Source organism: Chryseotalea sanaruensis (genome assembly GCF_003990915.1).
In the GTDB taxonomy this organism is placed as follows: domain Bacteria; phylum Bacteroidota; class Bacteroidia; order Cytophagales; family Cyclobacteriaceae; genus Chryseotalea; species Chryseotalea sanaruensis.
Window position 1 is genome coordinate 57357 of record NZ_BHXQ01000005.1, and the last position, 230686, is coordinate 288042.

201 protein-coding genes, 1 tRNA gene and 1 pseudogene (2 of these 203 only partly in view) are annotated in these 230686 nt (G+C 38.7%); 122 read left to right on the plus strand and 81 right to left on the minus strand.

The window, feature by feature from the left end:
* Positions 1-681 carry the 5' portion of a hypothetical protein gene (locus tag SanaruYs_RS13485; RefSeq protein ID WP_127123109.1) on the minus strand. It extends 81 nt beyond the left edge of the window, so 681 of the gene's 762 nt are visible here — the first part of the coding sequence; its start codon is at positions 679-681; its stop codon lies beyond the left edge, outside the window.
* A 364-nt stretch (positions 682-1045) separates the two neighbouring features.
* On the opposite strand from SanaruYs_RS13485, the gene SanaruYs_RS13490 reads away from it, so the two are divergent.
* From SanaruYs_RS13490 to SanaruYs_RS13620, 27 genes are all read left to right on the plus strand, one after another.
* Positions 1046-2068 (plus strand): NAD-dependent epimerase, encoded by a 1023-nt coding sequence (locus SanaruYs_RS13490; RefSeq protein ID WP_127123110.1) that lies wholly within the window; start codon positions 1046-1048, stop codon positions 2066-2068.
* A 4-nt stretch (positions 2069-2072) separates the two neighbouring features.
* Entirely contained in the window at positions 2073-3326 is a 1254-nt protein-coding gene (locus tag SanaruYs_RS13495; RefSeq protein WP_127123111.1) for a nucleotide sugar dehydrogenase, read from the plus strand.
* Positions 3326-4345 carry a UDP-glucose 4-epimerase GalE gene (galE, locus tag SanaruYs_RS13500; protein ID WP_127123112.1) on the plus strand — a complete coding sequence of 340 codons (1020 nt, stop codon included), beginning with the start codon at positions 3326-3328 and terminating at the stop codon, positions 4343-4345. Before SanaruYs_RS13495 ends, galE begins: the two co-directional genes overlap by 1 nt.
* Positions 4342-5220, plus strand: a complete 879-nt coding sequence (gene rfbA, locus SanaruYs_RS13505) for a glucose-1-phosphate thymidylyltransferase RfbA (protein ID WP_127123113.1) — start codon at positions 4342-4344, stop codon at positions 5218-5220. Before galE ends, rfbA begins: the two co-directional genes overlap by 4 nt.
* 1 nt (position 5221) lies before the next feature.
* A complete protein-coding gene (gene rfbB / locus SanaruYs_RS13510; protein WP_127123114.1) occupies positions 5222-6238 on the plus strand; it encodes a dTDP-glucose 4,6-dehydratase in 1017 nt (338 codons plus the stop codon).
* Between the two features lie 2 nt (positions 6239-6240).
* The gene (locus SanaruYs_RS13515; protein ID WP_127123115.1) at positions 6241-7371 is read left to right on the plus strand and encodes a DegT/DnrJ/EryC1/StrS family aminotransferase; all 1131 of its coding nucleotides are present in this window, start codon (positions 6241-6243) and stop codon (positions 7369-7371) included.
* Entirely contained in the window at positions 7371-7949 is a 579-nt protein-coding gene (locus tag SanaruYs_RS13520; protein WP_127123116.1) for an acyltransferase, read from the plus strand. Before SanaruYs_RS13515 ends, SanaruYs_RS13520 begins: the two co-directional genes overlap by 1 nt.
* Before the next feature lie 8 nt (positions 7950-7957).
* Positions 7958-9031 (plus strand): non-hydrolyzing UDP-N-acetylglucosamine 2-epimerase, encoded by a 1074-nt coding sequence (gene wecB / locus SanaruYs_RS13525; protein WP_127123117.1) that lies wholly within the window; start codon positions 7958-7960, stop codon positions 9029-9031.
* Positions 9028-10002 (plus strand): Gfo/Idh/MocA family protein, encoded by a 975-nt coding sequence (locus SanaruYs_RS13530; protein WP_127123118.1) that lies wholly within the window; start codon positions 9028-9030, stop codon positions 10000-10002. The genes wecB and SanaruYs_RS13530 overlap by 4 nt, the downstream gene beginning before the upstream one ends.
* 27 nt (positions 10003-10029) lie before the next feature.
* Positions 10030-11307, plus strand: coding sequence for a lipopolysaccharide biosynthesis protein (locus SanaruYs_RS13535; protein ID WP_127123119.1), 1278 nt, complete (start codon positions 10030-10032; stop codon positions 11305-11307).
* Positions 11294-11923, plus strand: coding sequence for an acyltransferase (locus tag SanaruYs_RS20460; protein WP_127123120.1), 630 nt, complete (start codon positions 11294-11296; stop codon positions 11921-11923). Before SanaruYs_RS13535 ends, SanaruYs_RS20460 begins: the two co-directional genes overlap by 14 nt.
* The gene (hisH, locus tag SanaruYs_RS13545) at positions 11920-12534 is read left to right on the plus strand and encodes an imidazole glycerol phosphate synthase subunit HisH (RefSeq protein WP_127123121.1); all 615 of its coding nucleotides are present in this window, start codon (positions 11920-11922) and stop codon (positions 12532-12534) included. The genes SanaruYs_RS20460 and hisH overlap by 4 nt, the downstream gene beginning before the upstream one ends.
* 5 nt (positions 12535-12539) lie before the next feature.
* Positions 12540-13301, plus strand: coding sequence for an AglZ/HisF2 family acetamidino modification protein (locus tag SanaruYs_RS13550; protein ID WP_127123122.1), 762 nt, complete (start codon positions 12540-12542; stop codon positions 13299-13301).
* A gap of 31 nt (positions 13302-13332) precedes the next feature.
* Entirely contained in the window at positions 13333-16584 is a 3252-nt protein-coding gene (locus tag SanaruYs_RS13555; RefSeq protein WP_127123123.1) for a T9SS type A sorting domain-containing protein, read from the plus strand.
* A gap of 63 nt (positions 16585-16647) precedes the next feature.
* Complete coding sequence (locus tag SanaruYs_RS13560) at positions 16648-17757, plus strand: N-acetyl sugar amidotransferase (protein WP_127123124.1); 1110 nt, start codon at positions 16648-16650, stop codon at positions 17755-17757.
* Positions 17754-19022 (plus strand): glycosyltransferase family 4 protein, encoded by a 1269-nt coding sequence (locus SanaruYs_RS13565; RefSeq protein WP_127123125.1) that lies wholly within the window; start codon positions 17754-17756, stop codon positions 19020-19022. The genes SanaruYs_RS13560 and SanaruYs_RS13565 overlap by 4 nt, the downstream gene beginning before the upstream one ends.
* Positions 19023-19396: 374 nt before the next feature.
* The gene (locus SanaruYs_RS13570) at positions 19397-20299 is read left to right on the plus strand and encodes a hypothetical protein (RefSeq protein ID WP_127123126.1); all 903 of its coding nucleotides are present in this window, start codon (positions 19397-19399) and stop codon (positions 20297-20299) included.
* On the plus strand, positions 20283-21338 hold the full coding sequence (locus tag SanaruYs_RS13575; RefSeq protein ID WP_127123127.1) for a glycosyltransferase: 1056 nt from the start codon (positions 20283-20285) through the stop codon (positions 21336-21338). Before SanaruYs_RS13570 ends, SanaruYs_RS13575 begins: the two co-directional genes overlap by 17 nt.
* Positions 21339-21351: 13 nt before the next feature.
* Entirely contained in the window at positions 21352-22605 is a 1254-nt protein-coding gene (locus SanaruYs_RS13580; RefSeq protein WP_160118664.1) for an O-antigen ligase family protein, read from the plus strand.
* Positions 22583-23428 carry a glycosyltransferase gene (locus SanaruYs_RS13585; RefSeq protein WP_127123129.1) on the plus strand — a complete coding sequence of 282 codons (846 nt, stop codon included), beginning with the start codon at positions 22583-22585 and terminating at the stop codon, positions 23426-23428. Before SanaruYs_RS13580 ends, SanaruYs_RS13585 begins: the two co-directional genes overlap by 23 nt.
* A gap of 8 nt (positions 23429-23436) precedes the next feature.
* On the plus strand, positions 23437-24393 hold the full coding sequence (locus tag SanaruYs_RS13590; RefSeq protein ID WP_127123130.1) for an NAD-dependent epimerase/dehydratase family protein: 957 nt from the start codon (positions 23437-23439) through the stop codon (positions 24391-24393).
* 52 nt (positions 24394-24445) lie between these two features.
* On the plus strand, positions 24446-25708 hold the full coding sequence (locus SanaruYs_RS13595) for an O-antigen ligase family protein (protein WP_127123131.1): 1263 nt from the start codon (positions 24446-24448) through the stop codon (positions 25706-25708).
* 43 nt (positions 25709-25751) lie between these two features.
* Complete coding sequence (locus tag SanaruYs_RS13600; RefSeq protein WP_127123132.1) at positions 25752-26810, plus strand: glycosyltransferase family 4 protein; 1059 nt, start codon at positions 25752-25754, stop codon at positions 26808-26810.
* A 3-nt stretch (positions 26811-26813) separates the two neighbouring features.
* The gene (gene pheS / locus SanaruYs_RS13605) at positions 26814-27854 is read left to right on the plus strand and encodes a phenylalanine--tRNA ligase subunit alpha (RefSeq protein ID WP_127123133.1); all 1041 of its coding nucleotides are present in this window, start codon (positions 26814-26816) and stop codon (positions 27852-27854) included.
* 9 nt (positions 27855-27863) lie between these two features.
* Positions 27864-28973, plus strand: coding sequence for a DegT/DnrJ/EryC1/StrS family aminotransferase (locus tag SanaruYs_RS13610; RefSeq protein ID WP_127123134.1), 1110 nt, complete (start codon positions 27864-27866; stop codon positions 28971-28973).
* Positions 28970-29824 (plus strand): 3-hydroxyacyl-CoA dehydrogenase NAD-binding domain-containing protein, encoded by an 855-nt coding sequence (locus SanaruYs_RS13615; protein WP_127123135.1) that lies wholly within the window; start codon positions 28970-28972, stop codon positions 29822-29824. Before SanaruYs_RS13610 ends, SanaruYs_RS13615 begins: the two co-directional genes overlap by 4 nt.
* The gene (locus SanaruYs_RS13620) at positions 29805-30257 is read left to right on the plus strand and encodes a hypothetical protein (protein WP_127123136.1); all 453 of its coding nucleotides are present in this window, start codon (positions 29805-29807) and stop codon (positions 30255-30257) included. The genes SanaruYs_RS13615 and SanaruYs_RS13620 overlap by 20 nt, the downstream gene beginning before the upstream one ends.
* Here SanaruYs_RS13620 and SanaruYs_RS13625 read toward each other — a convergent pair.
* Positions 30250-31557, minus strand: coding sequence for a sensor histidine kinase (locus tag SanaruYs_RS13625; protein WP_127123137.1), 1308 nt, complete (start codon positions 31555-31557; stop codon positions 30250-30252). The two genes, SanaruYs_RS13620 and SanaruYs_RS13625, sit on opposite strands and share 8 nt — an antisense overlap.
* Before the next feature lie 148 nt (positions 31558-31705).
* On the opposite strand from SanaruYs_RS13625, the gene SanaruYs_RS13630 reads away from it, so the two are divergent.
* Genes SanaruYs_RS13630 through SanaruYs_RS13655 form a run of 6 tightly spaced genes read left to right on the plus strand, consistent with a single transcriptional unit; the run spans position 31706 to position 39148 of the window.
* Positions 31706-32578 carry a universal stress protein gene (locus SanaruYs_RS13630; protein ID WP_127123138.1) on the plus strand — a complete coding sequence of 291 codons (873 nt, stop codon included), beginning with the start codon at positions 31706-31708 and terminating at the stop codon, positions 32576-32578.
* Positions 32571-33848, plus strand: a complete 1278-nt coding sequence (locus SanaruYs_RS13635) for a cation:proton antiporter (protein WP_127123139.1) — start codon at positions 32571-32573, stop codon at positions 33846-33848. The genes SanaruYs_RS13630 and SanaruYs_RS13635 overlap by 8 nt, the downstream gene beginning before the upstream one ends.
* A gap of 59 nt (positions 33849-33907) precedes the next feature.
* A complete protein-coding gene (locus SanaruYs_RS13640; protein WP_127123140.1) occupies positions 33908-34465 on the plus strand; it encodes an RNA polymerase sigma factor in 558 nt (185 codons plus the stop codon).
* Positions 34462-35190: an energy transducer TonB gene (locus SanaruYs_RS13645; protein ID WP_127123141.1), complete on the plus strand. Its 729-nt coding sequence runs from the start codon at positions 34462-34464 to the stop codon at positions 35188-35190. Before SanaruYs_RS13640 ends, SanaruYs_RS13645 begins: the two co-directional genes overlap by 4 nt.
* 5 nt (positions 35191-35195) lie before the next feature.
* On the plus strand, positions 35196-37586 hold the full coding sequence (locus SanaruYs_RS13650; RefSeq protein WP_127123142.1) for a T9SS type B sorting domain-containing protein: 2391 nt from the start codon (positions 35196-35198) through the stop codon (positions 37584-37586).
* On the plus strand, positions 37583-39148 hold the full coding sequence (locus SanaruYs_RS13655) for a PorP/SprF family type IX secretion system membrane protein (protein ID WP_127123143.1): 1566 nt from the start codon (positions 37583-37585) through the stop codon (positions 39146-39148). Before SanaruYs_RS13650 ends, SanaruYs_RS13655 begins: the two co-directional genes overlap by 4 nt.
* A gap of 8 nt (positions 39149-39156) precedes the next feature.
* Here the strand turns inward: SanaruYs_RS13655 and SanaruYs_RS13660 are convergent, their stop codons facing one another.
* From SanaruYs_RS13660 to mazG, 4 genes are all read right to left on the minus strand, one after another.
* The gene (locus SanaruYs_RS13660) at positions 39157-40101 is read right to left on the minus strand and encodes a HipA domain-containing protein (protein ID WP_127123144.1); all 945 of its coding nucleotides are present in this window, start codon (positions 40099-40101) and stop codon (positions 39157-39159) included.
* A complete protein-coding gene (locus tag SanaruYs_RS13665) occupies positions 40098-40415 on the minus strand; it encodes a HipA N-terminal domain-containing protein (RefSeq protein ID WP_127123145.1) in 318 nt (105 codons plus the stop codon). The genes SanaruYs_RS13660 and SanaruYs_RS13665 overlap by 4 nt, the downstream gene beginning before the upstream one ends.
* A gap of 4 nt (positions 40416-40419) precedes the next feature.
* Positions 40420-40635, minus strand: a complete 216-nt coding sequence (locus SanaruYs_RS13670) for a helix-turn-helix transcriptional regulator (protein WP_127123146.1) — start codon at positions 40633-40635, stop codon at positions 40420-40422.
* Positions 40636-40738: 103 nt separating this feature from the next.
* A complete protein-coding gene (gene mazG, locus SanaruYs_RS13675; RefSeq protein WP_127123147.1) occupies positions 40739-41551 on the minus strand; it encodes a nucleoside triphosphate pyrophosphohydrolase in 813 nt (270 codons plus the stop codon).
* A gap of 88 nt (positions 41552-41639) precedes the next feature.
* Between mazG and SanaruYs_RS13680 the strand changes: the two genes are divergently transcribed.
* The 4 genes from SanaruYs_RS13680 to SanaruYs_RS13695 all read left to right on the plus strand — a co-directional run bounded on the left by SanaruYs_RS13680 (position 41640) and on the right by SanaruYs_RS13695 (position 47100).
* Entirely contained in the window at positions 41640-41870 is a 231-nt protein-coding gene (locus SanaruYs_RS13680; protein ID WP_127123148.1) for a hypothetical protein, read from the plus strand.
* Between the two features lie 181 nt (positions 41871-42051).
* The gene (gene glmM, locus SanaruYs_RS13685; protein ID WP_127123149.1) at positions 42052-43440 is read left to right on the plus strand and encodes a phosphoglucosamine mutase; all 1389 of its coding nucleotides are present in this window, start codon (positions 42052-42054) and stop codon (positions 43438-43440) included.
* Positions 43441-43463: 23 nt separating this feature from the next.
* Positions 43464-44603 (plus strand): cysteine desulfurase family protein, encoded by a 1140-nt coding sequence (locus SanaruYs_RS13690; protein WP_127123150.1) that lies wholly within the window; start codon positions 43464-43466, stop codon positions 44601-44603.
* 145 nt (positions 44604-44748) lie between these two features.
* Complete coding sequence (locus SanaruYs_RS13695; RefSeq protein WP_127123151.1) at positions 44749-47100, plus strand: ABC transporter permease; 2352 nt, start codon at positions 44749-44751, stop codon at positions 47098-47100.
* Here SanaruYs_RS13695 and SanaruYs_RS13700 read toward each other — a convergent pair whose 3' ends face one another.
* A complete protein-coding gene (locus SanaruYs_RS13700) occupies positions 47101-48402 on the minus strand; it encodes an acetyl-CoA hydrolase/transferase family protein (protein ID WP_127123152.1) in 1302 nt (433 codons plus the stop codon).
* Between the two features lie 133 nt (positions 48403-48535).
* Between SanaruYs_RS13700 and SanaruYs_RS13705 the strand changes: the two genes are divergently transcribed.
* From SanaruYs_RS13705 to SanaruYs_RS13740, 8 genes are all read left to right on the plus strand, one after another.
* On the plus strand, positions 48536-49330 hold the full coding sequence (locus SanaruYs_RS13705) for a Rossmann-like and DUF2520 domain-containing protein (RefSeq protein WP_127123153.1): 795 nt from the start codon (positions 48536-48538) through the stop codon (positions 49328-49330).
* Between the two features lie 67 nt (positions 49331-49397).
* Complete coding sequence (locus SanaruYs_RS13710) at positions 49398-50066, plus strand: DUF2975 domain-containing protein (RefSeq protein WP_127123154.1); 669 nt, start codon at positions 49398-49400, stop codon at positions 50064-50066.
* A gap of 5 nt (positions 50067-50071) precedes the next feature.
* A complete protein-coding gene (locus SanaruYs_RS13715; RefSeq protein ID WP_127123155.1) occupies positions 50072-50716 on the plus strand; it encodes a DUF2975 domain-containing protein in 645 nt (214 codons plus the stop codon).
* A gap of 2 nt (positions 50717-50718) precedes the next feature.
* Positions 50719-50925: a helix-turn-helix domain-containing protein gene (locus SanaruYs_RS13720; RefSeq protein WP_127123156.1), complete on the plus strand. Its 207-nt coding sequence runs from the start codon at positions 50719-50721 to the stop codon at positions 50923-50925.
* Between the two features lie 39 nt (positions 50926-50964).
* Positions 50965-51939 (plus strand): porphobilinogen synthase, encoded by a 975-nt coding sequence (gene hemB / locus SanaruYs_RS13725; RefSeq protein ID WP_127123157.1) that lies wholly within the window; start codon positions 50965-50967, stop codon positions 51937-51939.
* Between the two features lie 12 nt (positions 51940-51951).
* The gene (locus tag SanaruYs_RS13730) at positions 51952-53907 is read left to right on the plus strand and encodes a sensor histidine kinase (protein ID WP_127123158.1); all 1956 of its coding nucleotides are present in this window, start codon (positions 51952-51954) and stop codon (positions 53905-53907) included.
* Positions 53908-53924: 17 nt separating this feature from the next.
* Complete coding sequence (locus SanaruYs_RS13735; protein WP_127123159.1) at positions 53925-55067, plus strand: helix-turn-helix domain-containing protein; 1143 nt, start codon at positions 53925-53927, stop codon at positions 55065-55067.
* 167 nt (positions 55068-55234) lie between these two features.
* Positions 55235-57565 (plus strand): T9SS type A sorting domain-containing protein, encoded by a 2331-nt coding sequence (locus SanaruYs_RS13740; RefSeq protein WP_127123160.1) that lies wholly within the window; start codon positions 55235-55237, stop codon positions 57563-57565.
* 24 nt (positions 57566-57589) lie between these two features.
* Here the strand turns inward: SanaruYs_RS13740 and SanaruYs_RS13745 are convergent, their stop codons facing one another.
* Both SanaruYs_RS13745 and SanaruYs_RS13750 read right to left on the minus strand, forming a co-directional pair.
* On the minus strand, positions 57590-59065 hold the full coding sequence (locus tag SanaruYs_RS13745) for an aminopeptidase P family protein (RefSeq protein WP_127123161.1): 1476 nt from the start codon (positions 59063-59065) through the stop codon (positions 57590-57592).
* An 18-nt stretch (positions 59066-59083) separates the two neighbouring features.
* Positions 59084-59605 carry a GNAT family N-acetyltransferase gene (locus SanaruYs_RS13750; RefSeq protein ID WP_127123162.1) on the minus strand — a complete coding sequence of 174 codons (522 nt, stop codon included), beginning with the start codon at positions 59603-59605 and terminating at the stop codon, positions 59084-59086.
* 111 nt (positions 59606-59716) lie between these two features.
* On the opposite strand from SanaruYs_RS13750, the gene SanaruYs_RS13755 reads away from it, so the two are divergent.
* From SanaruYs_RS13755 to SanaruYs_RS13765, 3 genes are all read left to right on the plus strand, one after another.
* Positions 59717-60865, plus strand: a complete 1149-nt coding sequence (locus SanaruYs_RS13755) for an acyltransferase family protein (RefSeq protein ID WP_127123163.1) — start codon at positions 59717-59719, stop codon at positions 60863-60865.
* Between the two features lie 205 nt (positions 60866-61070).
* Entirely contained in the window at positions 61071-62300 is a 1230-nt protein-coding gene (locus tag SanaruYs_RS13760; RefSeq protein WP_127123164.1) for a parallel beta-helix domain-containing protein, read from the plus strand.
* Position 62301: 1 nt separating this feature from the next.
* On the plus strand, positions 62302-63375 hold the full coding sequence (locus SanaruYs_RS13765) for an SO2930 family diheme c-type cytochrome (protein WP_127123165.1): 1074 nt from the start codon (positions 62302-62304) through the stop codon (positions 63373-63375).
* A 523-nt stretch (positions 63376-63898) separates the two neighbouring features.
* Here the strand turns inward: SanaruYs_RS13765 and SanaruYs_RS13770 are convergent.
* From SanaruYs_RS13770 to SanaruYs_RS13790, 5 genes are all read right to left on the minus strand, one after another.
* On the minus strand, positions 63899-65035 hold the full coding sequence (locus SanaruYs_RS13770; protein WP_127123166.1) for a methionine aminotransferase: 1137 nt from the start codon (positions 65033-65035) through the stop codon (positions 63899-63901).
* A gap of 34 nt (positions 65036-65069) precedes the next feature.
* Complete coding sequence (def, locus tag SanaruYs_RS13775; RefSeq protein WP_127123167.1) at positions 65070-65630, minus strand: peptide deformylase; 561 nt, start codon at positions 65628-65630, stop codon at positions 65070-65072.
* 98 nt (positions 65631-65728) lie between these two features.
* Positions 65729-66145, minus strand: coding sequence for a Holliday junction resolvase RuvX (gene ruvX, locus SanaruYs_RS13780; protein WP_127123168.1), 417 nt, complete (start codon positions 66143-66145; stop codon positions 65729-65731).
* A gap of 101 nt (positions 66146-66246) precedes the next feature.
* On the minus strand, positions 66247-68700 hold the full coding sequence (locus tag SanaruYs_RS13785; protein ID WP_127123169.1) for a ribonucleoside-diphosphate reductase subunit alpha: 2454 nt from the start codon (positions 68698-68700) through the stop codon (positions 66247-66249).
* A gap of 53 nt (positions 68701-68753) precedes the next feature.
* Complete coding sequence (locus tag SanaruYs_RS13790; RefSeq protein ID WP_127123170.1) at positions 68754-69743, minus strand: ribonucleotide-diphosphate reductase subunit beta; 990 nt, start codon at positions 69741-69743, stop codon at positions 68754-68756.
* An 806-nt stretch (positions 69744-70549) separates the two neighbouring features.
* On the opposite strand from SanaruYs_RS13790, the gene rplU reads away from it, so the two are divergent.
* The 18 genes and pseudogenes from rplU (at position 70550) to SanaruYs_RS13875 (ending at position 96872) form a co-directional block, all read left to right on the plus strand.
* The gene (gene rplU / locus SanaruYs_RS13795; RefSeq protein WP_127123171.1) at positions 70550-70858 is read left to right on the plus strand and encodes a 50S ribosomal protein L21; all 309 of its coding nucleotides are present in this window, start codon (positions 70550-70552) and stop codon (positions 70856-70858) included.
* Positions 70859-70915: 57 nt separating this feature from the next.
* A complete protein-coding gene (gene rpmA / locus SanaruYs_RS13800) occupies positions 70916-71179 on the plus strand; it encodes a 50S ribosomal protein L27 (protein WP_127123172.1) in 264 nt (87 codons plus the stop codon).
* A gap of 425 nt (positions 71180-71604) precedes the next feature.
* A complete protein-coding gene (locus SanaruYs_RS13805) occupies positions 71605-74730 on the plus strand; it encodes a SusC/RagA family TonB-linked outer membrane protein (RefSeq protein WP_127123173.1) in 3126 nt (1041 codons plus the stop codon).
* A gap of 12 nt (positions 74731-74742) precedes the next feature.
* A complete protein-coding gene (locus SanaruYs_RS13810) occupies positions 74743-76323 on the plus strand; it encodes a SusD/RagB family nutrient-binding outer membrane lipoprotein (protein WP_127123174.1) in 1581 nt (526 codons plus the stop codon).
* 28 nt (positions 76324-76351) lie between these two features.
* Entirely contained in the window at positions 76352-77293 is a 942-nt protein-coding gene (locus SanaruYs_RS13815) for a DUF1735 domain-containing protein (RefSeq protein ID WP_127123175.1), read from the plus strand.
* A 40-nt stretch (positions 77294-77333) separates the two neighbouring features.
* Complete coding sequence (locus tag SanaruYs_RS13820; RefSeq protein WP_127123176.1) at positions 77334-78065, plus strand: hypothetical protein; 732 nt, start codon at positions 77334-77336, stop codon at positions 78063-78065.
* A 236-nt stretch (positions 78066-78301) separates the two neighbouring features.
* Positions 78302-81397 carry a SusC/RagA family TonB-linked outer membrane protein gene (locus SanaruYs_RS13825; protein ID WP_127123177.1) on the plus strand — a complete coding sequence of 1032 codons (3096 nt, stop codon included), beginning with the start codon at positions 78302-78304 and terminating at the stop codon, positions 81395-81397.
* A 27-nt stretch (positions 81398-81424) separates the two neighbouring features.
* Positions 81425-82936 (plus strand): RagB/SusD family nutrient uptake outer membrane protein, encoded by a 1512-nt coding sequence (locus SanaruYs_RS13830; RefSeq protein ID WP_127123178.1) that lies wholly within the window; start codon positions 81425-81427, stop codon positions 82934-82936.
* Between the two features lie 78 nt (positions 82937-83014).
* Positions 83015-85657 carry a TonB-dependent receptor gene (locus SanaruYs_RS13835; RefSeq protein WP_127123179.1) on the plus strand — a complete coding sequence of 881 codons (2643 nt, stop codon included), beginning with the start codon at positions 83015-83017 and terminating at the stop codon, positions 85655-85657.
* Positions 85658-85665: 8 nt separating this feature from the next.
* Positions 85666-86703, plus strand: coding sequence for a DUF4249 domain-containing protein (locus tag SanaruYs_RS13840; RefSeq protein ID WP_127123180.1), 1038 nt, complete (start codon positions 85666-85668; stop codon positions 86701-86703).
* Positions 86700-88742, plus strand: a complete 2043-nt coding sequence (locus SanaruYs_RS13845; RefSeq protein WP_127123181.1) for a hypothetical protein — start codon at positions 86700-86702, stop codon at positions 88740-88742. Before SanaruYs_RS13840 ends, SanaruYs_RS13845 begins: the two co-directional genes overlap by 4 nt.
* Positions 88743-88804: 62 nt before the next feature.
* A pseudogene (locus SanaruYs_RS13850) lies at positions 88805-89245 on the plus strand (uroporphyrinogen decarboxylase family protein); the annotation flags it as partial.
* Positions 89246-89882: 637 nt separating this feature from the next.
* A complete protein-coding gene (locus SanaruYs_RS20465; RefSeq protein ID WP_306307937.1) occupies positions 89883-90458 on the plus strand; it encodes a carboxypeptidase-like regulatory domain-containing protein in 576 nt (191 codons plus the stop codon).
* A complete protein-coding gene (locus SanaruYs_RS13855) occupies positions 90406-93051 on the plus strand; it encodes a TonB-dependent receptor plug domain-containing protein (RefSeq protein WP_306307938.1) in 2646 nt (881 codons plus the stop codon). The genes SanaruYs_RS20465 and SanaruYs_RS13855 overlap by 53 nt, the downstream gene beginning before the upstream one ends.
* Before the next feature lie 12 nt (positions 93052-93063).
* Positions 93064-94689: a RagB/SusD family nutrient uptake outer membrane protein gene (locus SanaruYs_RS13860; RefSeq protein WP_127123182.1), complete on the plus strand. Its 1626-nt coding sequence runs from the start codon at positions 93064-93066 to the stop codon at positions 94687-94689.
* 107 nt (positions 94690-94796) lie between these two features.
* Positions 94797-95834 (plus strand): uroporphyrinogen decarboxylase, encoded by a 1038-nt coding sequence (gene hemE, locus SanaruYs_RS13865; protein WP_127123183.1) that lies wholly within the window; start codon positions 94797-94799, stop codon positions 95832-95834.
* Positions 95835-95855: 21 nt separating this feature from the next.
* The gene (locus SanaruYs_RS13870; RefSeq protein WP_127123184.1) at positions 95856-96350 is read left to right on the plus strand and encodes a hypothetical protein; all 495 of its coding nucleotides are present in this window, start codon (positions 95856-95858) and stop codon (positions 96348-96350) included.
* Positions 96351-96383: 33 nt separating this feature from the next.
* Positions 96384-96872, plus strand: coding sequence for a hypothetical protein (locus tag SanaruYs_RS13875; protein WP_127123185.1), 489 nt, complete (start codon positions 96384-96386; stop codon positions 96870-96872).
* Between the two features lie 17 nt (positions 96873-96889).
* On the opposite strand, the gene SanaruYs_RS13880 is transcribed toward SanaruYs_RS13875, so the two are convergent.
* The 3 genes from SanaruYs_RS13880 to SanaruYs_RS13890 all read right to left on the minus strand — a co-directional run bounded on the left by SanaruYs_RS13880 (position 96890) and on the right by SanaruYs_RS13890 (position 100910).
* A complete protein-coding gene (locus SanaruYs_RS13880; RefSeq protein WP_127123186.1) occupies positions 96890-99055 on the minus strand; it encodes a PAS domain-containing protein in 2166 nt (721 codons plus the stop codon).
* Between the two features lie 78 nt (positions 99056-99133).
* On the minus strand, positions 99134-100369 hold the full coding sequence (locus tag SanaruYs_RS13885; RefSeq protein WP_127123187.1) for an MFS transporter: 1236 nt from the start codon (positions 100367-100369) through the stop codon (positions 99134-99136).
* A complete protein-coding gene (locus tag SanaruYs_RS13890; protein ID WP_127123188.1) occupies positions 100362-100910 on the minus strand; it encodes an AAA family ATPase in 549 nt (182 codons plus the stop codon). Before SanaruYs_RS13890 ends, SanaruYs_RS13885 begins: the two co-directional genes overlap by 8 nt.
* Positions 100911-100977: 67 nt before the next feature.
* Here SanaruYs_RS13890 and SanaruYs_RS13895 point away from each other — a divergent pair, with 67 nt between their 5' ends.
* Positions 100978-102411 (plus strand): flavin monoamine oxidase family protein, encoded by a 1434-nt coding sequence (locus tag SanaruYs_RS13895; RefSeq protein ID WP_127123189.1) that lies wholly within the window; start codon positions 100978-100980, stop codon positions 102409-102411.
* Positions 102412-102604: 193 nt separating this feature from the next.
* On the opposite strand, the gene SanaruYs_RS13900 is transcribed toward SanaruYs_RS13895, so the two are convergent.
* Together SanaruYs_RS13900 and SanaruYs_RS13905 are read right to left on the minus strand one after the other, a co-directional pair.
* Positions 102605-103048 carry a response regulator transcription factor gene (locus SanaruYs_RS13900; protein ID WP_127123190.1) on the minus strand — a complete coding sequence of 148 codons (444 nt, stop codon included), beginning with the start codon at positions 103046-103048 and terminating at the stop codon, positions 102605-102607.
* A 188-nt stretch (positions 103049-103236) separates the two neighbouring features.
* Entirely contained in the window at positions 103237-103731 is a 495-nt protein-coding gene (locus tag SanaruYs_RS13905; RefSeq protein WP_127123191.1) for an SRPBCC family protein, read from the minus strand.
* A 468-nt stretch (positions 103732-104199) separates the two neighbouring features.
* On the opposite strand from SanaruYs_RS13905, the gene SanaruYs_RS13910 reads away from it, so the two are divergent.
* Positions 104200-104424: an FAD-dependent oxidoreductase gene (locus SanaruYs_RS13910; protein ID WP_160118665.1), complete on the plus strand. Its 225-nt coding sequence runs from the start codon at positions 104200-104202 to the stop codon at positions 104422-104424.
* Between the two features lie 68 nt (positions 104425-104492).
* Here SanaruYs_RS13910 and SanaruYs_RS13915 read toward each other — a convergent pair whose 3' ends face one another.
* The gene (locus SanaruYs_RS13915) at positions 104493-104750 is read right to left on the minus strand and encodes a hypothetical protein (protein ID WP_127123193.1); all 258 of its coding nucleotides are present in this window, start codon (positions 104748-104750) and stop codon (positions 104493-104495) included.
* A 77-nt stretch (positions 104751-104827) separates the two neighbouring features.
* Positions 104828-105088, minus strand: coding sequence for a hypothetical protein (locus tag SanaruYs_RS13920; protein ID WP_127123194.1), 261 nt, complete (start codon positions 105086-105088; stop codon positions 104828-104830).
* 180 nt (positions 105089-105268) lie between these two features.
* Here SanaruYs_RS13920 and SanaruYs_RS13925 point away from each other — a divergent pair, with 180 nt between their 5' ends.
* A complete protein-coding gene (locus SanaruYs_RS13925) occupies positions 105269-108388 on the plus strand; it encodes a DUF8202 domain-containing protein (protein ID WP_127123195.1) in 3120 nt (1039 codons plus the stop codon).
* Positions 108389-108403: 15 nt separating this feature from the next.
* Here the strand turns inward: SanaruYs_RS13925 and SanaruYs_RS13930 are convergent, their stop codons facing one another.
* The 9 genes from SanaruYs_RS13930 to SanaruYs_RS13970 all read right to left on the minus strand — a co-directional run bounded on the left by SanaruYs_RS13930 (position 108404) and on the right by SanaruYs_RS13970 (position 118210).
* Positions 108404-109879 (minus strand): TolC family protein, encoded by a 1476-nt coding sequence (locus tag SanaruYs_RS13930; protein ID WP_160118667.1) that lies wholly within the window; start codon positions 109877-109879, stop codon positions 108404-108406.
* Positions 109880-109886: 7 nt separating this feature from the next.
* A complete protein-coding gene (locus tag SanaruYs_RS13935) occupies positions 109887-111170 on the minus strand; it encodes an HlyD family secretion protein (RefSeq protein WP_127123197.1) in 1284 nt (427 codons plus the stop codon).
* Between the two features lie 2 nt (positions 111171-111172).
* Positions 111173-113350 carry a peptidase domain-containing ABC transporter gene (locus tag SanaruYs_RS13940; protein ID WP_127123198.1) on the minus strand — a complete coding sequence of 726 codons (2178 nt, stop codon included), beginning with the start codon at positions 113348-113350 and terminating at the stop codon, positions 111173-111175.
* Positions 113351-113357: 7 nt separating this feature from the next.
* Complete coding sequence (locus SanaruYs_RS13945) at positions 113358-114032, minus strand: TetR/AcrR family transcriptional regulator (protein WP_127123199.1); 675 nt, start codon at positions 114030-114032, stop codon at positions 113358-113360.
* 88 nt (positions 114033-114120) lie between these two features.
* Positions 114121-115323, minus strand: coding sequence for an NAD(P)-dependent oxidoreductase (locus tag SanaruYs_RS13950; RefSeq protein ID WP_127123200.1), 1203 nt, complete (start codon positions 115321-115323; stop codon positions 114121-114123).
* A 234-nt stretch (positions 115324-115557) separates the two neighbouring features.
* Positions 115558-115776: a hypothetical protein gene (locus SanaruYs_RS13955; protein ID WP_127123201.1), complete on the minus strand. Its 219-nt coding sequence runs from the start codon at positions 115774-115776 to the stop codon at positions 115558-115560.
* Positions 115777-115780: 4 nt separating this feature from the next.
* Positions 115781-117316: a glutamate--tRNA ligase gene (gene gltX, locus SanaruYs_RS13960; RefSeq protein ID WP_127123202.1), complete on the minus strand. Its 1536-nt coding sequence runs from the start codon at positions 117314-117316 to the stop codon at positions 115781-115783.
* Positions 117317-117359: 43 nt separating this feature from the next.
* On the minus strand, positions 117360-117833 hold the full coding sequence (locus SanaruYs_RS13965) for a hypothetical protein (RefSeq protein WP_127123203.1): 474 nt from the start codon (positions 117831-117833) through the stop codon (positions 117360-117362).
* Positions 117830-118210 (minus strand): RidA family protein, encoded by a 381-nt coding sequence (locus SanaruYs_RS13970; protein WP_127123204.1) that lies wholly within the window; start codon positions 118208-118210, stop codon positions 117830-117832. The genes SanaruYs_RS13965 and SanaruYs_RS13970 overlap by 4 nt, the downstream gene beginning before the upstream one ends.
* 57 nt (positions 118211-118267) lie before the next feature.
* Here SanaruYs_RS13970 and SanaruYs_RS13975 point away from each other — a divergent pair, with 57 nt between their 5' ends.
* Complete coding sequence (locus SanaruYs_RS13975; RefSeq protein ID WP_127123205.1) at positions 118268-118930, plus strand: 3-hydroxyacyl-CoA dehydrogenase family protein; 663 nt, start codon at positions 118268-118270, stop codon at positions 118928-118930.
* Between the two features lie 128 nt (positions 118931-119058).
* Here the strand turns inward: SanaruYs_RS13975 and accD are convergent, their stop codons facing one another.
* The 3 genes from accD to rplS form a co-directional block, all read right to left on the minus strand.
* Complete coding sequence (gene accD / locus SanaruYs_RS13980) at positions 119059-119898, minus strand: acetyl-CoA carboxylase, carboxyltransferase subunit beta (protein ID WP_127123206.1); 840 nt, start codon at positions 119896-119898, stop codon at positions 119059-119061.
* 65 nt (positions 119899-119963) lie between these two features.
* A complete protein-coding gene (locus SanaruYs_RS13985) occupies positions 119964-121034 on the minus strand; it encodes a class I fructose-bisphosphate aldolase (protein WP_127123207.1) in 1071 nt (356 codons plus the stop codon).
* A gap of 155 nt (positions 121035-121189) precedes the next feature.
* Positions 121190-121543 carry a 50S ribosomal protein L19 gene (gene rplS / locus SanaruYs_RS13990; RefSeq protein WP_127123208.1) on the minus strand — a complete coding sequence of 118 codons (354 nt, stop codon included), beginning with the start codon at positions 121541-121543 and terminating at the stop codon, positions 121190-121192.
* Between the two features lie 135 nt (positions 121544-121678).
* Between rplS and SanaruYs_RS13995 the strand changes: the two genes are divergently transcribed.
* A complete protein-coding gene (locus tag SanaruYs_RS13995; protein ID WP_127123209.1) occupies positions 121679-121879 on the plus strand; it encodes a type II toxin-antitoxin system VapB family antitoxin in 201 nt (66 codons plus the stop codon).
* Position 121880: 1 nt separating this feature from the next.
* Positions 121881-122279 carry a type II toxin-antitoxin system VapC family toxin gene (vapC, locus tag SanaruYs_RS14000; RefSeq protein ID WP_127123210.1) on the plus strand — a complete coding sequence of 133 codons (399 nt, stop codon included), beginning with the start codon at positions 121881-121883 and terminating at the stop codon, positions 122277-122279.
* On the opposite strand, the gene trmD is transcribed toward vapC, so the two are convergent.
* The 5 genes from trmD to prmC form a co-directional block, all read right to left on the minus strand.
* Positions 122271-122945, minus strand: a complete 675-nt coding sequence (trmD, locus tag SanaruYs_RS14005; RefSeq protein ID WP_127123211.1) for a tRNA (guanosine(37)-N1)-methyltransferase TrmD — start codon at positions 122943-122945, stop codon at positions 122271-122273. The genes vapC and trmD overlap by 9 nt on opposite strands.
* Positions 122946-122975: 30 nt before the next feature.
* Entirely contained in the window at positions 122976-124082 is a 1107-nt protein-coding gene (locus tag SanaruYs_RS14010; protein ID WP_127123212.1) for a glycosyltransferase family 9 protein, read from the minus strand.
* A 75-nt stretch (positions 124083-124157) separates the two neighbouring features.
* Positions 124158-124763, minus strand: coding sequence for a DUF4254 domain-containing protein (locus SanaruYs_RS14015; protein WP_127123213.1), 606 nt, complete (start codon positions 124761-124763; stop codon positions 124158-124160).
* Positions 124764-124781: 18 nt separating this feature from the next.
* Entirely contained in the window at positions 124782-125474 is a 693-nt protein-coding gene (locus SanaruYs_RS14020; RefSeq protein ID WP_127123214.1) for an alpha/beta fold hydrolase, read from the minus strand.
* Positions 125471-126310: a peptide chain release factor N(5)-glutamine methyltransferase gene (prmC, locus tag SanaruYs_RS14025; RefSeq protein ID WP_160118669.1), complete on the minus strand. Its 840-nt coding sequence runs from the start codon at positions 126308-126310 to the stop codon at positions 125471-125473. Before prmC ends, SanaruYs_RS14020 begins: the two co-directional genes overlap by 4 nt.
* Positions 126311-126336: 26 nt before the next feature.
* Here prmC and ribD point away from each other — a divergent pair, with 26 nt between their 5' ends.
* From ribD to SanaruYs_RS14045, 4 genes are all read left to right on the plus strand, one after another.
* Positions 126337-127368 (plus strand): bifunctional diaminohydroxyphosphoribosylaminopyrimidine deaminase/5-amino-6-(5-phosphoribosylamino)uracil reductase RibD, encoded by a 1032-nt coding sequence (ribD, locus tag SanaruYs_RS14030; protein ID WP_127123216.1) that lies wholly within the window; start codon positions 126337-126339, stop codon positions 127366-127368.
* A 45-nt stretch (positions 127369-127413) separates the two neighbouring features.
* A complete protein-coding gene (msrC, locus tag SanaruYs_RS14035; protein ID WP_127123217.1) occupies positions 127414-127896 on the plus strand; it encodes a free L-methionine (R)-S-oxide reductase MsrC in 483 nt (160 codons plus the stop codon).
* A gap of 6 nt (positions 127897-127902) precedes the next feature.
* Positions 127903-129687 carry a MutS-related protein gene (locus tag SanaruYs_RS14040; protein ID WP_127123218.1) on the plus strand — a complete coding sequence of 595 codons (1785 nt, stop codon included), beginning with the start codon at positions 127903-127905 and terminating at the stop codon, positions 129685-129687.
* Positions 129688-129753: 66 nt separating this feature from the next.
* Positions 129754-130899, plus strand: coding sequence for a pyridoxal phosphate-dependent aminotransferase (locus SanaruYs_RS14045; RefSeq protein WP_127123219.1), 1146 nt, complete (start codon positions 129754-129756; stop codon positions 130897-130899).
* Positions 130900-130980: 81 nt separating this feature from the next.
* On the opposite strand, the gene SanaruYs_RS14050 is transcribed toward SanaruYs_RS14045, so the two are convergent.
* Together SanaruYs_RS14050 and SanaruYs_RS14055 are read right to left on the minus strand one after the other, a co-directional pair.
* Positions 130981-132120, minus strand: a complete 1140-nt coding sequence (locus SanaruYs_RS14050; protein WP_127123220.1) for an acyl-CoA dehydrogenase — start codon at positions 132118-132120, stop codon at positions 130981-130983.
* A 168-nt stretch (positions 132121-132288) separates the two neighbouring features.
* Entirely contained in the window at positions 132289-132996 is a 708-nt protein-coding gene (locus SanaruYs_RS14055) for a zinc metallopeptidase (protein ID WP_127123221.1), read from the minus strand.
* Between the two features lie 574 nt (positions 132997-133570).
* On the opposite strand from SanaruYs_RS14055, the gene SanaruYs_RS14060 reads away from it, so the two are divergent.
* On the plus strand, positions 133571-135055 hold the full coding sequence (locus SanaruYs_RS14060; RefSeq protein ID WP_127123222.1) for an ankyrin repeat domain-containing protein: 1485 nt from the start codon (positions 133571-133573) through the stop codon (positions 135053-135055).
* 127 nt (positions 135056-135182) lie between these two features.
* Here the strand turns inward: SanaruYs_RS14060 and SanaruYs_RS14065 are convergent, their stop codons facing one another.
* From SanaruYs_RS14065 to panC, 3 genes are read right to left on the minus strand one after another with little or no spacing between them, the layout of a single operon-like run.
* Complete coding sequence (locus tag SanaruYs_RS14065; RefSeq protein ID WP_127123223.1) at positions 135183-136190, minus strand: lysylphosphatidylglycerol synthase transmembrane domain-containing protein; 1008 nt, start codon at positions 136188-136190, stop codon at positions 135183-135185.
* A gap of 6 nt (positions 136191-136196) precedes the next feature.
* Positions 136197-136544, minus strand: coding sequence for an aspartate 1-decarboxylase (gene panD, locus SanaruYs_RS14070; RefSeq protein ID WP_127123224.1), 348 nt, complete (start codon positions 136542-136544; stop codon positions 136197-136199).
* Positions 136545-136564: 20 nt separating this feature from the next.
* Complete coding sequence (gene panC, locus SanaruYs_RS14075; protein ID WP_127123225.1) at positions 136565-137407, minus strand: pantoate--beta-alanine ligase; 843 nt, start codon at positions 137405-137407, stop codon at positions 136565-136567.
* Positions 137408-137534: 127 nt separating this feature from the next.
* On the opposite strand from panC, the gene SanaruYs_RS14080 reads away from it, so the two are divergent.
* The 4 genes from SanaruYs_RS14080 (at position 137535) to SanaruYs_RS14095 (ending at position 142509) form a co-directional block, all read left to right on the plus strand.
* Positions 137535-138338 carry a glycogen/starch synthase gene (locus tag SanaruYs_RS14080; protein WP_127123226.1) on the plus strand — a complete coding sequence of 268 codons (804 nt, stop codon included), beginning with the start codon at positions 137535-137537 and terminating at the stop codon, positions 138336-138338.
* Positions 138322-139821: a DUF4270 family protein gene (locus tag SanaruYs_RS14085; protein ID WP_127123227.1), complete on the plus strand. Its 1500-nt coding sequence runs from the start codon at positions 138322-138324 to the stop codon at positions 139819-139821. The genes SanaruYs_RS14080 and SanaruYs_RS14085 overlap by 17 nt, the downstream gene beginning before the upstream one ends.
* Before the next feature lie 3 nt (positions 139822-139824).
* Entirely contained in the window at positions 139825-141660 is a 1836-nt protein-coding gene (glmS, locus tag SanaruYs_RS14090) for a glutamine--fructose-6-phosphate transaminase (isomerizing) (protein ID WP_127123228.1), read from the plus strand.
* 225 nt (positions 141661-141885) lie between these two features.
* Positions 141886-142509 (plus strand): hypothetical protein, encoded by a 624-nt coding sequence (locus tag SanaruYs_RS14095; RefSeq protein ID WP_127123229.1) that lies wholly within the window; start codon positions 141886-141888, stop codon positions 142507-142509.
* Here SanaruYs_RS14095 and SanaruYs_RS14100 read toward each other — a convergent pair.
* The 3 genes from SanaruYs_RS14100 to SanaruYs_RS14110 form a co-directional block, all read right to left on the minus strand.
* Positions 142504-143325, minus strand: a complete 822-nt coding sequence (locus SanaruYs_RS14100; protein ID WP_127123230.1) for an amidohydrolase — start codon at positions 143323-143325, stop codon at positions 142504-142506. The genes SanaruYs_RS14095 and SanaruYs_RS14100 overlap by 6 nt on opposite strands.
* A 118-nt stretch (positions 143326-143443) precedes the next feature.
* Positions 143444-143653, minus strand: a complete 210-nt coding sequence (locus SanaruYs_RS14105) for a hypothetical protein (RefSeq protein ID WP_127123231.1) — start codon at positions 143651-143653, stop codon at positions 143444-143446.
* A gap of 86 nt (positions 143654-143739) precedes the next feature.
* Positions 143740-144411, minus strand: a complete 672-nt coding sequence (locus SanaruYs_RS14110) for a DUF6962 family protein (protein ID WP_127123232.1) — start codon at positions 144409-144411, stop codon at positions 143740-143742.
* Between the two features lie 119 nt (positions 144412-144530).
* On the opposite strand from SanaruYs_RS14110, the gene SanaruYs_RS14115 reads away from it, so the two are divergent.
* On the plus strand, positions 144531-145394 hold the full coding sequence (locus SanaruYs_RS14115) for a methylated-DNA--[protein]-cysteine S-methyltransferase (RefSeq protein ID WP_127123233.1): 864 nt from the start codon (positions 144531-144533) through the stop codon (positions 145392-145394).
* On the opposite strand, the gene SanaruYs_RS14120 is transcribed toward SanaruYs_RS14115, so the two are convergent.
* Positions 145373-146263: a ComEA family DNA-binding protein gene (locus SanaruYs_RS14120; RefSeq protein WP_127123234.1), complete on the minus strand. Its 891-nt coding sequence runs from the start codon at positions 146261-146263 to the stop codon at positions 145373-145375. The genes SanaruYs_RS14115 and SanaruYs_RS14120 overlap by 22 nt on opposite strands.
* Before the next feature lie 151 nt (positions 146264-146414).
* Here SanaruYs_RS14120 and hemA point away from each other — a divergent pair, with 151 nt between their 5' ends.
* From hemA to SanaruYs_RS14135, 3 genes are all read left to right on the plus strand, one after another.
* Complete coding sequence (gene hemA / locus SanaruYs_RS14125) at positions 146415-147677, plus strand: glutamyl-tRNA reductase (protein ID WP_127123235.1); 1263 nt, start codon at positions 146415-146417, stop codon at positions 147675-147677.
* Positions 147678-147767: 90 nt separating this feature from the next.
* Positions 147768-148256, plus strand: a complete 489-nt coding sequence (locus SanaruYs_RS14130; RefSeq protein WP_127123236.1) for an RNA polymerase sigma factor — start codon at positions 147768-147770, stop codon at positions 148254-148256.
* A gap of 1 nt (position 148257) precedes the next feature.
* Complete coding sequence (locus tag SanaruYs_RS14135; protein ID WP_127123237.1) at positions 148258-148884, plus strand: hypothetical protein; 627 nt, start codon at positions 148258-148260, stop codon at positions 148882-148884.
* Here SanaruYs_RS14135 and SanaruYs_RS14140 read toward each other — a convergent pair.
* Both SanaruYs_RS14140 and SanaruYs_RS14145 read right to left on the minus strand, forming a co-directional pair.
* On the minus strand, positions 148864-149529 hold the full coding sequence (locus tag SanaruYs_RS14140) for an N-formylglutamate amidohydrolase (protein ID WP_127123238.1): 666 nt from the start codon (positions 149527-149529) through the stop codon (positions 148864-148866). The genes SanaruYs_RS14135 and SanaruYs_RS14140 overlap by 21 nt on opposite strands.
* A complete protein-coding gene (locus SanaruYs_RS14145; RefSeq protein ID WP_127123239.1) occupies positions 149529-150326 on the minus strand; it encodes an RMD1 family protein in 798 nt (265 codons plus the stop codon). The genes SanaruYs_RS14140 and SanaruYs_RS14145 overlap by 1 nt, the downstream gene beginning before the upstream one ends.
* Before the next feature lie 186 nt (positions 150327-150512).
* Here SanaruYs_RS14145 and SanaruYs_RS14150 point away from each other — a divergent pair, with 186 nt between their 5' ends.
* The 8 genes from SanaruYs_RS14150 (at position 150513) to SanaruYs_RS14185 (ending at position 160463) form a co-directional block, all read left to right on the plus strand.
* Positions 150513-151334, plus strand: a complete 822-nt coding sequence (locus tag SanaruYs_RS14150) for a S1/P1 nuclease (protein WP_246011912.1) — start codon at positions 150513-150515, stop codon at positions 151332-151334.
* 250 nt (positions 151335-151584) lie between these two features.
* Positions 151585-152268, plus strand: a complete 684-nt coding sequence (locus SanaruYs_RS14155; RefSeq protein WP_127123240.1) for a DUF4145 domain-containing protein — start codon at positions 151585-151587, stop codon at positions 152266-152268.
* A 64-nt stretch (positions 152269-152332) separates the two neighbouring features.
* Positions 152333-152896, plus strand: coding sequence for a transposase (locus tag SanaruYs_RS14160; RefSeq protein ID WP_246011913.1), 564 nt, complete (start codon positions 152333-152335; stop codon positions 152894-152896).
* Positions 152897-153422: 526 nt separating this feature from the next.
* Positions 153423-156281: a sensor histidine kinase gene (locus tag SanaruYs_RS14165; protein WP_127123241.1), complete on the plus strand. Its 2859-nt coding sequence runs from the start codon at positions 153423-153425 to the stop codon at positions 156279-156281.
* An 80-nt stretch (positions 156282-156361) separates the two neighbouring features.
* Positions 156362-157123, plus strand: coding sequence for a LytR/AlgR family response regulator transcription factor (locus SanaruYs_RS14170; protein WP_127123242.1), 762 nt, complete (start codon positions 156362-156364; stop codon positions 157121-157123).
* Positions 157124-157210: 87 nt separating this feature from the next.
* On the plus strand, positions 157211-159082 hold the full coding sequence (locus tag SanaruYs_RS14175) for an IPT/TIG domain-containing protein (protein WP_127123243.1): 1872 nt from the start codon (positions 157211-157213) through the stop codon (positions 159080-159082).
* Between the two features lie 72 nt (positions 159083-159154).
* Positions 159155-159928 carry a fibrobacter succinogenes major paralogous domain-containing protein gene (locus tag SanaruYs_RS14180; RefSeq protein WP_160118670.1) on the plus strand — a complete coding sequence of 258 codons (774 nt, stop codon included), beginning with the start codon at positions 159155-159157 and terminating at the stop codon, positions 159926-159928.
* A gap of 286 nt (positions 159929-160214) precedes the next feature.
* On the plus strand, positions 160215-160463 hold the full coding sequence (locus SanaruYs_RS14185; protein ID WP_127123245.1) for a hypothetical protein: 249 nt from the start codon (positions 160215-160217) through the stop codon (positions 160461-160463).
* Positions 160464-160644: 181 nt separating this feature from the next.
* Here the strand turns inward: SanaruYs_RS14185 and SanaruYs_RS14190 are convergent, their stop codons facing one another.
* A complete protein-coding gene (locus tag SanaruYs_RS14190; RefSeq protein WP_127123246.1) occupies positions 160645-161763 on the minus strand; it encodes an acyltransferase family protein in 1119 nt (372 codons plus the stop codon).
* Positions 161764-162201: 438 nt separating this feature from the next.
* Here SanaruYs_RS14190 and SanaruYs_RS14195 point away from each other — a divergent pair, with 438 nt between their 5' ends.
* The 3 genes from SanaruYs_RS14195 to SanaruYs_RS14205 all read left to right on the plus strand — a co-directional run bounded on the left by SanaruYs_RS14195 (position 162202) and on the right by SanaruYs_RS14205 (position 165690).
* Complete coding sequence (locus SanaruYs_RS14195; protein ID WP_127123247.1) at positions 162202-162570, plus strand: hypothetical protein; 369 nt, start codon at positions 162202-162204, stop codon at positions 162568-162570.
* Positions 162571-162623: 53 nt separating this feature from the next.
* On the plus strand, positions 162624-163226 hold the full coding sequence (locus SanaruYs_RS14200; RefSeq protein WP_127123248.1) for a DUF6563 family protein: 603 nt from the start codon (positions 162624-162626) through the stop codon (positions 163224-163226).
* Between the two features lie 328 nt (positions 163227-163554).
* Complete coding sequence (locus SanaruYs_RS14205) at positions 163555-165690, plus strand: sensor histidine kinase (RefSeq protein ID WP_127123249.1); 2136 nt, start codon at positions 163555-163557, stop codon at positions 165688-165690.
* Positions 165691-165805: 115 nt separating this feature from the next.
* Here the strand turns inward: SanaruYs_RS14205 and SanaruYs_RS14210 are convergent, their stop codons facing one another.
* Complete coding sequence (locus tag SanaruYs_RS14210; RefSeq protein ID WP_127123250.1) at positions 165806-165976, minus strand: FeoB-associated Cys-rich membrane protein; 171 nt, start codon at positions 165974-165976, stop codon at positions 165806-165808.
* 339 nt (positions 165977-166315) lie between these two features.
* On the opposite strand from SanaruYs_RS14210, the gene SanaruYs_RS14215 reads away from it, so the two are divergent.
* Entirely contained in the window at positions 166316-168730 is a 2415-nt protein-coding gene (locus tag SanaruYs_RS14215; protein WP_127123251.1) for an ABC transporter permease, read from the plus strand.
* 174 nt (positions 168731-168904) lie between these two features.
* On the opposite strand, the gene SanaruYs_RS14220 is transcribed toward SanaruYs_RS14215, so the two are convergent.
* The 5 genes from SanaruYs_RS14220 to SanaruYs_RS14240 all read right to left on the minus strand — a co-directional run bounded on the left by SanaruYs_RS14220 (position 168905) and on the right by SanaruYs_RS14240 (position 173179).
* A complete protein-coding gene (locus SanaruYs_RS14220; RefSeq protein WP_127123252.1) occupies positions 168905-169699 on the minus strand; it encodes an inositol monophosphatase family protein in 795 nt (264 codons plus the stop codon).
* A gap of 17 nt (positions 169700-169716) precedes the next feature.
* Complete coding sequence (gene rsmI / locus SanaruYs_RS14225) at positions 169717-170445, minus strand: 16S rRNA (cytidine(1402)-2'-O)-methyltransferase (protein WP_127123253.1); 729 nt, start codon at positions 170443-170445, stop codon at positions 169717-169719.
* A complete protein-coding gene (locus SanaruYs_RS14230; RefSeq protein ID WP_127123254.1) occupies positions 170445-170675 on the minus strand; it encodes a 4a-hydroxytetrahydrobiopterin dehydratase in 231 nt (76 codons plus the stop codon). The genes rsmI and SanaruYs_RS14230 overlap by 1 nt, the downstream gene beginning before the upstream one ends.
* Before the next feature lie 80 nt (positions 170676-170755).
* Positions 170756-171022, minus strand: coding sequence for a DUF493 family protein (locus SanaruYs_RS14235; RefSeq protein WP_127123255.1), 267 nt, complete (start codon positions 171020-171022; stop codon positions 170756-170758).
* Positions 171023-171079: 57 nt separating this feature from the next.
* The gene (locus SanaruYs_RS14240; RefSeq protein WP_127123256.1) at positions 171080-173179 is read right to left on the minus strand and encodes a peptidylprolyl isomerase; all 2100 of its coding nucleotides are present in this window, start codon (positions 173177-173179) and stop codon (positions 171080-171082) included.
* Between the two features lie 260 nt (positions 173180-173439).
* Between SanaruYs_RS14240 and SanaruYs_RS14245 the strand changes: the two genes are divergently transcribed.
* The 7 genes from SanaruYs_RS14245 (at position 173440) to SanaruYs_RS14275 (ending at position 179262) form a co-directional block, all read left to right on the plus strand.
* On the plus strand, positions 173440-173961 hold the full coding sequence (locus tag SanaruYs_RS14245; RefSeq protein WP_127123257.1) for a thermonuclease family protein: 522 nt from the start codon (positions 173440-173442) through the stop codon (positions 173959-173961).
* A gap of 44 nt (positions 173962-174005) precedes the next feature.
* Positions 174006-174374 (plus strand): hypothetical protein, encoded by a 369-nt coding sequence (locus SanaruYs_RS14250; RefSeq protein WP_127123258.1) that lies wholly within the window; start codon positions 174006-174008, stop codon positions 174372-174374.
* A gap of 87 nt (positions 174375-174461) precedes the next feature.
* Positions 174462-174797, plus strand: a complete 336-nt coding sequence (locus SanaruYs_RS14255) for a hypothetical protein (protein ID WP_127123259.1) — start codon at positions 174462-174464, stop codon at positions 174795-174797.
* A gap of 125 nt (positions 174798-174922) precedes the next feature.
* Positions 174923-175402: a DinB family protein gene (locus tag SanaruYs_RS14260; RefSeq protein WP_127123260.1), complete on the plus strand. Its 480-nt coding sequence runs from the start codon at positions 174923-174925 to the stop codon at positions 175400-175402.
* Positions 175403-175509: 107 nt separating this feature from the next.
* Positions 175510-176151, plus strand: coding sequence for a deoxyribose-phosphate aldolase (gene deoC, locus SanaruYs_RS14265; RefSeq protein ID WP_127123261.1), 642 nt, complete (start codon positions 175510-175512; stop codon positions 176149-176151).
* Positions 176152-176211: 60 nt separating this feature from the next.
* On the plus strand, positions 176212-177834 hold the full coding sequence (locus SanaruYs_RS14270; protein WP_127123262.1) for an NADP-dependent glyceraldehyde-3-phosphate dehydrogenase: 1623 nt from the start codon (positions 176212-176214) through the stop codon (positions 177832-177834).
* 30 nt (positions 177835-177864) lie between these two features.
* Positions 177865-179262, plus strand: coding sequence for an MBL fold metallo-hydrolase RNA specificity domain-containing protein (locus SanaruYs_RS14275; protein WP_127123263.1), 1398 nt, complete (start codon positions 177865-177867; stop codon positions 179260-179262).
* Here the strand turns inward: SanaruYs_RS14275 and SanaruYs_RS14280 are convergent.
* The 3 genes from SanaruYs_RS14280 to SanaruYs_RS14290 form a co-directional block, all read right to left on the minus strand.
* Complete coding sequence (locus SanaruYs_RS14280) at positions 179259-179762, minus strand: hypothetical protein (RefSeq protein WP_127123264.1); 504 nt, start codon at positions 179760-179762, stop codon at positions 179259-179261. The genes SanaruYs_RS14275 and SanaruYs_RS14280 overlap by 4 nt on opposite strands.
* A gap of 323 nt (positions 179763-180085) precedes the next feature.
* Positions 180086-180646 carry a hypothetical protein gene (locus tag SanaruYs_RS14285; RefSeq protein WP_127123265.1) on the minus strand — a complete coding sequence of 187 codons (561 nt, stop codon included), beginning with the start codon at positions 180644-180646 and terminating at the stop codon, positions 180086-180088.
* Positions 180647-180776: 130 nt separating this feature from the next.
* Positions 180777-182360, minus strand: a complete 1584-nt coding sequence (locus SanaruYs_RS14290; protein ID WP_127123266.1) for an FMN-binding glutamate synthase family protein — start codon at positions 182358-182360, stop codon at positions 180777-180779.
* Positions 182361-182599: 239 nt separating this feature from the next.
* Here SanaruYs_RS14290 and SanaruYs_RS14295 point away from each other — a divergent pair, with 239 nt between their 5' ends.
* Positions 182600-183061: a heme-binding domain-containing protein gene (locus tag SanaruYs_RS14295; protein WP_127123267.1), complete on the plus strand. Its 462-nt coding sequence runs from the start codon at positions 182600-182602 to the stop codon at positions 183059-183061.
* Here the strand turns inward: SanaruYs_RS14295 and SanaruYs_RS14300 are convergent.
* Positions 183058-184884 carry a BamA/TamA family outer membrane protein gene (locus SanaruYs_RS14300; protein WP_127123268.1) on the minus strand — a complete coding sequence of 609 codons (1827 nt, stop codon included), beginning with the start codon at positions 184882-184884 and terminating at the stop codon, positions 183058-183060. The two genes, SanaruYs_RS14295 and SanaruYs_RS14300, sit on opposite strands and share 4 nt — an antisense overlap.
* An 81-nt stretch (positions 184885-184965) precedes the next feature.
* Positions 184966-187527, minus strand: a complete 2562-nt coding sequence (locus SanaruYs_RS14305) for a M14 family metallopeptidase (protein ID WP_127123269.1) — start codon at positions 187525-187527, stop codon at positions 184966-184968.
* A 216-nt stretch (positions 187528-187743) separates the two neighbouring features.
* Here SanaruYs_RS14305 and SanaruYs_RS14310 point away from each other — a divergent pair, with 216 nt between their 5' ends.
* Together SanaruYs_RS14310 and SanaruYs_RS14315 are read left to right on the plus strand one after the other, a co-directional pair.
* Positions 187744-191046, plus strand: coding sequence for a TonB-dependent receptor (locus SanaruYs_RS14310; protein ID WP_127123270.1), 3303 nt, complete (start codon positions 187744-187746; stop codon positions 191044-191046).
* Positions 191047-191134: 88 nt separating this feature from the next.
* On the plus strand, positions 191135-192562 hold the full coding sequence (locus SanaruYs_RS14315; RefSeq protein ID WP_127123271.1) for an MltF family protein: 1428 nt from the start codon (positions 191135-191137) through the stop codon (positions 192560-192562).
* A 29-nt stretch (positions 192563-192591) separates the two neighbouring features.
* Here the strand turns inward: SanaruYs_RS14315 and SanaruYs_RS14320 are convergent, their stop codons facing one another.
* Genes SanaruYs_RS14320 through SanaruYs_RS14335 form a run of 4 tightly spaced genes read right to left on the minus strand, consistent with a single transcriptional unit; the run spans position 192592 to position 196309 of the window.
* The gene (locus SanaruYs_RS14320) at positions 192592-193932 is read right to left on the minus strand and encodes an FAD-dependent oxidoreductase (RefSeq protein ID WP_127123272.1); all 1341 of its coding nucleotides are present in this window, start codon (positions 193930-193932) and stop codon (positions 192592-192594) included.
* Between the two features lie 42 nt (positions 193933-193974).
* The gene (gene kynU, locus SanaruYs_RS14325) at positions 193975-195246 is read right to left on the minus strand and encodes a kynureninase (RefSeq protein ID WP_127123273.1); all 1272 of its coding nucleotides are present in this window, start codon (positions 195244-195246) and stop codon (positions 193975-193977) included.
* Positions 195247-195266: 20 nt separating this feature from the next.
* Entirely contained in the window at positions 195267-195776 is a 510-nt protein-coding gene (locus SanaruYs_RS14330) for a DinB family protein (RefSeq protein ID WP_127123274.1), read from the minus strand.
* Between the two features lie 2 nt (positions 195777-195778).
* The gene (locus tag SanaruYs_RS14335) at positions 195779-196309 is read right to left on the minus strand and encodes a 3-hydroxyanthranilate 3,4-dioxygenase (RefSeq protein WP_127123275.1); all 531 of its coding nucleotides are present in this window, start codon (positions 196307-196309) and stop codon (positions 195779-195781) included.
* A gap of 96 nt (positions 196310-196405) precedes the next feature.
* Here SanaruYs_RS14335 and SanaruYs_RS14340 point away from each other — a divergent pair, with 96 nt between their 5' ends.
* Positions 196406-197191, plus strand: a complete 786-nt coding sequence (locus SanaruYs_RS14340) for an SDR family oxidoreductase (protein WP_127123276.1) — start codon at positions 196406-196408, stop codon at positions 197189-197191.
* A 1-nt stretch (position 197192) separates the two neighbouring features.
* Here the strand turns inward: SanaruYs_RS14340 and SanaruYs_RS14345 are convergent, their stop codons facing one another.
* Entirely contained in the window at positions 197193-199049 is a 1857-nt protein-coding gene (locus tag SanaruYs_RS14345; RefSeq protein WP_127123277.1) for a sensor histidine kinase, read from the minus strand.
* Complete coding sequence (locus SanaruYs_RS14350; protein ID WP_127123278.1) at positions 199030-199662, minus strand: response regulator; 633 nt, start codon at positions 199660-199662, stop codon at positions 199030-199032. Before SanaruYs_RS14350 ends, SanaruYs_RS14345 begins: the two co-directional genes overlap by 20 nt.
* A 92-nt stretch (positions 199663-199754) precedes the next feature.
* Here SanaruYs_RS14350 and SanaruYs_RS14355 point away from each other — a divergent pair, with 92 nt between their 5' ends.
* On the plus strand, positions 199755-201197 hold the full coding sequence (locus tag SanaruYs_RS14355; protein WP_127123279.1) for an aldehyde dehydrogenase: 1443 nt from the start codon (positions 199755-199757) through the stop codon (positions 201195-201197).
* A 388-nt stretch (positions 201198-201585) separates the two neighbouring features.
* Here SanaruYs_RS14355 and SanaruYs_RS14360 read toward each other — a convergent pair whose 3' ends face one another.
* Positions 201586-202401 carry a CPBP family intramembrane glutamic endopeptidase gene (locus tag SanaruYs_RS14360; protein ID WP_127123280.1) on the minus strand — a complete coding sequence of 272 codons (816 nt, stop codon included), beginning with the start codon at positions 202399-202401 and terminating at the stop codon, positions 201586-201588.
* Between the two features lie 101 nt (positions 202402-202502).
* Here SanaruYs_RS14360 and pnuC point away from each other — a divergent pair, with 101 nt between their 5' ends.
* Complete coding sequence (pnuC, locus tag SanaruYs_RS14365) at positions 202503-203159, plus strand: nicotinamide riboside transporter PnuC (protein ID WP_127123281.1); 657 nt, start codon at positions 202503-202505, stop codon at positions 203157-203159.
* A complete protein-coding gene (locus SanaruYs_RS14370; RefSeq protein ID WP_127123282.1) occupies positions 203156-203677 on the plus strand; it encodes an AAA family ATPase in 522 nt (173 codons plus the stop codon). The genes pnuC and SanaruYs_RS14370 overlap by 4 nt, the downstream gene beginning before the upstream one ends.
* Before the next feature lies 1 nt (position 203678).
* On the opposite strand, the gene SanaruYs_RS14375 is transcribed toward SanaruYs_RS14370, so the two are convergent.
* Positions 203679-204164 (minus strand): hypothetical protein, encoded by a 486-nt coding sequence (locus SanaruYs_RS14375; protein ID WP_127123283.1) that lies wholly within the window; start codon positions 204162-204164, stop codon positions 203679-203681.
* Between the two features lie 200 nt (positions 204165-204364).
* On the opposite strand from SanaruYs_RS14375, the gene SanaruYs_RS14380 reads away from it, so the two are divergent.
* Positions 204365-205273: a nucleotidyltransferase family protein gene (locus SanaruYs_RS14380; protein WP_127123284.1), complete on the plus strand. Its 909-nt coding sequence runs from the start codon at positions 204365-204367 to the stop codon at positions 205271-205273.
* Positions 205274-205655: 382 nt separating this feature from the next.
* Here the strand turns inward: SanaruYs_RS14380 and SanaruYs_RS14385 are convergent, their stop codons facing one another.
* The 3 genes from SanaruYs_RS14385 to rimO all read right to left on the minus strand — a co-directional run bounded on the left by SanaruYs_RS14385 (position 205656) and on the right by rimO (position 209813).
* Positions 205656-206528: a winged helix-turn-helix domain-containing protein gene (locus tag SanaruYs_RS14385; protein ID WP_127123285.1), complete on the minus strand. Its 873-nt coding sequence runs from the start codon at positions 206526-206528 to the stop codon at positions 205656-205658.
* Positions 206529-206774: 246 nt separating this feature from the next.
* Positions 206775-208343: a bacillithiol biosynthesis cysteine-adding enzyme BshC gene (gene bshC, locus SanaruYs_RS14390; RefSeq protein WP_127123286.1), complete on the minus strand. Its 1569-nt coding sequence runs from the start codon at positions 208341-208343 to the stop codon at positions 206775-206777.
* A gap of 159 nt (positions 208344-208502) precedes the next feature.
* Positions 208503-209813, minus strand: coding sequence for a 30S ribosomal protein S12 methylthiotransferase RimO (gene rimO, locus SanaruYs_RS14395; RefSeq protein WP_127123287.1), 1311 nt, complete (start codon positions 209811-209813; stop codon positions 208503-208505).
* A 47-nt stretch (positions 209814-209860) separates the two neighbouring features.
* On the opposite strand from rimO, the gene SanaruYs_RS14400 reads away from it, so the two are divergent.
* Together SanaruYs_RS14400 and SanaruYs_RS14405 are read left to right on the plus strand one after the other, a co-directional pair.
* A complete protein-coding gene (locus SanaruYs_RS14400) occupies positions 209861-210742 on the plus strand; it encodes a hypothetical protein (protein ID WP_148115046.1) in 882 nt (293 codons plus the stop codon).
* Complete coding sequence (locus tag SanaruYs_RS14405) at positions 210726-211403, plus strand: DUF6048 family protein (RefSeq protein ID WP_127123289.1); 678 nt, start codon at positions 210726-210728, stop codon at positions 211401-211403. Before SanaruYs_RS14400 ends, SanaruYs_RS14405 begins: the two co-directional genes overlap by 17 nt.
* A 42-nt stretch (positions 211404-211445) precedes the next feature.
* Here SanaruYs_RS14405 and ftsY read toward each other — a convergent pair whose 3' ends face one another.
* The 7 genes from ftsY to SanaruYs_RS14440 form a co-directional block, all read right to left on the minus strand.
* Positions 211446-212396, minus strand: a complete 951-nt coding sequence (gene ftsY / locus SanaruYs_RS14410; protein ID WP_127123290.1) for a signal recognition particle-docking protein FtsY — start codon at positions 212394-212396, stop codon at positions 211446-211448.
* 19 nt (positions 212397-212415) lie between these two features.
* On the minus strand, positions 212416-212757 hold the full coding sequence (locus tag SanaruYs_RS14415; RefSeq protein ID WP_127123291.1) for a DHCW motif cupin fold protein: 342 nt from the start codon (positions 212755-212757) through the stop codon (positions 212416-212418).
* 125 nt (positions 212758-212882) lie between these two features.
* Positions 212883-213038 carry a DUF4295 domain-containing protein gene (locus SanaruYs_RS14420; protein ID WP_127123292.1) on the minus strand — a complete coding sequence of 52 codons (156 nt, stop codon included), beginning with the start codon at positions 213036-213038 and terminating at the stop codon, positions 212883-212885.
* Between the two features lie 20 nt (positions 213039-213058).
* Positions 213059-213241 (minus strand): 50S ribosomal protein L33, encoded by a 183-nt coding sequence (gene rpmG / locus SanaruYs_RS14425; protein WP_127123293.1) that lies wholly within the window; start codon positions 213239-213241, stop codon positions 213059-213061.
* An 18-nt stretch (positions 213242-213259) separates the two neighbouring features.
* Complete coding sequence (gene rpmB / locus SanaruYs_RS14430) at positions 213260-213499, minus strand: 50S ribosomal protein L28 (protein WP_127123294.1); 240 nt, start codon at positions 213497-213499, stop codon at positions 213260-213262.
* Positions 213500-213600: 101 nt separating this feature from the next.
* The gene (locus SanaruYs_RS14435; RefSeq protein WP_127123295.1) at positions 213601-214254 is read right to left on the minus strand and encodes an HAD family hydrolase; all 654 of its coding nucleotides are present in this window, start codon (positions 214252-214254) and stop codon (positions 213601-213603) included.
* A gap of 30 nt (positions 214255-214284) precedes the next feature.
* A complete protein-coding gene (locus SanaruYs_RS14440) occupies positions 214285-216408 on the minus strand; it encodes a T9SS type A sorting domain-containing protein (RefSeq protein ID WP_127123296.1) in 2124 nt (707 codons plus the stop codon).
* 76 nt (positions 216409-216484) lie between these two features.
* On the opposite strand from SanaruYs_RS14440, the gene SanaruYs_RS14445 reads away from it, so the two are divergent.
* From SanaruYs_RS14445 to SanaruYs_RS14475, 7 genes are all read left to right on the plus strand, one after another.
* Positions 216485-217768 (plus strand): UDP-N-acetylmuramoyl-tripeptide--D-alanyl-D-alanine ligase, encoded by a 1284-nt coding sequence (locus SanaruYs_RS14445; RefSeq protein ID WP_127123297.1) that lies wholly within the window; start codon positions 216485-216487, stop codon positions 217766-217768.
* A gap of 112 nt (positions 217769-217880) precedes the next feature.
* Positions 217881-219074 carry a sensor histidine kinase gene (locus tag SanaruYs_RS14450; RefSeq protein ID WP_127123298.1) on the plus strand — a complete coding sequence of 398 codons (1194 nt, stop codon included), beginning with the start codon at positions 217881-217883 and terminating at the stop codon, positions 219072-219074.
* 28 nt (positions 219075-219102) lie between these two features.
* The gene (locus tag SanaruYs_RS14455; protein WP_127123299.1) at positions 219103-219765 is read left to right on the plus strand and encodes a DUF2461 domain-containing protein; all 663 of its coding nucleotides are present in this window, start codon (positions 219103-219105) and stop codon (positions 219763-219765) included.
* Between the two features lie 149 nt (positions 219766-219914).
* Positions 219915-221522: a hypothetical protein gene (locus tag SanaruYs_RS14460; RefSeq protein WP_127123300.1), complete on the plus strand. Its 1608-nt coding sequence runs from the start codon at positions 219915-219917 to the stop codon at positions 221520-221522.
* Between the two features lie 65 nt (positions 221523-221587).
* Positions 221588-222343: a hypothetical protein gene (locus SanaruYs_RS14465; protein ID WP_127123301.1), complete on the plus strand. Its 756-nt coding sequence runs from the start codon at positions 221588-221590 to the stop codon at positions 222341-222343.
* A gap of 21 nt (positions 222344-222364) precedes the next feature.
* On the plus strand, positions 222365-223507 hold the full coding sequence (locus SanaruYs_RS14470; protein WP_127123302.1) for a hypothetical protein: 1143 nt from the start codon (positions 222365-222367) through the stop codon (positions 223505-223507).
* A gap of 6 nt (positions 223508-223513) precedes the next feature.
* Positions 223514-226339 (plus strand): CHAT domain-containing protein, encoded by a 2826-nt coding sequence (locus SanaruYs_RS14475; RefSeq protein ID WP_127123303.1) that lies wholly within the window; start codon positions 223514-223516, stop codon positions 226337-226339.
* A gap of 28 nt (positions 226340-226367) precedes the next feature.
* On the opposite strand, the gene SanaruYs_RS14480 is transcribed toward SanaruYs_RS14475, so the two are convergent.
* The gene (locus SanaruYs_RS14480) at positions 226368-228842 is read right to left on the minus strand and encodes an AsmA-like C-terminal region-containing protein (protein WP_127123304.1); all 2475 of its coding nucleotides are present in this window, start codon (positions 228840-228842) and stop codon (positions 226368-226370) included.
* Positions 228843-228951: 109 nt separating this feature from the next.
* Between SanaruYs_RS14480 and SanaruYs_RS14485 the strand changes: the two genes are divergently transcribed.
* A tRNA-Val gene (locus SanaruYs_RS14485) sits at positions 228952-229026 on the plus strand.
* Between the two features lie 68 nt (positions 229027-229094).
* On the opposite strand, the gene SanaruYs_RS14490 is transcribed toward SanaruYs_RS14485, so the two are convergent.
* Positions 229095-230686: the 3' portion of a chloride channel protein gene (locus SanaruYs_RS14490; protein WP_127123305.1), read on the minus strand. 172 nt of this gene lie beyond the right edge of the window; only the last 1592 of its 1764 coding nucleotides appear in the window; the start codon falls outside the window, past its right edge; its stop codon occupies positions 229095-229097.

Genomic DNA, 230686 nt, shown 5'->3' on the forward strand with positions numbered 1-230686 from the left:
TACCCATGAAGCAAAAAAGGCTATAACAAGAATCTTTGGAAAACTCGCGCTATCGGGTTCTTTAAAAGATGTCAGGCCATCCACAACCTCAAAATCGGGTTTAACAGATAACTGATAATCTATATTTTGAATTTGGCTGTGAATTTCTAGATCTTGATCAAAAACATCCAATGGATCTGTTAAGTATTTATCGCTAAGAATGACATTATTAGAACCTGGGCGATTGTTCTCTTTAGCCATGGAAGCATAATTGTCAAATAATACTGCCTTTAAACTGTCAAGCTTTCTGGATTCTCTTTGGAGTTTAGCTTTGCGCTCAAGAAGGGTTCGCTCATTCGCAGCAATCCTATTTTGAATAAAAGAATTGTCTTTAATGTAATTAACAAGTGCTTGCTCAAGATCTTTAATGATTCCAGGGTCAAGCACTTTAACTTCAATTAGGAAAGCATTTTTATTTTCAATTTCAATCTTAGTAATGATTTTATTTATAAGGTCTTTTTTCTCTTCAGCAACATTATTTAGTTGTTCTTTTAATACTTCAATCTCAATTAAGTCTTTCTCTGATACAAAAGCCTTTGATTCAAATTTTGAGATATTTTTTGCAGTAGCAATGTCAATTTTTAGCTCGTTAGCAAGACCCTCCCTTTCTTTTTCTAAAGAAAGCAAATTGAGCTTATCCATGCTGTTTGTCAGTATCCGACTGTTCAGGTAGTCACAGCTAATAATCATTGAGGAAGCATAGTGTTTTTTCTGTAAAAACTCAGAAAAGATAATTCCCAAACTAAGGCCTGATATAATTACAATTCCAAAGAAAACTTTGTTTTCGAAGAAAAGTGCTCGAAGAGAAGCTAATGCGTAAAGAATGCCATGTCCGAAGTTACTGAAACCCTTACCTATCCAGCGAAACAATTGTGACAGATCAATTTCATCAGAACCAGTGTTTTTTACTTTACGATCTTCCATAAGTTCAATTTTGCCACAAATCTAATACAAGAAAACCAGCTTAAAATCAGCTTTTTTTGATAATTTTGCACAATTTTTATTTATGAAAGCTCAAAACAAGGTATTAATAACAGGTGCAGCAGGTTTTATTGGCTTTCATTTAACTCAAAAGTTGTCTTCTCTTGGTTATGCGGTTACAGGGTATGATAATCTTAACGACTATTATGACGTAAACCTTAAAAGAAGCAGACTGGCAATTTTACGAACAATTGCTGATTTTCAATTTGTGGAAGGAGATTTAACTGACCGAGATAAATTAAATAACCTATTTGTAAATCAAGGTTTTGATTTCGTGGTGAATTTGGCAGCGCAGGCCGGTGTTCGTTATTCCCTGACTAATCCCCATGCTTATCTGGAAAGTAATCTTCATGGCTTTCTGAATATACTGGAAGCTTGCAGGCATAACAAAATCAAACATTTGGTTTACGCTTCCTCGAGCTCTGTATATGGAGCCAATAAGAAAATGCCCTTCTCTGTTAATAACAATGTCGATCATCCTATCTCGCTATATGCTGCGTCTAAAAAGTCGAATGAGCTAATGGCACACACTTATTCTGCACTTTACAATCTTCCAACTACCGGACTTCGTTTTTTTACAGTTTATGGCACTTACGGAAGACCTGATATGGCACTTTTTATTTTTACCAAGGCTATAATAGAAGGTAAACCCATCGATATCTACAATTACGGTAAGATGAAAAGAGATTTTACTTACGTAGACGATATTGTAGAGGGCATAACTAGACTTATTCCGACTGTTCCAGAACCCGATTCAAGTTGGAATGGCTTTACACCAAATCCTTCATCAAGCTTTGCGCCATATAGAATTTATAACATTGGTAATAATCAGCCTGTAGAGTTAATGGATTTTGTGGCAGCGATTGAGGAAAAACTGGGAATAAAAGCAATAAAAAATTTACTTCCGCTTCAAGAAGGCGATGTGCCTGAAACATATGCAGATGTTCAGGCTTTAACAGATGCAGTAGGTTTTAAACCGAATACTCCCATAAAAGAGGGTATTGGTAATTTCATTGATTGGTATTTAGCTTATTATAAATCGAAATAGAAGAATGACAAAGAAAATTGGAATTATTGGCCTTGGTTATGTCGGTCTGCCTCTCGCAGTAGAGTTTGGTAAGATGACTGATACACTAGGTTTCGATATTAACAAACAAAGAATTGATGAACTCAAAAAAGGTCATGACAGAACTCTTGAAGTTGAATCAGAAGATTTGAAAGCCTCAACGAAACTCAGTTTTTCTTTTGATGCTGAAGATCTTAAAACAGTGCAATATTTTATTGTTACTGTGCCAACACCGGTTGACGAATATAAAAAGCCTGACTTGTCTCCACTTGTAGGTGCGAGCAAAACAGTTGGTGCTGCCCTTAAAAAAGGTGATATCGTAATTTACGAATCCACTGTTTATCCGGGTTGCACAGAGGAAGTTTGTGTGCCTGTACTCGAAAAAGTAAGTGGTTTAAAATTTAATGTTGATTTCTTTTGCGGCTATTCACCAGAGCGTATTAACCCAGGAGACAAGCTGCATAGGGTAACCACTATTAAAAAAGTAACCAGTGGAAGTACACCCCAAATAGCTGATGAGGTTGACGCTCTTTACAATAAGATTATTGTGGCGGGAACATATAAAGCATCGTCTATAAAAGTGGCTGAAGCTGCAAAAGTGATAGAAAATTCTCAACGCGACATTAATATTGCTTTCGTAAATGAATTATCGATGATTTTTGAGCGTGTAGGCATAGACACCACGGAGGTTTTAGAAGCGGCAGGTACTAAATGGAATTTTCTTCCATTCAGGCCGGGTTTAGTAGGTGGGCATTGCATTGGTGTAGATCCTTACTATTTGACATACAAAGCAGAAAGTCTTGGTTACCACCCTGAAGTAATACTTGCTGGAAGAAGAATAAATGATAACATGGGAGCGCATATTGCTTCTCGAGTTATTAAACTTATGGCACAAAACCAATTGCCTATTCACGGTGCAGATATATTGGTATTGGGTATCACCTTTAAGGAGAATTGTCCCGATATACGTAATAGTAAAGTCGTTGATGTTATACATGAATTGAAAAGCTTCGGTACCAACGTAGAAATATATGACCCTCAGGCAGATGCTGAAGAGGTAAAGCACGAATATGGCTTAACACTTGTGAATAAGTTGACCAAAAAATACCATGCAATAGTTTTAGCAGTATCGCATAACGAATTCATCTCTTTAAATCTTTCAAATATCAAACATGCAAACACAGTATTATTTGACGTAAAGGGTATTTGGAAGGACAAAAATGTTTCAGGGCGTTTATAATGGGGAAAAAGAAAAATATAGCCGTAACAGGGGGAGCTGGATACATTGGTTCTCATGCTGTAATACAATTAATCGAGGCAGGCTTTGATGTGATTATTATTGATAATCTTTCAAGAAGTGACCAGAGACTTTTAGAAGGATTGCGAAAAATATCAGGTATTAATATTCCTTTTTATAAAATCGATTGCACAAACTATAGTCAACTAGAGGAAATTTTTAAGGATAATCAAATTGATGCCGTAATACACTTTGCTGCTTATAAAGCTGTGGGAGAGTCTGTTGAAAAACCACTTGAGTATTACGAAAACAATGTACTGTCCTTGGTTACTCTGTTAAAGTGCATGCAAAAATATAAAGTAACTAAGCTCATATTTTCTTCATCCTGCACAGTGTATGGTGAGCCAGATGTGGTGCCAGTTACAGAGAAAACATCCATGAAAAGGGCGAACTCACCATATGGAGCAACTAAGCAAATGTGCGAACGTATTTTGGAAGATGTGCAGCCTATTGGTATTGATGCAGTTTCCCTCCGATATTTTAATCCAATTGGTGCACATCCTTCAGGTTTAATAGGGGAGCTGCCTCTTGGAGCGCCCAATAATCTTGTGCCTTACATTACTCAAACTGCAGCTGGTTTACGTGATCACCTAACGGTTTTTGGTAATGACTATAACACAGTAGATGGAACGTGCGTTCGAGATTATATACATGTTACAGATCTTGCCGAAGCGCATATCAAAGCACTTAAGTTTATTGATAACGAACAGGGGCTTCATATTTTTAATATTGGTACTGGTGTAGGTTGCTCCGTCATGGAACTTATCAATCAATTTGAGGAAGTTAATAACCTGAAACTTAATTATGTATTTGGGCCACGAAGGCCCGGAGATGTTGAAAAAGTATATGCTGATCCGTCAAAATCTTTTGAAGGGTTACAATGGAAACCCCGCTACTCCATCAAGGAAGCGCTTCAACATGCCTGGCAATGGGAAAAAAATATTAGATCAGTCAAACAATGAAAGGAATAATTCTTGCGGGAGGATCGGGGACAAGGCTTTATCCGCTTACTAAAACGGTTTCAAAGCAGATTTTACCAATCTATGATAAACCTATGATCTATTATCCGCTGTCAGTATTAATGCTGGCTGACATACGCGATATTCTAATCATATCAACCCCTACAGATATCGGTTTGTTTGAGAACCTATTAGGTGATGGAAAATTCATTGGCCTAAATATTCAGTATAAAATTCAACCTTCTCCCGATGGTTTGGCACAGGCTTTTTTGTTAGGAGAAGAATTTATAGGTAAAGATTCCTGCTGCCTGATTCTTGGCGACAACATTTTTTATGGAGATAAATTTTCTTCCATTCTGGAAGAGGCAAGCAAGTTAAACAATGGGGCCATAGTGTTTGGTTATTATGTTAATGATCCGGAACGTTATGGTGTAGCTGAGTTTAGTGAGGATGGCAGTGTATTATCTATTGAAGAGAAACCTAAACAACCGAAATCTAACTACGCAGTAACTGGCTTATATTTTTATGATAACTCAGTAGTAGAAAAGGCCAAGTCACTGAAACCTTCCAGTAGGGGGGAATTAGAAATAACCGATCTTAACAGATTATATCTTGAACAAAAAATTCTTTCAGTGAAGTTACTTGGTAGAGGTATGGCCTGGTTAGATACAGGCACCCATCAATCTTTATTGCAGGCTTCAAATTTTGTCGAATCCATTGAAGAAAGACAGGGTCTAAAAATAGCTTGTCTTGAAGAAATAGCCTTTAGAAAAAAGTATATTAATAAAGATCAGCTTCTTGAATTGGCAAAACCACTTTCCAAGAACCAATACGGTCAATATCTGATAAAAATTGCCAACGAACGCTTTGTAGCATAATATGAAGACATTGTTGATAACAGGAGGCGCAGGCTTTATCGGATCTAATTTTATTCCGTACATTATGCAAAAGCATAATGATTACCGAATTATAAATCTTGATTTGTTAACCTATGCAGGGGATTTAGAAAATCTTAAAGAAGTAGAAAATGATCCTCGTTACTCCTTTGTAAAGGGAGACATTTGTGACAGAGTGCTTGTTGAAAAAATTTTTAATGAGCAAAGCATTGAAGGGGTAATACACTTTGCGGCAGAGTCGCATGTTGATAATTCTATTTCAGGGCCTGAGGCTTTCATTCGTACAAATGTTTTTGGAACCTTCACATTATTAGATGTGGCACGTAAACACTGGATGGAGGCTCCCTTTAAGTTTAAAACAGGTTGTGAAGGAAATCGTTTTCTTCATGTTTCAACAGATGAAGTATACGGCTCATTGGGCGAAACAGGTTTCTTCACAGAAACAACCTCTTACGCGCCCAACAGTCCGTATTCAGCGTCAAAAGCATCTAGCGATATGCTGGTGCGTAGTTATTTTCAAACGTATGGATTAAATGTAGTTACTACTAATTGCTCCAATAACTATGGACCTAAGCAGCATGATGAGAAATTGATTCCCACAATTATCAGAAAGGCACTTACCGGGCAACCAATACCCATTTATGGAGATGGTAAAAATGTAAGAGATTGGCTTTACGTAACAGATCATGCTAAAGGTATAGATTTGGTTTTTGAAGACGGTAAAGCAGGTGAAACTTATAATATTGGTGGCAGAAATGAACGAACAAACAATCAGATCGTTGATACAATTTGTGGGCTTTTAGACAAGCTTAAACCAAAGAATGGTGGTGGCTCTTATCGCGAACAAATAACTTACGTAATAGATAGAGCAGGACATGATAAGCGATACGCTATCGATGCCGACAAAATAGAAAATGAGTTAGGATGGAGCGCAGTTGAGAATTTTGAAACAGGAATCTTAAAAACAGTTGAGTGGTATTTAGCTAATCGACATAAATAGATATGGATAAAATTGTAATGGTGGATCTGCAAAAGCAGTATCAAAAAATTAAAGTTGAAGTTGATGCCGCCATGCAGGAAGTGCTGAATACAACAGCTTTTATTCAGGGCCCTCAGGTACAACAATTTGCAGATGCCTTAGGCAAGTATAATGACGTAGAGTTTGTTATACCCTGTGCAAACGGAACGGATGCTTTACAAATTGCTATGATGGCGCTTGATTGTAAGCCAGGAGATGAAATCATTCTTCCAGTGCACACCTATGTTGCCACAGCAGAAGTTATTGCATTGCTGGGCTTAATACCAGTTTTTACGGAGGTAAATGCGGATACATTTAACATTGATGTAAAGCAAATTGAGTCGAAAATCACTTCAAAAACTAAAGCAATAGTTCCAGTTCACTTGTATGGGCAATGTGCCGATATGGAGCCCTTGCTGGCGATTGCTGATAAACATAACCTATACGTCATAGAAGATACAGCCCAGGCACTTGGAGCCGTCTACACATTCAATAATGGTAAGAAGATGCGGGCAGGCACTATGGGAACCATAGGCACTACCTCCTTTTTTCCCTCAAAAAACCTGGGTTGCTATGGTGATGGAGGAGCGCTGTTTACAAGGGATAAGGACCTTGCCGAAAAAATAAAAATGATGGCCAATCATGGTCAGCGTATAAAATATCACCATGATGTAATAGGTGTAAATAGTCGTTTGGATACACTCCAGGCAGCTATTTTGAATGTTAAATTAAAGTACCTTGATCAATATGAGGCAGCAAGAAATAAAGTTGCTGCTTATTATGATAATGCATTAGCTTCAATAAACGGCATCATCACACCCGTAAGGAGCAATAATTCATCACATGTCTTTCATCAATACACATTAAAAGTTAGAGGAAACAAACGTGATGCATTAAAAAGGTATTTGGAAGACAAAGGTATACCTACTATGATTTACTATCCAGTGCCTTTGCACTTACAGAAGGCTTATGTACGTGAGGGTTTTGGTGAAGGGTCTTTTCCTTTAACGGAATCGCTTTCAAGAGAGGTGATCTCATTGCCAATTCACACGGAAATGATCGAAGAACATCAGGCTTATATTGTATCTTGTATTAAAGATTTTTTTAATAATTGATGGAAACAAAAGAATATACTGCGCATCCTTCAGCCATTATTGACGAGGGCTGTGATATTGGAAAGGGAACAAAAGTATGGCACTTTTCTCACATCATGCCAAACTGCAAGATCGGAGAAAATTGTAACATTGGTCAAAATGTGGTAATCTCTCCCGAGGTTGTATTGGGCAACAATGTAAAAGTGCAAAACAATGTGTCTATTTACACAGGGGTAATTTGCGAGGATGATGTTTTCTTAGGACCCTCAATGGTATTTACCAATGTAACTAATCCACGTAGTGCAGTCAATAGAAGAGGACAATATGCAAAAACCACAGTGAAGAAAGGAGCATCCATTGGTGCTAATGCAACTATTGTGTGCGGCCACGACATTGGTAAATTTGCATTTATTGGCGCTGGAGCAGTGGTAACTAAACATGTTCCGGATTATGCTCTGGTGGTGGGTAATCCAGCCAAACAAATTGGTTGGATGAGTGAGTTCGGGCACCGTTTAAAATTTGATGAGAAAGGTGAGGCTATTTGCGATGAGAGTAAGGAAAAGTATACAATTATTAATAACCGAGTAGTTAAGTCTTAGTAAACCCAATGAAAAAAATTGTTACTATTCTTGGCGCCAGGCCTCAGTTTATTAAAGCAGCAACGCTTTCCAGAGTTTTTCATGAAAGAGACCTGAAGGAGGTTATCATTCACACCGGTCAGCATTACGATTGGAATATGAGTGATATTTTCTTTGAACAAATGGCAATTCCTAAACCAAATTATGCTTTAAGCATTAACAGCAAGCACCATGGTGATATGACTGGGAAGATGCTGGAAGGAATAGAAAAAGTACTATTGGATGAGAAACCAAATGCTGTGCTTGTGTATGGGGATACAAATTCAACACTGGCAGGAGCTCTTGCTGCTGCCAAGCTTCATATTCCAATAGCGCACGTTGAAGCCGGGCTGCGATCATTCAACAGGCGTATGCCAGAAGAGATCAATCGGGTTTTAACTGACCATATGTCAACATGGTTATTTGCTCCAACAACTACAGCGGTTAATAACCTTTCAAAAGAAGGCATAACTCAAGAAAGTATTTTGCAAGTCGGTGATGTTATGTACGATGCAGTACTTTTTTATCAGAAGATGGCTCAGCAGCAATCAGACGTTTTGAAAAGAATTGGAATAAATAGTGAACCATTCATTTTAGCGACAATACACAGGGCAGAAAACACGAATAGTCAAGAGAAGCTTAGAGCTATTTTTTCACAACTTGAAATACTCGCCAAAGAGAAACTAGTTATACTCCCCTTGCACCCTCGTACAAAATCATTATTAGATAGAGATTATTCCACAGACCAATTTAAGATAATTGATCCAATAGGTTATTTTGATATGATTTTGCTTCAAAAGCATTGCAAACTCATAATAACAGACTCGGGGGGTGTACAAAAGGAAGCTTTTTTTAATAATAAATTCTGTATAACAGTTAGAGAGGAAACAGAATGGGTAGAGTTAGTTGAACATGGGTTCAATTTTTTAGCTAATCCTATATCAACGATACAAACATTAGTAACCCAACTTTGGGATCGGGAATTTGACTCCAAGAAAAATAACCTTTATGGAATTGGGAAATCAGCTGAGAAAATTGTTGACATTTTAGAAAAGAACATATGAAGAATTTCGCACTTATTGGGGCAGCAGGATTTATTGCGCCACGTCATTTAAAGGCAATTAAGGATACAGGCAACACCTTAATAGCAGCACTTGATCAGTTTGACCAGGTGGGAGTTTTAGATTCTTATTTTCCGAATGTTGATTTTTTTACTGAATTTGAAAGATTCGACAGACACATTGATAAGCTGAAGAGGCAAGAGGTGAAAATTGACTATGTCAGCATATGTACCCCAAACTATTTGCATGACTCACATATACGATTTGCATTAAGACATCAAGCAGATTCCATTTGCGAAAAACCTTTAGTACTCAATCCATGGAATATTAATGCTCTTGCTGAAATTGAAAACGAAACTGGAAGGAAGGTTAATAATATCCTTCAATTAAGACTTCACCCGGCCATTCAGCAACTCAAAAAAAGAATAGAAAACGATAAAACCGGTAAGGTTTACGATGTTGATTTAACCTACATCACCTCCCGAGGTAACTGGTATTATACAAGCTGGAAAGGTGATGTTTCTAAATCAGGAGGTATAGCTACAAATATTGGAGTGCATTTTTATGACATGTTGCAGTGGGTTTTTGGTAAACTAAGATCTAATAAGGTACATGTGCATACGCACGACCGTGCTGCAGGTTTTCTTGAGTTTGACAAAGCCCGAGTTAGGTGGTTTTTAAGTATAAACTATGATACAATACCTGATGAAATTAAGGCTCAGGGTAAGCGTACGTTCAGATCCCTAAAAATGGAGGGTGAAGAAATTGAATTCAGTGACGGATTCACAGACTTACATACTCGCAGCTATGAAGCTATTCTACAAGGCCAAGGTTTTGGGCTGGATGATGTGAGAACAGCTATTCAGATTGTTCACGATATAAGAATAGCCGAACCTTTGGGATTAATAGGTGATTATCATCCCTTCGCAACTAAAAAGCTAGCTGTGCATCCTCTAAAAAGTAATGTTGGTTAAACTAGAGTTTATTTAATCTTTTGTAAAGTGTTAGAAAAGTACAGAGCACGGTTGGATAAGTCGGAATTCTATAAGAGTATTTTTACCTTAATGACGGGCACCGCATTATCTCAAATAATACCTCTGGCTATCACCCCTATACTTACAAGGTTATATACTCCTGATGATTTTGGTTTGTTAGCGTTATACCTCAGCACTGTTTCTATCTTGACATTAGTCGCTACAGGTAATTACGAAAAAGCTATAATCATGCCCAAGCAAGATCGTGATGCAGTGGGTATTATTAAGCTTGCTTTTCTTCTATCTGTAAGCGCTAGTCTAACTATTTTGCTGCTCACAATTTTTCTCCGAGAACAAATAGCCAGATTTTATAATAATCCAAAAATTATTGATCTGCTATTTTTTGTCCCGTTTTCAGTATTCTCGCTAGCTATTTACAACATCATTAATACTTGGTTTAATCGTGTCAAGCAATACTCCGTTTTAAGTTATAATCGAGTTACTAAATCAAGCCTTTCTTCAGTCTTCAGCATTGCTTTTGGTATTAGTAAGTTGGCAACGATTGGGTTAATTTTTAGTGAATTTCTGGGGCAACTTTTTGCCACAATTTTATTTGGGAGATCATTTTACAGAACAAACAGAGGAGATTTCATTGCGACCTCCAAGGCGGATATGATTAGACTTGCTAAAGATTATAAGAAATTCCCTCAATTCTCTTTGCCAGCAGATTTATTAAGCATGGGTTCATATCAACTGCCAATTTTCCTCTTTTCAAAATTCTTCACTCAAGCTGTTGTTGGATACTATTCTCTTTGTATACGTGTTTTAGACAAGCCATTCATATTTTTTACGAATGCAGTTTATGAGGTTTTTAGACAGAAGGCCATGGAGGATTATAACCGTGATGGGAATTGCAGGAGCATTTATATAAAAACATTTAAAAGACTTCTTGTTATAAGCCTACCCATTATGAGTATATTCATCATTGCGTCACCTCTAATATTTAAAGTGGTGTTTGGCAATGAATGGGAGGTTGCAGGGCATTATGCAAGAATTATTTCGGTGATGTATATCTTTAAATTTGTAGCATCACCACTTAGCTTTATGTTTTATGTTGCTAATAAGCAGCGATTGGACTTTTTATTACATGTTTATGTTTTTCTGAGCTCTTGTTTGATTTTGACCCTTTCATTCAAGAGTGCATTCACCATTGAGAAAACTTTAATACTATTTGTTTTGAACTACTCTTTGGTTTATATTTTTTACATTTTCAAATCTTATCAGTTCGCAAATGGAAAGGCATGAAAATATATTTAAACATTACGTTTGGCAAATTATACGGTTTTTACCGCTGCTAAACATTCTTTACTTCACAAGAGGTACCCAAAATCCAGTTACCTTAAAATTCCTCTTTTGGCAAAAGATCATAGGATTTAACAGAGGAGCTTATTGGCCTATCCACTTTTCAAGTGTAGTTAATAACTGGAGAAATGTATATGCTGGAATTGATGTTTGTCCAGGCTATTCACCCGGTTGCTATATCCAAGCTATTGGTAAAGTTTTTATTGGCGACTATACACAAATAGCGCCAAACGTTGGTATAATTAGCGCAAATCATGAACTTAATGATAACAGAAAACACGTTGTTAAGGATGTAGTAATAGGTAAGTATTGTTGGTTAGGCATGAATAGTATTGTGCTCCCCGGCACCGAGTTGGGAGACTTTACTGTTGTAGCAGCAGGCGCTGTGGTTACTAAGTCTTTTCCTTCAGGTTATTGTGTTTTAGGGGGAAACCCAGCAAGGGTCATTAAGGAATTAAATAAGGAAGAATGCGTCTCTTATAAAAATAAGTACGAATATCTTGGATATATAAAGGCATCAAAGTTCCCACAGTTTAGAAAGAAGCATTTATCAGTATGATATCGATCATTGATTACGGTTTAGGAAATTTGGGCTCGATTGTCAACATGTTCAAAAAAATTGGATATCAATCACAAATTATACATCGACCAGAAGAGCTTGACCAAGCCACTAAATTAATACTTCCAGGCGTGGGCGCTTTTGATACAGGGATTAAACACCTTCAAGATCATGGCTGGTTAGCGCCTCTGGAAAAAAAAGTTATGGTTGAACGCATACCCATAATGGGTATTTGTTTGGGAATGCAATTAATGACTAAAGGAAGTGAAGAGGGAAAGTTTGACGGACTTGGTTGGATTGACGCATATACAAGAAAATTTCAGCCGGCATCGGCAGAAGTGAAAATTCCGCATATGGGATGGAGTAAAGCAGATATTGTTAAGGAGAGTAAGCTACTCATCCAAAAAAATAATAGTGAGAGACGTTTCTACTTTGTTCATTCTTATTTTGTTTCAGTTAACAATGCTGAAGATGAGTTACTCAGATGTAACTATGGCAATAACTTCACTGCTGGGTTTGAAAGAAACAATATAATTGGTGTTCAATTCCACCCCGAGAAGAGCCATAAATTTGGAATGGAGCTTTTTGGTAATTTTGCAAATAATTATTAGAGATAATGTTAAAAACAAGAATTATCCCATGTCTGCTACTTAAAGATGGTGGGCTTGTGAAAACCATAAAATTTGCTAACCCAAAATATGTAGGAGATCCCATTAATGCAGTTAAAATCTTTAATGAAAAAGAAGTCGATGAACTTATATTTTTAGACATTGAAGCTTCCCGACAAAAGCGAGATCCTAATTATGATTTGATAAAAGATTTGGCTTCCGAATGTTTTATGCCATTCGCTTATGGAGGAGGTGTTACTACAATCGATCAAATCAGAAAAATACTTAGGCTTGGTGTGGAGAAAGTTGTAATAAATGCTTTTGCAATAAAGCAACCAGCATTCATTAAGGAAGCCTCAACTCATTTTGGCAGCTCTACAATTATTGCAGCGGTAGATATTAAGAAAGACTTTTGGGGGCACTATAAAGTGTACGATCACGTAGCAAGAAAAATAACCAATAAGGATCCAGAAAAATATATACAAGAGCTGGTGAATGAAGGTGCTGGCGAAATTTTTTTAAATAATGTTGATAGAGATGGCACTTACCTAGGCCTTGATCTCCCCATTGTAGCTAGAATTAACAGTCAACTTCCTGTGCCCTTGATTATATGCGGAGGTATCTCAAGTCTGAAGAATATTAAAGATGCAGTTGAACAGACAAAAGTATCAGGCGCTGCCGCAGGCAGTATATTTGTTTTTCAAGGACCGCATCGTGCGGTTCTGATTTCATATCCCTCCTATAACGAATTAAAAGAAATTGTTGGTTAAAACATTTAATGGTGACAGAAGCCCAAAAGTGATGAAGATTAAATGTAAGATTTTGTTTTTTTCTCTATTGACCTGCACGGGAGTAAATGCTGCCTTAGCACAGACATTACGACTTACAGAAATTGCTTACGAAGAATGGTTTTTTTCTGATGATGATGGTGATTTTGGAAATGGATGGATTGAGTTAAAAAATAATTCGTCAGACAGCATCCTCATTTCTAACTACTCTTTAAAACTTAATAATGAAACGACCGAATATTTTTTGCCGGAATTGAAACTTCCGTCAGGAGAGCATTTATTTATATGGTTGTCGGGTAAAAACAAAACATCGGATATTAACAATTTGCATGCTCCATGGTTTGCTAGTCAGAATGTAAACAAATTCGTTTTAAGAAACCTGATTAATGAAAATGATTCTGACTCTGTTACAGTGTATTCTCGTCCATATTGGTATGAGACGCATGCTCTTCTGGAATTTAATAATTCCTTGGCATGGTTTAATACAGATACCGGTACACCAGGTAAACAAAATATTTCAAGGGGATTGTGGAAAAGAACATCGACCTTCAGTCAATTTCAAGGTAGAGATTCATCACCCAATGGTGCTTTATTCTTTAATAATAAATTTTGGATTTTAGAAGGTTGGCTCGGGGGAGGTGGAGAAAGCGCAGCTATATCTGATGTATGGTGTTCAGAGGATGGAAGAAACTGGATTAAGAAGAATGACCAGGCTCCATATTATCCATATTCTGCATTCGTTGTCTTTCAAGATAAAATGTGGGCATTTGACGGTAATGCGTACTTCTCAAATGATGGGGTAACATGGACTAAAGTAGCAGAGAATCTTCCATTTACGTATCATTCCAGGGCCGCTATTCTTAATAATGAAATCTTTGTGTTGGATGGGAACGCAGTGCATAAATCCTCAGATGGTATTAATTGGATTACTATTCAACAAAACACACCTTGGGAAAGTAGATTGTTTGCTTCCTTTTTCTCCTTTAAAAACAAACTATGGATGTTTGGTGGCGGTACTTACTACTTCACTGATGAGGATAAGTATTTTAATGACGTTTGGTCATCCGTTGATGGAGTTAATTGGGAGATTGAAACAGATGAAGCTGAATGGATTGGAAGACTTTGGCCAGGCTCAATGGTTTTTGACAATAAATTATGGGTAATGGGCGGTTGGCGATACCAAGACATTTCTGACCCATATTATGGAAATCGTAATGATGTTTGGTATTCTGAAGATGGAAGGAATTGGAAGGAATTGAAATCTGCAAATTCGTGGTTGCCTAGACATGCTCCATTGGTATGGGCCACAGGAGAAAGTTTATGGATTTCATCAGGTTTTTTGAATAATTATGGACTCCACAATGATGTTTGGACAATTGGAGCTTTTAAGACTACATCCCAAACCGAATTTTACTTGAATGATGATCAATCTCCATCTTTACTAAGTTCATGGAGCACAGATGAAAATGGTGAAGATGGTCTGCCTCCACTTGGTTTTAATTATGATTTTCAAAATTTTAACATTACTCGGCCAAGAATATTCCTAACAAGCAACGACAGTCTTTCTTTTGAGGGAGAAAAAACAACTCTCACAATTGGAAATGAAAAAGATTCTACGCTTTTAAGTATCGAATCAAATGGCTACTTAACGGCTTTTGTAAACTTAAATAACTTTGCAACACTTGTGTTAAAAACCAAAGACACACCTAACATTCTTTCGGCCAAATCTCAAAGTAAATTGTTAATGGAAAGCAGCCCCGGGGATTCTGTTAGAGTTAACGCTAGAGAGTTGAACAATGTTGTTTTTAGTGGAGGTGTGTATCAATTATCACAAAACACACTTATCAAGAATTCAGCCACTTTTCTAAATGCCAATCTTTTTGGAGACAGCTCTTTACGGTACACTGCTAATGCATCACTACGGCTTAAGTCAACTACCGATAGTTTGGTTGTAACTAAACTTGAATTCCCTGGAGATTACCCACCTGGAAAGTTAATTGCCGAGTCACAGATTTTTATTAATAGAGTTCGTTCCACAGTGGACTCTATTCAATTCGGTAATGGGAAAATCATCTTGAACAACAGTATTTTAGGTGCAAAATCTTTAAAAAATGCTAATGCTGTTAGTTACTTAGTAACTAATGACACCTCGAGGTTTGAGTTAACGAAAGGTGCTGGTGAAGAAGTCATACCGATAGGAACCAACTTTTCTTACAATCCTATCCTGTTTACATCAAGTGCAGGAACTTTCAAATTTAGTATCACTTCAATTGACACTTTGGATCAATTTCTTTCATCCGTAAATCTTGTTTGGCGTATCAACCCACTACAATCAAGCATGGAAGAGTATGATGTTCAATTTTATTGGGAGAATCTAAATAAGAATGCAACCTTCAGCTCAGTTTATATGGCTGTCTACCAATATTCCAAAGATGGCTGGAATCAAAGTAGTGTAGATGTATCAGAGTCAACCAACAACTCTATTCACTTCCAGACTAATCTCACGGGCTTTTTTTTCGTTGGTGATAATCGCCAACGGCAACGTTTGTCATCGACCCACCTAGAAGCTCAGTACGGTGATATTTTCGACATCCTACCAATAACGGTAAGCTCGGGCCTCCCTACTGAGGTTATAAGCTTAGACAATATTGTGACAATTGAAAATAATAATTTAAATATAAAAGGAGCAGGTAACGGAAAACTTGTGGTTAAGCAATTGGGCGATTCAGTGTATGCACCATTAATCGACACTATTTATTTCATTATCAATAAAAGGGATCTGTTAGTCGAGGTGTTGAACCCCAAAAGAAAAGTTGGAGAAACTGACCCCATTTTTCAACTTAAGTTTGAAGGTTTTGCTTACAACGACACAGTTGATAATTCAAATGTGTCGCCAGAAGTATCCACAAGTTCAGATCTTTTCAGCCCAGCAGGTATTTATGATTTAACTATTAATGGAGATCACCTTAATTATAAATATTTGCTTAAACAAAAGAAATTCCTAATAGTGGGAAGTGAAGATCTTCAGTACTTTCCAAACCCAACGAGTGGGTATTTAGATGTTATACTCAATGAGAATCTTTTAGGTGATGTAAGGATTTCTATAATTGATTTAAATGGTGTAGAGATCTTTGCCAAAACATTTAGCATTGAGTATAACAATTCGCTTCAGTTGTTACTTCCTGACACTGTTAATCCAGGGCTATATTGTATAATGGTTGAAGGGGAAAATTTCAAAAAAACAGGAAGACTTAGAGTGCAATAGCTCCATTACATAAGAATTACCGTAAATGCCTTAAAATCAGTATGTTTGCAAACATTTAATATTATGGAAAATTTATTAGAATATCAGATCTGTAAGAATTGTGTTTTAGACACAACAGATAAAGATATTGTTTTTGATGCAGAAGGTGTTTGTAACTACTGTAGAGAGGTGAGTAATAACATTGATAAATTCATTTTTTCTCCCGAACAAGAGAAAGAGAATCTTACAAATCTTGTTGCTAAAATTAAACAGGAACAGAAGGGGGAATATGATTCAATTCTTGGTGTAAGCGGTGGGGTGGACAGCAGCTACTTGATGCATTTGGCTCATAGCCTTGGCCTGAATCCTCTTATTGTTCATTTCGATAATGGATGGAACTCAGAACTTGCCGTTTCCAATATTAAAAAAATAATAGAAAAATGTGGTTTTCATTTGGAAACGTATGTTATTGATTGGCCTGAGTTTAAGGATCTTCAGCGCTCATTTTTTAAAGCAGGTGTGCTTGATATTGAACTGTTAACCGATCAGGCGATTGTTGCAACTATGTTTAAAATCAGACGACAGCATAAAATAAAATATGTTCTCTCAGGAACTAATTATAGAACAGAATATGGAATGCCTCCATCCTGGGCTTGGCGAAAATTTGACTACCAAAACATAAAAGATATACAATCTAAGTTTGGAACAAGAAAAATAAAAAGCTTCCCTATTATTAGATCATGGCAGTTTCAGCTGATTAAAATGTTTGGGTTAGGTGGCGAGTTTGTAGAGCCTTTAAACATGATCAACTATAGAAAGTTGGAGATTATGAAATTTCTTCAACAGGAATATGGATGGGAGTATTATGGGGGGAAACATTATGAATCAGTCTTTACTAAATTTTATCAGGCTTATGTATTGCCGGTTAAATTTAAAATTGATAAAAGAAGGCCCCACTTATCTTCCTTGATTCGGAATAATGAAATAACACGTGAAGACGCTATTAGAGAACTGAACGAGCCGATTTACAAGCCTGAAGTTTTAAGATCGGAAAAGGAGTATGTGCTTAAAAAACTTGACTTCAGTGAAGCAGAGTTTGATGCCATGATGGCCGCCCCTCCTAAATCCCACTTAGATTATAAAAGTGATGATTGGATGTTTAAAATTTGGGGAAGATTTAGAAGAAATAAATGAGTAAACTTTTTAGTAAGAAGAAAATTCTTTTTGTTTCTGGAATTGATTTTAAAGAGAAATCGATTCAGGTTATCCGAAAGACCCCCGAAGCGTATGCTGAGCATAATTGGGAAGTGCATTACATAGTAGGACGCGATAAATCGCGTTTTGGTGATTATTTTTATGAACCCGTAATCAACCCAAAGGGTGTAACTATCTATCGGTTTAATGTGCCTCTTGCTTTTTTGGACGAGATGTGGAATAATTTCATTTGGAAAGCGATTGTATTTAGGATTCGTAATTTTCTACTAATTCAATTATTGAGATTCAGGTCTTTAAAACTTCTTCTGAAGTATGACTTTGATATCATTTATGGATATGAATTGTACGGAATAATGGCCTTAAGACTTTTGCGATACTTGGGCATAGGACGCAAGTCAAAATTTGTGATTAGGTTCCAAGGCGTGTATGCAGGAGAGTGGGCGCGTAAGGGACAAATTTTTAGAAAAATAACTAACTGGGCTTATTTTTCTGGATTAAAGACAAAAGCAGATTTGTGTATAATGACGAATGACGGCACACAGGGAATTGACTTGTTGAATAAGTTAGGGAATAAAACGCCACGCAAACTTTTTCTCGTAAATGGTGTCGAGCCCTTTACTTTAGAGGACAATAAACTTCAAGCTGTAAAACAACAGTTCTTTCAAGATTCAAAAGTTCATTTTATTTCAATATGTAGGCTAGTTCCTCAAAAGAGAGTTGACAGAAGCATAAGAATAATAAATGAGGTGGTTAAAAGAGGAGGATATACAAACTTGTTGTATTCCATTGTGGGATCAGGGGCGGAAGAACAAAATTTGAAAGAACTAATAGAGGAGTTAGGACTGCAGGACTCTGTTAGGTTTCTCGGTTCAATCCCCAATACAGATGTAAAGTATTATCAGGCTTGTGCAGACTATTTCTTTTCCATGGACAGAATATCTAATGTTGGCAATCCATTATTGGAGGCAATTCGAGCCAATAAATTAATAATTACCATAAATAATGGTGATACTGGAAGTTGGATCCAACACAACTACAATGGATTAATTTATGATATCAGCGGACAAGATTTACATCAACAGGACTATACAAAAATTGGACAGGATGTTTTAGAAATTCTGCACAATCATGAGAGATTTACTAACCTAAAGAAAAATCTGTTGAAAACAGAGGAGGAAAGACTATGGACGTGGAGTCAAAGAATGACACATGAGGTTGAAACAGTAGAAAATCTAGCTTTTTAAAAAAAATGATAAAGTCAAGTAGTGATGACTCTATAAACATTATAAATGTTCCTTATGAACTCGTTTTAAGGCTGTTTATTAACTTCAATATTACCTATATTATTTTTTCCGAAACCCTTATTTGGTTATCATTCACTCATTTTCAATTATCTATCTCTCCTCTTCATAAGATTTTTCTACTAATCCTTTTTGTACTTTATTTGGTTTCGGTTCCTTCGCGAAAGACAGTACAGATACTTGTACTTTTTATAACCCTTTCCACATCAACGATAATTGGTGTTTTCTATTTTAAAAGTATAGAATCTTTTCTAGCAAGCTTTGCAGATATATTAAGGTTGCTACTGCTGTTCACATCGTTTTATTATTTTAAATATTTGGTTGATAAAAAGAAAATTGGCATAAATTTTTTTTCAAGATTTATCTGGGTAAGTTTTTACCTGATTTCGATTAATCTTCTCTTGGGAGCGCTTGGATTTGGGAATGAGCAGAGATCTTTTGGCATAGGAACCAGAGGCTTTTTTAATGCTGGAAATGATATAGCAACAGTAACCTTGATACTGGCAGCTTTTATTCTTTCTGAAAAGTATGAAAAGGGATGGAAAATATTCCTTCTCTATTTTATTCACTTTTTTTTTCTAGCGTATCTTTTAAATACTAAAGCAACCTTAATAGGACTTTTAATAATAGTTCTTATTTTACCAGTGTATGGAAATGTAAAGAGCAAATTGCCGAAAAAAGTATTTTCCAAGTTGGCTTTTCTAGCATTTTTATTTCCGCTTGGACTAGGGGTAGGTCTGATTGTACTAACTAAAATCAATTTCTGGGACCGCTACCTCACGTTTGTGGACCAATTTAAGGGGGAGAGCTGGATTACATTTATGCTCTCAAGACGAGATGAGCATCTTCTGCAGGGGTTAGAATTCTCATATCAAAATTTTAATTTTTTTAATTATTTATTTGGATATAGCCCGGGAGAGTTCTTAAATAAAATTCCATTTCGAGCAGAAATGGATCCGTTTGAAATTTTCTTTTACTATGGTATAATTGGTCTTTTTATAATTTATTGGTGGTTTATCAAAAACACCATTCGGTCCTATAAATTAAACCCGCAACGGGGTACCGATCTTTTTATTTACTTCAGAGGATTATTTATTACAAATATTATTCTTTTACTACAATCTATTACTGCAGGCCATGTTTTTATGTCTGTCCTTGTGTGTGTTTTTTTGGGATCTCTAAACGCAATCACGTATTTGAAGCATGATGAAAGAACTTAAGATTGCAGTCATCGTACCCTCCCTCGCTAACCGTGGCCCTATCAAGGTTATGCAAACCATCATTAATGAATCTGTAAAACTTTGTCTGCCAATTGAGTTCACAGTGGTTACACTCTCAGATAAAGAAGGTCTACATATGAATTGCAAAATTTTACAGTACTCGAACAGTATAAATTTTGAGGAGTATGATGTTGTGCATACTAATGGAATTAAGCCTGACTTTATAGCTTTTCGAAAAAGGCATTCCATAAGAAGACATCTTGTTACAATCCATAACTATGTATTTGAAGATTTACTTCACACATACAATAGAGTTGTTTCATTAATTTTTGGGCGTTTATGGATATCGATTTGGAAAAGAGCTGATAAACTGATTTGTATTAATCAGGATATGACTTTATATTATAAACCATGGACTAAAACACCTATCGGCTTTATTCATAACGGGATTTCGAAATTACATAGCGAATCTATTGAACCAGTATTGGATTCAGAAAAGGACTTGATAGATGAACTAAGAAGTAAGGGTAAAACTGTGTTAGGTGTTGTATGTGTATTAACTAGAATAAAAGGTGTAGATCAAATTTTAAACCTACTTGGAAAAAGAGAAGATCTTGCTCTTGTTGTAATTGGTGATGGTCGCGAATTGCTGAATCTGAAGGCACTTAGCAATGAACTTAATATACAAGATAGATGTCACTTTTTTGGCTTTAAAAATAACGCTTGCGCCTACTTTAGTTTCTTTGATGTATTCATTATGCCCTCAAGGTCCGAAGGTTTCGGGCTCACTTTGCTTGAGGCTGCCAGTTTTAGTATTCCTTGTGTTTGCTCAGACATCCCTACCTTTAGGGAGTTATTTACTGAAGATGAAGTGACATTTTTTACTTTAGAGGTAATCGAGTCCTTAGAGATAGCTCTGAATAAGATAATTTTAAATAAAGATAAGTTCGCTAAGGCAATTAATAATAAGTATTTAGGATCGTTTACAGGCGAGATTCTGGCAAAAAAATATTTTTATGAGTATAAGCAGTTAGTGTAGATCAATGACAGGAATGCGTAATTTTATTAGTCACATCGTAACAAAAAGAGGTCATGCGATAGTATCGATTGCTTTTGGCACACTTGCCTTCGGTGTAACCTCAGGGAAAATTATAATTACTGTTACGGGAGTATTCTTAGTCTCGTTATATGCTTATCTAGTTAAGGCAAAAGTATCAAAACAGCAGCTAATGGATTTGGCGATTGTAACAACCTTGTTTTGGATACCATGTTTATGGCTTATTAGATCTCCGGATTATACTGCAGGGTTGAAGGAAATAGAACGATTTGCACTCTTTCTTGTGCTACCAATAGTCGTCACATTTGTACCTTTGTCAAAAGAGAATCTTTTGACCATCGCAAGATTTGCTTGCCTTGTTGTCATCAGTGCATACATTCTCTCATTAGGGACTGCTGTTTATAATTATTTTTACGCCTCCCATCCTTGGGGAATTCAAAGCGAATTTTTCTTTTATACCGAATTATCAAATGGATTTTTCAATGCACACCCACTGTATTTGTCGATGGCGGGTTTTCTTGCAGGAATGGTATCATTGGTAGTTTTTAGTGACAAACCAATCTTTAAGTGGGTCATTTTAATTTTCATCGGATTGGTGATAATACTATTGAATGGTAGAATTTTAATATCCTTGTATCTATCTATGGTATTTTTGTATTCGTTTAGCAGAATAGTTGCCAAGAATAACAAATTGTATGTTGTTATTGGAGTTGTGTGTTCTGTAGCCATAGTATGGGGTGTGATTGCATTGAGCAAAATTCATGATAAACCAAACCGGTCCTATATTCTGGATGTTAATGAAGCAGTTGAGAAAAGCACAAATCCTGAAGTGACTTCACAGAATAATGGATTAATTGTTCGATTCGCTATATGGAGAAATGCGTTTAATGTAATTCAAAACAATGTAATCTGGGGAAATGGAACAGGCTCAGAAAGACAAAAATTGTTGCAGCAATATTCAAATGCTGGGTATACAGGTCTCCACCGTGAAGGACTAACCTCACACAATCAACTGATTTTTTATTTAATTGAATTTGGCATTGTTGGAACCCTAGCGATTATGGTTGCTTTTGGTTGGATGTTGATTCAGGCAATACGCAAGAATAACTGGCTATATGTTTGCTTTATTATATTTTTTGTAATCGCGTCCTTAACAGAATCATATTTTAACAGATTCCACGGTGTCGCCTTATTTTCGTTTGTTCACTCGATATTGTTTATAAAATATGTCAGAAACCACCAGACGTAATCCCCCATATTTTTCTGTTTTAATTCCGGTGTACCGTATGGAAGCACCGGATTTTCTAAGAGATAGTTTGGATAGTTTGGCTAAGCAGAAGTTGCCACCAACAGAGATAGTTTTAGTTAAAGATGGACCTCTAACAAAGGAGCTAGATAATGTAATAGATTTTTTTTCTCGAGATAATCCTAACTTGCTAAAAACAGTAAGCTTAGAAAAAAATTATGGACTCGGAGTGGCACTCGCAAAAGGCCTTGTAGAGTGCAAAAATGAGCTGGTAGCCAGGATGGATGCTGACGATATTTCCTCACCAGACAGATTCGAGAAACAAATAGCATATCTGAGTGATCATCCAGAGATTGATGTTGTAGGATCTTCAACGGAAGAATTTATGAACAAACCTGGTGATAGTTCGATTCTTAAACTAGTTCCAGAACACCCTAACGAAATATATGCTGCTGCAAAGATGAGGAATCCGATGAATCATATGACAGTGGTTTTTCGAAAGAGAAGGGTTATTGAGGCTGGAAATTACACCCCTATGCCATATTTTGAAGACTATTTTCTTTGGGTGAGAATGCTTCTGATGGGGGCGAAATTTTACAATATTCAGACACCGCTTGTAATGGCTAGAGTAGGTAACAACATGATTGGCAAGAGGCATGGATTAAAATACGCCACACATGAGATTTCGTATTTTAGAAAAATACACCAATTGAAATTTATTACGAAAATTCAATTTTTAAAAGCGATCTTTCTACGAATACCAACTCGATTCTTACCAAAAGGTTTATTGACTTATGTGTATAAAGTTTTATTAAGAAGAAATTAATTAAGGGTATGATACTATTAACAGGTGGTTCAGGGTTTATTGGCGGTCACTTTCATAATGTAATTTCAAATGATAAGCTGATTAATCTTGACCTTCATAAGCCGGAATTTAATCATTCGGCAACTTTCTATCAGGGAGATATTAGAAAGCAGGAGGATGTAGAGAGAGTTTTGAGTGAAAATAAAATTGAAAAAATTATTTCATTAGCAGCCAAACATCATGATTTTGGTATTGGGCATGATGAGTATTTTGACACAAACGAAGCAGGTACAGAAGTGATCTGTAAGGCTGCATCAAAGTATGGGATTAAGGAGATCATATTCTACTCGACAGTAGCTGTTTATGGCACTACTGAGCAAATGTCCACCGAGCAATTGGAGCCACAACCCGACTCCCCTTATGGTGCATCTAAATTGGCTGGCGAGAAGGTATTGATAAAATGGGCTCAGGAGGATGCATCAAGAAAGGTTTTAATTTTAAGACCAGCACTTGTTTTCGGGGCTAACAATAGAGCTAATATGTATAACCTAATAAGTCAGGTTAACTCTGGGTTTTACTTTCACATTGGTAAAGCAGCTAATATCAAATCTATTGCCTATGTAGAAAATCTCGTGAGCGCTACGCTTTTCTTAGCAAATAAACTAGGTGCGGGTGTTCATATTTATAACTATGCAGATGAACCTCAGCTAACCTCAAGACAGATTGGCGAAACAATAGCCGAAGCGCTAGAAAAGAAAATCAGATTTACACTTCCAAGATTTGTAGCCATTGCATGCGGCCTTCCATTTGATCTGGCAATAAAAATTACTGGCAAGAACCTGCCCATATCTACGGCAAGAATAAAAAAACTTAACACGCAAACGTTACATTCGGCAAATAAGGTCAGGCAAACAGGGTTTTTACCAGTTTACTCAACTCAGCAGGGTATCATGAAAATGGTAAGTTGGTATAAATCCCAACGTTAGTTAAAGTTGTTTTCGTACCCAAAACCCTTTATAGTAAGGGCCAATTTTACTTTTGATCCAATTTTTTATATTTTTCGTAGAATTGAGTATGACTTGGGGGCAATTGACCAAAAATTCTTTATTACACACACTGGTTTATTTGACAGTGTTATTGCTAACCATAACAATACCTCTTCCAATTAAATTTCACAATTTAACGGTTATACTTTTCTTGGTATTATTCTCTTTTGCCCTGATCCAAAAGAGCATTTTTAGCCACAAATGGGAGCTTCGTGAGGTTAATACCTTGATTCTTTTGCATTTTATTGTCATTGCCTCTGGCATGATTTATACTACTAATATTGAAAATGGATTAGATGAACTTGAGAGAGCCATTTACCCAATAGCCCTTATCCCAATTTTCTCACTACTACAGACAACCAATATTACAGATCAAAAGCTTCTGAAATTTTTCTCAATTAGTTGTATTGTCTTAACTATTTACGGTTTTATCTATACCTGGGGAGTATTAGATAAAAAAGCATTTTTACAAATCCTTTTTCATGGTCACAAAAGTTTTACCGCTCATATTTTTCTTCAACCACTTTATCTTTCGGTTTACTTTCTGTTGATTATTTTTTTCTTGTTAGAGACTTTAAGAACTAATGGAAAATCCCTTTCAATAAGACCCCGAGTGATAATTGTCGTGGTAATTTTTTTTGCAATAAGCATGATATGCTTCCTGCGTTCTAAAACAGCTCTTCTGTTACTCCCCACACTACTAATCATTTATTTAGTGATAGTTTTAAAAAAACGTGGCTGGTGGGTTGCTTTTATTTTATTACTAGTCACATTACTGACTTTTTTGCTCGATAAAGATGGTACTCCTGATTTTATTAATACCTATGGACGGACAGTTTCCAAGGCTTTTGATCAACGGTTAATGATCTGGCAGGGAGCCATAGAGGGGATAAAACAAGCACCACTCTTTGGGGCTGGGACTGGAGACACCCAAGTTTTATTAAATGAAGGCTATGCAAAGATTGGTTATGAGGAGGGTATAAGCAATAACTATAATGCCCATAATCAATATTTGCAATTCATGGCTAGAAATGGTTTAGTTGAACTGCTCTGTTTTCTAGCCATCTTGAGCTATTCCTTTTGGAAATCAAGTAAACAATCCAACTACACTTTCTTAATGTTCAATATGCTGGTGGCCCTGGTTATGTTAACCGAATCTTTCCTGAGTGTCCAAAAGGGTATAGCATTTTTCTATTTCTTCCTTATGGTCTTTAACTATTTACCAGAGAAGAAACAGGATCACAAGCAAATTTGATGATCTAAAGCTCTTTTTTCTTACTTTGCGCTAAAATGTGCCCATGGCCAATTTAGTAGCTGCCACCGTAACTGCCTTTGTTATATCTTTCTTAATACTACCTGTAGTTATTAAGTACTCGCTTAGTAAAAACCTGGTAGATATTCCCGGCAGGAGGAAGATTCATAAAAAAATAACACCCTCCTTAGGTGGGGTGGCTATTTTCTTAGGTTTTTTTTTGGCGGTTATTATGTGGCTGGATTTTCCTGATCTGGCGAAAATCAAGTTCTTATTAGTGCCATTATCGATGGTTTTTTTGATTGGTGTGAGGGATGACCTTGTGCCCTTAAGAGCTTACATTAAATTGTTGGGGCAGATTATAGCAGCTTGCTTTCTCATTTTCTTTTTTGATATCAGACTAACAGGTTTTTACGGACTCTTAACAATTCACGAGATACCACTGGGACTTAGTTATGCCCTTACATTGGCTACCATTATTGTTATTACAAATGCCTTTAATCTGATTGATGGACTTGACGGTTTAGCAGGGACTATTTCGAGCATTGCACTTTTGTTTTTTGGTGTGTGGTTCTTTTTAGCTGGGGATTTGGTTTTTTCAATTTTAGCTTTTTCCATGTTTGGCGCTATACTAGCTTTCTTAATTTTTAACTGGGATCCTTCGGAAATCTTTATGGGTGACACGGGTGCCCTGGTAATAGGCCTCACGTTGTCTATCATGACAGTACATTTCATCAACGTCAATAGCACACTTGATTCCGGAGCTCCATATAAATTCATGGCCTCAGTGGCAACAGCAGCCTGTGCCATTATTATACCACTAATCGATACTGCGCGCATCATTATACTTAGATTATCGAAAGGGCAGTCGCCACTCAAACCTGACAAAAGCCATATCCATCATGCCATTATGCGTCTTGGTATGTCTCATGGTCAATCTACCATGATTTTGGCAACAGTACACCTTGTCTACATTGGATTAGCAATTGCAGCACACAAACTTGGTGAGAATTGGGTTCTTCTAGGCCTGCTAATTTTCTCATTGATTTTAAGTGTGTTTTTGGATCGGCTTATTTTGCGGAGAAAAGCGGTAAAGGATATTTAAAATATGGAAAGTAAGATCAACGAATTATTGCTTCAGGTAAAAGAGTTTGCCATTTCTTCGAAAGAAGAGTTGGAAAACTACAGACTTCAATTTGTCAGTAAAAAAGGCGCTATTGGTGAGTTATTTGAAGAGTTAAAGAAGCTTTCCAAAGAAGAAAAGCAGAAGGTTGGGAAAACCCTTAACGAGCTTAAGCAGCTTGCTGAAGCAAGGTTTAGTGAATGGCAGGAAAAGCTTGAATCAAGCGCTTCCAAAGCAACGCTGGACATTGACTTTACTTTGCCCCCTGTACCGGAAAAGCTGGGCAATCAGCACCCGCTTACGCTTACACGAAATCGCATTATAGAAATATTCGAGCGACTTGGCTTCTCTGTAGCTGATGGTCCTGAAATTGAAGACGATTGGCATAATTTCTCTGCCCTTAACTTCCCTGAAAACCACCCTGCCCGTGAAATGCAGGATACTTTTTTCGTAGAGAAGAAAGGACAAAATGGTGCCGAACAAGACTTACTATTACGTACCCATACCAGTAATGTACAGGTACGCTTAATGAAGGATCAAAAGCCTCCCATTCGCGCCATCATGCCTGGCCGTGTATACCGAAATGAAGCGATATCAGCAAGGGCGCACTGTTTCTTCCACCAGGTGGAGGGTTTATATGTAGATAAAAATGTAGGCTTTGCAGACCTAAAGCAAACGCTCTATCATTTTGCAAAGGAAATGTACGGACAGGATACAAAGATCCGTTTCCGTCCTTCATTCTTCCCTTTCACTGAGCCCAGCGCTGAGATTGATATCTCATGCCTTATCTGCAAGGGCAAAGGCTGTAACGTGTGTAAATACAGCGGCTGGGTAGAAATTGCCGGCTCAGGCATGGTGCACCCCAATGTGTTAAAAAATTGTGGTATCGACCCTGAAGAGTATACCGGTTTTGCTTTCGGTATGGGTATTGAACGCATCACGATGCTGCGCTACCAGGTTAATGACCTGCGACTTTATTCTGAAAATGACCTTCGTTTTTTACGCCAGTTTAGCACTGTAGTTTAAAGGCCTTTTATGAAGGTGCCTTTTATTGATCTTGCCGCTCAGTACAAAAGCATTCAACAGGAAATTGACGTTGCTGTGGCTGAGGTAATGGCTTCAGGTCAATACATTAAACACGGGTATGTAGATAGCTTTGAAAAAGCTTTTGCTCAGAAACTTAACATTGCGAACTGCATCGGTGTTGGTAATGGTACAGATGCATTACTGTTGTCACTAAAGGCCTTAGACATCAAAGCTGGAGACGAAGTATTGACTCCTGCCCTAAGTTGGATTTCTACTGCCGAGGTTATTTCTCAATTGGGGGCAAAGCCAGTATTTGTTGATGTTGATTCGGATTACTTTACCATCGATTTATACAAAGCAACAAAGGCACTTAGCAAGAAAACAAAAGCGATCATCGCTGTTCACCTCTACGGTCAACCTTGTGAGTTTCATGCGCTCAAACTTTTTTGTGAGAAGCATGATTTGTTTTTAATCGAAGATTGTGCGCAAGCACATTTCTCTGCTTTTGCTAAATCCCTGACAGGAACAGTTGGCGATGTTGCTGCTTTTAGTTTTTACCCTACAAAAAACCTCGGAGCTATGGGTGATGCCGGTTGTGTGGTAAGCTACAATCACACATTAGCTGATAAGGTAAGAAGACTCGCTAACCATGGAGGGCTAACTAAAAATGAACATCTTTTCGAGGGAATCAATAGCAGGCTGGATGAACTGCAAGCCGCTATCCTTTCTGTGAAATTGAAATACATTGATCAGTGGAACGCTGCCAGAATTAACCATGCAGAACAATATTTCAGTGAACTAGGTTTAGTTAATGAAATCCAGCTACCAAAGAAACCTGCAACTGCTAAACACACCTATCATCAATTTGTGATAAAAGCTAAGCAACGGAATGCCTTACAGGATTATTTGGCCAATAAAGGGATAACCACAGACATACACTATCCGTTAGCCTTGCCTTTCGAACCGGCTTATGCTTATCTTCAACACAGCGATAAGGATTTTCCAGTAGTTTATCAGCTACAAAACGAAATACTTTCATTACCTATATATCCAGAGTTGCAGCACGCGCAAATAAGTTATGTGTGCGAATCGATCAAAGAATTTTACAGAACCATATGAAAAACATTAAAACAATTTTAGTAGCGGGTGCCGGTACCATGGGACAAGGAATAGCACAAGTTTGTGCTCAGGCTGGTTATGCTGTTTATTTGTTCGATGTTCAACCCGAATTTATACAGCGTGGCTTACTCAATATAGATAAGAGTCTTTCGTTACTTGTTGGTAAAAACAAATTGACACAAGAGGAATCGGTGGCCATTGCAGGCCGTATTAAAGGTACTGAAACAGTTGATGTGCCTGCCGATTTGGTAGTAGAGGCCATTGTTGAAGATGCTGAAGCTAAACGAAAATTATTTACGGCCATAGAAAAAGTGGTGTCTCCTTCAGCCATCCTTACTTCAAACACTTCATCGATACCTATAACGCAACTCGCTGCTTCTTTGCGTCACCCTGAGCGTTTGGCAGGTCTTCATTTCTTCAATCCTGCTCCGGTTATGAAGTTGGTAGAAATTATCAGTGGTGTTGCTACAGACCATGTAGTGATTGAAAAGTTGCAAGAGTTTGTAAAGGCAATTGGTAAGGTGTCGGTTATTGCAAATGATGCCCCCGGCTTTATTGTAAATCGTGTGGCCAGACATTTTTATGTCGAAGCCTTAAAACTTGTTGAAGAAGGTGTGGCAACTCACCAGCAAGTTGATGAATTATTGCGCGCTTCTGGTTTCAGAATGGGTGCATTTGAGTTAATGGATTTAATAGGGATTGACATCAATTTTTCGGTTACCTCTTCGTTATACAATGGATTTCATCAAGAACCGCGCTTCCGACCAAGCCGTGTGCAAGAGCAAAAGGTTTTGGCAGGACACTTGGGTAAGAAAAGTGGAAAGGGATTTTATGATTACTCGAAGTCTTAAGAAATATCAGTTTTTTCTGGTTGTGCTGGCGATGCTCTTTTCTTGTCAGCCGCAATTAAGCGATGATCAAATCCCTTTGGTTCCCTTTGAACCAATTGTGCTGAACATTGCTTTACCGAGTTATTCTACTTTACAATCAACTGGAGGTTATAAAGAATTAAGTTCAGGTGGTACACGCGGAATAATTTTATACAGGCTTAATACCGCGACAATATTAGCATTTGAAAGGAACTGCTCTTTTCAACCGCAAGACGCTTGCGCAACTGTTAATGTTCATCCTTCTGGACTTTTTATGAATGATGCATGCTGTGGTTCTACTTTCCACTTTGACAACGGTAACCCTAGTGGTGGCGCTGCCTGGAGACCGTTAGTTCAGTATAACACAAACCTAATAGGAAATACCCTAACCATTACCGATCAAACTATCAATTAGTTCTTACTGGAAGCCGAACAGTAAATGTAGAGCCTATGCCCAGCGTTGATTCGAGATGTATAGAGCCTGAAAGTTTATCTAGTGTTTCTTTTACAATATACAATCCGAGCCCGGAACCTTGCGATTTTTCATTTGCACGATAGAACATATCAAAAACGCGTTGGTGGTACTCTGGGGAAATGCCTTGACCGTTATCTTCAACTTTTAGATAGAAACCAAAATCTGTTGTGAGAACATGTAGACGAATAAACCGTGTATCTTTTCCCTTATCGTGGTAGCGAATGGCGTTTGAAATCAAGTTAGACAATATAATGGTTAGTCTGCTTCGGTCTGATAAAACCTCAAGATCGCTTGGTATGTCTGATTCAAAATGAATGTGCTGTGCTTCTGGTGCATAGTGGAGTGTTTCCCACACCTCATTAACCAAATTAGCTAAATTAATATTTTCCTTCCCCACATGAAGACGGTTGTTACGCGAGTAATCGGTAATATCTTTTATGAATTTGTCAAGGGAAGCAACCCTGTCGCGCATCATGCTTAGGTAACGTGCGGATTCTGTTTTATCATGGCTGTTGTCAATAATATTGATCAACCCTAACAACGAAGTAAGCGGAGCACGAAGGTCATGTGAAGTGCTGTAAACAAATCGGTCTAATTCGTTATTGGCTTTCATTAACAGCTTATTGTTTTGTACAAGCTGCATATCGTTATAGTAATTGAGGTTAATGAGTAAATAAACCATCATGGCTCCCGTTGGTAAGCCAATAGAGAAATTGATGATTACATTCAACAATAGCTCATCTTGCGTATAGTCCCTTTTCGGCAGAAAAGAAAAATCGATAAAGTAAGCGAATACAAAAAGTGTGTATGTAAAGGCCGCAAAAAGTATAGACCATAAGCGCATGTTGTAATCGAAGACAACAAAGGAAGCCATACTGGTTAATAAAAAGTAAATGAAGGCTCCCGAATTTGGCGATTCACTCGAAGCAAGTAAATACACAACAATATTTATGGTAGGTAACAGAAAATAGTTGGCAGTACAATGTTCACCCTTGCGGTGATAACGTATGGAGTAACTCAGCAAAAAGAGAGGCACAACATAGACCATTGCAATTAACGGAGTTACATTACGGATGATAATTTCAATAAGCAGGTAGATTATAAGTATGAGCATTGCCATTAATGCAAATTGTCCAGATAGCATGGCTCTTTTATACTGACCTCTTGATTCTATATAATTACCCTCACCAATAATGAGGTCACGAATAGTCTTTTTGAAGTTTGCGCAGCTCAGTTTCACAACACAAAGGTATTCAACTCGTATAGCTGGCTTTCTCCATTTTGGTAGTTCGTAAAATGCATGCAAGGTTTTATGTAAAAAGCGAATAATGGTCTATGCAAACGTTGACTATTCGTTTAATTACAAGATTTTTACTTATTTGTAGTTAATGTCATTGACAAAAATCAGGAAGATTGGACTGGCTCTTGCTTTTTCGCCACGCATGGAAGCCATTATGGCTGAGGCCATGCGATTGGTGCATCTTTACAACAGCCTTTTGGTGCTTGTTCATGTAGGTGACAAATCGAAAGAGGCTGAGGAAAAGGTAGCGCAGCTAATTGCTAACTACAATCTTGATAAAGAACGAATTAAAATTTTGTGGAAGAAGGGTGATCCCGCAGAAAGTATTTTAAAAGCATGCCATGAGGAGGGAGTTGATCTGCTTATTGCTGGTGCGTTGAAAAAAGAAAATCTAATGCAGCATTACCTGGGTTCAATTGCCCGTAAAATTTTGCGCAAGGCCAATTGCTCGGTTTTAATGCTTACTAACCCCGTGCTTGATCCTAAACCTTTTTCCAATATTGTGTTGAATGCTGAGGACAGTGCTTACGTACATGAAGCTTTGGGTATGGCGTGTAACATCGCACGGCATGATGAAGCGTCATGGGTACACGTTGTGCGAGAAGTAAAGTTCTATGGCTTAAGCATGGCAGCTGTTGACGATTGCACTGAAGAAGAATATAATGAGGTGCGCAATGGACTACTTAAAACAGAGATTGAAAGTGTAGAACAATTACTGCATAAAGTTCCACATGAGGGAGTTAAAATAAATATTAAGCTTTTATCCGGTAAATCAGGTTTTGAGTTATCAAAGTTTGCACAACGCAAACAAGCTGATTTATTAGTAGTGGGTGCATCGCCTCGCAGGTTTTTTTTATTTGATCGTGTATTTACGCACGATCTTGAATATATTTTTCAGGACCTGCCCTGCAATTTGTTAATTGTGAAACCAACAAACAGGAAGGAGGCTAGCAATGGATAAAATTGCTTCTCACCAAATAATACTCTTGCTATTGCAATTAGGTGCCATGTTGTTGGTGAGCCGTTTCTTTGGCGAAATAGCACGCAGACTTAAGCAGCCTTCAGTGGTTGGTGAAATAATTGCTGGCATTTTATTAGGCCCCTCTTTACTAGGCTTATTTGCACCTGACATTTTCCAATGGTTATTTCCTCAAACAGGTTCATCAAAATTAGTGTTAGATGGAATTGTTCAACTCTCTGTTGTATTGCTGCTTTTTATTGCAGGATTAGAGGTTGATCTTCATATTGTTTGGAAGCAAGGGAAACAAGCTTTGCTAGTAAGTTTCTTTGCTTTAACCATACCTTTTGTTGCAGGATTCACCGTTACCTATTTGCTTCCCTCTTTCTTTGGTATTGAAGAAAAAAACATTTTGGTATTTGCACTTTTCATTGCTACAGTTATGGGGATGACAGCCCTACCCGTAGTGGCCAGAATACTGATGGATCTCAACCTTATGCGTAGTAAAATGGGAATGCTGATTATTTCCTCTGCCATGATTGTTGACCTGATATGCTGGATGATTTTTACAATCATACTCAGTATGATCGGCAATGGCCATCAAACACACACGTTTGCTCAGACAGTTGGAATGACAATTGGTTTTGCATTTTTTATGCTCACACTTGGTCGAGGTTTGTTTAACAGAGTTCTTCCATGGATTAATAAAAACCTTGCATGGCCAGGGGGTGTACTTTCTTTATCGCTCGGACTTTGCTTCTTATCTGCTGCTTTAACAGAGTACATCGGAATACATGCAATTTTTGGCGCATTTATTTTTGGTGTTGTCTTGGGCGATTCAGAACATTTTAGCGAACGTGCGAAAGAGATTGTACATCAGTTTGTGAATAACATCTTTGCTCCACTGTTCTTCATTTCGATTGGACTATACGTGAATGTATTTGAAAGCTTTAGCTTAGGCATTGTGGCTGTAATTTTCATCTTGTCATTCTTAAGTAAAACTATTGGTGTTACGATTGGCGCCAGATTAGGAGGTCTATCCGGCAGCCAGTCACTGGCCGTTGGTATGGGCATGAATACACACGGTACTTTGGAAATTATTTTAGGAACTTTAGCCTTACAGGCAGGTATAATTAGTGAAGCGATTTTTGTGGCTATTCTGTTAACGGTTCTTCTCAGTATTATCATTTCGGCTCCATTGATGAAATACGCTTTAGCAATAGAGCAAAATGATAAGGGTTTGAACAAGATTATAAGGAAACTGATTAAATAAAAGTTTGCTGTAGCCTGTATCTTTTTCGCAATCTGCCGTTTTGGTTGTTGAATGCTTGTATGATACAGACTTCTAAAACACTTATAAATGAACCATACCTGATTGATCAGGCAAAGCTTAACGCAGAAGCATTTCGGCCGCTGTATGATCATTATTACAAAACCATTTTCTTATTTGTACTACATCGTGTTGGTGAAAAAGAACTATGTGCAGACCTCACTTCTCAGGTTTTCTTAAAAGCACTTCAAAACATAAAGCGTTATCAATATAAAGGGCTTCCATTTTCAGCATGGTTGTACCGTATTGCTATAAATGAAATAAACGATTTCTTTAGAAGTCAGGCAAAACAACGCTACGTGGCTATTGAAGAAGCACAATTACAAGCGCTGCATTCAGAATTAACTGAAGAATTTTCTTTAGAACATTTACAAGTTAGATTGGAAGAGTTGTTACAGAGATTGGAGCCCGATGAACTTCATCTACTAGAGTTGCGCTTTTTTGAAAGCAGACCATTTAAAGAGGTTGCAGCCATTTTAAACATTTCAGAAGTGTATGCCAAAGTAAAGACTTACCGTACACTTGAGAAACTTAAAAAATATTTTGTTGGAAAAGCATGAAAAATAAAGTAACGATAATGAATGAGCGTCAGAGAATAGCCGATGAAGAGATAGATCGCTTCAAGAATTTTGATGCTTTATTAAAAAAGTATCAGCACAGCACCACCTCAAGAACCAATACAGGCATAAACGGATTGAAGTGGATTGTTTCCATTTTAGGTTTTGTTATTATTGGATCATCAGTTATATACCTGACAATAGATAAGAAACAGGAAATAGTAAATGATGAGATGGTTAAGGTTGAGCCAGTTCCAGCGGAGAAGACAGACAATGGCATAGTAACAAAAAGTATTGCTGACAATGAGGTGAAGCAATCTGAAGCACAGCAAAAATTACCAACAGTTCAAACGCCAAAGCAAAAGCCTACTATAAAGAAGGAGACTGCGCTGCCAGCTCCAACACCTGTTTATGTTCAGGCGGAACCATTAGAGGGCTACGCTCATTTGTATGATTACTTCAATACAGAGCTTATTTACCCTGTTGCAGCGCTAAAAGATTCTATTCAGGGAGTTCTAACAGTAAGCTTTACAATTAATGAAGATGGGCTTCCGGAAAATTTACAATATGCAAATTCATTGGGAGAGGCATTTGAAGAAGAAGCTAAGCGACTGATCTTAAACATGCCAGCCTGGAAACCCGCAACATTAAATAATGAACCGGTATCAAGTCGGTTGTCATTGCCATTAACCTTTCAAATCCAATCCGTAAAAGAACAAACTAACTAAAACTTATGAGAACGTTAGTCATTTTAATAGCCTTACTGGCTTGTTTCCGAGCACACGGTCAGCGTTTTGAAGTAACACAAACTTTACCCTTACCGGATTCTATAAACTCAGCAGAAATAGATCATGCAGATTTTGATAATGATGGCTTGTTAGATCTAATCATCTTGGTTTCAACAGTAGAGGATTTACATTATATATTATTTGTCAAAGGGGATACAGTTGATGTGCCCGACATCATGGCTAATGCTATAGCAGTAAATGATTATATCAGCTATATGTTAGTCGATTATGATGATGATAACGATATTGACATAATTTTATTTGGATCAGCTACTCGCCTGCTGCGAAATTCTGGAAACTTCTTGTTTACAAAGGAAGAGATTAATCTTCCGACATTTACCAAGTCGGTGTTTGTTGACCTGAACAATAACGGAAACAAGGAGGTGATTGGAAGTACAATCATAGATGGGAAATCGCAATTAGTAATTTTTGAAAAACAACAAAACAACACTTGGCATGCGGTGGGGGATACACTAGCGATGGCTGTTGAGGCTATAGAGGTATTGGATAGTAATGCCGATGGTAACATGGATGTTTTTGTCAGTGGCCGACACAGTGTTGACTCCATATTCACTGGCTTTCTGCTTAATGAAGGTGCGTTTAAGTTAAGCGCAACAAGTGGTTACGAATGGCTTGGAAACTTGTCGTCAGGTGACTTGAATGGTGATGGGGTTTTTGACATCTCTTTTTCAGGTGTAAATAACCAAGGCAGCACTAACAATCGTATGCTACTAAGTAAAAATGGAGCCCATTTGGAGAAAGATAGTGTGTTACAATTAATAAACGCTCAAACTTTTATTGCGGATTTTAATTCAGATGGGAAAGCAGATATTCAGTTGTGGGGCGAATCTTTATCGGATGGTGTGCTTAACCTAATCCAAACAACCGAGGGTTATGATACAATTCAAAGCGACAATCTTCTTTTGCAGCGTTTTGCCGATATGGACAGAGATGGTGATCTCGATGTGATTCAATTAATTCAATCAACTTCTTTAGAAATAGTTATCCTTCGTAATAATTCAAGTATTAATGAGGGGCCGCAACCACCAGCAAATGGTTTAGGTATTCCGGTTTTCGATAGATTCTTTCTTTACTGGGACGAAGCGGTAGATGATCATACTATAACCCCATCTCTTACCTATGATGTAATGCTTGAGGGTTCTGGTGCGCAGCAAATGGGTGAGTTCGATTTATTGAATGAACGTAGATTAAAGGTGTCGCACGGCAATACAGGTACTCAAAATTTTAAGCTTTATAATAGCTTGCCTTCCATGCCTGTTTCATTTGCCATTCAGGCTATCGATAATTCATTTACTACTTTTTCTGGTGAAAATGGATTGTGCATAGGTTCAGGCTCTCTAATCTGTAATGAAATTCAAACTGAAAATTTACAGGTTTGTACGAATGAACAAGTAGCGATTGCCTCACCCCCACAATCACTTTGGTTTTCATTTGCAGAAGGATTTTTAGGTTTTAAAGATGGTTATAGCTTTGCAGCCGAAAAATCAGACACGTTGTTTTATTTTGATCCAACTGCTCCAGGCTGCGCAGCACTTAAAATTTTTGTGATAGAGATAAACAATACGACTAAGAAGGAATACTATACACGATATGCTTGCGAGAATGAAACAATAAAATTTGGTGTAGAGCATGATTGGGAGTTGGTTGCTTGGAGTAGTTTGTTAAAAGGAGATTTAGGGAGTCAGGATAGTATTGATTACGTGGTAACTACTACCGATAGTCTGTTTGTAACTATACAGAATGATAAAGGTTGTGCAATCTCAAGAAGGACAGCTATTCGCATAAGTAAACCTGTGCTCACAGTGAATGATGAAGAATTTATAATCTTAAAAGGACAAGAGGTGCAGTTAAATGTATCAGGTGCCGAAAGGTGGCTCTGGATACCTGCCGATCGATTGACTGACGCTTCTATTTCGAATCCTATTGCATCACCGATTGTAACAACAACTTATATTGTTACCGGATATGATTCCCTAGACTGTAGCGCTCAGGCACTAATAAAAATTACTGTTGAAAATACTGGATTTGTACCGAGCTTATTTACACCAAATAACGATGGTAAGAATGATGAGCTAAAACTCTATGGCTTAACTGCAATTCCTTCTTTTAAATTTTCCATTTATAATAGAGAGGGAAATCTTGTGTATGAAGTAAGCAATCCTATAGAAGCAACTCAACTTGGTTGGGATGGTACACGTAATGGAATTAAGCAACCTGCTGGTGTTTATTTTTGGAAAGTAACCGGATCTATGGCCTCTGGTGAAACTGTTAGACTTAATGGTAAAACAGAAGGATCAATTGTTTTGGTGCGATGAGGATACTGATTAAAAGTGTGTTAATTGTTTTGTTAAGTGGTCCTGGATATCTCGTGCAGGCACAATACTTTCAATTTAGTCAGTATAACTTTACAAAACAGCGTATTAATCCTGCACTAGTAGCCAATAGCGATTACGCCTCTGTAAGTTTGGATTTCCGACATCAACCAACCGCTGGAGGATTTAACCTAACCAGTAATTTTTTAGATGTCTCGTATCCTTTAATAGCCAGTAATGGCAAACGATGGTCTGGCTTTGGTTTATCCTTTATGGATGACCGTGCCGGGCAACAGGCACTTTTTCAAGCACAAGAAGCGGCACTTGCTTATGCCATCAATATTACACCAGCAAAAGGACAGACACTTTCGCTGGGAACAAAAGTTCTATATCAAAGTAAGCGACTTAACATGGATGAACTTTTTACAGGCGCTCAGTTTATACCGGATCGAGGTTTTGATGAATCTATTTTTAATGGCGAAGACAATACAGCTTTACGAACAAACTATGTTTCTTTTAATCTCGGTCTCCATTGGCAGCAAGTTGACCGAAGAGGTAGCACGATGTCTTATTTTGGCATATCTTTTTTTGATTTCAATAAACCTAATGATTCATTTCTTGAAGAAACGAATACATTGAATAGTACTGTAGTTGGTTCAGTTGGTGCTAATATTTATAAAAGGGGCAAACTAAGTGTTATGCCTGAAGTACTCTTTACAATTAATTCTAATACTGCACTTTTTAATATTGGAACAGTTACCCGTTACGATTTAACTACAAAATGGAGAGGTTTTAATGATCATTTGAATTTTATTACAAAGGTTGTTCCCGGGCGTTCTATAATAACCGGAATTCAATTTCAGCGAGAGACATTTGCGTTGGGTCTGAGTTATGATTTTCCTGCGGGTAAAGGTAATGTAGCAAATACTGGAGCAGTTGAAATAGGTTTGGAGTTGAAACGACTGGTAATACCCAAGGCCAGACGAAAATCTGCAAACAAGAAAACAAGTGAAAAAGCTTCGGCACCAAAGGCCACTACTTCAAAGCAAATTATGCCTGCTGCAATAACAAAAGACTCAACGGAACAGTCAACGATTAAAGCTGCCGTTGAAGAATCGGGTGATAGCAAGGTAGAAACAATGAGTACACGCTTAAAGCATAAGCAAGATTCTTTAGCAACATTGGCTCGAGCTGGCTCACTTAAACATGAGCCTTATGTAGTGGAGAAAACCACTTTGCATTTCAATTTTGAATTTAATAGTGCTGATCTGGATGATGAATCATCTCAATATTTAGGAGATTTAGCAGAGGCCTTAAAAGATAACCCTCAATTAAGAATAAAATTGGTTGGTCATACAGATAATGTAGGCTCTGATAAATTCAATTTGAAGCTCTCCATTTATCGTGCTGAAGTGATAAAAAGTTTCATCGTAGAGCAAGGCATAGCTGCTGATCGTATTTTGGCAGATGGTAAAGGTATGCGTGAGCCACTAAATGCAAATAAAAATGAAGCAGAAAGAGCTTTGAACAGAAGAGTGGAGCTAACGATTATGTACGAAGAGTAGGCTCTGGCTTAGAAAATTCTGGACCATCGACTCTCTAATAATTCAATGTATTTTATCTTCAGCTCCTCAGAAAGAAAGCTGACATTGACAAAATCTTTCCATACTGAAAGAAGTGTCTTGAATTTACTGATAGAATTTTCTCGCGATCGTATTGATATATTCAGTTTAGTGGCGGCCTCTTCGAAATCAGCTTTTTTAATTTTCTTTTTCTTCCCGTTAAGTGTCAATGCTAAGTCTTCATCATCTTCAGGCATGAGTAATTTTGTAGCAACGTGATCGTATGCAGGTGAAAGTGAATAACCTAAGCCCGGTACATTTAGTAATGAAAAATTCTTCAAATGCATATCCGCATTCCCAGTAAGGAAGCTAAACAGCACTTGTTCAAAAAAGTTGATTGTATCTAAACCAGGATTTTGTGAATGGCGTAAAATAGCTTCCCCAACTTGCTCATAAGACCCATGGTATTTATGTTCGGTTAGTCTTTCCGTCAACTGACACATATCCTCCATATGAAGTTTGTTTTTCTTATTGCGGTCAACTCTCTTTGTTAGATAAGCGAGGTTTCCTGAGGTTAGCCGAATTAAAGTATGCGGTACTGTAGCAATGCCGCTCAATTCAGCCAGGTGCATTGTTAAATCCTCTATTTCAGGCAGTGAATGAAATTTATCCGTAGGTGGTTTAAGTATATAGTTCCCCCACAATCCAACTATGGTAAATCGAGTAACTGCGTCTTTATGTTTCTTCTCAATATCAAGTGAAAGTTTAGGTTGAACACCTGTAAGCGCAAACTGGCTTCTAATAACTTTTTCAGCTAGTCCCTGTATTTCCCCCTCATCAAAAGCTAATTCAGGAACTACAACACTTCCAAATATTTTACGGGCACAAATCTTATGAAAAACTACTTCTTCATTAACAAGTGACTTATAGCAGTATAGACATCGTGATACGCTCATTCTTCTTCTATTATGCTTACAGCCCCGATGCAATCACGACAGCATGCTAAAAGTAAGCCCATACGATCTCGTGATTTTAACTTCCAATTTCTCTCCGCAATTTCAAGTAACCATCCTTCAGGGATCAGACCATCAAAAAATGCAAAAAGAGTTTTGCTGTGATAAGGGGTGCTTGTTATCGGTAAAGTCAGGCTAACGGGTAGACTATTTTGTTGAGCTAGATAATAGGTATCATAGGTGAATGTGTAGCCTTCTTCATTTTCAGTGAGAAGCCCCGCCAGTTCATTATGCATAAAAACTTTGGCTTTACGCATAGTATTAATCGGTTGATCTGTCTACACGTATTGGGCCTAATTCATGACCAAATAACTTTAAAACTTCATTCACCTTATCCATTCTCAATGTTGACTTCCCTTGTTCAATTTCTCGTATAAAGCGAAGTCCAACACCTGCTTTTGCGGCAAGCTCCGGTTGAGTGAGTCCCAAAACTTTGCGTTTTTTCTTTATAAATGCTGAAGTCTTATTAGTCTCCATTTTATACCTTATGAGGTATAAATATAGTGATTATCTATAATTTATACCTTATAAGGTATAATTGTAATAAATATAAGATAATTATACCTTAAAGGGTATAATTTTATAATTTTTTTGCCCTATTCCAGTACTCATCCATCTCATCCAAAGTCATTTCCCCCATTTTCTTACCGTCTTTGGCGGATTCTGTTTCCAGATACTGAAAGCGCTTAATGAATTTTTTATTAGTACGCTCCAATGCTTCCTCAGGGTCAATGTCAATAAAGCGTGCGTAGTTAACTAGGGAAAACAGTAAATCGCCAAACTCAGCCATAGCTTTTTCTTTGTTGATGGTTTCATTGGCAGCAGCATTAAATTCTTGCTTAAACTCCTGCATTTCCTCTTCAACCTTCTCCCACACTTGCTCTTTTTTCTCCCAATCAAAGCCCACCCCCCTGGCTTTGTCTTGTATACGAATGGCTTTTACCAATGCAGGTAGTGATTTAGGTACGCCCTCCAGCACAGATTTATTGCCACTTTTCAATTTAATTTTTTCCCAGTTGGCTTTTACAGTCGCCTCATCGTTGGCTATTACATCGCTGTAAATGTGCGGATGGCGCTCAATGAGTTTGTCACAAATGCTGTTAAGTACATCAGCTATATCAAACTTATTTTGCTCAGAGGCAATGCGCGCGTAAAACACATTGTGTAGCATTAAATCACCCAGTTCTTTTTTTACTTCAGTCAGGTCTCCTTCAAGAATGGCGTCTGAAAGTTCGTAGGTTTCCTCTATGGTTAAATGCCTTAGACTTTCTAGTGTTTGCTTCTTGTCCCAGGGGCAGTTTTCACGTAGCTCATTCATGACGGTGAGCAGGCGATCAAAAGCCTTAAGTTTTTCTTCGCGATTGATGTCTGGAGCTGAATAAGGTTTTTTCATAATAGATAAACTAATTGAATAAGGCTTTGGTTGTATCTTTGCAACAGCTGTAAAATTCGTTATTCAAGTTTCGTAAACCGCTATTATCATGACTGTTTTTCTGCTTACACTTGGAGTTTTTGCACTCTTTTTCGCATTAATGTCGGTGCGATTGATTTTTTTGAAGAATGGCGAGTTTCGCGGAACCTGTGCTTCGCAAAGCCCTTGGTTAAATAAAGAGGGTGTACAATGCGGATTTTGTGGTAAAACCGTTAATGAGGGCGATGCCTGTGCCAGCCCTTCGGGCCCTCCTGTAGAGATGCCCAAGATCGGGAAGTAGTATTTTCTTTGAGCCTAGAGCGTTCAAAATCGACAATGAGCAATGGATAATATTTGTATTCCCGGGAACTGTAAGTTTGTCAATTGAACCTTGTCAACTACTCTTACTATATCAATTCTAAATACTACATTCTAACTCCTATATTCTTTTTACTTTTACACACATTTTTAACTGACTTTCTGTGACGCTCATCAAATCGATTTCCGGTATCAGGGGTACCATTGGTGGTAAACCTGGTGACAATTTAACACCTATTGACGCAGTAAAATTTGCAGCTGCTTTTGGCACCTGGGTAAAATCGCGCAATGGTAAAAAAGTAGTCATTGGTCGCGATGCACGTATTTCCGGTGAGATGATCAGTACTTTGGTAACGTCCACCCTGCAAGGTTTAGGGTTAGATGTTATCGATCTTGGATTATCAACAACACCAACGGTAGAGATTGCAGTGCCGTTAGAGAAAGCAGGTGGTGGAATTATTTTAACAGCCAGTCACAATCCCGCTCAGTGGAATGCTTTAAAATTATTGAATGAAAATGGTGAATTTATATCAGGTGATGATGGAGCGGAAGTATTGAAACTGGCAGAACAGGAAGCCTTTGATTTTGCAGAAGTAACCAAGCTTGGGAAATACACACAGAACGACACCTACATCAAAAAACACATTGCTCTGATTTTGAAAAATAAATTAGTAGATGTTAAGGCCATTCAAAATGCAAAATTTAAAATAGCGGTTGATGCTGTTAACTCAACTGGTGGCATTGCAGTACCATTATTATTGAAAGCCTTAGGTGTAAAGAAGATTGTAGGTATGTATACCGAACCCAATGGTAAATTCCCACACAACCCAGAACCCCTTCCTGAAAACATAAAAGCAATTTGTAAAAAAGTAAAAGCTGAGAAATGTCACTTAGGTATTATTGTTGATCCGGACGTAGACCGTCTGGCTTTGGTGCAGGAAGATGGAAAACCGTTTGGCGAAGAATACACCCTGGTAGCAGTGGCTGACTATATATTAAGCAAACGTAAAGGCAATACAGTTTCTAATTTATCTTCTACGCGTGCTTTGCGCGATGTGACTGAAAAACGTGGAGGCACTTACAAAGCTGCTGCTGTGGGAGAAGTAAACGTGGTAACAGCCATGAAGGAAACCAAAGCAGTGATTGGTGGTGAAGGTAATGGCGGGGTAATTTTTGGGGAGCTTCATTATGGAAGAGATGCCTTGATGGGTATTGCTTTATTCTTAACACATTTGGCTAAGTCAAAGATGAAGGCTTCCGAACTTCGCAAGACGTATCCGGCCTACTTTATTTCTAAAAATAAAATTGAGTTAACACCTCAAATTAATGTAGATAAAGTACTGGAAGAGGTGAAGAAAAAATACGCTACTGAAAAAGTGAATACCATTGACGGTGTTAAAATTGATTTTGAAGCGGAGAAAGAATGGGTGCACTTGCGCAAGAGTAATACCGAACCTATTATTCGCATTTATGCAGAATCGCAGAATGAGAAAAAGGCAGATGCTTTAGCACAACGTATTATTGACGATATTAAGCGTATCGCCAATTTATAATTTGAAATATTGATTTTTAGAACATGAGAATATATCTCGACAACGCTGCAACTACCGCCCTCGATCCTGAAGTATTTGAGGCCATGAAGCCTTTTATGCTGGAGGATTTCGGTAATCCGTCATCCACACATGCTCACGGCAGAAAAGTAAGAGCCGCGATTGAATCGAGCCGAAAGAAAATTGCAGAGCTTTTGAATTGCACGCCTGGCGAAATCATCTTCACCTCTGGAGGCACTGAAGCAGACAATGCTTTAATTGTAAGTGGTGCACAAACGTATGGCATCAAACACGCTATCTCTACTCCTATAGAACACCACGCAGTTACGCATACGTTAGAAATTTTAGCTAAGAAGGGAATCGTTCAGTTACACCATGTGCAGTTAGATGAAAAGGGTCACGTAGACCTTGCACATCTGGAAGAACTATTGAAACAACATCCGAAGCCCTTGATCTCGCTTATGCATGCCAATAATGAAATTGGTAATCTCCTTGACTTGAAGCGTGTAGGCGAAATGGCAAAGGAGTACAAAGCTTTCTTCCATTCTGATACCGTGCAAACCATGGGGCATTATGCACACAATATGAAAGAGTTGCATGTTTGTGGCCTGACTGCTGCTGCTCATAAGTTTCATGGCCCAAAAGGCGTAGGCTTCATGTATATTCAGAAGGATCATAAGATCGAACAGTTTATCCATGGCGGTGCTCAAGAGCGCAATATGCGTGGAGGTACGGAAAATGTTTATGGCATAATCGGTATCGCGAAGGCATTGGAAATAGCTTACCGTGAAATGCACGAGCACCAACAGTACATTACAAAACTGAAGTCGCGCATGATTGAAAAATTGAAGGCGAATATTCCTGGCGTATTATTTAATGGTGACTCAGATAATCTGAATAAGAGTTTATACACTGTATTGAACGTGAGCCTACCAGAATCAGATGAAAATGATATGCTGCTTTTCAATCTAGATCTGCAGGGTATTTCAGCTTCAGGAGGCAGTGCCTGTTCAAGCGGTGCCACAACAGGCTCCCATGTTTTGGGGGCTCTTTATCCAAATTCAAAGCGCGCTGCCATTCGTTTCTCTTTTAGTAAATTCAATACAGAAGAGCATATTGACACAGCTGTTGAAAAGCTCGCGTCATTCATTAACGTAGCCGTGTAAAACGTCCGCATTCGGGCGAAGATGTTCGGAAGTGGAGCAACAGCCCATATAAAAGAATTCATTTTTTACGATTTTCGCCTCTATACCAACTTGGATAGTATTGGCGCTATTCTTGACTATTGACAAAGAATAAATTTGCTAACCTATGTTTCGAAACTACCTATTTGTTGCTTTCAGAAATTTTTTACGACAAGGATTTTTCTCTTTCCTAAATGTAGGTGGTTTGGCTGCTGGTTTGGCATGTACATTCTTAATCTATCTGTGGGTAATGGACGAGCTGAATAAGGATAAATTTCACACAGAGGTTGATCGAGTTTACCATGTAGCAACAAACATATATAATTCAGAGGGTACTATCACCTGGCAAGACACACCAGGTCCACTTGCCGAAGAAATCCGAAATAATATTCCTGAAGTAGAACACGTTGCACATCTAGCAAATGATGGTCCGCGTCTTATCCAATATAATGACACAAATTTTTTACCAGCAGGTTACTTTACAGACCCATCATTTTTTCAGATCTTCAGCTTTAGCGTACTGAAGGGCAATAAATCCAATCCATTGCCAAACCCAAGTTCTATTGTGCTTACAGCAAGCTTAGCAAGAAAAATTTTTGGTGATGTAGATCCTATAGGCAAATCATTAAAATTACGCTCTGAAAATGATGTTGTAGTAACAGCTGTCATAGATGATATAACTGATCAGTCTAGCTTGACTTTTGATTTCGTGGCTCATTTTGACATACATAAAAAATATAGAGAACAACAATGGGGGAATAGTGATTACAACACTTTCATTAAGTTCAAAGATGGCTTTAACGCATCAGAAGCACAAACAAAGATCAATAAACACATTGCCAAAGTTTTAGCTTTAACTGAAGAAGAGCAGGCCCGGTTTAAGTACTACCTTCAGCCTTTTGCAGATCGTTATTTATACTCCTCTTTCGAAAATGGATTTCCTGTAAGTGGCAGAATAAAATACGTAAAAATATTTACGGTGGTAGCTATTTTCATCTTATTGATTGCTTGTGTAAACTTCATGAACATGGCAACTGCCCGAGCTGTTGTACGCCATAAAGAAATTGGTGTGCGCAAAGTAATTGGAGCACAGCGGTGGACGCTAATGTTTCAATTCCTGATTGAGTCAATAATGGTCTCTGCGCTTGCCATGCTTGCAGCTTTGTTTCTGGTAGAAATACTATTACCTTTTTTTAACACACTAGTGGTTAAGAAACTTACGATTCACTATACTCAATGGGATTTCCTGCTTCCAATTCTTGGTATAATACTGACAACAGGAATCCTGGCGGGATTATACCCTGCGTTTATACTATCGAGGGTAAATCCGGTGCGTGTATTAAAAGGAGTTTCGGGCTCTGCTTCACAAGGATTAATACTAAGAAGGGCACTTGTAGTATTTCAATTTGTTATTTCTGTGGTGTTAATAGTTAGTTCACTTGTTGTATACAAACAAATAGATTTTATACAATCGAAAGATTTAGGATATGACAGAGAGAATGTTTTAGTAATACCCGCCAGAGGTGTCCGCAATTATGATTTGTTTAAAAACCAGCTCAGTACAATCTCTGGTATCACGCATATAAGTACAGCCGGAGAAAGTATTATTCAGATTAATAACCAGAACGATTCATTTTGGTGGGAAGGTAAAGAGGAGAATAGAGAATTGTATGTTCGGACGCTTACAGTAGGCTATGACTTCGTTGAAACAATGGGCTTTACCTTACTTGAGGGCAGATCATTTTCTGAAGCATTGAACGATACAACCAATGTTATTATTAATCAAAAAATGGCTGCTCTTATGGGTGCTAAAAACCCTGTTGGACTTAGTACAATACAATGGGGCTTGAAAGGAAAAATAATAGGTGTTGTAGGAGACTTTCACAGCCGCTCCCTCACTGAGGATATGGAACCGATCATTTTATTGTGTTATCCCAACTGGACCAGCAGATTTTATGTACGCATACAACCTGACAAAACAAATGAAGCATTAGCCGGGATTGAAAACATCTGGAAGAAGACCAGCCCCGCATATCCTTTCGAATATACTTTTTTGGATAGTCATTATGAACGACTTTACAGAGAGGAGCAGGTAATTGGTAAGTTGGCCTTAGGCTTCACTTTCATGGCAGTACTTATTTCAGGGCTTGGCTTATTGGGACTGGCGGCTTATTCAACAGAACGAAGAAAGAAAGAAATCAGTGTTCGTAAAGTTCTGGGCGCTACTGTATCAAGCTTGATTACTTTGATAAGTAAAGAGTTTCTGCTACTGGCTCTTACAGCACTGTGTATTGGATGCCCGTTAGCATACTATTTTATGACCATGTTCCTGCAGGGATATGCCTACCACACAACTATGGGTTATCTGGTATTTATCTTAACAGGAGGCGGACTATTGACTTTAACGCTATTAATTATTCTCTTCCAGGTAACACGATCAGCTGTTGCTAATCCAACCAATAACCTGCGAAGCGAATAATCAACTCACACGGTATTGGTTACTACCAAAGCGAGCAATAATTTCTTTCTCTAGCATTTCCTGATTAGCAGGATGGGCAATCTTCATCAACTCCAGTGCACGTTGATGAAGATTTTTTCCATATAAATAAGCAACGCCATATTCTGTTACAACATAATGGACGTGAGCTCTTGTTGAAACTACGCCTGCACCTGTTTTTAGATGAGGAACAATTTTAGATTCACCTTTTTTGGTAGCAGAACATAGTGCAATAATCGGTTTACCATTTTCAGATAATGAAGCGCCACGAATAAAATCCATTTGTCCGCCTACACCAGAGAATTGGTAAGTACCAATTGAGTCTGCACAAACTTGCCCCGTTAAATCTATTTCAATAGCACTGTTGATGGCCACTACATTTGGGTTGGCACGTATAACACGCGTATCGTTTACGTAGTCAGCTTCTAAAAAGGCAAAACTTGGGTTATCATCTATAAAGTGATAAAGCTTATCAGTACCAATGGCAAATGCTGCTACAGTTTTTCCTCTGTGTTTCTTTTTATAAGCGTTTGTAATAACACCAGATTTAACAAGATCAATAACACCATCTGAAAACATTTCAGTATGTATTCCAATATCTTTGCAATGTGTTAACGATTGTAATACTGCATCAGGAATGGCGCCTATGCCTAGTTGTAATGTAGAACGATCATCCACTAATTCTGCAATCTTAGTTCCGATAATTTTTTCGGATTCAGCTATACGATCGCTGTACCTGACCTGCGGCAGTACATCATTACACTCCACCATAGCGGCAAACTGATTGATATGAACAATTCCATCGCCCAAAGTCCTTGGCATATTAGGATTTATCTGTGCGATAATTTTTTTCGCGTGTTTAACTGCAGATTTGGCAACGTCTACTGAGGTACCCAATGAGCAATAGCCATGCTTGTCGGGTAGCGATACGTGTATCATCGCCACATCAATTGGTAGAATACCTTTTTCAAAGAGTTTTGAGATCTCACTCAAAAAAATCGGGATGTATTCCCCATTTTCCCCATTCACAGCTCCACGAATATTCTCAGAAACAAAAAGTGAATTGAAGTAAAAGCGGTCTTTAAACTGAGGTTTGGCAATTTCCAGTTCGCCAAGCGTGCTCACTGCAATAATTTCGACTTGTCTTAAATGATCGCAATTTAAAGCAAGTGCTTTTAACAAGCATTGTGGTGTAGCAGCACTGCCATGCACAAACACACGGTCGCCAGATTGAATATGTTTTACAGCTTCGGCTGCAGAGACGTAAGGAAGTGTGTTATTCATAGTTTTCAATTTACGCACGAAAGATAACGGCAACAATTAAATGTTAAGCTTGACTTTAATCAGTCACAGACATGCTTTAAAACAAGCAATCGATTGTGTAGCGCAATTTGTTACTGAAATTGTATTTTTAAGCATGCAATCAACAACTTCAGTCTCTTTTGTAGGTTCTGGTAATCTGGCCTGGCATTTGGCTCCCGCTTTAGATAACGCAGGTTACACTGTACGCGAAGTATATAGCCGATCTAAAAAGAATGCTTTAGCCTTGGTAAACAAATTGTATCAGGCAGAGGTAAAAGATGACCTTGACTTTTCTGATAGCGAAGCCAGTATTTTTATTTTGGCCGTAACCGATGATGCATTACCTGAAGTATTGCAGCAAATTGTCCTGCCGGATAATGCCATTCTAGTGCACACCTCAGGTAGTCAGCCCTTACTTATCTTGTCGACTGCCGCTACCTTGAACACTGGCGTGTTTTATCCACTGCAAACCTTCACTAAACAAAAAAAGGTCGACTTTTCAGAAATACCATTGTTCATCGAATGTATGAACCTTGAGGTGGAGAAAATTCTTTTAAAAATGGCTAAGGCTATCAGTAAAAAAGTATTGGCTATTGATTCATCGAAAAGAATGGCGCTGCACGTATCGGCAGTTTTCGCTTCTAATTTCACAAACCACATGCTCACCATTTCAAAATCAATAATGGATATAAGTGCGCTTCCTTATGAGTGGCTAAAGCCTTTGATTAGCGAAACTATTAATAAATCATTTGCATTAGGACCAGAAGCTGCCCAAACAGGGCCGGCAGTACGTGGAGATCTGGAAACCCTCGACCGACACATGGCTTTACTCCAAGAAGATGAAGAAATTGCTGAATTGTATCAGCTTATTAGTCAGCATATTATAGACAGCCACGATCCGGAGGATTGATTTTAAATAAATATTTATTGATAATCAATAAATATTTATTTTAATTCGTGTCATAATTTTTTGTGATATGAAAACACTCAGTTATAAAGCACTGCGCCTGATTATAAATGTTTCGCTCATTTTATATGTTTTAGGCGGGACTTTTATGGCAATCTTCCTGATTGGTAAAGGCATGGATGAAGACTCAACCACCTTTCGAGTTGGTCTTCCTGATAGAGCTTATTACACGCTAAATCAAGAGGTAGGTGTAGTGCAAGCAAAGTCGTCAGAGATAAAAGAACAAGTGCTTGTTACAAATAAAGTTGCTATTGAGTTTAAAACGGCAAGTACATATATTAAAACAGTTTTCCTGTCGTATGGAGTCTCTTCCTTTTTTTATTCGTTAATTATTTTTCTGTTCATACGTGCTTTTGTTAACTCACTAAGAGACCAAAGTGTTTTTACCGTTCAGAATGTAAAACGATTACGGATTATCGGCATTCTTTTGCTTTTGGCAGCTCCTTTAAACGCTCTGCAGGACTATTTTATGCGTTCTTTAGTTGAAGATTATTTTACTCACAGCATTTTTAATCTTGATGGTGGTATTGCAGGGCGTTTAGGCCTTTGGCTAGGTTCAAGCACTGCCAATGGAACTTTTGTTTCGTCATGGATAATTGCAGGCTTAATTATTATGGTGATTGCTGAGGTTTTTAAACAAGGACTTCAAATAAAAGAAGAACAAGACTTAACGATTTAAATTGTATGAAGATTGTAAGAAAATTGAAAGTAACACCTTTACTTTTTGTTGTTGTAAAATTTCTTTTATTATCAAATTTGGTTGCTTTTTCATTGATTTTTGTGCTTATTCTTGGCTCAATAATGATCGATGGTTTTAAAACTAACTTCAGTACCAAACCATTATCTGTATCAGTTGCATTGATAGCTTATCCGAAAGACACAATTAATATTGGCGCAGCAGATAAATATGTTTTTTTGAGAAGTAACACTGGTGAGGCGGAGCTTAAATTGCCATTTACTGCCCAACTTGCTGTACCACTATCATTCCTCCCTATATTTAATTTTTCACCTTTGAATTTATTTTTCTATATAATCACATATTTTAATCTTTTTCTTGTCCTTCATAATATTTCAAAAGAGAAACCATTTTTAGAGGGCAATAAAAAGCGATTAAAATGGCTGGGGGGATCTTATGTTGCATGGGGCGCAGCACTATTTTTTACTAATGCTTTAATTGACAAAACGGTTCGAGAAGTCTCAGAGAATCATTTACGGTTTGATGGTCATTTCTTAAATAATTATATTCAAGTAGGTTTGGTAATATTCATTATTGCTATGGTTTACGCCAGAGGTATTGAAATGGAAAAAGAAGCCGCTTTAACAATCTAACCATGCCAATCATTGTAAACCTCGATGTTATGTTGGCCAAACGTAAAATGCAATCGAAAGAATTGGCTGAGAAAATAGATTTGTCTCTTGCTAACCTGTCGATTTTAAAAACGGGTAAAGCAAAAGCTATACGTTTTTCAACGTTAGAAGCCATTTGCAAAGAGCTGGATTGCCAACCAGGTGATATATTGGAATTTCAACAAGATTGATTTTCATTCACTATTTTTGTCCTATTATTCAACTCGTGCATGCTTAACATACAACGTCCTCGAAGAAATCGTAAAAGTGCTGCCATCCGTGCTTTGGTAGAAGAAACTAAAGTTACAACGGACGACCTGTTGTTTCCTTTGTTTCTGATTGACGGTGTAAATCAAAAAGTAGAAGTAACCTCAATGCCGAATATCTATAGGTATTCGCTTGATTTAATGCTTAAGGAGATAGAGGCATGCCTGAAATTAGGTGTAAAAGCATTCGATGTATTTCCTGCTGTTGAAGACTCATTTAAAGATAAAACTGCTACTAAAAGCTACGATGCTAACTTTTTTTATTTACGGGCTTTGCGCGAAATAAAAAAACAATTTCCGGAAGCGTGTATCATGACAGATGTGGCAATGGATCCTTACAGTAGCGATGGTCATGATGGCTTAGTAAAGGATGGGAAAATTCTGAATGACGAAACGCTTGAAATTTTAGGCAAGATGGCACTTGCACAAGCAGAGACGGGAATTGATATTGTAGGCCCATCTGATATGATGGATGGAAGAGTTGGTTATATACGTGAAGTGTTAGACGCAAATGGATTTACGGATGTATCTATTATGAGCTATACAGCTAAGTATGCCAGCGCTTTTTATAATCCCTTCAGAGATGCCCTTGATTCTGCTCCAAAGTTTGGAGATAAGAAAACGTATCAAATGAATCCGGCTAATAAGAGTGAAGCATTAATTGAAGCCGAACTCGATTTTATGGAAGGAGCAGATTTTTTAATGGTGAAACCTGCACTCGCATACCTGGATATTATTCAGTTGCTTAAACAAAATTTTAATCTGCCCATTGCTGCATACAATGTAAGTGGTGAGTACGCGATGGTAAAAGCAGCCGCTCAAAAGGGTTGGTTGGATGGTGACCGCGTGATGAAGGAGACCCTTCTGAGTATGAAGCGTGCGGGCGCAGATATAATTTTAACATATTTTGCTAAGGAGTTTGCCCAACAAGTGAAGTAATAATTTTTTTGAATGCGTTACCTGACCCTGTTAATCGCACTCTGTTTCAGTAGTTCTCTTGAAGCACAACGCCTAACCCTACCCCCATCAGGTAGCCTGGAGGTTAAAGGTCAGCTATTTCATTTGGTAGATAGTACCAATGAAATCACCTTTGATAGCATTAGAACAAAAAAATTCGAAGCTATTACTACCGGGGAAGCACCCAATTTTGGTTTTGATAGAAATACGCATTGGTTTAAGCTTGATGTTAACAATACAACTGACAGGGACGAATTTCTTTTAGAAATAGCTTATTCTGTTATTGATTCAATTGATTTCTTTTTTGAGAAAAATGGTAAATGGCATCAGCATATTGCTGGAGACATGCTGCCTATCTCTTCACGCGCAATAGCGCACCGACACCCAACCTTTGAGTTCTCACTTCAGTCACAACAACAAACAACGATATACCTCAGGGTAAAAACGATTTCTTCAGTACAGGTACCCGTGTTTTTATGGCATCGCGATGATTTCTTCGCCACCACATTCCACATGCAAATGATTAACGGTTTGTTTTTTGGTGCCGTGCTAATCATGATGCTGTATCAGTTTTTTTTGTATTTATCCACTCGCGACAAACTTGCACTTTATTATGCCATTGCACTTATCACGATGGCCAATATTGTTTCGCTCTTTCAAGGGTATGGTTTCCTTTACTTATATCCTGAAAAACCTTTTCTTAACGATTGGTTTGCCATGTTTAGCGGCCCGGCTCTAGTTACAGCTACTACTATCTTAACAAGAGCATTTCTTAACCTCAGAAAGATAAGCCGAAACCTCGATAATCTACTGCTCAGCATCATGATCATGAATCTCTTTGCTGCTCTGCTCATGGTTATTTTCTTCCGACAGCTATCTTATGGTATTCACCATGTTTTTATAATAATACATTGTATAGTTGAATTGATTAGTGCTGCGTACTGTCTCTATAAGAAATATAGACCAGCACGATTTTATTTAATTGCCTGGTTTGCCATTCTATCAGCCACAGTTCTTTTTACATTAAGTAATCTGGGTATAGTACCAGGATATTTTAGCACAAACTATAGCGGTTTAATGATAGGATTTATTTTGCAAATGCTCTTCATTTCATTTGCCTTGGGCGATCGCATTAACTTATTAGAAAAGGAATACAAACGTTCAAAAGAATTAGAGAACGAAAGACTTGAGAACGAGGTGCAAATCAGGACAGAAGAAATTCAGCAGAAGAGTGAAAGGTTGGAAGAGGTAAATCGTGTAAAAGATAAATTATTCTCAGTAGTTTCTCATGATATAAAAGGGCCGTTAGGTTCTTTGCAGTTGGCACTGGCATTAGTAAAATCAGGAACAGTTAGTCAGGAGGAATTTAAAAAAATATCAGCTTCACTTGAAGTACGTTTTAATGAGACTACTGAATTTGTAGAAAACCTTTTACAATGGGCTACACTTCAATTAAAAGGAAACGTTTTCGACCCTAAACCTGTAGACCTATCAGCAATTGCCAGAGAAACTATACGCCTACTCGAACCTGAGTTAGCGATGAAGCAAATTCAATTGATAATGGAATTGCAAAGTTTATTGCAAGTGCATACTGATTTAAATATGATGCGATCGGTGTTGCGCAATTTACTGACCAATGCCATTAAGTTTACGGATGCAGGAGGTGTTATTAGTTTGCGTTCAGCAGAAGCCTCTGAAAAGGAAATTGTCTTTTCAGTGGCTGATAATGGAACAGGTATTCCGGAGGAAAACCGAGAAAAACTTTTTACACTAGGTACAATCTCAACGCAAGGCACCGAGGCTGAGAAGGGAACCGGTCTGGGTTTAATGCTATGCCGCGAGTTTATCGAGAAAAGTGGAGGCCGCATCTGGTTCGAGTCTGCAAAAGGCAAAGGAACTACCTTCTTTTTCACCTTACCCATCTATCAGAGTGATAAACTATCTGCTTAAGTATTATCTTAGCAGCCATGCCATACCGCATTGATTTATTCGCCATCTTCATTTTTTTGGGCATAGTACAGGCACTATTTCTCTCTGTATTCTTTTTCTCTAAAGAAAACAGACGACAGCTCTTCAACCTGTTTCAAGGTCTCTTTCTCTTGTCAGTAGCTTGTTGTCTGCTCGAAGTTTTTTTAATGTACAGCGGCTATATTAAACATGTTTTGTTTCTGGTTGATTTCTCAGAACCAATGGCTCTACTCCTAGGGCCCTTCTTCTACTTATTCGTAATGGCATTAAAATACAGAAGTGTACCGCGTAAAATTATTTTTTTGCATTCGCTCTTTCCTATTATTTATACACTTGCACTTATACCATTTTTAATTGCACCCAACGATGTTAAGTATAATGCCTGGATGGTGGCTTATCATCCGGGCATGCCTTTACTGGATTGGAATTTATCCTACGATCCGTGGATGTTTAAGTTAACCGAATGGCATACTGGTTTAGTACTCATAAGTCTTCTGATATATTTGACGTTATCAGGAGTTGAAATAATAAAATCTTTCAGAGAAAAGAACAGCAACTTCTGGAAGCCGGAAACCTATACATTACGTGTAATGCGCGATGGTGTGCTTCAAATTGTCACACTTGCTTTATCCATAGTACTTGTTAAAATTTTCAATAAGAATGATACTGGTGATCACCTATCTGCTGCGTATGGAGCCATACTGGTGTACGCAACAAGCTTCCTCGTAATAAAGCATTCGAACTTTTTCCGCCAGATACCTATTACAGAAGATAGAAAGTATAAAGGCTCAAGTATTGAACCAGTTGTCGCAGTTCAGCTAACAACTTTACTAAAACAGATTATGCATGAGCAAAAGCCTTATTTAAAAATGAGTTTTAGTTTACCCTTACTGGCACAATTATGTAAGTCAAATGTTCACCATGTCTCACAAGTGATCAATGAAAGTTTTAATAAAAGTTTTTTTGAATGGGTAGCTGACTACAGAATTGAAGAAGCCAAAAGGCTTTTGAAAGATCAGGCACATTTGAAAATTGAAGAGATTGCCGAACAGGTTGGTTATAGTGCCAAGTCCTCTTTTAACACTGCCTTTAAAAGGATCACGGGCATCACACCCTCTGAATTTAGAAACGAAGCTAAATAACTGATATGCAAACTGAGATGTCCTCAACGTAGCTATTTCTAAAAAGATGCAAACACGTAACATTATTTTTTGTGGCGTAGTATTCTGCAACAAAAATGATTAGTCTGCCGTGTAAGCGTAATTACACTGTTAATGATGATTATCATTAACAAAATGAATTACAGAACATGTCCCGTTTATCATTCTTCTATCTTCGAGTAGTTGGCTCGCTATTCTTTCTCTCACTAAGCTCAGTAGCATTTTCACAAGATTACTGGTCAATCATTCCAGCTTTTCCAGGTAATGCCAAAACTTCTTTTGCAGGTTTACAAGACTCAATTCTTTTTACAGGGACAGGTAATGGTGTTTGGAGATCTGGTGATGCAGGATTTACTTGGGAAAGATCATTAAGGGCGGGAATCATTTATTCAGTTTACGCTTCACAATCAGGAAAAATACTGGCAGGCGGTGAAGGAAAAATATACTATTCGAACAACAAAGGTCTCAACTGGGATTCTGTAAAAGTAACGACTGATTATCCAGTGATGAGAATAGCAGAGACTAGCAGTAGTGAATTCTTTTTTATTACAGGAACTAGTACTGTTAATGGTTATGAGGGTGATGGTGTTTTTTATAATAATGGAGACCTAATAAACTGGGAGGCACGAAACAGCGGGCTTGGCGATATTGCATTGTATTGCGAGCAAATTGCAGTCGATGCACATGACCGCATCTACCTTGGTTTGGGCGATGAAAACGTTAACAACAGTGGTGGATTATTTATATCAGATAACAAAGGTTTAACCTGGCAGAAGATTAGTTTGGAGGCTCGAAATCTTGGCACAGTTAAGACAAGTAATGTTTATGGTATCAGTATTACCCCCGATGACTCAGTTATTTTCAGTGTGTCTGGTGTCGTTACGAATTTTGCTGTTACGCTTAACATGATTAAGCACAGAGATAATCTAGATGAACAATCATCCTGGAGATTAATCAGGGCAGGCATTTCAAATACATGGTGGCTAACGGGCATTCTCAATTCGATACATTTTGCAGCCAATGGTGAATGGTATAGCTCAATCTCGGCCTCCGTATCAAACGGAGGCTCTTATGTTTCAACTGATAAAGGAGTAACATGGACGAAGTTCAATGTAGGCCATGGTATAAGCCAAACTTTGCAATATGAAAATCAATTTTTTTACGAAACCTCATATGGTAGAATTTTCATGTCACAGTTTTTGGATGATAGAATCTATGGAACTAACAGAAGTATGTTAGAGCCTGTTTATATTTCTGGAAGAATTACAGATGACTTAGGTAAGCCATTAATGGCGACACTCCACAGTGAGCTTTATCAATCCTACAGTAATATGGAAGGAAACTATTCTATTAAACTGCCAAAGAATTTCTCTGGAAGTATACGACCGCAATATGGTCAGCACACATTTGAACCTCAGACGCTAGTAATTGAAAATCTTACAGAAAACAGAACGAATCAGGATTTTGTAGGAACCTATGTTGGTAAACATGCTGTATGGGGCTTTGTAAATGATGTGAATGGCTTACCAATAGAAAATGCAGAGGTAAGAGGTTTTGACGAAATTTTATACACCAACCAATATGGTGCATTTGTAGTGTCAGTTCCTCATCGTTGGTCTGGTGAAATTGAGGTGGTAGTGGAAGGTATGGAAGTGAGCCCTGCCAAAAAGCAAATACCACCAGTTACTACCAGCATTTATGCTTATCAATTTACAGCTCGCAATGCTGGCACCTTTGTAATTCAAGGCGAGTTTCTTATTCAGTCCGATGAATCAGTAATTGTAGAGTTACAGGGTTTTCCTGAAACAGTAAGAATGGGGGAAGACAAAAAATTTGTAGCGCAACTACAAGCTGGTTGGTCAGGTATAATTACTCCGGTGGCGCAGGGTTTTACTTTTAGGCCATCAAGTATCAGCATTACAAATCTCCAGAAGGATTCAGTTAATATTTTGTTTACGGCCACAGCTATAGAAAACCCTGTTGAGTATTATCAGGTAAGTGGCAGTATACAAACCAGTAGCTTGCCACTTGAGGGTGCTCCACTCATAGGTTTTCCTGAAAATATTTTTACAAATGAAAATGGTCAATTCAGTATTACGCTTCCAGAAAATTGGCAAGGTACTATTACGCCCCAAACTGCTGGTTATACATTTTCTCCTACATCAATATTTATAAATCCGCTCTCAGCAGACCTTACTAATCTTAATTTTACGGCTTCCTTAATTACCGATATTGACGAAGAAGAAGGTGTAAGTATTAGTGCTTACCCCAACCCAAGTACTGATGGCAGTTTCATGCTTTCGATACCAGACGGGACATTGGCAAAACAAATTTCTATTATAGATAGTAGTTGCAGATTGATTTATCAGGCTTCAGAAAACGGAAAAAATAATTATCAGCTTAATCAATCAGGACTTTACTTGATAAAAGTGTCTACAAACAAAGGAGTACAGCTTCTAAAACTATTGGTAGCCCAATAGTTTTAGAAGCTAAACTGATTCAAACTATTGTTTCTTATCAATAATTTTTTCTATAGGAGGAAGAATGAAGTCATCTAATGCACTTGGCTGTTTCATTAATGATTCAACTTCATCTACTTTTCGGGGCGCAGAAATAGATAAGTGTTCGTATCCGTCTTTTGTAATTAAATAATCATCTTCAATACGAACGGCAATCCCCCACCAGCGTTTATCGCAGTTGGCATTCTCCGGAATATAGATGCCAGGTTCAATGGTAATCACCATATTTTCACGCAACATATCATACTCACCCTTATCGTGCACATCAAGCCCAATGTGGTGGCAACATCCGTGCGGATAATAAAGATGTCTTTCGTTTTCATTTTTAATAATCCCTAAATCGGCCAGACCCTTGTTAATTACTTTTTGAGTAGCAAATGTCAATTGTTGAAAGGTTGCTCCGGCTTTAGTTATCTTCATCGCTTCTTCCTGTGCTGCTAACACTAATTCATAAATCTGTTTTTGTTCTTGAGAAAACTTCCCATTTACCGGAATGGTGCGGGTAATATCAGCTGTATAACCCCTGTATTCAGCACCAAGATCCATTAATATTAATTCCTTGCTGGTGATGTTGGGTTTGTAGTTATCAATGTAATGAAGAATGCAACCATTATGGCCAGCACCTACAATACTTGGGTAGCCCAAATCTTCAGCTTGATATTTTTTGAAAACAAATTCATGTATACCCTGAATCTCACGTTCCGACATACCGGGCTTCATGGCTTTCATTACCTCTCGCTGGCCCATGCAAGAAATACTCACCGCCTTTCGGATCATTTCTAATTCCTCGGTGGTCTTAATGCCACGTAAGCCGGCCATAATCCCATTAAGGCCTCTTGTGTTTAAATTATTTTTAACGGGCTCTGATTTAACAGCTAATTTATCTTTAGATGGATAGTTAGCTTTCATTTTGAATTGTTCAATCAAGCTATACAGATCAGCGGAGTCGCGCGGATTATCTCGAACATCATTTTTGAAATCGAAAAAGAGCACTTCGCTAAATTTGCTGAAGTCCACATTATACTTTTTAAACTCTTTATTATTGAAAGCATTTTCGAAACCTAACTTTAGTCTGGTGCCTTCATCGCCTAACCTACGACCGGTCCACATTTCGGCTTGTTCGCTTCTTGGCTGCACAAAAATGATTTCATCGTATTGTTTGCCATTGCTTGCTGTTTGTTTGTCTTTAAAAATGAGTAAAACAGCATCTGGTTCTTTATAACCACTCAGGTAGTAAAAATCAGGATCCTGATGATACACATAATCGACATCATTGCTGCGGTTCCGTACAGCATTGGCAAAGAAAACGGCCACTGAATTGGCAGGCAGTTTCTCACGTAATTTTTCTCTGCGTACTGAATGCCATTCTTTGCTCAAAAAATCTTCTGGCAGATCGCTATTCTGTGCGGTAACGCAGAGCACCAGGCACAGATTTAAAAAAAAGGTCAATAGTATTTTCATAGAATTATATGGAAGTAATTAATATATAAGTTTCTTTTCTAAGACTAAAAATTCAAGTTTCGATTTAGGCTTACCCCAGCGCTCATCGGGCACAATAAAGGGTTTACGCTCACCGGTTAGTACGTAACCATGACGCTGGTACCAATTCAATAGTTCTTCACGGACTGAAATAACAGTCATAAAAATAGAGGTACAGCCCTTTTCATTAGCGTATGATTCGGCAGCTACCATAAGTTTTTTACCAATACCCTTATTTTGACTTAACGGACTTACAGACAACATGCCAAGGTATAACTTAAATCCTTCCTTTCTTAGCTCTACACATCCAAGTAAAAGATCATCTTCGCGGTAAAGTAATATTATAGTATCATCTCGATTAATCAGGTTGGTAAGAATGTTTTCATCAATTCGGGTGCCTTCAATAAGATCGGCCTCGGTAGTCCATCCTTGTCGGCCACTATCACCACGGTAAGCACCATTTACCAGTATATTGATTTCGGGTATATCAGCCACTGTGGCTGCAAGTATCGAAGAGCTCATAGTCCAAATATACACTTAGATGGCGTTCGACTTTATAAAATCGACCTTCTAGACTATAAAAACAGTCTTAACTTGGCTCCTGGCACACCTTTCTTTGTCAAAAGAAATTTTATGAACGCAGAAAGTCTTACAAGTACGCGCAGATACGACCTGGATTGGTTGCGCTTTATTGCCATCTTTATTTTGCTTTTTTTTCATACCGGCATGTGGTTTAACCCGTGGGACTGGCATGTGAAGAACAATGAACTGAGCGGAAGCTTCAGGTATTGGATGATTTGGTCTCATTTCTGGCGCATGCCATTGTTGCTATTTATTGCTGGTGCCAGCACCTACCTGGCTATGGGCAAACGCACAGCACGCATGTTTGCGGGCGAGCGCGTTAAACGTTTGCTGGTACCGGTCATTTTCGGAATGTTTGTAGTGGTGCCACCACAAATTTATTTTGAGCACATTAAGGACTATGTCAGTTACTGGGATTTTTATAAAACAGTATTCAACTTCGTGCCCTACCCGGAAGGTAGCTTTAGCTGGCATCATCTGTGGTTCGTTGTCTATCTTTTAATTTATTCATTGGTAACTATACCCTTACTGGTTTTCCTTAGATCAGAGAAATCGAAAAAATTTAAAGAACAATTATATAAGTTATTGTCAAGCCCTGCTGGCATTTTATTCATCCCGGGCATTTTAATACTCATTACACAAATTATACTTCGCCCTTATTTCCCTGAGGAAACACACGACCTGCAGGATTTAGGATACATGGTATTTTACGGATGTTTCTTTTTATTCGGCATGCTTTGTTATTCCAATCAGCACATCTGGTCGGCCATTGGTGCGAGTAGAAAATATTTATTAATCGCTTCAATTCTCATCCTTATTCCGTTTTATGGAACCTACTTTCATTTTCGTGAAATCTATATCTTACCCTGGACAGAAAGAACAGTAGAAATTATTTTCGATGTTACAGGTATTTTCCTTAGCTGGTTTACAGTCATCACAGTCATCGCTTATGGTCAGCATTATTTAAACAGACCGCACCCATGGCTTTCCAGAATAAATGAGGGTCTCTATCCCTTTTATATTCTTCACCAAACAGTAATTATCTGGATTGGCTATTACATCTGCCAACTGGATTGGAGTATTGCTGCCAAATATTGGAGCATCTGTTTCTTAACTTTAGTAAGCTGTATAAGCTTCTATCTTATAATTATTCGCCCATTTAATGTAATGCGATTCTTTTTTGGTATGAAAATGAAATAATATTGAAGGGAAGGTGTTGTAAATGAAAGATAAAAATCATCATGCTAATCCGTTTGAATACCACTAGTTTTAAAGAGGTAAAAACTAGATAAGAGACAATCCGTCAGGCCGCTGAATGCAGAAGTAAACAGCGGTCAGACGGATTTTAGGTGAAGACGTGGATTAGCATTTTACTTTTTAGTATATTCACCCACCAACCAACTTTATGAAATATTTTCTTGCACCCATTTTAGCACTAACCATTATTGCCTGTAAAGATTACTCGAATAACCGAGGCGAGGTAACCTGGCAGAGCATAGAAAAAAATCTGCAAACACAGTTAATTACACTCGAAGATGGCGACACGATTGATCTGCCTGAAGGTTATTTTATGTTCACCAAGAGTTTGAGCATGGATGGTAAATCAAACATTCTGATTCGCGGTAAGGGTATGGATAAAACCATTTTGTCGTGGAAGAACCAAACAGAAGGTGCGGAAGGATTAAAAATCAGTAATGGTAAAAATATTGTACTACAAGATTTCGCAATAGAAGATGCAAAAGGAGATAATGTTAAAGTAAGTGATGTTAATGGCATTACTTTTCTGCGTATTTCTTCTTCATGGGTAGATGGTCCTAAAACAGAAAACGGTGCTTACGCACTTTACCCTGTTCTTTGTAAAAATGTGTTGATCGATGAATGTATCGCCATGGGCTCTTCTGATGCAGGTATTTATGTTGGTCAATCAGATTCAGTCATCATTCGAAACAGCAAGGCTTATTGGAATGTAGCAGGTATTGAAAGTGAAAATTCAAGATGGGTTGAAATTTATGGTAATGAAGCTTACGAAAATACAGGTGGCATTTTAGTATTTGATTTACCCGGACTTACACAGTACGGTTACAGCACAAAAGTATATAATAACAATGTACATGATAACAACCATTCAAACTTTGCTGCTAAGGGAAACATCGTAGCCGGCATACCGCCTGGCACTGGCTTTATGGTGTTAGCCACGCATGACTTAGAAATAACAGATAACGATATAAAAGATAACACCACCATTGGTATAGGTATTGTGAGCTATGATCTGGTTGCAGCCATGAATGAAGGAGAAGTACAGCAGGAAGAAAATATTGGTGGCGTACAAACGGTGGATAACAACTATAAATTGGATACACTCTACAATGGTTATCCTTATAAAATAAAAATTCACAACAATCGCTTTGCCAACAGCAACTGGTTTCCTGATATGAGCAGTGATTTTGGAAAGCTTTTTATGTTAAAATCTTTTATGAGTCCTCCTGACATTGCTTTTGATGGCATAGCCGATCCTAACAATGCCAACCGGGAAATTTGTATCAACGAAAGTGGAGACATTGTTTTTATGGATTTAGATGCAGCGAATGACTTTGCGAATCTTTCGAAAGATGTGAAGAAATATGCCTGCCAGTAAAATGAAGAAGCATTGGTTTTACTTTACCTGTCTTGTAATACTAATCTTATCATGCTCACAAAAGCAAGATAAAGAGATAGTAGCTGTTGCCGAAGAACAGGTTGATTTATCTAACATTGGCAAAGCCACTCTTTCTGAATATGGATTTTTTGAAGGTGCACTCAAAGAGTTAAATCCCGCTACAGGTGTAACTCCTTATCAATTAAACTCCGCTTTGTTTTCAGATTATGCTTACAAAGCACGTTTTGTAAAATTGCCCGTGGGAACAAAAGCCGCATATAATGCAGACGATGTACTGGATTTTCCATTTGGTACAGTGTTAATCAAGAATTTTTATTATCCATCAGATTTCAGAAAGCCCAATGAAAGTATCCGCATTTTAGAGACTAGACTTCTATTGCATGAGACCGATGGATGGAAAACACTTCCCTACATCTGGAATAATGAACAGACAGAAGCTTATTTAGACATTGCAGGAAAAAATATTCCGGTAAGCTGGACACATTATAACGGAGAATTGAAAAGCATCAACTATTCAGTTCCTAATATGAATCAATGTAAAGGCTGCCACTTGCGTGGCGATAAAGTAATGCCTATCGGTCCTTCCGCACGACAGCTCAATGGTAGACATACTTATGCAACAGGTGAAGAGAATCAATTAATTTTCTGGCAAGCACACGACATAATTGAAGGCCTTCCTGACTTGTCTTCTATAAAGTTATTAACAGCGTATGAAGATGAAAAAGCATCTGTTGAACTGAGAGCAAGGGCCTGGTTGGAAATAAACTGTGCCCATTGTCATCGTAGGGATGGTCCTGCTAAAAACAGCGGCTTGTATTTATTGGCAAACGAAAATGATCCGCGTGTTTTAGGCATAGGTAAAGCGCCTGTAGCCGCAGGTAAAGGTTCAGGCGGTAGGTTGTATAGTATTGTGCCTGGCCAACCCGATCAATCCATTTTACAATTCAGAATTGAATCAACACATCCTGGTATTATGATGCCAGAGCTCGGCCGACAACTTACCCATACCGAGGGCGTTGAGCTAGTAAGAAAATGGATTGCAGAAATGGAGTAATTGATTTGCTGATTCGTTGATATGATAATTTGTTAATTGATTTGAGAATTTGAAGATTTGATAATTTGAAAATAAAAGAGAACGTCATTCCCTCCAATCATCGTCTCCGTAGGGACGATGATTTATTTGGTTTCTCCTCCGTAGACTAAAAGTATCGCGAGGCTGCGGGTTGGAATGACGAAGCAATCTGCTTTGAAATGCTGATTCGTTAAAAGAGCCCATCATTGCGATGAACGAAGGGTTGGTGATGCGTAGGATGAGGAAGCAATCTGAGTCGATGTGCTGATGAATTGATTCGTTGTCCACTTGATAATGGTAAATTATCGGAGACGTCATTAGCAAAAACGAATTTCTTATGCTTCTTACAGCCTTGAATGAGTATGCTAGGCCCAGCGGCCTGAGAGCGAAATTTCAATTTTCATTGTATTCCAAATGATCTAAAAATATTCTCAGACCATTTGGTAATACGAGACGGTTTATTTTGATATAATCCGAGGAAGCGAATTTAATTCAGACTAAAAATTTAAATCTTCCTTAAAATCTCCCCCGCCTTCTCCATCGTCTCATCTTGTTTTGCAAAACAGAAGCGCAGTAATTTATTGTCGCTCTTATCCTGATAAAAAACAGAAACAGGAATGGAAGCTATTTTGTGCTGGATGGTTAATTCTTCAGCCATAGCCATGTCGCCTTTTTTCGAAATACCTTCGTAAGAAAGTAATTGAAAGTAAGATCCGTAACAACTAAGTGGTTGTAGGCTGCTACCTTTGATAAAACTTAAAAACTGATCACGTTTTTGCTGATAGAATTTGCCCAGACTGTTATAGTGCTCAGGTGTTTTCATGTATTCAGCTAACGCCACTTGTATGGGTGTGTTTACACTAAACACTATAAACTGATGCGCCTTTCTGATTTCCTTTGTAAGTGCTGCTGGCGCAACTACATAGCCAATCTTCCAACCTGTAGCATGAAAGGTTTTGCCGAAAGAGAATACAGCAATACTGTTATTCGCTAAAGCAGGCCGTTCTAAAACACTGTAATGTTTTTTGTTATCGAAAATAATGCGTTCATACACTTCATCACTCAACACAATCAAATTGTGTTTGAGCGCAATTCGTTCCAACTCCTGGATATCTTTTTCAGTAAACACAGCACCACTCGGGTTGTGGGGTGTATTCACCATAATGATTTTGGTGCGAGCATTTATTTTTGCCTCTACCTCCTGCCAATCAATACTGAAGGATGGTGCCTTTAAATTAATGTGAATTGGTACACCACCACTTAAACGAATAGCAGGATTGTACGAGTCGTAGGCAGGATCAAACACAATCACCTCATCACCAGTATGCACCAATGCTTGCAGAATGGAAAACAGCGCTTGTGTACCACCGGCAGTAACGGTTACTTCAGTATCTGCATCAACCGATTTTTGATAAGTGTTTTGTACAACTTGGGCAATTACTTGTCGCAGAGCTGGCAAGCCGGGCATAGGTGCATATTGATTATGTCCTTCCTGCATGGCTTTGCTTACCAGGTTAACAAGCTTACTGTCGAGTGGAAAGTCAGGGAAACCTTGTGATAGATTAATTGCATTATTTTCTACCGCCATTTTTGACATGACTGCAAAAATGGTAGTACCTACATCAGGGAGTTTGGAGTGCATTGCGCTTTTCTTGTGTCTTACTACTTATGTTTTTTTACTTTGGAATAGCAATTCTATACTCAGCATTTACCTTACCCTTAGTAATATCAGCCAGCTTACCTTTCAATAAGCGCTTTTTAAAAGGTGACAAATAATCGATAAACAGTTTGCCTTCAATATGATCGTACTCATGTTGAATGATGCGTGCCTTCATACCATCATACGTTTCCTCCTTCAAATTCCATTGCTCATCGTAGTAGCGAATGCGCACGGTTTCTTGTCTGAAAACACCTTCGCGTAAATTTGGAATACTCAGGCATCCTTCTTCAAATTCCCACTCTTCCCCATCCTCATCCAGAATTTGAGCGTTAATGAAAGCCATTTTAAAATCACTCATGTCTTCATCTTCCTCGTCTTCCTTTTCAAGGGCAGTAGCATCAACAACAAACAGACGAATACTTTTGCCTATCTGAGGGGCAGCTAGGCCAATGCCATTAGCAGCATCCATGGTTTCGTACATATCAGCAATAAGCTGCTTCATGTCCGTTCCTTTCTCGATGTCTTTAGCCTTCTGGCGCAACACAGGGTCTCCGTAAACAACAATAGGGTAAATCATGGGGCAAATTTAATGGTTATTCGTTGAATTCGTTGTTAGTTGTTAGTTGCTGGTTGTTCGTTAAGTATTAGCAGCGAACAACCAATAACGACCAACCATCAACGCTTTATCGTGTCCATAAACGCCTGTAGAATAATCGTAGCGCTTATTTTGTCTACATTCCCCTTTACCTGCCGGTCTTTTTTCTTCATGCCGCCATCAATCATAGTTTGCAGCGCCATGGAAGAAGTAAAGCGTTCGTCAGCCAGGTGCACGGTTTTATCCGGGAAAGTTTTCTTCAGATTCTCTACGAATTTGCGCACCAGCGGAGCTATTTCAGAGTCTTCGTTACTCAGGGTTTTGGGCATGCCCACCACAAATTCATCTACTACCTCTTTTTGTGTATAAGTTTGAAGGAATTTTAAAAGTTCATGAGAAGCTACCGTTTCCAAAGGCGTGGCAATAATGCGATTACTGTCGGTTACAGCAATACCTGTGCGCTTAGTACCATAATCAATGGCCATGACTCTTCCCATAATAATTCAAAATTGCACATTTAATAATTCAAAACGATACAAAAAAAGGCCCCGATTTACCGAGGCCTTTCTTGCTACTTATATCTTATTACTAAAGTCTATTAAGATCCACACGCCTCACATCCATCCGGATCATCCAGTGAGCAGGCCATGTCAGATTTCTTTTGTTCGTAGTCAGCTACACGTGCTTCGTAGTCGATGCTCTTCTGCACCTGACCAACAAGAGCAGCTTCAGCCATTACAGGAGCAGCTACATTAGCTTCAGCTGTAACAGTTTGCTGACCTGCTGTTTTATCATGCGTAAACTTAATCGCATCAGCAGCAGAAGTAGAACGCAGGTAGTACATACCAGTCTTCAAACCTTTCTTCCATGCATAGAAATGCATAGAGGTAAGCTTACCGAAGTTAGGATCTGTAATGTGTATGTTCAAGCTCTGTGACTGACAGATAAAAGCACCACGCTCAGCAGACATATCGATAATTACTTTCTGAGAAATCTCCCAAACAGTTTTATAGATGTCTTTCAGGTTTTGAGGAATTTCAGGAATGCTCTGGATAGAACCGTTCGCACCAATTAATTTCTGGCGCATAGTTTCATTCCAAAGACCTTGTTCGATCAAATCCTTCATCAAGTATTTATTCACCAGGATGAAATCACCAGAAAGCGTTCTGCGTGTGTACAGGTTTGAAGTGTACGGCTCGAAGCACTCGTTATTACCAAGAATCTGTGAAGTAGAAGCAGTAGGCATAGGTGCTAATAACAAAGAGTTACGCACGCCATTTTGTTTTACTTCGCGCTTCAGTGCATCCCAGTCCCAACGATTGCTCTTAGGTGTTACACCCCACATATCAAATTGGAAAATACCTTTTGATACGGGAGAACCTTTAAAGGTTTCGTAAGCACCATCTTTCTTCGCCAATTCCATAGAAGCTTCCATGGCACCGAAGTAAATGGTCTCAAAAATATCTTCGTTCAAGCGTTTTGCTTCATCTGAATCGAAAGGCATACGCAACATGATGAAAGCGTCAGCTAAACCTTGTACACCAATACCAATAGGACGGTGGCGCATGTTAGAATAGCGAGCTTCTTCTACAGGGTAATAGTTAACATCAATTACCTTGTTCAGATTGCGTGTAATCACTTTCGTGATTTCGTATAAACGCTGGTGATCAAATACACCTTCTTCAGTTACAAACTTCGGTAGTGCAATAGAAGCCAGGTTACATACAGCCACTTCATCAGGTGAAGTGTACTCCATGATTTCTGTACATAAGTTACTGCTCTTAATCGTACCTAAGTTCTTCTGGTTAGATTTTTTGTTAGCAGCATCTTTATATAAGATGTACGGTGTTCCGGTTTCAATTTGTGATTCAAGAATCTCAAACCAAAGGTCTTGCGCTTTTATTTGTCTGCGAGCTTTGCCTTCTTTCTCGTATTTCTCGTACAGTCTTTCAAATTCATCTCCGTAAACATCAGCCAGACCAGGTGCTTCATTAGGATCGAAGAGAGACCACATTTCGTTGCTCTCCACGCGCTTCATGAAAAGATCTGAAATCCACATGGCATAGAACAAATCGCGTGCGCGCATCTCTTCTTTACCGTGGTTTTTCTTTAAGTCAAGGAAATCGAAAATATCAGCATGCCATGGCTCAAGGTAAATAGCAAAGCTTCCTTTGCGCTTACCACCACCCTGATCAACATAACGTGCAGTCATATCGAAATTGCGGAGCATAGGTACAATACCATTAGACGTTCCGCCAGTTCCTTTAATGTAAGAACCCTTCGCGCGAATGTTGTGTATGCTTAAACCGATACCACCTGCTGATTGCGAAATTTTTGCACACTGCTTTAAAGTATCATAAATACCATCAATGCTGTCATCCTTCATGGTTAACAAGAAACATGAAGAAAGCTGAGGCTTAGGCGTACCCGCGTTGAATAGGGTAGGCGTTGCGTGGGTAAACCACTTCTCAGACATCAGGTGGTAGGTTTCAATAGCGGCAGGAATATCTTCTCCATGAATACCTACAGCCACACGCATAATTAAATGTTGTGGACGTTCGATGGTTTTGCCATCGATCTTCATTAAGTAAGATTTCTCTAGTGTTTTAAAACCGAAGTAGTCGTAACCAAAATCGCGGTCGTAGATGATAGCCTCATCCAGTTCAGCAGCATTAGCTTGCACAATGCGCCACGTTTCTTTCGAAACTAAAGGAGCATTCTCACCAGTTTTAGGATCTACATAAGTGTAAAGTCTCTTCATTGTGTTAGAGAAAGACTTACTCGTGACTTTATGTAAATTCGAAACAGCGATACGAGCCGCAAGTTTTGCGAAATCCGGGTGCTTTGTCGTCAGGGTGGCGGCAATTTCAGCAGCGAGGTTATCCAATTCTTGGGTAGTAACACCATCGTACAGGCCATTGATTACTTTCATGGCCACTTCCACAGGATTTACATAGCGCTGATCTAAACCGTAGCAGAGCTTTTCTATGCGTGCTGTGATCTTGTCAAACTTTACGGACTCGCGGTGTCCGTCTCTTTTGATGACGAGCATGGTTGTTGTTGGGTTGTTAAAAGTTTAAAAAATGATTTAGGTGTTTGAAGATATTAAAAATCTTCGTTCAACGAAAACTTAGGCGCACTTTCTTTATCGGCACTGTTCTTCACGCCCGCTTTTTGGTATTCGCCTACTCTTCTCTCGAAGAAGTTGGTTTTGCCACGAAGGGAAATCATATCCATGAAGTCGAATGGGTTAGTTGCGTTATAAATTTTCTTGCCGATTAGCTCAATTAACAAGCGATCAGCCACAAATTCAATGTATTCGCGCATTTGCTCGGCATTCATACCAATTAAGTTTACTGGTAGTGCGTCCGTTACAAATTCTTTTTCAATTTCAACAGCATCTTTAATGATGTCGATCACTGTTTGCTCAGGTAACTTATTCACTACATGTTGCATGTATAAATGACAGGCAAAGTCACAGTGTAAACCTTCATCGCGGGAAATTAATTCATTTGAGAAAGCAAGTCCTGGCATTAAACCACGCTTCTTCAACCAGAAGATAGAGCAGAAAGAACCAGAGAAGAAAATACCTTCAACAGCAGCAAAAGCGATTAAGCGCTCCTGGAAGCTACCCTTATCAATCCAACGTAAAGCCCATTCTGCTTTTTTCTTCACGCAGTCCATGGTTTCAATGCCATTGAAAAGCTTGTCTTTTTCGCGTGGATCTTTAACGTAAGTGTCTATTAATAATGAATAAGTTTCAGAGTGAATGTTTTCGATAGCAATTTGAAAGCCGTAAAAAAACTTTGCTTCAGTATACTGTACTTCAGAAACAAAGTGCTCTGCTAAATTTTCGTTGACGATACCATCGCTGGCAGCAAAAAATGCCAACACGTGTGTTATAAAATGACGTTCGCCATCATTAAGGTTAGCCCAATCTTTTAAATCATGACTCAGGTCAATTTCTTCGGCCGTCCAGAAGCTGGCCTCTGCCTGTTTATAAAATTTCCAGATGTCGTGTTGTTGAATAGGGAAGAGAACGAAACGATCTTTGTTCTCTTTTAAGATGGGTTCTTCCCGCAATGCTTGACTCATGGCTCTTAAAATGGGTTTTAGATTAAAAACTAAATATTAACATGCTTAACAGCCACAGGTTTACTGTGGTGCAAGCAAATTTTTCCAATAAATTTTTTCTTGTTGACTAGTGAGGAAGCACTATCAGGGGAGAGGATGGTACTTCGAATAGCGTCAAGTCTGCAAAGATGAAAAACGAGCGGCTTTTAGACAACCGTTGCTTTAGCGCAAAAGTGTTGAAAATGATGTAAGGTCCAGGTACTTTTTGATAGATAAGTAGCTGTTAAATAATTGGTTATTGGCTATCAGTGCAGGGTTGTTTGAGGTACTTATCCACAATGAAAATTAACATTGATTTTTTTAAGTGTCTATTAATCAGATTTTTAATTTTTCATGAATTGAAAATACCTTAAAAATAAAGTGACATTTTATGTCGTAAATGTGTCAAACAACTTTCAAAGCGTAATGTGAGCTGCGTTACTGTAGATAAACGTGGCGACATCCCATGTTCAGTCAATTATTTACCCTAACCCAAATTGGCAAGGCAAAGGCCTCAATATTTCAATTATAATATGGCAAGTCGTGCGGTACTTCCTGGCATTACAATCCAATGAACTGTTACTATTCATATGTATAAGTAGCTTTATCATAACAGGTTAACAATCTAAAGTCTACAGTTTTTGAATGGCTTATTGATAAAAAAGCACACTCAATTGGCTTAAAACATTGTTTTTTGACATGGAAATGGCCTTTTTATAATATTCTAAACTCTATACTCCCCATTTTCAATTCTTTTCCTACCTTTGCAGTCCAATTTTTGGAAAAATATGTACGCAATTGTAGACATCGCAGGAAAGCAGTTTAAGGTGGCTAAAGACCAGTTCATCTATGCACCCAAGATGGAAGGCGAAGCCGGAGCTAATGTTAGCTTCGACAAAGTTCTTCTTATCGATAACGGAGGCAAGATTGAAGTTGGCGCCCCAACTGTGAACGGAGCTAAGGTTTCTGGGAGAATCCTTGAGCACGTGAAAGGTGATAAAGTTATCGTCTTTAAAAAGAAGAGAAGAAAAGGGTATACGCTGAAGAACGGTCACCGTCAGCAATACACTAAAGTTCAAATCGAGAGCATCGGCTAAGCCTAACCCTCTCCGAGGGATTTGAAATTTGAAATTTGAAATTTAGAATTAAAAGATATGGCACACAAAAAAGGTGAAGGTAAAGTAAAGAACGGCCGCGAATCGGAAAGCAAACGCTTAGGTATTAAAGTGTTTGGCGGTCAGGGTGTAATTGCTGGCAACATCATCGTTCGCCAACGCGGCACTAAACACCACCCTGGTAAAAATGTAGGTATGGGTAAAGACCATACATTGTTTGCACTTACCAATGGTGTAGTTGTATTTAAGAAAGGCAGAGAGAATAAGTCAACTGTAATAGTTGAACCTGCTGCACAAGCTTAAATTAAACAAAAGATCATTTTAGTTAGCCAATCCTGAAAAGGGTTGGCTTTTCTTTTATGGGTGAGTCTGTATTGATTTCATCTAACAGATAACATCTCGACATAGCAGAAAACCCTCATTCCAGAGGGATCCAACCGATTAAGCCTCACCGAGTAATTATGCGCACCACTACAGTTTTGGCTACTCGAGTCAGGTAACTTTGCGGTAATCTATTGCATTTTGTAGAGTTCATCATTTGAAAGGGTCAGATTGGGTTACATGTAGAATAGACTATAATGACAAGATTATTGGGCTTATTGCACTTTTAGGCTAATAAAAAACCCTTCGATTCACCAAATTCGGTATTTTATTTCATTGATCTATACAGAATATTACGTGAGCTTTTTATATTGCTAGATATTTAACCTAAACCTAAACCTTAACCTATGAAGAAGTTTCTACTACTATGTAGTGTGGCAGTCTTTGCGTTTTCCAGCGCATGGGCTCAAGAACGAACCGTGTCAGGACGGGTAACCTCCACCGAGGATGGCTCTCCCTTACCGGGTGTAAACGTTGTTATAAAAGGAACAACATCAGGAACCGTTACAGACATTGACGGTAATTACAGACTCAGTGTTGCAAATGCTGGGGGTGAACTAATCTTCTCCTTTATTGGACTCCAAACGCGTGAAGTTCCGATAGGCGACAGATCTACAGTAGATGTTTCATTAGCATTAGATGTAACACAACTTGGAGAAATCGTAGTAACTGCAGGGGGTATTGAGGCAAGAAGAAAGGAAATGGGCTACAATGCCACCTCTATCAGAACCTCTCTTTTAAATCAGGCAAAACCAATAAACGTTGCGGCTGGTTTAACAGGTAAGGTTGCGGGTCTTCAAATTAACACTGTGTCAAGTGGTGTTAACCCAAATGTAAGAGTGGTGCTTCGTGGTAACCGCTCAATTACTGGAAATAATGAAGCGCTCGTTGTTGTTGACAATGTAATTGTACCAAACGACATTCTATCTAATTTAAATCCTCAGGACATAGAAGAAATTACTGTACTTAATGGTTCTAATGCAGCAGCTCTTTATGGATCTCAAGCATCAAATGGTGCGTTAATTGTTACCACCAAAAAGGGAACAAAAGGATCTACTTCAGTAACTGTTTCGCACACATTAAACTTAGAGAAGGTTAGCTTTTTCCCTCAATTACAAAAGAGTTTTGGCTCGGGTACAAACCCTGGATATCCAACTGTTTATGTTCCTTATGAAAACCAGCAGTATGGTCCAAGATTTGATGGAACCGTTAGACCAATCGGAAGACCACTTCAAGATGGTTCTATCCAAAATATTCCCTACTCTGCAACAGATGATAAGGAGAAGTTCTGGGAAACAGGTGTAACTAACCAATCTGATATTTCAATTCAGGGTGGTGATGACAAATCAACCACATTCTTCTCAGTACAATACTTAAAGAATACTGGCACAACACTGAAAGATGAGTATAAGAGAGCATCTTTTCGTTTAAATGGAACAAGAGATTTTGGTAACAAAGTATCTGTAGCATACAATACAAATTACGTTCAAAATGTTTATGATGTAACAACCCAAACCGGCTCTATTTATGAGCAGGTTTTAAATACTCCAGCGCAAATCCCATTGACGAAGTATAAGGATTGGCAAAACGACCCTTTCGCAAATCCAAATGGATATTTCAATGAATACTATGATAATCCTTATTGGACAATAGATGCCTTCAGAAGAGATAGAAGAGACAACTATTTTGTGGGTAACGCAGAATTGAAGTGGAAGGTAGCTGATTGGTTTAATCTATTAGGAAGAGTGGGTGTATCATCTCGCGCGAACATTGTAAAGGACAAGAACGCACAGTTTACCTTGACTGATTATACAAAGTCCGTATCATCTTCTAAAACTGATGTTGCTGGAGGGGTTGGAGACGCTAGTTTGAACACTACACAAATTACGGCAGACTTTTTTGCTCAGTTTAACAAGGATGTTGGCAGCGATTTCAATATTGGAGCCTTAGTTGGTAATTCACTTCGTAGAAACTTATCAAAATCGATTAGTTCTACCGGAAATGGAATTGTTATCCCTGGCCTTTATAACATTAGCAACAGAGTGGGTGAACCCTCAGTAGGTGAAGGAAACTATGAAGCAAGCCAGGTTGGTTTGTTCGGACAATTAAAATTCGGTTATAAAGACTATTTGTTTCTTGAATTAACTGGCCGTAACGACTGGGTATCAATTTTGAGCCCTGAAAACCGCTCATTCTTTTACCCTGCAGCATCAGCTTCATTTATAGCTTCAGAAGCATTCGAAGCTTTAACATTCGGTGGTTTTGTAAGTACATTAAAATTAAGAGGTGGTTGGTTTCAGGTAGGTCAGGTTAACTTAGGTAATTCCCAGACTTTTGGCGCTTACGAACTGGATGCTACTTTTTCACCTTCATCAGGATTCCCTTACGGAAGCTTGTCTGGATTTACACCTAACAATAGATTAGTAGCAAGCAACCTTAATCCTGAAATAACTACAGGGGTAGAATTTGGAACTGATTTTAAAATTTGGTCAGATAAAATTTCTGGTGCTCTAACGGTTTACAAGTCGAACACAGTTGATCAGACAATCCCAACTAACGTTTCATCTACAACTGGTTTTACAACTTTACTACAAAATACAGGTGAGGTTGAAAACAGAGGACTTGAAACTACTCTTTCCTGGTCTGTTTTAAATTCTGATTCTGACTTTGAATTAGTATTTGGTGGTAACTATACATACAATGAAGGAAAGGTTCTTTCAATTAGTGGAGATTTAAAGAATCTTCAGCTTTCTACCGGGGGTCAGGCACAAGTGTATGCAGTGGAAGGTCAACCATTTCCAATTCTCCTAGGGAATACCTACGTTAGAGATCCTCAAGGAAGAATTGTAGTAGACAGAATCACTGGCTATCCTTCTCAGGCTACTGAGCAAAAACAGTTTGGTAATACAGTTCCTAAACATCGTTTGGGTTTAACAGGTGAATTAGGATGGAAAGGATTCAGATTGTCGGTACTGATGGAATACAGGGCGGCATACTCAATTCTATACAATGCAGGAAGTACGTTTGATTTCTCAGGAGCTGCGATTACCACAGCTACATATAACAGAGAAAGATTTGTTATGCCTAACTCTTCTTATGAAGATCCAGAAAACCCGGGCACGTACCTTCCAAATAACAACATAACTGTTGCTGATGGTGGTTCTGGATTCTGGACAGATGGTTCCAGACGTTTAAATATTGCTGATAACTATATCATCTCAGGTGACTATTGGAAATTAAGAGAACTTGCTATTAGCTATCAGTTACCAACAAGTCTCTTGAGCAAAACGAAATTTATCAAGTCGGCTTCTATTACTTTCCAAGGGCGTAACTTGTTTATTTTTACACCTAAATCTAACGTGTATACCGATCCTGATTTCAACTTCTCGGATACTAACGCTATTGGAATTGTTAGCTTATCAGCTACCCCTCCAACAAGATTTTTTGGAACTTCAATTTCTTTAACTTTCTAAAAGACTTTCAAGATGGTCAAGAAAAGAATATTAATATTTTTAGCCATAATGATGGCAACAGTTGTTTCCTGTGATGATTTCCTAGGGGACAATGTAAATCCGAACGCAGCCACTAAGCTGACACCGCAATTGGTGCTACCGAATGCTTTAACCGTTTCAGCAGATTTGGTTCGCCAATGGAATGATGACGGTTCATGGATAGCTGGCTACATTGTTAATGCTGGCGGTTTTGCTGGCTTTGGATCGGACGTGACTTATAATTATGCCACAACTGATCATAATGGTTTATGGAGCAATACGTATGATGGACTGTATAATTATCAGTATATCCTAGATCAGACAGAGGGCGATGAGGCATTAGCCTATTTTAATGCGGCTGCACGTGTTATGAAATCTTATCATTTTCAACACTTAATTGATTTTTATAATGATGTTCCTTACACAAATGCACTTAAAGGATCCGCAAATGTGGCGCCTGATTATGAGAATGCAGCAACGGTATATCAGCAACTGGTAACTGAATTGAATACAGCTCTCACTGTTTTCGAAACTGCAACTTTAGCTCTTCCTATGGGTAGCGCTGATGTCCTTTTTGGTGGAGACATTTCAAGATGGGCTGAATTCGCTAATACCATTAAACTTCGTTTGTTAATAAGAATGAGCGAAGTAGCTTCTGTTAGTAGTTTTGTGTCTTCCGAATTTGCAAATTTTGACTTGAGCGTTGGTGTTTTATCAAACGATGCTTTGGTAAACCCCGGTTATTTAACAACCTCTGGAAAGCAAAACCCAATGTGGAATACTTACCATAGTGATGCTGCAGGTGTACAAGCAGGGGCGGGCAGATCCAGAATACCAAGTGCTTACGTTTTTGCTTTTTACAATGGCACAAAATTATCTGATACATACAGAGGTTCGCGCACTTACAAAAACTTCCCGACAACACCACGTGGTGTATTAGGCGACCAAACATCTGATCAGCCTTTTGCTATTACGAATTTTATTGCATGGTATGTAGGTACTGGTGTTGCAGCTGCGGCTGAAAATACCGTTGGTTTGTTTAAAGGCAGAACAGCAGGTATGCCAATGATGCTAAGAGCCGAAGCACAATTTTTATTAGCGGAAGCACAATTAAGAGGTTTATTGGCAGGAACAGCTGCTACTACTTTCAGAGCTGGACTTGATGCTTCCTTTACTTATTTGTACAAGAATATTTCGGGTACAGTAGTAGGTAATCCGGTTAACGATGTTACAGCTTACATCAGCGACAATTCAGGAAATTACTTAGTTGATTTTGCAGCTGCAACAAGTGATGAAGAAAGACTTGAAGCTATCATTACACAAAAGTATATAGCACTTAATTTTGTACACGGTCACGAAGCATGGAGTGAGTTCAGAAGAACAACCTATCCAGCCATTGTAAACGGTTCATCTGATCCTGTAGAAACATTTGCTTCTATTGTTTCGACATCAAGCAGACCAGATAGACTTCCGGTTAGAGTTTTGTACCCGGCAACTGAGTATCAGCTAAACCCGTCAACTATTCCTGCTGATATAAACCAGTTTAACTCCAGGGTCTTTTGGCAAGCACAATAATCTCTTCTAGCATTAAATAATCTTGATTATGAAAAAAATATTAGGTGTTGTTTTTATGTTCTCACTCTTTGCAGGCGCGTTAACGTCTTGCCTGGATGAAGATCCTTTGTTCGATGCGTCAAAGTCAGAGAATATTATTGAATTCTTTGATATTGGGGCAATAGCATCTCCAGTGGATGCGAGTTATCCTTTATATGTTTCTACTTTTAAATTAAGTGAAGCAGAACAGTTTGATGTGGTTATTAGTTACTCTGGGGCACATTCAAGCGATGAGGATGTAACGGTAAATGTTGAATTGGATCCAATTGCTCTTGAAAAGTATAATGCTGAGCAAGGTGGTGTTTATGAGGTTTTACCCGAAAGCTTGTATACAGTACCAAGTTTTACAGTTACTATACCGAAAGGTCAGACTAAGGCGGTATTAAGGTTCTCTTTAAATACCATCAACTTTGACTTTTCAAAAGCTTATGCTCTGCCTTTAACGATTGTCTCTTCATCAAAGGGAGTTATCAGTGGCAATTTTGGCACAGCTATTTTCTCCGTTGGTGGCAAAAATAAGTTTGATGGTGTGTATGCTGTAGAGGGTACAATGGTTGATGCGTTAGGTGCATTTACAGGTTTCTATCCTACAGAGATCGAATTTAGAACAATAGATGCGAATACGGTTAACCGCTATGACAGAGAGTTGGGTAGTAATTTGCATGGAATAATACAAAATGGTACCGGTGCTCTTTTTGTGTTTGGAACTTTCTCTATTCAGTTTGATTTAGATGAGGATGGCACTGTAACTGATGCCAGAAACTCAGTAGCCAGCGCAACCAGATCAGGTAAACTGGGCACTGGAATAAATAAAATGACCTTTAAAGCTGATGGAACCCCTGATAAGATGGAGGTTACGTACATAATGGTTCAAAGCGGAGCAGACAGGGCTGTGTTTACAGAGACATTAACTTATATCGGTGAGAGATAATGAACTGATTATCACAAACAAAATGATTAAAAAAAATCTTATGAAGCATAAACGGAATTCTTATATCCCCTTTTTATTACTGTCTTCAATCGGCTTATTACTTTCTTGTGATAATGAAGATGAGGTAACGACAAGTTTTGAAAGGGTATCCTCGACATACGAGGAAATTAATGGAACAGGTGAGGTGGTTATACCACTCAGGTCTACAGGATCAATTACATCGGATAATGTAACCGTTCAGTTTGATGGCACCGCTACAGAGGGCGAAGACTTCGAACTCGTTAGTATTAATTCTGAATCGATGGTTATCAGGGTAATAGATGATAATCTGTTTGAAGAGACAGAATATGTCAGAGTTCTGTTGGTATCAAACGGAGCCAATGTTGGAGGTAATGCTATCCATAGATTGAATATAGTAAGCAATTGTGAAGATATTGGAGGATTAGATGTTGGTTTCTTTGCAGGTGATTATGATGCTTTGGAAGATTATGGTGGCGGAACCACTTATGGTCCATACACAATTACATTAGTACAAGACGAAGAAGATCCGACCAGATTTAGTTTTGATAATCTTTACGATAGTGGGTGTGATGCTTACATGATCTTTGATTATGCGAATGGTACAGTCGCATTCCCGAATCAATCGCCATGTGACTCACCTTTAACCAATTCATCAGGTACTTTCAGTATAGATTTGTGTGAGGAAACCACATTAACCATTAATCTTAATTTTGATGGTGGTGACTGGGTATACCGCTTTACCAAATTGTAATTGAATTTAACCGCAGTCAAAAGCCAATCCTGAAAAGGGTTGGCTTTTTTTATGGGAAAAATTGAAGGCAATCGTTTAGGTGCCAGTTTGTAGGTGACTGAAAACCAAATTGATACGATATAATTTGTCATTTAGACAGAATACCCCAATTAAATTTTATCCTCTAAGACTCATGGGGTATTTTGTTTTGTCCATACATACCGTAAATTCAGGCTTTTAAATTTAAACTAAAACCTATGAAGAAGTTTCTACTACTATGTAGTGTAATGGTCTTTACACTTTCCAGTGTATGGGCCCAGGAACGAACCGTGTCAGGACGGGTAACCTCTACGGAGGATGGCTCCTCTTTACCGGGCGTGAACGTGGTGATTAAAGGCACCACAAACGGTACAGTTACCGACTCCGATGGAAATTATAAGCTTAATGTTCCAGCAGGGGGTGGTGCACTGGTATTCTCGTTTATCGGCCTTCAAACTGAGGAAATTGTTATTGGAGACCGTAATGTTGTTGATGTCTCTCTATCCTTGGATGTAACACAACTTTCTGAAGTTGTTGTAGTGGGTTACGGTACTCAGGAACGTAAAGAAATTACGGGATCTGTTGTTTCAATTGCCAGCAAAGACATTGAAAACTTAGTATCAGCTTCTTTTGATTCTCAGCTTGCTGGGCGTGCTCCAGGTGTACAAGTAACAACACCTGGTGGTATAATCGGCCAAAGACCTATTATTCGTATTCGTGGTGTTAACTCACTTACTTCCAGTGCAGATCCATTAATCGTTATTGATGGTGTTCCAGCTGTAACAGATGACCGTTCAAGCATAGTACCATCAAATCCTTTAGCGAACATTAACCCTGCTGACATTCAGTCTTACGAGGTGTTAAAAGACGGTTCAGCAACTGCGATTTATGGTTCAAGAGCAGCCAATGGTGTAATCCTTATTACTACTAAAAGAGGAACCAAAGGTAAGGCTACCGTTAACTACAGTGGCTCATTTGGTATCAATCAAGAGGTAGCTAGATTCGATTTATTATCTGGCGATCAATTTGTTGAAATTGCCAATGAAAAACGTACAAATGCAGGTCTGGGAGTAGCAGCAAATGCTGGAGGCAACACAGATTGGCAGGATCACATTTTTAGAAATGGTGCAGTTCAGCAACATAATGTTTCTTTAGGTGGCGGTTCAGATAATACCAACTATTTCTTCTCTTTAGGATTTACCGAGCAGGAGTCTCCTGTTATCGCGAACAGCTTGAAGCGCTACTCTTTCAGAGCTAACATTGATCAAAAGGTAGCGAACAGAGTTAAGTTAGGCACCAGCTTATCTTATACTTATGGTGAAATTAATGGCCTTAACAATGGTGCAAACTCACTTTCAGGTGCCATTTACAACGCCTCAAGAATGTTGCCAAATGTGGATATCTTCGATCCTGCCAATGTTGCTTTTGACGGTTATAATGTAACTGCAAACGGTGCGGCTTTAGGCCTTGGACCGAACACTGTGGGTGTTGATAACAACATTCCTAATATTGCTTTTGTATTGGCTAACAATATCTATAGAAATAGAACAAACAGATTGCTTGCTAATGCTTATGCAGAGGTAGAAATTGTTGATGGTCTTTCTTTGCGTACTCAAATAGGTACAGATGTAACGTTAGCAGACGATTTCCAATCATTAGATCCTCGCCATGGTGATGGTCGTGGTGCTGTAGGTAGCATTACACAAACGTTCAACCCTGTTTACCGTTGGAACTGGCAAAATACGCTTAACTATCAGAAAGTGTTTGCTGATGTGCATAACGTAAATGCAACTATTGGTGTTGAATATCAAAAGACAAATTATTACAACTTCTCTGCAAGTGGAACAGGATTTTCTGACAGGTTCTTCCTTCAGCAAAACCTGATCACTGGATCTTATCAAAACCCAAGCGTTGGTGGTGGTTATGCAGACAGAGGTTTTGAATCTTACTTTGGTCGTTTAAACTATAGCTATAAAGGAAAATATCTGTTGAGTGTTTCAGCTCGTAATGATGCAATTTCTGATCTTTACATAGACAACAGAGTAGGATTTTTCCCTGGTGGTTCAATAGGATGGAGAGTATCTGAAGAAGATTTCTTTAACAGCACACTAATTACCGATCTTAAGGTAAGAGCATCTTATGCTGAAGTTGGAAACACTGAAATTGGTACACTAGCCTATGCAGGTGGTTTTGGTGCGGTGCTTTACGGGCCAAATGCAGGTATTGCACTCACTCAAGTATCTAACAGAGACTTACAGTGGGAGGTTTCTAAAAAAATCAATGTTGGTTTTAACACAACAATTGCTGGCATTACTATCGAGGCAGACTACTTCAAGAATGACATTGATAAGATGGTGTTAGATGCTCCGGTTGCTGAATCATTGGGTGTACCAGGTAATACAATTGCACAGAACGTTGGTGCAATGACAAACTCCGGCTTCGAATTGCGTATTGCCTCTAAAGTATTAGAAAGAGGTGACTTTAAATGGACCACTGACTTCAACTTCACAGCTATCAAAAATGAAGTAACAAGCTTGCTTAGTCCGCTTACCGGAAGTCAGATATTTAACCGTACAGAAGTTGGCAGGTCAATTGCTGAGTTGTATGGATATCGTTTTGCAGGAGTTAATCCTGCTAATGGTAATCCATTGTACTTCAGAGGCGATGGTTCAATTTCACAATATAACTTGGTTCCAGGTGCCACAGGATGGAGAGTTTATGATGCAGCGAACCCAACAAACGTAGCAACGACTACAAACGCTCTGGGTGCTAATGACCTTGCCTTCTTAGGAAACACATTACCTAAATGGTCTGGCGGTTTGACGAACCAGTTTACTTTCAAAAATTTCGATGCAGAAATTTTCTTACGTTACTCAGGTGGTAACTATATAATGAACGAAACACTTCGCGGCCAACTTGGTATGGGCTTCTCGAATAATAATTCTGAAATCTTGAATCGTTGGACTGAGGCTGGTCAGGTTACTGATGTGCCTAAAATATACAATGGTCAGGATGCCAACATTTGGGCCACAGGTGCCGCAAACTCTCGCTTCGTAGAGAAAGGAGATTTTGTAAGGGTACAAAATATTATAATTGGTTACAGGGTGCCAACTGAAGCGTTGCAGACTGCATTCAAAGGCGGAATACGTAGCGCTAGAGTTTTTGCTCAAGTACAAAACCCTTTCACATTCACTGCTTATAAAGGTCTTGACCCTGAGTTAAACCAATTTAGCAACCAACTAGTGTATGGTGTTGATTGGAACGGAGCTCCTATCATCAGAACATGGACTTTCGGTGTAAATGTTGGATTCTAATTCTTTTAACTTAAAAGTGATATAGAAATGAAACTTAACAGAATAAATAAATTTATAGGAGTTGCGGCCCTGCTATTTGCAGTAGAGGCTTGTGATCTCACGGATATCGATCCGGCAAACCGAATTCCTGAAGGTGTTGCCTTCAGTGATGCAGCACGTATTCAGGCTGCAGTTTTAGGAGTATATGAGTCTGCTCAGCGCGGTTTCTATCTAGGCGCAGTTCAGAGGGGGTATCCTTTCGGTGCTGCCTCAACCGAGCAAAATGATATGCGAGGTGAGGATATGTACAACGACCAACTCTTTTATGAAATAACCTACATAGGAAACTGGACAACAACTACAGCTAATAATAATGGTATGTGGATTTCACTTTACCGTGTTATTAACAGATGTAATATCGTTCTGGAGGGCATACAACGTGCAGAAACTGCAGGTGTATTAACACCGGCTCAGGCGAATGCTTTTAGAGGCGAGATGCTCTTCTTAAGGGCCATGTCTCACTTCGAATTAGTAATTAATTATAGTCGTCCTTATTCTGATGATCCATCAGATCTTGGAATTCCATACAGAGATTTTGCGGTAGATGATGCTGGGAAAGTACCTGCAGGTATTGAGGTGCAAAGAGGCACTATTCAGCAAACCTACACACGCATTCTGCAAGACTTAGATAATGCTGAGGGCTTCCTAACTAATACTGGAACACCTTATCGTGCCAGAGCGGGCGCGGCAGTTGCCTTGAAAACCAGGGTTAAGCTGCACATGCTTGATTGGGCAGGTGTAATAACTGAGTATGATAAAATCGACAATTTGTACGCATTAACAGCAAGTCCTGCAGGCCCCTTTACTTCGGGTACATCAACTGAAGCCATATTTTCATTACAGAATTCTAACGTTTCTAATGCAGGGGTAAATGGTGCTTTAGTAAGTATGTACGGAAGTCCTACTTTAGGAGGACGTGGTCTTGTAAAAATAAGCCCGGTAATCTGGATAGAACCTTTCTGGTTAGCATCAGATTCAAGAAGAACATTGTTGACAACACAGGAATCTACTGGTGTTTATAGCTATAAATACAGAACATTCGGTGTTTATGATGATCCAACACCGCTTATCAGGCATGCTGAGGTTGTCCTTAATGCGGCTGAAGCTTATGCAAGAACTAATGATTTTGCTACAGCAATTACATTATTGAATAGCGTAAGAAACCGCGCTGTAGGTGCAGCATTAGAATATGATTTAGCTGATCTCGGTGGAAACCAGGCTGGTGTTCTTCAAGGTATATGGAATGAAAGAAGAATTGAATTCCTAGGTGAAGGTAAGAGATGGTATGATGTACACAGACTTTCGGGCGAAGGCTTAATGGCAGGTATTCCTGCTAAAGCACAAACACGCTCTGTATCATTGTTGACGCAATACACGCCAGGTGGCTTTACACTAGCACACGCATTGCCTTACACAGAGGATAATTTTATCTGGCCTATTCCGTTATCAGAAGTTTTGGTAAACCCTACTTTAGCTGATCAACAGAATCCAGGTTATTAATTATTTTTGATAACTCTATTAATCATTAAGAGAGGCTGCCTTTATTGGGCGGCCTCTTTTATTTCTTAAAACTTAGAAATGCGCTCATCACTAATTTTGCTTGTTGTTGCAGTATTCCCGTCACTCTGTTCTGCACAAAGCATTGATTCAATACGATTAACAAAAGATTATGACGGACTGCTTTTTCCAGCATTCGCAGATACAATCGAAGGAGAATTCGCAGTTAAATTTTATTACAATTACGAATGGATTAAAGATGTTAAAATCATACAGCGCCAATCCAATTCCAGATTGGCAGAAGTTTTACAAAAATCTTTGGTTGATGTTCGACTAGAGCCTTTACAATTAAATAGAAAAAGTATTGTCTTAGTAAACACAATCAGTGCAAGCACAACTACTCGAGCACAAGATGCAATCGCTTCTTATAGTGTATCTGGCTACATAAGCGACAGTCAAAGTGGCGAAAAAATTAGCGGAGCAACTATTCAGATGCCGGGCACAAAATTTGCCACCACCTCTTCAAGTAATGGATTCTTCACTTTAAAATTACCTGAAGGGATGTATGAAATACTGGTCAATGCTGTGGGAATGTCAGGTCTTACCAAAAGATTAAGGGTTTATGCAGATCAAGTTGTGGATATTGAAATGTTCGAAAGTGTAACGGAATTAGATGAAATTATCATCTCAGGTTTAGCTTCTAAACAATTAAGTAGTCTAGATATAGGATTGCAAACGATAAGCACACAATCATTAAAGTCAATGCCGCCATTGTTAGGTGAAGTCGATATCATTAGATCGGTGCTTTCGTTGCCAGGAGTAACTACTGTTGGTGAGGGCGCATCAGGATTCAATGTGCGTGGAGGAAACGTTGATCAGAATTTAATTGTGGTTGACAACGCCCCCCTATTTAATTCGTCTCACCTCTTCGGTCTTTTTTCAGTAGTAAACTCAGAGGCAATTAGTTCATTGAGTCTTCAAAAAGGAACCTTACCGGCAAGGTATGGTGGAAGACTTGCTTCAGTTATGGATATAAGCTTGCAAGACGGAATGGATCAGGACTTATATGCAGAAGCCTCTATCGGGGTGATCAGTAGTAAACTTAAAATCTCAAGCCCGATTATAAAAGATAAAATGTCCATTGTGACAACAGGAAGATTTGCGTATCCAAGCTGGGTACTTGGGTTTGTCCCCGATCAAAATGTGAGCTCAAGCAAAGCAGGCTTTTATGACGCAACTCTAAAGGCTGCTTATAGAATCAGTTCAAAAGATTATCTAAGTTTTTCAACACTCTTCGGAGGTGACTCTTTTCGATTTGGTTCAGACACCACCTACTCATGGAGTAGCAGAATGGCCTCTCTACAATGGCTCCATAATTTTTCACAGGATTTCTCTAGTAAATTATCGGTCGCATACTCAAGGGGAGATAATGTTGTGTCTGGCAAATCATTCGCAAATGAATTCGACTTAAAATCATTTATTGGTAGTACGGGAATTAATTATGAGTTTTTTTGGAATAAATGGAAACAGCACAATATAGAGTTCGGGCTGCAATCAAACTTTTATAAAATTGGAAGGGGTGATCTAGATCCAACCAATGAGAGTTCCGGGATACAACCATTTTCGATTCCAAATGAAAGAGGGGCTGAATCAAGTTTTTACTTTTCTGATGCCATTACATTAACACAAGCATTATCAATTTCTTTTGGAGTGCGGCTATCAGCTTTCGCATACCTTGGTAATGGACTAAAAAGATTTTATCAAGAGAATTCTCCTATAAACGAGGCGAGTTATGTTGAAACTCAAAATGTATCAGGCAATAGTGTTCAATCTTTTTTTATTAATCCCGAGCCACGATTTGCTTTGAAATTCTCAATTGACAACGAGTCATCAATAAAGCTGGGATATAACAGGAATTTTCAGTACTTAAGTCTACTGTCTAATACGATGGCAGTTTCTCCGATTGATACTTGGAAATTAAGTGATAATTTCCTGGCCCCTCAATCTAATGACCAGGCGAGTCTTGGATACTTTAGAAACTTTTCTAATTCCGCCTATGAAGTTTCTGTTGAATCATATTACAAAATAGTATCAAGTGTAACACAGTATAAAGAAGGCGCTCGACTTGTGCTCAATGATTTTATTGAAAGAGAATTGTTAATGGGTAAGGGTAAATCTTACGGGGTTGAATTTTACGCAAAAAAAAATCGTGGTGATTTAACCGGATGGATTAGTTACACCTATTCAAGAAGCCTTGTACTAGTAAAAGGAGATTACGAGGAAGAGACACTTTCAAATGGCGAGTATTTCCCAAGTAATTTTGATAAACCGCACGACCTAAGTTTAGTAGCTAACTACTCCTTAACTCCAAAATTTAGTGTATCTGGTAATTTCTTTTACAGTACAGGCCGTCCTATCACTTATCCTGAATCAATATATGTAGTTGATGGATATGTGGTGGCTGATTATTCAGAAATTAACCAATCAAGAATCCCGGATTATCACAGATTGGATCTTTCATTCAATTACAAAATGCTTGCAAAGAAGAATAGACGGTTTGAGCGAAGTTGGAGTGCAGGAGTTTATAATGTCTATGCAAGAAGGAACCCCTTCTCAGTATTCTTTAAGCCAGAATATCAGGGTTCATTTCCCCAAGCATACAAGCTGTCGGTATTGGGCACTGCAATTCCATACTTTGCAATTAATTTTAAACTAAAGCCTTGATTTAGGTTATGCGATATATAATATTTTTTTCGCTTTTATTAATAAGTTGTGTTGATAAGATATTAATTGAAGGTCCATCTGTTCAGCCTAAACTAGTTGTAGATGCTTGGTTTACAAATGTGGCTGATTTTAATTCTGTCAGATTGTCCAAGAGTGCACCTTTCTCCAATAATTATCCGTTTGTTGTATTCAATGAGCCCGTTTCCGGGGCTACAGTAACCGTTTATTCTCAAGATAAATCGCGAGCCATTAGTTTTTCTGAAGATACAACAGGTGTTTATAAAACATCGGAAATTGCAGAAGTAGGCGAATCGTACTTTCTAGAAGTTCAAGGTCCGGGAGGGCAGTTATACAGGTCGTCAATACAAAAGGTGGAACAACCGGTTTCTATTGAATCACTAGATTTTACTTTTGATAAGGTCGATGATATTATAAACACTACATCCGGGGGCTATCAAACGATACCAAGATATTACTTCAACGTCTCAGCAAACATCAATGACCCTGAAGAGAATCAAAATTTCTACTTATGGAAGAGTATTGGCATTTTTGAATATCTGACTATTCCTCCCGGTGATTCCCCTTGCAACTTTTGTAAATGTTGGTCTACTATATCTCCATTAGTAGGTAGTGTTAATGTATCATCAGATCAATACATAAACGGGAGTTCATTTAGCGTTAAAGTGGGTTCTATCTTATACGATAGAAGCACAGGCTTTCTAACAAGGCTATATCAGTTTTCAATAACAGGCTCGGCATTTCAATATTGGAATGCAATTAGCAACCAACAGAGAAACACAGGCACTATTTTCGATCCGGCTCCTGGAAACATTGCTGGTAATATTGTAAGTGTAGGTCAAGAGAACGAGGAAATACTTGGGTATTTTACAACGGCTTCAGTTTCATATAATAAGTTACTGATCAATCGGGGATCAGAGGCTAGAAAATTAAATGTAAATGAGCCCAATCTAATTCCTCCCGGAGATGGCGATTGTCGTTTGCTTTATAGGAATTCAACTCATATTAAACCTGTAGATTTTCAATGAATAAGCTGATTTTTATACTGGTTAGTTATTTGAGTTTTAGCATAACCAATTCTGCCTCTTCACAAACTAGTTCATCCTCTTTAATTGCAACAAATTATAATTATCTGAAAACTGAAAGCGCATTTTTGTTTACAGATAACAGTGTATATACAAAAGGAGAGAAGATTTTGTATAAAGTTTTTGTTTGGGGAAATACCGACCTGCAAGAGATTAGTAATGTTGCCTTTGTTTTATTAAAAAATTCGAGGGGTAGAATAATTGAGCAACAGAGAATTTTGATAAATGAGGGTGAGGGTAATGGAGATATAATCTTGTCGGATTCACTAACAACTGATATCTATACAGTGGAGGTTTATACCAAATGGATGCAAAATTTTTCGGAGACACCGCTATCACTAAAAAATGTTTGGGTTGGAGATCCAAAGCAAAGTCTGTCTGATTCTAAGGATCCAAATCTGTCTGTATCGATTTTTCCGGAGAGCGGAAATTTTCTTGCAGACAATCTGCCAAACAAATTATTAATTTATCCAGCTACCTATCACCCTGAAGGATTTCGCTTTGAACTATCAGATCCTGACGGAAAGCAGATACAAAATGTGGCGTTTGATGCTTTTTACGGAGTTACTGCTGTTAGCATTGCTAAAGCTGGAGTCTATTCGTATAGAATTTGTTTTTCAGGTTCAGAAAAATGTATCACCGGAATACTTCCCACCTCTGAACTGCCATCATTTGAAATAGCAGAGAATTCAGATGGATCTATTAAGGTAAGCTTTCGAAATTTTGAAAGTAGTAATTTGAATACCACAACATTAATAGCCATGAACAATGGCAGTATTATTCTTTCTAGAGATCTAAAAACCACTGAAGACATTGTTGTTAAAGCACACGAGTTGAGAAGTGGTGAAATACAGGTATTACTTTTGAACAAAACTCATGGTATAACAGCCTTTCAATCATTTTACAATCTTAAAGGAGAGGGAAAAAGTAATCTAAAACTGGTTTCAGAAAAAGCGAAATCTATTGATGAAAGATTAGTTTATCTAAAAAATGACAAGAACAATAAGTTTAAGCTCACTGCTTTAGTTCAGCCAAAGGAAGTTGCTGGTTATTTAACCTCAGTATCTGAATTGAAAAAACAAGGCGTTGATGTTGATATGTTACTATCACAAAAAAATTATGGCAATAATGAGGTTTTAAAAAGGATAGTTAATGGTACAGATTTCGAGTATAATAACTATCGATTCGTATCAGTTAACGATTCCACAAGATTGATAAATAATAAAATTTATAATACTCCTATAGATTTGCTATTAAGCGGATTTGATAAGCCAGCGCATCTCGATTCCATTCTTTATTTCAAGTCTCGATTGGATCGGGTGAAAAAAACATATGAGCTTACGGAATCCTCTTTTCAGAAGATAACCCCTGATAAATCATTTATTCCAGACGATTATACTGAAATTAAAAGCACAAAAGATTTTCTGGACTTAGCAATACCTAATTTGCTTCCTGCGCCAGGCAGCAAAAATAAGGAGCAAGTCTTTTCGTTCACGAATTTGAAAGAGCAAAAATCATTTTATTCACAGCCCCCAATTATATGTTTAAATGGATTCATTCTCCCATCGATAAAATCAATTTACGATTTTCCGCTTTCAGATATTTCCTCTATTGATATAGTATACAATGCTCAATCAATAATCGAACAAGGCGTTAAGGATTTTTTCCCAAATGGGGTAATCTTTGTATTCACAAAAAGTAAGTTGCATCCCTTAGTCCAATACAGTAGAAGTAACTTTCCTTTCTTTTCAAGGGGAGTAAACTGGCCTGGTCAGTTTAATAATAACAACACTATTCATAGCGATAAAAGAATACCGCAATTCAAAACAGTATATAACTGGTATCCATCTTTAGTTTTTGATGACAAAAGACCGGTTCTTTGCAATACACCTAATAATGCTGAAACAGAGTTCTATTTAACCTTGCTTACAATGAGTGAAGCAAGAGAGGGTGTTATTGAACGTTTTAGATTAAAGAAATAGCAATACATCCTTTACTATTTCTTTGCTTTATGGGTTATTTTAAAGGGAATTAAATAGAGAGGATTGAGTTCATGAACAATCTGTTTTTAAATGTAGCAAATGGCATTTCCACCAGTAGAACCCTCTGTGGCTTATGCGCCAGGCAGGCCGGATTCTACCTGAATACAGAAAAGTCCGAGAATCGGCAGGCGACTTTAAAACATTGGTCACTACCCCAGAACTGGCAGCCGAAGTAACTATTCAACCGTTGATATACTGGGAGTTGATTCAGCCATTGTATTTCCAGACATCCATAATTTGAGGGGTTCTCAAGCCGAAGACTTACAATACGTGCTGGATGCGATAAAGTTAACCAAGGCGCATCTCAACGGCAGTGTGTTATTAATCGGTTTTGCTGGGGCACCATGGACTATCTTCTCCTATATGATTGAAGTGGGGAGTAAAGCATTCAGTAAAGCAAAAAAATACTGTGTACTAATCCGCCAATAGCCAATCAGTTGCTGGATAATGATTTTCAGAACTCAATTGCAGACTGGAACAACAATAATTACGCATTAAAGTAAACTGACCATCTGAAGTTTTCTTTGATTCTTTAAGAGCAATTTCCACTAATTCATGGTTGGCATAAGAGTCGTAGAAAGAGCTCAAAATATGAAAAAAAAGAACACCTCAAACGCTAAAGATTCCTAGCCATAAATTCTTAGTCTATCTATTACCAAAGAGATTTTCCACTGATCAGTTTTTTTATCATTTCAAACAAAAAATCGTGCAAGTTAAAAGTTGCCATTACGCATAAAAGGGCACGTGTAGGTTTGCCTTGCAAACAATATAATTTCACAATTATCATTTCGCAAATCATGTTTGAGACCACTCAAACTTAAAAAACTTTTTATGACATAATTCAATAGCGATAAGAATAGAATTACAATGTCACCTTCTCTAGTAAGAATTCAATGATCGAACACGGAATTTTGAAGGCTTTAAACCTAACACAAAGAATATTGGTTTATCCAAAATATTATTTGGTTTAATTTATTAAGGCTTGCCATTGATTCTAAAAATAATTTTATTTCAATATTTAAATTTAATAAAAGAGCTTAATACATTAGATATAGTTAACCTAACCTTAAACCTAAACCTATGAAAAAGTTTCTACTACTATGTAGTGTGATGGTCTATGCGCTTTCGGCTGTATGGGCTCAGGAACGTACCGTGTCTGGACGAGTTACCTCTACGGAGGATGGCTCATCTTTGCCGGGTGTAAACGTGGTGATTAAAGGCTCCACAAATGGTACCGTTACAGATGCTGACGGTGGCTATAAATTAAGTGTACCATCCGGAGGAGGTTCTCTCATCTTCTCCTTCATTGGTCTCCAAACACAAGAAATCGCAATTGGTGACAGGACAGTTGTTGATGTCTCGTTAGCACTCGATGTTACTCAACTTTCAGAAGTTGTTGTTACCGGGGTGGGTGTACCAACTGAGAAACGTAAACTTGCCATCGCAGTTGAATCGATCACTTCCGCTCAATTGCCAATAGCGCCAACAGCAAGTATTGACCAGGCTTTGATTGGAAAAATTGCAGGTGCTCAGATTCAAGCTACAAATGGAGCACCAGGATCTGACATTAATATTCTTTTAAGGGGGGACAACACCTATGGTTATGGTGGATGGTGTTCAGATGGCAGGTACAAGTTTAAACTCGTTGGATCTTAACTCAGTTGAAAGAGTGGAGGTCGTTCAGGGTGCTGCAGCTGCATCAATTTTTGGTGCTCAGGGCGCAAATGGTGTTATCCAGATTTTTACTAAAAAGGGTAAGGAAGGAAAATTGAATATCGACTTTTCTTCTAGTGTTGCTTCTAATCAATTTTTAAATGTTGGTAATCTGAGAAAGGCAAACCTTCATGGATTTGCAACCAATGCAAATAATGAGGTAATAGGAGGTTCAGGCAATCCTTTGGTTCAGGATCCGGCTACACTCGTTTACTCAGAAAACGTAATTTTTAATAATATTGACCCAACCACCAATATTAATAAGCCATATGATCGAAACTTACAATATCATGATCATATAAAGGAATTTTTTACTAGTGCACAAACCACCAACTATTCATTATCTATTTCTGGCGGTAGTAAAAACGGTGATTTCAGCTTGTCAGCTTCAAACAATAAACAGGAAAGCAACTTTCGTGGTGATGGTTATAATGACCGTACAAATTTTACCAGCAACGTTGGCATTAATTTAGCAAAGGGCTTAAAGTTAAGATCAATTACACAATTGGTTTATACAAAGAATACTGTAGACCTATATAATAAGCAGGATTTTGGACTTAATAACCTGGTGTTTGGTATCTTCAATGCACGACCTTTCGTTGATTATAATTTGCTTGACACAAAAGGTAATCATGCTTATTATTATGGAGATGCATCAGGAGTGAATCAGACAAATCCTAATTATACATTACAATATCAGGATTCCGATGATAGAAAAGTTGATATAGTTCAAAGCTTTAATCTTAACTATGCTTTTCCTAAGTATGTTGACGTTGATCTAAAATATGGTATTAATCATCAGAATAGATCAGTTGAGTACATAGCGTATAATCAATCCGACAATGATAACTCCAATGATCAGGCTGCTTTTGTGTCATGGTATGCAGGTGATAATTTAGGTGAAATGACAAATTTCACTTTCAAAAACACCTTCCAGAATTTTCTTGCTAACACTACCGCGAAATTTGATTTCAAGGAAGATTTTAAAATGAGCTTGCCGATTAAATCTGTAACGCAAATTGCTTTTGACTATCGCAAGGATGTAAGAGGTGAGTATTTCACATCGGGTGTTGGTATTCCATTGGATCCTCCATTAACTGCAAATCAAGCAACAACGTATAGCATAAGAAGAGACTTCTCAACGGAATTTGTAACATATGGATATTTGATAAGTCAGCGTTTTGAATATGGAGATATCGCAGGACTTTCCGCAGGATTTAGAAGTGATTATTCATCAGCATTCGGTGAGGGATCCAAGCCTTTTACTTTCCCTAGAGGAGATGCCTTCTTTAGAGTCTCTGGACTTAATTTCTGGGATGGTAGTAGTATAGGAAATGTAATATTGGATTGGAAGTTTCGTGCGGCTTATGGTGAGGCAGGTATTCAACCACAGCCGTATGATCGTTTCCCAACCTTATCAACCAGAACACTTGGATCAACAGGTTCTCTTTATTTTGGCCCAGGGCAGTCTAATCCTGCATTGGACGTAGAAGTATCTAAAGAAATTGAGATCGGTACAGACATGACTTTCCAAGGACTTGGCGGAAATTGGCTAACTAACATTACATTTTCTCCTACCTATTGGAAAAGATCTACAGACAATGCAATTTTCAGGATTGATGCCGCCCCCTCAACTGGTATCGGTACCATTCTTGACAACGCCTTCTCGTTAAGCTCAACTGGTTTACAAGCGGCACTAACTGCTTCAGTTTATTCAGGATCAAATATTACCTGGAATACAGCTATTAATTGGTCACAGCAATCTTCGCAAATTGATGAGGTAAAGGGCGGTGCAGAGGTAGTTGTGGTTTCCTCAGCAGGTAGCTCCAATTATGTGCTAAAAGCAGGAGATAAGATCGGCCAGCTATATGGATTTAAACTATTAAGATCATTAGATGCCATAAGCCCCTTGACAGGTCAGCCTTATATTGCACCAGCAGACAGACCTTTATATGAGGTTGCAAGCAATGGTTATGTGGTTAACATTGCATCCAAACAACCATTCTTTACACCTGAAAGAAGCAGCTTCGGTAACCCATACCCTAAGTTTAACATGTCTTTCATAAATGATTTTACCTATAAGAACTTCCTGACTTTTGGTATTCAAGTAGACTGGGTTCAGGGTAGTCATTTGTATAATCAAACAAAAGAATGGATGTATCGCGATGGTATTCATTCAGACTACACCAGACCAATTACTATAAATGGAGAAACAGGAGCGTGGTCTGCATTTTATCGCGGAGTCTATGCACAACGTCAGGCAAATGGTACAAAGGACTATTTCTATGAAGATGCATCTTTTGTGAGACTGAGAAATGTTGCTATTGGTATTGATTTCGCAAAACTATTTGATATCAAGATGTCAAGACTTCAACTAGTTTTAACGGGTAGAAATCTCTGGACTAAAACAGACTATACCGGTATGGATCCAGAGATCAGTTCAGGTACCACCAACTCAGCATGGGATCGTGGAACAGATCACAACACTTTACCTAATTTCAAGACCTATCAGGCAACTTTAAACATTGGATTTTAACATTGAAGAGCCATGAAAAGAATAAAAATATTTTCTCTTGTAATCGTTCTTCTCACGCTGAATGCGTGTGAAGATCAGCTGGATATAAAAAATCCTAATCAACCTACTCCGGAAAGTGCAAGAACTGAGAGAGGTATTGTTGCCTTTGCCCAAGGGGGCGTTTATGTCAACGGATTTTGGTCCCTCAAATACACTGATGGCGTTCCGGGAAGGTTTTGGACTGGTGCTATTGGCTACCATGAGTTAATGGGAGATGTAATCGGAATCGAGGCAGCAAACTGGTTTATGAATCAGGTTGCTATGCCTGATCAGGTAATACATGATGATGGTGAGATTGTGCTGAATCCGGCAAGCCCTGCTAATCAGAAGGATCTTATTAATCAGGTAAATGTTAACTCTAATCAAGGTAACAATCCACTATTTCATGAATGGGCTGCTATGTATGGTATGAATAATGCCTGTAACGTAACACTTTCTTTGGTTGATGATGTGGAATTTCTTGGCAATGCGGATGTCAAAAAGAATACAATAAAAGCATGGTGTTATTTTTGGAAAGGGTTTGCCTATTCTCGAATTGGCTCAATGTACGTTGCCGGGATAATTAATGATGAGCCGCTCACATCTAATGGTAATTATGTAACCAAGGAACAGATCATTGCAGAAGCAGAGGTAAATTTTGCAAAGGCAGAAACTTTGCTCAATGGCTTATCTGCTGGTGGTGAATTTGATGATATATTAGGTGCGTTGATTCCTTCTATATGTCAGGTTGGAAAAGGAATGGTACTAACCCCTGCTATGTGGATTCGTAATATTAACACCCTAAGGGCGAGGAATATTTTGGTGAATACCCATGCAGCAGACATGACTCCTGCACAATGGACACAAATACTCAATTTGACCAACAACGGAGTTGGTGCCAATGATTATACTTTTACTTTGAGGTCAAATGCCAATGGTGATATCATGTCATCAACTACAGGAAACATTCCGGCAAAAACCTTTGGTACTACAGCACAAGGGGGCACCTATAAAGTGAGCGAGCGATTGATTCAGGATTTTAAACTGGGCGACCAACGTTTGGCTAATAATTTTGCGCAGGGAACGGCTTGGCTAGGAAATGCCGATAGAGGTAACTCATTTAATACAAGATGGGCGTTAAGAAATGGCGGTGACGGCCTTGATGGTGTTGTTGTAATGTGCGATAGATCGGATGGAGCCTATGAATTGTACTGTGTGGGTTTCTATGAAGAAAATGAATTAATGAAAGCTGAGGCCCTGATAAATGGAGCAGGTTCTGTTGATGCCGGTCTTACTATTATTGATGGAATCCGTACTTTACAAGGAGCAGGCTTGGCAGCTGTTTCGGGAACTGGCCTGACTCAAACTGAAGCCAGGGAGGAACTCAGAAGAGAAAGAAGGGTTGTTCTTGCTTTTCGTGGGTTTGCTTTCTATGATGCAAGAAGATGGGGTGTTTTGGCGGGAGGAAGAACCGGTGCAGTCGTGATCAAGAAAAATGGAGTTATTAGTACTAATGCAACCATTAACTATAACTTCTTTGAGTACTGGAGTGTACCTGATAACGAATTAGCTTATAACCCACCTGCAGCTGGTAGTGCCGCGGTTGTTAGTGAAAATTAATAGGAGATAGTAAATTTAATGAGAATAAGGCCAGCCATTTAGCTGGTCTTATTTTTTAACACCAGTATATTCTTTTTTATTGTCCCCTTCCCTTGTTTCTTTGCACCATGTTGCAAAATGATATTTTCTTAAAAACGGCCCAAAACAAACCCACAGACCGGACCCCCGTTTGGCTAATGCGCCAGGCAGGCAGAATCCTACCAGAATATAGAAAAGTCAGAGAATCGGCTGGTGATTTTAAAACGCTGGTAACCACTCCGGAATTAGCAACTGAAGTTACTATTCAGCCAGTTGATATACTGGGTGTTGATGCCGCCATTATATTTTCAGATATCCTGGTTATCCCTGAAGCAATGGGCTTAACCTATGAAATGGAAGAGAAAAAGGGGCCGGTTTTCCCTAAAGTCATCCAGTCGGCAGCAGATATCCATAATCTAAGAATTGCTCAGGCCGAAGACCTGCAATATGTTTTGGATGCTATAAAGCTAACCAAGGCAGAGCTTAATGGCCGTGTGCCATTAATCGGTTTTGCAGGCGCGCCCTGGACTATCTTCTCCTATATGATTGAAGGAGGAGGAAGCAAAACATTCAGTAAAGCAAAAAAAATGCTTTATACCAACCCGGCACTAGCCCATCAGTTGCTTGATAAGATAACCCAAAGCACTATTAATTACCTAAAGGGACAAATAGTAGCGGGTGCAGATCTATTACAAATTTTTGACTCATGGGCCGGAATATTGAGCCCGGAGCAGTATGATGAGTTTTCTTTACGTTACATACGTAAAATCTGCGAAGCAATTGATGAGGTGCCTGTGACTGTATTTGCCAAGGGTGCATTTTTTGCAAGAGAAACAATGAACCTACTTCCGTGTAAGGTTGTAGGTCTCGACTGGAATATGGATATTCAGGAATCAATCAAAATGTTGCCTAATAAGGTTTTGCAGGGTAATCTTGACCCTTGCGCGCTTTACGGTACATTAGATGATGTAAGAAGAGAAACAAAAAGAATGTTAGATGCATTTGGCACACATCCGCATATTGCCAACTTGGGTCATGGTTTGTATCCAGATACGGAGGTTGATAAAGTGAAGTGTTTTATTGATACAGTAAAGGAATATAGCGTCACGTCAAAATTAAAAAAGTAGTAGTGCATTAAAATATTATTTATGAAAAGCGCAGCTGTCTTTATTCTTCTGTTTTTTACCGTGACTGCTCTTTCGGCACAACAGGAATTTAAGTCACCCGAAGATTTGAAAGCTTGGTTGCCTGCCGAAATTGCTGGTTATGCTGAAGATGCCGATAACCATGCATCAGAGCAGCAACTTCAAGGGAAACTATACTTCATAGCCGCGAAACAGTATAAAAAATCACAAGAGGCAATAAGTATTGTTATTATTGATTACAGAACAAGTGTACAAGTAATAACATCGGTAACTTCCGCATGGGAAGATGGAAAGGAAGTTAACAACGAATTAATTCAATCAAAGAACATAACAATTGGTAATAATAAAGCCAAGGAGATATACGATAAGAAGAATAATTCAAGCCAGTTGTATGTATATCATAATGATCAATACCTGATTACTGTTTCTATGAAGGGTGATTACATGGATTTGCTTAAACAAGTAATAACTAATTTGCCTTTCAGCCGTTTACCTTAGCAAACAAGCAAGGTGGTTAAACTAACAATCTTAATGGTTCTCATGTTATTGGCAGCACAAACACTGTCAGCACAGAAGCTATTACCCCCAGAAGCACTCTCCAAACTTATACCCAATAAAATTGGTGGCTATCACGAAGATGGAGATATGCGGGGTTCGCAGAAAGCCATAGGCGATATTCGTTACACAGTTTGTGAACGAAGGTTTTCAAAGGGTAAGCAAAAAGTAAAGATTCTTCTCTTTGATTATAAGGAAGCTCAAATCATGTTTAATCAGGCCATGAAGAATGCACAAAATAACAAAGGCTTAGAAACGGATTCATTAGTATCAAGAAATATTGCGGCAATAAATTATACAGGCTGGGAAACCTACAGTCGTAAGGCAGCATCATCTCAGATTTTTCTAGGTATAGCAGATCGTTTTTTTTTAATGTTATCCGCAGAAAACATTGATCTTACAAGCTTACAAAGTATTCTATCCGGTTTTAATTTTGAGAACTTTTCGCAAGGAACAGATCGTTAATTGGTTCTTAACACCACTCACAACCGTATCTTCTTCACCGCTATTTCCGCCTCGAGTAAAGCTGCTTTGTCTATAGCATTTTTTTGCTCTGTAATATCTCTGCTAACAACTGCACAACCTATCACTTCTTCCTTGTCATCTAAAATAGGCTCTACAAATACTTCAAGGTAAAGTGTTTTGTCTCCGGTTACCCTTTCCTCTGTAAAATGTTGTCTTTCACCACTCAGTCCTCTGTCATATCTATCTTGCCATATCTTCAACGCATCTGCTGAAAGCACCTCGGTAATTTTTGTGTCTTCACTTAACACTGTCCCAGAATTTTGAAAACGATTCTTCAACGTATTATTAGCAATCAGAATTTTGTATTCTTTGTCAATTGCAAAGTATGAGTCGTTGGTAAAATTGATTAATGCGTTAATAATGAAGCCTCTTCTTAGTGTTTCATTTTCTGCTTTGTGCCTTTTTGTTACATCGCGCGAAACAACAGACAAACCAAATACCAATCCCTTAGCATCAATCATAGGGTTAATAAAATATTCACGGAAAGAATCTTCACCTTTTACCGAGCTCTTCAACACAAACTGCAAATTTTCTCCAGCCAATGCGCGGTCGTAATGTCCTTTCCATTCATCGCGAACAGCACCAAGTGTTTGTAAGGCATCTGCACCAACATCCAACCCTTCATATTGTGTGCCTTTATATCGCTTACGAAGCGTGTCGTTCATCACAATAATTCTATAATGCTTATCCATTGCGATAATAGAATCGCTTGTGGCGTTTATCAAAGCGTTTAAATTATTCTGTTTTTCGTTTACCTCCCGTGCCTGCTCAGAAAGCATGCGCTGAGTACGTTCCATTTCTTCTTGCGTTGCCTGCATTTCCTCCATGTTCTGGCGCATCTCTTCTTCTTGTGCCCTCATTTGCTCCGTCATCATGCCGGATTGTTCCAACAGTTCTTTATTGCGCTCGTTGTTGCGCGAGTTTAAAATGGTGGATGCAATACTTTCACCTACTTTTTCAAGAAATTCAATTTCAAAACTTTCAAACTTTTTAAAGGAAGCTAACTCTAAAACACCAACAACACGCTCTTCATTTTTTAAAGGAACAATAATGATTGAACGAGGATTCGACTCACCCAAACCAGAGGTAATCACAACATAATTTTCAGGAACATCCGTCATGTAAATGGTAGACTTCTCAATCGCTGCCTGGCCTACCAGCCCTTGTCCCATTTCAATTCGCTTCTCTAAAAATTTCTTTCGGTTCCAGGCACGTGAACTCATTAGCCTTAAATGTTCATCCTCCGTACCCTCTTGCTCGAGTGTAAAAATTGAACCCTGATTAGCCTTCATGTAATTTACAATCTCAGCTAACACAGTATCGCACAATGTTTGCAATTCGTTAACATGGGTTCTTAGTAATTCGCCAATTGTGGCAAGTCCAAGTGTTGTAAATCTCTCCTTTTCTTCGCGCTCATTCGCTTCTACTAAACTTTTACGCATTGATAGGAGGGATAGCCCCAGACTATCCGGATTGGCAGAAGGATACTCGGATTTTAATTGACCTACGCTAATGCTTTCTGCAAATTGCTGGTTGCTTTCAATCAGCGCAAGTTGTTTTTGCATTTGTGTAGCCTGTTGTGCCGCCTCGCTTGTTTGTCTGTGTTGCAACTCAGACCAGATAGCACAAAGCACCGTGTAGGCAGCTACAATTAATGTATGTAATGTAAAATCACCAACTGTTAATGCACCGCTTTGAAGCACAAAAGGCTGGATCAAAGCGTGATCACTTTTAAAATAGAGAAGGGAAACAAAAACTAAATGAAGGAGAGCTGCAGGAATAAGCACTTTCCAATCTTCATAAAAAAGTAAGATGGTAAGTACAACAAAGTAAAAAAAATGTGATGCCTGTAAGCCTTGTAATTGGTAGTGAAACTGTATGGTGAAGCTGGCAAGAACCAGGCTGTTCAAATAACGGTTATAGGCCCCTAAAGCCAAAGGCACGAAGAATAGAGCCACGAGGACTATTCCACCTAAAAATGCTGCTGACCACGTATTGTAAAAGGCTGCCAGTAGTATGCCAATAATAAAGAAGGAGAAAGTAGCTCGTTTTGCGATGGCGTTGGCTTGATCCGTTACTTTCTGGTAGTATGGAGCAAGCTCAACTCCTGTGAGTTGATTCATGGTCGGTTTGGGCTTATTTACAAATGAAAAGAAAGATCAATTGACATGAAAGCCATCGATCAAAAAAGTTCGTTCTCTTTAGTCCAAATTTTCCAATTTCCTCAGGCTTGGTGCTTTCCAAGCTGTTATGCTTACAGTAAGCAAGGTCATAGCTCCACCAAAAATAACAGAAGGTACTAATCCCATTAAGCGAGCTGCGAGGCCAGATTCAAACATGCCTATCTCATTTGATGATCCAATGAAAATATTATTAACAGCCGAAATGCGACCTTTCATATTCTCAGGTGTAAGTGTTTGAAGTAGCGTACTTCTAATGATTACACTTACGCCATCAAAACCACCGCTTAGCATTAAGATGCCGAGTGAGAGCCAGAAATTTGTAGAAAGAGAAAAGGCAATCATACAAAGACCAAAACCAGCCACAGACCAAAGCAGCTTTCTGCCTATTTTACTATTTATTGGATTGTGTGCTATATAAAAAGCTACTATTAAAGCACCCACTGGCGGAGCTGATCTTAGCAAGCCTAACGCCTCAGCGCCTGCATGTAGTACTTCTTTTGCAAAAATGGGAAGCAAGGCAACGGCACCCCCAAACAGTACTGCAAACAGATCTAGGGAAATGGCACCAAGTATTAGTTTGTTGCTAAACACAAATTTTAAACCGGCCCTGATTTTATCTCCAGTACTTTGTTCATCACTAGCAGCAGGTAGGGATTTACGCGAAACAAAAGAAATGAGCAGAAGCGCCACACAAGTAAGACTAACATCTACAACATAGGCAGTTTGCAATCCGAAAAAGCCATAAATAAATCCGCCTAAAGCAGGGCCAGCAATCAGGGCTGTTTGCCAGAAACTGCTATTCCAGGTAATTGCATTTTTAAAAATTTCGCGTGGTACTAATTGGGGCATGTACGCAAAGTTGGCGGGCGTTAGAAAACCACGGGCTAAGCCACTTAAGAAAATAACGGCATAGATGGGTACTACACCAAATTGAATGGTGAGGGCATTGGTATTTAAACTGAACAATAAAAGTGCTACCGAGCATAAAACAAGAATAGAAATGCAGGTAAGAATAATTTTTTTTCGTTGCACTATATCTGCAACGTGGCCTGCATAGAGTGAAACTGTAATAGAGGGTAAGGCTTCGGCCAAGCCGATTAAACCAAGCGACAATGGATCATGCGTAAGTTCGTACACCTGCCAGCCTACAATTACTGCTTGCAGGTTAATAGCCAGTGTTATAAAAAAACGGGCAGAAACAAATAAGCGAAAGTCTTTTACTTTTAAAGCTGCGTAAGCATCATGTTTAGTCATTCTGCAATTCTTTTATTGCTGCTAAAGCTTTTTCAATGCGCTTTTCTTCGTTACCTGAAAGTAAAATATATTTTACCTTCATATTGTCTAGAGCATTTTTATATAAACCAAAAAGTTCCTCTCGTTGTTCTGGATTTTCCCTTTGAGGGTCTTCCTCCCAGGGCATATCTATGTCTGTTAAAAAATAGAGATCATAATGACGGCTCAAAACGTTCTCAATTATCCACGGATGACAACTGTTGTATTTAAATTCACTCCAGATTTTTATTACTAAAAGGTTGGTGTCGCAAATCAATAACCTGTGGGCATGAAGAGCTAGGCTATCCTCTAAGTTAACCTGCCCCTTAGCAATATCAATCAAATCAGAGGCGACATAAGGTCTGCCTAATTTTTCCAGAAAAGTGCGGGCATATTCTGGCACCCAGGTGGTTTTGCAGATAGAGGCCAGTTGCGTGGCTAATGAAGTCTTGCCCGTACATTCAGGCCCAACAATGGCTATTCGCTTTAACTTTGCTGCTTGAAGAGAATGATCGACATTCATGGGGCGAAAATGCCAGTAATTTCTTTAAAACTATAACGTTCTTTATCTTTCCATTAAATATTTATACGTGAACAGAAGATCAGCACTTAGACACCTTAGTTTTGGTATGTCGGCAGGATTAATTCTCCCGAGTATGCTATCTTCTTGTGTTAACAACGACCCTGGGCCGGAGATAAATTATGATGGCGTAGTGGCCATAATTGGCGCAGGGGCAGCAGGGCTTTTTGCTGCAGATATCCTAAGGAGCAAGGGCGTTAAAGTAAGGGTTTTTGAGGCCAATAACCGTGTAGGTGGACGCATTTACTCAATTCGGGCCTTCAATGCAGAGTTTAATGCTTTTCCAAAGCAAGATTTTCCGGTTGAAATTGGTGCAGAGCGTGTTTTGGGAAGTAATGGCGCATGGGCCGAAGTAATTGATTTGTTGCGGGTGCCTACTGTTGATTATCGGAGTGAGTCCTTTCAAAAATATATTATAGACAGTACGTTGCGCAGCGAAGCTGAAGCGAGTTTAGATAGTGAATTTCTAGCAGCCCAGAATTTCTACAATAATTTATCTACCGCTTCTGGCAATTCTATACAAAACGCTATAAATACTCAGGGGATTGGTGGTCGTATGCAGGGCATTCTTAATTCACAAATTGGCAATGAGTACGGCACTTCTAATGCAAACCTGAGTGCAGATGCTCTAGCAGAAGCACTTACAAAACGCGAAAGAAACAATGATGAGTTGATCATGCGCAATAATCCCATGCAGGATATTCTGATCTCACGTTTTTCACAAACAGTAGACGTTGTTGAGCTAAATAGTAAAGTAACAAGAATTGATAATCAAGGGGAAACGATTGATTTGACAGTTTTTAATACACTGGATCAAAGTGAGGAGGTAGTAACTGTTAATAAAGTCATTGTAGCAGTGCCGCTCTCTATTTTAAAAGGTGGAGAAATACAATTTAACCCGGCATTACCTGCTTCAAAGACCGGAGCAATGTCAAAAATTGGTATGGATGCCAGTGTAAGAATGGTGCTTGACTTCAGACAAAATTTATGGGGAGATGATACCTCATTTATTTTAGGAGGCAGTGATGGCCCACTTTATTTTAATGCGGGGGTTGGCAGAAGTGAATTTAACAAAATTTTATCGGTCACCATTAACGGGCCTAAAGCTGTTGAGCTAGGTGCATTGGGCAATAATGCCATTAATGAAGTCGTGCTTGAATTAGATGGAATACTTGATGGTAAAGCATCAACAAACGTGAAAGATGCTTTTGTCATTAAGGATTGGGCTGCTGATCAATTTATTAAAGGTGGTTACTCTTATCCATTGCCTGGTGGAAGTGAAGCTGATAGAGTTGCTTTAGCAGAAGCTATAAATGGCAATCTATTTTTTGCTGGTGAGGCAACTGACTTGATGGGTGATTGGGGAACAGTAAATGGCGCGCTGAATTCTGGTGAGCGCGTTGCATTAGAAGTTATTGAAGCAATTGTTAATCCTGTGGTTTAATCTTTCAATTAAGTAACTATAGGAGTTTCTACACAAAATAATCTGCAGCTTTTTTATTCTCAAAAAGGACTGCCAAAGATTTTGCTTCAGTATTGGTACGCTTACAAAGCACATGCAAGCTCCACGTAGCGATTAATCTGAGGGACTAATTTGGGGTTGGTAAAAAGTTGATTTTATAATCTAATATTGACTATCAGTTTTTTGATTTTAATTCACTTCTGCTTTTGATATTTAGCTTTCTGTAGATTTGATTAACGTGTGTTTTTAGAGTGCTTTGTTCGATAAAGAGTTCGGAAACTATTTCTTTATTTGTTTTTCCTGAAATTATTAAGTCATAAACTTCCTTTTGTCTTGTCGTCAATTCTGCGAGTAAAGCGCTAAAACCCTCTCTATTTACATTGGAATGCTCTTTAATTTGATTAGAAAGATTTTCTATTTTCCTTTTACTAATTTGAATATAGAGCATAACTAAAAAGGTACTTATGCTTACCATCAAAAAAATTGCGATTGGATAATCTTGGAAAGTCAAAAAGACTTTTCCATCATTACCTCTAATGGATACAGCTAAAGCAGATAACACAATTGCAATTGCAAGTAAATAGTTTTTATATTTTAATAGTATGCTTTCTAATTTCATGATTTAGAATAGATCATGTGTTTTAACTTAATTACATTGAAGGAACTAAGTTAACGAAAGAAAACCAATCAGATGAAATCAGTGAAAATTTTAAAATACATAAAACGAATAATTAACTAAACTCGGTTTTACTGGCAATAGTTATTTCGTTTTTTAATTAGTAAATCTATGTACTCACAAAGCCTTATCTATTTTTGCGATTTTTCGCTTAATTCTTTAACTTTTAATAACCAATTTTGCCAGGTTGCTTTTTGCTTGTTGTAATCGTTACCATATGGACTAATGACTGCTGAGAGTTTGGCAACAGAACCTAGTTTTTCGATCGTGAACTTTTCTACATATTCCAATCCATTAATGTTGTAATCAATTTGAATAAACTCTTCCTCTGTGATTTTAGTGATTATTCCAGAATATACGATGTAATCAGGCTCGTAAATGAAATGGACTTTAGAATTGAGTTTCCAATCAGATTTAACAAATCCATTTTTAACAAATATATTCCCTAATATTTTTGCATGATCCTCATTGGTAATTATATCCCAAACTTTTGCTGTACTAGCATTTATCTCAATACTGCCATTAACAACTTTAGATTCTTGATCCCTGGTATTTGAGTTTTCTCTTAATTGAAAACTGCTGATGAAAACTGAAATAATGATTAAAATAGTAGTTGAATGTTTCATAATTTTGTGTGCTTTAGTGAATGTAAATAACATTTGTGAGTAGTTTCTAGCTGCTTTAGGTGCTCTGTTTTATTCATTTAACTTGCTACCGTTTCTTTTTTCATAGATTCTTAGTTTAATTATGTATAACGCTATACACATTAGCGAGGTAAAAATTAAAATCAGTGGTACCCAAGGTAAGTCTTCCCATAGCCAACGAACTTCATTTTCATTGCCGCTAAAGGGAACGCAAAGAATTATCAGAAACATTGCTAAGTACAATAAGTTGTTTTTCATATAAATATGGTTTAGTGAAAATTTATGATCTGCAAATGTCCCTGGTTGCATTAATTTGAACAAGTAATTTGGGGTTGATAAAAGGTTGATTTTATACTTACACTCTGGCTATCAGGTACTTATACTTTGTTTAGTTAATCCCTATTTTCTGGTATTCAACTTTCTATTGATTTAATTAACCTGTTTTTTCGAGTGCTTTGTTCAATAAATAGTACGGATATTATTTCTTTATTCGTATTTCCCGAAATAATCAAATCATATAGAGTTGCTTTAGCAGAAGCTATAAATGGCAATCTATTTTTTGCAGGTGAGGCCACTGATGTATTGGGCGATTGGGGAACTGTAAATGGAGCACTCAATTCTGGTGAGCGTGTTGCATTAGAAGTTATAGAGGCAATTGTGAATCCTGTAACCTAAAAGTAAAACACATCACTAATGCTCCATTGGTAATGAGTAAGTAAAATCACTCAAATAACTTTAGGGGTTCAAGGAATCTGCATATCCCACAATTCTATAACACCTACAGCAAGATTAGCGGTTTTTGCCGAATCAGCATCGCTTGAAATTTGTAGGGGCACAGTGGAGAATAAACTTTTAGAACTATCCTCATTCAGTTTTTCCAATCCATCTATAGTTGTGCCTAGCGCAATACCCTCAATTGTCTTCCAGTCGGATTTGTGTCCGTAGTGCGAAACACTTGATAAATTCGTAAAGTTGATAGTGTCTCTCCATCGGCACCTCACTTCATTTTTTGAGTTTAGAAAAAGTAAGGATATTGGAGAGATTTCTAAAGTGCAATCATTACTATCGTAACACCTTACTACATTATCTTTTCCAAACTTTTTAACAACGCTTCTTCTGATTCAATCTTTAACAAATCACTTAAAGAAAGATTAATTTTTACAGTTGTGTTATTTGTATCAATGCAAAGCATGGCTTTTTCTTGGAGAGCCATGCTGTCTGTAGTGTTGAGACTATCCTTATGTATTCTGTAATGCAGTAACTCATGCTCTTTTTTTGTTGAGCACATTGTGAAGACAGTGGAGATCGGAAAAAGGAGGAAGTATAGTTTTGCATTCATCTATTTGACTACGGGTCCTTAAAATTCATTAATTATTTTTTAACGAAATAGTGCTGAGATAAGAAATTCAAATAACAAGAAATCCATTCTTTTAATCTTATCTTATAAGAATACTCTTTGAGCCTTTTAAAACATAATTAATAGTACCAACATACTATTTTTATTTTTTTGGCTTAATCTATGAGAGTACTAACTATAGTTCTGTTCACCCTTGTATTGCACAAAGTGTTTGCACAAAATGGCCCTGGTGGTGTAGCGTCCAGAAATGGAAGTAGCGATCTCCTGCTGTGGCTTAGCTCTTCAGATTTTGCTGCTGATGGCTATCAAACTGGAGATGCCATAAATTCCTGGACGGATTTGTCGGGAAGAGTGGCAAACACATTCATAAGTAATAGCCCTCAATTCACTCCAAACGTCATTAATGGGTTTCCAGCAGTTGAATTTGAAAGTAATGATGAGGAATTTATGGAGGGTATGCTTGACGGAACACCTACAGCTCCACTTACCATTATTGCTGTTGCTAATTTTAGACTTGATCCTCAACCAGATGGTACAGGCCAGTATGTTTTTGGTTTAGGGGGAGGAGGAAATAATCAAGCTAGTATATCAAGACAAGATTTTAACGATGCCGTTCCTCATGCCTATTACTCATTCGAGGGGCCTTTTACAATACCTACTAGATCGGTGGGGCCAAGCCTTAGTGCAAATCAATGGTATGCCATTGCTGCTGGGTATAATACAATTGCCCCTTATCATCAATTATACATTAATAATGCATCGCAGGTAATAGTGAATGATTTTGATGCGTTACCTACCTGGGATAATGCAAACTATAGCATTGGCAGAAATAGTTCTGGATTACTTACTTCATATCTTGATGGAGATATTGCAGAAATAATTGTAATAGACAGACTGTTAAATGATGCTGAGCGAAACATTTTATTTAATTATTTTTCTGCTAAGTACAACCTGTCAATTAGTAACGACTTATATATGTTTGATGACAATGCTCAAGGTAATTTTGATCTTGAGGTTGTCGGTATTGGTGTGGAGGTAAGTGGTAGTCAATCAGTAGCAACTTCTGCTGGCTTGAATATTACTATAAACACAGGATTTGAAAATGGAGATTATCTACTCTGGGGTCATAGAACAAACTTAAACTCTGTAAATGATTTTGATATAACAGAAATTTCTGAAATACTGGATGCAAGATGGTCGAGAACATGGGGAGTAGATGTAACAAATACAGGTGCAGACCTTACAGTCGATCTATCTTTTGATTTTGAAGAAGCCGGTATTGGAGGAACACCGCTGAGCGCAAGTAACTACTATTTAATTCGCTCGTTGGGAGCAGGCATGGGGTGGGAAATTATTGCAACAGCAAACAGTATTTCTGGTGATGTAGTTAATTTTATAAACTTGGCAATTACCGATGGAGTCTATACACTTGCCACTGAAGATATAGTGAATAACTTACTAAGCAATGTAAACATTTCAACAGGAAATGGCCCGGCAGGAATTGGTTCAACTTCAGGTATAGATTTAGCACTGTGGTTAGATGCCTCGCAACTTGTCGGTTTTAATAATGGAGATCCCATTGCTATATGGCCAGATTTAACTTCGAACACACATGATGCAACTCAGGCCACTGGTGCTAATCAACCTGTTTACATTGCAAATGCACTTAATGCACATGGTGTTGCTCGTTTTAATGGTGCCAACAGTTTTATGGCTGGCTCACTTGGGGCGTCCTTCAACGCGCCTTTTACTTTGTTTGCTGTGGCTCGTTTTGGTCAAGTTAATCAAGGTGCAGACAATAATGATTATGTTTTTGATCTTGGATCACCTGGCCCTGGAACATTAGGCACTAAAGCGAGCATATCAAGGCGAAGAAATAATGATGCCATTCTCAGAACTAATCGCTATTATTCTTTTCAAGGAGACATACCTCAATATGGCCCAGTTATTAACGGAGGCTTGGCTAATGTTCACGCTTTCGCAGCTGTCTATCAGTTAAGATCTCCTTACCATCAATTATACTATAACGGAGCTTTGTCGTTTTCTGCTCCTGGCAACACAGCTATAATAAGCAATGGTGTTTACCATTTAGGCAGGTTAAACAATACTTCAGATGTAAACTATTTTTTGGATGGAGACATTGCTGAAGTCATTGTCTACAATTCGGTCTTGAATTCAACACAAATCAGAATTATTCAATCTTATCTTGCTTCTAAGTGGGGATTTAATTTGAGTGGTAGCGATCTTTATACAGGTGATGATGTAGTAAATGGTAACAATGATCTGGATATTGGTGGTGCTGGCAGAGGTTTGGATGGAGATGTAGGCGTGTCAATCTCGGCTGGTATGACCGTTCGCCTGGGCACTGATGCGGTAGCAGAAAGCTTTATTATGTTTGGCCATAACATAGCCACAAATAGTGCAAACAGTACGGATGTAAATGGAACGATTGAGGAGCGATCAGACCGTGCCTGGTATTTTACCTTAACAGGAAATATAGGCATTACAGATAGCATTACATTTGATTTTTCAGAAATGGGTTTGTCGGGTACTCCAGGGGATCCAAATAACTATGTGTTAATTTATCGCAGCGGTACTTCAGGCGATTGGTCAATTGTTGCTACAGCAAGCGATACAGATGGAGATCAGGTTTATTTTACCGAAGTTGATCTTACAACAACTGGCAATGGATTTTATACATTGGCTTCCATAAATAACGCACCATTACCAGTTAGCCTTTTATCATTCGATGCTAAAGTTGTTACTGAGGGTAAGAAGAACTTAGTGCTACTTAAATGGCAAACGGCTTCGGAACTTAACAATGACTACTTTACTTTAGAACGATCTATGGATGGTAAAAAATGGTTAAGCATGCTAACAATTCCCGGTAAGGGTTCCTTTAATGGATTAAGTAGCTATGAAAGTCTAGATCAAAATCCACCTGCGGGTAAAGTTTATTATCGCTTAAAGCAAACTGACCTTGACGGGCAGTCGAAGTATGTTGGGGGCATTAAAATGGTAACTATCGAGTATGAAGAAATGGATGTCAACATATTTCCAAATCCTTCAACAGGTTTCGTAAATGTGCTAAGTAAAAGAGGTATACTAGATAGCGCTGAACTAATCGTTACTGATTTTACGGGTAAAGAAATGTTTACAAAGAGTTTGAGCAACGAATATCAAGAACAAGTACAATTGACTTTAACACCAGGGCTTTATTTGATCAGTCTTAAGAAAAATAATCACTTGCTTTATTCGCAGCGACTAATGATTAGCGAATAAGGCATGATGCCTTAATTAGTTTTCAAATCCCAACTGACTTACTCCAGCTGACCAGTATAATAAGGCTTTGCTCTTTTCATACTCGGTAAGCATTTTTAAGAACTTGGCCTGTGCATTAATTAATTTTTCCTGTTGAATATTGATTTTAAAGAGGTCACTCTCCCCATTTTCCAGGTTCATAAATTCAGCCGCTAGTAAGCGTTCATAGTTTTCAACCATAGAAGCTAGTTGTGCTATCATACTACCCGTGACATCCATGGTGTTATAGGCACTTTCAATTTGGTTGAGTATATCGCGCTCAGCCAACCCTCTTTCAAATGCTGTAGAAGTGATCTTAATCTTAGTTTGCGCCAACTTTGCCCTTTCTTTTCTTAGAAAGATTGGAAAAGAAAAATCAAGACCAAATTTATAGTTCTCACCTAAATCAAAAGATGAGTTCCACCTAGGATCGAACGGCTGATTTAAAAAAGTATAGCTGGCATCTAAGGTGGGTTTTAAAAATTCAACTGCTAGTTTTCTTTCAACATCTAGTTGCTCAAGTTTAACAGATAATTTTCTTAATTCAGGATGATTCTGTTTGGCTTGAATCTTTAATTCTTCTAATGCACCCTTTGTTAAACTCCAGTTTTCGCTCGGTCTTACAGGTGCTAGGTTGAGTGAAAGTATGAGTGGGTTTGATAGGCTATCCCACAAATAGGTGGATAGTTGTATGCCAGTATTTCTAAAATCAAGTAAAGCTTCTTGTTGCTGGACTAAACGCTCCTGTAGCGTTATTTGTGCTTGTACGGTATCAATGGATGCGGCTTCACCCTGTAAAGCATTTATTTTTACTCTTCTGAAAATTTCCTGGGCTAAACGTACACCATTATTCTGTATTCTATAATTGTAATAAGCAAAATACCATTGCCAATATTCTTTGGTTGCTTCTAACAAAAGTTTATTGATAAGTTTTAACTGTTCTGCTTCAGTCATGTCGCTGAATAATTCTGCCTGTCGAAGTGCAGTTCTCCGCTCATCAGTTATTAAACCCCGACCAAGTGGTACACTTAAGCCCGCATAAAATTGCTGATAATTAAATTGGTCTGCGATGTAGTTTTCTGGATTAACATATTGTCCCTGATTGCGCTGAAAACCAACCTTTGGATCGAAAGGTAGAGCTGTTGGGAATTTTAAGGAACCATCTAATAAATCATAATATTCGGTACCATCTAAATTTTTTTGTTGATAAGACAATTCGAGCTTTGGATCAAAATTGCCACGTGCCAAACGTATTTCTTGTTTCGCAATATCGGTGAGTAGGTAAGTTTGTTTTGCGGTAGGATGGTTTTCTAAAATAAGAGAATAGAAATTTTCAAGTGTAAAAGCTTTAACCGTGTCCGGTAAAACGAAAAGAGAATCTTGCTGTGCCTGCACCTTATTCAGGCAGAACACAGCGAAGGTGAATGACACAGTACGCATTAGAATCAATAAAGTTTTTCTTCTATATCTCATCTTCATATTACTTTTTAACTGCAGCCTCCTTCTTCTCAATCACATCATCCAATGGCTCTTCATACAAACTTGGCGGGAAGCCATTAAGTTGTCGCCATAATTCGTACCATACGGGCACATCCTCAAGCATTACCCAAGCTTTAATTCCAGAACCTACCCTTAATTGTTTTGGCCATTGTTCATCCTTATCATCGGGTAGTACAATCAAACGAAATTCTCCAGGCTTAGAACTTACATAGTCAATAACTTTTACGGTGCCTCCAAAAGTACCAACAGATACACTGGGCCAACCTGAAAATTGAAGTGCAGGCCAACCATCAAATTGAATGCGAACGTTTCTTCCTTTTTCTACCAAGGGAACATCCATCGCCTTAACATAAAGCTCTACGGCCAAGTCTGATACATCAGGCATAATAGTGCAAATAGGATCACCTTCTTTTACCGTTTCGCCAATACCGGCTTGCATTGTTTTAACAATGAAACCGCTTTGTGGAGCTAAAATTTGGTAGCGTTCGTTTCGAATTTGCATATTGGCATATTCATTTCTTAATTTTGAAATTTCACCTTCTGTGTCAAATAAATCAGCTTGAGTTGAGCTTAAATCGGATTCAGCTTTACTGATTTTATCCATGTATTCAGCCTCGACCCTGTCTAATTCGATTTGTGCATTTAGATAATCAGCTTGTGCGCCTTGATATTTGTATTCAATATCCTGAAACTTGGTAAGGGCAATGTTGCCAGCTTCAAAAAGTTTTTTGTTGCGTTGATATTGGTTTTCCGCATTTTGAAAGCGAACTTTTTCAGCATCAAGTTTTGCCTTACTCTGATCCAGTTTATTAGCCAATGTTGCACGTAGCGCTTGTATTTGTCTTTGAAGTGCTTTTGCCTTACTCTCTTTAGAATCCAAACTGCTAACCTTAGCACTCAATTGCTCTTTTAGCCTTAGTAATAATTGAGGATCAAAATACTTTTCTTTAACCTCTCGAATAGTGATGATGGTGTCTCCCTTTAAAACGAAGTCACCTTCGCGTACATGCCAAATTTGTATCTGGCCGGCAATAACAGACTCGATTGTTTGCGGACGATTAGCAGGGTTAAAGGCAGTAACCTTACCAGTTCCCCTAACATTTTGTTGCCACGGCAAGAACAAAATAACTGTACCAATAAACCCAATAGTGGCTAAGATGGCTGCAAGAGTTTTTCCAGTATTCGGTGTTTTCAATGCACGCAATGAATACAAGCGGTCCTGATGAATAGCACGTTCAATTCTATTTTTTGATAAATTCAGCATACTTATTCTATATAATTTCCTAACAAACCTTGTTGCATTAATTCATCAAACTTTCCTTCGCCCAGAATGCTGCCTTCTCTTATTACAACAACTCGGTCGCAAGAGGCCATTACAAGCGGATCATTAGAAACAACAATGAATGTCCACTTATTTTCTTTGCTCACTAATCGCTCTATCAGTAGCACCTTATCAGACTTCTTCATAAAGTTGAAGTAGTCATTTAATATAATCATCTCTGGCTTTTTAGCAATGCAACGCGCCAAGATTAAGCGTTGGTTAACAGAACTTGAGAAGCCTTTACCACCACTGAGAATGTGCGTATTCAGACCTTCAGGCAAGCTATTTACAAAATCACTTAACCCAACTTTTTCAAGTGCATCGATGGCGTCCTCTATGCCCTCCGTTGGTTTACCTACTGTAATGTTTTCTAACAGGGTGCCATCAAAAATATCATCGAGTGAAATGTTCTTCGCAATTTTATCACGTAAGTGAGTCAGATCGAGATCTCGTATGGAATAATTGTTAATGGTAACAATTCCTGTAAACCCACCCTGTAAACCTGCAATAATATTGGTTAGTGTAGTCTTACCACTTCCACCAGGCCCCGAAATACAAATTCGTTCACCTGCCTCAATCGATAGATTTAGTTTATTCAAACCATGATCTCCACTTGGATATTTGTAATAAACATCTTTTAAGTTTACAGCGTAGCCACGCACTAATTTTTTAGGAAGATCTATTCCGCCTACTTTTTCTAATGGGAGATCAGTTACTGTTGCTACTTTATCAACGGCAGTTAAAAGATCATAAACTACATCCATGTATGTGATAATTTTTTCAACCGAATTCAAAATCAATATAATGATGACTTCAGATGCTACGAACTGACCAAGTGTAATTTGTCTATCGACTACAAGGATGGTTCCCATGATTAAAAGACCTCCGGTTACTGCTGCTTTGAATAGAATAATGAATGAAAGCTGACTTATCAAAACATTGAAGTGTGTTTTTCTGTATTTGAGGTAGTTGTTTACATTAATATCTGTTCGTTTAATAGGAAGATCTGTGTTACCTGCAAGCTTAAACGAGTTCAACGCTCTCGCCAACTCTTCTAACCATTGCGCTACTTTGTATTTGTACTTTGATTCATTAATTGATGACTCCAGACCTCTTGGGCCAGTAAAATAGAAAATCAGAGCTAATACGGTAACCAGTACCATACTGAAGAAAACGAAGAAGGGGTGGTATAAAGAGAGTAGTAGTAAACCAAAAAAGATTTGTATACCTGCCGATGACAAATCAATAAGCAACTTAGGTAAGCCTTTTTGAATAGTCATGATATCAAAAAAACGATTGACTAGTTCAGGAGCATAATTACCCATGATACTTTCCGTTTTAATACGGGGGATGCGGTAAGCAAATTCCAGGGAAGCTTTGGCGAATAACCTTCGTTGTAAATATTCCACAAGACTTATCTGAACTAGCTGCAAACCTCCAGTTAGTAATACCGCCAGAATCAGTAAAGCAATGAGCACATAAATTGAACTGAAGAATACACCGCCAGATACTAATTCTATAGTGGTTTGAATGCCTAATGGTAACACCAGGCCTAAACCACCAACAACCAGTGCATAAAAAAATATATAATAAATATCTTTTCTCTCAGTTGAGAGTAAACGCAGGAACCTACGCACGGGACTCATCTTTTCACCAGACAAATCCTGATCGTAACCGTATTCACTTACTAAACCGCGGTAGGGAACAACTACGAAGAATGTAATTTCGCTATCATTGTTTAGTAAGAGTTGCGATACATCATCTGTATTGAATTCAGCTTGAGTTGATTCCTCATTGCCTATGATAATCTGTATTAATTTTCTTTTTTGCTTGCGGATAATCCATGGGACTACAGCATCTCCGCTATCGTCAAACACAATTACAGAGTCTTCTTCTTTAACAATGAACTGCTTAAAGTCTTCAGCGGGAAGGCTGTATTCCAGTAGCATCAAACGTACCTTGCTCCCAGCTTCAACAAGGTCTCTTTTAAATTCCTGAAATTCCTCATCATTATAGCTTCGCCTGTTTGCTTCAGCAAAACGCAAGTCCATAGGATTGAAATCATGCTTCATCAGTAGAGCAGACTCCCGAAGAATACGTACGAGTTGGTCGTTGTTTAACATAGTCTGCTTACTTTATAGAATTAAAAATAATGGCTTCACAGAATTCATATAGTTTCTGATATGTAACTTGCTTTTCTCCATTTATATCTGTCAATGAGGGTAAATGCTTTGCATAAAAAACCTGGTGGTTTGCTGAGAGCATAATTGTACTGATTAAGGTGTGTGGATGTTGGTATGCAGGATTAACCTTTTTTATTTCACAAGCTAGTTTGTTACATACTGTTTTATAGGGAATAAATAGCCCCTCCTTATTGTCCAGATCAACTTGCTTGGTCAGATAGGTTTTATCGAACTCAGACATAACAATGCGTTGTAGCGCTTGTTCATCTACAAAAGCAAAATTTGGATCAGGTTTTTTCTCTTCAATTATTACTTTTAAACCTGCTCGAAGTCGATCCTCGGGTGTCAATAAATTTTGCATTGCAAAATCCATTTTATAATCCATCCATGTCCAGTACCAGTCTATTAAATAAACTAATAGCCTGTGTTTATTTTCAAAGTAGCGGTAAACAGATGCCTCTGTTGATTCGATTTTATCAGCCAGTTTCTTAAAGGTAAAATGCTCAAAACCGATTTCGTCAATCAGTGAAATACTGGAGCGAATGATATTTTGACCCAATTCCGAGTTTTGGGGATCTTTTAAGAAAAGGTTTTCATTTAATCTAAAAGAAATGATAGTCATTTATCCAATTACAATAGTAATACTATCATAAACGGAAGTAATTTTGGAATGTTTATGGTTTTTGACAAAAAAGTTGAAAATATTGGTTTTAGCCCTCTACGTAGTCTTTTAGGTAGTCAAAATGTGGACTGAGGGCACCATTTTGAGTAATAGTGGCTCTTTCTATAACACCTTCTGTATCGTCTCCAAAAAGGGGTTTTAGTATCCTATCTATCAAATCGCGGCCAAATTCTTCCGATGCACTCCTGGGTAACTCACAAGGCAGATTGTCGATGGCCATTACTGTTATATGCTTGTTACTGCTCAAAGCAGGTTTTTCCAAAGCGGTAAAAGGATCATAATCGTACAAAGGCTCATCAATGCTTGTCGCCCGCAACGTACTAGGTACTGAACCGTTGATGTCGCAAGTAATGTCTGCAATGACCTGAATCTTAAACGCAGTTGCCTGCATGTCTTCTTTGGTAAAGAGTACCGGAGCTTTTGGATTCCAGTAAGCTCCGGCCATTAAAATGTCTGCTACTTTTGTATAGAGTAGAAAGTGAGATTCGTAGCGTTCAGGATTCTTATGGAACTCGTCACGTATAAAATGTCCGCCTTCTTTTCGGGTGTGGTAATCACCACTGCCTAATTGTACATACACTGGCTCGTCAAATTGCTTTGTTAAAAAATCGTGAGGATTTACTTTACGTATACCTGCTGTGTCCAACGTTTCCATTGAACCTTTACCAACACGTCCGCCACCAGTCAGGATTATCTTGATTGGTGGTAATTTTATTTTCCGCAATTCAAGTTTTAAATCATTTAAGTCGAAGCACTCATGTGCCCTCCGCATGGTGAAGAGATTAGTGCGTTTACCGTAAGTCCATAAACCATTGTAGGCACCCACAATACCAGCAAACCTCCCGAAGGCCACCAAACGATTCCCCAGACGATCGCGCAATACTTCGTAGTCGATGAGTCGTATTTTTTTCTGAAGAACTGCTTGAAGTAAGTTTTTATTATAAGGTTGTTTCTTAATCGTGTGCGAAAAGAAGAGATACGTTTTATTAGAAATCAATTTATCAATAGGTACTTCTTTTATACCCATCAATACATCGCAGCTACTCATGTCATCTGCTACCTCTATACCAAGATTGGCATACTCTTCATCCTGGTAGCAACGAATAGGACTACGCTCGCAAATAACTTTAACTGTTGGAAATAAATCACCAATTTCTTCGGCTTGCTTAGGTGTAAAAGGAACTCGTTTGTCGGGTGGGTTTTTGCCTTCGCGAATGATGCCTAGTTTCATGAACTGCTATTAAAATAAAATTTACATATCCATTTAGAGTCCTGCACCACTTGATCAGTGCAAACAAAGGGGAACAATCTGCAAAAAATTAGATTGCTTCGGTCGTACCTCCCTTGCAATGACTCGAATTTTTATTTCAGAACTCTTTGTGGATATTTATAAATAAATTCATTTGAATAACCTGGCCTCAGGTATTTCACTTTGTGTTTGTCAGTGAAAAGTATTGAGACGAAATTATTTTTTCTTTTTGGTTTTAGGCTTTTTTATCTCCTCGTAATCATCCCGCTCCGCTAGTTTCTTATCATCTACATTTTTGTCCAGAAAGGCATTCAGCTTTTCAATGTCAAGACTGGAATTAATTTCTCCGAAGGAGTTAATAGACATTTCAAAACCTTCAAGTTCTTTATGAACTTTGGGCTTCTTTTTCGATGACGACTTTTCTGACTTAGCCATAGGCCTAAGCTACTTTAACTTTTAATGTTTGCAAAGCAAAATCAAGACGTTTTACAACTTCTTCTTTGCCAACGATCTCCATCACCATCATTAGATCGGGCCCTGCTCCGGCACCCGTAATACTTAAGCGAAGCGCCTGCAGAATTTTGCCTGTGCCAATACCAAGTGCAGCTGTTACACTTTCTAATGTTGTTTTGGCTATAGTGGCATCAAAAGCAGTTAAAGCAGAAATACTTTCGCGATACGCGGTCAATACAGTAACAGCTTCGTTGTTCCATTTCTTATCAGCGACAGCGTTATCAAATTGGGTGGGTGTAAAAAATAAAAACTTGCCTTGTTCCCAAATATCTTTAGGGAAGGTGATACGCTCTTTCATGATAGAACAAATCTTTATGGCTGTTTCTGAAGAACAATTTACGCCTTCATTTTTCAGAATGGTGAGCAAGTACTCCGCTAAGGTTTCGTTACTTCTGGCTTTTAAATACTGCTGATTGAACCACTGCGCCTTTTGTATATCGAAACGCGCACCTGCTTTACCAATGCGTTCAATTGAAAATGCTTTTATCAACTCTTCCATTGAAAATATTTCTTGTGTTGTTCCGGGGTTCCATCCCAGAAATGCAAGGAAGTTTACGAGTGCATCAGACAGATAACCTGACTCTTTGTATCCTGGTGCTCTTTCATTTGTATTTGGATCTACCCAGTCAAGCGGGAAAATAGGAAAGCCCATTTGATCAGCATCACGCTTAGAAAGTTTTCCATCGCCACTTGGCTTTAGCAATAAAGGCAAATGTGCAAACTTAGGCATGGCTTCTTCCCATCCTAAAAATTTATACAGGAGCACGTGCAATGGCGCTGAAGGCAACCATTCTTCACCGCGGATCACGTGCGATATTTCCATCAGATAATCATCAACAACATTTGCCAGGTGATATGTAGGCATGCCGTCTGATTTCATCAACACTTTATCATCAATCTGAGATGAGTGAACCATCACCCAGCCTCTGATCAAATCGTTTAGCCTTACTTCTTCTTTACGTGGTACTTTTAAGCGAATAACATAAGGCGTTCCTTTATCAATGAGTGCCTTCGTTTCTTCCTCTGAAAGTGTGAGTGAGTTACGCATTTGCATTCGGGTGATGCTGTTGTACTGTTGCTGATCTACCCCTGCAGCTTTTAAACGTTCACGCATTTGCTCCAACTCCTCTTCTGTATCGAAGGCATAGTAGGCGTGGCCGCTATCTATCAGTTGCTGGGTATATTTAGCATAAATATCTTTTCGTTCAGATTGGCGATAAGGTGCGTGAGGTCCACCTACACCTACACCCTCATCTATTTTAATTCCTACCCATGCTAGGGCTTTTACAATATATTCTTCAGCACCGGGCACATAACGTGTCTGATCGGTGTCTTCAATTCTCAATATCATGGTGCCGCCTTGCTGGCGAGCCAATAAAAAATTGTAAAGGGCTGTTCGAACACCACCAATATGGAGGGCTCCTGTAGGACTTGGTGCAAAACGTACTCTAACTGCTTTCATCGCTAAAAAATAGGATTGCAAAGTTAAAGCTTTTAAAACTTAATCAGGCCAATAATTTGAAAAGTGCAGTACGCATGGGCTTTAGTTGTTGCTTAAAATTTGCCCAGGCGATTAAATGAAAAAGCAGCAGAATACCCAATGCGCCAAGTATTGGCCACTGATTGGACTGTACGAAACTCATGACAGAACCAGCAATGATTAAGAACACCGACCAAAAGATGAGCAAAGCCCTTGTTAAAACAAATAGCTTAAAATTCAGAAAAACAATACTGCCACTAGTAGCACCTTCAATTTTGCCATACATCATCGGGGTAAAAGCCAGAAGGCGCATGTTACGGAGTGCTAATTGAAAATTTCCATTGTGCACAAAGCCGTAGAAAACCTTGTCATTAGGTATTTTGTATTCTCTATCCCAAACTACCGTGTTGGCTGTGCTTTTTTCTAAACGTGTGTTAATCTCATCCATCTCCAGACTGGTTACTATTGTTTCAGAAGAAGATGGCAGGAGATTTATCACTTCACAGCTATACAGGAAATTTCAATATTTACATCTTTTGGCAAGCGACTTACTTCTACTGTTTCTCGTGCAGGAGGTGCAGAAGTAAAGTATTTTCCATAGATTTCGTTAACAGCGACAAAGTCATTAAAATCTTTTAAGAAGATTGTACACTTTACTACATGACTAAAATCCATATTGGCTGCCTTCAATACATCAACAATATTTTGCAGCACTTGTTCTGTTTCCTCTTCAATGGAATTGGTAATAAGCTTACCAGTTGATTTTTGTATAGCAATTTGTCCGCTTACAAAAAGCATATTTCCAGCTTGAATGGCCTGGCTATAAGGGCCGATTGGTTCCGGTGCATTAGAAGAATAAATAACAGTTTTAGACATACAGATTAATTTAGCATTTTCGTGGTCTAAATATCTGCAAACTATCCGACTTTTCGAATGAACCTTATTGTAATTGGAACCGAACAGAATTTAAGTGAGTGTAAGGCCAAATTTGGCGATACCCATACTTATGCAATCGCTGATAATTACAAAGAGGCGGGAAGGCTTATAGAGACAGATACAGTTATTTTCGATTTTTTAATTGATGAAATTCCTACGGAGATTGAGTTCTATCTTGATTTAAATGTTGTGGCTTTTCTAAGCACGGCAAAGCGGTCTTTGCTTGACTTAACGTATGGTTTACTGAAAAACCCTGAAGCAACACTATTCGGATTTAATGGGATGCCCACCTTTCTTAACAGATCATTATTAGAAGTTGCGGTTTTGCATGTTGATGATAGAAGTGTGTTGGAAAAAACTTGCCAAGATTTAAACAGTGCGTTTACAATTGTGGAAGATCGCGCAGGGTTGGTGACACCACGCATTATCTGCATGATTATTAACGAAGCATATTTTACCGTGCAGGAAGGCACTGCCACCCGAGAGGATATCGATATGGCCATGAAGCTGGGAACTAATTATCCTTACGGGCCTTTTGAATGGTGTAAAAGAATAGGAATTAAAAACGTGTATGAGTTGCTTGAAGCGGTGTATGAAGATACGAAGGACGAACGCTATAAAATTTGTCCGTTGTTGAAGAGGGAATATTTACAACAATAAAAAAACCGGAGTGATGCTCCGGTTCTTCAATGTAATGTCGTTTAGTTAAGCCTCCGTGTCCATCCTCTCCTTTGGAGAGGATTATAGGTGTGGCCTAAAAAAAACCTTAACTAAAAGACATCGGTTTTCTACTGAAGCATTTTCAATAAAGTTGTCAGTCTGCTTTTTATGCTTCGTCTGTCAACAATAAAATCAAGGAAGCCATGATCCAATACGAACTCAGCACTTTGAAATCCTTTTGGTAAATCTTTTCCTATGGTTTCGCGAATAACACGTGGACCTGCAAAACCAATTAATGCTCCTGGTTCAGCGATATTGAAATCACCTAACATGGCGTAAGATGCAGTAACACCACCAGTTGTCGGGTCAGTCATCAAAGAAATGTAAGGCACTTTTGCCTGATCGAGCTGAGCGATTTTAGCAGAGGTTTTTGCCATTTGCATGAGCGATAAACCTGCCTCCATCATACGTGCACCACCCGAGCGTGAGATCATCAGGAAGGGCTTCTTGTGTTTTAAGCTGTGATCCATTGCACGGGCAATTTTTTCGCCCACTACCGATCCCATTGAACCACCAATAAAAGCGAAGTCCATACAGGCGACTACAATATCCAATCCGTTCATTTTACCATAGGCAGAACGGCAGGCATCTTTTAACTCAGTTTTAGCCTGCGTTTCTTTAATGCGTTTTGGATAAGCTTTTGTGTCAACAAACTTCAGAGGATCACCGGATTCCATATTGGCATCTAATTCTGTGAACTCATTGTTGTCGAAAAGCACTTCAAAATATTCTGCAGAACCAATGCGCACATGGTAATCCTCTTCAGGTACCACATATGCATTGTTTTTTAATTCACGGGTATGTACAATTTTACCGGCAGGCGATTTGAACCAAAGACCATCGGGCACTTCGCGTTTCGCTTCTGTCGGAGTAAGAATTCCTTTATCGCTACGTTTAAACCAAGCCATAATTTGATTTGAAAATTTGGAGATTTGAAAATTGGCTGATGCGATCACATCAGCCAATGTATCAATTATGCTAAATCAATTGATTTATCGATGTAAACATCCTGAATAGCATTCAGAATTTCGATACCATCTTTTAAAGGTTTTTGGAAAGCCTTACGACCCGAGATTAAGCCCATACCGCCAGCACGCTTATTGATAACGGCTGTACGTACAGCATCTGCAAGATCGCTTGCACCTTTAGACTCACCACCTGAGTTGATAAGACCAGCGCGGCCCATGTAGCAGTTAGCTACCTGGTAGCGGCACAAATCAATAGGGTGATCAGAAGTTAGTTCTGTATAAATTTTCTCATCGAGTTTACCGTAGCTGCTTCCACCAGTGTTCAGGGCTTTGTAACCACCATTGTTCTCGGCTAATTTTTGCTTGATAATATCCGCCTGAATAGTTACGCCCAGGTGATTGGCCTGACCTGTTAAGTCGGCTGATACGTGGTAATCAATACCGTCTTTTTTGAAAGCACTGTTACGGGTATAGCACCAAAGAATGGTAGCCATACCTAATTGATGAGCACGTTCGAAAGCCTTTGCTACTTCAACGATTTGTCTGGTGGCATCAGCAGAACCAAAATAAATGGTGGCACCAACAGCCATGGCCCCCAGGTTCCAGGCATCGTCTACCGAACCGAACATGATTTGTTCAGCCTTATTCGGATAGGTCAACAATTCGTTGTGATTAATTTTTACAATGAAGGGGATTCTGTGTGCGTATTTGCGCGACATCATACCCAATACGCCAAAAGTAGTAGCCACACCGTTACAACCGCCTTCAATGGCAAGTTTTACAATGTTTTCCGGATCGAAGTATGCCGGATTCTTTGCGAAAGAAGCACCAGCACTATGCTCAATACCTTGATCGATAGGAAGAATTGAAACGAAACCAGTGCCACCTAAGCGACCTGTGTCCATCAACTGCTGTAAGCTGCGAAGCACTTGCGGGCTTCTGTTGCTCAGTGTAAACACCTGATCAACGAAATTCGGGTTGGGTGTGTGAAGCTGATCTTTAGAAATGGTTTTGCTTTTGTGGCCGAGCAGATAATCTGCGTCTTTGCCAAGAAGTTCTGAAATGTTTCTTGCCATGATTTTAGTTTCTGAAAGGTGACAAAGTTATCAATTATTCGATAAGACGAATGGTGATTTACTTGTAAATGCAACAACCGTTTGCAATGCTGCTGAAAGGCATATAAAATAAAAAATCCGCCTTTTGAGCGGATTTTAATGACTTTATATGAAGATTATAATCTCTCTTTGATACGGGCAGACTTACCTTGACGACCTTTAAGGTAGTTCAACTTTGCTCTACGTACTTTACCAAACTTCACAACTTCAATCTTATCGATAGTTGGAGCAGTAATAGGGAAAATACGCTCAACACCAACGCCATTAGAAATTTTACGTACTGTAAAAGTTTCTCCGTTGCCGTTTGTGCCTCTGCGCTGCATAACAACGCCCTGGAACTGCTGAATACGCTCTTTGTTACCTTCTTTTATTTTCACGTGAACGTTCACGGTATCGCCTGCTTTGAAAGACGGCATTGTCTCGCGAACCTTCGCGAATTCATGCTCTACAAGTTTGATAAGATCTGCCATAACTCGATGGTGTTTTGAAAATGGACTGCAAATGTAGGGAAAGAATCGGGATTTCGATTCTCAGACTTCAAAAATTGTCATCAAATTTATGCTTTGTGTATGATTTTTGTATTTTCGTGTGTATGACGTATTCAAATGAGGACAAATATTGACATTGACGATGATTTATTGGCCGATGTGATGGAAAGAAGCGAGGCCAAAACTAAGAAGGAAGCAGTAGAAATGGCGCTTCAGTTGTTCAGACGTATGCTCGCGCAACGCGATTTGCTTGAATTGAGGGGTAAGGTGAAGTGGGATGGTGACCTTGATGAATTAAGTGGTGCAAACACTAAATAATATGTTGCCCATTTTAGTGGATTCGTCTGTATGGATAGCTTTTATCAATAATCAGGAAAGCCGTGAAACAACATTATTGACTGACTTGCTGACGGAGGAGAATACAATATGCACCTGTCCGCTCATTTTTCAGGAAGTGCTTGATGGAATAGCAGATAACAGGGATTTTGAACGCATCAAAAAAAATTTAGAAACTTTTGATTTGTTGTATGCAGAGCCATTTACTGCAGCTATAGAGGCTGCCAATATTTACAGATTATTAAGAAAAAACGGAGTGCCAATGCGTAAATCGAATGATTGTCTTATTGCTTACTACGCGATTTTTAATAATGCGTATGTGCTTCAAAAGGATGGCAGCTTTGAACAAATTGCCAAATACTTTCCACTGAAATTACTCTAATAAGCCAGGTCGTCTTTTTCTGGTTCGTTCAATGGCCTGTTCCTGTTTCCAACTGTTAATTTTTGCTTCGTGCCCGGACAAAAGTACATCTGGAACATTCCAACCCTTGTATGTTGCTGGTCTGGAGTAGACAGGAGGTGCTACCAATCCATCCTGAAAGGAATCACTCAATGCAGAGGTTTCATCATTTAGCACACCGGGTAAAAGTCTGATGACAGAATCGGCTACGACTGCGGCAGCTAACTCACCCCCTGAAAGCACATAATCGCCAATGCTGATCTCACGCGTTATTAGATGTTCGCGTACCCTTTCATCAACCCCTTTGTAATGACCACACAACAAAATCAAATTCTCTTTCAGACTTAATTCGTTACTTACTTTTTGGGTAAGTAATTCTCCATCCGGGCTCATGTAAATGATGTCATCATAGTGACGCTTACTTTTTAAATCACTAATGCAGCGATCAACCGGTTCGATCATCAACACCATGCCAGCCCCACCACCATAGGCATAATCGTCAACCGATTTATGTTTGTCTGTTGCGTAACTGCGCAGGTCAATGATATCAACTGTTACTAATCCTTTTTGTTGCGCGCGTTTTAAAATGGAGTCGTTAAAAGGACTTTCGATGAGTTTGGGTAGACAAGTGATAATATCAATGTGCATGAAGTGGAATTACAATTTACAAATTACGATTTACGATTTTAGATTTAAAACCGACATAACTCTATTGCTTATAAGTTGAGGTGTAATGCGAGTCATGCAGGCAAAGTCACCTCGTGCGCACGTTTCTTTTCCATACACAGAGCAGGGGCGGCAAGTCAATTCTTCAGGACTTATCTGGATAATAGAATTTGCATTGCGTTGAAAGGGACCGAAGCCTACATCAGGGTGTGTGCCACCCCAGATAGATAAAATGGGTGTGCCTGCCAAAGTCGCGAAGTGCATATTAGAAGAATCTACACAAAGCATCAAATCCAGTTTTTGCATCAGGGCGATTTCTTTATGGAGTTTAAGTACACCGGCTACAATGGTTACTTGATTGGGGAACTCGTTTTTCAAGGTGTTGAAAAAATCAATTTCTTTTTGTCCGCCACCAAAGAGGAAGAAGCGATAGCTTTTTTGTTCAAGAAGTAATCGAAACAGTTTGGCGTAATTTTCAATCGGCCATATTTTAGAACGGTGCATGGCGAAGGGTGCCACACCAATCCAGGGCTCATTTTTTACAAGATTTTCCGCTTGCAGCCATTGTGCTACTTCGTTTCTTATATCGGGTTCGCTAATCAGGTGCGGGCCTGGCAAGAGTGGAAAGTTGAAACCACTTTTCTTAAATGCATCGCTGTAACGCTCAACAGTATGCGGTAAAGGTTTTGTTATCTTGTTTTCAGTTCGGGAAAATTTCTTTTTATCGCTTCTGCCTTTATCGAAGACAAGTGTGGGTGTACCTGCTAAGAAAAAAAGTGTGCGTAAAATTTTTGTGCGCAAATGATCGTGCTCATCGATCACCAAATCGAATTTCTCAGTTTTTAGTTTTCTAAATAAACGCCACAATCCACTAAAGCCTTTAAATTCCTTATCAACATCAGCTGCAATTATTTTTACGCTGGATAAATGATGAAAGAAAGAAGTAAACTTCGGTCGTGTGGCTACACTGATTTGTAACTCAGGATATTCTGCTAACAATGAGCGTAGCACAGGCACTAAAAGCACCACATCGCCCATGGCCGAGAACCGAAGTATCAATATTTTTTTTGGAAGCATTTTTTTTAAATCATCGCCTTGGTCCGTGTCTTCACGAACCACATTTTATTCAGATTTTCGGTCTGTGGGGACACAGACCGAGGAGGAGATATTTTATAATTTCAAATTTGAAATTGACTATTTCTTCTGATAAAGCATGGGGTTCAAAGAAGCATCATTGTACATCTTCATCTGCCTGTACACTTTAAATCTACGATTACCACTTCCTATATCCTCCATTAATTCATCGAAAGCCAATTGCATATCCGTTTTTTGTTCCATTAAAATATTCAGCTTTAACTGACATTTAGCGATATGCTCTGCACTGGCATCTTTACGTTCCGTCTGCTCCTGCATGTGATAGATTTTCAGCATTAAGATGCTCATCCTATCCAATAACCAAGCAGGCGTCTCAGAATTTATGCGTGTACCTGCTTTGGGTGTTACATTTTTAAAAGCCTCGAGGAAAAAGTCGTCAATCTGCTCCACACGGTCAGTGCGATCCTGGTTACTCTTGTCGATTCTTCTTTTAATAGCTAAAGCCTCAGTGGGGTTAATTTCAGGTAAACGAATAATGTCCTCCAAATGCCATTGTACTGTATCGATCCAGTTTTTATGATAAAGTAATGCCTCGAAAGAATTTACCGGATATGGATTTTGAATAGGCGCATCTACATGATCCTTCTTATGGTAATCGTCAATACTTTTATTGAAGATGGTGTAGCACTGGTTTGCACTGAGCATAAAATAATTTTTGGCAAGTTACGCAAAGAATTCGTTGAGTGCCTGACCAAGCAAGGTCAAATTTACACGTTCAATCATGTGAGGTGTTTCCTTCATGATCATAAAAGAAGCATTCGTCAATAATTTGGGGACTTCCTCACTGTGAAAACGATTAACCATGTCATCACTGTCGCCTACTGCTACGCAAGTTCGTGTGTCAATGGAGCACAATGCTTCCTCATTAAGCAAAGGTTCACGTCCTAATTCTCGCATTAAATTGGCAGTGTTCCACATCACTTCTTTCCAGTCAAGTGGTTTGTGGCGTTCTTCCAACACTTTGGCAAAAGCAGGAACTTTTTCTAGTATTTTATCGGGATTGAGTTTCTTCGTTTCGAGTGTTGCGCTTTCTTCGCTCCAATCGAATTTTGTGCCCAGTGTAAATATTTTATTAATTTTTTCTGGATGATGATGGGCCAACCATAAGGCCACATAACCACCCATGCTATAACCAAAAATGTTTACTTGTGATAAAGCATTCTCTTCCAGAAAATCAAAAACTTCATCAGCAAAAACCGAAATGCTGAATCCCTTTTGAGATGCTACTTTACCACCATGACCACTGAAATTTAAGCCATACACTTTTCTTCCTTGCGCCTCCAGCATCTGTTGAAGTGTTTCAAATTGCGAAGCCGCCCCAAGGGCTCCGTGCAGTAATAATACGGGGTAACTCATCTGCTTGCTGTTACTATTCTTTCTTTACCAAATAGATCTTTAACAATGCTTGTTTTCGTATATCCGAAACTTTCAAACATATCGCACATCATTTTACCAAGCTGCTCATTGATCTCCACAAAAATTTTTCCATCAGGGGCTAGAGCATCCAAACCTTGTCTGGCAATTTCTGTATAGAAAATTAAAGGATCAGTGTCAGGCACGAACATAGCGACATGTGGTTCGTACTTGAGTACATTATTACGCATCAGATTTTTTTCTGCATGCATGATGTAAGGCGGATTGCTGACAATAGCTGTTAAATTTTTATGTTGTGTTTTCTGTTCCAGAAAATTTACCTGATCAAAATAAACTGTTGCCTCCAGTTGATCAGCATTCTTCCGGGCAGTTGCTATTGCTTCATTGCTTACATCAAGCGCAAATATTTCTGCTCCAGGCATTTCTTTTGCTAATGTCACCGCTATACAACCGCTGCCAGTTCCCACATCTAAAATAGACACGTTTTTTTTGTGTCCATACTCCGCCACAACTAGTTCTATCAATAATTCTGTTTCGGTGCGGGGTATTAATACCGAGGCATCTACAAAAAACGTACGCCCATAAAAATAAGCTTCATTTAAAATATATTGAACAGGCTCTTCCGTGTTCACACGCTTAATGATGGCATCTAAAACTTCTTTTTGCGGATCGCTTATCTCTTGCTGTGCAAGAATGCGTGTTCTGTCTGTTCCGTAAAGCTTTTCCATAATCAAAAAGGCAATACTTTGAATCTCGTCAGAAGACTCAGGAATCGTAATTTCCTTTACAATGTTGTCGAATAATACTTTGGCGTTCATTAGTTTTGCAATACTAACGATTGTCCATGACATCTCCCGAAGTCTACATGCAACGCGCTCTTGAATTAGCCCAACTGGGTCAGGGTCGGGTGAGTCCTAACCCCATGGTGGGTTGTGTCATTGTACATGGAGGAAAAATAATTGGTGAAGGCTGGCATCAGCAATTTGGCGGGCCGCATGCCGAAGTGAACGCTATCCATTCAGTGGACGACAAAAGTTTATTGTCAGAAAGCACAGTCTATGTTACGCTGGAGCCATGTTCGCACTTTGGTAAAACTCCTCCCTGTGCCGATTTATTACTTGAACATCGCGTAAAGCGCGTTATTGTTTGCAATAAAGACACACACAGTTTGGTGGCCGGTAAAGGCATTGAAAAACTCAGGGCTGCCGGTGTTGAAGTAACGGTGGGTGTTAAAGGCGAAAAAGGGCTGCATTTGAACAAACGCTTCTTTCATGTAGTTGAAAAGGAAAGACCTTACATTATTTTAAAATGGGCAGAGACTGCTGATGGCTTTGTTGCAAAAGAGAATTACGATTCTAAATGGATCAGTAATGAATATTCCAGACAGCTCGTACATAAATGGCGGGGAGAGGAGGATGGCATTTTAGTGGGCCGCAATACAGCTGCACATGACAACCCGCAACTCGATGTGCGAGAGTGGACAGGTAAAAATCCTGTGCGAATTGTTATCGATCGCTTTCTAAAGCTTTCCGAAAGGTTACACATCATGGATGGGAAACAACCTACTATTATCTATAATGTGTTAAAGCATGAAGAACACCCTAACCTTACGCTTATGCGTATTGACGAGCAGGGTTTCTTATGGCATTTGTTGAAAGACCTGCATAAAAGAGGCATTCATTCGCTATTTGTTGAAGGAGGCGCTCACACACTGCAGTCCTTTATCAACGAGGGGCTATGGGAAGAAATACGAATTTTTAAATCTCCCAAGCAATTTAACAAAGGCATTAAGGCACCTCACTTTCATGGGAACCTTCTCCACACAGAAAACGTAATGGGTGATAACTTATATACTTATAAAAGACCAGAAATCTAAATCAGAAAATTTTAACATTTAGCTTCTAAACTCCAATTCCAATACATGGCCGAAGAACTCATTGTCGCACAAAGTGCTGATAAAGCTGAAAAATACAAAATACTTGTTCCTCAAATAGAAGCCTTGGTGCAAGGTGAAAATGATGTTGTTGCCAATCTTTCTAATGTAGCAGCAGCATTAAAGCAAACCATGAACTTTTTCTGGGTTGGTTTTTATTTAGTAAAAGATAATCAATTGGTATTAGGGCCCTTTCAGGGACCAATTGCCTGTACGCGCATCAATTTCGGTAAGGGGGTGTGTGGCGCCTCGTGGAAAGAGAAGAAAACAATTGTTGTTCCTAATGTAGATGAATTCCCAGGTCACATTGCCTGTAGTTCAGCTAGCAAATCGGAAATTGTTTTGCCCGCTTTTAAAAATGCCGAAGTTGCTTTAGTGTTAGATGTTGACAGCGATGAGCTTAACGACTTTGATGAGACTGATGCAAAGGCCTTAGAGCAAGTGATGCGTATCGTTGAAAAATTCCTTTAATTTTTCATGACGACTTCTAAGAGACTGCCCATATATGCGCAGCGTAAAAAAGATTTCCTCCATCAACTTGCTGTAAAGGAAAAAGAGATTGCGCGCATCGCTGTGTTCAGGTTACTGGCAGGTCTTGCTATAGCGGTTTGCATTTATTTATCTTTTAAAGATCAGTGGTTTATTATAGCAGTTTTCGGGACTGTCTTTGTTTTTGCCTGGTTGGTGCGACTGCACAGCAAACTTTTTAATGAAAAGGTAATCACCACCAATTTATTGCGCATCAATGAACTGGAGTTAGCTTCTGCAAAAGGTGATTTCAGTAAACAAGAAACAGGATCAGCCTTTACAGACACACATCATGTGTATGCTTATGATTTGGATATTTTTGGAGAAGGTTCACTTTTTCAATTTATCAATCGCGCAGCAACACATTCTGGTAAAAAGCAATTAGCAACACGTTTAAAAAACCCTTTAACGTCAATTGATAACATTGTAAAACACCAGGAAAGTAGTAAAGAGTTAAGTGAGTGCATCGACTTGCGACAAAAGCTTCAGGCAGTTGGCATGAACTCACTAGAGACAGCAGAAAGCAGAACACAACTATTGGATTGGTTACAACATAAGCCTATGTTGCCCAATAAAAATATCTGGCGTGTCTTATTAATGGTTATACCTGCGCTAACCATTGCGTTGGTTGTTGCTGCTTATTTTTCTTCAGCCTTCAAACCTTTTGCAAGTTTATTAGTCTTTTCGCAACTGGTGCTTATTGGTGTTTACTTTAAACGCACTACGGCTTTTCATGATTATGTAAGCAGAAAGCATACGATCCTTAAACAGTATGCATCTTTGCTTAGGGTTTTTAATCTTGAAAAATACAACGCAGCTCATTTACGTGATTTATCAGGTATAACGCATGAAGCAGAAGTGAAAATCACAACGCTTGCTTCGCTTTTAACTGCTTTGGATGCACGGTTAAACTTCATGACTAACATTGTAGTGAATGGTTTACTGCTTTATGATTTACAATGTGTGTATCGATTAGAAAAGTGGAGGGAAGAAAATGGTGAGGCGTTAGCGGGCTGGTTAGATGCCCTAGCGGAAATAGAAGTAACAAATAGTTTGGCAACTTATACCTACAACCATCCACATTATGCTTTTCCTGCTTTTAGTGAAGTACAACATATAAAAGCTGAGGCTTTAGGGCATCCTTTACTTGCTGAAGATGTTTGTGTCAGCAACGACTTTCGTGCAGGTGATCCGCAAAGTGTTCTGCTGATTACTGGTGCTAACATGGCTGGTAAAAGTACCTTCTTGCGTACGTTGGGTATTGCCATGGTGTTAGCTTATAACGGAGCCCCAGTGTGTGCCAAAAGTTTTTCGTGCTCTGTTATGCATTTGCGTACAGGTATGCGTACAGCCGATTCGTTAAAAGATCAGCAATCTTATTTTTATGCTGAGCTCAACAGACTCAAATCCATTACCGAAGAACTCAGAACTAAAAAGCCTTTACTGATTTTGCTGGATGAAATTCTTAAAGGCACAAACTCAACTGATAAACAAGCTGGATCAATGGCGTTGGTGAAACAATTGATTGATCAACCTTGTCTTGCCCTGGTGGCCACACATGATCTGGCGCTTGGCGTGCTGGAAGAAAAATTTCCAGAACAAGTTAAAAACTATCACTTTGAACCTACTATTGAGAATGATGAACTCTCCTTCGATTATAAATTGAAAGAAGGTATAGCTGAAAAAATGAATGCTACTTTCTTAATGAAGAAGATGGGCATTATTCCAAGTTAGCCTTACGGATAATTCTACTTGTATTTTCTTGGCGCAAAGTGTACCTTCCTTATCAAATGTATCGGTATGGAAAATGTATCACGCAGAAAGTGGTTTAAATCAGCAGCAGGTTTAACAGTAGGTTTTGTTTCAATTCCTGCACTTGTAGACCAATTAATGGCTGCGCCAGTCAGCGAAGCTGAGCGGCTACATACTTCATCAATTTTAAAAGATGGCATTGTCAGATTGGGGTCAAATGAAAACCCTTACGGCCCATCACCCAAGGCGCGTGAGGCTATTGTTGCATCATTAAACGAAGGCAATCGATATGCCTTTGAAGCAACTACTTCATTTAAAAAATTCCTTGCCCAAAAAGAGGGGGTAACTCCTGATCATATTATGATTGGCAATGGTTCGAGTGAATTACTTTGTGTGGCTGGAATAGGCGTTGGCTTAGAAGGTAAACGTGTGGTATCACCTTTTCCAACTTTCCGCTTGCTTATGGATTTTGCTGAAAGAATGGGTGCAACCTGGGATCGTGTTGACGTGAATGGTAAACTGGAATTGGATTTAGAGAAGATAGCTTCAGCAGTACGTTCAGATACAAGAATGATTTTTCTGGTTAACCCAAATAATCCAACGGGAACCCTAATCGATTTTAACGCTTATCAGAATTTCTGTGAAGAGATGGCGAAGAAGACTACGGTTTATTCTGATGAAGCTTACCTCGAGTTTGTAGAGCCATCGCAACAGCGAAGTATGGTGGAGTTAATTAAAAAGGGAAGTGATGTAATTGTATCGCGCACTTTTTCAAAAATATACGGTTTGGCTGGTTTGCGTTTGGGTTATGTTATTGCGCAACCTGATCGTATTAAGCAGATGAGTAAATATCAGATGGGTGGTGGTATTAATATTAACCAGGCTGTGTTGGCTGCTGCTAAAGCTTGTGTTGATGATACTACCTTTATGAAAATGACTAGAGAGAAAAATGCTACAGCCCGTAAAGTGCTGGAAGATTATCTGACAAAGAGGAATATTTCTTTCGGGAAGTCGCACATTAACTTACTTTTCTTTCCGGCACCTGTTGATGGCAAAACTATTTTAGCACAGACTGAAGAAGCAGGCTATCAAATTAGAGTGTGGGATTATGCCGGTAAAGAATGGTGCCGTGTAAGTATTGGTACACAGGAGGAGATGCAGGGTTTTGTAACGGCTTTGGATAAGATATTATGATTTCAAATTTGAAATCAATTAAAAAGCCCGGAGTTAACTAACTGCCGGGCTTTTTAATTTGAAATTTGAAATTTTGAATAATTATTTAAGCAACTCTCTTGAGATCACCATTTTCTGAATCTCAGTAGTGCCCTCGTAAATCTGTGTGATTTTTGCATCGCGCATTAAACGCTCTACATGATACTCTTTTACATAACCATAACCACCATGTATCTGCACAGCCTCAGTTGTTACTTCTTGTGCAATTTGAGATGCAAATAATTTCGCCATTGAAGCAGCCTTCACAAAATCTTTCTTCTCATCCTTCAAATAAGCAGCTTGCCATAAAAGCAAACGTGCTGCATCAATTTTAGTAGCCATCTCTGCTAACTTAAATTGTATAGCCTGATGCTCCGATAGTTTTTTGTTAAAGGCCTTTCTTTCTTTAGCATAGCTTAAAGCCAGTTCATAAGCACCGGATGCAATACCCAAAGCCTGTGCTGCGATACCAATACGCCCTCCGTTAAGGGTTGTCATGGCGAAAGTGAAACCAAAACCATCCGCACCAATACGATTTGCTTTCGGCACTTTCACATCCGTAAACATTAATGAATGTGTATCAGAACCACGAATACCCATCTTGTCTTCTTTCTTACCTACTACAAAGCCTGGCATTCCTTTTTCAACTATCAAGGCATTGATACCCTTATGTCTTTTATCGGCATCCGTTTGAGCGATAACAATGTACACACTTGCAGTACTACCATTGGTAATCCAGTTTTTAGTGCCGTTTAATAAATAGTAATCGCCTTTATCTTCAGCAGTAGTACGCTGGCTGGTAGCATCCGACCCTGCTTCTGGTTCTGAAAGACAGAAGGCACCGTGAATTTGGCCGGCTGCCATTGGTTTCAAATACTTTTCTTTTTGCTCTTCAGTTCCAAAGGTTTCAATTCCCCAGCATACTAATGAGTTATTCACCGACATTACTACAGAAGCAGAGGCATCCACTTTAGAAATTTCTTCCATGGCCAATACGTAAGAAATAGTGTCCATACCACCACCGCTGTATTTGGGATCCACCATCATGCCCATAAATCCGAGTTCACCCATTTTTTTGATTTGGGCAGCTGGGAATTTTTGATGCGTATCTCGTTCAATTACCTCAGGTAATAATTCAGTTTGGGCGAAATCGCGGGCGGCTTGTTGCACAGCTATTTGCTCTTCGGTCAGTTCAAAATTCATAGCATTCTCAATTTGTCTCTTTAACAACGATTTTCCGTTTCGGTTTTCTTTACTGATTTGGCTGAGGAGACCATTTGCAGCAAAAAAGCGGCCCCGACATTACTGTCGAGGCCGCAAAAATAATCAGTATTTTCAGGTAACAAACGTTAGCATAACGTTTGCAGTGAATTAATCATCGCGATTTGCTCCTAAGAACATCATAACATAGTAAAGTAGGGTAGTTACTGCACCTACTGCCGCAACTACGTAGGTCATGGCCGCCCATTTTAAGGCATCTTTTGCCATGTCATGCTCCTGGCGGGTTACAATACCACGGGCATCAACCCATGCTAAGGCACGCTTACTTGCATCAAATTCTACTGGTAAAGTGATTAAGGCGAAGAGGGCAAATACTGCGTAACACACAATAATAATTAACAATGCCGTGTTAATAGGCAAAAAGCTAGAAGCCGTAAAGGCACCAAACATCATGGCCATCATTACAAAGTTAATCACCTTGCCGCTAACGTTTTGTACAGGCACCATTGCTGAACGCAATTGTAAAAAACTATAAGCTGTGGCATGTTGCACTGCATGGCCACATTCGTGAGCCGCTACGGCAGTAGCCGCTGCATTGCGTCCATGGTATACTTCCTGGCTTAAGTTAACTGTCTTGTCCATTGGATTGTAGTGGTCAGTCAGTTGTCCGTCCACACAAATCACCTTCACATCCTGAATACCACTGTCGACTAACATCAGACGTGCAATTTCCGCCCCTGTTAAATTCTTTGTTAGCTGAATCTGTGAATATTGCTGAAACTTACTTTTTAGACGGCTGCTTACGATCATACCGATGACCATGAAGAACACTCCGATTATTAATGCGCCAAATCCCATAGTTGTTTGTTGATTTTCTGTAAATCTCTTAAGAAACAATCAACACACCAAATCTTTAAAAGTGACAAAAAGACATGATTTATTAGGCGTAATTTAATGGTTTTTAGTTGCTTAGGCATGGCCGCTCTCTCATCCAGAAAGTATTGGAGTAGTTAACTAACATCCTAAAAAAATCCCCTGACATAGTGTCAATCTTTTTTTCTTTAATATAAGAAGCCTCAAATGTAAATTGTGCCAGTTGTATAAGATAGACGTTCGAATTTTGGATCCCAGTCTGCTATAACTGATTGAAATAGCCAATAACTTATTTTTCCCGAAAACTAGTTTTCTTTAGGAAACCCGGTTTTGAAAATGTTTAATGTAAGAATTTTATTGACAGCTTCCCTGACGTTTGGTTATGGGATTGATCATTTAGAGGGTAGGATAAGGCAAAGTAGACCGTGGTTACTGATTTATACTTAAACATTTCAAGCCAAACACTAGACAGTTACCAATGGCTTTCTTATGATATTTTGATTAATTTTTTTGCTGATGATTATTAAAATTTTTGTTACAAAGTAGAGTTAAAATACCAATGTATAAAAGTTTAGACAATGTAATACGCAAGACAGGGAGTGAAGAGGAATGGATTAGTAAACTAAAAAACATAAAGGATTATAATGTTTTGGATAGCGAAGGGAATTCCCCATTAACACTTAGTGCTTATTATGGTTACTTAGACGGTTGTAAATATATCATAAACAATGGTGGAAATGTTGATTTTGTTGATAAATACTGTAGAACACCTTTACTATGCGCGACTACGAGCCTTACTATCAGTTCAGGAATAAGTCTATTTGAAAGAGTTAGAGACATCGTTTACTTTCTAATTGAACATAACGCTGATGTAAACAAGGTGGGCGAAGATGGGGTATCTTCGCTTATGAACACTTTAGATAATTATTGCACTGACATAGCCGTTACTTTAATTAAAAAGGGAGCTCATGTCAACTCTCGTAATAAGTGGCAAATGACACCATTAATGTATGCTAAAGGCATAGATATTAACATATATCAGGAATTGATTGAAGCGGGGGCTGAGATCAATGCAGTTGATGAACTGGGTCGCAATCCTCTTTATCATGCGCTCTACGATGCGCAGGAGGAATTCAAAAAAAACAACGAATCAATTACCAGTCTTTTATTAAGGCAGGGAGCCAATATTAATACAGGTGATTCTAGCAGAGGAGATACCCTTCTGCATGTAGCTGCATCGAAAGGGCATGTAAACTTAATTAGCATCCTTTTGAATTCCGGCCATAAATTAAATGTCCAGGATAAAGAGGGAGATACCCCCCTGATTAAGGCATGTAAGATGAATAAGATCGAAGCGGTTAAAAAATTATTAGAACATGGTGCTGATTTATCATTGGTGAATGAAAGAGGGGAAAGTGCTATGACACATGCTGTTAGCAACATTATATATAATGGAGATAATCAATTAAAAGAAATATTAGTCGAATATGGAGCTGCGGCTCCAAAAATATTAGGAGATGTGGATGTAGATGAGGTAAATGAAAATGGGGATACTGCGATAATACTCGCGAGTGAAGTGGGACCCTTGGAAAAATTAAAAAAGCTCATAAGTAGAGGTGCTAATGTCAATCATCAAAATAAGGAAGGTAAAACGGCTCTTATGCTGGCATGTTGTAGTGCTGGTGAAGAAAAAGTAGAATTGCTCTTAAAAAGTGGAGCTGATATAAACATTCAGGATAATTATGATAAAACTGCTTTAATCTATTTAATGGACAAGAACTATTATGGAGATAGTCACAGGAAGAAATTTAATTTTTTATTAGAGGCTTATGATATCAATGTAAACCTGCAGACAAGATCTGGTATGACTGCATTAATGTATGTATGCAGACAAACATACTTAGAGCATGACTATATAGAAAGATTAATAAAAAAGGGAGCCAAGGTAAATATCGAAACCAAGAAAGGGAAAACAGTATTTTCTTTTGTAAAAAATGATTTTAATCTCAAAGAACTCAAAGCGCTTTTGTTAAAATATGATTAGGAATAACTGCTGTTAACATGCCCTACGTATTTTGATCAATCTCATAGAGGTGAGCCTGCCAGTTCGTAGCCGTTTCGGCAAAAGCAGGACAATAAAATGGCTTAACTAAACGAAATTGAAGCGTGATTTATGGTTTTTTAGCCAAGAGTGAGCTACTGATCAGGGCAATCACCCCGGCAACAATCATAATAAGGGTTTGCCAGGCATGAAAGACAAAGACAAAGGCCGTAGCATCACTGATGGTGATAGCGTACAGAAAACTAACTCCGGCTGGAACCAGCGTATGGTAGGCACCCGCACCACCAGGAAGAGGAGCAACCATGGCAATAGCGCCTAAAGCAAAAATGCTTAACACCGCCCCGAGACCGAGTGAATCGGTAGCGGGAAATGCAAGCATGACTACGTAGCTCATGACAAAATACAGCAGCCAAATCGCAATAGAATAGCCAATAAAGAGTAGAGGGCGTTGTAACTTTAAGATGGAGAGCAAACCTCCCCTAAAACCAAGAAATATTTTGTGAAACCATGCCTTTACTTTTGGTCTTCTCCAAAGTATCCAAACCAATACGCTAAAAAGCACTACTGCAATGGCTAATAGAATCAATAGCTTTTCAAAATTAGATCCACCACCACCCAACGGCAATGAATTAATAAAGGCAAAAAGCCTGTCGGCCTGCAACAAAAAAGTAACAGCCAACACAGCTAACAGACATAACACATCAATGATGCGCTCCATTACTACTGTGCCAAGTGAAACTTCAATAGAGGTTTTGTTGAGCTGTTGAATATTATAGCAGCGACTGATTTCACCACCACGTGGAATTACCAGGTTAACTAAATAGCCAATTAATAATGAAAGAAATGACTGATGCAAAGTGGTATTACTTCCGGCAGAGACGAGCAACATTCGCCAACGCTCCGCACGAATTAAATGACTGATCATGGAAAGTCCAGCCATTAATAACAACCAGCCTTTATCAGAAAGTTGCCAGGTTTTATATAAGTACGACCACTTATCCTGTAAAGTATTTTCTGTGCCTTCTACGCGAATACCACGCAATGAAAACCAAACCAAAAAAACAGTTGCTCCCAGTATTAATAAATATTGAAATACAGAACGGAAGCGTTTTGTCATAACAGACTAAGCTAGTTTATTATCTGGTGTTGGGAAAACTAACGTTGGTTTAAATTGCTTTGCTTTTTCAAACTCCATTTGGGCGTACGAGAAAATGATCACCAAATCACCCACAGCAGCTTTACGCGCAGCTGGGCCGTTTAGACAAATTTGTCCGGAGCCACGCTCGCCTTTGATAACGTAGGTTTCTAAACGCTCTCCATTATTGACGTTCACCACAGTTACCTTTTCGCCTTCAATAAAGTTGGCAGCATTCATCAGGTCTTCATCAATGGTAATACTACCAACATAGTGAAGTTCTGCTTGTGTAAGCTTTGCACGATGAATTTTAGATTTTAAAACTTCTATTAACATACAAGAAAAATCGTTTTGTTTTAGAGCAGGATGTTATCGATTAAACGAACATCACCCACGAAACCCGCAATGCAAAGCACAGCGTTATTTGGTTCTTCAACGCTATTTAATGAAGATAAGTTTTCACGATTGGCCAATTGTAAATACTCGAGGCGTAACTCTGAATCTTGCTCAATTTTATTTTTTATGAATGGAGCGATTTTATCAAGTCTTTCGCCTGCCTCTAATCTTGCCTTACAATCTAATAGAGATTGGTAGAAAACTATTGACTTACTCCTTTGATCCTCGGTAAGTCGTTGGTTGCGTGATGACATTGCCAAGCCATCCTTTTCTCTTAGAGTTGTAATAGGATGGAGCTGAATATCGAAATTTAAATCCTTTACTAATTGATTAATTATGGTAACCTGTTGCCAATCCTTTTGACCAAAAAAAGCATGATCAGGTTCTATGATATGAAAGAGTTTAGAAACTACAAGGGCGACACCACTAAAATGGCCTGGTCTGAACTCACCCTCCATAGTTGTTCCCAATGATCCAAAATCGAAATGCGTATTGCTGGGATGAGGGTAAATTTCGTCAGCATTTGGTGCAAAAAGCGCATCACATTTTGCTTCCTCTAACAGTTTAATGTCCTCTTCAATATTCCGCGGATACTTTTTTAAGTCATCGGCATTATTGAATTGTGCGGGGTTTACAAAGATGGAACAGACCGTAAAACAGCCCAATTTTTTTGAAGCTTCAATGAGAGAAAGGTGCCCTTCATGCAAAGCGCCCATGGTTGGAACAAAACCAATAAGAAAACCGGCTTTATTCTTTTCCCGTAAAAAGGCCCTCAGTGGCTTTATTTCGCGGAAAATCTCCATATGGGGCTGGTTTTAAAGGGCGCAAATATAGGCTTATTTAGAACTTATCTTGAACAAGGGGCCCTTTTTTTGTACTTTTGTACCTCAATTTCCCGTTCTGGTACGTGTTGTAATTAAATAGTGTAGTATGTCAAAAATTAGAATCCTATATGTGGCTAGTGAGATTAATCCTTTTTTGCAAACCTCAGAGGTTGCTGACTTTGTCCGCAAGTTACCTCAGGCTATGCAAGAGAAGGGTATGGAGATCAGGATTCTGGTGCCGCGTTTCGGCATCATTAATGAGCGTAAAAACAGACTTCACGAAGTTGTCCGTTTATCAGGCATAAATATTCCCGTAGGCGATGAAGAGAAACCCCTAATTATTAAGGTGGCTTCAATTCCTAATGCCAAGTTGCAGGTTTACTTTATTGATAATGAAGATTATTTCCATCGCAAATCTGTTTTTCATGATAAGGAAAATAAGTTTTATGCCGATAACGATGAGCGTGCCATATTCTTTTGTAAGGGCGCCATTGAAACTGTGCGTAAATTAGGATGGTCACCTGATATTGTTCATTGCAATGACTGGATAACCAGTTTTATTCCTTTGTATTTGAAAACAACTTATAAGAATGATCCGTTGTTTAAAAATGCAAAAACAGTTTTCACCATATACAATAATAGCTTCACTCATAAGTTTAATGAAGATATTATGGACAAAGTGAAAATGCTCGACATCGAGGATGCAATGTTAGGTTCGCTTAAATCAGCAGACTTTGAAGGATTCATTAAAATGGGAATGGAGTTTTCGGATGCAGTAATAGTTGCAGGAGAAAACAAAAAACTTGATGATCTCTTCAAAACGATGAAAGAGAAGAAAGTAGAAACAATAGGTAAAGATCAAGATTACACCGAATCATACTTCAATTTATATAATGAACTTGTGGGTTAAACGTATAGCGCTGGGACTGTCTGCAGTCGTGGCGCTATTTCTTTTTGCGTGCCTGGATGATGAAAGCATACTAGGTTTCAGAAATCAAAATCAAAAATTTAAAGTCTCATACATTGAAATTCCGATTGAGTCGAGTGTATTACTCTTCGATTCGTTAAGGACATCAAATTCTATTAATGACCCAGTTAATAGACTACTAGTGGGAAGTTACGAAGATCCTGTTTTTGGTCGCATTACAGCGGAGGCTTATGCACAAATGCGGCCTTCTAACACTGGCAGAGCCAAGGAGACTGGGGCTGTATTTGATTCTGTCACAATGCATTTGCATTTGGATTTATATAATTATGGCGGCTCATCATCTAGCGAGGAGTCATTTACCATTCACAGACTGACAGAGATGATGAGTTTTAGGGGTGGCAATGATTATTATACTAATACGTCTGTAGCTTATGATCCTATACCGCTAGGCACAGGTAGCGAGATAATAAAACCAGCGCTCTTCAATGAAGAATTAGATGATTTTACTACTGCAGATACTATTATAACTACCGATGTAAGGCTGAACGATGAATTTGGACTTGACCTTTTTGATAATTGGGATATAACCAAAAAGAGCTTTACTGACTTTGATGATTTCTCAAAAATTTTCAAAGGGTTGGCTATAGTTGGGAACAACAATAGTAAGGTGTTTGGTATATCTTTATCGGACTCCACACGAGTTGCGCTTCACTATCACACAGCTACCGATACTTTAGTACTTAATTATTACATTTCTTTTGTGCGTGACGTGCCTAAACTTGGATTAGCGTCAACATCAAAGATTGTTGCTGAACGCAATACATCGTCACTTGCCGGGCTAACCTCACCCTATGCTGAATTTACACCAGCAAATCCTAATAAATTATATATTCAATCTGGCGTCCCTGTTGTAACTAAATTGAATTTTTCTAAATTTTTAGAGTTCTGTGACACTATTGAAAATCTTGTAATCAATTCAGCAGAGTTATCTATTGGAAGTATAGACGAGCCTCAATCATTCAGGCCACCGCAATCGCTATATCTACAGTTGATAGACAATACTAACCGACTAAAGCGCTATGATGGATCAAAACAAGATAGTCTTGATCTGATATTTTACAATAACAAGGTTAGGTCATTATCAACTGCCCTCTCAGCAACTGAAAACACATCCAGAATAAGCAAGTCAAATACTTTGGGTGTAGTTGAAGACAGACAAGATCGTTTCGCTCAACTTAGTTATAACAGCAATACGAAAAGTTACAATAGCTTCATTACGCTGTTCATGCAAGAACTTATTGAACAAGAGTCAAATGCAGATCTCAATATAACAAAGTCAAGATTCACCAATTTTGCACTCTATCCGGGAAATCCATTTGCTGCTAAAAGTATTAACAGGATTTCTTTTAATAAAGAAAACCTCAAGCTTAAAATTTTCTATACTACTCCAACTCAAAACGATTAATTTATGTGCGGCATAGTTGCATATGTGGGCCAGCGTCAAGCAGCCGAAATAATTATTAAAGGATTAAAAAGACTGGAGTATCGTGGATATGATAGTACTGGCATTGCTCTCTTAAACAAAGGTCTTAACGTATATAAAAAGAAAGGTAAGGTTGCGGAGTTAGAGTCTTTTCTTAAAGACAAAAATCTCAATAGCACTATTGGTATGGGACACACACGTTGGGCTACACATGGTGAACCCAATGATGAAAATGCACATCCACATTATTCCGCTACAAAAAAACTTGCCATTATTCACAATGGTATTATAGAGAACTATGGCTCGCTAAAACAAGAACTCATTAGAAAGGGTCATGTTTTCGAAAGTGAAACAGACACAGAAGTCTTTATACACTTTATTGAAGATATTAAGGAGAATGAAAAATGCTCTTTAGACGAAGCCGTAAGACTTGCATTGACTAAAGTTGTAGGTGCCTATGCTATAGTCGTTATGTCCTTAGAAGATCCGAATCTTTTAATTGCAGCTCGCAAAGGTAGTCCGTTGGTAATTGGTGTTGGTAAAGACGAATTCTTCATGGCTTCTGATGCTACTCCTATTATTGAGTACACTAATGAAGTTATTTATCTGAATGATCAAGAGATTGCTATTATCAATAATGGAAAATTGACAGTAAAGAATACAGCTAATCTTCCATTAACACCCTATGTGCAAACAGTAGACTTAGAACTTGAGGCTATTGAGAAAGGTGGTTACGACCACTTCATGATTAAGGAAATTTTTGAGCAACCACGCTCCATCCATGACTGTATGCGTGGCAGATTGGATTCTTCTACAGGCCGCCTCATCCTAGGTGGTTTGCGTGAGTATATTAATAAATTGGTTAACGCAGATAGAATTGTAATTGTTGCTTGTGGTACCTCATGGCATGCAGGATTAGTAGCTGAGTACTTCTTTGAAGAGTTCTGCCGAATACCAGTTGAGGTTGAATACGCGTCAGAATTTCGTTACAGAAACCCTGTTATCCGAGAGGGTGACGTTGTGATTGCCATTTCACAGTCTGGTGAAACAGCCGATACTTTAGCCGCAATTGAATTAGCAAAATCGAAAGGGGCTATTATTTTTGGTGTGTGTAATGTTGTAGGCTCTTCTATACCTCGCGCTACGCATGCAGGTGCATATACACACGCAGGTCCTGAAATTGGTGTTGCGAGCACTAAAGCATTTACAGCACAGCTTACCGTGCTAAATATGATTGCATTGAGTGTGGCGCACAAGAAAGGAACAATAACTGAACAGAAGTATCATGAGATGCTTACTGAGATGGAAAATATTCCTGCTAAAGTTGAAACTGCTTTAAAACTGAATGATCAAATTAAAACCATAGCCACTGAGTTTAAAGACTCACGCAACTTCTTGTACTTAGGTCGTGGTTATAACTTCCCGGTTGCCTTAGAGGGTGCTTTAAAACTAAAAGAGATATCGTACATCCATGCTGAAGGTTATCCGGCCGCAGAGATGAAGCATGGCCCTATCGCCTTGATTGATGCTGAAATGCCTGTTGTGTTTATTGCAACTAAAGATAGCTCATATGAAAAAGTTGTCTCTAATATACAGGAGGTAAAAGCACGAAAAGGAAGAGTTATTTCAGTTGTAACTGAAGGAGATACAATCATTCCTAAAATGTCTGATTATGTTATTGAGGTTCCTGCTACTATAGATTCTCTAATGCCTTTAGTGTCCGTAGTACCACTTCAGTTACTCTCTTACCATATTGCTGTTATGCGTGGATGTAATGTTGACCAACCAAGAAATCTCGCGAAGAGTGTAACAGTAGAATGATGTGAAGATTTGATAACTAGAAGACCTGCCTAGTTAATAATGTTTTAGAAAACAAAATTATGACTAAGGTTTTTTTTAATTCCTAAAGGTGACTGGCTATTATCCTGTTCCATGCAAGTATGAGTAATCAAAATAATAATTCCATTAAGTAGCAACAGCAATCTGCCAAAAGCTAATTTTACCGTTATCTTATTTACAAAACTTAACTCAATTCATAACTGATCAATGAAAAAAATCTTATTACTCTCACTATCTATTCTGTTTCTTTCCTGCCAATCAAACGATATAGAAATTCCTGAATTTGCATTGGAACCTGCCGATGAATTCAGTGAAGACGAATATGACGTTTACAGCGCTATTTTAGGAAACTTCAGTAATACCCAAGTGGTTATTAAGCAACAAACTACTTCCCGAACTCCTGTAGAATCCGCTTTTGAGCTCTTCTTCAATCTGGATAAGATGTCAAACATGGAGGCCACTCTCTTCTCAAATTACGAAGCTGAAAATGCGGAGACAAGTTTATTAGGTGAAGAACTTAAGATTACGGCTAAAGAGACCTATCTTCTTTCAAACGAAGAGCATCGTTATTTCTTTGACCAACCTGATCTGAAAAAATCTTGGTTGCTTTTTCAGAAAAAATATCCTACGTCTGGCACATGGTATTTCATCCTGAATAAAATAGGATTTAATGCGGATGGAACGCAAGCAATCGTTGGAATCCAATCATACTGGTATATGGATTCGGATAGTGAACCCACCCAAAGCACAGGCCGACTACATTACCTGGAAAAGATTAATGACAGTTGGGAGGAAATCGGATCAGCAGGTTATTCCTTAGATGGATTATAAAAAATCTTCCTCAAACTCGCCTTGCTCAATAGAGAAATCATCACCATCGAGGTAAGCTGGAAATTTATCTCGGAATGATAATAATGCATTGGCGCTTAACTCAATTGTCTTTTCAGCTTCAATACCATCAATAGAAAAAATAGTATCGCCTTTAGGACCGATTACGGCCGAATTACCATTGTACTCCATACCATCGGCATCAATGCCCACCCGATTTACGCCTACTACATAACTCAAGTTTTCGATAGCGCGTGCTCTCAGTAGAGTTTCCCAGGCGTTAATACGTACTTGTGGCCAGTTTGCAACGTATAGCAGCACATCGTAATTTAATTTCTGTGTTTCATGATCGAAACGGTTGCGGCTCCACACAGGGAAGCGCAGGTCGTAACAGATTTGAGGACAAATTCTCCATCCCTTCCAGGTGGCAACCAAGGTACTCTCTCCGGGTGAATAGACCTTATGCTCGTTAGCCATTCTGAATAAATGACGTTTGTCGTAGCTTTTATGCTGGCCATTAGGCTCCATCCATAACAGACGGTTGTAATAGCGATCGTGTACATTGCAAATGTAGCTGCCTAAAATTAATGCTCCCGTTTGTTCAGCCATCTGACGCATCCATTTTGAAGTACGCATGTTCATCATTTCTGCATGCTTAGAGGCATTCATGGTGAAGCCAGTGGTAAACATTTCAGGGAGTATGATGATGTCTGTAGGGCCGGAAATTCTCCAGATTTTCTCTTCAAACATGGCCAGGTTAGCACCAACGTCTTCCCAATTGATATCGGACTGAATAAGTGAAATCTTTAAATCCTGCATAATTACCTTGTTTTAAGCGCACCGATTGGTGAAAAGAGATGCAAAGAAACGAAAGCAAGGGCAAAAAGTCTAACAAAAATTGTATACCCAAACACACATTTATACCAATCTAAACAATTCAGAAGTCGAGTTCCCTAATTTCGAAATCAGGACCTTTGCCATAGCGAATTAAATCTTTGAGCAGGTAGCGTTCCAGCGTGTGGATATCCTTAACTCGAAAATCGCCATTGGCTAAAATATCTTCAATCACAAAATCATGGCGTTCTCCATAATTGATCAGCTTATACTTTTTAGCGGTGCGTAAAACATCAAATGACAAACCCTTCATTTTACTACAATTCTTCTTCGCGTTTTCAGCACAAAATTATTGATCTATTTATAAACCAATGAAAAAATATTTTGTTCCCAATATTATTAATCTTTATCCATGTATAACTGGAGTGCTCCGCGGTAAAAAACATATGCAGCAATAGCCATCAGGATATGACTAATATCGAGGTGGTTGAACCAGGTGTGTAAGGCAATTTTGTTCATATAAACCAAAGCTGCAGTTGATGCTATGGCAACTGCAATAATAATGGTTCGGCTACCTGCATTTTTGGTTTTGTAATAGATATAAGCATGAAAGGGAAATACGATTGCCAGCAAACCATAGCCAGAATGAAACTCAACCCACTTAAAGTTAAGTGTGTAAAGTGTTATCGACATGATAGTGACTAGTTCAACAACATTTAAATTCAAAAAGAACTTGCCTACTTTTTCGGGAACATGTGTTTTGGCATAGTCAATGGCCGACCGCTCGATAAGCGCAACTGAAAACATACTTACAATCCAGCCAGGTAATTTCCAGCTGAAACTAAAAGCATATAAAAATGCATGACCGATTAAGCCACCGAGTAAAGTAGCTAATGCCATCAGTAAAAAATAGTAGCGAAAATAAATCAGGCTTTTTGAGCTAACCGTGAGCTTACCAAGTTTGTGCCATGCATAAATACAAACTGCACTCACTAACAAATCCGTCAGTGTAGTGATCGGTTCATCTATGCGTAAGCCCAGCCAGTATATGGAAGGTTGTGGATCAACCATTTTTTTTGCTTTAATCTACGGCTAAGTTAAACCATTACTCAGTTAACAATAGCAAGATTTCGGTTGAGAAGATGATAAAATTCAATGATTTTTGATATCATAATTTTATAGCTTTAAGCATGGCTACTCAGGAAGAAGTTAACTATCAGCGTATTGAAAAAGCCATTGTGTACCTGGAAGAAAACTTCTTGAAGCAACCCAGTTTGCTGGAAGTGGCAGAAGAGGCTTCAGTAAGTCCTTATCATTTTCAACGTTTGTTCAGTGAGTGGGCGGGTATTAGTCCGAAACGCTTCATGCAGTTTTTAACTGTTGATTTTTTAAAGGAGAAACTTCATGAGTCTCGCAACTTGATTGAACTGGCTGAAACGGCCGGCCTTTCTGGTCAGGCACGCATTTATGATCTCTTCACTTCCTTAGAGGCTGTAACGCCACAAGAATATAAGCAAAGCGGAGCAGGTTTGCAGATTGATTATGGTTTTCATGAAACCACTTTTGGCTTAGCACTAATTGGTACAACCAAACGGGGTGTGTGCTGGCTCTCTTTTGTAGAGGCTGATACGGATCGTTCTTTAGCAATAGCAACGATGCAGGCCCATTGGCATCAATCAACATTACTTGAGAATAAAAATGTTACTCAAATTTTTGCTGACAATATTTTTACCCAAACCAAAGACAACCAGAAACTACATGTTCTGGTAAAGGGTACTAACTTTCAGGTAAAAGTTTGGGAAGCCTTATTGCGTATTCCTGTGGGTGCAGTAACCACGTATAAGCAAGTAGCAGAAAGTATAGGTAACCCAAATGCCATGCAAGCAGTGGGTTCTGCTGTGGGCGCTAATCATATTGCGTATTTAATTCCTTGCCATCGTGTTATTCGGAAGGATGGTATTCTTGGTGAGTATCGCTGGCAACCCGTGCGCAAGAAAAGTATGATTGGTTTAGAAATGGCACGTTATGCAAATCAGTCACTAACCGTGAGATAAGGTTTCATTTTATTGAAGGTATTCTGATCAATCACTTTTATGTTAAGTAATTCATCTAATTCATTAAAAGCTTTATGTTGGTAGCGAAACGCTACAATGGCTTTGGCATTTTTGTATTTGATGTAAGGATGTTTGGCTAACACTTCTTCACTAGCCGTGTTGATGTTGATTTTAGTAGGCTCCACTACATCGGGAATGAAAAAGTTTTTAAGAATTCTATTCACAACCATACTATCTAAGCCGTAAACTTCTTTCAACTGACTCGTCTGTATAAAGCCTCCAAGACTATTTCGATAATTAATTATACGAAGCGAAAGTTTTTCACCGATACCATAAACCTGTTTAAGCGCAGCAGTATCCGCTTGGTTCAAATCGGTTTTTATCTTTTCTATTTTAGCAACGTTTATCTTTTCAGTGACAAATTTTTCCCGCTTCACCAGGCTTTCTGGTAAAAGCATATAAGGATACATAAGTACGTATAAACTGCTGTCCATACCATAAAGCCTGAGTAAGTCTTGCTTAATGCGGAATTCTCCTCCCTTGTTACGGTAATTTTCAATACGGCTGGCCAGTGTTTTACTAAATCCAAGCGAAGTCAATTCTGATTGGGTGGCTTTGTTTGGATCGAATGGGAATAGTACAGGAGCTAAACTTGACGAAACTTCCGTTTGTGACATGGCCATAAGTTGTACCAAACTATCAAGCTTGTGTGTTTCATCTTTCAGTTCGATAGGTGCTTGTGCGCGCCAGTTTCTGTAAAGCGGTTCAGAGAAGATGACAAAGATCATAAGTGGCATAAGCACTAGAAAGCCATTGGTTTCGGTTCGTGAAAAACCAAAAAAATTGCGCACGATTTTCCGAATTTTCATAGTGTAACGTTGCCCATCTGACAACTAAAATAGCAAGCCCGCGTTGCTATACAAAATCTTTGATTTTGGCTTATTTGAACTAATTCTAAATAATATTTCTTGTGATTTTCGTCACGCTGAATAGCCTTATAGACCTTACTTTTGTGGTTCGATGAACGGGAATTTTAAATCTTTAGTACTGACTTACAAGACTGCACCGGTGGCAGTTAGGGAATTGGTGTCGTTGAATGAGGTTGGCGTAAAGCAGTTATTGAAATTTGTGCGCGAATTCACCACAGCAAGCGATGTTTTGGTGGTTTCTACCTGCAACCGCACCGAAATCTATTATAATTCTGAAAATGACTATTCCACCGAAATTTTTAGTGGCTTAAGCCTAATTAAGGGTCTGGCCATTGATTTAGCGCCCTATTTTCAAAAATTAAGTGATAAAGATGCTGTGCAGCACCTTTTTGAGGTATCCATCGGCTTAGATGCTCAAGTAGTGGGAGACCTTCAGATTTCAGGGCAGGTGAAAAATGCCTACCAGTGGACAGCTGATGAAAACATGGCTGGTCCATTTTTACACAGGCTAATGCACACCATCTTTTTTGCCAACAAACGTGTTGTACAAGAAACGTCTTTCCGTGATGGCGCAGCTTCGATTTCTTATGCCGCTAAAGAATTGGCAGAAGATGTTACTACTGGCTACCGTGATCCGAAAGTATTGGTGGTAGGTGTTGGAGAGATTGGTCAGGATGTTTGTTTGAACCTGCAAGAGTCGAGCTTTAAAAACGTAACTGTTCTTAACCGCACCACAGATAAGGCTGAAAAGTTGGCTACTAAATGTGGCTTTAAATTCGGAGGCCTCGAAAACCTTCTTGCTGAAATTCAGCATGCTGATGTTATTGTTAGTTCAGTATCAGGCGAAAGCCCGCTGATTACAAAAGAATTATTGAAGCAAGTAAATATTATTTCGCACAAGTTCTTCATCGATTTATCTATGCCGCGCAGTGTGGAGGCAACTCTGGAAGAAATTCCTGGAGTAATTGTCTACAACCTTGATGACATTCAGGAGAAAACCAATGAGACAGTAGAGCGCAGAAAGGCTTCCATTCCTATGGTGCAGGCTATCATTGCTCAGGCGATTACAGACTTTGAAGACTGGTCAAGAGAAATGGTAGTATCGCCTACCATACAAAAATTGAAGCAAACACTTGAGCAAATACGCAAAGAAGAAATTGCGCGTTTCTTGAAAAATGCGAAACCTGAGGAGGCTGAGAAACTCGAAGAAATGAGTCGCTCGCTGATGCAGAAAATTTTGAAGTACCCTGTGCTTCAACTCAAAGCAGCCTGCAAGCGTGGTGAGGCCGAATCCCTTACAGAAGTACTACACGACCTTTTCAATCTTGAACGTGTAGAGGAGAAAAAGCATTAAATCGTAAATTGTACATTGTAAATCGTCAATTTTAGAATCTGTAATTTTCTTTAGTATCTTTCGACATATCAACTTGAATCGCATAGCTGCGTGGTCGAATCAGAAAAACCTTTCGTAAATCTTATAAACGATAATCAGGGTCTTATCCATAAGGTATGCATGATGTATACCAATGATCGTGACGCGCGAAACGATCTCTTTCAAGAAATTGTTCTTCAATTGTGGCGCTCTTTCCCCACGTTTAGAGGAGAAGCGAAGATAACGACATGGATGTATCGTATTGCCCTTAATACTGCTATTTCGGGTTTGCGCAAGCAGGGCAGGTCTATTAAAACAGAAGATATACGCGAAAAGCATTTTAACTTTTCGGACGACAGTGACGATACATTAGAAGAGAATTATCAAAAGCTGCAGTGGGCTATACGTCAGCTTACAGAAATAGAGCGAGCCATGATTATGATGGCGCTTGACGAAATACCCTACGAAGAGATAGCAGAAACGATTGGTATAACGCAAAATAATGTGCGGGTTCGAATGAACCGCATTCGCGAAAAAATTAAAAAATTGATGACTCCGTAAAATGGAACTGGATGATTTAAAATCGATTTGGAAAAAAAAGCAAAGCTATCCGGCTAAACAGGCTGATGAAATTGCGGCCATGATTAAAGGTAGTAGTAATTCTATTGTAGCCAAATTGAAACGGAGTGTGTGGTTTGAACTTACCATCACCATTGTTTTTGGTTTAATCATGCTATACTTTTCCTTCACATTGCGTAGTGGTGCCATGAAATGGTCTATTGTTTCTTTATTACTTTTGCTTTTAGCTTATTTGGTTTATTACGTAAAAAAAATTCAGCTACTCAATCACTTTGATCCCTCACAACAAAACATTCGAGAAAATCTGGAGAATTTGATCAACGATTTAAAAGCCTATTTGCAATTTTACCGAAGCAGTTATTTAATTTTTTATCCTGTTTATTTTGTACTAGGTATTTTATTTGCCGCTATTGAAAGAGGGTTTGATAATTTTCTTCATCGCTTAACAGAGCCCGAAATGATACTTCGTCTTTTATTTGCAACGGTCGTTATTATGACTACCGCGCTTTTGTTCACGAATTGGTATCTGAAAAAATTGTATGGGAATCATTTAATAAAACTGCAAGATCTTTTGCGCGATCTTAAAGATTCAGCTACGCAGGAGGGATAAAGCCTTGCTAAGTTTTTCAACAAGCACAATAATATTTTCATCGCTGGTTAGTCGCGGATGAACAATTAAAGTAAGGCCGGCATAAGCCTCATCATCAAAACGCGTTCGTAAATACTGAACAAAACTATCCTCCAAGGTATTGGCCACATCCTGCGTGGAAACTCGAAAGCTATTTGATGAATTATTCAATGCATCAATCAATATTAAAGCACATTCATTTTCCAGTGTTCTTTTGCTATTAAAAATAAGCGTTATGTCTGTTTGTTGTTCAGGTGTGGTATGAAGCGATACATGTACTAAAGCCTTATCGCTCATGGCTATAGTGTTTTCTAACCTCAACCTATATGGAAAGTAATAACGCTCCAGTATATTTTGTCGGTCAGCATCTCCAAGCAATGTTGAGTTTAGAATAAATAGTCCTTTATTTCCTAGCGAGAGATTAACATCTACTAACAGGCGCGAAGTCTGGTGTGCAAAGCAAGGCACATCTAGTTCTTCTGCCAGCGATAATGCCAGATCGAGTGCGCCTTCATCCCACGCTGTTGTTTGCTGTAAAGCATTTTCATCAAAGAGTGAACGGTAGCGTATGGGTATTTGATTACCTCCGTGCTCGCATGTTATGATTATATTTTTAGTAACAGTCATTAAAACAAATGAAGTAGCTTACTGATAATAAGATCGAAGACTTCAAATAAAATCAGGATAATGATGATCCACTCCAGGCGGCTGCTTTCTTTCTGGTTATAGATTTCTCTGAATACTGTAAGGTTATCTTCTATGATACGCAGTGTGTATTCCAGTTCGGAGAAGCGCATACGCAAATCAAAATGCTTGCTAAGTCCTTGGTGTACCTTGTCCAGGTATTCATCATCCCACACCAGTTCTGGAGCATCGAAAATATAAATGTTCTCGGCAATATCGTTTTGCGTATTAAGGGCACGACCTAAAAAGCGCAACATATTTTTTCTACCAATTTTTAGGGTGCCTGTTTGTTCTAGTTGTGTGGTAAAACCTTTCACTTCGCGTAATAAATTTTCCGCAACAATATGGTGGTGATCTATGGCCAACGATTGTGCCAGGTTAAACATAGCAATGCGAATCACCTGATCATCAATACGGCTCACCGTCATTTGATCGAATTCAAATTTTGTAGTGCCTGTTGTTTCCACATCGATCAAAAAGTCATCGCGAAGAGATGAAGTCAACGGTGCTTTCTGAAAAGGATGAATTGTTTTAAGGGCGTAGCGCATTTCTTCTTCAGTAAAACCACTAAAGAGAACAGCACCAAAATTGAAATAGTATTGGTATTTCTGCTCGCTGAGTTTGTAAAAAAGCTCCGCTGAGCTGTATGCGTTAGGCTTAATTTCTAAAAAGGCCTTTAAGCCTTTTAAATCCAATTGATTGGCTACCAGAAAGGCACTAAGTTTTATGGTTTGTAACATACATATACCGTTTATGAAAGGCCTCTGTAGTTTTACAGCATTGGTAATATTTACAAAGGTCTTTCGTCTGACTTTAAAAGAAAATCATAAACAGATGAAATATAGGTTAATTTATGCGGAGTGGTTTTGCATTACTGACTTTTAGTAGGAATTTGCAGCCTGAAACCGAGTAAAATCAAGGTTCTTATGCAGAGAAATGCAGATGACGAGGTTTCTAATATCATTACATTAAAAATTATTTTAAAAATGAAAACCCTTATTCGTATCCTTCTCATGCTCTTTGTATCTCTACAGGCTTTTGGCTGGGGGCAAACGGGGCATCGTGCTATGGGCCTATTGGCTGAAAAACACCTCTCGAAAAAAGCAAGAAAAGAGCTTAACCGCATTTTAAAAGGAGAGTCTATAGCCATGACCAGTACCTGGATGGACGAGATTAGGTCCGATACATCTTTTCGCTACTCTTACGACTGGCATTGGGTAACAGTGCCAGACGGACAAACGTATGAGCAAAGTGAGAAAAACCCTAAGGGTGACGTTATAGCTGCCATTGAACAGATTATTGCGGAACTGAAGTCGGGCAAGTTTAGCGGTAAGGAAGAAATGATACGCGTAAAAATGCTTGTGCATTTAGTGGGCGACATACACCAGCCTTTGCATGTGGGCATTGGCCCTGACCGTGGTGGTAATAACGTAAAAGTAATGTGGTTCCGTGCCGACAGCAATTTGCACCGTGTGTGGGATAGCGAAATGATTGACGATAAGAATTTGAGCTATACAGAATTTGCTAACTGGATAGGATCCCCGGCACAAAACGATTTAACTACATGGCAGGCAGCAAGCGTGCGCGACTGGGCGAAAGAAAGTATTAGCTACCGCAAACAAGTATACGATTATGGCGATGGCAAAATGGGTTATGAGTATGCCTACAAGTATTTTGATATTGTAAAGCTGCGCATACAACAAAGCGGTGTACGCTTAGCCAAAGTGCTGAACGAGATCTACGGATAATTTTTATTGAAGATTTATTGTGGAGCGTTTTATGCGAAAGCATAAAACGCTTTTTTTATTGCTGAGCATTTTTTGAAAGCAGAGCCATTTGCAGAAGTGGATAAAAGTTGGCGATATTAGTAGTACAACAAGCAGGTGGGCTCAGGTGGCAGCGTTGAATAAAAGCTTATGATGTTGGGGTGTATGTAAACGTTATGGACTTAAACTTAATGGATATAGGCAGTAAATTTTACCGGTAAACTAAAAAAGTATGGCATTTAATTGGACCTGCCCTCATTGCGACACCAAGACAACAATCAATTCCGACAACTTTAGAGTAAGTGAACATGGGATGACAATTGAGAATGCAGAGGGGGACAGACTTTTAAGAAATGAATGGATCATCTGTCCAAATGATGAATGTAGAAAAATTACTTTAAAAGCATTTTTATTCAGGTACGACTATGAATATGGACAATATAAAATAGGTGAACTCCTAAAATCCTGGAATCTGTTACCGAATTCATTTGCAAAAGTGTTTCCAGAGTATATTCCAAAAGCAATAAGAAATGACTATGAGGAAGCGGCCTCGATTTTAGAACAAAGCCCCAAAGCATCAGCAACCTTATCGAGGAGATGCTTGCAGGGAATTATTCGAGATTTTTGGGGAATTTCAAAAGCTAGACTGATTGACGAAATAAACGCTATTGAAGATAAAGTAGACCCTTTGACATGGAAGTCAATTGATGCTGTTAGAAAAGTAGGGAACATTGGGGCGCACATGGAAAAAGACATTAACATAATTATTGATGTTGATCGACAAGAAGCATTTTTATTAATAGAATTAATTGAACTACTATTTGTAGAATGGTACGTTCACAGGCACGAAAGAGAATTGAAGCTAAAAGCGATTGCTCAATTAGCTGATATCAAAGAAGAACAGAAAAAGAAGTAAAGGCCTCTGCCCTGGTTCGTGTCTTCACGAACCAGCAACAGCACCATAACAATTAAAACATGCTATGGATAACAACATAAGCGATTACAAGCGTAAGTCCTTTATTGAGCAAGGTGAGATTTACTTTTGGACGGCTACTATAAATAAATGGCAGTATTTGTTAAAAGGAGATGCTTATAAAAATATAGTTGTCAATTCATTGAAGTACTTAAGTGATGCAGGTAAGATTGATGTTTTTGCATTTGTAATAATGCCCAACCATATTCATTTAATCTGGAGGATTAACAATCAAAACGGTAAAGAAACAGCGCAGGGATCTTTTTTGAAATACACGGCACATGAATTTAAAAAGATGATAAACAGCGGCAAAGGACTTGTTAAATTATCAGATTATGCAGTAGAAGCGAGTAACAAAAACTATGAATTTTGGCAGCGAGACTCACTTGCTGTTAATTTGTATTCCCGTGATGTTGCCTATCAGAAAATGGAGTATATTCATTTAAACCCATTAACAGTACATTGGCAGTTAGCAAAAGAGCCAAGTGATTATAAATATTCTAGTGCAAGATTTTATGAAACGGCCACTAAGGAATTTTCCTTTTTGAAAGACCTGAGAGATGAATTTTAGATTATTATTGTTGGTTCGTGAAGACACGAACCAAGGCGTGGTTAAATAATTTAGTAAAGAAATCAATTGAATACGATTCACTGAAAGCCTTAAAACTGGATAGCTTAATCCGAACAACTGAAGAAAAATGAACAAGGGACATTGAAGCGAAAATCAAATACTTAGAGGGCGAGATAATTAAATTAAAGAAGAAAAGGTAGTATAGCCCCTAGCCCTGGTTCGTGTCTTTTCTCCTTCTCAGCGTCACTTGGCAAGTGTGGAGAATAAGCGTAAGGTCTCTGAGAAACATGGATAGAGTGTATATTAAGTTCAGCTCTCTGCGGTAACGCTGAGTAGTAGTAGTAAATATGAGAGGATAAATTTGTACACAAAACCTTACTTCAGCCCACAAGAAATACTAAATCTAAAGTACACTTTTGCCATAATTGTGCAGGCCCATCCCATGCCAGTCGAAACTATGCTAAAGCATAACGCTCACCTACTTATAAAAAGAGTTTAACTTTGAAAATAATTTTCATTAACATTATTGAAATTATTTTTTCTGATAAAGAAGTTAAACATATTTTTACTCACCATTACCGTTTTGTCGGCAACAAAACTTTTTGCCCAATACCCACACTACTTCGCATACGACAACGAAAACGGCTTACCAAGCAATGAAGTTTATAGCATTGTACAGGACAAAAGAGGTTTAATTTGGATTGGCTGCGATGCAGGCTTATATAAATTTGACGGTGTAAACTATACTTTGTATAGTAGTAAAACCCAAAATTCAAAATCCATCTCAAATCTTACACTTTCTTCGGATGGAAAGATCTATTGTGTGAATTTTCAAGACCAGATCTTTTATCTTGAAAACGATACACTCAGAGAGCTTCAGCACACATTTCAAAAAATATCTAATATTGCATCAGGCCGAGAAGGACTTTTATATCTCAATCATGCAACTGGTATTTCGGTATATAATCCACATACACGCGAATGGCGAAATATCAACACTATTAAGAACTTCACCCGCTCGGTAGTATCAAATAGCAGAAGCGAGATTTATTCCATTACCCAGCAGGGCATAGCAAAAATTTTAGAAGAAAAAGTTGTTTTCTATCCATTCCCGGGACATGGCCAAAATATAAGTACTGACTTTTTATTGGGTTATCATGGAGATAAACTATGGATTGTAAAAAAGGATGGTTCTGCATTTTATGTATTGCAGCAGGGTAGATTGGTTCAAAATGAAAGTAAAAACCTAGCCCTTTCTTTGCAAAACCGGAAAATAACAAATCTGAAAGCGCTGCCCGATAATAACCTTTGGATCTCCACTTATAATGGTATAGTTCGCTACAACGTGGACAAAGATTCAGTAACTGTTTTTTATCCTGAATTATCATTTTCAGATATGTGGATTGATCGTGAAAATAATTATTGGCTCACCACTTTACAGGCGGGTATTTTACGTGTTCCTGATCTGAATTATCAGGTGTGGAATACCCCCAGTATACAAAACGAAAAACTCACACACCTCGCCACAGACGGAGCGCATATTTATTTTTCATCTATAAATGGAGCCATCACAAAATTAAATACTAACAACGGTTCGCTGCAGACTTTTCATACGGGAAAAAATGCCGACATCGAATGCTTGTTTTTTGATACAAGCAATGACAATCTTATATTCTACATACAAAGTGAAAATTATGTGCTCAGAAAAAATGAAATAAGTAAGGCACCATTTCATATAAAGGCTATTAAATCAATTGTTCACGCTCCGCCTTTTTATTTCCTGGGTAGTTCACTTGGCTTGTATGTTGATAGTGAGAATCAATCTTATAGCTATCGTGATAAAATCAGCGAGGCCTGGATACGTCAATTAGCCTGGAATCAGCAAAAACATATACTGTATGCGGCTACTAACAAAGGACTGCAAATTTTTGAATACAGAGAGAACCAATGGGTTTGCACCAGTACCCTGTTAACAAAGACACAAATCATTTCCATTGATTTTGACGAAGCAACACAGAATCTTTTTGCAATCACTTTTAATGGGAAAGTTCACTTACTAGACACCGAAAACAAATTGGCTAAAGTAGCAGAACTTCCAGCCGATGTGCAAGCGCAAAAACTGGAATATTACCAGCGCAAATTATTCATGGCAAGTAATAAAGGTGTTTGGATTTTAGATTTGGAGAAAAGTGAATGGAATAATTTCAATGCCCTGTCTGGGCTAGCTTCTGAAAATGTAAATGACCTTATTGTGATGAACGAAAATATATGGCTGGCTACTGGAAAAGGCTTGCAAAAAATTCCCTTGAAAGAAAAAACAAATAGGCCGCTGGCAAAAGTTTTCTTAAAAACGAATACACTTATAAATCCTGCACTTTCTAATGTAAAACTAAGTTACCAACAACCACTAATACTTTACCCCGAAGCAAGTATTTACACGAGTAATGGACATTTTGAATATGCTTATCGCCTTAACCAGAATGAGTGGATAAAACTTCCTGCAGGTGTTGAGCAAATTGAAATTCAGAACCTCCCCACAGGAGATTTTGAGATAGCGTTGAAGGTAATTGATCATTTGGGCAGAGATTCAGAAAACACAATTCTTATTGCTGGATTTGTAAACCCACCTGTTTGGAAAAGGTGGTGGTTTATGTTGAGTGTTGTTTTTGTTTTAATCGGACTTATGTATTGGTTTTACAAGCATCAGTTATCTAAACAACGAAAGGAGCTGAATCGACAAAATGAACTAAATATTGCCAAACTCGTGGCCATTCGATCGCAAATGAATCCTCATTTTATTTTTAATTCGCTCAATTCGATTCAGGATTTGATTTTGCAGAAAAAAACAGTGGAATCGTACGACTATGTGGTACTTTTTTCTGAATTGGTGCGTAATGCTTTAACCTATTCCAATACCGAATTTATACCTATGCAAAAGGAAGTCGATTTTTTGTACACATATCTCCAATTAGAAAAACTTCGCTTTAAAAGTGATTTCACGTATACTATATACTATGATCAGTCAGATGAAATTGATGTGCCTTCCCTTTTAATTCAACCCTTTGTTGAAAATGCTTTATTGCACGGTTTATTGCACATAGAGGATAAGAAAGAATTATCCATAAGGTTTATTTACGACAAGGAAAAACTAGTCTGTATTGTAGAAGATAACGGCATTGGCAGAAAGCAGGCTGATATTATTCGCTCACGGCAGGGTAATAGTCACTCATCATTCGCATTAAATGCTATACAGAAGCGATTAGATATTTTTAACGAGCAACAGGGCGAAATTGTAAGCGAATTTGGCTTTGAAGATGTATATCCTGATAGAAAGTACACAGGCACACGGGTAACCATCAAACTGCCTTTCAAGCGTCATTATTAGACTATTCGTAAAATGAATGATGAGGTTGGTAAAATGGATAAAACTTATGTTAAATAGTTGATCCTTTTTTGCGAAAAAAAATGGAGGCGATAAAAGCAATTATTACAGATGATGAAGTGGCTGCACGTAACGTGCTCAGTCAATTACTTGAAATGGAATATCCATCCATAGAGGTAATTGCAAAATGCCATGATATTCCATCAACAGTTGCTATTATAAAAGAACAAAATCCTGATGTTGTGTTTATGGATATTCAGATGCCACAATATGCAGGCTATGAAATCGTCAATTTTTTTGATCAAATCAATTTTGAAATCATATTCGTAACCGCCTTTGACCAATATGCCATTAAAGCCTTTGAATTGAATGCTGTTGATTACTTGGTAAAGCCCATTAATCGCCAACGCTTGACACAAGCAATTGAAAAATTGCAATTGAGAGTAGAAAGTCAAAAAATGGCAGAAAGATATCACCTGCTTAAAGAATCACTGCAAAGTAAGACCCATGATCACATTGTTATTGCCGAATTAGGCAAACAGAATATTGTAAAATTAAATGATATAATAGCCATTGAAGCAAACGGAGCATACAGCACTGTCTACACAATTGGCAAAGAGAACTTAACGGTGACTAAAAACATCAAACAGTTTGAAACCCTTTTGCCACAAGACAATGTTTTTTTTCGCTCACATAAATCATGGATAGTAAACTTTGCGCATATATGGCGTTATGCCAAATCAAAACTGGAAATCAATCTCACAAATAATATAATCGCCAAACTTTCAAAATACAGAAAAGAGGAATTTGAAGAGGCTTTAAAGGGTCGAAAATCCATTCCTTAAACCAATCAGACTGTTCTTAAAACAGATACTGGGTTCGGCAAATACAGGTCATACTTTCGTGGAGTTAATCTAAACAGAAGCGAAAATATGATGCCCCCATTTTTAAAACACAATAGAACGTTCTTTGCTTTATTGGCTTGCGCAACGTTCTTACTAACATCTTGCAATAAAGATGATGAACCCGCGCAACCACAACCCACGCTTACTTCGCTAAACATTACTGAAGGTGAAGTGGGTACATCGGTCACCCTTACGGGTAGAAACTTCGGCACCAGCACCAACGATGTTAAAGTTTTCTTCAACACTACCGAAGCAATAGTTTCATCGCTCACAACAACTCAAGTGGTGACTACGGTTCCTTCAGGTATTACTCCGGGCGAAGTAGATGTGAAAGTAAGCGTTAAAACATTGGAGACCGCTTCGCAAAAATTTACTGTGCTGGCACCCATTACCGTAAGTGCAACAGATTTTACCACTAGTATCACAGAAAATCCGGGAGCTAACGCAATTTTGGGAACAGTACAGGCTACCACCAATCGTGGTGCCCTGGTGTATTCACTTACCTCACAATCAGTATCAGGAGCTTTTGCCATTAATTCTTCTAATGGACAGCTTACTGTGGCCGATGAAAGTGCGTTTGATTATGAAGTCAACACTTCTCTTACTGCCACTATTTCGGTTGCTAACGGTACAGAAACGGCCACAGCAAATGTTACCATTATGATAACCGATGCTGTCGAGGTTGGAAACATTCAGAATTTCACAACATCAATAGCAGAAAACCCTGGCGCTAATGCAGGTATTGGTCAGGTATCGGCAAGTATTTTGAATAGCAATGAAAAAACTTTTGCCATAGTATCACAAACACCGGCAGGAGCTGTTTCTATTGATGCTTCAACCGGATTAATACAAGTGGCAAGCCCATCATTATTTGATCACGAAAACAACCCAACAATTACGGGTGTGGTAAGTGTTACTAGCCGCTCTGAAACTAAAACGGCAACCTTTACTATTACCGTTACCGATGTAAGCGAAGCACCAAGTGTAACCGTTAGCGCGGTGGCAGGCGATGCAAATCTTGGCGGATGCTACGATGGAGGTACATTAGAACACATCTATTTCACGCGTCCATTCTTTGGCACCTTGCAAAACAACAACGGTACGCCTACCATTTACTTGGCCGACCTGACTTGTGGTATTAAAAAGGTAACACTGGGCGCCACCACTACTTTGAGTAGTGAATATTTCCCTGCCGATGTAGCTGCCGAACAGTTTTCAGATGTGCACCCTTACTCCAATTACTTATTGGCTACACGTAAAGTAAGTTCTCCGGGCAAGGCTGATTCTCACCAGATTGTAAAAATTGAAAATGATGGGAGGAACATTAATGTTACAGCCTTAGTTGCAGGAAGCCCACTAGTTTATCCTGTAGGGATTACCGTTGGCGGAAATGGCAACATCTACGTGGCTGATCAGTCGGGAAGGAGAATAAGAGTATACGACAACAATGGTTCATCGATAGCCGTAATTGGCAATGGCAATGTGGGCGGCACGGATGGAGACGAAGTAACAGCCACTTTTGCCCTTGTACGCGATGTGCAGGTAGACGCCAACGGAGTAATGTATATAGCCGACCGTTATTCTATAAGGAAATATGACCCTTCAACTGGCTTGGTTAACACACTTGCCGGTACTAATGCATCCGGAGATGCAGTTGGCAGCGCCTCACAAGCTCGCTTTAATGAAATACACGCAATAGGCTTGATGCCCAATGGTGATATTTTAATTGCCGACCACCTCAATACCAAAATAAAAGTACTCCGCACCAACGGCACAGTGGAAACCCTTTTGGATAACCTCAATGCCTACCCCGAAGGGATTATGATTCAAGATAACAACACCTTCTATTTTACTCTGCAGAACAGGTATGCACTGTACAAAGCGGTGATCAGTAATTAATTGTATAAGGTTTCCGGCTTTATGAAAGCTGAAAACCTTGTATTAAAAATCATTAACCAAATATTGATTATTATGAATTTATTTTCAAAATCATTGTCTGTTCTTGCGATTGTATTCATCGTCTCATGCAGCAAAGATGATCCGACACCTGCCACTACCGTCACCGACAAAGACGGTAATGTATATGAAACTGTAACCATTGGTGAACAAGTTTGGATGGCCGAAAACCTGAGAACCACCCAATACAATGATGGTACACCCATCACTGCTATAATCAATCTCAATGAATGGGCTACCCAGAGCGCAGGTGCGTTTACTTCATATGCCAACGCTGAAGGTAATATGGATGCGTTTGGCGCGCTCTATAACTGGTATGCTGTAAACTCCAACAAGCTTTGCCCCACAGGCTGGCACATGCCGAGCAGTGTAGAGTGGAAGGAGATGGAAAACTACCTTATTGCCAACGGCTATAACTTTGATGGCAGCACCGATGGTGATAAAACCAGCACCAGCAAAGTAGCCAAAGCATTGGCCACCAGCAGTGGATGGAGCAATTCTACCGTTCCAGGTTCGGTGGGTAACAGCGACTATCCCGAATACCAAAACAAAAGCGGATTTAGCGCACTGCCCGGTGGCTACCGTTACCATGATGGTACATTTAATTATGCAGTGTTCACAGGATACTGGTGGACAACCAGCGGGCAATTCACTGGAGGCAGCTTAGGCTTAGGCGAAGTCTCAATAAGCTCAGCCACACTCACCGCCATTTATAACAATGGTCTGGCTATTGGTTATCATAATGTCAACCCAAGGATAGGTGCTTCATGCCGATGTGTAAAAGATTGAGCTGAATAGTTTTCTTCAGGTTGGTCGAAGGTTGTTCTTGTTGAGGGGACAACCTTTCGGTTTTTATGGTTATTCTTTTTAGCACTTAAAAGTAAAAAGGCTAAACTCCAAAGTACCGTTTATCCTCAGCCCTGGTTCGTGTCTTCAGGAACCAGAACAAGTATTTATTTCCAGACTTCGACCATTCGGAAATATGTTCGGGTGCAAAATTTTACGAAATAGGCACTAAAGAATTTCCCTTTTTAAAGAACTTGAGAGATGAATTCTAGATTATTAATGTTGGTTCGTGAAGACACGAACCAAGGTGGGGGAGATAATAAATGATACTGATAGCCAATTTTTATGGTGGGCAATTGACAAAATTGTGAATTGGAGAAATACGACTTTGCTGACCAACTTGATTCACATTCAAGGAACATACGATAAGATATTACCCATAAGAACTAGTAACTTTAAAGTTAATAACGGTGGCCATCTGATGATTGTGAATAAAGGAAAAGAAATTGGTGATTTAATAAACAAAATATTGAGTTGACAAGGTACAACTGTTCCTGTGCCTTGTTTTGTGAAGACACCAACCGCTGCATGGGAATAGCCAAGTAAAATAATTGAACCTATACCTTGGCCCGTGTCTTCACCAACCAAGGCATAGCTAACATCCTGACTTACTTTTTACATAAATGTATTCGCGAAAAGGTGACGTGACTATAGCTGTATTATTTTACACCAAAGAACACACCAATCCATTCTACTCTTCGAACTACCAGTTCATAAAGTAGCATGGTAATAATGAATGTGCCCATTACTATGATCAGGTATTTCGTTAGTATGCTCCATTCGGTTTTAATCACATAAAACCCGAGCGCTATGAGAACCGTTTGATGAAGAATGTAAAATGGATATACCGCTTTACTCGTGTATTGGAGACTGCGGTTATTGTACGAAAGGTAATATTTGGCATAACCCAGTAAACAAAATATCCAACACACGATATTAATACATTTGAATAAATCAAAAATGTAGCTGCCAAGCGCAAATGTTTCAAGAAAATTTATTCCCGATTGATGCCACCCAAAGTAAATTATACAAAACGAAAACAAGCCAACCATCAGGTAAATTCTACGACTATTCTCTAACGTAATCCAGAACTGTTTGGCGCTTGCGAAAAAGTAACCGTAGATCAACAGTAAGAAATAGAAGGCAAAGTTGTACCAGTCGCTCACCAGGTTGCGATTATCGGGCCATTGATCGCGAAGGAAAATCTCTATGAGAAAAAGAGGTATGGCGAATAAGATCAGCGATCGGCTTTTTATGAGAAGCGATGAAAAAGACGCAATGATTACTGTTGCACGTTCACTACGGAGGTATAAAAACAATGGAAGTGCCAGAAGACTAAACACAAACAAATAAGTGAGGAACCAGAGGTGATTCCAGGTAATGTTACTAAAGTACAGGGGATAGAAATCGAGATAGCTGCCAGTAAACGTTTCATGGTGCAACCATTCAAAGTACAGCTGAGGTGGGATGACTACGAACATGCCGAACACAAGCGGAATGAAGATACGTAGTAATCGCTCTTTAGCGAATACACCCGCGGTTCGATTTCCTAATGCAAAATAAATACCTGCACCTGACACAAAAAATAGTAAGGGTAATCGCCATTGGTTTACAAATAGCATCGGCAATTTTAGCCACTCGCTAAAATGACTGTTCTGAATATGAAAGCCCCAGTCCACGAAAATAAGTCCAGCGTGGTAAAAGACTAATAGCGAAAAAGCCAGTACGCGCAACCAATCCAAAAAGTAAAGCCGGGGTTTTAAAGATATTTCGTTCATTAATTAAGTTTGAATAGGGGACAGCGTTCGAGATTAAAGGTTGCGTTGTTCGCATGTAGTTTGGTATACACTCACTTCAATCCAAAAATCAGGTGATAAAAAGGTAAATGTAGTTCATTAATGTATGGTTATACACAACGAAGAATATTATAGTTGAACAGGATGGACAAAAGAGACGTTGGCGCTTTATTGGGAACCATACTTGCGAAAGTTTGCCAATTACATACAAACTACTAAATTCGATTAGTGGCTTTGGAAACGATCGTACTTCGAAAACCGACATGTCATGTAGCCAAACGTTGCATGCAAGACTGACTCGTCCTGGAAAAACACTTTAAGTCATTTTATTTAGATAAATAATATTTGTAAGACAAGAGCATTCAAACAAGTATTAAATTGCTGACAAATTCAACGGACAAGTAAGGTTAACCAAAATAAATGGGATTATTTGATTTCCTGAAAAAGAATAAAGATAGAATGAAGGATCCTGAGGATTACTTCCAGGTTACAATCAATGATGAAGGCGTGATCGTTGAACACCCAAAAAGGGAAAAAGAACAAGTAAAGTGGGCAGACATTGACAATATAAAGATCATAACGACTGACCAAGGACCTTTTCAACCTGACGTCTGGCTAGCTTTATTAGGGAAAGACTCTGGTTGCTTAATACCACAGGGAGCTAAAGGACACGAAGAGGTATACAATGTTGTATCTAAATATGACCGTTTTGACTTTGAGAATGTAATTAAGGCAATGTCATCAACGGATAATCAGGAATTTTTAGTCTGGACGAGAGAATGCCTATAAAACTTTTACCACTAAACGATTTAATAGAAAAGTTGATTAAAGTTCAAAAGCACATGAATAGATATTTTTTTATTTTTTTAGTACTTGTTGTATATGAAAGCCCGGCTCAATTGTTGAGCGATAGTTTAATGAACAGGGATAACTACATTATATATGCAACAGTATATAAGAAAGGTGTTTACAAAACCTTCGAGGAGTTTAAGTATAATGACCCTTCCATTGTTGAGGATTTTACCTTTGATAAGAACCAACTTTGGTTAACTGACAGCAAGACGGGAAAAAATAGTAAAATTAAAAAGAATGAAGTTTGGGGTTTCTCAGACGGAGCAAGAATCTTTGTAAGATGGAGAAAATATAATGAGATCGTTGAAATGGGAAGATATTGTTACTTTAAGGAGAAAGGCACCAGAGTTGTATTTGGTTATTCCATGTTTCCATTAGCGATCATTCCTATTCCAGTACCTTACACCGATGAGTTGATTATAAACTTCAATACCGGAAAGCCTTTTTTACTGTCAAAGAAATTATTGAAGGAAATACTGGCAATTGATGACCCTGAATTGTTGACCGAGTTTATGAATGAAAAGCAAAAGAAAAAAAAGTTGTTTGAGTATATAGTAAAATACAACGATAGGAATACGGACAAAATTAAATGAACACTAATTTCATTGTCCTTTATTGTAAGTGATCATTAACATTCATTAGAAAATATAGGGACCATACTTTAAATGATATTCCCAATGTTCAATGGTAAAGTATTGATAATTAAAGGATTTTATATAGCCTTAGCCTTGAGTTATGTAATTACGAACCCAAGTAAGTTGACATCGTTCCAGATTGATCACCTGCCTATTTGCAGCCCCTAGCACCTGTTAGCAAACTATTGTAGTATTAATAGCAGGAGTTCTTTATGGTAGAAATTACCCAAACTGAACTGGTTTTGCGGCCAAATTTTCATACCTTAATACGACACATTACTAGCGAATGAGCCGTCTATTTACAGGTTGTCTTTTACTCATACTCTCTGTCAATAGTTATGCGCAACATTCAATGAAAGTCATTGATAGCCTAGTTCAGATCTTCCCATCTGTAACAGAGCGGGAGAGGCAGGAAGTGATATTTAGTGAATTGAGTCACGAGCTAAGCTTACTTGAAAAGAAGCAAGCTTTTGAATGGGCCTATAAGATCAGAACACTTGCAGAGAAAAGTAAAACTCCTTATGCTTATTTCTTTGCTTCTTTGAATCTGGCAAAACTGAGCCATATTTTTCAGGATCAGGACAATACCCTGAGATTCATGTTAACTGGTATTGCATACTCAGTAAAAAATGAAGATCGGGTTGTTACTTCGTACGTTTATTATTATTCAGCAGAATATTTTCGTTATCTGAATATGTTACCTCTGGCGCTTGAGCATTGCTTAATAGCAGCAGATGCCTTTACTGAATTGAGTAACTACACCTATGCTTCTAGAAGTCATTCCTTAGCTTGTAATTTGTACCATAGTGTTAGAAACTACAATCAGTCAGTTGATGAAGGATTAGCTTCATTAGAAGACATTAAGAAAGTACCCTACAATGAGTTGGCGTTTGTTGACAAGTTTACAATGATGTCAACACATAACACCATTGGCCTTAGTTCATATAAACTTAAAAACTTTGAGCAATCCTTACTTCATTACAATGAGGCTGAAAAACTGGCAAAAGAAATAAAGAATGACTTTTGGGTAGCGCTTGTAAATGGAAACCGCGCCAGTGTCTATATTGAGTTGAAGGAATTTGAAAAAGCATTAGAAGGACTTAAGCTTGATTTCACCACAAGCAGAAAACAAAAAGAATATGAAAGTGCAGCCAGGGCATGTGTTTTGATGGCGTCTGTTTTCATTGAGTTGAATAAAATGAAGGAGGCGAATCTTTACTTTGATTCAGTTTTATATTTAATCAACGATCCTCACACATTTCGGTTCTCCACTTATTGGATGGTTCAGTCTAAGTTAAGGCGAGCTAAAGGTGATCTACTAGGTGCACTTGAATCAAATGAAATTCACTTGCGAATGATTGACTCTATTAATTATCAAAAAGAGGCACTTGACCTTGCCAGCGTAAAAACCTCATATGAACTTCAGAAAAAACAGGTGGAAATTGAAGGATTTGCAGCAAAAGAACAACAACATCAAGATCAAATAAAGCTACAGAGTATTATCATTTTATCATCTATCATTATTCTTATTCTTTTGTTATCACTTATTTTTATATACATCCGATATGTAAATCGACTAAAGAGTAATAATAGCATAATAAAGCAGCAACGAGATGAGATTGAGAATAAGAATGAAGAGTTGCAAGTGCAGAGTAAAAATTTGAAGGAGATTAATGATTTAATGTTGACGCTTAACAATCAATTGGAGCTAAAGGTAAGTGAGCGTACACACGAGCTTGAAAAAACCATGGAGGAACTGGATACTTTCTTGTATAGATCCTCCCATGATATGCGTAGACCACTATCCACTTTATTAGGGTTGGAGAATATTGCAAAGATTGAAGTAAAGGAAGAAAATGGATTAAAACTTTTCCACATGGTTGCTGAGACAGCCTTGCAAATGGATCGAATGCTTTTGAAAATGCAAATGGCTCATGAGCTCGATCAAATGGAAGATAAAACAGAACTGGTTACGCTTTCTTTTTTAATCAGAGATTTGATAAAAAGAGCACAACAACTTGGGACTAATACAAGCATTGTCTATGAAGGATCACATCATTTAGAATTTTTTTCAAATTCAAGATTACTTCATATTATTTTCTATAATCTATTCGAGAATGCAATTAACTTTAGAAAGACAGATGGTAATGAGTTGGCCTCTATAAAAGTGAAGGTAGATCAAACAGATGATTGGGTAGTTGTAACGTTGGAGGATAATGGTATTGGAATTGACGCAGACTATCTTAACAAAATTTTTGATCAATATTTTAAAGGAACCCAGATTTCAAAAGGTAATGGTCTAGGTCTTTATCTGGTAAAAAAGGCCGTTAATAAATTACGTGGTAAAATTGAGGTAAAAAGTATATTGAATACAGGAACAATCTTTTTGGTGTCATTACCAAAGAGACACTTTCACTATTGAAAAATTAATTTCCTCATCGTTAAATTTGAGCAGTGAGTTTTGAAGGCTCATAAACGTATCCCAATAGAGGAAAATTGTAAGTTTTACGAAACGAGTAGTTTGTAAATAATTTCAATCAGAAATTCTTCTCTTTCAATGCCGCTTCAATTTTGTTAAAATCGATAGCTGTACACTTATTGCAGCCACTGGCGCAAGCCGATTTGGCTTGAAATTGATTGTAAAGAAGTCGACCCAGATAAGCCAACGCCCCAATAAAAATAAGACTTACTATAATCTCCTGAATCATAAAGCAAAGTTATTATCTATGACTTTAACATCATAATAGCCTTTTATAGTTCAAATAAATCGTCCAAAAACGGACGGAAATGAACAATTGTGCACAGCACATAGCCGAAATAACCGCATTTGGGGTGTTTTTTGAGTGGCCTGAAATTTGGCTAGACCCTTCACATATTTAAAGACAATGTAGTTTGATTAAGCTTCCAGATTCATCCTCTCCAAAGGAGAGGATTGGCGGTGAGCCTGCCTGCACGTAGCCGCTTCGGCAAAGGCAGGGTTATAAAAAAGACTTAACTAAACGACATCGATATTTCAAGAAGAAAGAGCTTATACAAAATACATCACTATGTTAAAGAACTATTTTAAAACAGCTATACGCACTTTATTCAGGCAAAAAAACACTGCTTTAATAAATGTTTTGGGCCTAACAATAGGTATGGCAGCAAGCTTCATTCTTTTTGTTCTCATTCAGTACCATTACAGCTTTGATAAATTTCAAAGCAACTACGACAGAATTTATAGGGTTGTAACCACTTCTGATAGTAATACGGGAAGTTTCCACACACCAGGTATCCCTTCACCATTGCCACCGGCTTTCAAATTAGATTTCCCCGAGGCAGAGGAAGTTTTATTTACTCAGTATCAGTCAGGTGCGCTTATTCAAGTGCCGCAGAAGGAAGGTGAAAGCAAAAAATTTCAAGAGGATCAGGGTGTAGTATTTACCGACCCGGCTGTATTTAGAATTTTTGACCGAGCTGTTTTAATAGGCGATGCGGAAAAAGGATTAGACGAACCTAATGAGGCGGTGATCAGTGTTTCGCTAGCTAAAAAATATTTTGATAAAGAAGATGTTGTGGGCGAAGTGATAAAGTTTGATACAAGAGAGTATAAAATTTCAGCTGTTGTAGCCGATGCACCCGATAATTCTGATTTACCTTTTAGCTTATATCTTTCTTATGAGACCATACGCAAACAAAATGAAGAAAAGGGATGGGGTGGTATTTGGAGCGATGAGCAATGTTATTTTTTACTAAAGGAAGGCGAGTCGGTTAAGAAAGTTGAGAGCAGGATGGGTGATTTCTATAAGAAGCATAATCCTGATGAAAATTACGATAATCAGCGTTTTGTTATACAACCATTATCAGAGCTTCACTTTGACGAACGCTACGGTAACTATAGATATGATACAGTACCCAAAACAGCACTCATTGCCCTTGGTGTAATTGCATTATTCTTAATTGTAACAGCCAGCATAAATTTTATTAATTTAACTACTGCAGAAGCGATCAAGCGATCAAAAGAAGTTGGTATTAGAAAAACATTGGGAAGTTCAAGGGCTCAATTAATGTTTCAATTTTTAGGTGAAACTGGAATTGTAACCTTCACTGCCATTTTAGTTGGGTTTGGAATAGCGCAAATTGCCCTGAGTTTCCTGAATCCATTTTTGGAGTTAGAACTAGCGCTGAATCCTTTGCAGAATACTGCTTTCGTATTATATGTAATCTTATTATTTGTTACGGTGTCACTCTTCTCAGGTTTATATCCTGCATTTGTTATTTCAGCTTTTAAACCAGCACTGGCATTAAAAAACTCTATGGGTAATAAAAGCTCTTCCGGCTTTCTGCTGCGCAAGGGTCTTGTTATAACACAATTTTTTATCTCCCAATTCTTGATAATCGGTACAATTATATTGATTACCCAAATGAATTATTTTAAGAGCAAAGATTTGGGTTTTCAACGCGATGCTATTGTAACTCTGCCCATTCCTGAACGTGAAGGTCCGGCTACAGACAGTACCACATCAAGCAAAATGAGAACGTTGGCAGATAGAATTTCTAAACTTTCAGGTATAGAAAAATATTCACTCTCCAATACTGCGCCTTCGTCTGGGAGCGTAAATGGTACAGGTTTTCTTTTTGAAGGACAAACTGATGATCAAAGAAAAGACACACAACTAAAACTGGTTGATGGTAATTATATTGATCTGTATGGATTGAAGATGTTGGTTGGTGAGAATCTTGATGACTTAGATACTGCTCGCAGCTTTGTGGTGAACAGACGCCTTACAGAAATTGCGGGATTTACTGATCCAAGTGAAATTATTGGTAAGCGTATGCGGATTTGGGGGCAAACTTTACCTGTAGTTGGGGTGGTAGAAGATTTTCACACCACATCACTTGAAAGTGAAATTGAGCCCACCGTATTGTTGAATAGAATTTCTAATTATCGTACACTTTCTTTAAAAGTTAATACACAAGCTTTTCAAAATACTTTACCACAGATACAGGAAATGTGGGAGGAAACTTACCCTGAGCATTTATTTTCATATGAGTTTTTGGATGAATCGATTCGTGGTTTTTATGAAGGTCAGGAGAGAACATCAATTTTGCTTACTGCCTTTACTTCCATTGCCATTTTTATTGGTTGTCTGGGATTGTTTGGATTGGCAACTTTCATGATCAATCAGAAAAACAAAGAGATTGGTGTTCGCAAAGTGTTGGGTGCTTCAGTAGAAGGTATTGTCTTCTTATTCTCCAAAGAATATATAAAGCTGATAGGTTTGGGATTTGTAATAGCAGCACCCGTTGCCTGGTTTGTAATGAACGAGTGGCTGGATGGTTTTGCCTACCGCATCAGTATATCAGCCTGGATTTTTCTGGCAGGACTGGGCGTAACTTTATTAGTGGCTGTGTTTACTGTTGGCTATCGCTCCTTAAGAGCAGCTACAGCAAACCCTGTAAAGTCGTTGAGGTATGAATAAAATACAATAAATCAGGATCAGGATTTAAGAATTTGCTGGATGAACAGGATTTGCCAAAATTAATTTATGCTAAATCTTGTTCATCCTTAAATCCTGATACCGACAATATTCGTCTTGTTTATCCTTTAAACCTGCCCATCCTTATACAGACAATTATTTATTATCAGCAGGCTTCTACCACCTATCCTGAATTACTTTAAGCATTTCAGTATGTATATGGTTGGTGGCACAACACAACTCCCCTCCAAACAGAAAATTATCACCACCTTTAAAATCGGTTACAATACCACCGGCTTGTTGCACTATGAAAGTACCTGCGGCCACATCCCAAGGGTTAAGGTTGTATTCAAAGAAACCATCAAGTCGTCCGCAAGCAACATATGCCAGATCGATAGCAGCGCTGCCGAGTCTTCTAATGCCATGTGTCTTATCTAGAAAAGTTCTGATAATATTTAGGTAGGCATCTAATTTTTCAAATTGATAATATGGGAAGCCAGTAGCGAGTAAACTTTCATTAAGACCTTTAGCAGTTGAAACGCGAATAACCTTATCGTTGCAGTAGGCAGCCTCGTTTTCAATAGCATGAAAACACTCTTTGCGCGTTACTTCGTAAACAACACCGAGTATAGGTTTATTATTTTTTACAAGACCGATGCTGATGGCATACACAGGCAAGCCGTGCATAAAATTTGTTGTGCCATCCAACGGGTCTATTATCCAATTGTAGTCGTGCGATTTACTTTGCTCAACGGTTCCTTCTTCTGTAATAAAACCTGCTTCTGGAATTAGTTTTTGTAAAACCTTTACGATTTTTTTCTCTGCCTCCTTATCAACATAGGAAACAAGGTTATTGAATTTACCTTTCTCCTCAATATGGCTCAGGTCGAAGTTTTCGCATTCATATTGAATAAAACTGGCAACCTCAGCTGAAATACCAATTACTTCCTGTTGAATTGTATTAAGATTCATGCCCGCTAAGATACAAATCAATCTTCCTCTTCCGAATGATATTTTGATGGCTTTTCACCAGCAGTCTGCTTACTTTTTCCAGCAACAACCAGCACAATTTCTCCCTTAACTTCTTTCTGACTGAAGTGTTGAAGTACTTGCTGTAAACTGCCATTAAAGGTTTCTTCAAATTTTTTGGTTAGCTCACGTGATACAGAGGCTTGTCTTTCATCACCAAAATATTCACAAAATTGTTCCAGTGTTTTTGTTAGACGGTAAGGAGATTCATAGAAGACAAGTGTCCGCTCTTCATCTACTAAAGATTTTAACAAGGTTTGTCGTCCTTTTTTAACAGGGAGAAAACCTTCGAAAACAAATCGATCGCAAGGCAAACCGGATTTTACTAATGCCGGGACGAAAGCAGTTGCGCCTGGTAAGCATTCAATTTTTAGACCAGCTTGTACAGCAGCACGACTGATCAGAAAACCTGGATCTGAGATTCCTGGTGTGCCCGCATCAGACACTAAGGCAAAAGTTTCACCTTGCTGCATGCGCTCAACAAGTGTGCTTACTGTTCGGTGTTCGTTAAAATTGTGAAAACTTTTTAATGGCTTGTCAATGCTATAGTGCTTCAATAAAAATCCTGAGGTACGTGTATCTTCAGCAAGTATAAGGTCGACAGATTTTAAAATTTCTAGTGCTCTCAGTGTGATATCACCAAGATTCCCAATAGGAGTTGGCACCAGATATAGTGATGTGTGTTCCATTAAATCAGCGCGTCAATGGCAGCAGCCAGTGTTCGGTCTTTTTCAGTAACTATATTACCTGCGTCATGAGTGTTAAGCTCAAAGCTTACTTTGTTGTAAACATTACTCCAATTTGGATGATGATTCATTTTTTCAGCAACAATGGCCACCTTGCTCATGAAACCGAAGGCTTCAACAAAATTATTGAAGATGAATGTTTTTACAAGTTTGTTGTTTTCTTCTTTCCACATATACCTTTGATTCAGATTTGATCTAATACTAACGAAGGTAAGTAATTTGAAGGATGTTTTTCAATTTGAAAGCGCTCGCTTTACAACGCAATCAGTCCTTCAACTTTTGATGCCTTTTGATAGATAGCAATAACTTCTTCTGCAGAGTTCATCTTCAGTTGTACAGTTACACTGATGTATTTACCATTAGCAGATAATTTTTCTGTGATATCTTCACTCGGAAACATGTTTTTAACCGCTGGCTCCTTACCAGAAGGCACAATAAACTTAAACATGTATGCTGTTGGCCACTGGTAGTGCTGATTTAATTTCTCTCTGAAAGAGTCTGCCCATTGTTGCTGTTCCATATAACAAAAAATGCCGCCTTGATCAGATCAAAGCGGCATTTGGTTTAAGCTTAGTAATTAAAAGAAGTTATAACGCTTGTCTTCAATGTCTGATCTGTCTTTAATAGCTTCTGCTATAGAATAGTTCCTGTTCTGTGCCGCTTGCTGTAAACCTAGTTTATAAGGTGCGTAGTCGCCAAGCGCAGGAGCAATTGTTTTGTTATTAGTTTCAATAATAACAACACCAGTTTCGCTGATGAACGGCTTTGAACGCTTGCCATTTTCCAAAGAAAACGCTAAACCAACTGCGATAGGATCAAAACCAAGATTAGGTAGTGAGTTGCTGCTTAAACGAACATCACTGCTTGAATATACAGTGGCATCGCTACCAAATGCAGTTTTCACTTCTTCAAGTGTTCCTGTTGCCTTACTTAATTTTTCAATGATAAGGTTGCCCTTCAATTCATTTTTAACCATTGGCGTAATTTCGTCTTTTACCATATCCAATGGCTTGTAACCTTTTTCAACTTCACCTGTCATTACGGCTACAACATAGTTTTCTTGCAAATCGAAAACTGTTGATACCTCCCCCTTGTCTGCATCGCGGAATAACCACTGAACTAACTGACGTGCTTCACCTAGTGAACTAACTGTGCGATCTCCTGCTAAAAGTTTCTTAGCATCACGGATAACTACATTTTCAGCTTTTGCAGCAGCTTCAAATGACTCAAGATCACTCACCTCGCTAGCAAAAGCTTCTGCCTTGCGAAGTGCTTCGTTAATAGAGGCATCACTTGGTGTAATGGCTCTTTCAATACGTGCTACGTAATAGGCCTTGTTGGTTTTAGTGTTAGTAACATCAATTAAGTGGTAACCAAATTCAGTTTCTACTACATCGTTTAGTACACCGGTCTTATTAGCGTCAAAAACTGCTTTTTCAAAAAGCTTCACCATTTGTCCACTGCTAAACCAACCTAAGTCACCACCACGGCTGGCCGTTCCGTCTGTTCCATGATCTCTTGCTTTAGCAGAGAAATCAGCACCATCTTTAATTTCCTTTAGGATATTCCTTGCTTTTTCTTTTGCAGCTTTTTTATCGGCATCACTATCTGAATCCCATTTAATAAGGATATGACGGGCTCTTGCACTAAAAACAGTATCGTCCTCTATTTTAGAAACTTTGGAAACTGATAAGGTACCATCTTCAACCTGTGGACCAATCAATTCACCTACTACTAAATTTTTATCGCTTAGTGAAGAAGGTAAATTAGCGGCCGTGTATTTAATGTAAGCATTGCTGTTGTCTGAATTTCTGTTTACAAAAGCTGAGTCTTCAGTACTGATTTTCAACTCACCAGCTAATTTGATAACATCCTGGAAAATAGCCAGGGTATCTTCAGCAGAAGCTATCACTGGGAAAGCCACAAACTTGATGTCTCTTGTATTTTCAGTCTTATATTTTTCTTTGTTTTTGTTGTAGTAGTTTTTCAGATCTGCATCGCTCACTTTTACAGCAGAGTCGCTCATAGCAAAGAAGGGCACATACAAATAAGAAGCTTCCACCACATCAGATTGGTTGTGGTATTCACGCTCTGCTTCAGCGCTGGTAACATAATCTCCTTTAACCAATAAATTCTCGTATTTCATACGCGTGCGGCTAGGTGCTAAATCACGCTGGAACATTTCCCAACGAACGCGTGGCTCCGAACCTTCAGGCATATCTTTTAGTTGAGCGAGGTAAGAAATTACACGATCCTTTTCAAATTGTCCTGTTTCAGGATTGGTGAAAGATTGTCGTACGTTTTCATCAACGTTTTTACCCCAAAGTAAATCCTGCACTTCAGCAGCGCTTACGCTTACACCAACTTTTCCATACTGTTTTTCAATAGCGTGGCGCACAATCAACAATTCCCAGGCCTGCTGTCTGATTGTGGTCATTTCGCGTTCACCAGGACTGCGGCCAAAATTCATTGCATAATTGGCTTCACGCTCCTGAATGGCAGCTTGATACTCCTCCAAAGAAACTTCGTGTCCTGCAATTTCGCCAACAGTATTGCGGCCCGTCAAAACACCATTATTACCAAATAAATCGCCTAGTATAAAAGCAGCGACAGCAACAAATACGAACACCACTACCCAGGTGCCCATTTTGGTGCGCAAAGTACCAATCAATGCCATGATCTTTAAATCGTTTTAAGCTGAAAATAAATGAGTTACACTAAAAATAAGTCCGCAAATTTAAGCGCTTAGGCGGATTAGAAAAATTGTGCTGCTAAAATTAACCCTGTAAGGCTTAATTAATTGATTATCAGCACTTAGAAAAACAGAAGAACAACCACTAAACGCCTAATTCTGCTATCTACCCCAAAACCTTACACGAAACAGAACGACCTACTGCTTGTCTCCGTTAGCTCTCGAATAATAAACAACTTTGGTACATGACAGCAAGTAGAAGTTGGATCTCAGTAAGAATCATTCTCCTTATTCTGATTATAATCATAGGGATTTGCTCTGCACGGGCTTCAGATCAGATATTGGAGGCAGAGGTTTCTGCTATTGTTGATGGGAATACACTTACTCTTAAGTTCAAAGACGGTGATTCGTATGACGTACAATTATCTGGTATTGACAGCCCTGAGCTGGTTCAGGATTTTGGAGAAGAGGCAAAACAATTTTTGCAGAAAAAATTATTAAACAAGCGCGTTAAAGTGCAATTGTTAGGTAAAGACAGGTGGGGAAATCGCTTAGCGGTTGTATGGTTGAAGGGAGAGGTTGATTTACGCGTTGAATTGTTAAAAGAGGGACTAGCATGGACTGCAGAACGTAATCCGCTACCCGAACTTGAAAATGTGCGAATAGAAGCTCAAAATAAGGGAAAAGGGCTTTGGCAGATAGCTGAACCAACACCGCCTTGGATTTTCCGCAGACAGCAGAGTATGCTACAGGCAAAAGGCAGTTAAAAATATTTTTTACAGCACTTCGTTAAAACCTCAAACTACAACGTATGAGGTTTTTTCATTTTAAAATTGGGTCAATTCATTTACTAACAATAGGCATGATGGTTTTTCCAGCTGCCTTGTTTGCACAGAACTATCCCTCCGGTCCTACGTCACTTTCTCCGGCAGTACAACCTGTCTATAAGGTAGATAAGCGAACAAGAGAAGTTAAACGTGTGCAACCTAAAGTTAAGCGTTCAGCAGAGTACGCCTTCTATGATCGTGTACAAAAGGCTGCTAAAATGAAAAAGAGAACACTCAGGAAATTAGCCAAACCCCAGTACACCAATCCTTTATATTTTGGTCATAAAAATCCGCCAAAGAAACGCGAGCCCCATAAAATGCGCTACTGTCAAGAATGTGGCATCAGGCATTGAATGTATTTTGATGTACGCTTGTTTATGAAGCATGTCACTTAATGACTATTTTTGAATATGCTTTTTCGCTTTTTAATACTCTGCTTTATGCTTTTATCCTCCTTTGCTTTTGCGCAACGCAAAAAGAAAGGTTCAAGAGCACCTAGTCAGGTAACATCGGTTGGCCCATTTTACCCTGATGCAAATAAATATATACCCAAAGCAAAGAGAGGTAAGAGTAAAAGTAAAGATGGCATCAGCAGACAAGCGCAGCAGAACGCTGTAGCGCGTAGAGAGTTAACAGCAAAACAAAAAAGAAAGGCAGAGAGAACCCTGGCAGGAACGAATTACGGCAGCATCAATTACTTTGGGCATAAGCGGCCACCCAAAAAAAGAAAGCCGGAAGACATGAAACTCTGCGAAGTGTGTGGCATCAAGCACTAAATGGGTGCGACAAATTTGTGTCCAAATTATTTTCTAAAATTTTTATTAATTGATATTACTACTGACACTGGGTTGTCATACGGGGGTTGGACATTTGATTTATCATTTAACCAAAACTCTAGCGTATGAACACAACCGAAAGTAATCCAGTAATTACATCAGAAGATTTGTTAATGCATTGGCAGGGTCACAGAGGCTTAACCCGTAGACTCATTGAGGCATTTCCGGAAAAAGAATTCTTCACTTTTAATATTGGAGGCATGCGTACTTGCTCAGCGTTGATGCAGGAGTTAATTGCCATAGCAGTTCCAGGGCTTAGACAAATAGCGATGAGCAGCACAGAAGAGTTGAAAGAGCATTTGAACTACACAAGCAAAGCAGAATTTTTAGCAAGATGGGATGAGGACACAAAAGAAATAAATCGTTTATGGGCTTTAATCCCTGATGAAAAATTTCAGGAACGTATAAAAACTTTTGGTCAGTATGAAGGAACCATCTGGTCTTCTATTTTCTACTTCGTTGATAATGAAATTCACCATAGGGCACAAGCTTATGTTTACTTACGCGCCTTAGGCATTGAGCCTCCTCACTTTTGGGAGCGTTAAATTGTTATTAAATTCCTCAGGGTCTTTTACTCTAACCCTGAGGAATTAATCTTCTATTTCTTTCACATCCCCTTGTTCTTTACCCGCCCAACATCGTACTTTAGTTCATGAACCTGGCGGCCCACCTTGAGCAAACCAACCTTAGCCCTACGCTAACCATTCAAGACATTGACAAACTGGTGGAGGAAGCAAAACAGTACAACTTCTTTGGTATTTGTGTGCCACCTTTTTGGGTGAAACGTGCTCATCGCGAAATAGGAGTAGCGCCTATTACACTTGTTTCAGTAGCTGGATTTCCTCTGGGCTATAACATGACGGAAACAAAACTAGATGATATTAAGCGGGCAATAGACAATGGCGCGCATGAAGTAGATGTGGTCTGGAATATATCATCTTTTAAAACAAATCATGAATGGACTAAGATAGAGTTGGCAAAGTGTGCCAAACTTACGCACGACAATCAACGCTTGCTAAAAGTAATCATTGAAACTGCCTACTTATCTGACGAAGAAATTGTAAAAGCTTGCAAAATGTGTTCAGATGCGGGTGCTGATTTTGTTAAGACTTCAACAGGATTTGCCCCAAGTGGCGCCAAGGTAGAGCACATTCGGTTGATGCGAAGTGTGTTGCCAAAAGAAGTTGGTATTAAAGCGTCTGGTGGTATTAAAACAAAAGATCAGGCAATTGCCATGATCGAAGCTGGAGCTGACAGAATAGGCACCTCCTCAGGCATTCAGATAGTCACATAATAAAAATGAACTTAAGGCACCTTCCCAATTGTTAATTTCTTTAAAGAAAAATTTCTAAACATGACTCAAGAATTGATCAACAACATCTTTCCGGAGGAGACCACAATTCCGGCAGCACACCAACTACCTGCAAAAATTGAGCAACATGAATATTTAATTGATGGTATTCTAAAACAGTGGAAAGGTGATCAGAGTCCTGTGCTGAGTCCTGTATTTGTTAAAACAACAAAAGGCTTAGAACAAAAAATTATCGGCAGCACGCCATTGCTAACAAAGGAAGAGGCACTTGTTGCGTTAGATGCAGCAGTAAAAGCATATGATCGTGGACACGGACAATGGCCAACGTTTACCGTGAGTGAACGCATAGAACACGTGGAGAAATTTCTAGTACAGATGCGTGCCAAGCGTACTGAAGTGGTTAACCTTTTAATGTGGGAAATAGGTAAGTCACTTAAAGATTCAGAAAAGGAATTTGATCGAACCTGCGATTATATTGTAGATACCATTAATGAATTGAAAGCAACGGACAGACGTTCGGCTACTTTTCATAATGAACAAGGCATTATGGCACAGATCAGGCGCGTCCCACTGGGTGTTGTACTCTGCATGGGGCCTTATAATTATCCACTGAATGAAACCTTTTCAACTTTGCTTCCGGCACTGATTATGGGTAATACCGTTGTGTTCAAGCCTGCAAAGTACGGAGTACTATTAATCAAGCCCTTAATTGAAGCCTTCAGAGATTGCTTTCCTCCAGGTGTGATTAATATTATATATGGTAAAGGTCGCGATACTGTAGGTGCTTTGATGGAGACAGGTAAACTTGATGTTTTTGCATTTATAGGCACTAACAAAGGTGCTAATGAAATTAAGCGCTTGCATCCGAAACCACACAGGCTAAAATCTATTCTAGGACTTGATGCGAAGAATCCCGCAGTTGTGTTGCCCGATGCAGATTTAGATAATGCTGTTAGTGAATGTGTAATGGGCTCATTGTCGTTTAATGGTCAGCGATGCACGGCATTAAAGATTTTATTTGTTCATAAAAGCATTGTGGATGAATTCATCAAAAGATTTAATACCGAAGTAGCTAAATTGAAAATTGGTATGCCCTGGGATGCGGGAGTTAGTCTTACGCCACTTCCGGAACCAGGTAAGGCAGACTATCTTAAAGGATTGGTGGAAGATGCCCAACAACATGGTGCCTCGGTCATGAATGATCAAGGCGGCATCAGCAATAATACTTTCTTTTATCCGGCTGTTTTATATCCGGTAAATAGTAAGATGCGTGTGTATTACGAAGAGCAATTTGGCCCGGTAGTACCAATTGTACCTTTCGATAAAGTGGAAGAAACAATTGATTATGTTTTGGACTCTAACTTCGGCCAGCAGGTGAGTGTGTTTGGAAAAGATTCAAAAGTGATTGCAAACTTAATAGATGCTTTTGCTAGTCAGGTGGGTCGCATTAACCTGAATGCACAGTGTCAGCGTGGTCCGGATATCTATCCATTTAACGGGAGAAAGGATTCTGCGGAAGGTACTTTGTCGGTGTCTGATGCGCTACGTGTATTCTCTATACGCACATTGGTGGCTGCAAAAAGTAATGAATCCAATAAAGCCATTATCGGAAAAATTATTCGCAACCGCGAATCAGGATTTTTGAGCACAGATTATATTTTTTAGAAAGTGATTTTGACTTAGTCAATTTAAGGAATGGATGTACGTATAAAATTTTTAGGCGCTGCTGAATCGGTAACAGGTTCCCGCTTTTTAGTGGAGGTAGACAATTTTCGATTCCTTTTCGACTGTGGATTGTTTCAAGGTCTGAAAGAATTGCGTTTGCGTAACTGGGATGAGTTCCCGATTGATCCATCCAGTATAGATGCCGTTGTAATTAGCCATGCACACATTGACCATACCGGCTATTTGCCAAAATTGGTGAAAGATGGTTTTAGTGGGCCAGTTTACTGCACCACACCTACTGCAGATTTAATGGAGATTATGCTGCTTGACTCAGCCAAGTTGCAGGAAGAAGAAGCTAATTATGCGCGCAAGAAGGGCTATTCTAAACACCCTAATCCTTTAGCACTTTATGAAGAAAAAGATGTGCGGGAAACATTGAGTTTAATAAGAACAATAGGTTATAAGGAAAGATTATCTATTCATGATCATGTTGAAATTGAATTCCATGACGCAGGACATTTGTTAGGTTCTGCCATTACTGAAGTATTTATTAAGGGGGAGACACAAACAAAAAAACTTGTTTTCTCGGGAGACATAGGTCGTTATAAGCAGGCAGTATTGCGTCAGCCGAGTACTATTGAACAAGCTGATATTTTAGTTGTAGAATCAACTTATGGCAATAAGCCAAACCCAGTAGTTGACCCTGAAAATGATTTAGTGCGCATTGTCAATGATGCTTTTGATCGCAAGGGTGTGTTGGTGATACCCGCCTTTGCTGTTGGCAGAACGCAGGGTTTGCTCTATTATTTACGCAAGCTCATGAAAGAGAATAGAATTCCTGACGTGCCGGTTTATGTTGACAGCCCTATGGCTATTTCTTCTACTTATCTTTTCTTCAAGCATCTATCCTACCATAAAATGGGAGAGACTGTAAAGGAATTTGCGCAGGAGATTGAAACCAATATGTTGGTTTTTGTAAAGACAGGGGAGCATTCGAAATCGTTAAATGAAATTAAGAGCAGGGCTATTATTATTTCAGCCAGTGGTATGATGACGGGCGGTCGTATTCTTCACCACATGTTCAATCGGCTCCCCAACGAACAAGACACTTTTTTAATTGCTGGTTATCAGGCAGAGGGTACACGAGGTCGCGATATAATAGAGGGTAGCGATAGTGTTAAAATTTTTGGTGAACTTATTCCTGTGAAGTGTAAGATTGAAACCATTACCTCTATGTCGGGACATGCAGATCAGGAAGAGCTATTTACATGGCTTGGCAATTTTAAAGATAAGCCTAAGCAGACTTTTACGGTTCATGGCGAAGGCAAGGACATACATGAGTATGCACAAGCAATACACGATCGATTAGGATGGAACGTAACAGTCCCCAAGTATCAGGAAAGCTTCGAGTTGTTTAGTGGCATTTAAGCCATCTTCCTAACTATACCTTTTTGTGGATGAATCTTCACATCGAAGTGCTGATTCAAAAAGGCGTGCATACGGTTGTCAACCATTAACAGTGGACTTTCGGCAGGGTAGAAAACCGTTAGGTCAAGCACAGCCCTAATGAAATTATCATGACGACAGAATTCTTTTATCCACTTCTTAAAGGCAATTGTCCATTCTTCACAATAGCAGTCGAATGGATCACGCCCGTCAAAAGTGAACTCTAATTGATTATGCTGGTAGTTTTTAAAGCGGAATACACCCGCCAGGTTTAAGTAGAAGTCGTGAAGGTGCCTGTAATCACTGCCTTTGTGCTCGTGAATTTTTTCAGCCACATCATCTTTAATGCCAAGGGGATTAGTTCTAAGCAGGTATTCAACCTTAGCAAAGTCTACCAAATAGTGAAGAAGGGATGCTTCCAGCGAAAGCTGGGCGGACTCGAGGACGTAGTTTTTATCTAATGGGAAAAACTTTCGAATCACACTTGTTTAGTTTGGTACAAAGTTAAAAATTTCTGTTTAACCTTTTTAATGTTCTAATGCCGGATTAGTGATAAAATTCAAAAAATCGAGACTTGACCTTCCTCCCCTCAATCTGTGTCGCACAGACCGAAAGTTAACCTGCTCTACATTTCAACACCTCAATGATTCTCACAGTACGAAATCCAATCAGCGTTTAAGTTATGGTTTTGTAAAAAGAGCATGGTCTGTGAGACACAGACCATGGATAAGGGAAGTTTATAAAAAGACCAGAGATCTTACCTCCACCGTGCATAGCGTAAATCCCTCGTTCTGACTAGAGCATATTAATTATACTTTTTCTGATATTCAAAAAAATTCAAAAAGTCTTCATCTGCGTTAAAGAAATAGATTGCATAGGCATAAGCCCATATTAGTGGAATTAAGATTAGACCAAGCATGGATACTTTTAATATGTAAATCATCCCAATGAATCCTGTAATAACTCCAATTACACATAAAACTGTGAAAACGGTCTTAGCCCATTTTTTGCCACTATATATAGCGTAAAAAATTCCTATTTGAAGCCCCAGTCTAAATGTCTCTTTGAATATTTCTTTAAAGTTCAAAGGCTTAAAAGTCATATGTGAAAAAAGGATTACAATCAATGAAATAACAATCATGCCTAAAAAAACTTTCATTGTTTTTTTGCGACCAAATTCTGCCAGTTTACTTTCTTTTATTCTTTCCCTTTGGTTGGCAAATTCGGCATGATCCACTGTATAGTCCTTACACTTGTCAACAAAATCGCCAAATTTATCAGTTAATGAACAAACCAATCCTGTGTGAACATTTAACTTCCTATTGGAACAAGTCTTACAAATTTCAAGTGTTTCCTCTCTTGTCATATATTGGTATTAGGTGAAGATGACCGATAAAATAAAGTTGTAAAGTTAGCAACAAGCTAGATTGGAAATTAAAAATCCAAAGATGGTTCGTGCCTACCGAACAGTCTTTGGATTAAGTGATGAAACGAGCCTAAAACTTATCTGCGCTTGCTCTTGCCAGGTAGCTGTCGTACTCAAAAGGTGAGTCACCACCTTCCAGTAAACATCCTTCAGGAACGGGAGGATAAATTTCTTCGTACGTTTTTACCATATTCATGAATACCCGTCTGTAAACATGTGTTCGATTAATTTCATCAGGGCTTGCTAAACCTGCGCAAGAGAGCAGTTCCACAAATGAGCCTACAGTGTTCTTATGGTAATTGGCTACACGCACTTTTTTATCTTCAACTACAAGACCTTTTGCAAAGTATTGATCCTGTGTTGCCACTCCTGTGGGACAAGTATTTTTATGACACTCAAGTGCCTGAATACAACCTAGCGCCATCATCATTGCACGAGCAGTATTGCAAGTATCGGCACCTAAAGCCATTGCTCTAACAATATTGAATCCAGTTAAAATTTTTCCCGAAGCAATCAGTCGCATATGCTCGCGAATACCAAAACCCCTTAGGGCATCATCAGCAAAAGCGACTGCATCCAACATAGGCATACCTACAAAGTTGGTAAACTCTGGTGGCGCAGCACCTGTACCACCTTCACCACCGTCTATGGTAATAAAATCAGGATACAGATTCAATTGCACCATGGCTTTGCATAAACCAAGGAATTCGCTTTTACGACCGATACACAACTTAAAGCCTACAGGTTTACCACCAGATAGTTCGCGCAATTGATCTACAAACTTGATTAGTTCAATGGGATTGCCGAAAGCACTGTGATAAGGCGGTGAAAATACTGTTGTGCCTACTTTTACACCCCGTATTGCTGCAATTTCTGGTGTGTTTTTCTTACCTGGTAAAATACCTCCATGACCAGGCTTGGCACCTTGCGACAACTTGATTTCAATCATTTTAACCTCAGGCCTATGCGCATTTTTTTGAAAAGCATCAGCAGAGAAAGTGCCATCTTCATTTCTGGCGCCAAAATAGCCAGTACCAATTTGCCAGATCAGGTCGCCACCATGTTTCAGGTGATAGGGACTAATGCCACCCTCTCCAGTATTGTGTGCAAAGCTTCCGATTTTAGCTCCGGCATTTAATGATTCAATGGCATTTGCGCTGAGCGAACCGAAACTCATTGCAGAAACATTTAACACACTTGCCTGATAAGGCTGGATGCACTTGCTTCCACCGAACTTAATGCGTGGATTATGATCCAGTAAGTTATGATCTAAAGGTTTAATCGAATGTGTCATCCACTCATATCCCTCCGCGTAAACGTTGAGTTGTGTTCCGAAAGGCACAGTATCAATTTGTTTTTTGGCACGTTGGTAAATAACCGAGCGCTCATTTCTATTAATGGGCGCACCATCTGTATCTGACTCAACAAAGTATTGCTGAATTTTTGGGCGAAGATCTTCGAAGACATATCTCAATCTACCCAACACGGGGAAGTTGCGTTTTAATGATTGCTTCGTTTGTATCATGTCTTGTATACCAATCACAATGAGCGGGCCTACAATGACAAACAGCAGGAGCATATCAATCCAGAAGTACGACCACACAATGATGATGGCCGAAACCAGAATACTGGTGATAACGAATAATTTTCTCATAGGGTTTTTTGTATGTAATCAAATATACTAAGGTTTTTATAAGTATAACCACAGCTCCAAAGTCTTATTGAGCTAGCACAAGGACCTTTAACCTATCCTCCAAGGTTTTTAACGGCATCAACAAAACTTGGAGGAATAGAAAAGAAGACAGCACTATAACCTAAAATTTGCTTGAATAAGAAAAGACAGTTTTCTGTTTTTTTAAGGTTGAAAGATTGTATCTTCATAAAATGAAGAATATGATTAAGAAAATCCTGATTGGACTGCTGGCCATTCTGGTTATCATCCAATTTATACGGCCGACAAAAAATGAAGGCAACGGTATAGCTGCCAATGATATTTCTACGGTTTATACGGAGATGCCCATAGAAGTACAAACGCTACTTCAACAGAAATGCTATGACTGCCACAGCCATTCAACTAAATATCCATGGTATGCCAATATTCAGCCAGTAGCCTGGTGGTTAGCTGATCATGTGGAGGAGGGCAAAGAGCACTTGAATTTTTCTGAATTTAAAACCTATAATGCGGAAAAAGCTGCTCATAAACTGGAAGAAGTAGTAGAGGAGGTTGGCGAAGGTGAAATGCCGTTAAAGTCGTATACGTTTATTCACAGAGATGCAGTTGTTACTACTGAAGAACTTGCCTTGTTGCGGAATTGGATAGCCAGCGAAGGAATTGCGGTAGGGGAATCGCATTAATTATAACTCACAAAAGAAGGAGGCCGCACAAAGGTTGAGGTGTACTTAAGACGTACATTGGTGCTGACACGGATACTGTAAGGTTCCAGGCCACGAACAGTAACAGGGAAATAAAACCCACGAACTTCAATAGTGCCAAAAATCAGGTTTTCATTTCTGATGCGGAAACCTCCGTTTACGCCCCACACAAATTTTTGAAAAGCATCTTTCTCTGGGTCTTGTTGGTAGAAGGCACTTTCAGCCGAAGCAAATCCTGCAAAATTGAAACCTAATATTTTCCAATTAGTGAATACCGTTGTTTCTGTACGTAAGAAAGTTCTTTTGTAAGCAAACAAACTATCAGGCCTAAAACCTTCGAGCTGATTGTTCAGTGTAAGCAATGGTCTTATAGTATTGCTAAATGCTTGTGCATGCCCACCCTCAATTTGTTGTCGGATTTTGATATTCTTTTTTATTAACAACTTGCTGTAGTAAAGACCGCTAACAAACATAAAAGCATCTTCAGCTTTTTCTTCTCTGAAGTACGAACCAGCACCTGCAGCCAATCGGTAGAAATTACCTTTTCTACTTACGAACTCACGTGCTGTATTCATGCCGCCATATGATCGATCCAATCCAAATTCGTTCGACCAACCAGCAGTCAGTGTTAAGGTTTTACCATAAGGGATATCTTCCGTACGGCCGAAACCATAAACATATTGTGTTTTGTAAAAATTCTGTTCGTAAAAGGTAACTGATCCAAGTAAAAATTTTTGATTGTTGTAAATTGGGTTAACAATTTCAGCAGGTTGAGATGGTTTTCTTTCGAATGCCTGGTTAAAATAGCGGAGTGCTACAAAATGTCGCTCGCGACTATTAACGGTATTGAAAATACCCATGTTGTAACCTGCCCACACATCTTCAAGATGGTAACGATAGTCGCGGAAAGTGCTGTCGGGTAAACGGTAATTATTAATAGAATAGTTCTTACTGATTTCAAAACTGCCTGCCAGACGAGAATATGGCGAGACTAATGGACGGTCTAGCCTCAGGTAGTAAGCGTGTTCATTCTCTATACCATAACTTCTTCCGGTATTGATTTGCGAATATCCAATGGAGGGGTTAATTAATGTTCCTCCTATACTAGACTTTCTATAACTGAGTTCCATGCCGGCTTGTGGACTGCGTGCAGCATCAAGTAAAGTATTCATTTGTATGCGCTGACCTTGTCCAAAAAGATTGGCATCGTATATATCAAAACGATAGGCATCAAATTCTTCCGGCTCAAACTTTATACCCAAACTAAATACATCGCGGGTAAACACTTCAACATCCACAGAATCTTCGGAGCCATTTACAAAACAGACTTCAATTTTTGAATCAAGAATGAAGTCAAGATCACGCAAATGACGTTCGTTGTCGGCTATGCGATAAGGATTAAGCGGTTTATTTTTTCTAAAGAATAGATTGTCTCTGATTACGCCTTCTTTAGAGTTAGCGTGCAGGCTGTTGGCTATATATGTTGCAGTACTCCGGAAATTACGACTGCTGTCATAAATAGATTTTTCGAAACCAACTTTGTTAATAATAATGTTACGAATGATTTTCCCTTCGTATGGAAGAAAGGGATCTTCACTTTTAGCGGTAACCACCGTTTCAGGTTTAGGCTTGCGTTTAACCGAACCAATTGCTTTTTGTGTGATTTTGTTGTTAAGAAAAGTCTTGCTACTATCTGTTTGCGCTGATACTGAATCTACTAAAAAAGTGGAGTACACCACCAGCAACAATACTTTTGCTGATATTGAAACGTACTTAAATCCACATATTAATACTTTAGAAAACATCTATAAGAGAAAAACGCTGCGACTCTGCTATGTTAACGCAAAGATCGCAACGTTATGGTATAAATGTGTATTTTTTACTGATTAGCGTGAGGATGCTCCGCTAATAAATGGGCCATAGTATATGGCATTCATCAGCATTTTGTTAGAGCCAAACCAAAAAGCCCGGAAGCAAAGGTTATCGGTAAAGGCAATTGCCCGACCTTGCCCAATTGACGATACACCAATTACAGAGGCCTCTTTAATTTTAGCATAATTCTCTTTAGAGATATAACCACTCAGCAAAGGTGATGCGGTAAATACTAGAGGATTTGCATAGTAATTTTTAGATTTTTCCATAAATAGGTTGTTGGATTTGAATACAGGCATTTTGGCGTTGTAGTAACCAAACAGAAGTGGATGTGTCAGGTCGGCAGTTGCCTCAAAAATGGCTCCGCTTGTTTCCTGGGCACCGCTGTACTCGCTAATGTGTGCATAAGGTCTGGCTAAGGTTGGCTCTTTCTTGTCTTCGTTTTTCTTCATATCAAACTTACCGAGGCCAGCGCTGCTCAGCCAGTTGACCCCATTCTCCAGTCCAATAATAACTCCACCATTTTGCACCCATGTTTTCACCTTCTCTTTAAGCGCATCGTTACCTGATATACTACCCCACGTTGGTGGTATTATAATGGTATTATATTTATTAAGATTGATTCTGCTAAAAACGTCAACAGGCAAAAGTGTAACTGGAATTTGAAAGCGCGTATCCAAAACATGCCAAACTTCACCAACATCGGTGGCTGAAATTCCATCACCTACCAGCATAGCAATAGTTGGCTTGCGTACATTCATGAAAGATCCGCTTCCTAAGCTTACTCCTTTGTAGTCAAGCCCGGTATTGAATGCATATACATCAATACCATCTTTATTCACGATATCGTTAATTAAGTATTCAATTATTTCAGGATTTTTCTCTTGGCCTGCTACCTGTACTAAAATACTTCCCCGATCAAATTTTTTTCCATCGCTGTGATAGAAGGGATCAGTAGCCACTTTAACACGTAGTCCCGCATCTAGTAATTTATACAGTGCGCGAGGTGTGTAATAGTTGGAAGATTCAAACACGTAAGCATATTCGCTTTTACCACCAATACGTTTGCCAGCTGGCAATTTGGCTTCAGTTACTTTTTCGCCAAGGGCAGGCATAGCCTTCAGCTCCTCGTATTCTAAACCAAATGCGAGTGGCATAGTCCAGCTTGAAATGTCGTAGAAAAGGCTGTCCTTAAATTGTGTTCTCTTTTCGAACATACCCTTTATCAACCGGTAGTTGGCTTGATTCATTGGTACTATATAGCTGCTCTCAGCGTCAAAAGCTTTTCCGTTAATGTTTTGCGTTGAAGAAATCTTATAGATATCAATGTGTTGACGAGCTATGATCTCTGCCAGGTGAAATCCTTTGGCCTTATCTTTTGCTGAACCGAAAATGATCGCTTTTACAGGATCTTTTGCTGCTTCGGCAACAGCATCTTTAAAGAACTGTCGTTGGTAGTTAAGAAACTCTTCACGCATTTCATTAACAGCTTTCAGAGAACTTAAGCTTGTTACAAATTGATTGCGAACCGTAAACTGGAAAGTAAGTAATCCATTAACACTTTCCTGCACATGGCCACGTGAGCTGGCCTGTTCAAATAAAATGCCTATAGCACCCTGCACATCCGGGAAAGTTGAGCCTTTGCCATAATAGAAATCATCGAAGCCTTCTTGTGTATAATAAAAGGAACCAATGCCATCCAAGGCTTTCGCATGAAACTCACCCATTTTTCTGGTGAGGTCTAAATTTTTATCTGGCGTAAGTGGGTGGTTACGTGAAGGCACACCAGGTTGAAAAAAGAAAGTTGAGTTCGTTCCCATCTCGTGGTGATCTGTAAGCACATTTGGTTTCCATTTGTGGAAGCTGCGAACGCGTGCTTGCGATTCAGGATGTTGTGCCACTAACCAATCGCGGTTTAGATCAAACCAATAATGGTTAAAGCGCCCACCCGGCCAGGCTTCATTGTGTTCAGTATCATAAGGGTCAGTAGAAGTTACTTTGCTTTTGCGTGAGTTTACCCAGGTACTAAAACGTTGCATACCATCAGGATTGTAACTAGGATCAAAAAGCACAATGGTGTTGTCAAGGTATTTTTCAATTTCTGGCCCTTGAGCTGCTGCATAATGATAAGCCATTAAAAGGGATGCATTTACACCACTGGCCTCATTGCCGTGGATACTATATCCTTGATAGAAAACGATAGGCATATTTTTTACATCAAAGGAATTCGATTTTGCAGGGTCAGTTAACTGAACGTGCTGTGTTCGTATGCTTTCAAGGTTTTGATGATTTTTTGGTGAGGTAATCGTTAGCAGTATCAATGGCCTGGCCTCGTGTGTATAGCCAGTTATTTCCATAGAAATTCGATCAGAGGCTGCATCTAAGGCCTCCATATATTTAATGAGGCGGTCATGCGTTACGTGCCATTCGCCTACCTCATGGCCAATAACCGATTTGGGTGTTGGAATGGCTGGATTATAGGTGGTCTTTTCTGGCAGATAATAAGACAAATCGGGTTGCGCCCAAACACTTGTTAGGTTGAAAACAAATAGCGCTAAGAAAATTAGTTTTCGCATAGGTTTTTAAGGTTACTACAATACAATTGAAAATAAGTCATTCTTTTTCAGGCGATTAGTCTGATTTTTATAAGCGGTTTACAAAAGGAATGTTAAGTTCGTGTTAAGATTTTTTTGGTAAGCTTAAATGTAAGATAAATGTCCAATTCAAAAGTTAGGCTTACTTTTGCCGGTCTCCTAAACAGTGACAACAGACATTAAACTAAACAAACATCTATGAGAAAACTTTTACTACTAACTGCACTTGTGCTAGGCTCGGTTGGAGCTTGGGCGCAGGTTACTACGTCCTCAATAGTGGGACAAATAAGAGACGATAAGGGTTCCCTCCCTGGAGCTACCATTGTTGCTGTGCATGAGCCGTCAGGTTCAAAGTATGGGACTGCGACAAATGTAGATGGAAGATTCACCTTACCAAATGTGCGAATTGGTGGCCCATATACAATAGAGGTTTCTTTTGTGGGTTATCAAACTTCTAAAGTTGGTGGAATAACTTTGAAACTAGGTCAATCTTATGTTCATAATATTCAGTTAGCACCAGAGTCAACTCAATTAGGAGAAATCACAATTGTTGGAGACAAAAGTCAACTTAATACTGAAAGAACAGGTGCAGTAACAAACATCAGCTCAGCGCAGTTAGGTACTCTTCCAACAATTTCTAGAAGCATAACTGATTTTACAAGATTAACTCCTCAGGCTAATGGAAACTCATTTGGTGGTCGTGATGGACGATATAATAACATTCAAGTTGATGGAGCAAACCTCAATAACAATTTCGGATTAAGCAATGATCCCCTACCAGGCGGTGGTGGATCTCCGATCTCAATAGATGCTTATGACGAAATTTCTGTGAACATTGCACCTTTCGATGTTCGTCAGGCAGGTTTTACAGGTGCTGGTATAAATGCTGTAACGAAGAGTGGAACCAACACTTTCAAGGGAACTGCATATACTTTGTTTAGGAACCAGAATTACATTGGAACAAATGTTGGGGATAATGATATCAGCAGTCAAATAGTTGATTCAAAGACAAATATTTATGGTTTCAGTATTGGGGGTCCAATCATTAAGGATAAACTCTTCTTTTTTGTGAATGCAGAACAGGAAAAAGGCAGCAGACCTGGGATTACTTTCTCTCCTACTGGAGGTTCAGGTTCCGGTGTAGTTTCATCGACACCCATAGATTCGTTAAGGAAGTTCTCTGATCATTTAAGAAATGTTTACAATTATGAAACCGGAGCCTTCGATAACTTTCCGAATTTTGAGAATGAAAATACAAAGCTGCTTGTTAAACTGGATTATAACATAAATAAAGATCACAGGCTTACTTTAAAGTACAGCAATTATGTAAGTACTAACGATCAACCATTAAACGCCACTAGTGTGCCAAACGGTGGTGGTTTTGATGTTACAGGCAGAACTAATATATCTCGTCTGCCTGTTGGTCGCTTTTCAAATGCCTCAATGTCATTTGCAAATTCAAACTATGGATTTGAAGACAAGGTTAATACAGCAACACTGGAACTGAATAGTAATTTCAATGGTAAGTTTTCGAACCAGCTACTAGGTACAATAACTAAAGTAAATACAACTCGTACTTTTGACGGATCTTTTTTTCCTACAATCGATATTTTTGATGGTAGTGGTGACAATTATATGTCAGCCGGAATGGATCCGTTTACTCCAAATAATCAGGTGGTAAATGACGTTTACACTTTTACGAACAACCTTTCTTATTATAAGGGTAATCACACAATTACTGCTGGTGTTTCTTATGAATTCCAACGTGTCGGTAACATGTTTATGGCAGCATCGAATAGTTACTATGCATTTAATTCATTAAATGATTTTATTACTAATCAGTCTCCTGCTTATTATGCGTACACATATTCTTTAGTGCCAGGCCAAAAATCAGTTTTTTCAGCTGAGTTAAACGTTGGCCAACTTGGTATTTATGCCCAGGATGAAATCAGTTTGGGTAATCTTAAAATTACAGCAGGTATTCGTGCAGACAGAGCTTTCTATACTGAAGATCCTATTGAAAACCCCGCAACTTCTGCGCAGCAGTTTTATGATAAGGACGGTAACCTGACAAATTATAGCACAGGTGAGTGGCCTAAATCTCCATTCTTACTTTCACCCAGAGTTGGAGTACGCTGGGATGTTAACGAAGATCAATCTCTTGTTGTAAGAGGTGGTACAGGTTTATTCACGGGTAGAATTCCATTTGTCTTCTTAACAAATATGCCTACAAATTCGGCCATGTATCAATTTGGAGGAAGATTGGATAATTCAGTTGCCGCAGATGTTCCTCAACTTTCTGGAATTACTTTCTCAAGTAACCCTGATGCATACGCTTCTCTATTCCCGACAACAGCAGGAACATCTCCGTCCAGAGGTCCAGTTTTTATAGATCCAGACTTTAAATTTCCGCAAGTATGGAGAACTAATGTGGCAGTAGATAAGTCTTTGCCATATGGTTTAACAGCTACTTTTGAAGCCTTAATAACTAAGGATGTTAATGCGGTAAGAATGCGTAACGCAAATTTTAGACCTACTATGAGTGGTGTGGTAACAGAGGGTGGATTAACAAGACCTAGGTATTTGCCTGCTGATGGTAGAGACTTAAATGCAACCGTAAACTCAGCAATTGTTTTAGAAAATACCAATAAAGGTTATTCTACATCTTTAACAGCCCAATTGACAAAGTCGTTTGATAAGGGTTTTGCAGGTTCATTGGCTTACACTTATACCAAGGCTGAAGAGGTAACAGCAAACCCTGGTTCTCAAGCGGCTTCAGTTTGGAATTCAAACCCTAATGTTGGATCATCAAATGCAGTAGAGCTTGCTAATTCTCAATATGCTGTTCCTCACCGCATTATTGCCAATGTTTCTTATAGAAAGGAATATGCAAAGTATTTTGCTTCTACACTTTCATTATTCTACGAAGGTTCACATCAAGGAGTTTACAGTTTTGTAGTTAGTGGTGATATAAATGGAGATGGTAACTCATCAACAGATTTAATGTACATCCCAAGAGATGCAAGCGAAATGAACTTTGTAGAGTATACAGCATCTGTTTCAGGGCAACCAGTTACGTTCACTGTGGCTCAACAGGAGGCTGCCTTTGAACAATTTATTAATAACTCAAATTATCTAAAGAATAATAGGGGTAAATTTGCAGAAAGAAATAGCGCACTCTTACCTTGGTACAATACTTTGGATTTAAGATTCCTTCAGGAATTCTTCTTAACTACAGGTAAGAACTCTACAAAACATACACTCCAACTTTCTGTTGACATTTTTAATTTTTCAAATATGTTGAACAAAAACTGGGGGATACGTCAATTTACAAGAACAAGAAATCCGCTAACCTCACCAACTCTAGCCGCGACACCTAATGCGACACCAACTTACAGATTACAACAAATTGGTGGTGAGCTAGTAACAGACCCTTTCCAAGATGCAATTAATACAGGTAGCACCTGGAGCATGCAGGTAGGTTTACGTTATATTTTTTAATTGAGGCTAAAACTTCTCAATAAAACAAACCCTTCGGTATCCCCGAAGGGTTTTTCTTTTCCGTTACTTTCTGTATTTTGTCTTTACAATGAAACAAAGGCTTGCCTTGCTCTGTATTCTTTCGGTCACAATGCTTTATTCTTGCAAGCATGTCGATGAATCTGAAAAAGCCTTAACAACTCCAAAAGTTAACATCGATCTGGATTCTATAAAAAAACGAGGCTACATCACTGCCCTAGTCGACAATAATTCTATCAGTTATTTTCTCTATAAGGGTCAGTCTATGGGGTATGACTACGAGTTACTGCAACGAATGGCCAAAGACCTGGGTGTAAAACTCAGACTCCGAAGGATATCTGGCGTAGAGAATGCCATCAAAAAATTAAACGCTGGTGAAGCTGATGTGCTTGCATTTCCATTAACCATAACAAGTCAACGTAAGGACTACGTGCGTTTTACTCAACCTCATTTTAACACACATCAAGTGTTGGTTCAGCGTAAGCCACAAGGATGGGAACGTTTAACAAGGGATGAGATTAATGCAGGAATGATTAAAAATCCACATGACCTTATCGGAAAAACTGTTCATGTGTTAAACCGATCAAGCTTTGTAGATCGACTGAGAAATTTGAGTGAAGAACTGGGGGGCGAAATTATAGTTGTCGAAGATAGTGCTGACGCTCAAAGTGAATCATTAATTCAAAAAGTAGCCATGGGTGAAATTGACTACACTGTAGCCGATCAGGTTATCGCGTCAGTTAATTTAAACTATTATCCAAACTTAGATGCATCGACTGTATTAAGTCTGCCGCAGCAAATTGCCTGGGCGGTTAGAAAAAACTCACCTCAATTGCAATCCTCCATCAATACATGGCTTACAAAAATTAAAAAAGAAGCAACTTTTATGGTTATCTATAACAGATATTATAAAAGTCCACGTACTTCATTTTTACGGGCTAATAGTCGTTATGCAACAATTAATGGTGACAGACTTTCACCTTATGATCCTATAATTAAGGAGGGGGCAGAAATTGTAGGTTGGGATTGGCGACTACTAGCGGCTATGATTTATCAGGAGTCGCGTTTTAATCCTACTGATCAATCGTGGGCGGGTGCACGAGGGCTCATGCAATTAATGCCGGCAACAGCGCAGCGCTTTGGTGTTTCTAACCCTGATGATCCAAGGCAGAGCATAAGAGCTGGTGTTCGATTTTTAAAAAACCTTGATGATTATTGGGTGAAGAAAGTGGCTGACTCCTCGCAAAGGATAAAGTTTGTTATGGCGTCCTATAATGTGGGGCTTACCCATATCACTGATGCCAGAAAGCTTACGATTAAAAATCAGGAGAATGCTGGTGACTGGGGAACAGTGGAAAAGTATTTATTGAAGAAGAGCGATCCTTCTTTTTATAAAGATCCAGTAGTAATAGCCGGATATTGTAAGTGCGAAGAACCAGTTAGGTATGTAGAAGAAGTTATGAGTCGCTATGAAGAGTACAAATTGCATATCAATTAATTTCAAATCTGAAATTTGAAATATTGAATTTATAATCTTCCAACAATCTCATTAAAGTCTAAACGCTCCCATGTCTCTTCAATGTTGGTTTGGGCCATCACTTCATCCATAATTTTTTTCTGTTTTTGCCCTTTAGTATATGCCTCACTATAACGAATGTTTTCATGGAATGTCACCATGGAGTATTGAGGGATCCATTGTGTAGGGAACAATTCATAAAGTTTAGCTTCAATCTTTTTCCGCAATAGAAATTCCTTGTCGGCAACTAAATCCCGCATTTCAATAAAGTTATCGAGTGCTAATTGAGCAATGGCGTCACCATCGGGTTTGCGTAGCTGTTGAAAGGCAGGCAGCAGAGTTTCCCAGTTGTCTTTATGCTCATCCAACAAATTATTAAGCACACGACAATCTTCAAAGCCTGCGTTCATACCTTGGCCATAAAAGGGAACTATCGCATGCGCAGCATCACCAATTAGCAGAGTGTTGTTCTTAACCCATGGATAGCATTTAACAGTTACTAAAGATGAAGTAGGATTTTGTTCAAACTCTTTTAAGTATTCGGGCATAAGTGCCACAGCATCTGGAAAGGTTTTCTCTAAAAATTCCTTAATAGCTTGTGTAGAATCAATACTGGCAAAAGAAGGATTGCCTTCAAAGGGGAAGAAAAGTGTTAATGTAAAAGTGCCATCAGGATTAGGTAAAGCAATCAGCATAAAACTTTCACGTGGCCAAATGTGTAAGGCATTCTTCTCTAACTGAAAAGTATTCCCAGGGCCAGCAGGAATAGAAAGTTCCTTATACCCATGTTGAATATAGAATTGCTGATAATCGAATCGATCACTAATACGGAAGGCATCGCGTATGGCAGAAAAGGCACCATCGGCACCAATAATTAAATCGAATTTTTTTTCAGTAAATTTTTTATGTTTATCCTCAATCGTGAGTGTGGTTTTTTCAAGATCAGTTTTTTCAATTTTTTGCTCGAAATAAAACTGCACCCCTATTGTTTCAGCTTCATTCATTAAAGCAATGTTCAGCGCACTACGCGAAATAGAATTAATGTATTGGCCTTCTTTACCGTATGCCTGATAACTTAGATTGCCTTTCATGTCGTGCATCATCCTACCATGCATTGGAATAGCAATACGCTTTAATTCTTCGGCCAGTCCAACTTCCTCTAACGCCCTGATGCCCCTGTTACTTAAAGCAAGATTGATAGAGCGCCCACCAACATAATCACTACTGCGCATATCGCCTCTTCGTTCAAATACGCTTACCGAATAACCACGTTTTTTTAAGTAAATCGACAGGAGAGATCCTACAAGACCAGCTCCGGCAATGGCGATGTGTTTAGAAGTGTTACGTAACATAGAATAAAGGATAATATTAATAGGGTAATGCTTTCAGGTGTTTTATTTTGCTAATGCTTTTTTTAGAATTTCCGAAAAAAGAAACACATCTTCAAAGGTATTGTATAGTGGCACCGGAGCAACGCGAATCACACCGGGTTCGCGCCAGTCGGCAATAACACCAGCCTTGGTAAGTTTGGTAAATACTTTTTTACCATCATGCTTTACAGCAATAGAAAGCTGACAACCTCTTTCCTTAACATTTTTAGGCGTAAACACAGTGAAGTGTTTTCCCTCCTTATCAATGTCATTCAATAGTGATTCAAGAAACCCCGTAAGCAGTATGCTTTTCTTTCTCAGATTTTTAATACCTGCAGCTTGGAAAATTTCTAATGATGCAAGGTGAGCTGCCCCTGACAGCACAGGAAAATTAGAGAGCTGCCAACCATCTACACCGGGCATAGGAATAAAGCCCTTCTTCATTTGGAAACGTTCTCCTTCATGATGTCCCCACCAACCTGCAAAACGTGGCAACGCATTATTATTAGCATGGCGGTCATGTACAAATGCACCTGCAATACCTCCAGCACCAGAGTTTAAATATTTATAACTACACCACACAGCAAAGTCGACATTGTTTTTATGCAGATCGAGTTCTACATTGCCCACCGCGTGGGCGCAATCAAAGCCTGCATAGGCGCCAACAGCATGTGCGGTTTCAGTAATTTTTTTGATGTTAAAGAATTGACCAGTATAATACTGAACCGCCCCAATCAATACTAAGGCTACTGTATTTCCATGTTGGTTAATGGTGTTAACAATATCTTCTGTTCTAATCTTTGTTTCTCCATCGCGGGGTTTCAGTTCAACAATAGCATCATCAGGATTAAGTCCGTGGAATTTTACTTGTGATTCGAATGCATATTGATCGGAGGGAAAAGCGCCTGACTCTACAATTAATTTATAGCGTTTTGCTGTAGGCTTATAAAACGACACCATCATCAGGTGAAGATTGACCGTAAGCTGATTCATGGCAACCACTTCACTCGGTCTGGCACCTACAATTTGAGCAAGCGCCTTTTTGGTAAACTTGTGGTAAGACAGCCAAGGGCGTTTTGCATGAAAATGACCTTCTACACCCAGCTTAGCCCAATCAGTCAGCTCTTGATCAATAAATTTTTTAGTGGATTTAGGTTGTAGGCCTAAAGAGTTGCCCGTAAAGTACAGTGCTGTTTTTCCTTTAACCTTCGGTATGTGAAACTGAGTACGAAATTTTTTTAATGAATCGTTGCGATCCATTTTGCGTGCAAAAGAAAGTGTATTTTCAAAAATCATGTCTGAATAATTGACTAGTACTAGTTTAATAATTTGTGGTGGTGCTGAACATGATATATTGTGAAATAAATCATTTCACGATAAGTTAGTTTTCCGAGTAAGGGATGTGGCAAAATAAATTTATCTAGATCTTGTTCAGAAAATTTGTTTAATTGATTTGCAAGTTTTTGCACTATGTTGGTAAAACGTTCAACGAGTAAACTTCTTTCACTAAAAGAGACTGTCCCTGGAATATATCTACCAGAGGCTTTTCCGCCCGCCTTCAGTTTTTCAGTATAGCGAACAACAAGTGCTTCGTATTGCACCGAAGGTCTATTAGCTTTCCCAAATAAAAATCGTATCACTATGGCAGGCAGCTTCATTGCAACGAAAACAGGTTCAGTACTCCTGATCAGGTGATCGAGGTGTTGTCCTGCATTCCATTTTCCATTTTTTGAATGAGTAAAATCCGCCTCATTCAACAAGTTGATGCTTTCATTGAATGCTTTGTGGTGGATGTGTAACTGCTGCTGAAGCTCAGCCTTTGTCATGTTTATACAAATCTAGGATCTGCTTCCATTAGAGTACCGCACTTCTTACAAGTACGCAAGTCCTCTGATGCATAATACTCGCGAAAACGAGGTAAAAAATCTTTCTCAATATTTTCGAGGTGGAAAATATATTCGTGCAGTTTGTTATTACAATTTTCGCAGTACCATTGTAGGCCATCCATCATGGTTGGGTCAGTACGTTTTAATTCAATTACCAAGCCAATCGAATTGGGTGTTCGTATGGGTGAATGTGGTACTCGTGCCGGTAGTAGGAACATGTCTCCTTGCTTAATTGGTACTTCCACTGCTTTACCTTCTTCTTGAATTTTTACTGTGATATCACCTTCCAATTGATAGTAAAGTTCTTCAGTCTCATTAAAGTGATAATCTTTACGGGCATTTGGGCCTGCTACGATCATCACAATATAATCACCGGCATCTGCATATAGGTTTTTGTTCCCAACAGGTGGCTTCAATAACTGACGATTTTCTTCGATCCATTTTGTGAGGTTAAACGGTCTGCGTATGGCCATAACTGTTTTGAATTTTTTACCTGCCTACCACAGACAGGTTGAAGATTTGCGAATTTAAGAACATTTCGAACCACTTTTACACTTTATCTTAGCATTATGAATTTGGATTTAAAAGGTAAAACAGCCATGGTTTGTGGAAGCACCCAGGGTATAGGTAAGGCATCGGCAATAGAGTTAGCGCTACTGGGCGCAAATGTTACGCTGGTAGCCCGAAATGAAGAAAAACTAAAGACCTGCCTAAATGAACTTGATAAAAGTCAGGGTCAGCAGCACGACTATTTAGTAGCTGATTTTGAGAAACCTGAACAGCTAAAAGAGCAGGTTTTAAAGTTTACAGCTACTAATAATGTTCATATTTTAATAAACAACACCGGTGGCCCACCGGCAGGTTTGGCCATCACTGCAAAAGAAGAGGATTTTGTGAAGGCATTTTCAAGTCACCTTTTATGTAATCATATTTTAGTACAAGCTTGCGTAGAGGGGATGAAGCGGGAAAAGTACGGACGAATCATTAATGTTATTTCAACATCAGTAAAAATCCCGTTGCGTAACTTGGGTGTTTCAAATACGATTAGGGGTGCCGTTGCAAATTGGGCTAAAACGCTTTCGGTAGAATTGGCGCCATTTGGTATTACTGTAAACAATGTGTTGCCGGGTGCGACTATGACTGGCCGCTTAGAAACAATTATTAACAATCAAGCGAGCAAATCTGGAAAGAGTTTTGAAGAGTCGAAAGAAGAAATGACAAAAGAAATACCTGCCGGAAGAATTGGTGAAGCGAGTGAAGTGGCCGCTGCAGTAGTATTTTTAGCAACACCTGCTGCTGCTTATATCAATGGAATTAATATTCCGGTGGATGGCGGTAGAACTGGAAGTTTATAAATCAGCTTGATGCAGTAGAGTCAGTTATGGGTATACGGATCATAATATTGGTGCCACTGCCCGGTTGACTACTCACTTCAATGGTTCCATTAAGACTTTCTGTTCGCACTTTCATGTTTTGAAGCCCAATTCCTGAAGCGTTCTTAGAAGTATCAAATCCGCGACCATTGTCTTCGATGGTTAGTACAAGTTCTTTCTCATGCACAAAAAACTGAAGATCAACTTCGGTAGCATGCGCATGTTTTACAATATTGTTCAATCCTTCTTGCACAATTCTGAAAAGATGGTGGATCGTTTCTCCACTCAGTGTATCTGGTAAATCATAATACTGAGCGTCAATAATAAGGCCCGTTTGTTTACTTACATCGTCTGTTACTTGTTTTACAAGTTGACGCAAACCACTCACTTGCATGGAAGGTGGAGCCAGTTGATGTGACATGGTCCTCACATCTTTGCAGATAATATCAATTTGATTTTCTAATTCTGTATTTCGTTCGTTTGTATTGATAAAACGCTTAAGACTTCCAAGTCTGCTGCCAATATCATCATGAAGTTCCCGAGCAATTCTTTCGCGCTCTTTTTCTGTTCCTTCTACATAAGCTTTTAGCAATTCCTTTTGCTGTTTGGCCATGTTAAGAGACAATAGATTACGTTCGTTATAAATTTTTCTAACCTGATAGGTAAGACCTATAGAAAAAATAAATACTTCAAGTGAAGAGCCAGCAAGCACAGGATTAACAGGCAAATCCTCTACGGCAATAACACCGAATTCACTTGCAGTCATAATTAAATAACCCAATAACAAAGAACCCCATGCTAAGAAGTATATAACCACCGTTGTTCTTTGATTGGCAAATGAGCGGATAGCACCAAAAATGAGAAGTAAGCCACCCAATAACATGAGCGTATTAATGATAGGGATTATCCACAGTCCGTTGCGTGTCATGAAATCCATTGCCACTACACCACCTAAGGCAAGGATACCTAAGGCAATTAGAATTAAGTTGATGAGTTTGTGAACGAGTGGTTGGTACTTGGGCAGGTTCAAAAAATTCTGGGAGAATTTGGCTACAAATAGGAAAAGTGCTGCGATTAAATAAACCCTGAAGTAACTGTTGAAATCTAAAACATTTGGATAAACGTATTGGAAAGAATAACCTAAGGCAGTAAATAAGTAAGTTGCTGAAGTAAAAACCAGCATGAAATACCAACCATACAACGCTTTTCTAAGAAAGATAAAAGCCATTAATGCATAGCCAAGACAAAGAATGATGGTGCCAAAGAAAATACCGAACCACAAATTTTCGCTGTACGATTTTTCATGGAAGGCTTTCTCACTCCATAAATAAACTGGGAAAGTAAGCGAGCTATTTCTTTTATCTATTTTTATTAGAATAGTTTTTGCTTGTCCTGCAGATAAATAAATGGGTATGGCGAAATTTCTATGGAGCAAAGGTCTTCGAGTAAATAAATATTTATCTCCGGTTTCAGTTAATAATTGAAATAAGTCTGCCTGATCAGTTTCATAGACATATAGCCAATCAATTTGTGGATTATCAATTTCCAGAACACTCCTCTGTGTAGTAGATTGATCGTTTTCAATCGTTAGGGCAATCCAGAAAACATTAGAGGTAAATCCTACAGTAACTGCTTTTGAACTTGCTTTTACTTCTTGCAGTTGTATCCAGGCTTCTTTTGCAGAGAGATTCTGGGAAGTAGCTAATAGCAATGAAGATTCAATAATAGAAAACCTTTCAGGTAGTACGCTGAGTCTAATGGTATCAGGAAGTTGTGCTGCCCTTAGGTTTACAGCAAAAAAGCATAATAGAATGAAAATCTTAAATGATTTTTGTGTCATGAGCAAACCTCACCAGATCGGCAATATTGTTGATCTTCAATTTGCGAAAAATATTCTTACGGTGTGTATCGACAGTATGCGGACTGATTGTAAGTGCTACTGATGCCTGTTGAGAAGTATTGCCCATCGCTAACAACCGTATGATTTCAATTTCACGTCTGGTGAGTTTCATTTTTTGAGAAAACTCATCTTTGAAAAGATCCTGATGATCGCCCTCTGTTTGTAATTCTTTCGTTACAAAAAAACTTGTGTGACTAATCTGACGCAGTGCCTCCATTAGCTCTTCGTTAGAGGAATTTTTTAACAAGTAGGCATTTGCACCCTCATCTTTTGCCCGCTTAATCAAGTGCAGATCCTGGTACATGGTTAGAATAATAACAAAGATATCCTTGTTAACCTCTCGAACAGCTTTTAGCAAGGCAAAGCCATCTGTATCAGGCAGGTTTAAATCGAGGATTAGAATACTAGCGTTGCTTTGTGTGAGCAGTGGTAATAATTCATTGCCACTTTGAGCATGGCCAACTATTTCAAAATCATCAGACTGATCTAAAATTAGCTTAAGACCTGTAAATACAATCTCATGGTCTTCGCAAATAACTACTCTACTTCTCATTTCGGGCACTTCATGGTCTATTTGGGACCTCAAAATACCAAAATCTTGGTATTGCCAAACAATTATATTTGATGGATACTTTATTTTGTAAAATGGTGACGATTCTCAATTACATAAATGGCAAATTGGTTGGCCCAAACTCGGGCAATTACCTTGAAAATGTTAACCCCGCTATAGGTAAAGTATTTAGTCAGCTGCCTGATTCTGACGAGAAAGATGTTCAATTGGCTGTAGATGCTGCACAGGCTGCTTATAATGACTGGTCTGCTATGGCCGTAGAAAAGCGTCAAGCTATTCTGTTAAAAATTGCAGATCTGATAGATCGCGATTTGACGGAATTAGCCTTGGCGGAAAGCGAAGATCAAGGCAAACCTGTAAAACTGGCCATTGCAGTGGATATTCCACGTGCCTCTGCCAACATTCGTTTTTTCGCAACAGGTATACAGCACTTTGCCAGTGAGGCGCACATCACAGGAAATGAAGCAGTTAATTACACAACGCGAACTCCTATTGGCATTGCAGGCTGCATTTCTCCCTGGAATTTACCGCTTTATCTTTTCACATGGAAGATTGCGCCAGCATTAGCTGCTGGCTGCACTGTAGTGGCCAAGCCTTCAGAGCTTACGCCCCTGACGGCTTATTTATTTTCTAAATTGTGTATTGAAGCAGGGCTACCAAAAGGTGTTTTAAATATTGTGCATGGTTTGGGGCCAAAAGTAGGTCAGGCTATTGTGGAACACCCACAGATACCGGCTATTTCATTTACTGGAGGAACAGTAACCGGTAAACGTATTGCAGCAACTGCAGCTCCTATGTTTAAAAAACTATCACTGGAGTTGGGCGGCAAAAACCCGAATATCATTTTCGCTGATTGCAATTGGGAACAAGCATTGAGCACATCGGTACTTTCCTCTTTTTCTAATCAGGGCGAAATCTGTTTGTGTGGCTCACGCATTTTTGTTGAGCGACCTGTATATGATCGATTTGTGAGTGAGTTTACAAATCGCGTGAAATCATTAACAGTAGGGGATCCGTTGGATGAAAAAGTGAAGATCGGAGCAGTAAATTCTGAAGCGCACATGAATAAAGTTTTATCCTACATTATACTGGCGCAAGAGGAGGGAGGAAAGATTGAGTGTGGAGGAGAGAGAATTACCGTAGAGGGCCGTTGTGCTAATGGCTATTTTATTGCCCCAACGGTAATAACGGGATTACCCTATGATTGTCGTACGAATCAGGAAGAGATATTTGGGCCGGTAGTAACCATTATGCCATTTGATACCGAGGAAGAAGTATTGCAATATGCCAATAGTACCACCTATGGTTTGTCGGCCACACTCTGGACAGAAAACCTGACACGCACACATCGTGTAGCGGCTCAGTTAAAGAGTGGAATAGTCTGGGTAAACTGCTGGCTTTTCCGCGACTTGCGAACACCTTTTGGCGGTATGAAGCAAAGTGGCGTTGGGCGTGAAGGTGGATGGGAAGCGATGAGGTTCTTTACAGAGACAAAAAATGTTTGTATTAAACTTTAATAAATTGTTTTAGTTACGCGCTTCTAGCCTTTAGACAATCGGGATAATTCATTTGATCAGTGTTCTGTTAATAAATAACTGGAATCTAAAATTTTGACTTTCCAAAGCCATTAATCTGCAACCTCTTGTCCGCTCCTTGTCTCCCGAAGGGGACGAGGAGCATAATACAGCGTGCGATCTTTCTCCATAAGCAGTGTCCCTTCGGAGACACTCAAAGCCATTGTTGGTGTTGCGTGTGGGAAAACGGGCAGCAGCACCAAAAATTTCTTCATCTCAACTCACATCATGTTACCAAGTTTGTTGGTGAGCTAACGCACAACACCAACAAAGGCAGGGGTGTTCTCTAAATAAACATTATGTATTTCAATTTTGACTTTTCCAGCAGGCGCTAAATATCCGATAATTTACTTTCAGCAAAATATTTCTTTTGAATGAACAGAACACTAACCCCACAAAATAGGATTGAACCTATAACCAAAGCATAGTAGAGTTGGTCATTCGCAACAATATCAATCAGGGTTGAATCAATTTGTTCTTGTGGCACAATAAACATACCCACACAACTCACAGTGTTGTTAACAAAATGTAAAATAATAGGAAGATAAAGTGATTTCGTTTTCCAGTAAATCCATCCCATAAACAAGCCCATTAAAAAAGCACCCAAGCCCTGAGCAACATTGCCATGTATAAGTGCAAACAGTAATGAGGAGAATGCGATTGCTATACCAGCGCTATAATTTTTCAGTAAGCCATGCAGAATAATACCCCTGAAAAGAATCTCTTCAAGAAGCGGAGCGGCAATAGCAATGGTCGCTATACTGGCAGCCGGGTTTTCATAGATGCCTTCCATAATATTCTTCAAAGATTCAGGCACCGGAAATAACGCAACAATTGGGTCGATAGCAATGTGTAATGGGATCATTAATAATGCCCCTATAATTGCAATTGTAATAGGGAAGCCAGTTAATTCAAGCGTATAATTTTTTCGAAGAGCAAAACCAGCAAAAACAACAATGGACATCGATATAGTATAAAATAGAAATAAGCCAATGCCTGAAGTAATGTCTAAGAATAGCGTCAAAACAAGAGCAACAGCGATTGAAGCGATCAGCCAAATACCAATCAGCCCGAGGGATTGCAGTAAAGTGGGATAATGCTTAACGGGAGTTACTTCATTTTCGGGTACAGCATCGATTATTTCCATTGTAGAAAATTAGGTAATGATTACTAAGCTGATTACTAGAAATAAGGTTTATGTTCAAACAACGAGAAATCAATTGATTGACTTACTTTTGCTAAATAAGCATGGAATTTTTTAATATCAATAATATTCTTTTCACCGTCCTGGGTTATTCCATGAGCTACATCGAGTTCTTCGGAACGATAGCAGGTGGTATAGCGGTGTGGCTTTCGGCTCGGGGAAATATCTGGAGTTGGCCAATTGGTATTATCAATGTTATCCTTTTCTTCTTTCTCTTTTACCAGGTGCAGCTTTACCCTGATATGTTTTTGCAAGCTTTTTTCTTTGTGACCAACCTGGCAGGTTGGTGGCGTTGGTCTCATCCGGCCCCAGCTGAAGAAGATAAGAGACATGAGCTGAAAGCAAGTTTTATGTCTACCCCAATACTGATATTATTGTTGTTTATTGGAATGGCAGGAACTTTTGCCATGGGTTCTTTTGCTGAGAACTTACACTTACATTTCCCTAAGCTATTCAGTTTGCCAAGTGCTTTTCCTTACGCTGATTCATTTGTTACCGTTATGAGTATTGTAGCTACTTACTTAATGGTACAAAAGAAAGCAGAGTGTTGGCTAGTCTGGTTAGTAGTGGATGTGGTGGCTACTTACCTGTATTTTAGTAAGGGGATTTTATTTGTAGGGATTGAATACCTGGCTTTTTGTTTTATAGCCGCCTATGGTTTTTATAAGTGGTTTAAGGATTCGAAAACCGCTGTTGTATGAGTGATATTAAACTATTTTGCTTGTACGGTCCCGAAAGCACTGGTAAATCGGTAATGGCAGAAGCACTCGCCAAAGATTATAATACGGTGTGGGTTCCGGAAGTAGCCAGAGAAATTGTCACCTCTAACCATTTTGGCAGAGAAGATATTATAGAAATAGGAAGGGCACAAACTGAGCGGATTTTCCAACTAAGGCAAAAAGCAAACAAACTTTTGATCTGCGATACTGATTTAATCACTACTCAAATTTATTCCCGCCATTACCTCAAAGTTGTTCCTCCTGTTTTATATCAAATGGAAAATATGGTTCACTACGATCACTATTTTTTGTTTGACATTGATGTTCCTTGGGTTGCAGATGGTATGCGCGATTTAAATGAGCAACGCCAGGAAATGTTTAATGTCTTTAAACAGGAATTAGATCGGAGACGAATTGTGTATACACTTGTTCGAGGCAACTGGGAAGAACGGTTAGCTGTTGTAAAGAAAAAAATTAATGAATGCTTAATTATTTCCTAACTCAACGTTTAGGGAACAGTTTTATGTAAGTCAGTTTGTGTGTGGTAGTTGAGTTGCCATTATTTTCAATACGCACACCTTCCAGTATATCGTAAGATTTGTCAAAACTGAATGTATAAGTTGTAAACTGATCACGCTTTTCCAATTGTTTATACACAGCAACAGAATTTTCTGCAAACTCTGAGAACTCACCTTTTATAGAGTAAGAAGGTAATAAACCTTTATCGATGGTAAGTTCAATAAATTCGCGATGCATATTTTTGACATCTTTAATTATAGCCACTTGCTTAAAATTATCACGCCTTTCAGTTACACGCTCGCGGTCACTATTCGATATAAATGTTCTTCCTTTTTTAGTAGTAACAAGCGTGACAGCATATATGCCTTCAAAACTTGCTTTCTCCTCGGCAGTTTCATTAAGGTAAGCGCGTATGAGATCATTAAAATTTACCTGCTCAAAAGAATAAACTTTGTATTTCTGGCGCATGGTATATTGCTTTTCAATAGAACAAGCCGCGTTAAAAAATATGACGCATATCACTAAAAAAAGCGCCCTTTGACTGATGATTTTTCGGGGAGATTTTAACATATTGATAAATGTAAAAGTATGTAATTAGTAGATTCCAATAAAGTATGGATTTTAGCAATTACATCGTATTTTTACATCATTCTATGAATCAATAATATATGGGCAACAATAAAGACATCACACTTTTAGTATTAGCAGCAGGAATGGGTAGCCGTTATGGTGGAATAAAACAAATTGACGGTTTCGGTCCTAGTGGAGAAACAATTATGGATTATTCACTTTACGATGCTATAAGGGCTGGTTTTACCAAAGTGGTTTTTATTGTTAGAGACGAAATATTGGACACAGTTAAAGAACGTTTCGAACCTAAGCTCAAAGGAAAATTAAAAGTTGATTTCGTTATACAAGCGCTCTCAACTTTTGTCCCTGAAAAATATCAAAATACTGGCCGTACTAAACCGTGGGGAACCTCCCATGCTGTATTATGTGCTAAAGATGTTATCAAAGAACCATTTGCAGTAATTAATGCAGATGATTTTTATGGAAGATCGGCTTTTAAAGCCTTGGCTGATTTTTTTAACACAGAGAGTGAAGGCGCACACGCAATGGTTGGCTACACATTAAAAAATGTGTTATCAGAGCATGGAAGTGTTTCGCGTGGTTGTGGAGAGCAAGATGCAAACGGTTATTTGAAATCAGTTGTAGAGCGGACAACAATTGTACAGGAAGGCGGAAAAATTATTGCTAAAGAAAAAGATGGTGATCTGGAGTTGAGTCCGGAAACACCAACCTCTATGAATTTTTGGGGGTTTCAACCTAATATTTTCCCGTTGATTGAAAGCATGTTTGAAGAATTTTTGAAGGAGAACTCTGATAATCCAAAAGCTGAATTTTTTATTCCATTGGTAGGTAATAAAATGATTCAACAAGGAAAGGGTAAAGTAAAAGTATTGGGAGGTGGAGATATCTGGTTTGGTGTTACCTACAAAGAAGATAAAGAAGAAGTAACTAGAAAAATTCAGGAGCTAGTTGATAAGGGAGAATACCCTGCTAAACTCTGGTCTTGATTTTGTATTGCCCAAAGTGAGATATAAGATCTGATCATTTTCTATTATTATTGAAAATCAAATTGCTTTGGTCTTTACATTTATGTAATGATCATATTTTATTTTCTTATTATTAGAATAAAGAACAACAATAGCGTTTTCGCTCTAAGGCCGCGTGGCCCCGCATACTCATTCAACGCTGTATGCTATCCCTGCCTACCGGCAGGCAGGCGCACATGCCAGACTTGCCAAAGATAGCATAATGCGTTGCCTGAGCATGCTGTAATGAAGCATAGGAAAATCCAATGATGGTAGAAGAATTGGAATTACTTATCTTAAATAAACAATTGGTTGTTGCAATTACAATGAATAAGAGAGTAGTGGTAATGATTGTCGGGCTGTTTTAAGTTTGCTGTGTTTCAAGTTTATAGCCCCTTCCATGTATATTCATAATTTGCACGGAGGGATCTTTACTTAGTTTTTTACGCAGTCTAGAAATAAACACATCAAGACTACGGCCCACTATAACACCTTCATCTTCCCATCCCTCTTTTAATAATTGATCTCTTGTTATAGGCTCATTTATTCTTGAGGCAAATATTTTTAGCAGTTTACTCTCTTTGTCAGACAACTCAATGATTTGAGCACCGATTTGAAGTGTTCGTTTTTCGGGTGAGAAAAGGTAATAACCAATTTTTATCGTGTTGCTGTCGTCAACAATAACCAGCGCTTTTTTCTTTGGCAATAAGAGTAGACCACCAACAAGTAGTAGTGCAAAACCGAGGAGTGTAAAAAGATAATTATTGTAAGACTGGGTTTCTGTTCCTTCCAAAATTGAAATTTGTATCTGATAACAACCCATCAACTGGTCACGACCAATACACGGAACCAGTGTTGTGGTTTCTTGGCGCCCTATCTTAAAACCGTAAACAACTTCCTTGTTACCACAATCATGAACATTAACAATATAGGGTAGTTGAAGGTTAGTTTGAGCGATACTGGATCTGACAATTTTTACCAAAGAATCGGGCACAAAACTAAAAGGACTTTGAAATTGTAGTAAAAATGTATTCTCCCTGCTTTGGATTACAGGAAGTATTCGTGAAGAAGAATCGCCAGACTGTAGCAAAAGATTATGGCCGATTTGCCTGATGGCAATTTCTATTTCTGCCTTTAATGGTTTGCGTTGTTCACGTTCGGTAACCATTGGAATAGCCGATATAAGTACCATTGCCAATCCTACACTCGCTATTGCAATAAACCACCACTTTTTCATTCCTGCTTTGTTAACCTCCAAACTAAATGACCATTTCAAAGCCTAAAGGTAGAGTGCTTTTAAGCCTTTATATAAAGATTTACATTCATTTAACACTTTTTTACATGCCTTTTGGCCTACTGGCACCTTCATTTTCAGGGTTGTAACAAGTATAAAGTGGCAAAAGACTATTGCTAATTTATGACTTCTCAACTTGATATCGAACCTCGAGCTTCTAACCTCTAAGTTCTAGCTTCAAACCTCGATTTATAGATACAATACATTAAACCGTAGATCGAAGGGGTCGAAATTGTTGAGTAAGTGCTTGATGAAATCTGGGTGCTGCTGATAGAAGTTAAGGAAGTTATCTGTGCGCTCTTGTAAGCTACCATTGGGGAATAGACTGTTTTTGATAGACTCTACCTGTGCAAGTCTATCTGATTGTTTTCGTTTCTCTGCTTTAAGAAACTTGTGCTCTATTTTCTCCAAGCTCTTTTGCATTCTGCGAGTCTCGGCAGCAATCATGTTATTGAGACTTTGATCAATAACTGAAGCTTGTGATTTAATGACTTCGAATTGTTTTTCAATCAATTCTTTTTGTCCATTCAACAAAATTTTCTCTCTTGATAATTTGAGAACAATATGATTGAATAAGTAATTTTTTTCGAGAAAGAGTTCTTCTAATGCCAGTCCTGATTTTTCAATCTTCCGCTGTGTAGGTTCATCAACGACTAATCCGAAGGTACGAGGAAGTAAAATTGGGAAAGAGGTGTTGAAATGTTGAAAAACTTCTTTCAGTTGTAGCCAATAGACAATTTCGGCAGGGCCACCACAATAGGCTATGTTAGGTAATATTATTTCTTCGTATAGCGGTCGAAGAATTACATTTGGACTAAATTTTTCAGGGTTGCTTTCAATTAATTTTTCGATTTCCTGCCTGGAGAATTTGAGGGCTGTATCTAATACTTCGTACACATCACCTTTCTGTTCAATTCTGCTGCGAAGTCCTTTATCAAGGTAGAAAAAATTTATTTCCCTACAATAAATCTGTGGCTTATAACCGAGGGCTTCCAGTTCAGCATTGGTCTTATCTACTTTTGTTTTAGCCGTGTGATTAAAAATGTCGTCTTTAATAACCGCTTTGAACAAACCTTTAAGTTCGGCATCATCACCATCTACTACAACTAAACCTTCCGATCCAAAAAGTTCGTTCACATAGTAACGAACAGCGTCAGCTAAATTATCGTGTTGTGTGTAAGCTTTTTTGAAAAGCTCAATAGCCCCGGGTACTTCGCTTAATAGTTGTTTAAATTCTTTAGTATGAAAACGACCTACTGCTCCTTGTTGACTGGTTTCCCAGTTATACTTTTTTCCGTAAAGTCTGAAATATTTTATTTCATCATAATCATGATCTTCAGAAGCCATCCAGTAAACAGGCACAAAGTTGTATTCCGGGTGTTGTGCTTTCAATTGTTTGCAGGAATTGATAACGGCAACAATTTTATAGATAAAATAAAGTGGTCCGGTAAAAATATTTAATTGATGGCCAGTAGTTACAGTAAACGTTTTTGAATCTGAAAGAGCGGTGATGTTATGCTCAACAATATCTGAAATGGTAAGACCTTGATATTGGTTTTGGATTGCCTTTGTTAATACTGTTCGATTGTTTAGGCTGTAATTTTTTGATTTCTCTTCCACTTGAGCTGTAAAAGCATTTTTTTCAGGAAAGCGATTGTAGAATTTTTTAAGTCCCTCTTTTTGCGCTATAAAATCAAGGAAGAAGGGAGTAAAAGCATTCGTCTTTTCGAAAGGAAGTTTTTTTAGTGTAGAAGACATAAACGAAGTTAGCAAGTAAGAAGCTTATACCGATACATTTTAATTAAACCGCTCTACTATACATGAGTACGGTAAATTATATCCTCTAACGGTTTTGTTTGCGCAAAGTTCAATTACGCTTTAAATTCATAATTAAACGAGTACGGAAATGAGGAATGATCAGACCACACTTCCATGCAAATCAAATTCGCTGGCATCTTCAATCTTTACCGTAGCAAAGTCCCCAATGCGCAGGTAGTTATCTTTAGCCGAGATAATCACTTCATTATCTACTTCAGGTGAATCATGTTCCGTTCTGCCAATAAACTCTCCGCCTTCTTTACGATCGATTAGCACTTTATAAGTATTGCCAATTTTGGCCTGGTTGAGTTCGTAAGAAATACCTTGTTGCAATTCCATCACCTCATCGACACGTTGTTGTTTTACTTCATCCTCCACATCGTCCTGCATGCTTCCAGAGTGTGTGTTGTCTTCGTGAGAATATGCGAAAACACCCAACCGATCAAAACGAGATCGCTCTATGAAAGTCATCATCTCATCAAATTCAGCTTGTGTTTCTCCTGGATGACCCGCAATCATAGTTGTGCGAATAGCAATACCCGGCACTTTTTCGCGAATGGTGTCCAACAATTCCTCTGTTTTCTCTCGGGTAATTCCTCTGCGCATGAGTTGCAACATGCGTGTAGAGCCGTGTTGTAATGGAATGTCGATGTAATTACAAATATTAGGGCGCTCAGCCATCACCTGTAAAGCGTCCATTGGGAAGCCTGAAGGGAATGCATAGTGTAGCCGAATCCAGTCTATCCCTTCAACATCTGATAGATTTTTTAGCAGATCAGCCAGATTTCTTTTCTTATATAAATCCAGCCCGTAGTAGGTTGAGTCTTGTGCAATAAGCAATAATTCTTTTGTTCCGTTTTTCGCCAGATTTTTTGCCTCCTTTACCAATTCTTCAATTGGGCGTGAAATATGGCCACCACGCATTAATGGTATGGCGCAAAAAGAACAAGGCCTGTCGCAACCTTCAGAAATTTTTAAGTAAGCAAAGTGGCTTGGGTTAGTGAGAATACGTTCGCCCACCAGTTCATGCTTATAATCAGCCTTAAAAGTTTTAAGTAAACGCGAAAGATCTCGTGTACCAAACCAGGCATCTACCTGAGGTATCTCTTTTTCTAAATCGTCTTTGTAGCGCTGCGATAAACAGCCCGTAACATATACTTTGTCGACAATGCCTTCTTCCTTGGCATCAACATACCGTAAAATGGTGTCTATTGATTCTTGCTTAGCATTATCAATAAAACCGCAAGTGTTAATGACCACCACACTGGCATCATCATTGTTAGCTTCATGCGTAACATCAATGCCATTACCCCTTAATTGGGTTAACAATACTTCAGAGTCTACTACGTTTTTTGAGCAGCCTAGTGTAACAATGTTAACTTTTGTGTTTTTAATCCCCTTGGTTTTCAATGAATCTCCCCGTTTTTAGCAAATGCAAAAATACTAAAAATAATGCGATGGGTTTGCGCTTAACAGCCTTCCCTTATCTTTGCCAATTATTAATGACTAAAGTGAGAAAAAGCGCTGTTATTCTTGTGTTGTGGGCCTTATTTGGCGCTTGTCTCGATCAGCCTGATTGCTATAATTTAACTAATAACACCGTTAATATTTCATACCGCAAAATTTTTGATGGGGCCCTAGATACAGTAGCAATAGAATCTGTGACGATTGTTGGTTTTGACAGTGTTTTTAAAAGCACAAATCGAGCAGTAACGATTCCACTTGATTTTACTAAAACAGGAGTTTCAGTTGTTTTAGATGCAGTAGAAGGTACACGTCTTATTGATTTGGGTTACAAAGTGCAGCCGCAGTTTGTTTCTGAGGAGTGTGGTCCCCGTTTTTTGTTTTCAGAACTAACAGCCTCAAGCCCATCTGGTGATTCAGTTCGCATTTTGTCAGGTACTCCTGGAGGTGAGGCTAGTCATGTGGCTATTTACCGTTGCCCGAGAAATAATTTTGTGCGCCTGGCTTTTAAGCAGGTAGTAGATGAAGATAATGTGAAGGATACAGTATCAATTGCCAGCACAGCAGCAAATTTTGAAGCGTTAACTTATTATCCAATAAGTGGTGAGTTAAGTTATATGAACCTTCCTTTAAACCTTAACACCACATCAACCCAGATAACTTTGGAACTTTCCAATCCAAGCCGGGTGGCAACATTGACTTTCAATTACGATCTGGTTCAGAAAACTGTATTCCAAGTTTGTGGTGAACAAACCTTCATTGCCAATGTGCAAGTAAGCTCTGATGTTTTCGAATTTAAAAAGATAGAAACCACTCGTTATGTGGCTGACAGTATTTACGATCCACCAAAAATAAATTTTGCGGCCTTTCAATAACATATTACTGATCCTGATCGGACTAAGTCAATTGGCTTTTGCACAGCAGAAAGATTCTGTTGACGCGAAGGCTTTTATTCCAACAGGCATTCGCGCAGGTTGGGATTTGGTTTCGCCTGCCCGTGCTGAATTGTCAAACACCTTCAAAGGTTTTGAGGCTAGCGTTGATATTGACTTGTATCGTTACTACCCAACTATAGAGATTGGTAATGCCGGCAGAAACTATTTGTCAGAAAATGGCAGTAGCTACGAAAATGATGGCAATTATTGGCGCGTTGGTATTGATGTCAATTTCATGAAAAAGGATCCTGAGAAAAATATGTTTTTTCTAGGTGCGCGTTATGCCAGGTCTTCATATTCAGAAGAAGCTAGAATTGTTACAACGGATCCATTATGGGGAGATTATGATCAGGTTTTGCAAAATAATAATCTTACGGCCAGTTGGATGGAGTTAACTACTGGTATGCGTATTAAAGTGTGGAAGATTTTATGGCTGGGATATACGGCCCGTTTTAAATTCGCAAAGAATCTTGATGACAATGTAAATTTACTAACCACCGATGTGCCAGGTTATGGCGCGACCGACAGACCCAATACCTGGGGGTTTAGTTATTATGTGATGGTGAAATTGCCAGTGAGAAAAGTGAAAACCGGAATCTAGAGACTCGATGCTCGAGTCTCAATGCTCACGAACAACCACCATTTAATTTTTCTTAAAAAGCGAGTCCACAAATTCTTTCTTATTAAAAACCTGTAAGTCTTCTACTTTTTCGCCTACGCCAATGTAGCGTACAGGTATTTGAAATTCATCAGAAATCCCTATCACAACGCCACCTTTAGCAGTACCATCAAGTTTGGTAATAGCTAGTGAGCTCACCTCTGTTGCTTTAGTAAATTCGCGTGCCTGAACCATGGCGTTTTGACCAGTGCTTCCATCGAGTACCAACATGACATCATGCGGAGCATCGGGCACTACTTTTTGCATTACACGCTTAATCTTAGTCAGCTCACTCATTAAATTTACTTTGGTGTGCAAGCGACCTGCCGTGTCTATAATAATCACATCAGCATTTTGTTCAACTCCTGCTTGCACTGTTTCAAAGGCAACAGCGGAAGGATCTGTGTTCATGCCTTTGGCAATTACAGGAACACCAACACGCTCGCCCCATAGTTTTAGTTGATCGACTGCTGCTGCACGAAAAGTATCAGCAGCACCTAAGATTACACTTTTGCCTGCCTTTTTGTACTGAGCAGATAACTTACCTATCGTTGTAGTCTTACCCACACCGTTTACACCCACCACCATGATTACATAAGGTTTTACATTGGGGGGTGTTTCAAATTCTTTCAAATCAGTATCGCTCGTGTCAGAGAGTAAAGCGACTACTTCTTCACGTAAAATCGAATCGAGTTCTGTTGTGCCCAGGTATTTGTCTTTGGATACACGGTTTTGAATACGCTCAATAATTTTTACAGTAGTATTGATGCCCACATCAGAAGCTACCAGAATTTCTTCCAGATTATCAAGTACTTCATCGTCAACCGTAGATTTGCCGACAAGCGCTTTGCCGAGTTTTCCGAAGAAACTCTCTTTGGTTTTTTCTAAACCTTTGTCTAGAGACTCTTTCTTTTCTTTATTAAATAGACCAAACATAAAATTCTCTAATCAACTGTTAATTCAATTTCAAAAAATCGCCATCAATAATCAGTAGTTTAACGCCTTTTGTAGAAATTGATCTATGTGAACTTAGTTCATCCGAAACGACATATGATGTGCCTTTACTGAGTTTGAAGCTTTCACCATTCTTCAATTCACTTTCAAATTCACCTTCTAAGCAGTAAACGACATGACCTTTTTCACACCAATGGTCGGCCATATAATTTGCTGAGTATTCAACGATTCTAATTCTTAATCCATCAAACTGAATTGTTTGCCAAAAAGATGTACCTGTCTGCCCCTTGTGCTCCGACTTCTCAATCGTTGACCAATCAATTGTTTGAAAAGGTATGTTCATGTATCTGCTGGCTTGATGATGGGCATCTTATCACAAGTGGTTTGAGGCATTTATATCTTAACAGACACCAATTTAAACAAAAAAAGTCCCTCGAGGGGACTCTTTAATTCATTCAACCTGCTTGATTACTTCTGAGCAAGTGTTTCTTTCACCAGTTCTGCTGGTACGATTTCTTCTCTGAAAGAATAAGCACCAGTCTTTTCAGACTTTACAGCACGAATTACCTTCGCGAAGCTCTTATTATCAGTTTTCTTCAATGTTGCAACTACCTTCTTTGCCATGATTTTGTCGGTCTAGGGTATTACTTAATTTCTTTATGAACCGTCATTTTCTTCATTATTGAGTTGTATTTTTTTAATTCAATACGCTCAGTAGTGTTTTTACGGTTTTTGGTGGTGATGTAACGACTCATGCCCGGCATGCCGCTAGTTTTGTGCTCAGTGCACTCAAGTATCACCTGGATTCTATTGCCTTTCTTAGCCATTGCCTTGTGTCTTTAATATTAAGCCATTAAAGTGCCTTTTTGGGCAGCTTCTTTCAATACTGCATAAATGCCGTTCTTATTGATCGTCTTGATGACTTTAGTTGTAACCTTTAAGGTAATCCAACGATCTTCTTCAGGCAGATAGAAACGCTTCTTTTGAAGATTTGGGTAAAATCTTCTTTTAGTCTTGTTGTTAGCGTGGGAAACATTGTTTCCTACCTGAGGCCTCTTGCCTGAAACTTCGCAAACTCGTGCCATAATTTCTTGATTTTTTAAGCCCTTCTTGAAAAGGGATTGCAAATATCGCTAAAAGCCTTGCAATATTCAAAAGTGATTTAAAAAAATGTGGACAAATCCTTTCAGAAAAGCTTCTTGATCAGCTCCAACGCGTTAATTCCTGCAAAATCTGCCATTACAATGTCACTTTCTTTCAATTCAGAGGCGTTATGTGTAGTCGTAATGCCAACAACTTTACATCCAGCTGCCTTTCCAGCGGCTACTCCCGACAGGGAATCTTCAAAAACCACACAATTTGCCGGGTCGAAACCCAGTGCAGCCGCAGTCTTGAGATAGATTTCCGGATCTGGCTTACCCTTACTTACGAAGGACTCGTCAAGAATGGTGTCGAAGTAGAGCCCAATGCCAGTATGCTTTATAGTAAAGTCAACATTCGCTCTTGGTGCAGACGTAGCAATAGCTCTCTTTATATAATAGAGGTCGAGTTGATCCAGAAAACCAATGAGGCCATTTAATGGCTGAACATGGTTTTGGTAGATGTCTCTGAAAAGCTGCTCTTTTTCATAAGCATAGGCCTTGAGTTGTGCTTCGGGCAGTTTGCCAAATACGTTGGTAATCCAATCGCGGTTGGTGCGACCGTATATTTTAGCGTGAAGCTGTTCTTCACTTAAATCCTGACCGTATTTTTTACAAAAATCTTTTAGAGCAATTTTATGAAAGGGGTTGCTGTCAATAAGCACACCATCCATATCAAAAAGGAAGGCAATAGCATTCATTAGTAGTGGTGTCGGCTTATCACCGTTGTCTTAGTAAATAATGAGCCTTCTGGTAATGGTAGCACCATTTCCAGAGAAGCGCAGCAAATATACACCAGCAGATAACATAGCAAAGGATAATTCGCTTGTGCCTTTTAGCGCATTTGCTGATGAAATGAACTGGCCTTGTGCACTATAGATTTGCACCACACCAGCAGTAGTGCTTTCGATGAATATTGATTGATTCTTACTTGCGGGATTGGGAAACACAGAAAAATTGTTTTCAGGTGTTTTGGCTTTTAATAATTGCAATCCACCTAAATGATTGCCGATTACCAAGTAATTCTGACTAGTGGTGCTGAAGGAAGAAGTCCAGACTGGACCACCAAAATTCCTTACTTCAAACTGTCTACTAAGCGGATTAAACGTCAACTCCTTTTCTGCATTGTCAAAACTTACAGCAGTATTAAAATCAGATAAAATTTGAATGGTGCCATCTTGTAACCCTATGATCAGATCTTGCTTAGCATCATTATTAGTATCACTGATTAAAATGGAGGGGTTTTGCCTTACAAAGCTTTGATCTATATCGAGAAAAGCTGTGCTTTCCCTTTGCCATGATGGCAACTGGGCGCTACCATTATTCTTCCAATATTCCACAGCACCATTAGCTTTGCCCACGAGCGCATCAGGTAAGCCATCATTATTGATGTCACTGATGTGAATGTTTTCATTAAAGAAAACAGTGAAGCTCGTTTCTGTAATGGTATTTTGTAAACTTAATGCCGTGCTGCTGTTGTTTAAGATGTAATGAAGTAACGTTTGTCCGTCTTGATTAGTAGCCGTAAAAACAAGATCAGTGATGCCATCTCTATTTATGTCGGTAAACTGAGGTTTTAGGTTATATAACTTATAAGTAGAAAGATTTGCATAATCATTTGTTACAAATTTAAAAGAAGGGTGCTGATCACCAGTGTTTTCATAGAGTGAAAGTGCTGCACGAAATACGGCATCTTGCTGAATGCCAAAAACACCAATAAATAAGTCATCATCTCCGTCTCCATCATAATCAAAAAAAGCAGGGCAGGCATTTTCGCCTAAGTCAATCATTTCGTTTTGCAGAAAATTAAGGGAAGCGGCAAACTGTGGATTATTATTACTTAACATATTTTTATGGAAATATAGTGATTGTGAAAAATCAGTTACATCATCACTTCTTTCAAAAACACCAGGAGATATAATAAGGTCTTTAATGTTATCAAAGTCAAGGTCTTCGTAAAATGCAATGGGGTATAGACCATTCTCTTTTAAGTTATCGGGGAAAATAGCAGCTTGTGTAAAGACCGCATTTTCAGAAGTGCCTTCATTTATAAACAGATAGAGTTGATCGCATTCAGATTCAGAAAAAATCAAATCCATTTGGTTATCGGCATTCACATCTAAAGCAAGTAAAAACTTACCCCCTGCATGTTGTATTCTGCCATTGCTCACACATGTTGTATTGTTAAAGGCAAATGCTCCGCAGCCGCATTCTGTTAAGCCTCCCCATGATTGAGTTGTTCGCACAAAGTCCGGTGAATTAAGTGTGCCAACATTTTTATGATATTCTATCTTTCCACTACCGGAGAAATTCATACAAAGTACATCCAGATCCCCATCTCCATCCATATCAGCAATTGTTGGCACATCATCGGCCTGTAGTTGTATGTTGGTTTTTCCAGAGAAGCCTGTGGTGAGCAACACATTGCTATTTTGGAAAAGCAAGTGTTGCCAGCTAAGCATATCACCACTGCTGTTATTTAGATAGACCTTTATGCCAAAGGGGTTACCAGTAAAAATATCCTTTTTCCCATCGCCATTAAAGTCGCGCAGCAACAGGAAGTTAGCAAGATCATTGGGGAAGAGAGTCTCATACGCAGGTGCATAATTGTATTGTTGGTTTTGCACCAAGTAGGTGAGTACTTTATTGGCAGTACGGTCGAAAAGTATAAGGTCTTCAACACCGTCATTATTAATATCCAAGGTATTTACCTGAACGGCATTTATCCCTCCGGCCCAGGGTTGTGCCAGTAATTGGTCATCGACTGTTCTTACTGGAATAGAAAAATCTGCTTCGTAGGCATACTGACCCCATGCTGTGGTTGAGACTATGAGTAAGAGCGCTATAAATCGCATTATATTTATTCTATAAGATTAACGATAAAGCCTTAGGCTCTGTTATCTTGTGGCGTGATTTTTTGTGAAATTAAGCATGGATATTCAATCGCTCTATAAAAGTTTTTTGGAATGTGCTAAGGTGTCGACCGATACCCGCCAGATTCTCCCCGGCTCTATGTTCTTTGCCCTTAAAGGGCCAAAATTTAATGCTAACAAATTTGCTGATGAAGCACTAAATAAGGGCGCGCGTTATGCTGTAGTGGATGAGGTTGCATTTGTGAAAGACGAACGCTACCTGTTAGTGGAGGATGGTTTGAAAGCACTACAGGATTTGGCCAAGCATCACCGAGAACAACTAACCATTCCTATAATAGGCTTGACAGGTTCGAATGGAAAAACAACGAGCAAAGAATTGGTACATGCTGTACTAAGCAAGAAGTTCACAACCTTTGCCACAAAGGGTAATTTGAATAACCACATTGGCGTTCCTTTATCGATTTTATCGATTGATAAAAGTATTGAGGTGGCAGTAATTGAAATGGGCGCTAATCACGTTGGTGAAATTGCTTTACTAAGTGCAATTGCCAAACCAACACATGGATTCATAACTAATATTGGCAAAGCCCATATTGGTACTTTCGGTGGTTTTGATAATATCATTCGTGGTAAGTCAGAATTGTACCATCATTTAATTACGCATAAGGGCACCGTTTTTATCAATTCGCTTAATCCGATTCTCAGCAACATGGCCAAGCGCTTTGCTAAACCATTATTCTATCCGCAACAAGGTGACTATTACCATTGCGAGTTGCTTGGCGCAGATCCGTTGGTGAAAGTTAAAGCAGAAAATGGTGACGAAGTACAGAGCAATCTTGCTGGGGTCTATAATTTCGAAAATATTGCTACCGCCTTGTGTATAGGGAAATTTTTTGGTGTGGAGCCTGTAAAAGCAAATGAAGCAATTGCCGAATACAAACCTGGTAATATGCGTTCGCAGATTGTACTAAAAGGCTCAAACGTAATTGTATTAGATGCATACAATGCTAATCCAAGCTCCATGCAGGCCGCAATTGAAAACCTTGCGACTATGAAGGCTGAAAAAAAAGTTGCTATTATTGGTGATATGTTTGAGTTGGAAGAGGAGGCAGAAAGGGAGCATACAGCTATTGGCACTTTACTGGCAGAGAAAAAATTTGATGAAGTTTATTTATGTGGAAGCCTTATGCGCGCAGCAGCCAGCCAGTTGCCAGACGCTTTTTATTTTGAAAAGAAAGACGAACTCTTAAAACAATTACAAACAAACCCCATAACAGGCGCCACAGTTCTGATTAAGGCTTCGCGTGGTATTGGTTTAGAGACAGTGTTAGATTTTATGTAAGCATATTTTGAACAGAGATATTTCAGCCCGGCTTTTAACAAACCTACCTACTTCAATTTCGGAGAGTGAGGTAAAGCGTTTGCGTCTGACTGTTTATTTATGTATTACATCAATGGCTGTATCGTTAATATACACTACACTAGATCTTGCCAATGGTATTTATTTTGCACTTCCTTTTTATTCAGTAATATTTATAGCACCTATTATTTCATTATGGCTTATTAAAATTGGTAAATTTCTGATTGGAAAAATTCTGGTTTTGATGGGTGCCAGTGTAGCCATCTTTTTTGCTTCAATTAGTGATCCTTTTGAGACAGGTGTTATTTTAATTTTTGTTCCGCTTAGCATTGTTCCTTTTGCTATTATCGGTTTCAGAAATATTTGGGCAAGCATTGGGATTGTGCTAAGTACTTTTTTTTTATTTCTGACGTCAAGGTTCACAGATTTTTTTTCTTCTTATGTAAAGGAGGTTCCTATTTCGTATATACAAATGAGTCTGGCATTGAACTACCTGATCTCAGTAACGATCTCTATACTCATTGTGTATTTTTTGGCAAGGTTGCATCGACAATCAGAAGTTAGGTTGATTGAAAAAGAGAAGGCGGTTACTGAAAAAAATATTCAGCTGACCAAGCTGAATCAAGAACTAGATGGTTTTGTTTATAGTGTTTCGCATGATTTGCGTTCACCCTTGAGTTCTATTTTAGGACTTACCAACCTGGCCAAGTTTTCTACCAGTAAAGAAGAGTTGGTCGATTACATGGCCATGATCCAGGATCGCATAAAAACGCAGGATGCTTTTATTAAAGATATCATTGAGTATTCGCGTAACACACGGACAGAACCCTTAAGAGAGCCGGTTGACCTATTTAAACTAACTCAGGAAATTATTGAGAGCCTGAAATTTAATTTAGGTGCTGATAAAATCCATTTTGATATTGAATTGCCCCAAGACTTTATCGTGACCATCGATAAAAACCGCTGGAAGACCATGTTGAGTAATCTCATTGGCAATGCCATAAAATACCACGATCCGACAAAGCCCAATCAGTACATAAAATTATCTGCAAACCGTTCAAACGAAAAGCTGTTATATACAGTAACGGATAATGGGAGTGGTATATCAAGTCAGCATTTGGATAAAATTTTTAATATGTTTTACAGGGCTTCCGATACTTCGTCTGGTAGTGGTTTAGGACTTTTCATTACCAAAGAAGCTGTACAGAAACTAAATGGCACTATAACCGTTACCTCACAGCAGCATGTTGGTAGTGTTTTTGAAATAACTATTCCAATAGTAAAATAGAAATTAACAATTATAAAGTAAGGGGAACATGGAAACAGCCGTTATACTTAAATTTCTTAAGGCCATTGCTAAAAACAATGATCGCGAGTGGTTTGAAAAAAACAAACCCAAATATCTTGAAGCGAAATTGCAGTTCGAAGATTTTTTGGAAGAACTGCATAAAGAGTTGGTGAAATTTGATGAAAGCCTGGGTGGCCTAAATCCGCGTAAGATGGGTTTTAGGATTTACAGAGACGTTCGTTTTAGTAAAGATAAACGTCCATATAAAGTTAACATGGGAGCAGGCTTTTCACCTAAAGGAAAAATGGATCAAGAACCTGGTTACTATATTCACCTGGAGCCGGGTAACAAAAGTTTTATTGCTGGCGGTATATACATGCCTGATGCAGAAAAGCTAGCCAAAATCAGACAAGAGATAGATTACAACCCTAAGAATTTGTTAGGCATTATGAAGCGCAAGTCGTTCAAAAAGTATTTTGATGATCTTGATGACTTTGATAAGCTAAAGACTGCGCCAAAGGGTTATCCAAAAGACCATGAGCATATTCATTTGCTACAGCACAAGAGTTTTGTTGTGTCGCATGCCTTTACCGACAAGCAGGTTATTGATAAGAAATTCGTTAAAAACCTGGCTGCTGTGTGTAAAGAAATTATGCCATTGAATACGTTTTTGAAAGAAGCCATTAGCTAACGGGCTACCTAGAACACGGTATTTTTAACAAATAAATTCATTTTTAATACAACAATATACCCACGCCACGGTATATCAAATACCCATGTGTGGGCATTTAACAGACTAATGGCTTGCTCTACTTTAGTGTAACATTAAACAGTTACTGTATGAGAACCCAAGTCACACTCGTGTTGCTATTGCTTAGCTTCACCACTTTTGCCCAAACCATCGACATAGAAAAAACTCAGGAGGTTTCTAAGGAAGCCATGAAGGGTTTTATTCAGTTGGTAGAAAATGATGAGGCAAAACAGCAATTAAATTTTATTTACCGTGTAAGAGCCAAACGCAATCAGGCAAAATTTATCACGTACACTTTCGATTACAATTATAATCTGGTTAATGAATCAGAGGAGGTAGTTAACCTGGAGAAAGACATGCCTGCCAGGTACAAGCCGAAACGTTACAAAGGTGAGGCATACGAAGTGGAAGGCTTGTATGTAGAACCTAATATGATGGGCACACTTGTGTTGAAAAGAAAAGTTACTCGCTTCTCTTATAACTGGCTGAAGTTAATGTATGATTTCAATGTAAGTGTAGAGGGTAAGTTGAAGGCCAAAACAGATGATGATAAGAAACTATTCTATCATGATCATATTGAAAATCAGAATGACGGTACTGCTATGATTTTGGCTGGTGAAAAGGGAACTATTAAAGGTGGCCCTTACAATCACATGATGAATTTCCACTTGTTGAAGTATGATATTAATTTGACAAAGCTTGCTGACGTGACTATCAATTTTGAGACACCTCAAGCACTTGTTGCTTCTTACGGTTATCCATCAGAAGAGGATGCTGAAAAGACAGATTACATCGCAGTGTTTGCTACTTTTAAAGAGAAGCGTTACACAGGTCCTAAAATCTGGGGTAAATCTGCAACTGAATATACCTATGTGCGTGTTTCTTATGAAGGCAAACTGCTTGACAAAATTACTTTCACTTCACCGAACAGCATCTGGAAAGTTGATGATTTCTTGATTGCTGAAGATGGAGCGGTTTATTTCTATGGTCCTTCTAATGATGAGGCAGACGATTACTATCACAACAAGCTTGACTATATCGATGAGAAGAAAAAATGGCCACGATTCCAGTTAGCTAAAGTAAAAAACAATAAAGTTGAATTTATGTCCAGCACCTCCATGGAGGATTTCAAAACAAAGTTGAAGGCACAACCTGATGGTAAAAAGGGCGATCCGTACAACGGAAGACGCATTGTGTTTACTAAAGCTTCAATAGGCCCAACCGGAGAAATGATTTTAGCTGGCCAGAATTATGGCATGATGCGCAACGGAAAAGGACAGGTAATCGGGCGTGAGTATGAAGATTTAGTAATGTTCCATTTTGATGGGAAAGGTCAATTGATTTCGCAATACACTATGAACAAAAAACAAAAGAGCTCTTCTCCTGACAGTCAGTTTTTTGAATTCACTTCTGATGGAAAATCTTTATACTGGTCATACTTCGATAACGTAGCCACCAAGCAGGTGAAAGAGTTAGATCTTATTATAGAGAAACCACTTGGTGTACCTAAAATGGGTAAAATCAATTTAGCAACAGGGGCTTTTGACAAATATACTGAGTATGGCAAAGGCGATAATTTTGTTCACTACAATACCTTAAACTATTTGAAGTTTACCAACACGAACCAGGTTACCTTCCTTGGTGAAAACAAGAAGGGAAGTGTGCTTTGGTTTGTACGCGTTAATCTAGATAAATAAATAAGGCTCCCTCTTAAAGACGCTGTTGCTTTGGCTGCAGCGTTTTTTTTAAATTCGGATATGTGATGAAGACACTATATTTAATACCCACGTTTATATTTTTAAGCTTTGCCGTAATAGGGCAATCACTTTCTTCGCTTGAGGATGGCAGAGGAAATGATGTCTACGAATCCAGTTCGGTAGGTATATTCTATCGTTACACCAGCAACAGCGGTAAGTATGCACCAACAGTAAAGGGTTCTACCTTTAATATTAATGTAAGAAAAAGCGAAGCAGGCAAAGGTGGCAGAAGCTGGCACTTTGAAAACCCTGCACTGGGTGATATCATTTGGTTGTTATTTAATTCAGATGAAGTAACTAATAATGTTGGACAAACATTTACTTCTGGATTGATCGGTTGGCATCAGGCTTACTGGAATGTTGTGGCGAAAGATAAGTTGATCATTGCTCCAGGATTTAGTGCTGGTGACTATATTTTCGGTTCAGGACGCGATCAGGGCAGTCCTAATATTTTAGAACCCAATGGTTATTATTTATACGCTGGCCCGGCAATAAAAGCAAGCTACTTGTTAGGTGATCGTGCATGGATAGATGGATTTTTTCATTGGGATATCACTTTTTCAAAACTTAAAAATGATGATGGTGCCTACCAGAATATCGATGGTTATAAGTATCCACACTTCATCCATTTAGGAGCAACTGTTTACGATCGTTCACGATTTTTTGCGGGAATCAAACTTGTGAGATTAGTTGATAGAGGGATTAATAACGATCGTGCAACACGATTCGATTTCTCACTAGGATACATGATTAATATTTAGTTAGCTGAGACTATTGACATAATGAAAGTAATTGGCAGTGTATTTTGTCTACTCTTTTGGCTCACAACCAATGCACTATTGGCGCAACGGAGCGAACCTTATTTGTTCGAAGAATTTAAATCCAATGAGCAAAGCTGGCCATTTATAGGTGCTAACAATGATTATAGTATTGCAATTGAAAAAGGACATTTGGTGATGAATGCAAAAGCAACTGCTATTCATACTTACAAGGCCATTGAAATTAACGAAGATGATGATGTTGCCTATTACACCAATATGATTTTTATGGGAGGTGATCATACAGCGTGGATCGGTTTACACTTTAATATGAATACTGACGTGAATAAGTATTGTTCATTTGTGTACAATAACGATAAGGAGTTTTTGATATCAGAGCGGTCAGGTAAGAAATACGAAGTTCATCGCCAATCAAAATCACAGGTAATTAAACCTTACGATTATAATTCACTTACCATCATTAAGAAGGGGAGCACCTATAAATTTTTGATCAACGATAAACAAGTACACGAACTTAGGATTAAAAGCTTTTACGGATCGTTGTTGGGAATTACCGGCAACAGAAACACACAAATAAAAGTTGATGAAGTGCAGGTCTACGGTCCCGCCAACGGCAGGCAAGAAACATATGATGATGAGAGTACTTTTTTAGAAGCAGATGTTAATGCCAAAGCTAAAAAAGAAGCTACTCCTGAATTTCAGGAGTTTATGAATCAGTTTGCCCGTGTTGCTTTTCCATACAACTTCAACCCACAAAACGCCCAAGGTGTCGATGTGTCATCTTATCCCATAGTCCAGAAAACATTTTATAAATATATAGCCAGTAGTGTTCGCAATAAACAAATGTGGGCCATGTGTCAGCTAAGCGATTGTGGTGAAGGCTACGCTTTATTAATGATGAACCGCTATCAGATTAATCAACAGGATATTTCCCGGTTTTTTGTAGCTGTTTTTGATCCATCGGGGAAGCTCTTGCAGGAGCGCGAAGTGGGTGAGATGGTGAAAGAAAACGGTTCTTTTTTTAAGATGGTTGAATTTAAAGCCTATAAAGAAGGAAATGTAATGAACATTGAAGCAATTGAAACATTCAGCAATGGCAATAAGAGTCGAAACAGTGTTCGATTCAATACAGTACTGTGTAACTAAGAAAAAATGCGAAAGATTTTAATTGGTATAGTTATAATTTTTTTCTCTACTACACTTAAGGCTCAGTATTATGATAGCCTTATGGAAAGGGCTTTTACTCTTTCTCAGGAAAATAAATTTTCAGCTTCGCAAGAGTTAGTCGAAAAAGTAAGAGGTGCTTTACCAGAAACCATGAATGTCTATATTCTGGCTTCGCATAACTTATTGCACATGGGCCAGGTCGATAATGCAGGGCCTTACATAACAATAGGTTTGCAACTCGATCCGAGTTCTTATGCCATGTTTGTAAATTGTGCTTTATATTTTGCGGCAAAAGGTAATGAAGCTTCTGCACAAAGTTATTTAAAAGAATCACTCAAGGTGTTTCCTGCCAATTATTCTATACAAGAAGCTAAACAAGATATTTTTTCTGTTGGCAAGGCACTCAATCAAAATACAGTTTTTAATAATCTGGCTAGTTGGTATGAGGAGCAGCAAAGTGTAATCACACAGCGGTATATATCGCTTGATGAAGTCAATAATCATTATGCACAGTTGGCTGCACAAAATCCTGCTGGCCTAATGAAAGAAGCGCAACGTTATGCTTCGTTATATGAACAACAAGGTTGGCATGAAATGGCCTTGGCTGCCTATGGCCATGGAGCAAATTGGTTGCGTGCTTATGGAAATTTAAGTCAGTCACTGGAAGTAGCCCAAAGTGGATACTCTTATTACTATAAAAATGGTTACAGGCAAAATGCACTTCAGGCTTCCTTCATGTTATACCAATTGATAAGATCGTATGAAGCCGTTGGTAACTTTGAAAGAGTGATACAATATATGGAAGAACTAACCACAGTTGCCACAAAATGTGATTTGCATGTGTACGACATACTTGGTTTGCTGGCCGGCAGTGCTGCCTATGACGGCTTAAATAAACCTGAAGAAGCAAAAACACTGGCCGGACTTACTGTACAATTTGCACAAAAGTATGGTTTCGGTTATGCGTTGGTATTAGGTTACGAAGCCGTATTCGTAAATGCCTTTAAGGTTGGTAATTTCTCTCCAACTGAAACGGTAAACTATGGAGAGATGGCGCAACGCTATGCTTTCAGTTATCATTTTGAAGATGTAGGCTATCGTATGTACAACTACCTGGCTATTGCATACCTGCGTTTAAAAACATTGGACGGACAAAGAAAGTGTTTTACAACCCTGGGTGGGTTAGTGAAATATTATAAAAGTATTGGTGCCTTTAATCGTGCTGCAGAAACTTTGAACAATTATGGTGCTATTGTTTATCACACGGGGCAAGATTATGCAGAAGCCGCAAAGACCTTTGAAGAATCGATACGACTGGCCGAAAGAGAAATCGGCAATTTATCGTTTGAGGATAAACTGAGTTTTTATCAGGCTCAAGTGATGTCTTACGAGTTCTTAACTGCCAGTTATGCTCACCTCAATCAGCCTGCCAAAGCTTTTCAAAGTATGGAAGCAAGCCGTAGTCGTATTTTAACAGAGCGTCTGGCAGGAGGGGAGCCTGTGAAAAAAGCAAGCATCACAGATTTACAAAATATGCTGGCTCCGGATGAAGCTTGTCTGATGTATTCACTTTTTTCAGGACATGAGGTAATAATTTTAGTGGTTACCAAGAAGGCTTCACAAGTTGTATTTCACACTGATAATACTTTCATAGGCGAGATCAAGGACAAATACCTTGATCGAATGAACAAAGAGCATGGTGAACGCACTGGTGCTGAGCAGGCAGAAGATTATGATCCGGAAAGAAGGGTGCAGGTTTCTGATTTTAACAAGGTAACACAGCTTACGCGTAAATTCTTTGAGCGCCCAGGCATGGCAGATAATGTATTGCAAGAATATCTGCGCGGCTACTATCGCTTTCTGGTTGTGCCAGTCATCAATAGATTGAGTGGTATTAAAAAGCTGTTAATTTCTCCGGATGGCGTATTAAACTTTTTACCCTATGAAGCCTTGATGATGCACGATGGAAAATACCTGGTGGAGAAATATGATATTAAATATTTGCACTCAGTAGGCGCCCTACAACAATTACAACAACGAAACTATACATCCAATAGAAAAAATATGTTGGCTATGGGTGGAGCTGTTTTCGAAAACATGAATGCCAAGCCAATGCCATATGAGACGCAGAAAGATATGAATCAATTGCAAATTGATGTAGCAGAGAATGTAAAAAAGCAAACCTCGCAACGAAGGGCTTATGCAACAATTTTTGGTACAGAGGCTATGACTTCACTGCCGGGCACTTTAGTAGAAGTTAAGAACATCGCAGCGGTTGTTCCGGGAGCAGAAGTATTTACCGGAGCACAGATGACAGAAAATAGAATAAAGGAAATTTCAAGAAATGGTCAGTTAGGAAATTATAAGATATTACATCTGGCAACGCATGGTTTTGTAGTAAACGATATTCCTGATTTGTCTGGTATAGCTATGAGTATTTTTGCGAATGAGCAAGGTGGAGAAGATGGCTACTTAACAGTTAATGAATTGGCAAACCTTAAAATGCAAAGCGATTTAACAGTGTTGTCTGCCTGCCAGACTGCGCTGGGTAAGATTTACTCTGGAGAGGGTGTAACAGGGCTAACGCAATCCCTATTGGTAGCAGGTTCTAATGCAGCACTGGTTTCGTTATGGCCTGTAAACGACAACTCCACCATGCAGTTTATGAGTGGGTTGTATAAAGAAAGCGTAAAAGGAAAAGACTACGTGCCTATCATTAACGATTTAAAAAGAAAGTTTATTAAAGGTGAATTTGGTGAGCAGTTTAAACATCCTAATTATTGGGCACCTTTTGTTTATTATGGTAGGTAGTAAAATTGTCAATTGTCAATTGTCAATTTTATTCCTCCCAATCAAACTCCTCATCAGATACTTCGAGTTCTTTTTTCTTCTGCTTGCCCTTCAAGCGGAAAGCATCTTTCAGTTCCTTTACTTCTTGCTTTAAATCGTTGGCTAATTTTTTCTTAACAGCTTCAGTATCGTATTGCACTTTGTAATCATCGGTAGTGCCGGTAATTTTTAAATAGACTTTTGTTTTGCCTTCCATTTCTTCCAGGGCACTTCCGGCTTCTTCTATATTAATTTTCTTTTTGTTTCGCAGAGGCGCCACCACACGATAGTTTAATTCCTGATCGAACGTGTGGGTGCCACTTAATTGCATAACGGTTACGTTGCTGCGTATTTCCATTTGCGGAATGTAGATGGTTTTGTTTTCTATATGAATATCATTTTTCAATTCGGCAAAACGAAGTTGGGACAGTCCTTCATCGTCCAAATATTTATTCATGGACTGCAGCGGCTCAAAATTATTTAGTTCTCCTTTGCTGATGGTGGCACTGATGTCTGCAATCAATGTTTCAGAAAAAAGCTGCAGGTGTTGGTCGAGTGTCAATTCAAGTTCGACACTGGCGTTTGTTAATCCTTTCAGATGTTTAGCCTGTATAAAGTTCTGTCCGAAATCTTCAAACACATAAAAGATACTATCTACAGCAATGTTGGTTAATGAAAAAGAACTGACAACGTCTATGGCTTTGGCATTTGTAGCATCCATAATTCCATTCATGGTCATACTACCATTCATGGTTTTTAATGCAAGATTCCGTGATACCGCCACTTGATTTTTAACTAATAGATCTCCTTTAATATCGCTAGCATTAAAACGCTTATAATTGAGTTGGTCTACTTCACAATTAAAATTCAAATAAATATTGGGCGAGATGCGGAATTCATATTCCTTACCTGCTTGTTGTGTGCCAAATCCATACGAGAAAAGTTCGTCAAGGTCAATGTAGTGTGCCTGTAAATCTGTTTCTATACCAATAGGCTGATTGTCGAATAACAGGAAAGTGATAATATTTTTAAAGAAGCCATCCATTACAAAATCACTACTGCCTACACTTCCACGTAATCCACTTAGTGCAAGGTCGTTGTTAGTAAATTGTAAAGTGCCTCTCAAATTTTTTACAGGAACTTTACCAACGCCATAAGCAAAACTTAAATCAGTTAATTCAATTGAGCCAGTGGCAGTAGCTTTTTGGGCTGTGGCTTTCGACCTTAACCATTCAGGTTTTCCTTCAAATGCAATATCAGCCAGTATACTTCCACTCGCTTCGCTAATGGCAGGGATGGGGTAGAAACTAACAATGGCATTTGCATCCAATCTTCCATTGAATTGAAGAATTACATCGGGATTTTTCAGATCTTGAAGAATGAGTTTCGCAGTAAACTTTTCACCATTCATTACACCGCTGATATCATTTAGAACAAGTGATGCTTGTGCAGTCTTAAGCATATCTTTACTAGCGTAAGAACCATTTAGCGTGGCTCCTTCTATTTTTACGTTGTAAGCAGGGTGCGAGATGGTTGCATTGTTAAACCCAAACTCTATAGAGACAGCAGGATTTTTAGTTTTACTGATTTCTCCGCGCAAAGATCCTTTAAAATAAACATCACCTGCACTTTGGTATTGTCGCAGGGCTTTAGCGCTTTGCTCTGGCAGGAGTGACAATAGTGTTTGAATATCTGCTTGTTGGCCTTCTACTTGCAGGTCAATAGTGTTTTTAGTTTGCCAGGCATACTCGCCTTTTACCAGAAACGATGCCTGTGCGAGTTGAAGCGTACTTGGCTCAATGTATAAACGTCTGTCTTTATCTAAATAACGGAGCGTTGTTTCTATGAGAAAATCTTTATTGTTAAATAATTCTGTTTTACCTACGGTGAATTTTCCGGTTGACAGATCACCCATAGTAGCAATCAAATAAATATCATCCTTTGTTTCAATACTCGCCTGAAGTTGTGTGGAGATAAATTCAAATTCCTGATCTGATTTTTTATCGGTGTATGACACTTCACTGCCAATAAGCCTGACATTTTTTAGAGAAAATTGTACACTCCCCCCCGCTTCGCCCGGCTTTTGCTCTTTAATGATATTGAAGTTGGTTTCGCCCTTTCTATTGATTTTCAAAAAAGTTTCGCTTTCGCGGATGGTAAGCCCTTTAATGGTATAGTTGCCCTGCCATACTTCCCAGGGGTCTAGTTGAAAGGCTAAAGATTTGGCCACAAAAAGTGCTTCTTGCCCCGGGTAGCTGTCCTCAATGCTGACTTCCCTACAAACAATACTCAGATTTGGGAAGTCTTCCAGGAAAGTGACCTCTATTTTGCCGATGTTAACGGGGGTATTGAGATTTTTATTGGCTTCGCGGATAAATTGCTGAATAATCCTGTCCTTAAACAGGTAGACAGAGATGGCCAGTCCCAGTGTTATGGCGAGTAACAGGACTGAGAAATACAGAAAAATTTTCTTTACGATCTTCAAAGCTTAAAAAATGGCTAGTAAAGGTAGTTTTTTTAAAAAAATTATTGGTTAAGCAGAGCAAGATTTGTACAAATCAAAAACTGTACTACTTTTGCAGTCCCAAAACGAAGGGAGTTTAGCTCAGCTGGTTCAGAGCATCTGCCTTACAAGCAGAGGGTCGGGGGTTCGAATCCCTCAACTCCCACAAAAGCCTCAGGAAACTGAGGCTTTTTTTATGCCCTCACTGTTCTTTTGGAATAGCATTGTTTTGTACTATGCTGATCGAATCAATTCATTTCTATATCGGGCCAATAGGGATGACTTAGAAATAAAACCCACATACCGCTTTTTGTCAACCACAGGTAAATTCCAAAGTCCTGTTGTGTCGAACTTTTTAAGGGCTGTTTGTAAATTATCTTGTAAAGTCAATTCACCTGCTGGTATATTCATCAAATCTTTTACCAGGGTTTCTGTTGCATCGGCAGAGAAAATAATTTGCCGTACATCGTCTAATTGTATTATGCCAACTAATTCTTCGGCATCATTCACCACGGCAAAAGTATTGCGGGTAGAGACAGCAATAGTCTTGCGTAGGGCTTCCAGGTTTTCGGTAGGCTTAATGGTTAGGAAGTTGGTCTCAATCAGCTGTGATAAGTCCAATCGACTTAGTAAATACTGATCGCGGTCGTCAATAGAGGCATTTAATAATTTAGCCAGCTTTTTGCCTTCCATGCTTTTTGGCTGAAAGTAATTAGCAACGGCCAAGCTCATAGCAGAAACCATCATGAGCGGAATGATTAACCCATAGCCGCCCGTTATTTCAGCAATTAAGAATATTGCAGTAAGGGGTGCGTAGAAAACCCCACTGAGCATTCCGGCCATACCTACCAATGCAAAATTCACTTCTGGAATATCAGTACCCAGCATCATATTAAGCAGCCGTGCAAATACAAAACCCAGATAAGCGCCCATAAAAAGTGAGGGACCAAAACTTCCGCCATTGCCTCCACTGCCTATGGTAATGGCTGCTGCTACTGATTTAAGTAACACAACGAGGCTTAAAAACAGAAGAACGGCATATTCACTGTTGACCCAATTGGCAACGATACTTCTATCAAAAATAGTTTTGGTATTCAGGTTTGATAAACTTTTGATGGATTCATACCCTTCACCCAATAAAGAGGGGAAGAAGAGTACAAGGCCAGCCAGTAGTACACCGCCAATTAGCACACGAATCCATGTGCTTTTGATCTTCTTCATTAAATCATGGATATAGTCAAACGACCGGGCATAGTACAGTGCAACAAAACCGGAAAGAAGGCCAAGCAACAAATAGTAATGTGTGTTGTGATGATCAAAAGGTGACACCAAGGTAAATGTGAGTAGCACACCTTCAGCTAAAATAATTTTAGCCAGTAGGGCACCAGTTGCGGCAGCAACAATTAAAGGAATAAAGGCGGCTGCACTTATATCAGCTAAGAGTACTTCGATAGCAAACAACACACCGGCTATGGGCGAATTAAAGGCTGCAGCAATACCGGCAGAAGCACCACAAGCTAACAGTATTGTTTTCTCTTTATACGATAAACGAAAGGCCCTTGCCACATTCGAACCTATGGCAGAACCAGTACTCACCATGGGCGACTCCAAACCAGTAGAACCACCAAAGCCAACGGTAATGGCACTGGTAATAATGTGTGAGTAGGTATGGCTTAGTGGGAGTTGACTAGACTTTTTGGTAATGGCATAAGTTATTTCAGCGCTGCCTTTCTTAAATGAGTGTTTCCAAATTGTATTGATAAGCAATACCGTAAAGGCAATACCCACCAGCGGAAAGAAAATAACAAGGAAAAAATCTTCGTACG

Excerpts from the sequence above, each read along its gene's own strand:
- SanaruYs_RS14110 (WP_127123232.1), bottom strand. The coding sequence starts at position 144,411 with ATGGTTGATCCACAACCTTCCATATACTGGCTGGGCTTACGCATAGAT.
- SanaruYs_RS13740 (WP_127123160.1), top strand. The coding sequence starts at position 55,235 with ATGTCCCGTTTATCATTCTTCTATCTTCGAGTAGTTGGCTCGCTATTC.
- SanaruYs_RS13820 (WP_127123176.1), top strand. The coding sequence starts at position 77,334 with ATGAAGCATAAACGGAATTCTTATATCCCCTTTTTATTACTGTCTTCA.
- ribD (WP_127123216.1), top strand. The coding sequence starts at position 126,337 with ATGACATCTCCCGAAGTCTACATGCAACGCGCTCTTGAATTAGCCCAA.
- SanaruYs_RS13495 (WP_127123111.1), top strand. The coding sequence starts at position 2,073 with ATGACAAAGAAAATTGGAATTATTGGCCTTGGTTATGTCGGTCTGCCT.
- SanaruYs_RS20465 (WP_306307937.1), top strand. The coding sequence starts at position 89,883 with ATGAAAAAGTTTCTACTACTATGTAGTGTGATGGTCTATGCGCTTTCG.
- SanaruYs_RS13790 (WP_127123170.1), bottom strand. The coding sequence starts at position 69,743 with ATGAGTCAAGCATTGCGGGAAGAACCCATCTTAAAAGAGAACAAAGAT.
- SanaruYs_RS14100 (WP_127123230.1), bottom strand. The coding sequence starts at position 143,325 with ATGCAGGATTTAAAGATTTCACTTATTCAGTCCGATATCAATTGGGAA.
- SanaruYs_RS14305 (WP_127123269.1), bottom strand. The coding sequence starts at position 187,527 with ATGCGAAAACTAATTTTCTTAGCGCTATTTGTTTTCAACCTAACAAGT.
- SanaruYs_RS13630 (WP_127123138.1), top strand. The coding sequence starts at position 31,706 with ATGTCATTGACAAAAATCAGGAAGATTGGACTGGCTCTTGCTTTTTCG.
- SanaruYs_RS13950 (WP_127123200.1), bottom strand. The coding sequence starts at position 115,323 with ATGAAACTAGGCATCATTCGCGAAGGCAAAAACCCACCCGACAAACGA.
- bshC (WP_127123286.1), bottom strand. The coding sequence starts at position 208,343 with ATGTCTTCTACACTAAAAAAACTTCCTTTCGAAAAGACGAATGCTTTT.
- SanaruYs_RS13670 (WP_127123146.1), bottom strand. The coding sequence starts at position 40,635 with ATGGAGACTAATAAGACTTCAGCATTTATAAAGAAAAAACGCAAAGTT.
- SanaruYs_RS13635 (WP_127123139.1), top strand. The coding sequence starts at position 32,571 with ATGGATAAAATTGCTTCTCACCAAATAATACTCTTGCTATTGCAATTA.
- SanaruYs_RS13830 (WP_127123178.1), top strand. The coding sequence starts at position 81,425 with ATGAAACTTAACAGAATAAATAAATTTATAGGAGTTGCGGCCCTGCTA.
- SanaruYs_RS13690 (WP_127123150.1), top strand. The coding sequence starts at position 43,464 with ATGAGAATATATCTCGACAACGCTGCAACTACCGCCCTCGATCCTGAA.
- SanaruYs_RS14450 (WP_127123298.1), top strand. The coding sequence starts at position 217,881 with ATGGCTGTATCGTTAATATACACTACACTAGATCTTGCCAATGGTATT.
- SanaruYs_RS14315 (WP_127123271.1), top strand. The coding sequence starts at position 191,135 with ATGAAACAAAGGCTTGCCTTGCTCTGTATTCTTTCGGTCACAATGCTT.
- msrC (WP_127123217.1), top strand. The coding sequence starts at position 127,414 with ATGGCCGAAGAACTCATTGTCGCACAAAGTGCTGATAAAGCTGAAAAA.
- SanaruYs_RS14080 (WP_127123226.1), top strand. The coding sequence starts at position 137,535 with ATGTCAAAAATTAGAATCCTATATGTGGCTAGTGAGATTAATCCTTTT.
- SanaruYs_RS13770 (WP_127123166.1), bottom strand. The coding sequence starts at position 65,035 with ATGCACTCCAAACTCCCTGATGTAGGTACTACCATTTTTGCAGTCATG.
- SanaruYs_RS13835 (WP_127123179.1), top strand. The coding sequence starts at position 83,015 with ATGCGCTCATCACTAATTTTGCTTGTTGTTGCAGTATTCCCGTCACTC.
- SanaruYs_RS14465 (WP_127123301.1), top strand. The coding sequence starts at position 221,588 with ATGAAGACACTATATTTAATACCCACGTTTATATTTTTAAGCTTTGCC.
- pnuC (WP_127123281.1), top strand. The coding sequence starts at position 202,503 with ATGGAATTTTTTAATATCAATAATATTCTTTTCACCGTCCTGGGTTAT.
- SanaruYs_RS14435 (WP_127123295.1), bottom strand. The coding sequence starts at position 214,254 with ATGAATGCTATTGCCTTCCTTTTTGATATGGATGGTGTGCTTATTGAC.
- SanaruYs_RS13900 (WP_127123190.1), bottom strand. The coding sequence starts at position 103,048 with ATGAAATTAGAAAGCATACTATTAAAATATAAAAACTATTTACTTGCA.
- rpmB (WP_127123294.1), bottom strand. The coding sequence starts at position 213,499 with ATGGCACGAGTTTGCGAAGTTTCAGGCAAGAGGCCTCAGGTAGGAAAC.
- SanaruYs_RS14135 (WP_127123237.1), top strand. The coding sequence starts at position 148,258 with ATGGAACTGGATGATTTAAAATCGATTTGGAAAAAAAAGCAAAGCTAT.
- SanaruYs_RS13680 (WP_127123148.1), top strand. The coding sequence starts at position 41,640 with ATGACTGTTTTTCTGCTTACACTTGGAGTTTTTGCACTCTTTTTCGCA.
- SanaruYs_RS14235 (WP_127123255.1), bottom strand. The coding sequence starts at position 171,022 with ATGGAACAGCAACAATGGGCAGACTCTTTCAGAGAGAAATTAAATCAG.
- SanaruYs_RS14285 (WP_127123265.1), bottom strand. The coding sequence starts at position 180,646 with ATGACAAGAGAGGAAACACTTGAAATTTGTAAGACTTGTTCCAATAGG.
- SanaruYs_RS13935 (WP_127123197.1), bottom strand. The coding sequence starts at position 111,170 with ATGCTGAATTTATCAAAAAATAGAATTGAACGTGCTATTCATCAGGAC.
- SanaruYs_RS13515 (WP_127123115.1), top strand. The coding sequence starts at position 6,241 with ATGGATAAAATTGTAATGGTGGATCTGCAAAAGCAGTATCAAAAAATT.
- SanaruYs_RS14335 (WP_127123275.1), bottom strand. The coding sequence starts at position 196,309 with ATGGCCATACGCAGACCGTTTAACCTCACAAAATGGATCGAAGAAAAT.
- panC (WP_127123225.1), bottom strand. The coding sequence starts at position 137,407 with ATGGAGATTTTCCGCGAAATAAAGCCACTGAGGGCCTTTTTACGGGAA.
- SanaruYs_RS14250 (WP_127123258.1), top strand. The coding sequence starts at position 174,006 with ATGAGGTTTTTTCATTTTAAAATTGGGTCAATTCATTTACTAACAATA.
- SanaruYs_RS13885 (WP_127123187.1), bottom strand. The coding sequence starts at position 100,369 with ATGACTAAACATGATGCTTACGCAGCTTTAAAAGTAAAAGACTTTCGC.
- SanaruYs_RS14020 (WP_127123214.1), bottom strand. The coding sequence starts at position 125,474 with ATGAGTTACCCCGTATTATTACTGCACGGAGCCCTTGGGGCGGCTTCG.
- SanaruYs_RS14040 (WP_127123218.1), top strand. The coding sequence starts at position 127,903 with ATGACGACTTCTAAGAGACTGCCCATATATGCGCAGCGTAAAAAAGAT.
- SanaruYs_RS13695 (WP_127123151.1), top strand. The coding sequence starts at position 44,749 with ATGTTTCGAAACTACCTATTTGTTGCTTTCAGAAATTTTTTACGACAA.
- ruvX (WP_127123168.1), bottom strand. The coding sequence starts at position 66,145 with ATGGGAAGAGTCATGGCCATTGATTATGGTACTAAGCGCACAGGTATT.
- SanaruYs_RS13765 (WP_127123165.1), top strand. The coding sequence starts at position 62,302 with ATGAAGAAGCATTGGTTTTACTTTACCTGTCTTGTAATACTAATCTTA.
- SanaruYs_RS14085 (WP_127123227.1), top strand. The coding sequence starts at position 138,322 with ATGAACTTGTGGGTTAAACGTATAGCGCTGGGACTGTCTGCAGTCGTG.
- SanaruYs_RS14290 (WP_127123266.1), bottom strand. The coding sequence starts at position 182,360 with ATGAGAAAATTATTCGTTATCACCAGTATTCTGGTTTCGGCCATCATC.
- SanaruYs_RS14380 (WP_127123284.1), top strand. The coding sequence starts at position 204,365 with ATGGGCAACAATAAAGACATCACACTTTTAGTATTAGCAGCAGGAATG.
- SanaruYs_RS13640 (WP_127123140.1), top strand. The coding sequence starts at position 33,908 with ATGATACAGACTTCTAAAACACTTATAAATGAACCATACCTGATTGAT.
- SanaruYs_RS14255 (WP_127123259.1), top strand. The coding sequence starts at position 174,462 with ATGCTTTTATCCTCCTTTGCTTTTGCGCAACGCAAAAAGAAAGGTTCA.
- pheS (WP_127123133.1), top strand. The coding sequence starts at position 26,814 with ATGGAAAGTAAGATCAACGAATTATTGCTTCAGGTAAAAGAGTTTGCC.
- hisH (WP_127123121.1), top strand. The coding sequence starts at position 11,920 with ATGATATCGATCATTGATTACGGTTTAGGAAATTTGGGCTCGATTGTC.
- SanaruYs_RS14190 (WP_127123246.1), bottom strand. The coding sequence starts at position 161,763 with ATGAACGAAATATCTTTAAAACCCCGGCTTTACTTTTTGGATTGGTTG.
- SanaruYs_RS13785 (WP_127123169.1), bottom strand. The coding sequence starts at position 68,700 with ATGCTCGTCATCAAAAGAGACGGACACCGCGAGTCCGTAAAGTTTGAC.
- SanaruYs_RS14440 (WP_127123296.1), bottom strand. The coding sequence starts at position 216,408 with ATGCGATTTATAGCGCTCTTACTCATAGTCTCAACCACAGCATGGGGT.
- SanaruYs_RS13985 (WP_127123207.1), bottom strand. The coding sequence starts at position 121,034 with ATGGCAAGAAACATTTCAGAACTTCTTGGCAAAGACGCAGATTATCTG.
- SanaruYs_RS14065 (WP_127123223.1), bottom strand. The coding sequence starts at position 136,190 with ATGACAAAACGCTTCCGTTCTGTATTTCAATATTTATTAATACTGGGA.
- SanaruYs_RS14180 (WP_160118670.1), top strand. The coding sequence starts at position 159,155 with ATGAATTTATTTTCAAAATCATTGTCTGTTCTTGCGATTGTATTCATC.
- SanaruYs_RS14340 (WP_127123276.1), top strand. The coding sequence starts at position 196,406 with ATGAATTTGGATTTAAAAGGTAAAACAGCCATGGTTTGTGGAAGCACC.
- SanaruYs_RS14310 (WP_127123270.1), top strand. The coding sequence starts at position 187,744 with ATGAGAAAACTTTTACTACTAACTGCACTTGTGCTAGGCTCGGTTGGA.
- SanaruYs_RS13825 (WP_127123177.1), top strand. The coding sequence starts at position 78,302 with ATGAAGAAGTTTCTACTACTATGTAGTGTAATGGTCTTTACACTTTCC.
- SanaruYs_RS14470 (WP_127123302.1), top strand. The coding sequence starts at position 222,365 with ATGAAAGTAATTGGCAGTGTATTTTGTCTACTCTTTTGGCTCACAACC.
- SanaruYs_RS13620 (WP_127123136.1), top strand. The coding sequence starts at position 29,805 with ATGATTACTCGAAGTCTTAAGAAATATCAGTTTTTTCTGGTTGTGCTG.
- SanaruYs_RS14375 (WP_127123283.1), bottom strand. The coding sequence starts at position 204,164 with ATGCGCCAGAAATACAAAGTTTATTCTTTTGAGCAGGTAAATTTTAAT.
- SanaruYs_RS14120 (WP_127123234.1), bottom strand. The coding sequence starts at position 146,263 with ATGAAAATTCGGAAAATCGTGCGCAATTTTTTTGGTTTTTCACGAACC.
- SanaruYs_RS13610 (WP_127123134.1), top strand. The coding sequence starts at position 27,864 with ATGAAGGTGCCTTTTATTGATCTTGCCGCTCAGTACAAAAGCATTCAA.
- SanaruYs_RS14445 (WP_127123297.1), top strand. The coding sequence starts at position 216,485 with ATGGATATTCAATCGCTCTATAAAAGTTTTTTGGAATGTGCTAAGGTG.
- SanaruYs_RS13880 (WP_127123186.1), bottom strand. The coding sequence starts at position 99,055 with ATGAATCAACTCACAGGAGTTGAGCTTGCTCCATACTACCAGAAAGTA.
- vapC (WP_127123210.1), top strand. The coding sequence starts at position 121,881 with ATGTTGCCCATTTTAGTGGATTCGTCTGTATGGATAGCTTTTATCAAT.
- rpmG (WP_127123293.1), bottom strand. The coding sequence starts at position 213,241 with ATGGCTAAGAAAGGCAATAGAATCCAGGTGATACTTGAGTGCACTGAG.
- SanaruYs_RS14160 (WP_246011913.1), top strand. The coding sequence starts at position 152,333 with ATGGATAACAACATAAGCGATTACAAGCGTAAGTCCTTTATTGAGCAA.
- SanaruYs_RS14170 (WP_127123242.1), top strand. The coding sequence starts at position 156,362 with ATGGAGGCGATAAAAGCAATTATTACAGATGATGAAGTGGCTGCACGT.
- SanaruYs_RS14175 (WP_127123243.1), top strand. The coding sequence starts at position 157,211 with ATGATGCCCCCATTTTTAAAACACAATAGAACGTTCTTTGCTTTATTG.
- SanaruYs_RS14345 (WP_127123277.1), bottom strand. The coding sequence starts at position 199,049 with ATGACACAAAAATCATTTAAGATTTTCATTCTATTATGCTTTTTTGCT.
- SanaruYs_RS14275 (WP_127123263.1), top strand. The coding sequence starts at position 177,865 with ATGGATGTACGTATAAAATTTTTAGGCGCTGCTGAATCGGTAACAGGT.
- rpmA (WP_127123172.1), top strand. The coding sequence starts at position 70,916 with ATGGCACACAAAAAAGGTGAAGGTAAAGTAAAGAACGGCCGCGAATCG.
- SanaruYs_RS13710 (WP_127123154.1), top strand. The coding sequence starts at position 49,398 with ATGAAAACACTCAGTTATAAAGCACTGCGCCTGATTATAAATGTTTCG.
- glmS (WP_127123228.1), top strand. The coding sequence starts at position 139,825 with ATGTGCGGCATAGTTGCATATGTGGGCCAGCGTCAAGCAGCCGAAATA.
- SanaruYs_RS14360 (WP_127123280.1), bottom strand. The coding sequence starts at position 202,401 with ATGGAAATAATCGATGCTGTACCCGAAAATGAAGTAACTCCCGTTAAG.
- SanaruYs_RS13550 (WP_127123122.1), top strand. The coding sequence starts at position 12,540 with ATGTTAAAAACAAGAATTATCCCATGTCTGCTACTTAAAGATGGTGGG.
- SanaruYs_RS13870 (WP_127123184.1), top strand. The coding sequence starts at position 95,856 with ATGAAAAGCGCAGCTGTCTTTATTCTTCTGTTTTTTACCGTGACTGCT.
- prmC (WP_160118669.1), bottom strand. The coding sequence starts at position 126,310 with ATGAACGCCAAAGTATTATTCGACAACATTGTAAAGGAAATTACGATT.
- SanaruYs_RS14260 (WP_127123260.1), top strand. The coding sequence starts at position 174,923 with ATGAACACAACCGAAAGTAATCCAGTAATTACATCAGAAGATTTGTTA.
- rsmI (WP_127123253.1), bottom strand. The coding sequence starts at position 170,445 with ATGGAACACACATCACTATATCTGGTGCCAACTCCTATTGGGAATCTT.
- SanaruYs_RS14155 (WP_127123240.1), top strand. The coding sequence starts at position 151,585 with ATGGCATTTAATTGGACCTGCCCTCATTGCGACACCAAGACAACAATC.
- SanaruYs_RS13905 (WP_127123191.1), bottom strand. The coding sequence starts at position 103,731 with ATGAAACATTCAACTACTATTTTAATCATTATTTCAGTTTTCATCAGC.
- SanaruYs_RS13645 (WP_127123141.1), top strand. The coding sequence starts at position 34,462 with ATGAAAAATAAAGTAACGATAATGAATGAGCGTCAGAGAATAGCCGAT.
- rplS (WP_127123208.1), bottom strand. The coding sequence starts at position 121,543 with ATGGCAGATCTTATCAAACTTGTAGAGCATGAATTCGCGAAGGTTCGC.
- SanaruYs_RS14060 (WP_127123222.1), top strand. The coding sequence starts at position 133,571 with ATGTATAAAAGTTTAGACAATGTAATACGCAAGACAGGGAGTGAAGAG.
- SanaruYs_RS13720 (WP_127123156.1), top strand. The coding sequence starts at position 50,719 with ATGCCAATCATTGTAAACCTCGATGTTATGTTGGCCAAACGTAAAATG.
- SanaruYs_RS14245 (WP_127123257.1), top strand. The coding sequence starts at position 173,440 with ATGACAGCAAGTAGAAGTTGGATCTCAGTAAGAATCATTCTCCTTATT.
- wecB (WP_127123117.1), top strand. The coding sequence starts at position 7,958 with ATGAAAAAAATTGTTACTATTCTTGGCGCCAGGCCTCAGTTTATTAAA.
- SanaruYs_RS14455 (WP_127123299.1), top strand. The coding sequence starts at position 219,103 with ATGGAAACAGCCGTTATACTTAAATTTCTTAAGGCCATTGCTAAAAAC.
- SanaruYs_RS13755 (WP_127123163.1), top strand. The coding sequence starts at position 59,717 with ATGAACGCAGAAAGTCTTACAAGTACGCGCAGATACGACCTGGATTGG.
- SanaruYs_RS14475 (WP_127123303.1), top strand. The coding sequence starts at position 223,514 with ATGCGAAAGATTTTAATTGGTATAGTTATAATTTTTTTCTCTACTACA.
- SanaruYs_RS13855 (WP_306307938.1), top strand. The coding sequence starts at position 90,406 with ATGGTGGATGGTGTTCAGATGGCAGGTACAAGTTTAAACTCGTTGGAT.
- SanaruYs_RS13600 (WP_127123132.1), top strand. The coding sequence starts at position 25,752 with ATGGCCAATTTAGTAGCTGCCACCGTAACTGCCTTTGTTATATCTTTC.
- SanaruYs_RS13890 (WP_127123188.1), bottom strand. The coding sequence starts at position 100,910 with ATGAATGTCGATCATTCTCTTCAAGCAGCAAAGTTAAAGCGAATAGCC.
- panD (WP_127123224.1), bottom strand. The coding sequence starts at position 136,544 with ATGTTAATAGAAGTTTTAAAATCTAAAATTCATCGTGCAAAGCTTACA.
- SanaruYs_RS13925 (WP_127123195.1), top strand. The coding sequence starts at position 105,269 with ATGAGAGTACTAACTATAGTTCTGTTCACCCTTGTATTGCACAAAGTG.
- SanaruYs_RS14210 (WP_127123250.1), bottom strand. The coding sequence starts at position 165,976 with ATGATTCAGGAGATTATAGTAAGTCTTATTTTTATTGGGGCGTTGGCT.
- SanaruYs_RS13730 (WP_127123158.1), top strand. The coding sequence starts at position 51,952 with ATGCGTTACCTGACCCTGTTAATCGCACTCTGTTTCAGTAGTTCTCTT.
- SanaruYs_RS13590 (WP_127123130.1), top strand. The coding sequence starts at position 23,437 with ATGATACTATTAACAGGTGGTTCAGGGTTTATTGGCGGTCACTTTCAT.
- SanaruYs_RS14330 (WP_127123274.1), bottom strand. The coding sequence starts at position 195,776 with ATGACAAAGGCTGAGCTTCAGCAGCAGTTACACATCCACCACAAAGCA.
- SanaruYs_RS14415 (WP_127123291.1), bottom strand. The coding sequence starts at position 212,757 with ATGAACATACCTTTTCAAACAATTGATTGGTCAACGATTGAGAAGTCG.
- SanaruYs_RS20460 (WP_127123120.1), top strand. The coding sequence starts at position 11,294 with ATGGAAAGGCATGAAAATATATTTAAACATTACGTTTGGCAAATTATA.
- SanaruYs_RS13585 (WP_127123129.1), top strand. The coding sequence starts at position 22,583 with ATGTCAGAAACCACCAGACGTAATCCCCCATATTTTTCTGTTTTAATT.
- SanaruYs_RS13520 (WP_127123116.1), top strand. The coding sequence starts at position 7,371 with ATGGAAACAAAAGAATATACTGCGCATCCTTCAGCCATTATTGACGAG.
- SanaruYs_RS13995 (WP_127123209.1), top strand. The coding sequence starts at position 121,679 with ATGAGGACAAATATTGACATTGACGATGATTTATTGGCCGATGTGATG.
- SanaruYs_RS13945 (WP_127123199.1), bottom strand. The coding sequence starts at position 114,032 with ATGACTATCATTTCTTTTAGATTAAATGAAAACCTTTTCTTAAAAGAT.
- SanaruYs_RS13560 (WP_127123124.1), top strand. The coding sequence starts at position 16,648 with ATGGAAAATTTATTAGAATATCAGATCTGTAAGAATTGTGTTTTAGAC.
- SanaruYs_RS14300 (WP_127123268.1), bottom strand. The coding sequence starts at position 184,884 with ATGTTTTCTAAAGTATTAATATGTGGATTTAAGTACGTTTCAATATCA.
- hemE (WP_127123183.1), top strand. The coding sequence starts at position 94,797 with ATGTTGCAAAATGATATTTTCTTAAAAACGGCCCAAAACAAACCCACA.
- SanaruYs_RS13860 (WP_127123182.1), top strand. The coding sequence starts at position 93,064 with ATGAAAAGAATAAAAATATTTTCTCTTGTAATCGTTCTTCTCACGCTG.
- SanaruYs_RS13940 (WP_127123198.1), bottom strand. The coding sequence starts at position 113,350 with ATGTTAAACAACGACCAACTCGTACGTATTCTTCGGGAGTCTGCTCTA.
- SanaruYs_RS13845 (WP_127123181.1), top strand. The coding sequence starts at position 86,700 with ATGAATAAGCTGATTTTTATACTGGTTAGTTATTTGAGTTTTAGCATA.
- SanaruYs_RS14050 (WP_127123220.1), bottom strand. The coding sequence starts at position 132,120 with ATGAATTTTGAACTGACCGAAGAGCAAATAGCTGTGCAACAAGCCGCC.
- SanaruYs_RS13700 (WP_127123152.1), bottom strand. The coding sequence starts at position 48,402 with ATGAATAACACACTTCCTTACGTCTCTGCAGCCGAAGCTGTAAAACAT.
- SanaruYs_RS14115 (WP_127123233.1), top strand. The coding sequence starts at position 144,531 with ATGGCTACTCAGGAAGAAGTTAACTATCAGCGTATTGAAAAAGCCATT.
- SanaruYs_RS13705 (WP_127123153.1), top strand. The coding sequence starts at position 48,536 with ATGCAATCAACAACTTCAGTCTCTTTTGTAGGTTCTGGTAATCTGGCC.
- gltX (WP_127123202.1), bottom strand. The coding sequence starts at position 117,316 with ATGAAAGCAGTTAGAGTACGTTTTGCACCAAGTCCTACAGGAGCCCTC.
- SanaruYs_RS13490 (WP_127123110.1), top strand. The coding sequence starts at position 1,046 with ATGAAAGCTCAAAACAAGGTATTAATAACAGGTGCAGCAGGTTTTATT.
- SanaruYs_RS13975 (WP_127123205.1), top strand. The coding sequence starts at position 118,268 with ATGAACCTTATTGTAATTGGAACCGAACAGAATTTAAGTGAGTGTAAG.
- deoC (WP_127123261.1), top strand. The coding sequence starts at position 175,510 with ATGAACCTGGCGGCCCACCTTGAGCAAACCAACCTTAGCCCTACGCTA.
- SanaruYs_RS13875 (WP_127123185.1), top strand. The coding sequence starts at position 96,384 with ATGGTTCTCATGTTATTGGCAGCACAAACACTGTCAGCACAGAAGCTA.
- SanaruYs_RS13615 (WP_127123135.1), top strand. The coding sequence starts at position 28,970 with ATGAAAAACATTAAAACAATTTTAGTAGCGGGTGCCGGTACCATGGGA.
- SanaruYs_RS13735 (WP_127123159.1), top strand. The coding sequence starts at position 53,925 with ATGCCATACCGCATTGATTTATTCGCCATCTTCATTTTTTTGGGCATA.
- SanaruYs_RS13750 (WP_127123162.1), bottom strand. The coding sequence starts at position 59,605 with ATGAGCTCTTCGATACTTGCAGCCACAGTGGCTGATATACCCGAAATC.
- def (WP_127123167.1), bottom strand. The coding sequence starts at position 65,630 with ATGATTTACCCTATTGTTGTTTACGGAGACCCTGTGTTGCGCCAGAAG.
- SanaruYs_RS13930 (WP_160118667.1), bottom strand. The coding sequence starts at position 109,879 with ATGAGATATAGAAGAAAAACTTTATTGATTCTAATGCGTACTGTGTCA.
- ftsY (WP_127123290.1), bottom strand. The coding sequence starts at position 212,396 with ATGTTTGGTCTATTTAATAAAGAAAAGAAAGAGTCTCTAGACAAAGGT.
- SanaruYs_RS14270 (WP_127123262.1), top strand. The coding sequence starts at position 176,212 with ATGACTCAAGAATTGATCAACAACATCTTTCCGGAGGAGACCACAATT.
- trmD (WP_127123211.1), bottom strand. The coding sequence starts at position 122,945 with ATGCACATTGATATTATCACTTGTCTACCCAAACTCATCGAAAGTCCT.
- kynU (WP_127123273.1), bottom strand. The coding sequence starts at position 195,246 with ATGATTTTTGAAAATACACTTTCTTTTGCACGCAAAATGGATCGCAAC.
- SanaruYs_RS14385 (WP_127123285.1), bottom strand. The coding sequence starts at position 206,528 with ATGAAAAAGTGGTGGTTTATTGCAATAGCGAGTGTAGGATTGGCAATG.
- SanaruYs_RS13530 (WP_127123118.1), top strand. The coding sequence starts at position 9,028 with ATGAAGAATTTCGCACTTATTGGGGCAGCAGGATTTATTGCGCCACGT.
- SanaruYs_RS14420 (WP_127123292.1), bottom strand. The coding sequence starts at position 213,038 with ATGGCAAAGAAGGTAGTTGCAACATTGAAGAAAACTGATAATAAGAGC.
- SanaruYs_RS13715 (WP_127123155.1), top strand. The coding sequence starts at position 50,072 with ATGAAGATTGTAAGAAAATTGAAAGTAACACCTTTACTTTTTGTTGTT.
- SanaruYs_RS14140 (WP_127123238.1), bottom strand. The coding sequence starts at position 149,529 with ATGACTGTTACTAAAAATATAATCATAACATGCGAGCACGGAGGTAAT.
- SanaruYs_RS14055 (WP_127123221.1), bottom strand. The coding sequence starts at position 132,996 with ATGGGATTTGGCGCATTAATAATCGGAGTGTTCTTCATGGTCATCGGT.
- SanaruYs_RS13970 (WP_127123204.1), bottom strand. The coding sequence starts at position 118,210 with ATGTCTAAAACTGTTATTTATTCTTCTAATGCACCGGAACCAATCGGC.
- SanaruYs_RS14295 (WP_127123267.1), top strand. The coding sequence starts at position 182,600 with ATGATTAAGAAAATCCTGATTGGACTGCTGGCCATTCTGGTTATCATC.
- SanaruYs_RS14320 (WP_127123272.1), bottom strand. The coding sequence starts at position 193,932 with ATGTTACGTAACACTTCTAAACACATCGCCATTGCCGGAGCTGGTCTT.
- rfbB (WP_127123114.1), top strand. The coding sequence starts at position 5,222 with ATGAAGACATTGTTGATAACAGGAGGCGCAGGCTTTATCGGATCTAAT.
- hemB (WP_127123157.1), top strand. The coding sequence starts at position 50,965 with ATGCTTAACATACAACGTCCTCGAAGAAATCGTAAAAGTGCTGCCATC.
- SanaruYs_RS13575 (WP_127123127.1), top strand. The coding sequence starts at position 20,283 with ATGATGAAAGAACTTAAGATTGCAGTCATCGTACCCTCCCTCGCTAAC.
- SanaruYs_RS13920 (WP_127123194.1), bottom strand. The coding sequence starts at position 105,088 with ATGAATGCAAAACTATACTTCCTCCTTTTTCCGATCTCCACTGTCTTC.
- SanaruYs_RS14200 (WP_127123248.1), top strand. The coding sequence starts at position 162,624 with ATGAATAGATATTTTTTTATTTTTTTAGTACTTGTTGTATATGAAAGC.
- SanaruYs_RS14370 (WP_127123282.1), top strand. The coding sequence starts at position 203,156 with ATGAGTGATATTAAACTATTTTGCTTGTACGGTCCCGAAAGCACTGGT.
- SanaruYs_RS14195 (WP_127123247.1), top strand. The coding sequence starts at position 162,202 with ATGGGATTATTTGATTTCCTGAAAAAGAATAAAGATAGAATGAAGGAT.
- SanaruYs_RS14150 (WP_246011912.1), top strand. The coding sequence starts at position 150,513 with ATGCAGAGAAATGCAGATGACGAGGTTTCTAATATCATTACATTAAAA.
- SanaruYs_RS14105 (WP_127123231.1), bottom strand. The coding sequence starts at position 143,653 with ATGAAGGGTTTGTCATTTGATGTTTTACGCACCGCTAAAAAGTATAAG.
- SanaruYs_RS14460 (WP_127123300.1), top strand. The coding sequence starts at position 219,915 with ATGAGAACCCAAGTCACACTCGTGTTGCTATTGCTTAGCTTCACCACT.
- SanaruYs_RS14205 (WP_127123249.1), top strand. The coding sequence starts at position 163,555 with ATGAGCCGTCTATTTACAGGTTGTCTTTTACTCATACTCTCTGTCAAT.
- SanaruYs_RS13840 (WP_127123180.1), top strand. The coding sequence starts at position 85,666 with ATGCGATATATAATATTTTTTTCGCTTTTATTAATAAGTTGTGTTGAT.
- SanaruYs_RS13810 (WP_127123174.1), top strand. The coding sequence starts at position 74,743 with ATGGTCAAGAAAAGAATATTAATATTTTTAGCCATAATGATGGCAACA.
- SanaruYs_RS14240 (WP_127123256.1), bottom strand. The coding sequence starts at position 173,179 with ATGGCATTGATTGGTACTTTGCGCACCAAAATGGGCACCTGGGTAGTG.
- SanaruYs_RS14215 (WP_127123251.1), top strand. The coding sequence starts at position 166,316 with ATGTTAAAGAACTATTTTAAAACAGCTATACGCACTTTATTCAGGCAA.
- SanaruYs_RS14095 (WP_127123229.1), top strand. The coding sequence starts at position 141,886 with ATGAAAAAAATCTTATTACTCTCACTATCTATTCTGTTTCTTTCCTGC.
- SanaruYs_RS13760 (WP_127123164.1), top strand. The coding sequence starts at position 61,071 with ATGAAATATTTTCTTGCACCCATTTTAGCACTAACCATTATTGCCTGT.
- SanaruYs_RS13805 (WP_127123173.1), top strand. The coding sequence starts at position 71,605 with ATGAAGAAGTTTCTACTACTATGTAGTGTGGCAGTCTTTGCGTTTTCC.
- SanaruYs_RS14220 (WP_127123252.1), bottom strand. The coding sequence starts at position 169,699 with ATGAATCTTAATACAATTCAACAGGAAGTAATTGGTATTTCAGCTGAG.
- SanaruYs_RS13955 (WP_127123201.1), bottom strand. The coding sequence starts at position 115,776 with ATGGCTAAGTCAGAAAAGTCGTCATCGAAAAAGAAGCCCAAAGTTCAT.
- SanaruYs_RS14400 (WP_148115046.1), top strand. The coding sequence starts at position 209,861 with ATGGGTTTGCGCTTAACAGCCTTCCCTTATCTTTGCCAATTATTAATG.
- rplU (WP_127123171.1), top strand. The coding sequence starts at position 70,550 with ATGTACGCAATTGTAGACATCGCAGGAAAGCAGTTTAAGGTGGCTAAA.
- accD (WP_127123206.1), bottom strand. The coding sequence starts at position 119,898 with ATGGCTTGGTTTAAACGTAGCGATAAAGGAATTCTTACTCCGACAGAA.
- SanaruYs_RS14355 (WP_127123279.1), top strand. The coding sequence starts at position 199,755 with ATGGTGACGATTCTCAATTACATAAATGGCAAATTGGTTGGCCCAAAC.
- SanaruYs_RS13565 (WP_127123125.1), top strand. The coding sequence starts at position 17,754 with ATGAGTAAACTTTTTAGTAAGAAGAAAATTCTTTTTGTTTCTGGAATT.
- galE (WP_127123112.1), top strand. The coding sequence starts at position 3,326 with ATGGGGAAAAAGAAAAATATAGCCGTAACAGGGGGAGCTGGATACATT.
- SanaruYs_RS13650 (WP_127123142.1), top strand. The coding sequence starts at position 35,196 with ATGAGAACGTTAGTCATTTTAATAGCCTTACTGGCTTGTTTCCGAGCA.
- SanaruYs_RS14045 (WP_127123219.1), top strand. The coding sequence starts at position 129,754 with ATGGAAAATGTATCACGCAGAAAGTGGTTTAAATCAGCAGCAGGTTTA.
- mazG (WP_127123147.1), bottom strand. The coding sequence starts at position 41,551 with ATGAAAAAACCTTATTCAGCTCCAGACATCAATCGCGAAGAAAAACTT.
- SanaruYs_RS14230 (WP_127123254.1), bottom strand. The coding sequence starts at position 170,675 with ATGTGGAAAGAAGAAAACAACAAACTTGTAAAAACATTCATCTTCAAT.
- SanaruYs_RS13580 (WP_160118664.1), top strand. The coding sequence starts at position 21,352 with ATGCGTAATTTTATTAGTCACATCGTAACAAAAAGAGGTCATGCGATA.
- rfbA (WP_127123113.1), top strand. The coding sequence starts at position 4,342 with ATGAAAGGAATAATTCTTGCGGGAGGATCGGGGACAAGGCTTTATCCG.
- hemA (WP_127123235.1), top strand. The coding sequence starts at position 146,415 with ATGAACGGGAATTTTAAATCTTTAGTACTGACTTACAAGACTGCACCG.
- SanaruYs_RS13665 (WP_127123145.1), bottom strand. The coding sequence starts at position 40,415 with ATGCGTAAAGCCAAAGTTTTTATGCATAATGAACTGGCGGGGCTTCTC.
- SanaruYs_RS14145 (WP_127123239.1), bottom strand. The coding sequence starts at position 150,326 with ATGTTACAAACCATAAAACTTAGTGCCTTTCTGGTAGCCAATCAATTG.
- SanaruYs_RS13555 (WP_127123123.1), top strand. The coding sequence starts at position 13,333 with ATGAAGATTAAATGTAAGATTTTGTTTTTTTCTCTATTGACCTGCACG.
- SanaruYs_RS13655 (WP_127123143.1), top strand. The coding sequence starts at position 37,583 with ATGAGGATACTGATTAAAAGTGTGTTAATTGTTTTGTTAAGTGGTCCT.
- SanaruYs_RS13745 (WP_127123161.1), bottom strand. The coding sequence starts at position 59,065 with ATGAAAATACTATTGACCTTTTTTTTAAATCTGTGCCTGGTGCTCTGC.
- SanaruYs_RS13660 (WP_127123144.1), bottom strand. The coding sequence starts at position 40,101 with ATGAGCGTATCACGATGTCTATACTGCTATAAGTCACTTGTTAATGAA.
- SanaruYs_RS14015 (WP_127123213.1), bottom strand. The coding sequence starts at position 124,763 with ATGCTCAGTGCAAACCAGTGCTACACCATCTTCAATAAAAGTATTGAC.
- SanaruYs_RS14350 (WP_127123278.1), bottom strand. The coding sequence starts at position 199,662 with ATGAGAAGTAGAGTAGTTATTTGCGAAGACCATGAGATTGTATTTACA.
- SanaruYs_RS13815 (WP_127123175.1), top strand. The coding sequence starts at position 76,352 with ATGAAAAAAATATTAGGTGTTGTTTTTATGTTCTCACTCTTTGCAGGC.